The organism is Bradyrhizobium sp. 23AC (assembly GCF_054863025.1).
Genome location: NZ_JAVAYN010000009.1, coordinates 57,210 through 262,185 on the forward strand (window position 1 = coordinate 57,210; position 204,976 = coordinate 262,185).

A 204,976-nucleotide genomic window follows, 5' to 3' on the forward strand; every position below is an offset into this window, starting at 1 on the left:
GGGCAAGGTGACCTGCGTGCTCGGGCGCAACGGCGTCGGCAAGACCTCGCTCTTGCGCGCCATGGTCGGGCAATATCCGATTTCGTCGGGCGCGATCGTGCTCGACGGCAGCGACATCACCGGCCTCAAGCCCTATGAGCGGGCGCGCAAGGGCATCGGCTTTGTGCCGCAGGGCCGCGAGATATTTCCGCTGCTCACGGTCGAGGAGAACCTCAAGACCGGCTTCGGTCCGCTCAAGCGCGAGGACAAGCACATTCCGGATGACGTGTTCTCGCTGTTTCCGGTGCTGCAATCCATGCTCGGCCGGCGCGGCGGCGATCTCTCCGGCGGCCAGCAGCAGCAACTCGCGATCGGTCGCGCGCTGGTGATGCGGCCGAAATTGCTGCTCCTCGACGAACCGACCGAGGGCATCCAGCCCTCGATCATCAAGGACATCGGCCGCGCCATCTCCTATTTGCGCAACCTCGGCAACATCGCCATCGTGCTGGTCGAACAATATCTCGACTTTGCCTGCGAACTCGGCGACAGTTTTGCCGTGATGGATCGCGGTGCGGTGAAATTCACCTGCGATCGCGCCAATTTGGACGCGAGCGAGATCAGCCGCCAGATGGCGCTGTAAGCCGTTCTGCCGCGACCGGCTGGGGGAGGCGGATGCGCAGCGACGTTTCGGTCACGTCAGGGGTTTTCGAGGCAAACCGTGCCCGCGGCGCGGTGCGCTTCGACGTCCATGCGCGTGACGGCGTGACGCGGCGCGGCGTCTTGCATGAATCCGGCTCGCTGCGCGTGCGTTTTCCTTCGCCGGAAGGCGAGGGGCTCTCCGGCGTGTTCGTCAACACGGCGGGCGGCGTTGCCGGTGGCGACAGTTTCGAGATCGACATCGCGGCGGGCGAGCGCTCGCGCCTGACCTTGACTACGGCGGCCGCCGAAAAGGTCTATCGCGCGCCCGGGACGGCGGCGCGGCTCAACATTTCCTTGAAGGTGGACGCGGGAGCGCATCTGTCCTGGCTGCCCCAGGAAACGATCTTGTTTGACCGCGCCCGGGTCCACCGCCGCTTCGATATCGAGCTTGATGATGCCGCCTCGCTCCTGCTCTGCGAGATCGTGGTGTTCGGCCGCACTGCCATGGGCGAGCGGATGGAGCAGGGCGAGTTCGTCGACCGCTGGCGGCTACGGCGTGGTGGCAGGCTGGTGTTTGCCGAGACCATCAGGCTCGACGGCAATATCGGCGCAAAGCTTGAGCGATCCGCTGTCGCCAAGGGCGGTGCCGCGATCGGCACGGCGCTGATCGTGCCCGGTGACGAGGCTCTGATCGAGCGCATTCGCGAGGCCTCGGACTCATTCTCCGGCGAGGTCGGAATCTCGGCGTGGAATGGCTTTGCAATGGCCCGGTTCTGTGCCCAAGATGCGGCGCGGTTGCGGGCCGACATGATGGCCGTGCTGGCGCGCACTGGAACGGCCCTGCCGCGACTCTGGCTTAACTGACCGGCTGAATTGACGTGTTGAACGGAAGAGATTCTTCATGAACCTGTCTCCCCGCGAAAAGGACAAGCTTCTGATCTCGATGGCGGCCATCGTGGCCCGCCGTCGGCTGGACCGCGGCGTCAAGCTGAATCATCCCGAGGCGATCGCCATCATCTCCGATTTCATCCTTGAAGGCGCGCGCGACGGCCGCACCGTCGCCGAGTTGATGCAATCCGGCGCGCAGGTCCTCACCCGCGACCAGGTGATGCCGGGCATTCCCGAGATGATCCACGACATCCAGGTCGAGGCGACTTTTCCGGACGGGACCAAGCTCGTCACCGTGCACGAGCCGATCAGGTAATTCGAATTCGTCATTCCGGGGCGCCGCATCGAACCCGGAATCCAGAGGTTTTGGTTTCGAGATTCCGGCCTTCTCGCTGCGCGAGCCCCGGAATGACGAGGAGGATAGAATGATCCCCGGCGAACTCTTCATCCAGGACGGCGAGATCGAGCTCAATGCCGGCCGCAAGACCGTCACGCTGACGGTCGCCAACACCGGCGACCGCCCGATCCAGGTCGGCTCGCACTACCATTTCTTCGAGACCAACCCCGCGCTGAAATTCGACCGCAGACGCGCCCGCGGTATGCGCCTCGACATTGCCGCCGGCACCGCCGTCCGCTTCGAACCCGGCCAGACCCGCGACGTCCAACTCGTCGCCATGGCGGGCAAGAAGACGATTTACGGTTTTCGTGGCGACGTGATGGGTAAGCTGTGAACCCCACAGGAACGAGCGCGGCGCGGCACGGTTGAGGCGGAAACGGAGGTCTTTGCCATGCTGTCGCCCGTCCGCCTCGTCTCAGAAGCCGCCGAACTCGCTGCGCACCGTCACAATGGCATGGCGCGCAAGGGGCGCGGCAACGAGCCCTACATCAATCATCTCGCCGAGGTCGCGAACCTGCTGGCGACCGCGACCGACGGCGCCGATGCCGAACTGGTCGCGGCCGGCTGGCTGCACGATTTGATCGAGGACACCGACACCACACGCGAGGAGCTTGCGCAGACATTCTCCGAGCGTGTTGCCTCCCTCGTCGTCGAATGCACCGACGACATGAGCCTTCCCAAGGCAGAGCGGCGGCGCCTGCAGATTGTCGATGCGCCGAAGAAATCTGCTGGCGCGAAGCTGATCAAGATCGCCGACAAGATCAGCAACATCGGCGCGCGCATTCAGACCGATCCGAGTGCGGACGAGCGCGACGATCTCGCTGATTACGTTGGATGGGCCACGCAGGTCGCTGCCGGTTGCCGCGGCGGCAATCCGTGGCTCGACGAGAAATTCGATGATGCCGTGAAAGCAGCGAAGGCTTTGCTGTGAGTCACCCGATATTCAAACGCAAACGGGGCTTGTGATGTCCGTCAAGATGAAGCGTTCCGTCTATGCCGACATGTTCGGCCCGACCACCGGCGACAGGGTGCGGCTGGCCGACACCGACCTCATCATCGAGGTCGAGAAGGATTTCACCACCTATGGCGAGGAGGTGAAGTTCGGCGGCGGCAAGGTGATCCGCGACGGCATGGGGCAGTCGCAGGTCACCAACAAGCAGGGCGCGGCCGACACCGTCATCACCAATGCGCTGATCGTCGATCATTGGGGCATCGTGAAGGCTGACGTTGCCATCAAGGACGGCATGATCGCCGGCATCGGCAAGGCCGGCAATCCCGACATCCAGCCGGGCGTCACGATCATCATCGGCCCCGGCACCGACGTGATCGCGGGCGAAGGAAAAATCCTCACCGCCGGCGGCTTCGACAGCCACATCCATTTCATCTGCCCGCAGCAGATCGAGCACGCGCTGATGTCGGGCGTCACCTCGATGCTGGGCGGCGGCACTGGCCCGTCGCACGGCACCTTCGCCACCACCTGCACGCCGGGTCCCTGGCACATGGGGCGGATGATCCAGGCGTTCGATGCCTTCCCGGTCAATCTCGGCATCTCCGGCAAGGGCAACGCATCGCGGCCCGCCGCCCTGGTCGAGATGATCAAGGCCGGCGCCTGCGCGCTGAAGCTGCACGAGGATTGGGGCACGACGCCGGCGGCGATCGACAACTGCCTGTCGGTTGCCGATGCTCACGACATCCAAGTGATGATCCATACCGATACGCTGAACGAATCCGGTTTCGTCGAGGATACCATCAAGGCGTTCAAGGGCCGCACCATCCATGCCTTCCACACCGAGGGCGCCGGCGGTGGTCACGCCCCAGATATCATCAAGGTCGCAGGGCTCAAGAACGTGCTGCCGTCCTCGACCAACCCGACGCGGCCCTTCACGCGCAACACCATCGACGAGCATCTGGACATGCTGATGGTGTGCCACCATCTCGATCCTTCAATCGCGGAGGATCTGGCGTTCGCGGAAAGCCGCATCCGGAAAGAGACCATCGCGGCCGAAGACATCCTGCACGATCTCGGCGCGCTCTCGATGATGTCGTCGGACTCGCAGGCCATGGGCCGGCTCGGCGAGGTCATCATCCGGACCTGGCAGACCGCGGACAAGATGAAGAAGCAGCGCGGGTCACTGCCGCAGGACAAGGGCAAGGACAACGACAATTTTCGCGTCAAGCGCTACATCGCCAAATACACCATCAATCCCGCGATCGCGCACGGCGTGTCGAAACTGATCGGGTCGGTCGAGAAGGGCAAGCTCGCCGATCTCGTGCTGTGGTCGCCCGCCTTCTTCGGCGTCAAGCCGGACTGCATCGTCAAGGGCGGCAGCATCGTCGCAGCTCCGATGGGCGATCCCAACGCCTCGATCCCGACGCCGCAGCCGGTGCATTACCAGCCGATGTTCGGCGCCTTCGGCAAGGCGCGCACGGCATCGTCGGTGGTGTTCACCTCGAAGGCCGCGATCACCGGCGGTCTCGCGCGAAAACTCGGCATCGAGAAGAAGCTCTATGCCGTGCAGAACACCCGCGGCAAGATCTCGAAAAAGAGCATGATCCACAACGACGCCACGCCCAATATCGAGGTCGATCCGGAGACCTATGAGGTCCGCGCCGACGGCGAATTGCTCACTTGCGCCCCCGCCGAGGTGCTGCCCATGGCGCAGCGATATTTCATGTACTGAAAATAGCGCCTCAACGCATGTCCCCGGGAGTATGTCCAGAGGGCATGTCCGGGGATGGCTTTTACGGTTTTGCGTTCGATCCTGCCTGGTCTAATGTCCCGCCCGGTATCTAACCTTAGAAGAAAAGCCGGGAGGATTTCTCGTGATCTACGTTGTTGCCACCTTGACCATCAAGCCCGAGACGCGCGCCGAATTCATTGCAGCCGCCACCGCCTGCATCAAGGAGACGCGGAAGGAGCCCGGCAATATCGCCTATGATCTGCATGAAAGCGTCACCGATCCTGCCAAGATGGTGTTCGTCGAGCAGTGGGAGAACGCCGAGGCGCTGGTGCCACATCGTGGCATGGAGCACATGAAGACGTTCGGGCGCGTGGCGGTCAAGTGCTTCACGGCACCGCCGAAGATCGAAGTGATCACGCCCGAGAAGGTCGAGACAAGGTAACGGGGTAAAAGCGCATGATCCGGGCGACGCAGGTCAGGGGACAGCACCGCTTCACGGAAGCGCCGGCGGATACGGTGGTGCTCGATTTCGACGATCGGCACCGCCGCCGCATGGCGATGACGGGAACGCGGGGGCTCGAATTCCTGCTCGACCTGGAGCAGGCCGTCGCACTGCGCGGCGGCGATGCGCTGGTGCTGGAGGACGGCCGGCTGGTCGAAGTGGTCGCGGCGCCCGAGCCGCTGCTGGAAATCCGCGGCCGCGATCCGCATCACCTCATCCGCGTCGGCTGGCACCTCGGCAACCGTCATCTGCCGACGCAGATCATGGCCAAGGCCTTGCGCATCCGCCGCGATCACGTCATCGAAGCGATGGTGAAGGGTCTCGGCGCGCGCGTGATCGAGATCGAGGCGCCGTTCGATCCCGAAGGCGGCGCCTATGCCGATGCCGGCCACGCGCATGGGCATGACGATCATGCGCATCATGATCACGGCCATCATCATGATCATGGTCACGACCACCACGATCACCATGGCCATGATCATCACGCTCATGACCACCACCACGATCATGCCGCGCATGATCATGGGCACGATCATCACCATCACCACGACGAGCATTGCGACCATCCCGACCATCACCACGGCCACAAGCATGCTCATGACCACAAGTGAGCCGGTCGCGGCCTGCGACCTCGCCGAGGGCGAGGCGGCGGCGCTGTACCGGCTGATGAGCTGGCTGTCGCCGGCATTCCCGGTCGGCGGCTTCTCCTATTCCAGCGGCATCGAATGGGCGGTCGAGGCGAGCGACATCGTCGATACGGCCACGCTGGCCGACTGGCTGGACGCAATGCTCGGCGACGGCTCCGGCTTTTGCGACGCGACGTTTCTCGTGCATGCCTATCGTGCTGCAGAGATGGGCGAAGATGCGACCTTGAGCGATATCGCCGAGCTCGCCGCGGCCATGGTGCCGTCGCGCGAGCGGCAGCTGGAGACGACGTCGCAGGGCCGCGCCTTCATCGACATCGCTCGCGCTGCCTGGGATGCAGACGGCCTGGATGCCATGGTTGCGGCATGCCGCACGTCACTGGTCTATCCCGTCGCGGTCGGCCTGGTCGCCGCCAAGCACGGCGTGACGCTGGCGCCGACGCTGCACGCGTTCCTGCATGCGCTGGTATCGAACTGGATTTCGGCCGCCAGCCGGCTCATTCCGCTCGGCCAGACCGACAGCCAGCGCGTGCTGGTGAGGCTGGAAGCCGCCGTTGCCGCCACCGCCAATCGTGCGTTGAACGCAGCATTGGACGATCTTGGCAGCGCGACCTTCCGCGCCGATCTCGCCAGCCTGCGGCACGAGACGCAATATACCCGGCTGTTCCGGTCGTGAGCGGTGCGGCCTTTGACCCATCGAGAAAGAGCGAATGACATGTCGAAATCTCACGGCCCCTTGCGTGTCGGCGTCGGCGGTCCGGTCGGATCGGGCAAGACCGCGCTGATGGACCTGCTCTGCAAGACCATGCGCGAGCGCTATGACATTGCCGCGATCACCAACGACATCTACACCAAATGGGATGCCGAGTTCCTGGTGCGATCGGGCTCGCTGACGCCGGACCGCATTGCCGGCGTCGAGACCGGCGGCTGCCCGCACACCGCGATCCGCGAGGATGCCTCGATGAATCTCGCCGCGGTGGCGGACATGCGCGCCAAGTTTCCCGGGCTCGATCTCGTGCTAATCGAGTCCGGCGGCGACAATCTCGCTGCCACTTTTTCCCCGGAGCTGGCCGACCTGACCATCTACGTCATCGACGTGGCCGCCGGCGACAAGATCCCGTCCAAGGGCGGCCCCGGCATCACCCGGTCCGACCTGCTGGTCATCAACAAGATCGACCTCGCCCTCCATGTCGGCGCCTCCCTGGAGAAGATGGACACGGACGCCAGGCGCATGCGCGGCGAGCGGCCCTTCGTCATGACCAATCTGAAGAAGGGCGAGGGCCTCGACCGCATTGTCGGCTTCATCGAGGCCAAAGGCGGCCTGAAACGGGCGGGCTGACAGCGCGCGACGACTTGGCGCATGCTGTTTCCGCCGTTAACCCTGCGGCCGGGCCGCAACCACGGAACAAATTTCGGACACGGCGATTAACTACCTCCGGTGCCCGGGCAATTCATCCCGGCCAGACCATCGGCCGGGCGGATTAAGCTTTCCAGGCGACCCAAGTTGCGTACCGATGCCTCCTCCTTCATTATCTCTGCCACCGGGGTTCACCCTGTTTCGGCACATGGCCGTTCGAGCGGCGTTCATATGCTCCTTGTTTATTGCCGACCTCCTGCTTTCGCCTGAGTAGTCGCGTGGTCCGGCTGGGTTTCATCATCGGTTTCATCGCTCTGCTCGGAGCCTTGCTCTCCGGGCTTGCGGCCTATCGCGTCCATGACCAGGAGCTGGCGCTGGACCGGATCGCGCTCGCGCGCGCGATCGACGTTCATGCCAGCCTGGTGCAGGACCGGCTCACCGAGCGCGAACTGCTCGCACGTGTCGCCTCAGGCCTGTTCCGCACGCCATCCGTGATCAAGCCGAACATGCTGGAGCCGCTGCGCTCGGCCATTTACGCCTTCAAGACCGATTTCGTGGTGGCCGGCTGGATCGCCCGGCTGAAGCCGAACGAGCTTACGGCGGCGCAGGCTGCCATTGGAGGCGCCGGCTTCCCCAATCCGAAGATCCGCACCTTTGACGACAAGCCGATCAATCCGGCCGAGATCACCCAGCCGATCGACGTGCTGTTGGATCTCGAGCCGCGCAGCGACGAGACCAAGGCTCTGCCTGGCCGAAGTTACGACCAGGATCAGGTTCGCAGCGCCATGTTGACACGGGCCCGGCTCGAGAAGCGGTCGGTGGCTTCGGACCCGATTCCGCTGTTGCGCGGCAACGGGCCGGTCGGGATCATTGTGGCAGCTCCCGTCATTCCCGAGGGTGCGACCGAGCCAGCCGGGTTCGTCACCTTTTCCTACGAACTCGCCTCGCTGATGCTGACCAATGACGACATGTCCTTGTTCTCGGTCGCGCTCAGGGACCCGCGCAAGGAAGGTGGCGAGCTCGTTGCCAACGATCAGGGCATCGTCTCCACCCGCATGACGACGGCGGAAGGGCCGACGCCATCGGCGACGCGCACGGTGAGCTTCGGCGGCCGTGACTGGCAGCTGGGCTATTATGCGAAGACCAACTCGGCGCGTCGCGCCGAGCAGACCGCGATCATCGTGGCTGCGATCGGCTTCGCGATCACTGCGATGGTGTGCGGCCTGTTTGGCTATGTCGCCTACAACAATCTGCGGCTCAGCCGGGAAATCCAGGTCAGAATCGGCTTCGAGCGCCGGCTGACCGCGGTGATCGACGAGCTCAACCACCGAGTCAAGAATATCCTCGCGGTGATCCAGTCGATCGTCACGCGCACGTTGCGTCACGGCTCGGACATCGACGTCGCCCGTGAACTGCTGATCGGCCGCATCCACGCCATGTCCAACGTGGTCTCGCTGCTCAGCGAGAGCCAGTGGCAGGGCGTCAAGCTGAAGGGCCTGTTCGAGGCGCGCGCCATCCCGCATGCCGACCGCATTGCCGTCACGGGTCCTGATATCGCGGTCAGCGCGCGCGCGGCGCAGAGCCTCTCGCTGCTGTTCTTCGAACTTGCCTCGCATTCCGACGAGGGCCTGTCGCTGGTCGGAAAGCACCCGCACATCACCGCCAGCTGGACGGTGACGGGCGAGGGGGCGGGCGAGGTCTTCCATTTCCGCTGGGAGGAGCTCAACACCAGCGAGGCGACGCGCCGCCCCGATTCCGATTTCGGCCTGATCCTGCTCGACCGGGTCGCCCCGGAGGCGCTCGGCGGCACCGCCAAGCGCTATTTCACCGACGCTTCCTATGTCTACGAGCTGATCGCGCCGATGGAGACGGTGGTCGACATGACCGAGCGCGACCGCACGGACAAGATCTCCGCACCGGTGAGGCCTGCGCGATAGAAGCCGCCGGCTTCAGCCTCGGGCTAACCCTTGGGGCCTAACCCTTGGGCTTAACCCTTGGGCCGCAACACCAGGTCGACCAGATTGCGGGCGTAGGCCGGCGTGATCGGCGCGATGCCGAAGACGTAGCGGTAGAACAGGCCGCCATAGATCGCGTCGTAAAGATCCTCAGCCGGCCCTTCGGCCAGGATGCTGCCGTCGCTCTGGCCTGCCGCGATCATCTCGACCAGCGCGTCGCGACGGAATTGCAGATAGCGGGCATAGAACAGCTCGGCGGAGCCGGTTTTGGAAATGCATTCGGAGATGACCGCGAGCTGGACCTTGCCGAACTCGCCCTGGAGCGCCTCGGCGTAGGCTGCGGCATGGCGGCGGGCGCGCGCCGCGGGGTTGCCGGAGCTCACCGCGGGCAGCGGCAGCATCTGCGCGGCATGTTGAAGAAAGGCGTCGATCAAGAGCGCCTCGCGGGACGGCCACCATTTGTAGATCGTCATCTTGGAGACGCTGGAGTGGCGGGCGACCGCGTCGATGGTGGTGGCGGCAAGGCCGGTGGACGCCATCAGCGTATAGGCGCTTTCGAGAATGGCGTTGCTGGTCTCGATCGACCGAGGCCGGCCGCGCCGGGGCGCGCTCTCGGCCTCTTCACCCCCGCTTTTCGCCATCGCCACGCCCGGTCTCCTCACGTAGAGCTTCCCCGCATAGCGCAGCCGCCGCTTTCGGCCTAGCAGAATCGCACGATTCTCTGCCTAGAGCGTTTTCGAGCGAAGTGGATCCCGGCTGCCGTGAAGAAAACGACCCAAAATAAGAATCCAGGGCCCGTTCCGATTCCATCGGACGAAATTGGCTCTAAAGCATGATCCGGAAAAGTGCGCAGCGGTTTTCCGAAAAGATCATGCTTAAACAACAACCTAAAGCGCGATGACGATCTATCCTCATCGCATCGCGCTTTAGGCCTGCTGCCGCAAGGCCGTCGGGAGATCCTGCCACTTCGACCAGGCGACATAGTAGGCTACCGCGGTCATGGCGGCGAAGCCGGCGAGGCTCACCACGATCTGCATCGCCACCAGATTGGCGCTGGTGATCAGGATGAGATGGCCCGCAAACGACAGGAACACCCCGACGCAGAACACGGCGAGCCATTCCTCGCCACATCGGATGACCGCCTGCAGCGGCTTCAATTGCAGGCCGGGATGATTGGCCGGAATGAGATGGGTCGCCAGCAAGGCGAGCGCGAGGAAGTGAATCACGCGATAGGGCGCGAGGTTTTCCTTGTCGGTCGGCGCGATGCTGTCGAGGAGGAGGTCCGGCAGGTAAGCCGACATTGCCGGCGAATGGCGCAGCAGGGTGATGGCCATCGCGAATACGAGATAGGTGCCGGCGAGAATCCGCAGCCAGGGCATGTCGCGCAGCGCGCGTCCGGGCGCGCCTGTCACGGCGAACCAGCCCCCGAGCACCATCAGCATCTGCCAGCAGAGCGGATTGAAGGTCCATTCCTGGTCCGGATAGACCCGAAAATTCCAGTCGAACCAGCGTGCGGCAAGATACAGCGCGACTGATGCCGCCAGGGTCAGATTCGGCCACCGCAACAGACCCCACAGCGCGAACGGAAAAAAGGCCATCAGCGGGATCATCAATTGCAGGAGGTCGAGGTTCAGTGGCTCCTCCTGGAGCACGAGGCCGCGGACCAGGATTCGCAGCGGGTGCTCGAGAATGCCCGAGATATTGTATTCGTGGATGATCTCCGGCGCCATCGACTGCGAGGCGGCATAGGCGATGGTGTCGATGTAGATCACGAACAGCACGACATAGGCGGCGTAGAGCCGCCAGACGCGGCGGAAGATGCGCGTCGCCGCCACGAGGTAGCCCCGTTCAAGCGCCATCCGGCCGTGGATGATGGCGACGCCATAGCCGACGACGAACACGAACAGGTCAGCCGCGCCGCTGAAGCCGAAATTGCGCAGCGTCAGCAGGTTGACGACGTTGTTCGGGATATGGTCGACGAAAACCGACCAGTTGGCGATACCGAGCGTCAGATACAGCCTGGCGTCGTGATGGAATGCGGCGAGGTTCGCCTTAACGGACGGTTTCATTGATTAAAATAGCTTTGGGAATCAGGGTGATACTTTTAACGGCAACCGCCTGCCCATCCGAGTAGCGTTTGCGTGATGGCTGGGGGCAGCCGCGCCGTTATGGCGCGAAATTGCGCGGCGTCTTGTGGACAACTCTGATAGATGCGCTCGGAGGACTTACAACGAAATTTTCTAACCTGTTCTTACCGCTATTCGGCCGGTTCAGCCGACGCCTCGTCGGGAACGCCCGCGCGGCTCGCCATGATGCCAAGGGCGACGCCGCCGATCGCCAGGATCGGCAGCAGCCGCTTGACGCCGATGGCACGGACGATCTGGAGCCCGGTGGCGAGCAGCATCGGATCCGCGAGCATGCTCTGCGCCGCCGACTTCGCGGCGCGCTCGGCCGCGATCTGGGCGCGCTTCTGCACCTCGCGCTTGTAGCCCCAATAAGAACCTGCCGCTGCCAGCGTCAGCAGGAAGAAGATGCCGGCGCCGGCAAGACAGGCCTGCACCGGGCCATATTTCTCCAGCACCGAGATGAAGGCGGCGGCGCAGAGGAAGCACGTCGTCACGAACAGCGCGAAGGCCGCGGCTGCGGCAAGCGAGGTCAGTCGCACCGTCGTGCCGGTGGATGCACTGATCCCGTCGATGATGCGCTGAAACATGGCCCTCGCTCCTCAATTCCCCGCAAGCCAAACCGTCACGGGCCGACACCGGCAACGCGCCGGTGCCGACGCCTCAACACGCGTCCGCAAATCTTACCGGCGCCAGGCGGCACCGATCAGAAAGCCGATGCCGAGCGCGAGTCCGACGGTCGCAAGCGGCCGCTGTGTGATCGCGTCTTCGAGCGTCTCCTCGATCGAGCCGTAGGCTTCCTGGGCCGCGCCCATCATTGCACTGCCGCGCTCCGACACGTCGTCGAGCGCGGTATCCATGTTCTCGCGCGCCTGGCGATAGCCGCGGCGAGCCTGCTTGCTGGTGGAATTGGCAAAGGTGTTGAGCGCGTCGGTGATCTGGTCGGTGAGGGCGGCGATATCGCTTTTCACGGCTGCTACATCCTTCTCGAGGCGTTCTCTGGTGGCTTTGTCGGTCCAGTCTTTCATCCCGGCTTCGGCATTGGTCGTGGACATCGGGAGCTCCAAACTGTTGACGGCTGAGATAGCCGGAAAACGTTTCGTCGTCGGGGAAGTTCCGTTCGCGGAAACCGGTCAGTCCTGCGGAAGCTGTGGCGCATCCGCCGGCAACAGATGCTCCTTCAGGATCAGCGCGACGATCAGGAGCGGCGACGACAGGAAGGCGCCCATCGGCCCCCACAGCCAGGTCCAGAACGCGAGCGCCAGCAGCACGGCGAGTGCGTTCAGCGCCAGCCGCCGCCCGATGATCATGGGCGTGACGAAGTGCCCCTCCAGGAAGGTGAGGCCGCCGAAGGCGAGCGCCGCCATCAGGCCGCCGCTGATGGTCGGGAAGGCGACCAGCCCCACCACGAGCAGAACGGCGAACATCGCGATCGGCCCGATGATCGGGATGAAGTTGAGGGTTGCCGCAAGCGCGCCGAGCCCGGCCGGATTGGGCATGCCGGTGAGCGCACAGACGAGGCCGGTGGCGACGCCGACCCCGATATTGATGAGCGTGACGGTCAGGAGGTAGTTGCCGAGATGGACCTCGATCTCGTTGAGGATCCGAAGCGTGCGCAGCCGGGCGTCGCGGTCGCTGAAGGTCATGATCAGCGCCCGGCGCAGATCGCGCCAGCTCGCGATGAACAGGATCAGGGTGACGAAGAACAGCAGGAATTCGGTAAAGGTCGGTGACAGGAATTCCAGCGTCGGCTGCACCCAATCGAATTTCGGCATCTGGAAGTTCGGCAGTCCTTCCGAGCCGCCGACCATGGCCTGCAGCTCGCGCCATAATGCCAGCGGCCGGTCGAACACGTGCAGCTTGTCCTTCAATTGCGCGCCGAGCTCCGGCAGGCGCGTGCTCCATTCCATCGCGGGGGAGGCGATCAGCGCCACCACGAAGGCCACCACGGCGGTCCCCGCAACTACGATCAGAACGGCACCTACGCTGCGCGGCACCTTGTACCGCTCCAGAAAGCCCGCCGCCGGCGACAGCATGGTGCCGGTGACGAAGGCCATCACGACCGGCAGGAAGAAAGCTCTTCCAACGTAGAGCACGGTAACGACCGCAATCAGTAACAAGCCGGCAAGCGCGAAGGCTACGAACTCGGTGCGGCGGATCACCGGCGGCAGTTCGATATGGCTGTCGGGAAGCGGACTGCCTTCGCTGTTGCCGGGAATCAGACGTTCACTGGGAAGGACGCGCACAATCTCTCTCCCGCACGGAAGCCTCGATCCGCGCGCCCATTGGCGAGCTGATAATGCGCGAGCGGTGCGGCGGTTCCATCGCGGCTTCGTGAACACGTGCTCGCTTGACTGTGACAAGGATGCCGCGCGCTGGGCCGGAACCTGAATCGCCCCCGCGGCGTTTGTTCGCAAGCGCATCACCCTGATGCACGCATCCAACGGGGCAGCACATGACAAAGTTCTCTGCAGTCCGTCGCAGCTTCTCGCCGCGCGTCGTCACCGCCTTCGCTTTCGCAACCGCTCTGCTGACGATGCCTTTCGCTGGCGCGAGCGCGCAGACGTACGGCTATGCGCCGATGCCGCCGCAGGCGTACCCGCAGGACCAGGGTTACGCGCCGGGCTATGTGAACGAAGCGCCGCAGCCGCAGGCGGCGGACGAGGATGCCCAGCTGCCCGATCGTCTGCGCAAGCAGATCGTCGGATTCGACCGCAGCGAGCCGGCCGGCACCATCGTCATCGATACCAACAACACCTATCTCTATTACGTGCTCGGTAATGGTCGTGCGATCCGTTACGGCGTCGGCGTCGGCCGCGAAGGTTTCACCTGGTCCGGCGTGCAGAGCGTCAGCCGCAAGGCGGAATGGCCGGACTGGCATCCGCCGGCCGAGATGATTGCGCGCCAGCCCTATCTGCCGCGCTTCGTCGCGGGCGGTCCCGGCAACCCGCTCGGGGCGCGTGCGATGTATCTCGGCTCCAGCGAATACCGCATCCACGGCACCAACGATCCCTCTACGATCGGCAAGTTCGTCTCCTCCGGCTGCATCCGCATGACCAACGAGGACGTCACCGACCTGTTCGGCCGCGTCAATGTCGGCGCCAAGGTCGTGGTGCTGCCGAAGAATGCGCCGCTGATGGCCAAAGGCGGCGACCCCGCGCGCAAGCGTCCAGCCGTGACGGCGATGCCGTCGGGCCGGCAGGCCCTGAACATCGCGACGTCGGCCGTGAACTAAGAGTAAGAGTGAGTCATATGAGCAGACGCCTGATTGGCAAAGTGGCTGGCGGTACGGCGATCATGGTCGTTGTCTCCGCTGGTCTGGCATTCGCACCGTCGGCGCACGCGGAGGATTTTTTCTCGGCGCTGTTCGGTGCGTTCGGAGGGCGGCCTCCACAGATCCGGACGCCGTTCCCTGGCGACGACATGCCGCGCTACGACGCCCCTCGCCAACGCGCCGCCTATGGCGGCGGCACGGCCTATTGCGTGCGTGGCTGCGACGGCCGCTACTTCCCGGCGCAAGGCAATGATGCCGAGAGCAAGGCGCAATCCTGCAAGAGCTTCTGCCCGGCTTCCGAGACGTCGCTGGTCTATGGCAGCAATATCGACGACGCCACGGCTGAGAATGGAAAGCCCTATTCCGACCTGCCGAACGCGTTCCGCTACCGCAACGAGATCGTCGCGGGCTGCACCTGCAACGGCAAGGATCCGGCCGGACTCGCATCGGTCAAGGTCGAGGACGATCCCACCCTGCGCAAGGGCGATATCGTCGCCGGCGCTGACGGCCTGGTGGTCGCCAGCCGCAACGCCAACGACCGCCGCGGCGTCGCGATGAATTTTTCGCCGCTGCCGGCATCGGTGCGCGCCAAATTCCGCCAGGTGCCTGTGGTGGCGAAGGAATAGGGCGGCGGCTTCACGTGGGGCCCAGCGCTACCGCCTCAATCTCCGCTGTCATCCCGGACAAGCTAAGCGCAGATCCGGGATCCATAACCAAAGGGAGAAGTTACGGCACGAGCCGGCAACCACGAGTCTTCGCCAAACTACTCCCGTGGTTATGGATCCGCGCGTTCGCGGGGATGACACCGAAGGTGTAGAGGCATCTTCTATCTAACCAACGTTACGCCGCGCGGATCTTGCCGAGGAAGTCGCTGACCTGATCGCCGAGCTGGCGGCTTTGGGTTTCCAGCATCTCGGAGGCCTGCTTGACGTTCTCGGCCGCACCGGCTGCGGTGTCGGCGTCGGCTTTCACGCCGGTGATGTTGTCCGAGACGTTCTTGGTGCCCTGCGCCGCATATTGCGTGCTGCGGGTGATCTCCTGAGTGGCCGCGCCCTGCTCCTGGACGGCGGCGGCGATCGCGGTCGCGACCTCGTTAACTTCGCCGATGATGCCGCCGATCGCCTGGATCGCATTGATGGCATCGCCCGCGACCTTCTGGATGTCGGCGATCTGCTCGGAGATCTCCTCGGTCGCCTTGGCGGTCTGGCTCGCCAACGACTTCACCTCGGAGGCAACGACGGCAAACCCACGGCCAGCTTCGCCGGCGCGCGCCGCCTCGATCGTGGCGTTGAGCGCCAGCAAATTGGTCTGTGCGGCGATGGTGTTGATGAGCCCGACGACCTCGCCGATGCGCCCCGCCGATTGCGCCAGCCCCTGAACGGTGCTGTCGGTCTCGCGCGCCTGGTTGACGGCGCGGCTGGCGATGCCTGCGGCATGTGCGGCCTGCTGGCTGATGTCGTTGATGGATGCGCTGAGCTCCTCGGCAGCTGCCGCGACGCTCTCGACGCTGGTCGATGCGTCGTTCGAGGCCTTGCCTGCGATCTCGGCGCGTTCATTGGTCTGGCGTGACACCGCGGACAGGTCACCCGAGGTCTTGCGCATTTCGCCGGACGCCTCGCTCAGTTCGCCCAGCGACTTGTGCACCACGCCTTCGAACTCGCCGACATAGGCTTCCATCGCGCGCTGCCGCGCGGCGGCACCGGCGTTGCGCTCGCGTTCCTGCTCTTCGATCTTCAGCTTGTCGATGGCCTGCTGCTTGAAGGTCTCCAGTGCACCCGCGAGCGAGCCGATCTCGTCACGTCGGTCGAGATAGCCGCTGTCGACGGTGAGGTCGCCGCCGGCGACCCTCAGCATGGCATCGCGAATCCGGTGCAGCGGCGTAATCACGCGGCGGCTGACCGCCAGCATGGCGGCGCCGGTCAGGACGATCGCGGCGACGAGCAGGGCGGTGTTGACCATCAGCAATTGCACCGCGGCCGCCCGCTGCGCGGCGGAGTGATCCTTGGCGGCCTGCAGCGCGGCGTCGGCGAGCCTCACGGCGGTCATCATGCGGGGCACCGAATAGGGGCTCCACTGGTTGGCGGTCATCGACGGCTTCTCGCCCTTGGCGACCATAGTGATGACGCCATCGCGGGTAGCGGCGTATTGCGGATCGAAATAGGTCGACTTGGTCTCGGCCATTGCCGCCGCCAGTGCCGGCGGCAATGGCATGCCGGACGCGGCAAGCTCGATCGCGGTCCAGGCGGTGTCGGTACCGCCGACCAGCTTCGTGTAGGCAAGCTGCACGTCGGGCGCGATCTTGCCGGCGTTGAGTGCATTCCCGACGATCTGCGAGGACTCGCCGGCCGTATTGCGCAGCAGCCAGGCCATCTGCTTGATGGACAGGAGCTGGTCGATGGTCGCGTCCTGGTGGTTGACGCTCGCCGCGAGCGCGCCCGAGAGTTTTTCGAGCTGCGCCATCAGCGCGTCCTCGGTCGCGACATATTCCTTGGCGAGGCCTGCGCGGCGCTCGGCCTTGGGCTTGACGACCTCGGTCCAGAACTCGGCCTGTGCGGCCGGCAGCGTCTTGTTCAGCGTGCCGAGATCGGCGAGGAACGCCTCGCGCTGGACGATGTCGGTCGTGGGCAGGAGCTCGAGCGTGAGGGCCAGCGCCGGCATCAGGGCCGCGCGCAGCTCGCGGATGTATTTCTCGATGTCCTTGTCCATCGCGACATCGGAGTTGAGCTGGCGGCTGCTGGTTGAGCGGTCGGCCCGAATGTTGGCCATCGCCTTGAACACTTCGGCTGAGGCGGCGGAAACCGCGACGATCCGGTTGGCCTGCTGAAGCCGACCCCATGAGCTCCATGCGCTGATCGAGAAGCCGACGACGACGATGAGCGCGGTGGACAGGATCACCGCCTTCAGCAGCGTGGATACGGTCAGGCGATTGAGCATCGGATACCCCGGGTACGCATTTCGAGTTCGTGGCCCTGAACGGCAGCCCCACGAAGTTCGAAAAGACCAAGGGATGCACGCAGCAGGCGCGCCCGCCGGTGGCGAGCGCGTGAGGCGCATTTGGCCCGAAAAGGGTAAAGACTTAGACAGCGTTCCTGCCGTAAAATTACGGCTTCGCTGCGGCTCGTCTCGCCCGACGTCTACGCCGCGCGGATCTTGCCGAGGAAGTCGCTGACCTCATGGCCGAGCTGGCGGCTCTGGCTCTCCAGCATCTCGGAGGCCTGCTTCACATTGTCGGCGGCTGCGGCGGCAGCGTCCGCATCGGCTTTGACGCCGGTGATGTTGTCCGAGACGTTCTTGGTGCCCTGCGCCGCGAATTGCGTGCTGCGGGTGATCTCCTGCGTCGCCGCACCCTGCTCCTGCACGGCGGCGGCAATGGCGGTCGCCACTTCGTTGACTTCGCCGATGATGCCGCCGATGGTCTGGATCGCGTTGATGGCGTCGCCCGCGACTTTCTGGATGTCGGCGATCTGCTCGGAGATCTCCTCGGTCGCCTTCGCCGTCTGGCTTGCCAGCGACTTCACTTCGGAGGCGACCACGGCAAAGCCGCGGCCGGCTTCGCCGGCGCGCGCCGCTTCGATGGTGGCGTTGAGCGCGAGCAGATTGGTCTGCGCCGCGATGGTGTTGATGAGGCCGACGACCTCGCCGATGCGCCCCGCCGACTTCGCCAGGCCCTGCACGGTGCCGTCGGTTTCGCGCGCCTGCGTGACGGCGCGACCGGCGATGCCTGCGGCGTGCGCGGCCTGCTGGCTGATGTCGTTGATCGAGGCCGAGAGCTCCTCAGCGGCGGCCGCGACGCTGTCGACGCTCATGGAGGCGTCGTTGGAGGCCTTGCCGGCGACTTGGACGCGATCGTTGGTCTGGCGCGACACGGCGGAGAGGTCGCCCGAGGTCTTGCGCATCTCGCCGGAGGCCTCGCCCAATTCGCCGAGCGTCTTTCGCACCGCGCCCTCGAACTCGCCGACATAGGCTTCGACGGCGCGCTGGCGTGCGGCAGCGCCCGCATTGCGCTCGCGCTCCTGCTCTTCGATCTTGAGCTTGTCGGTGGCCTGCTGCTTGAAGGTCTCCAGCGCGCCGGCCAGTGCGCCGATCTCGTCCTGACGATCGAGATAGCCGCTGTCGACGGCAAGGTCGCCGCCGGCGACCTTCAGCATGGCGTCGCGGATGGTGTTGAGCGGATGGATCACGCGGCGGCTCACGAGCATGACCGCGCCGACGGCAAGGCCGATGGCGAGCGCCAGCAATCCGAGCTGCACGATCAGGGCGCGCTGCGCGGCGCCGCGCTGCTCCAGCGTATGGACCTTGGCGGCGTCGAGAGCAGCTTCCGCCACGGTGACCGCGCTGGAAAGGCGGCCGACCGTGAGCGGGCTCCACTGGTTGGCGGTCATCTCGGCCTTCTCGCCCTTGACCAGCGTGTCAGCGAGGCGGTCCCGCAGGGTCAGATATTGCGGCTCGAAATAGGCGGCCTTGGCCGCGGCCATGGCGGAGACGAGCGCGGTCGGCAACTGCATGCCCGAGGCTGACAATTCCAGCGCCTTCCACATCGCCGACGTGCCGCCGACATGCTGGGTGTAGTTGTTGCGCGCTTCCGGTGTGATCTTGCCGGCGGCAAGACCGGTCGAGACGACCAGCGAAGCTTCGCCCGCGGTGTTGCGGAGCAGCCAGGCGTTCTGCTTGATCGACAGCAACTGGTCGATCACGGCGTCCTGGTGATTGACGGTGGCGGCCAGGACGTTCGACAGCTTGTCGAGCGTTTCGAGCAGGCCGCCCGTCGTCTCCATATATTCCTTCGGCAGGCCGGCGCGACGCTGATCCCTGGGCTTGGCCATATCCGCCCAGAACTGTTTCTGCTCTTCGGTCAGCAGCTTGTGGAGGCGCGCAAGCTCTGGCACCAGCGTGCCCGATTGCGGGAAGTCCATGACCGGCAGCAGCTCCAGCGCGCGTGCCATTGCGGGCATCTCGGTGTCTCGGATCGCGCGCAGATATTTCTCGATCTCGGCATCCATCGGTTCGGCCGCGTTGAGGAGCCGCGTCGTGGTCGATCGGTCGGTGCGCAGGCTGTGCATCGCCTTGAACAAATCGGCGGATGCGTCTGCGGTCTGCGAGATGCGGTTGGCGGTCTTGAGGCGATCCCAGGACTCGAAGGCGGTGAGCGAGAGCGCGAGCACCACGCAGGCCGACGTAATCGCGATCACCGCCTTCAGCAGCGCGGATACGGTCAGACGATTCAGCATCGAAGTCCCCCCAATTCCCATTGCAAAGCTCTTGAAAACGCCCCGGCAGCATCGACAAGCCAGGCGCGGCAGAACGGCAATCGCACGCCGTTTGCGGCCCACGGCCCCGGCGTCATTTCCGCATCTGAAAGGAAAAGGGTAAAATTTTAGGCCGGCCGTCCGATCGTAGAAGTACGTATTTACTAGAAGTTGCAGTGGGTTGCCGCGATGGAACCAGCGCGGGAGACAGGCGTTAGAGCGGTGGTCGCAATTTGCCTGAAGGGGGTCTCGCGATGCTGGTGGGCGTACTCGTCACTTTTCTCGTCGTTATTCTCGTCCTTTATCTCATCAACATGTTGCCGATGGACGGTCGCGCCAAGCAGATCGCGCGCGTGGTCGTCATCATCATCGGCATCGTCTCGCTGCTGAAATATCTCGCGGTGTTCTAGCAAGGGACGCAGCGATATCCGGGGTGCCGCAACAAAGGTCCCGGATGTCGCTTCGCTCATCCGGGCTACTCGCCAAACAAGAAGCCCCGGCTTTCGCCGGGGCTTCGTTTGCGCTGCTTCAGTGCAGCGATTTCAGCCAGTCGTCGACGTCCTGACGAACCTGGTCCTTGGCCTTGCCGTAGCGTTCCTGGAGCCGGCCCTCGAGCTGCTCGCGGCGTCCCTCGATCAATTGGAGGTCGTCGTCGGTGAGCTTGCCCCATTTCTCCTTGGCCGAACCCTTGAACTGCTTCCAGTTTCCTTCGATGCGATTCCAGTCCATGACCATCTCCCAATGGTTGATGGCCGTACAACGCGAGTGCCGCGCAGCCGTTCCGCTGCGCGGCGCGACGTTTCGCCCGCTGCGGTCAACAAAAAAGCCCCGGCGTGAGCCGGGGCTTTCGGTGTTTCGAGCCGGCTGACTATCAGCCGTTCGCCTTGGCCTCGCGGCGGCGCGCGGTGAGGATGTATTCGGTGTAGCCGTTCGGCTGCTCGCGGCCTTTGAAGATCAGGTCGGAGGCGGCCTTGAAGGCGACGCCGTCGAAGGCGGGCGCCATCGGCTTGTAGATGGCGTCGCCGGCGTTCTGCTTGTCGACGACGACCGCCATGCGCTTGAGCGATTCCATCACCTGCGCCTCGGTGATCACGCCCTGGTGCAGCCAGTTGGCGAGATGCTGGCTGGAGATGCGCAAGGTGGCGCGGTCTTCCATCAGGCCGACGTCGTGGATGTCGGGCACCTTGGAGCAGCCGACGCCCTGGTCGATCCAGCGCACGACATAGCCGAGGATGCCCTGGCAATTGTTGTCGATCTCCTGCTTGACGTCATCGGGAGCCCAGTTCGACTTCGACACCGGAATGGTGAGGATGTCCGAAAGCTTTGCGCGCGGTCCGCCTTTGGTGAGCTCTTCCTGGCGAGCGGTCACGTTGACCTGGTGGTAGTGCAGCGCGTGCAGCGTCGCAGCCGTCGGCGAGGGCACCCAGGCGGTGGTGGCGCCGGCCTGCGGATGGCCAAGCTTCTGCGCCAGCATGTCCGCCATCTTGTCGGGGGCGGCCCACATGCCCTTGCCGACCTGGGCGTGCCCGGGCAGGCCACAGGTCAGGCCCATGTCGACGTTCCAGTCCTCATAGGCCTTGATCCAGGCCTGCGCCTTCATTTCGTTCTTGCGGATCATCGGGCCGGCTTCCATCGAGGTGTGGATCTCGTCGCCGGTGCGGTCGAGGAAGCCGGTGTTGATGAACATGATGCGCTTGGAGGCGCGCTGGATGCAGGCCTTGAGGTTGACGGTGGTGCGGCGCTCCTCGTCCATGATGCCGACCTTGAGCGTGTTCTCCGGCAGCGACAGCATCTTCTCGACGCGGTCGAAGATATCGCAGGTGAGCGACACCTCGTCCGGGCCGTGCATCTTCGGCTTGACGATATAGGCGGATCCAGTGCGGCTGTTCTTGACCTTCGAATTGCCCTTGAGGTCGTGGATCGCGAGCAAGCCTGAGACGGCCGCGTCGAGCAGACCTTCCGGAATCTCCTCGCCCTTCTCGTCCAGCACCGCGTCGGTGAACATGTGGTGACCGCAATTGCGCATCAGCAGCAGGCTGCGGCCGTGCAGCTTGACCTCGCCCTTGCCGTCCGGGGTCTTGTAGCTGCGGTCGGCGTTGAGCGAGCGCGTCAGCGTCTTGCCGCCCTTCTCGAAATCGGCCGACAGCGTGCCGTTCATCAGGCCGAGCGTGTTGCGGTAGACCAGCACCTTGTCCTCGGCATCGACGGCTGCAACCGAGTCCTCCATGTCGAGGATGGTGGAAACCGCGGATTCCATGATCATGTCGGCGACGCCGGCCGGATCGTCCTTGCCGATCGCGCTGCTGCGGTCGATCTTCACCTCGACATGCAGGCCGTTGTTGGCGAGCAGTACCGCGCTCGGCGCGGCTGCATCGCCCTGGAAGCCGGCGAACTGCGCCGCGTTTTTCAGCGCTGTGGCATTGCCGCTCTTCAGCTTCACTGCAAGCTGGCCCGCGACGACGCTGTAGGCGGTGACGTCGGTATGGCTGCCGGTTGCGAGCGGCACGGCGGCATCGAGGAACGCCTTGGCCTTGGCGATCACCTTGTCGCCGCGCGCTTTGTTGTAGCCCTTGCCGCTCTCGGACGGGTCATGCGGGATCGCATCGGTGCCGTAGAAGGCGTCATAGAGCGAACCCCAGCGCGCGTTCGCTGCGTTGAGCGCATAGCGCGCATTGGTGAGAGGCACGACAAGCTGCGGGCCGCAGATCTTGCCGATTTCTTCATCGACATTGGCGGTCTCGACCTTCTGGGTCGCCGGCTCCGGAACGAGATAGCCGATCTCCTTCAGGAAGGCGGTATAGGCGTTGAGGTCGAACGCCTTGCCCTTGCTGGCGCGGTGCCAGTCGTCGATCTTGGCCTGCAACGTGTCGCGCACCGCCAGCAATGCGCGGTTCTTCGGCCCCAGATCCTTGATGATGGCGGCAAGCCCGGCCCAGAACGCATCCGGCGCGATCCCCGTTTTCGGGGCCGCTTCCTTGGCGATGAAATCAAACAGGACGGGAGCGATCTTCAATCCGTGGGCGTCGACGCGTTTCATGATGGGCTTTCTTGTTGGAAATGGCTGTTTTTGGCTGCTTTTGACCCGACAGCAGCAAAATGCGCCCACGAGGGAGCGGCTTTCGGGGCCTATTAGCCCCAAAATCGGGGCGGTGAGAAGACCCCCAATGGTTTGTCAAAATGTCAAGAGATGGTGTGGGCCCCACGCAGCGGTGTCATTCCCCGCGAAAGCGGGGAATCCAGTACGCCGCAGCTTCTCCGTATCCCAACGCTGCCTCTGGAATACTGGGTCGCCCGGTCAAGCCGGGCGACGACAGCGGGGAATAGGGCGGCCCTAGATATTCGCAGCGAGGTCGACGGCCTCGTCGAACAGCACGCCGGTGTTCTTCAGCATCTGCTCGATCTCGTCGGCCGCCTCGGCGACGGTTCGCGCCGAGGTGTCGATCACGAGCTCGGCGGCTTGCGGCGCTTCATAGTCGTTACCGATGCCGGTGAATGAGGCCAGCGCGCCGGCGCGAGCCTTCTTGTAGTGCCCCTTGGGATCGCGATCCTCGCAGACCTCTGCCGGCGTCGCGACATGGATCTCGCGGAACGCGGTGTCGGCGATGCGGCGCGCCGCGGCGCGGTCCTCGCGCGCGGGCGAGACCGCGGCGACGATGGCGATATGGCCGTTACGTGCGAGATGCGTTGCGACTTCGGCAAGGCGGCGGATGTTCTCGCTGCGATCAGCAGTGGAGAAGCCGAGATCGCTGTTGAGCCCGGCGCGCAGCGTGTCGCCGTCGAGCAGGATCGGCGAGCCGCCATTGGTGAACAGCCGCCGTTCCAGCGCCTTGGCGAGCGTCGACTTGCCCGAAGCCGGCAGGCCGGTGAGCCAGACCACGGCGCCGTTGTGCTGATAGCGCGCGGAGCGCTCGTCGGGACGAAGCGCGGATTCTACCGGCACGATGTCGACGGGCAAGGCGCGCTGGCCGGCATCGACCGACAGCACCAGACCGCCGCCGGCGATGCGTCCGGAGACTTCGATCACGAGACGGCCGGTGCGCGGATTCTCGGTGTATGGATCGGTGGCAATCGGATTTGACAGGGAGATGTCGATCTCGCCGACATGGTTGCGGCCGATCGCCTTGTTCTCGCTGCTCGAGAGCTCGCCGGGATCGACCGCCTTCTCGATGGCGACCACGGTGGCGCGGCTTTCCTTCGGCCCGCAGCGAACCAGCAGCTGGTCACCCTTGGCGAGGGGCTTGTCGTGCAGCCAGAAGATCCGCGCCCGCAGCCGGCGCGTCTCGCGCGGGGCGCTGCCGGCATGCGCGACGATGTCGCCGCGCTCGATGAACAATTCGCGGTCCAGCGTGATGCCGACCGAGCGGCCCGCGCCCTGCCGTCCCGCAACCGGCGTCGCCGGCCAGCTCTCGACCGTCTTGATCTTCGCGATCTTGCCGGCCGGCATGATCACGATCTCGTCGCCGGCAATGAGGCTGCCGGATTCGATGCGGCCCGCCACGATGCGGCGGTCGTCGAACTTGTAGATCGCCTGCACCGGCAGCCGCAGCGCCAGCGCTTCCAGCGGCCGCGCCGGCTCGAGTTGGTCGAGCGCCTCGACCACCGTCGGTCCCTTGTACCAGGAGATGCGGTCGGTGCGCATCGCAACACCGTCGCCGTCGCGCGCGGAGATCGGGATCACGGCTGTGGGCTTCACGCCGAGGCCGTTCAGATGCGCGGAGATCTCGTCGCTGATCTCCTTGAAACGCTCTGCGGAGAAGTCGACGCGGTCCATCTTGTTGACGACGATCGCGACCTGCTTCACGCCGAGCAGATGCAGGAGATAGCCGTGCCGCCGTGTCTGGTCGCGCACGCCTTCGAGCGCGTCGATGATCAGCACCGCACCGTCGGCCTGCGAGGCACCAGTGATCATGTTGCGCAGGAATTCGGCGTGGCCGGGCGCGTCGATCAGAACGATGTCACGCGAATTGGTGCGGAAGCGGATCTGCGTGGTGTCGATGGTGATGCCCTGGTCACGCTCGGTCTGGAGCGCATCGAGCAGGAACGACCATTCGAACGGCATGCCGCGCCGCGCGCTGACGGCTTTCAGCATTTCGAGCTTGCCGTCGGGCAGGCTGCCGGTCTCGTGCAAGAGGCGGCCGACCAGCGTCGATTTGCCGTGGTCGACATGGCCGACGATGACGATGCGGACCTGCGGACGGGTGGTGCCGTTCGGGGTGGCCGGCGAAGCGGGGGTGACGATCATGTTCATATCGCGCTCGCGTTCTTGATCAGAGATAGCCGGCGACGCGCAGGCGCTCGAAGGCGTCCTCGGTCTCGTGGTCGAGTGCGCGGCCGGCGCGCTCCGGCACCTTGGTCTGCTCGAGCTCGATCAGGATCTCGTCGATGTTGGACGCGGTCGATGCGACCGGATTGGTGATGTCCTGATCCCCCAGCGAGCGATAGCGCTTGCCGTCCTTGGCGAGATACAGCGGGATGATCGGGATGTTCTCGCGCTTGGTGTAGGCCCAGATGTCGGCTTCGGTCCAATGCAGGATCGGATGGATGCGCAAATGCGCGCCTTGCGGCGGCGAGGCGTTGAAATGGTCCCAGAACTCCGGCGGCTGATCGCGCACGTCCCAATTGCCTTCGAGTCCGCGCGGCGAGAACACACGCTCCTTGGCGCGCGTTGCCTCCTCGTCGCGGCGGATGCCGGCGATCAGGCCGTCAAAGCCGAATTTGCCGAGCGCCATCTTGAGGCCTTCGGTCTTGCGCGCAGCGGAGCGGGCGGCCGGCGGCAGCGTCGGATCGACGGCATCGATGGGCGGGCAGGGCTCGACGCGCAAATCGAGATCCCATTCTTTGCCGTAGTGATCCCGAAAGCGGTACATCTCCGGAAACTTCTTGCCGGTGTCGACGTGCAGTGCCGGGAACGGCACGCGGCCGAAGAACGCCTTCCGCGCCAGCCAGATCATGACGTTGGAGTCCTTCCCGAGCGACCACAGCAGCGCAATCTTCTTCAACCGGGCGAACGCCTCGCGGAAGATGTAGATGCTCTGCGCCTCGAGCTGGTCGAGATGGTCCATGCTGGGGGCAAGGTCAGCAGAAAATTCTTGCGTGCGTGCGCGCTCAGCCGAGGCCGGGCTGCTCAGTCCGCTCGCTGCGGAATCGTCCTTGAGAAGATGCATCTCTGCCACTTTGCGTTTGGAGGCGAAAATTCTATAGTTGCGGTGCAGAAGAGAAGAAAAAATTTTCTCTTTGCGCGCTCGAAACGACACATATATAGAAAATAATTCCAGTCAACCCCGGATGTGGGGGAAGCGAGTATCGCATGCGGTTCTTGCCGGTGTTTCTCGATCTCAAGGCCGGTCCGGTGGTCCTCATCGGCGCGGGTGAGCTTTTGCGTGCCAAGCTGCGCGTGCTCTCCGCCGCCGGTGCGCGCATCCGCGTGCATGCGATCGATGGCAATCAGGACCTGGGTCTCAACTCGGAGGACGCGGCGCGGATCGAGATCGCAGCCGGCGACCCGCTGACCGCCGATCTCGCCGGCGTCATCGCCGTTGTCTGCGCTGGCGCGGGCGATGTCGGCGTGGCGATGTCGGCGCGAGCGAAGGCACTGGGCCTGCCCGTCAACGTCATGGACGATCTCGAACATTCCAGCTTCATCTTCCCGGCGATCGTCGATCGCGGCGATGTCGTGGTCGCAGTCGGCACCGGCGGCACTTCGCCCGTCGTGGCACGGCGCGTGCGGGAGAAGATCGAGGCGCTGCTGCCGGCCCGTATCGGTGAGCTCGCCGAGTTCATCGGCGGCTTTCGCAAGTCCATCAACGAGCGCATCACCGAGTTTCCGCTGCGCCGCCGGTTCTGGGAGCGCGTCATCGACGGCCCGATCGGCGCCGCCGTGCTCGGCGGCCGCAGGAGCGAGGCGGATGCCGCGCTCAAGGCAATTGCCGATCCCTCCGAATTCGCGCGTGCCGACAAGCCGGAAGGCTCGGTCGCGCTGGTCGGCGCCGGTCCCGGCGATCCCGACCTTCTCACCATCAAGGCGCTGCGCGCATTGCAGGACGCGGACATCGTCTTCCATGACGAGCTGGTCTCGGGCGAAATTCTCGACCGCATCCGCCGCGACACCACGCGCGTTCCGGTCGGCCGCCGCGTCGGCAAGCCCGGCATCGGCCAGGACGCCATCAACCAGCGCATGATCGAGGCCGCGCAATCCGGCCAGCGCGTGGTGCGGCTGAAGGGCGGCGATCCCTTCGTGTTCGGCCGCGGCGGCGAAGAGGTGGAAGCGCTGCGCGCGGCAGGCGTCGCCTGTTCGATCATCCCCGGCATCACCGCGGGGCTCGGCGGCGCCGCCGATTTCGAGGTGCCGCTCACCTACCGTCATGAAGCGACCCGCATCACCTTCCTCACTGCGCACAAGGCGCGCGATGCGGAAGTCGTGGACTGGTCGACGCTGACCGACACCAAAATGACCGTCGTGGTCTACATGGGCATGACTGCCGCGCCCGCCGTGCGCGCCGGCCTGTTCGCCGCCGGCCGTTCCCCGGAGACGCCGGTCGGCGTGTTCGCGCGCGTGACGCGTCCCGATGCGCAGGGCGCGATCGGCACGCTGCGGGACCTCCCCGAACTGGTGCGGCGGGTCAGCGGCGGTCCCGCCATTCTCATCATCGGCGAGGTGGTCCGGCATGCCGGTTCCCTTCGCCGCGGAACCCCAAAGCAAATCATCTCTGACCTATTGGATGCAGCCGAATGACCTCCCCGCTTGAACAGAAGAAGATCAAGATCGCCGGCCCCTCGATCGTGACCGCCAACCGTACCTGGGACGGCATCGTGGTTTATCGCACCGCCGCCAAGAGCTGGTCCGCGGACCTGTCGGAAGCTGCGATCGTGCGCAACTCGGACGAGGCCAAAGCGTTGCTTGCGGAGTCCGTGGCCGATGACGTCGGCGCGATCGGTCCCTATATCGCGCCGGTGCAGGTCGGCGCGGACGGCAAGATCGAACCCGGCAATCTGCGCGAACAGATCCGCCGCACCGGTGTGACCATCGGACAGTCGGCCCAGGTTTAAGGCGCTTTCTTATGTATGCTTACGACGAAATCGACCGCACGCTCGTCAATGAGCGCGTCTCGGAGTTCCGCGACCAGGTGAAGCGGCGCCTCTCCGGCGAGCTCACCGAGGACGAGTTCAAGATCCTGCGCCTGCAGAATGGCGTCTATCTGCAACTGCACGCCTACATGTTCCGCGTCGCGATTCCCTATGGCACGCTGGCGACGAACCAGTTGCGGGCGCTCGCCCATGTCGCGCGCAAATACGACCGCGGCTACGGCCATTTCACCACGCGGCAGAACATCCAGTTCAACTGGATCAAGCTCGCAGAGCTGCCGGACGCGCTGGAAGATCTCGCCAAGGTCGGCATCCACGCGATGCAGACCTCCGGCAACAACATGCGCAATGTCACCTCGGACCAGTGGGCCGGCGTCGCGCCGGGTGAGATCGAGGATCCCCGCATCTGGTCGGAGCTGATCCGCCAGCACACCACGCTGCATCCGGAATTCTCGTTCCTGCCGCGCAAGTTCAAGATCGCGATCACCGCGTCGGACCACGACCGTGCCGCGATCAAGATCCACGACATCGGCCTTCGCCTGATCAAGAATGAGAAGGGCGAGACCGGCTTCGAGGTGCTGGTCGGCGGCGGTCTTGGCCGCACGCCGTTCATCGCCAAGACCATCAAGCACTTCGTACACGGCCGCGATATCCTCAGCTATATCGAGGCGATCCTGCGCGTCTACAATCAGTATGGCCGCCGCGACAACATCTACAAGGCGCGCATCAAGATCCTGGTGCACGAGCTCGGCATCGAGAAGTTCTCCCGCGAGGTCGAGGAGGAGTGGCAGCACATCCGCAACTCCTCGCTCCAGATCGACGACGAGGTGATCGAGGACATCCGTTCGCGCTTTACCTATCCTCCTTACGAAAAGCTGCCGCACATGCCGGACGAGCTGCGGCAGGCGGCGGCCGATCCCGACTTCGAAGCGTGGCGCAAGAACTCGGTGGCCCCGCACAAGAACCAGGGCTACTCCATCGTCACGATCTCGCTGAAGCCGATCGGTGCGCCTCCGGGCGATGCCACGGCGGAGCAGATGGATGCGCTGGCCGATCTCGCCGACAAATATTCCTTCGGTGAGGTCCGCGTCGGCCACGAGCAGAACCTGGCGCTGCCGCATGTCGCCAAGCGCGACTTGCCGGCGCTGTGGAAGGCGCTCGACAAGCTTGGCCTTGCGACGCCGAACGTCAATCTGATCACCGACATCATCGCCTGCCCCGGCCTCGACTATTGCTCGCTGGCGAATGCGCGCTCGATCCCGATCGCGCAGGAACTGACGCGGCGCTTCGCCAACCACGAGCTCGCCAACCTGATCGGCCGGCTCCATATCAACATCTCAGGCTGCATCAACGCCTGCGGTCATCACCATGTCGGCCATATCGGCATTCTCGGCGTCGAGAAGAACGGCGAGGAGGTCTACCAGATCACCATCGGCGGCCGTGCCGACGAGAACGCAGCGCTCGGGAACCTGATCGGGCCCGGCGTCAAGTTCGACGAGGTCGCCGACGTCGTCGAGGACATCGTGGAAGCCTATCTGGCGCTGCGCGAGCGGCCCGAAGAGCTGTTCATGGACACCGTGAAACGCCTCGGCGTCGAACCCTTCAAGGAGCGCGTTTATGCCACTCGTTAACGGCGGAAAGATCGCCGACGACAGTTTCGTCAAGCTGGCCGTCGACACACCGCTGCCCGAGGGCGGCGACATCCTGGTGCCGGCCGAGCGCTTCATCGGCGAAGCCGATGCGCTGCTCAAGCGCGCCGGCAAGGTCGGCGTGATCTGGCCGAACAACCGCGACATCAGCGAGCTCGTGCCCTATCTCGGCAAGATCGCCGTCGTTGCGCTGGTGTTCCCGACCTTCCGCGACGGCCGCGCCTACAGCCAGGCCCGCCTGCTGCGCGAGCGTTACAATTACCGCGACGAATTGCGCGCCACCGGCCAGGTGCTGCGCGACCAGTTCGTGTTCATGCTGCGCGCCGGCTTCGACTCCTTCGAGGTCAAGAAGCAGGCCGACGCGGAAGCCTTCATGCAGACCGCCAAGCGCTATTCGGTGTTCTACCAGCCGACCGGCGACGGCCGCATCACGGCCTTGCACCGGCGCATGCAGCTGCGCCATTCCGAAGGCGTCGGCACGTGAACGCGATCGCGCCTCAGGTTTCGCCGACGTCGGTCTCTGCGCTTCCGTCAGCGGACGGACTCGATCGCGCGCTGCGCGATGCCTCGCCCGCGGAGATCGTCGCCGCGGCGCTGAAGACGGTCGGGCGCGAAAAGCTTGCGCTGGTGTCGTCGTTCGGCACGGAATCGGCGACGCTGCTGAAGGTCATGGCGGACGTCGACCCCGCGATCCCCGTGATCTTCCTCGATACCGGCTGGCTGTTCGAGGAGACGCTGGCCTATCGCGACACGCTGATCGCGGCGCTTGGCTTGAAGGACGTTCGCTCGATCAAGCCTGCGGAGGAGACGCTGGCGCGCGAAGATGCCGACCGCGATCTCTGGTTCTCTGATCCCGATGCTTGCTGTCGCATTCGTAAAGTCGAGCCGCTGGCGCGGGCATTGAAGCCGTTCTCGGCCTGGCTCAACGGCCGCAAGCGCTTCCAGGGCAATGCACGCGCCGACATTCCGGTGGTTGAAGACGATGGCGTGCGGTTGAAGTTCAACCCCTTCGCCAACGTCTCGCGCGAGGAACTCGAGGCCATCTTCGTCCGCGCCAAATTGCCGCGTCATCCACTCGCCGCCTCCGGTTTCCTGTCGGTTGGGTGTATGCCTTGCACGAGCAGAACGGCCGAAGGTGAGGATGAACGTGCTGGTCGCTGGCGCGGCCGGGCCAAGACAGAATGCGGCATCCACACGATGAAGACTTCGTAGCACAGTCACGCTGCCACGCTGCGAACAAGAAAATCCGGTTTCGTTGACTTAAGCGCGTTTCGCCGCGAGTTTCGCCTGCCTTCGCTGACACCGACGTCGTCGAAGTGAATGGAGATGGACATGATGCGCCGTATCGTTCCGCTCGCTGCAGGACTTCTCGCGACGGGTTTCTTGGCAAGCGCGGCTCTCGCTGCCGACATCAATCTGCTCAACGTGTCGTATGATCCGACGCGTGAGCTCTATGCCGAATTCAACAAGGCGTTCGCGAACGCCTATCAGAAGGAAACCGGCAAGAGCGTCGAGATCAAGCAGTCGCACGGCGGCAGCGGTTCGCAGGCGCGCGCGGTGATCGACGGATTGCAGGCCGATGTGGTGACGCTCGCGCTCGCCTACGACATCGACGCGATCGCCGGCAAGGGCCTCACGGCGACGGACTGGCAGAAGCGGTTGCCGCAGAATGCGTCACCCTACACCTCCACCATCGTGTTCCTGGTGCGCAAGGGCAATCCCAAGGCGATCAAGGACTGGGACGATCTGATCAAGCCGGGCGTTGCCGTGATCACGCCGAACCCGAAGACGTCGGGCGGCGCGCGCTGGAATTATCTGGCGGCCTGGGGCTTTGCGCAGAAGAAACACGGCGCCGCCGACAAGGCCAAGGACTTCATCGGAAAGCTCTACCAGCAGGTGCCGGTGCTCGATACCGGCGCGCGCGGCGCCACCGTGACCTTCGTCGAGCGCGGCGTCGGCGACGTGCTGCTGGCCTGGGAGAACGAGGCGTTTCTCGCCCTGAAGGAATTCGGCCGGGAGAAATTCGAGATCGTGGCGCCGCCGCAATCCATCCTCGCCGAGCCGCCGGTCGCGATCGTAGACAAGGTTGCCGACAAAAAGGGCACCCGCAACGCCGCCGATGCCTACCTCCAGTACTGGTACACCAAGGAGGGGCAGGAGATCGCCGCGCGCAACTTCTACCGCCCGCGCGATGCCGACATTGCCAAAAAATACGAAAACGCCTTCGCAAAGGTCGAACTATTCACGATCGACGACGTTTTCGGTGGTTGGACCAAGGCGCAGAAGGAACATTTCGCCGACGGCGGCATCTTTGACCAGATCTATAAGAACTGATCTGGCGCTGTCTTAATGGGCTTTAGCAGGGGGCCTGGTGAGCGCACTCGCAGCACGACGCCGGACATTGCCGGGCTTCGGTCTCACCATGGGACTGACGCTTTCCTGGCTGTCGATCATCATCCTGATTCCGCTCGCCGGGCTGTTCCTGAAATCGCTCGAGCTCAGCCCCGAGCAATTCTGGAACATCCTCTCCAGCCGCCGCACCCTGAATGCGCTGCGGGTTTCCTTCGGCCTCGCGTTCGCGGCGGCCTCCGTCAACCTCGTCATGGGCAGCATCATCGTCTGGGCGCTGGTGCGTTACCGCTTCCCCGGCCGGCGGCTGTTCGACGCCATCGTCGACGTGCCCTTCGCGCTGCCGACGGCGGTCGCCGGCGTCGCGCTGACCGCACTGTTCGCCGAGAAGGGCTGGCTGGGGGCGCCGCTCGCGGCGCTCGGCATCAAGGTGGCGTTCACGCCGGTCGGCATCTTCGTCGCCATGATCTTCATCGGCATTCCCTTCGTTGTGCGCACGGTGCAGCCGGTGCTGCAGGATCTCGACCCCGAGATCGAGGAAGCCGCGGGCAGCCTGGGCGCCAGCCGGTGGCAGACCATCATCCGCGTGATCCTGCCCTCGCTCGCGCCGGCGCTGCTCACCGGGCTCGCGCTCGCCTTTGCCCGCGCGGTCGGTGAATACGGCTCGGTGATCTTCATTGCCGGCAATCTGCCGAACGTCTCCGAGATCGCGCCGCTCTTGATCGTGATCCGGCTGTCCGAGTTCCGCTACGCCGACGCGACCGCCATCGCGGTGGTCATGCTCGTCGTCTCCTTCGTCATCATTTTCGCCGTCAACCGGCTCCAGCGCTGGGCGCGGAGCCGGATCCCGGCGCGCTGAGGAGGATGCGATGACGATGCAGATCGCAGACTCCGTGTCGCTCTCGGCTCCCGACGCCATTGCACGTGCGAAGGCCCGGGCACATGCGGCGGCGGCGCAAGACAATTTGCGCACCGAGCCGCGCGCGGTGCGCATCACGATCATCGCGCTGGCGATGATCTTTCTTTCCGTCTTCGTCGTGCTGCCGCTGGTGGTCGTGTTCGCGCAGGCCTTTTCGAAGGGAATCCTCGCCTATCTCTCCGCGCTCGCCGAGCCGGAGGCGCTGGCCGCGATCAAGCTGACGTTGATCGTCGCGGCGATCTCGGTCGGCCTTAACCTTGTCTTCGGCCTCGTCGCCGCCTGGGCGATTGCGAAATTCGATTTCCCGGGCAAGACCTTCCTGATCACGCTGATCGACCTGCCGTTTTCGGTGAGCCCGGTGATCTCCGGCCTCGTCTTCGTGCTGCTGTTCGGCGCGCAAGGCTATTTCGGCAGCTGGCTTAGGGATCACGATATCCAGATCCTGTTTGCCGTGCCCGGCATCGCGCTCGCCACCACCTTCGTCACCTTCCCGTTCGTCGCGCGCGCGCTGATCCCCCTGATGCAGGAGCAGGGCACGCAGGAGGAGGAGGCCGCGGTTTCGCTCGGCGCCTCCGGCTTGCAAACCTTCTTCCGCGTCACCTTGCCCAACATCAAATGGGGCGTTCTCTACGGCGTCCTGCTCTGTAATGCGCGCGCGATGGGCGAGTTCGGCGCGGTCTCCGTCGTCTCCGGCCATATCCGCGGCGAGACCAACACGATGCCGCTGCTGGTCGAGATCCTCTACAACGAATACCAGTTCGTCGCCGCCTTCGCGATCGCCTCACTGCTGGCGATGCTGGCGCTGATCACGCTGATCGCAAAGACGGTTCTCGAACGTCACCTCGATGAAGGACACGACGCAAGTGACCATTGAAGTCAGAAATCTCGTCAAGAAGTTCGGCAGTTTTGCCGCCCTCGACGGCGTCGATCTCAAGGTCGACAATGGAGAATTGCTGGCGCTGCTCGGTCCATCAGGCTCCGGCAAGACCACGCTGCTGCGGATCATCGCCGGCCTCGACTGGCCTGATTCCGGCGAGGTCTCCTTCAACGGTGAGGACGCGCTGGCGCAGGGCGCGCGCGAGCGGCATGTCGGTTTCGTGTTCCAGCACTACGCGCTGTTCCGCCACATGACCGTGTTCGAGAACGTCGCCTTCGGCCTGCGCGTGCAGCCGCGCGCGGTCCGGAAAGACGAGGCCGCGATCCGCGCCCGGGTGAAAGAGCTGCTCGATCTCGTGCAGCTCGACTGGCTCGCCGATCGTTATCCGAGCCAGCTTTCCGGCGGCCAGCGCCAGCGCATTGCGCTCGCCCGCGCGCTCGCGATCGAGCCGCGCATCCTCTTGCTCGACGAGCCCTTCGGCGCGCTTGATGCCAAGGTACGAAAAGAGCTGCGCCGATGGCTGCGCTCGTTGCATCACGAGATCAACGTCACCTCGATCTTCGTCACCCACGACCAGGAGGAGGCGCTCGAAGTCGCCAACCGCGTCGTCGTCATGGACAAGGGCAGGATCGAGCAGATCGGCTCGCCCGACGATGTCTATGAGACCCCGGCGAGCGCTTTCGTCCACGGCTTCATTGGTGAATCCATCGAGCTCCCGGTTCAGGTCGAAGGCGGCGTGATCAGGCTCGGTGACCGGCCTCTCGCCCTCGCGGCGGACGGGCTTGCGCCTGGCGCGTCAAAACTGTTCGTGCGGCGACATGACATGCTGGTCGGGCCCCCCGGCAGCGGCGCGTTCGAGGGCGCGGTCCAGCACGTCCGCAATTTCGGTCCCGTGCAGCGCGCCGAGGTCGCATTGTCAGGCGGCGAGACCATCGAGATCGACGCCCCCCGCGACAAGGAACTGCGCGCCGGCGACACCATCGGGCTCGAGCCGCGCCGTTACCGGATATTTGCGGGGTAGAAATTCCCGTCATTCCGGGATGGTCCGAAGGACCAGACCTCAGGTGCGCAATTGCGCACCGTGGAATCTCGAGATTCCGGGTTCGATGCTTCGGCATCGCCCCAGAATGACACCGAGCAGATTTTCATCAAAATTCACCTTTCAGCCACGGTTGGTATGCAACAACGACCCCTCATTTGGGGGCTCTCCATGCGCGCTGCGGCCGCAATTCTCATCACTTTGCTGCTTGCCGGCTGTGCCGGCAACGAGGCACCGGTCCAGCAGCCGTCCATGTATGCCGATATGGCGGTCCCGGGCTCCAAGCTCGATGCGCAGGCGGCCGCGATCATGATCTCGCAATACCGCCAGAACAACGCCCTCGGCACCGTCGTCATCGACCCCGACCTGATGCGGCTCGCCGAATCCCAGTCCCAGGCGATGGCTGCGGCCAACAAGATGGATCACGACGTCCGCGCGCCGCTGGCCAAGCGCCTTGCCACCGGCGGCTATCCCGCCACCGTTGCCGTCGAGAACGTCTCGGCCGGCTATCATACGCTGGCGGAAGCGTTTTCCGGCTGGCGCGACTCGCCGCCCCACCGCGCCAACATGCTCAAGGGCGGTGTCACAAAACTGGGCATCGCGGCGAGCTATGCTCCGGGCACCAAATACAAGGTGTTCTGGACCATGATCCTGGCCTCCACGGAGCCCCGATAAGCCAGACTTGATCCGGGATGCATTGACGCCGCGGCGGAGGGGCGCCACGGTGGCTCGCCTTTTGCTATTGTTCATCCATGACCGATCATAGACCGGAATCCGCCAGCATCCCCGCGAATGCGCAACGCGTCCTGGTCCTTCAGGGCGGCGGCGCGCTTGGCTCCTATCAGGCCGGCGCCTATCAGGCGCTGTGCGGCCACGGTTTCGAGCCGGAATGGGTCGCCGGCATCTCGATCGGCGCGGTCAACGCCGCCATCATCGCCGGCAATGAGGGCCCGACGCGTGTCAAGCGGCTCAAGGAATTCTGGGAGATGGTCTCCGCGCCGGTGCCGTGGAAGCCGATCGGCAAGAGCGACCACAGCCGCGAGCTGTTCAACTCGACCAGTGCCGCGCTGATCGCGACCTTCGGCGTGCCCGGCTTCTTCACGCCGCGCATCCCGCCCGCGCCGCTCTGGCCGCCGGGCAGCTCGCAAGCCGAGAGCTATTACGACACCGCGCCGCTGAAGAAGACGCTGGAGCGTCTGGTCGATTTCGACCGCATCAACGATTTGAAGACGCGCCTGTCGGTCGGCGCGGTCGGCGTCACCTCGGGCAACTTCAAATATTTCGACAATTACGAGTTCAAGAAGCTCGGCAAGACCATCGGCCCTGAGCACATCATGGCCTCCGGCGCGCTGCCGCCTGGCTTTCCGTCCGTCGTCATCGACGGCGAACATTATTGGGATGGCGGTATCGCCTCCAACACACCGCTCGACTATGTGCTCGATGCCGAGGTCGATCGCGACATGCTGATCTTCCAGGTCGACCTGTTTTCCGCGCGCGGAGACTTGCCGAATTCACTGCTCGAGGCGACCGAGCGCGAGAAGGACATCCGCTTCTCCAGCCGCACGCGGATGAACACCGACAAGAACAAGCAGATCCACAACGCCCGCAGGGCGGTGCGCGACCTGATCGGCAAATTGCCGGATTATCTCAAGAACGATCCTTCCGTCGAATTCCTGGCGAAGGTGTCGCGCGAAAGCACCGTCACCGTCGTGCATCTGATCTACCGCAGCAAGAACTACGAATCCTCGTCCAAGGATTACGACTTCTCGCACGTCGCCATGGTCGAGCATTGGGAGGCCGGCGTGCGCGACGTGCATCTGTCGATGCGCCACAAGGACTGGCTCGAACGGCCGCAGTCCGGCGAGACCATGGTGACTTACGATCTCACGGGGGACGTCACCGCGCCCCCGGCAAAAAGGAGCGAATAGAATGGGTAGTCTGTCAGGCAAGAACGCCGTCGTGACCGGATCCACCAGCGGCATCGGGCTCGCTTACGCACGTGCCTTCGCCGCCGCCGGCGCCAATGTCGTCATCAACGGCTTCGGCTCCCCGGAGGATATCGAGAAGGAGCGCGCCAAGATCGAGTCGGACTTCAAGGTGAAGGCGATCTATTCGCCCGCCGACATGACCAAGCCGGCCGAGATCGCCGGCATGATCGCGCTCGGCGAAAAAACCTTTGGCTCGGTCGACATCCTCGTCAACAATGCCGGCATCCAGTTCGTCTCGCCGATCGAGGAATTCCCGCTCGAGAAGTGGGACCAGATCATCGCCATCAACCTGTCCTCGGCCTTCCACGCCATCCGTGCCGCCGTGCCCGGCATGAAGAAGAAAGGCTGGGGCCGCATCATCAACACGGCATCGGCGCATTCGCTGGTCGCCTCGCCCTTCAAGTCGGCCTACGTCTCGGCCAAGCACGGCATCGCCGGCCTCACCAAGACCGTGGCGCTGGAGGTCGCGACCCACAAGATCACCTGCAACTGCATCAGTCCCGGCTACGTCTGGACGCCGCTGGTGGAGCGGCAGATTCCCGACACGATGAAGGCGCGCAATCTGACGCGTGAGCAGGTCATCAACGACGTTCTGCTCGATGCGCAGCCGACCAAGGAGTTCGTGACGTCCGAGCAGGTCGCGGCATTGGCGCTGTTCCTGTGCGGCGATGATGCCGCCCAGATCACCGGCACCAATCTCTCGATCGACGGCGGCTGGACGGCGGAGTAACGGCACAGCGGGGTAGGGTGGGTTAGCGCAGCGTAACCCACCGCGTCTGTCACCGCGGAAACGAAAGAGGTGGGTTACGCCTTCGGCTAACCCACCCTACGAAAGCAAGAACGAGGCGTCCGCTTCCGCTCAATGCGTCCAGGCCAGCGCCGTCACGAACGCCGACGACAGGTTCAATTCGGCAAACATGATCTTGCCTGCGACCACGAACAGCACGCTGGCAAGCGTCAGCCGCAGCACCGTCTCCGGCACCCGCGTCGCGCTGTAGCTGCCGATGATGATGCCGGGCAGCGAGCCCATCAGCAGCACGCCCATCAGCGCCCAATCCACGTCGCCGAGCGCCCAGTGCCCGATGCCGGCGACCAGCGTCAGCGGCACCGCATGGGCGATGTCGGAGCCGACGATGGTTGCCATGGGCAGGCGAGGGTAGAGCAGCAGCAGCACGGTCACGCCGACCGCACCGGCGCCCACCGACGAAATCGACACCAGCACGCCGAGCACGATGCCGGTGAGGACGGTGGCAATCGCGGTGGTGCGCTCGTCGACCTGTTCGAGCCGGCCGCGATAACGCTCCATGATCGATTTGCGGAAGATCAGCGAGGTCGCGGTCAGCAGCAGCGCGAAGCACAGCACCAGATTGACCAGGCTGCGCTCGGAATCGCTTTTGAGATCGAGCTTCCACAGCACCAGCAGCGTCACTGCGCTCGCGGGAATGCTGCCGCAGGCGAGCCGCAGCACCGCGGGCCAGTGCACGCTGCGCGACCAGCCATGCACCACGCTGCCGCCGGTCTTGGTGGCGGCGGCATAGAGCAGATCGGTGCCGACCGCGGTGGAGGGATGAACACCGAACAGCAGGATCAGCAGCGGCGTCATCAAGGAACCGCCGCCCACGCCGGTCATCCCGACGAGCAGGCCGACGCCGAAACCGGAGGCGACGTAGAGTGGATCGATCATATCCAGGGAATCTTAGGTTTATCCCGTCAGTTGGGCAATATGACGTAGAATAAATTTCCCCTGCGGTGCAACCGCCTGGGCACAATAAGAAAAATCGTTCTACAAGTCGGAGATTGGGAGGTGTTTCGCCTTGTTCGCGGGGTGCGTTGCGAAATGGTCGTTCTTCGAGGGGGCGAACGAGGACGGGTGCGTAATACCTATTTACCAAACGCCAGCACGTGCAGCCCCAGCCGCTGCCGCACGATCCAGAACAAGAGCACCGTCTCGAAGGTAAGCGAGATCGAGGTCGCGGCCGCGGCGCCGTGGCCGCCATAGCGCGGCACCAGTACGATGCAGAGCATGAGGTTCATCACGAAGGCCAATGCATAAGCGAGCGCGCAGATCTTCTGCTGGCCGAGCATGTTGAGCAGCCGCTCGACCGGTCCGATCGCAGAGCGCACCACCAGCCCGATCGCGGCGACGAACATGATGTCGTAGCCGACCACGAATTGCGGCCCGAACAGCCAGAGCAGCGGCTTGCCGAGCGCGAGCAGCACGATGGTCGCCGCCAGCGACGGCCAGAACGTCCAGTTGATGGCGTGCGCGACATAGGCCGACAGGCGTGCCTTATCGCCGCTTGCGTTGTATTCGGCGAAGCGGTGCGCCGTCGTTGCCGACATCGCGTAGTGGATGAACGAGACCAGCGCCAGCGTCTTCACCACCGCGAAGTAGACGCCGACCTCGTCGGAGGGGCGGAATTGCTGTAGCACCAGCACGTCGGTGTAGGACAGCAGCAGGTAGAAGCTCTCGACCAGCAGGATCGGCAGTGAGACGGCGAGCCAGCCGCCGATGTCATAGGTCTTGGGGCCGGGCGCGATATGGCCGGAGAGCTTGCGGTTCAGCACCACCATCTGCCCGGTCATCGCGACCCACACTGCGCCGGCGCTCGCAACCATCGCGGCGACGGCGCCGAGATGATAGCCGAGCAGGAAGGCGATAGCCGTGATTCCGATGATCAGCCCCTGACGGATGATGAATTGCGGCATCAGGCCGAGCTGCATCCAGTCATGCGAGCGCGCGATGCCGTCCTGGGTGTTGGCGACGACGAAGGCGGGCAGCGTCATGCAGCCGATATAGAGCGGCAGCACCTCAGCCGGATCGATCCAGGGCGACAGCAGCCTGACGATGCCGGCAAGCGCGAGCGACACCACCATGGAGGCGGCAAAGGTCAGCCAGCGGCTGCCGGAGAGAAAGCCGCGCAGCAGCGCATGCTCGCCGCTGGTGCGATACTCCGGAATGATCTTCTGCGCCGAGGCCGAGATGCCGAAATCCATCATGCTGCCGAGCAGCAGCACCCAGGTCCAGACATAGACGTAGATGCCGTAGTCGGACGTGCCCATCCAGCGCGCGAGCAGCACCTGCGAGACATAGGCAAGGCCTGCGCTGATGACGCGGATGATGAAGATGGTGCCGGCCAGCCGCCGCGTCAGCGATGCCTCGCTCGGGCCGCCCGTCAGCCTGGCCCGCAGCCGCGCGATCAGCCCGGCCGGTCCGGTCGTTGCAGGTTCTGCATCCATCACGGCCACGAAAAGTCCCCAGTCTTCCGCATGCCGCAGGCTTGCTGCGGTGGCCCTGGGGCTTAGCAACCATTCGTTAAGATTCGGTTGGGTGGCGTTCCATACTCGGTGTCGTCCCGGACGAGCTAACCGGTACTCACTCCAAATTCGTATTGAACTCGTACGCCTTGTCCGGCCCGACCAGCGTGAATTTCAGCGCTGCCCCGTCCGGCTTGGCGCCGGGCGGCAGGCCGTCGAGCTCGAACGAAAAGCGCTTCACGCCAGCCGGGCTGTCTTTGACCGGAGCGGGAATCGGCAGCGCCCAGTCGGGCGTCGGACCTTCCACGAACAGATTGACGGTGCGCGTGTCCGGCGTGACCACGTCGACCGTCACCTTGGTGGCGCCGTCGCGCTTGACGTCGCGGATGGTGAGCGGATTGGGATCGCCGATATTGGCGGGCTTGGGCACGGTGTCGAGCGCCGCACGCAGATTGGCATCCTCGGTCGAGGCCACGCTGTTGAAGCCGAGCTCGGCGCTGGCCTCGACCGGAATGCAGAGTTTTTCGCACACCGCGTAATTGATCTCTGCGCGCAGGGTCACGGGCTTGTCGGCCGCTTTGGCGACGATGCGCAGGGGTAGCACGATCTGGTTGTGATAGCCGATCGAATGGCCGCCAGCGCCGTCGTCGAATTTCAGCGGCGCAGGCCACATCACCGTCACCGCCTCGACATTGTCCGACTTGGAAAAATCGAACCGCGGCGGGACGCCGGAATCGCCGGGGGAGCGCCAATAGGTCTTCCATCCCTGCTGGAGCTGGATGGCGATACCGCCGAGCAGGACGGCGCCGCTGCGCGATCCCGCCAATAGCCGCACCGCGGAATGTCCGTCGCGCTGCCACGGCGAAGCGTCATCGGCACGGGCTACGATGGCCAGCGACGACGCAAACAGGGTTGTTGCGACGCCAATCGCCGCACGCAGGGGAACTCTTGTGAGCATGGCACGTCTTTACAGGGTCGCCCTGAGGCAAACCATTGAATTGCTTGTGATGGAGGCACTTGAATCAAGTCTCTGCAAGCCTTGATTTGACAGCGGCCCGGCCCGACATCAGGATAGGAATTGAAACCGGAGTGCTTAACCGATGGCTCCCACAGGCAAGAGGACGGGCGAAAGCACCCGCAGCGCGGGACCCGTGCTCCCTAATTCGGCCGGTTATCTCGACGGCCGGCTCTTGATCGCGATGCCGGTGATGGGCGATTCCCGCTTCGAACGCTCGGTGATCTATCTCTGCGCCCATTCGGCGGAGGGAGCGATGGGCATCATCGTGAACCACCCGGCCGGCAGCATCGACTTTCCCGAACTCTTGCAGCAGCTCGGCATCATCAAGAAGGGCGAGCACATCAAGCTGCCGGAGAATGCCGAAAGCATGAAGGTGCTGCGCGGCGGTCCGGTCGATACCGGGCGTGGCTTCGTGCTGCATTCGAGCGACTTCTACATCGAGAACGCGACGCTGCGGATCGACGACGGCGTCTGCCTCACTGCGACCGTCGACATCCTGCGCGCGATCGCCAACGGCTCCGGCCCCAAGCACGCCATCCTCGCGCTCGGCTATGCCGGCTGGGCGCCGGGCCAGCTCGAGACCGAGATCCAGAGCAACGGCTGGCTGCATTGCGATGCGGATGCGGATCTGATCTTCGGAGACGACGTCGACGACAAATACAACCGCGCCCTGCAGAAGATCGGCATCGATCCCGGCATGCTCTCGAACGAAGCGGGACACGCGTAGCTGGCGCGACACCTTCCGCTCTCGCGCGTCACCCTGCGCTGTCATGCCCCGGCTTGACCGGGGCATCCAGTACGCCGCAGCCTATCGTTTCTATCACGATCGTCACGGAGTACTGGATCGCCCGGTCAAGCCGGGCGATGACACCATTTGCTGGGTAATGCTCTGCCGCGCTACTCCGCCGCCTGCTGCTGCACCGTCGGCTCCGTCCCCGCCACCGTCGCGCGGCGCATGTCGCGAGGTTGCGACTGGTCGTAGCGGCGGACGCGGTGCATGGTCTGGCGATTGTCCCACATCACGAGGTCATGCAGTTTCCATTTGTGGACGTAGACGAACTCTGCTTGCGTTGCGTGCTCGTTGAGGTCGCGCAGCAACAGCCGGCCCTCGGGCACGCTCATGCCGACAATCTTGCCGGCATGGGATGATAGGTACAGCGACTTGCGGCGATGCACGGGATGCGTCCGCACCAACCTTTGCAGCACCGGCTTGAACATCTCCTTCTCATCCTCGGTGTATTCGGTGAAGCCGAGCGATCCCCGCGAATACATCAGCGAGTGCTCGCAGATGAGATCGTCGATCTCCGCCTTGGTGTCGTCGTCGAGAGCGTCATAGGCGGCGCGCATGTCGGCGAATTCGGTGTTGCCGCCCTTGGGGTTCACCACGCGCGCCGACAGCAGCGAGAATTTTGCAGGGATGGGCCGGAACGAGCTGTCGGAGTGCCACAGGCAATTGCCGAGGTTGAACAGATTGGCGCGACTGTCCTTCGGCAGCGGCTTGCCGTCCTTGCCGAGGTTAGAGACGTCGTTCAGGCCCGAGTTGAGGCGGTATTCGCTGGCCTTGGTAATGTTGCCGCCACGCGCATCCTCACGCTGACCGAAGTTCAGTGCGAAAGCCATCTGCTGCTCGTCGGTGATGTCCTGGTCGTGGAAAACCAGTACTGCGTATTTGTCCATGGCGGCCTCGACCTCGCGCGCCTCGACCTCGGTGAGGGGCTTTCGCAAATCGAGGCCGGAAACCTCGCCGGCAAAGTGCTTCTGAAGCTGCCGGATGGCGATCGTCATGGCGTTTTTCTCCCGCATGTGCGAGCGGTTGGTCCCGCTCTGTCGGCGAAAAAGCTACTCCCGCACTCGCCGTTGTCAACGCTCGCCGCGCATGGCTCTCACGCGTTGCGCGCCATCAACCCGCCGTCGACCGGGATCACCGCGCCGGTGAGGAAGGACGCCGCCGGCAAGCACAGGCTCAGCGTCATATGCGCGACCTCCTCGGGGTCGCCGTAGCGGCCGAGTGCGGTGCGGCGCTTGGCATAGATCGTCTTGTGCTCCTCCGAGATGCGGTCGGTGATCCCAGTGCGGATCGGACCCGGGCAGATACAGTTGACGGTGATGCCCTCGCGGCCGAGCTCGACGGCGAGCGAGCGCGTGAGGCTCGCCACGCCGCCCTTCGCTGCCGAATAGGGGCTATGCAATGCGGTGGCGCCGAGTGCCTCGGTCGAGGCGATGTTGACGATGCGCGGGCTCTTCGATTTGCGCAGGTAAGGCAGGGCCGCGCGGATGATGCGCGGATGCGCCGTCAGCATCACGGCGATGCCCCTGGCCCAGGCGTCCTCATAGGCCTCGTCGTCGATCGCGACGCGCACGGAGATGCCGGCATTGTTGACGACGATATCGAGCCCGCCGAAATGTGCGGCGACATCATTCACCACGCGCCTGATCTCGGTGCCATCGGCGACGTCGAGCTTCCAGGCTTTTGCCGAACCGCCGTTCGCCGCGATCTCCGCCGCGACAGCGAGCGCGTTTTGCTCATCATAGTCGGTGACGGCAACGCTCGCGCCCTCCGCGGAGAACAATTGCGCGGTGGCGCGTCCCATGCCGCTGGCCGCGCCGGTGACGAGAACGGTCAGGCCCTTTACGGACCGGCTGAGCCGTTTGAACTCGGACATGCTGTTTCCTCGCGCCCTGCTTGTTCTTGTTATGATTGACAAGGCTGGCATCGATCCGCAGACAGGTCAAACAAGCAAGACAAAAGGGAGGCCGCGATGGCGAACGAGCTCGATTTCTCAGGCAGGCAGGTGTTGGTGGTCGGCGGTTCCAGCGGGATCGGCAACGGCATCGCGCAAGCGTTTCGCGCGAGGGGCGCGCACGTCGCGGTTTGCGGCACGCGTGCGCAGCCAAAGGATTATTCGATCGAGGAAGGTTCTGATCTCACGGGCCTGTCTTATGCGCAGCTCGACGTCAGCAACCCCAATGCGATCGAGGCGTTCAAGCCCTCCTTCGAGCGGCTCGACGTGCTCGTGCTTGCGCAAGGCGCGGTGCTCTATCGCCGCGGCGAGTTCGAGATGAGCGGCTTCCGCAAGGTGGTCGAGATCAATTTGATGAGCCTGATGGCCTGCGCCACGCGATTTCATTCCATGCTGCGGGATGCGAAGGGGTCGCTGATCATGGTGTCCTCGACCGCGGCCTATCATTCCACTATGGGCAATCCCGCCTATAACGCCTCGAAGACCGGTGCGGTCGGATTGACGCGGACACTGGGCGAAGCCTGGGCGGAGGACGGCATCCGCGTCAACGGCATCGCGCCCGGGCTCGTCGACACCAAGATGACCAAGGTGACGACCGACAATCCCAAGCGGCTCGAAGGTGCATTGTCACGCATTCCGTTGCGGCGGCTGGGCACGCCGGCCGACATGGCGGGCGCGGCCCTGTTCCTGGCCTCGCCGCTGTCGTCCTACATCGTCGGACAGACGCTGGTCGTCGATGGCGGGCTCATCCTTTAGCTGGCCCGTAGCCCGGATTACGCTGCGCTCCATCCGGGCTACACACTTTCGTAGGAGCTACACTTTCGCAAACACTTGGAACTGGGCCGCGCCTGATCGGTTACTTCGGCTGACCACCGAGGAGGATCATCATGGACACGGATCGGATTGTTGGATCGGCCAAGGAATATGCCGGACGCGCGGAAGGCGCGATCGGAGACATGGCAGGCGATGCGAAGACGCAGGCTTCGGGCAAGGCGCGGGAAGCTGCGGGCACGGTGCAGAATCTCTACGGCCAGGCCAAGGATGCCGTGCGCGAGGCCGGCGAGACTGCGGCTGACTACGCCAAGGACGCCTACGACAACAGCGGCGAGACTCTTCGCGACGGTACGCAAGCATTGTCGAAGAAGGTGCAGGACAATCCGCTCGGCGCGCTGCTGGTCGCCGGCGGCATCGGTTTCGCACTCGCGCTTCTGATGTCGCGCCCCGCGCGTCGTCCCCCGCCGTCGCGCTGGCGCTATTAAGGCTAGTCGCCGAACGCCTATCACTCGTGCCCCGGACGCGATGCAGCCTAGGCGATGCGTAGCATCGTCCGGAAACGCTGCATCGCTAAGCCGGGGCCCATCTTTTGTGAATGCCGCACGAATTGGGTCCCGGCTCTGCGCCGCCTCACCAAGAGGCGCCGCGTCGCATCCGGGACACGAGACCTTACCTTACCGGAACATCTCGGCCGAGCGGCCAACGTTACCCGGCGGACGCGGGACCCCGGGATTGGGATTCGGATTGCGCGGCCCGGGAGCCGGCGTCAGTTGACGCGGCGGCGGGGGCTGCGGAGAGCCGAAGCCGAAGAAATCGCGGAATGAGGGCGTAGCCTGTGCCGGTTGCTGCGGCGAGACCGGCGGCTTCTTCGGTGCGAGCTTTGGCGGAGCGATCGCCGCGGCTGCACCCGGCGCAGCGGAAGTCGCGCCGCCGTCGGGCGTTGTCGCGGCCATCGGCGTATCGCCCTTGGCCTGTTCGCGGCCGACTTCGCGGCGCGGCCAGGCATAATCGTCGGCACGGCCCGCGGGAGCCGCCAGCGGTTCGCCCTTCACCATTGTCTTCGCAGCGAGCGCATCGACCGCGGCGGGACGCGAGCCTGGGCCGCCCAGCAATTGATCGGTCGAGATCGAGGCTGCAACCAGCGGCACGATCGGCCCCGCCAGCGGCCGCGGTGCGGGCTTGCCCGGCTCGGCGCTGGTGTCGGGCGTCGCCGGCTCGCTCGGCAGCGCGATCGGGCCGGAACGTCCTGCCAGCAGGCGCGTGATTTCGCGCTCGACATAATGCGCGAGCTTGCGCGCGCCGGGCTTTGTGAAGAAGACGCCGTCAGAGCTGCGGAGCTGACGGATCTGGCCTTCGAAGTCAGGACCCTTCTGAAGGAAGCGGCCGGCCTCGTCGACAAACCCGTCCCAGACGTCGACATAGGTAATGCCGGCCTTGGCCGCGCCTTCGCGATAGAGCGAATCCAGGAACAGCATGTCCGCCGTGCCCTTCTGCCCGCGGATCGCGGGAAGGCCGACCCACAGCACCGGCACGCCCTTCGCCTTGAGGACGCTGGCGAGCTCCTCGATCTTCTTGCCATAGAGCTCGACCCAGCGGTCGTCGCGGAATTCGTAGAGGCCGTTCGGATTGCGGGCTGTCTTTTCGGGCGCGGCCGCCGGCGCGTCGGCATTGTCGGCGTCGTCCTGCGGCAGATCGGCATCGGCAGGCTTGTCGTCGGGCTTGGCGGCGGTTTCGTTGCCGGGCTTGGCGTCCCCCGGCTTCGCTGGCTGTTTGGCGCGCGCGCCCTTGTCGTTCTTCTTGTCCTTGTCTGCGGCGGCCTTGTCCGTCTTGTCGGCGACGGGCTCGCGGATCGCGCTGCGGTCGTTGAGGCCCAGCATGACGACGATGACGTCGGGCTTCTCGGTCTCGAGGATGCCCCTTGCGGCAGTCGTCCAATCCGCGGGCTCGCCGCGCGGCTGGTACTTGATCAGGCCGGATGTGGTCTTGTGCTTGCGGATCACGCCCATGTCGGGCTGCTCGGTGTAGGCGTCTTCCAGGCCATAGGCGAGCCAGTCGGCCATGGCGTCGCCGATCACCAGCACGTTCTTCTCAGGGATGGTGTCGCGCTTGGCTGGCGCCGGCGCGCGCGAAAAATCCTGGCGCGGAGCCTGCTGCTGTTGCTGCTGGAACGGCGCGAAGAAGTCGCCGCCGAACCAGCCGCCGCCTCCGCCACCGCCCCGTTGTGGTGGCGGAGCCGAACGCTGCGGCGGGCCGCCGAAGCCGGGGAAGTTGAAGAACTGCGCCGAGGCAGGCCCTGCGACCGAGACCAGAATCGCAAGCGCCGTCCCCAGCGCGATCAACGGGCCGGTCTCGGTCAGCGCCTTGAACAGGGACTTCGGCTTCGACATGCGATCTCGGGCCAACGCAATGGGGATCGGAGGTAGCTCAATATAATAACGGAATCAGGCGCCAAACGGGCAAATTCCGTTGCAGATTCTTGCGCCCATACACCGGGGAACAGCCGCCTGCGTCAAGGCTGCCTGCCAAAATCCCTTTTCAGGGTTACTTTCGGCGCGATTTTACCGTCCGCGCAGCCGTTCCAGTGCGTCGGAGGAGGCAAAACCGTCCGCGGGCACCCCGATCGAGGCCTGGAAATTGCGCAGGGCTTCCCGGGTCTGGCCGCCGAACTGGCCGTCCGGGGTGCCCTTGTAGAAGCCGCGCTGCGCCAGTAGCTGCTGCAGCTCCAGCCGCTCGGTGCGCGACAGCTCGCGTTCCTGCCGCGGCCAAGGCTGCACGAAGGGCTGCCCCCCGCGCAGGCGGTCGGCGAAATGACCGATCGCCAGCGCATAGGCCTCGGCCGGGTTGTATTTCATGATGACGCGGTAATTCTGCAGCATCAGGAAGCCGGGCCCCTGCGCGCCGGCGGGGGCCAGCAGATAGGCCTTCTCGGCCGGATGCGGGAACGGCTGGCCCGTCGCCCGCTTCAGCCCGAGCTTCTCCCATTGCGCAATCGTCATCGCCTTGGCGCGGTCGGCCAGCATGTAGTTGAATCCCTGCGGCACCACGACCTCAAAGCCCCAGGTCTGACCGGCCTGCCAGCCGTCTTTCTTGAGGTTGTTGGCGGTCGATGCAATCAGGTCGGTCGGATTGTCGACGACGTCGCGCCGCCCGTCGCCATCGCCGTCGACGGCAAAGCGCTTGAACGCGGTCGGCATGAACTGGGTCGGGCCGAACGCGCCGGCCCAGGAGCCGCGCATCTGCTCCGGCCTGAGGTCGCCGCGGTTGAGGATCTCCAGCGCGGAGAGGAACTCGTCCTTGAAATAGGCCTGGCGGCGGCCGATGCAGGCGAGCGTCGCGGTCGATTGCAGCACGCTGCGATCGCCCATCTGCGTCGAGTAATTGGACTCGATGCCCCAGATCGAGGCGATGATGTAGCGGTCGACGCCAGTGGCTTTTTCGGTGGCGTCGAACTGCGCCTTGTACTTGGCGAGGATCTCGCGGCCCTTGGCGAGGCGGTTGTCGTTCACGAGGATGTCGAGATAGTCCCAGATTGATTTTGTGAACTCCGGCTGCGAGTCCATCAGGTCCATGATGCGCAGATCGGGTGAGAGCCCGGCCGTGAAGCGCTGAAAATTCTCCTGGGTGATGCTGCGCCGTGCGGCATCGGGCCACATCGCGGCAACGCAATTGCTGAAATTGCCGGCGGCCTCGCGGATCGCCGCGGCCGTCATCAGCGGATGGCCGGAAGCGCCGTCCTCACCGCTCCAGGGGAGAGCGCCGCCGGGACCTGGCGCAGGTTGCGAGGGCGCAGCGTTGGGGCCCGAGAAGATGCCGCCGAACAGATTGGACAGGCCGTTCTGCGCCTGGGCGTGCGCGCTGACGGGCAGCAGCAGTGCGGCCGCGATCATCGCCGCGCCGGTCACGGATCCCGCCCGTCTTGCCTGCCCTGCCACCAATTGCATCATGTCCTACCCATCGGCCTTCCAAAAATCTGGCATCAGGAGGCCCGGTTACGGTTGCCAATAGCTTAACAAAGGTGAAATTTTGGTGGCGGCCTTTTTCTTAACTCTGCGCGGGTGAGGCCCCACATCCGCCTTTGTTGGCGGCTGCAAACAGGCTAGCAAGATGCCATTGCTCCGTTCCGCCGTTCCCATGTGCCCCCAGGTATTCGAACAATCACATGAAAATTCGCAAAGCCGTATTCCCCGTCGCCGGCCTCGGCACCCGTGTCCTGCCCGCCACCAAGGCGATGCCGAAGGAAATGCTGACCATCGTCGACAAGCCGCTGATCCAGTACGTCTATGACGAGGCGAGGGAGGCCGGCATCGAGCACTTCATCTTCGTCACCGGCCGCAACAAGAACGTCATCGAAGATCATTTCGACCGGATGTACGAGCTCGACGCCACGCTGGCCGCGCGCGGCAAGAAGGCCGAGCAGGACATCCTGTCGCAGAACCAGCCCGAAGCCGGCGCCGTCAGCTTCACCCGCCAGCAGGCGCCGCTCGGCCTCGGCCACGCGGTCTGGTGCGCGCGCGACATCGTCGGCAACGAGCCGTTCGCCGTCGTGCTGCCCGACGAACTCGTGCTCAACTCGCCCGGCTGCCTCAAGCAGATGATCGAGACGGCGTCGACGCTCGGCGAGAAATCCAATCTGGTCGCGGTCGAGGCGGTGCCCGACCATCTCACCCATCAATATGGCATCTGCGGCGTCGGCAAGCGCAACGGCAAGATGTTCGAGGTCGACGGCATGGTCGAGAAACCGGCCAAGGGCACCGCGCCCTCCAATCTCTCGATCACCGGCCGCTACATCCTGCAGCCTGAGATCTTCAAGATCCTCGAGACGCAGGAGCGCGGCGCCGGCGGCGAGATCCAGCTCACCGACGCCATGATCGGCCTTGCCAAGTCGCAGAAATTCTACGGCGTCGAATTCGAGGGCGAGCGCCATGATTGCGGCTCCAAGCCCGGCTTCCTCCGCGCCAACATCGCCTACGGCCTGAAGCGCCCGGAGCTGCGGGACGGGCTGATCGCGGAGATGAAGAAGTATCTGGGGCAGTAGTCGCTACACTCGCGGTGTCGTCCCTGCGAACGCAGGGACCCATACCGCGGAATCTATCTAAGGCGTTCGGTAGTAGTACCGAGCGACTAGTCTTCGCCAAACCACTTCCTGTGGTAATGGGTCCCTGCGTTCGCAGGGACGACACCAATGGTGTGGTGGATTGCTTCGCTCACAATGACGAGGAGCGAACCTCTCACGCCACCAGCGACAGCTTCGGCAGGCTCGCAACCACGGACTGATTACGCCCGCCGGCCTTGGCCGCATACAGCGCCTTGTCGGCGGCGGCGACCAGGATCGCCCAGTCCATGCCAGCGGTGGGAACGAGGCTGGCGACGCCGCAGGAGACCGTCAACATCACCTCGTCGTCAGACCAGCCCTGCACCTTGAGGCGGATCGTCTCGGCGACCTTGAAGGCGTCGGTCGCAGACGTGTTGGGCAGCAGCACCGCGAATTCCTCGCCGCCATAGCGCGCGGCGCAATCGCCGGCCCGGCTCACCGAATCGGAAATGCAGATGGCGATGCCGACCAGCACCTGATCGCCGGCCTGATGGCCGAACGTGTCGTTGTAGGCCTTGAAGTGATCGGCATCGATCATCAACAGCGCGACGGGCGCCTTCTGCCGCATCGCGCGCCGCCATTCGACGTCGATGACGGAATCGAACTTGCGGCGGTTTTTCAGGCCGGTGAGCGCGTCCGTCGTCGCCATCTCCTCGAGCTTGCGCTCGGCCTCGGCGCGGCGGCCGATCTCGCGCGCGAGCACCAGCGTCGATCCCAGCGCGAACAGCGCGAGCGCCAGCACCACGGCGCCGATGCGATACGCCTCCTTCTGCCAGAGCGCGAAAACCGCGGCCAAAGGTTTGCCCGCCACCACGAACAGCGGCCCGTTGTCGGCGCTGCGGACATACAGCCGCGGCGTCGGATCGACCGGGCCCTGTCCCGAATAGGAGGTGCCGACCGGGAGATTGTCGGCCTTCCAGGCCCGGCGGTCGTTCAAATTGGTCCCGATGATGTCGAGATCGAACGGCCGCCGCATCATGATAGTGCGATCACGCCTGAGCACGGTGATGGTGTCTTCAGGATCGAGGTTCAGCCGCTCGAACAATTCGTGGAAATAGCTGAAGCGGATCGAGCCGGCGACGACGCCGAGGAAGCCGCCGTCGGTATCGCTGATGCGACGGCTCAGCACGATCGCGTAGGCGCCGCGGAACAGCATCGGGCGGCTGATGAACAGCCCGGCCTCGGGATTGTCGCGGTGAACCCTGAAATACTCCTCCTCGCTCCGGTTCTCGGGGAGGGGATCGAGCGTGGAGGCGTCGATGGCCAGCCTGCCCTCGGGGTCGAAAACCTGGATGGCGCCGAAATGCCTCGCCGTCGTCGCATGATCGAACAGGATAAGGTGACGGATCGGCTTCGACACGGTCGCGAGCTCGGGCAGCAGCATGTTGCTGGCGACCGCCTTCAGCGCCAGGTCGTAGATCTCGACGTTGCGGCTGACGTCGGACTGGATGGTGGTCGCGAGGTTCTCCAGCGTCTGGCGGGCGAGCGCTTCCTCGCCCCGGCGCATGTCGAGCATGACGTTGACGCAAATGGCGGAAAAGCCGATCACCGTCACCACGGACGAGATGATCAGCAGCTTCGCCGAAATCCGCCACGGCCGGCGGGCCATGACTTCGCGCCATCCAGACAGCATCGTTTGCTCCCGATCCCCTAGTGGATGCGCCCGAAATCTTGAGTAGTGTTTAAGGTGGAACAGCGCTGCCGTAGTGAGTTAAGAATCGGTTTACGCCGCTCACGGTTTTGGGCAGATCTCCTGCGAGCAGACCGGTTTCGGACAAGAGGACGGATGTGAACGACTACGACGCGTTGCGCGACTATCTGCTGCGGCAGAAGCAGGCCGAATTCGTCCTGAGCTTCGAACAGATCGAAGAGATCATCGGTGCGGCCCTGCCGCGCGCGGCCAATCGCGCCTCTTGGTGGGACAGTCTGCGCAGCCCCGACATCCAGATGCCGCAACGCGAAGCGTGCCTTGCCGCAGGCTTCAAGGCGGTGCGGATGCCCGATGGCCAGAGCGTGCGGTTCACGAAGATGAAGAAGGACGGGCGGCGGTAGCGGCGGAGCACCCGGTCAGGTGGGTGAAGGTCTCTCCATATCCAACAGTATCGTAGGGTGGGCAAAGCGAAGCGTGCCCACGACTTCTGTCGCAGTGCTGGATGGATGGTGGGCACGGCGCAAGTGCGCCTTTGCCCACCCTACGAGACCGAATTCGGGGGAGGGACGAGCGCCTAGCTCGCCGCTTCCAGCCGCACTTCCGTCAGCAGCCGCATCGCGGCGTCCGCGTCCATCGGCTCGCCGAAGGCAAAGCCTTGCGCGTATTCGCAGCCCATCTGGTAGAGTTCGACCGCGTCGGAATCGGTCTCGGCGCCTTCGGCGACGACATCCATGCCGAGATCATGCGCGAGCGCGATGATCGACTTCAGGATCACCGGCCGCGTGCCGCGATTGGTGGTGCGCACGAAGGACTGGTCGATCTTGATGGTGTCGAACGGGAAGCGCTGCAGATAGGCCAGCGAGGAATGGCCGGTGCCGAAATCGTCGAGCGACAGCCCGGTGCCGAGCTCGCGGATCCGCGTCAGCATCTGCGCTGCGTGCTCCGGATTCTCCATCACCAGCGATTCCGTCAATTCCAGCTTGAGCGTGCCGCGCGCCACCGAGGAGCGCGACAGCACGGTGCGGATGTCGTGGATCAGATCGTGGCGCAGCAATTGCCGCGAGGAGACGTTGACGGAGGCGAAGATCGGCTCGCGCGAGCGCATCGCGCGCTGCCAGATCGAAAGCTGCTTGGCGGTCTGGTCCAGCACGAACATGCCGAGGTCGACGATCAGGCCGGTCTCTTCGGCGATGGTGATGAACTCCGAGGGTGCCATGCGGCCGAGCTTCGGGTGATCCCAGCGCACCAGCGCCTCGAAGCCGGCGACCGAACGATCCTCCAGCCGCACGATCGGCTGGTACAGGATCGTGAGCTCCTGCCGCTCGATGGCGCGGCGCAACTCGCTCTCCAGCGTCAGGCGATCGGTCTTCCGCGCGCGCATGGCGGGCTTGTAGACGTCGATGCGGTCGCCGCCGATGCGCTTGGAGTGATACATCGCAAGCTCGGCATCCTTGATGATCTCGTCCGTGAGCTGAACTTGCGGATCGGAAAGGGCGAGACCGATCGAGGCCGTGAGAAAAATCTCGCGATCGTTGAAGGCGATCGGCGCCCGGATGGTCTTGCGGATGGTCTCGGCGAAGGCGGTGATGCGGGCCGGGTCCTGCTCCGAGAGCAGGATCAGGCCGAACTGGTCGCCGGCAAGCCGCGCCAGCGTGTCCTGCGGCTTCAGGATCCGGGTGAGGCGGCGGGCCAGCGTCAACAGGATGGAATCGCCGACCGCGATGCCGACGGAATCGTTGACCTGCTTGAAGCGGTCGAGGTCGATCACCATCAGCGTCGGCCGCAGCGTCGGCATGGTCTTGGCGAAATGCGCCACCGCACCCAGCCGGTCCATGAACAATTTGCGGTTGGGCAGGCCGGTGAGGTTGTCATGCACGGAGTCGTGCAGCAGGCGCTCCTCGGCGTTGCGCAGCTCGGTGACGTCGGTGAGCGTGCCGACCACGCGCGAAACCTCGCCGTCCGAGCCGACCACCGGGCGCGCCTTCAGCGCGAACCACATGAAATGGCCGTCCGGCGTGCGCAGGCGGAAATCCTGCACCAGACGGCCGCGGCGCTGATCGAGCACGCTGTCGAGCGCGGCGCGGAAACGATCCTGGTCGAGCGGATGCAGCACTTCGAGCCAGGAGGCCGCGGGCCCTTCGAGCGTGCCGCGCTTGAGGCCAAGCAGGGCTTCGGTCTCGGGGCTGGTAAAAACCTTGTCGGCGGAGACGTCCCAGTCCCAGATCAGATCGCCGGAGCCGGCCAGCGCCAGTGCGCGCCGCTCGATGTCGGAGACGACGCCGGTGGTGGCGCCGCCGCCGGCAAAAGCGTGCTGCATCACCGTGAACCCGATCAGCATCACGATCAGCACGAGGCCGCCGAGCAGCGCAGGGCCGACGATGTCGTTGGTGACGGAACCTGCGACCGTCATGCCGGCCGCGACCACCCAGACCACCAGCAGGAACCAGGTCGGGATCAAGAGCACTGCGCGGTCGAAGCCGTGGGTGGAGAGATAGACAATCAGCGCGAAGCCGGCGAAGGCGATCAGCACCAGCGAGATGCGCGCGATGCCGGAGGCCACCGCGGGATCGAACAGCGCCAGCGCCACCAGCGAGCCCAGGAACGCGAGCCAGCCCACCGTGATGTGCGAATAGCGCACATGCCAGCGACTGAGATTGAGATAGGCGAACAGGAACACCAGCAGCGTGGCCGCCAAAATCGCTTCGCCCGCCGCGCGCCAGATGCGCTCGGCGTTGTTCGACATGTCGAGCACCTTGCCCCAGAAGCCGAAATCGACGCCGATATAGACCAGCACGGCCCAGGCCAACGCCGCGGCGGCCGGGAACATGATGCTGCCCTTCACCACGAACAGAATGGTCAGCACCAGCGCCAGCAGGCCCGAGATGCCGATCACGATGCCCTGGTACAGCGTGAACGAGTTGACCTTGTCCTTGTAGGCTTCCGGCTCCCACAGATAGAGCTGCGGCAGCTTGTCGGTGCGCAGCTCCGCGACGAAGGTGATGACGGCGCCGGGGTCGAGCGTGACGCGGAACACGTCGGCGGTCGGGCTTTCCTGTCGCTCCGGCCGGTCGCCGGTGGAGGGCGTGATGGTCGCAATGCGCGACAGGCCGAGGTCGGGCCACAAGAGCCCCGAGGAAACGATACGGTAATGCGGCGCGACGATCAGGCGGTCGAGCTGGTCGTCGGTGTTGTTGGCGAGCGCGAACACCACCCAGTTCTGTCCGCCCTCGCGGGCGCGCACTTCGATGCGGCGGACGATGCCGTCGGTGCCGGGCGCGGTGGAGACCTGGATGCGGTCCGCATCGCTGCGCTGATGCTCGAGCACACCGGTGAGGTCGATCGCGGGCGCGTCACTGCGGACGCTGACGGCGTCGAGCGCGCGCGCGGGATACGCGGCGACAAGAATCATGAGGCCCAGCGCGATGGGCGCGAGGCACCTGATCAGACGCAAGGCCAGTTCTCCGCGTTCGACGCAAACTCTTCAGTGAAGACGATTTCAAACCGAACGGAAGTGGTTCGGTGCGTCGCGATAGATGCCACGAAAGCGAGGAAAATCAAAGGGTTTCCGGCGTCTCCCGTGGGCCGTTGGCCTAGACCTCCAACACAATTTTGCCAATATGTGCGCTCGTTTCCATGCGCCGGTGCGCATCGGCCGCCTTTTCCAGCGGGAAAGTGCTGTCCATCAGCGGTTTGACGCGGCCTTCGCGCAAAAGTGGCATCACTTTCTGCTCGATCGCGGCCACCATCGCCGCCTTGTCCGCATTACTACGGGGGCGCAGGGTCGAGCCGGTATGGGTCAGGCGCTTCACCATCACCTTGGCGATGTTGACGTTGACCTTGGGCCCGTTGAGGGTCGCGATCTGTACGATCCGGCCGTCGACCGCGGCGGCATCATAGTTGCGGTCGACATACTCGCCGGCGACCATGTCGAGGATGAGGTTGACGCCTTCCTTGTTGGTCGCTTCCTTGACCACGGCGACGAAGTCCTCGGTCTTGTAGTTGATGGCGCGGTCGGCGCCTAACTTGAGGCAGGCATCGATCTTGTCCTGCGATCCGACGGTGACGAACACTTTTGCACCGAACGCTTTCGCCAGCTGGATCGCCATGGTGCCGATGCCGGAGGAGCCGCCATGGATCAACAGGGTCTCGCCTTCCTTCAGGCCACCGCGCTCGAACACATTGTGCCAGACCGTCATCAGGGTTTCCGGCAGCGCGCCGGCTTCCTTCATGGACAGCGCGGGCGGCACGCTCATCGCCTGGGCGTCCTGGGCGATGCAGTACTGCGCATAGCCACCGCCGGCGACCAGCGACATCACCTTGTCGCCGATCTTGTGCCGCTTGGCATTGCTGCCGACGGCAACCACTTCGCCCGCGATCTCGAGACCGGGCAGGTCGCTGGCGCCGGGCGGCGGCGGATAGGCTCCCGAGCGCTGCGCAACGTCGGGCCGGTTGACGCCGGCGGCCTCCACCTTGACCAGGATCTCGTCAGGACCGGGCTGCGGAATGCTGCGTTGTTCCGGCACCAGCACTTCCGGTCCGCCGGGCTTGGAGATGGCGACCACGGTCATTTGCGCGGGCAGCTTGTCCATGATGTGTCCTTGGGTGAAGGTGCGGGATGAACGAGGCCCTTGCTTAGCCAGCGTGATCCAAGCTGGCAACCGCCTCAATATTGTGTGCGCGAACGCAGGAGGAACGAGGATGGCGACGGAAGACGACGACCGCCCGCGCAAGAAGATCAGCCATGAAATCGGGCAGGACCTCTCACTCTTGTCGGTCGAGGAACTGACCGAGCGCGTCACGCTGCTCAAGACCGAGATCGCAAGGCTGGAAGAAGCCGCCACGAAGAAGCGCGCCTCGCGCGATGCGGCGAACAGCTTTTTCAAGTCGTAGCCGCCGCACACCGCTGTCGTCCCGGACAAGCGCCGCGAAGCGGAGCGCCGATCCGGGACCCATAACCACAGGGAGTGGTTTAGCGAAGACGCGGAGTTGCCAGTCCGCGCAACAGCTCCTTCCTGTGGTTATGGGTCCCGGATCGGCGCTTACGCTTGTCCGGGACGACACCGGATTGTGTTGCGCCAGCCTATGCAAAATACGCCTGACCTGCGCCGGGGGACGACTGCGAGTTTTGTTCCCCGTCCCGCTCGGTCACTGGCCGACATGGCTAACGAACCCTCAAAAAATTCGCTCGTTTACGGTCGATTAAGCTTTCGGGTTTATGACTGGAGCTGTCCTCGTTTGGACACCGAGTGGCTCCTGTCCACTCTGTTTGACGCCTCCCTGTTATCAACTTTCAAAGCCGCCGGTCTCCGGCGGCTCTTTTTTGCGTTTTGCGCACAGGGTTTCGAGCGGCGTGGCTACCGCTTCGCGTCAAGAATATGCGTCAAAACAAGAGTCTCCGCGCAGTTGCATTCCGAGGAATGACCCGCGGAAACCATATCAGCGCTTGTCACTGGACTCCGCGTCCCGCCCGCGCAATGATTTGTTCATCATAAGCCGGCGCCAAAGCCGGGCAGTCAAACAGTTGCGTAAGAGGCGTTAACCATGGAACGTTTGCAGGCCGACGGCGCTCTCGTTCAACTCAGCGAGCGGTTCACCAATTCTGCGGCGTTCGGCGTCCTGTTCCGCGAGGGCATGGACCTCGTCGAAGAGACCGCCGCCTATCTCGACGGCGCCGGCCGCACCGAGGCCAAGGCGCTCGACCGTGCCGTGAGCCTCACCTACGCAACCGAGAGCATGCGTCTCACCACCCGCCTGATGCAGCTCGCCTCGTGGCTGCTGCTGCACCGCGCGGTGAAGGAAGGCGAGATGACGCTGAGCCAGGCCAATCGCGAGAAGACCAAGGTCAAGCTCAGCGCGGCCGATCCCGGCCCCACCGACACCATCGAGAAGCTGCCCTCGCAGCTCCAGGATCTGATCCATCGCTCGATGAGCCTGCAGACCCGCGTCCGCCGCCTTGACACCACCATCCACACCCCGCCGGCCGAACACATCGCGATCGGCAATCCGCTGGTGCCGCACCTCAACGCGCTGAAGGCGGCGTTCGAGCGATAGGTGCCGTAGTTCACAGGTGCCGTAGGGTGGGCAAAGGCGCGCAGCGCCGTGCCCACCATCTCTCATTTGGGACTACAACAGGGGTTTGGTGGGCACGCTTCGCTTTGCCCACCCTACGAAATCTCGGCTTTGGTCAGGCACCTCCAAAAACAAAAACGCCCCCGGTTTTCCGGGGGCGTTTTTCGTCTCCAGCCTTTGCGGGCCGGATCAATCCTTTTTGAGAAAGCCCGAAAACTTCTTCTGGAAGCGCGAGACGCGGCCGCCGCGATCCATCAGCTGGGCGTTGCCGCCGGTCCAGGCCGGGTGCGACTTCGGGTCGATGTCGAGGTTCAGCGTGTCGCCTTCCTTGCCCCAGGTCGAGCGGGTCAGGTACTCGGTTCCGTCGGTCATCACGACCTTAATTGTATGATAGTTCGGGTGAATTTCGGCTTTCATGGCAATTCCTCGGCGCCCCGGCGCCTTCTTGGGTGGCTATCGAATGACGGATTTGGGCGGCTCTATACCTCACGAAACCCGCTAAAACAAGCCATCCCGGGCGGTGAACCGGGTTTGCCCCTAAGGGACTTCCCGGATTTGCCACTACCCTTGCACCAGCCTATTGGGAGCAAACGAATGCAATGGGTTGGATCTCATGAGCGCAGTGGAACGGCTTGATGACCAGTATGTCGATCAGCGCGGAATGAACGCCGCGGACACCCCCTCGATCGAGGCCGAGCTGATCGAAGAGCCGGCCAAGGGCCGCGCCAAGCTGCGGCCTCTGCTCGCGCTGGCGCCCTATGTGAACCGCTATCGCGGTCGGGCGGCGCTGGCCTTCGTCGCACTCACGGTCGCGGCCCTGACCACGCTGCTGGTGCCGGTCGCGGTGCGCCGGATGATCGATTTCGGCCTGACGCCCGAAGGCATCGAGCTGATCAACAGCTACTTCTCGGTGATGCTCGCGGTGGTCGGCGTGCTCGCGCTCGCCAGCGCCGCACGCTACTACCTCGTGATGACGATCGGCGAGCGCATCGTCGCCGACCTCAGGCGCGACGTGTTCGCCCATCTGCTCTCGCTGTCTCCCGCTTTCTTCGATTCCGCACGCAGCGGCGAGCTGATCTCGCGGCTCACCGCCGACACCACCCAGCTCAAATCGGCCGTCGGCGCCTCGGTGTCGATCGCGCTGCGCAATTTGATGATGTTCCTCGGCGCCGCGGCGATGATGGTGATCACCAGCCCGAAGCTGTCGGGCTTCGTGCTGCTGGCCATCCCCTTGATCGTGCTGCCGCTGGTTGCCTTCGGGCGGTGGGTGCGGCGTCTGTCGCGCAATGCGCAGGACACGCTTGCAGAAGCCTCTGCCTATGCGGGCGAGCTGGTCGGCGCGATCCGCACCGTGCAGGCCTATACCAGCGAGCCATTCGCCGAGAAGCGTTTCGGCGGCGAGGTCGAGCAGGCCTATGAGGCCGCGCGCACCTCGACCCAGGCGCGCGCCGTGCTCACCGCCATCATCATCTTCATCGTGTTCGCAAGCGTGGTCGCGATCCTCTGGATCGGCTCGCATGACGTCCTCACCGGCGCGATTTCGCCGGGCCGGCTCGGTCAGTTCGTGCTTTATGCGGTGTTCGCCGCAGCCGGCCTCGGCCAGCTCAGCGAGGTCTGGGGCGAGGTCTCGGCGGCATCAGGCGCGGCCGAGCGGCTGTTCGAGATCCTGCATGTGCAGCCCGACATCAAGGCGCCCGCGTCTCCCCGCGCGCTGCCGGTGCCGGCACGCGGCGAGGTCGGCTTCGACCGGGTCAGCTTCGCCTATCCGGTGCGGCGCGACGTCAATGTGCTCGATACCGTCTCATTCACGGTGCGCCCCGGCGAGAAGGTCGCGATCGTCGGTCCGTCCGGCGCCGGCAAGAGCACGATCTTTCACCTGTTGCTGCGGTTCTACGACCCGCGCAGCGGCGCGATCTCGCTCGACGGCGTGCCGGTCAAATCCGCCGATCCCCGCGACTTCCGTGCGCGCATCGCACTGGTGCCGCAGGAATCGAACGTGTTCGCCGCAAGCGCCCGCGAGAACATCCGCTTCGGCCGGCCCGATGCGACCGATGCCGAGGTCGAGCGCGCCGCCGAGCTCGCGCACGCCGCCGAATTCATCCGCCGCCTGCCCGAAGGTTTCGACACCCCGCTCGGCGAGCGCGGCGTGACGCTGTCCGGCGGCCAGCGCCAGCGCATCGCGATCGCACGCGCCATCCTGCGCGATGCGCCGCTGCTGCTGCTCGATGAAGCCACCTCCGCGCTCGATGCCGAGAGCGAAACGCTGGTGCAGACCGCGCTGGAAGAGCTGATGCGCCACCGCACCACGCTGGTGATCGCGCATCGCCTCGCCACCGTCCTGTCCTGCGACCGCATCCTGGTGATGGACCAGGGCAAGATCGTCGAGCAGGGCGCCCATGCCGAGCTCGTGGCCGCGAACGGGCTCTATGCGCGGCTGGCGAGGTTGCAGTTCGAGGGGGCGTGAGGCGCTGCGAGCGTCACCACAACGACAGTGTCATCGCCCGCGGAACCGGGCGATCCAGTACTCCGAGACAGTCGTGATCAATCGAGAAGCCCCGGCGTACTGGATTCCCCGCCTTCGCCGGGAATGACAGTTGAGATTGCGGCGGAAGCTTCGCGTACGTAAGTTATTTGCACTTCGGCGAGAGCGCAGGCACATTTGGCCACGGCCAGTTCTTCCAGCTGCCGTCCTCTCCGACGCAGGCTGACGCTGATGCCGTCTCTGTTGATTTGGAGACCTCGGGCGCAGCAAAACGCTGGTCGACATAGGTCGTCGATAAATATCCGGCGACGATGACGCCCAGAAACACCGAGGAACCCTTGGCAAGATCGCGCAGCCGCATCGATCGCCTCCATTCGCTTGTCATCGCTGACACAACGAATAACCGACCTCGCAGGATCCCTGCGTGACGGGCCTCACGCCCGCCAGAATTACGCCCGCCAGGCCATCTTCAGCACCGGCCGGCCCGAGGTCGGGTTCACGTCGTCGCCGGCATGCGCAAAGCCGTTGCGCTCGTAGAAGCGGATGGCGCGGGAATTGTCCTTGTTGACGAGCAGCGTAATGCCTGATGGCGACAGGCGTTTCGCCTCGTCCACCAGCAGCCGTGCTGCGTCCGAGCCCCAGTGATCCGGATCGACCACGAGCTGGTCGAGATAGCCGTCGCCGTCGATGGTGACGAAGCCGGTGAGGGCACCATTCTGCTCGGCGACGACAATGGACGCCTTCGGTACCAGATCCCTCAGCCAGCGCTCGCGCCACCATTCCAGCCGTGCCGCGAAGTCGATCTGCGGATAGGCCTGCTGCCAGGTGCGATGCCAGAGGTCGATCGCGGCGGCTTCGTCGGAGGCCGCGTAGGGGCGGAGGTGGATCGCGCTCACTACCGCTCCGTCAGCTTCAGCTCGATGCGGCGATTGCGCTTGTAGGCCTCCTCCGTGTTGCCGGGATCGAGCGGCTGGAATTCGCCGAAGCCGGCGGCGACGAGGCGCTGGGCGGGCACCCCGAGCGAGACCAGATATTGCACCACCGAGATCGAGCGGGCCGCGGACAGGTCCCAGTTCGACTTGAAGTTCGGACCGTTGACCGGACGCACATCGGTATGGCCATCGACGCGCAGCACCCAGGGGATGTCGCTCGGGATCTTCTTGTCGAGCTCGATCAGCGCGGCTGCCAAGGTGTCGAGCTCGGCGCGGCCCTCGGGCAGAAGCACCGCCTGGCCAGTGTCGAAGAACACCTCGGACTGGAACACGAAGCGGTCGCCGACGATGCGGATGTCGGGCCGGTTGCCGAGGATGGCGCGCAGGCGGCCGAAGAATTCCGAGCGGTAGCGCGACAATTCCTGCACGCGCTGCGCCAGCGCGACGTTCAAGCGCGAGCCGAGATCGGCAATGCGGTTTTGCGATTCCTTGTCGCGCTTCTCGCTGGCATCGAGCGCCTCTTCCAGCGCCGCCAATTGCCGCCGGAGCGCGCTGATCTGCTGGTTCAGCACCTCGATCTGGGCCAGCGCCCGCGCCGAGACCGCCTTCTCCGAATCCAGCGCCTTGCCGAGCTCGGAGGTCTTGCCTTGCGCGTCGCTGCCGGCGGCGGCGAGGCCATCGTAGAGGCCCTTGATGCGGTCGCGCTCGGTCTCAGCCGAGGCGAGGCCGGCCTTCAATTGCGAGACCTGGTCGTCGAGCGTGAGCTTGCCGAGCTTCTCCAGCGACAGAAGCTCGTTGAGCTGGGCGATCTTGGCGTTGAGCTGCTCCAGCGCCTTGTCCTTGCCGGTGACCTCCTGCGACAGGAAGAACTGCACCACCAGGAACACCGACAGCAGGAACACGATCGACAGCACCAGCGTCGACAGCGCGTCGACGAAGCCGGGCCAGTAGTTGAAGGCGCCTTCGCTGCGGCGGCCGCGCGCTAGAGCCATGTTGTCCGTCTCCACCTTCGTCCCGGACGCGATGCAGCGTGTAACGCTGCTTCGCAGAGCCGGGACCATATTGTCCCTGACGCTGGGCCCCGGCTCAGCGACGCATCATTTCATGCTGCGTCGCGTCCGGGGCACGAGATCGTCTCAGCTCTTTTCCGGCTGGCGGGCGATGCGCTCCAGCAGACGCCGGATCTCGCGGTTCTGCTCGCCCTGGCCGTCGGCCCATTCGCGGATCATCTGCTGCTCGGTGCGCATGTGCGAGACCAGCGCCTGGATCGCCTCGGCGAGGCTCGCCATCGCCGCCGTGGTGCCGCGGCTGGCGCTGCCTTCCTCGAGCACGGAGCGTAAGCGTTCGACCGCGGCCTGGAGCTCGCCGCTGGCGACCCCGCCGCCGCCGCCGCCGGAAGCGACCGCGACCTCGCCGCTGCCATATTCGCGCACGGTGGTGGCAAGCCAGTCTTCGAGGTCGGTATAGAAGCGGTTCTGCGCCTGGCTCGATTGCAAATCGAGGAAGCCGAGGATCAGCGAGCCGGCGAGGCCGAACAGCGAGCTGGAGAACGAGATGCCCATGCCTCCCAGCGGGGCTGCGAGGCCCTCCTTCAGCGTGTCGAACAGTGCGCCGGAATCGCCGCCCACCTTAAGCCCGTCGATCACCTTGCCGACCGAGCCGACCGTCTCGATCAGGCCCCAGAAGGTGCCGAGCAGGCCGAGGAAGACTAGGAGGCCGGTCATGTAGCGCGAGATGTCGCGGGCTTCATCCAGCCGCGTCGCGATCGAATCGAGCAAATGCCGCATGGTGGTCTGGGTGATCGACATCCGCCCGGAGCGCTCGCCGCCGAGGATTGCCGCCATCGGCGCCAGCAGTTTCGGGTGCCGGGCTGGCGCCAGGCCAGGATCGGCGATGCGGAAATTGTTGACCCAGGACACCTCAGGGTAGAGCCGGATGACCTGGCGGAAGGCCAGGATGATGCCGATGAACAGCACGCCGCCGATCAGGGCATTGAGGCCGGGATTGGCGAAGAAGGCCTGGATGATCTGCTTGTAGAGCACCACGCTGACCAGCGTGCACAGCACCAGGAAGACCAGCATCCGCACCAGAAAAACGCTGGGTGAGGATAGCTTTGTGTACTCGATATCCATGGGGGAGCGGGGCGAGGTGCCTGACGGCATGGCCGGTATCATCCATTCCAAAAGCTTGCGTGCGGCGCGCACTATGGCACAGCGCCGGCTCAAAAAAAGCGCCGGATGCGCCGATTTCGGGGACAGCTCGGGGAACCCGGACCGAAAGCGGGGCTTTGATAAGCAGGTATCTGCAGCGATTCGCCATGGGGGGCGCATGAGCGTCGTTTCCGCGATCATCGGGACTGCCGAACGCGTGCCGTTGCCGGACGTCGTGATCCGCGCCGCGATCCAGCGCCTGTGCTCCCGCAGTGCAACCCGCCTTGCCGCGCATGATGCGGCCGCCGACGCCGCTTTCGCCGGGCGGATGATGCTGCGGCCGATCGCCGAAAACGCGGAGGCCGGGCGTGAGGACGTGCCCGCGGCGTTCTTCGCCGAAATGCTCGGCCCCAGCCGCAAATATTCCTGCTGCTTCTACAAGACCGATGCGACCACCTTGCAGGAGGCGGAGGAGGAGGCGTTGCGCCAGACGGTCGAGCATGCCGGCCTCGCCGACGGCCAGACCATCCTCGAGCTCGGTTGCGGCTGGGGCTCGCTGTCGCTGTGGATGGCGCGGCAGTTTCCGCACGCCAGGGTGACGGCGGTGTCGACCTCGCCGGCGCAGCGCGCTCATGTCGAGGAGGAGGCGCGGCGGCGCGGCTTGCTGAACCTGCGCGTGGTCACGGCGGACATGAACGTGTTCGCGCCCGACGGCCAGTTCGACCGCATCGTCTCGGTCGAGATGTTCGAGCAGATGATGAACTGGCGCAAGCTGATGTCGCGGCTGCGGTCATGGCTCGCGCCGGATGGGCGCTTCTTCATGCAGATCGTCACCCATCGCTCCGGCTCGCAGCTGTTCGACCGGCTCGATCGCGAGGACTGGATCGCGCAGCACGTCTTCACGGGCGGGCTGATGCCGAGCCATCACCTCGTCAGGCAATTCCACGACATCTTCACGGTCGAGAAGGAATGGTGCTGGAGCGGCGCGCATTATCAGCGCACCGCCAACGACTGGCTCGCCAAGTTCGACGCGCATCGGGACGCGATCGAGGCGTCCCTGCGCCAGGTCTATGGCGAACAGACCTGCCTGTGGATGCGGCGCTGGCGCTGGTACTTGCTCGCGACATCGGGCCTGTTCGGCTATGCCGATGGAACCGAATGGGGCGTCAGCCACTACCGGATGAAAGCTGCGGGGTAATTGCGATGTTCCGCCGCAGCACGCGGCGATGGAACCTGACTCACAATCAGGTGAGTCCATGAAAGCTACATAAGTTCAACAAGATACATTGTGTGACAATGAGCCGCCCGCAGCATGCGTTGCATCGCAGCAGGTGCATTCTATTTTGACGGCATCAGCCGCACGGAATCGCCCAGAACGGGCCGCGCGCGGAGCGTGATCAGTTTCAACAATATCGGGGCACTAAACTTCATGTCAGGACTTCGCGCGCGATCGGCATGCGTTGCAATACTGCTCGCGGCCCTGGCGCCGCTGCTTGGTGCTTGCGATGAATCCAGCTCCGCCGTGTCTGCCGCCCCGCCCACCTATCCGGACGTCAGCATCGTCATCGTCAAGCCGCAGCCGCGCGCCGTGGTCCGGGAATTGCCCGGCCGCATCGCGCCGACGCGCGTCTCTGACGTGCGGCCGCGCGTCTCCGGCATCGTGGTGGAACGCCTGTTCCGCCAGGGCAGCGAGGTGAAGGCAGGCGATCCGCTCTACCGCATCGATCCACGTCCGTTCGAGGTCGAGGTGCTGGCCAACGAGGCGGCGCTCGCCAAGGCCGAGGCCGCTGCGATGCAGGCCAAGCAGCAGGCGCACCGCATCGCCACCCTGACCAAGGATCGCGCCGCCCCGGAAGCCGAGAACGAAAAGGCTATCGCGGCCGAGCGCCAGGCCCATGCCGAGGTCGAGGGCCGCAAGGCCGAGCTCGCGCGTGCCAAGCTCAATCTCGACTATGCCACCGTGCGCGCGCCGATCGACGGCGTCGTCGGTGCGGCTCTCGTCAGCGAGGGTGCGCTCGCCGTTCAGAACGAGACCAATCTCGCCACCATCCAGCAGCTCGATCCGATCTACGCCGACTTCACCCAGTCGGTGACCGAGCTCAACCAACTCCGCCGCGCCTTCGAGACCGGCGACCTCGAGCGCATCGCCTCCGATGCCGCCAAGGTGCATCTGGTGCTCGACGACAACACGCTCTATTCGCTCGACGGCAAGCTGCTGTTCTCCGACGCCAAGGTCGATGCCCACACCGGGCAGGTGACGTTGCGCGGCGAGTTCCCCAATCCTAAGCGCGAACTGCTGCCGGGCATGTATGTCCGCGTCCGCATCGACCAGGGCCTCGATAGCGACGCGATCGCGGTGCCGCAGCAGGCGATCCAGCGCAATGGTGGCGGCGGCAGCGAGGTATTCGTCGTCAAGGACGACAACCACATCGCGGTGCAGGCGGTGCGCACGGGTTCGGTGCAGGACGGAATCTGGTTCGTCACCGAGGGCCTGAAGGCCGGCGACAAGGTCGTGGTCGAAGGCTTCCAGAAGTTCGCCGCCGGCGACAAGGTCAAGCCGCAATCCTGGTCGGAGGCGGACGCGACCGCGGACAACCGGCACGCCCAGAAGCTCACGCGGTAACGCGCCATGGCGAGTTTCTTCATCGACAGGCCAATCTTTGCCTGGGTGGTCGCGCTGTTCATCTGCTTGATCGGCGCGATTGCCGTGCCGCTGCTGCCGATCGCGCAATATCCGATCATCGCGCCGCCCTCGATTTCGATCTCGACCAGCTATCCCGGTGCCTCGCCCGAAAACCTCTACAACAGCGTCACGCGCCTGATCGAGGAGGAGCTCAACGGCGCCTCCGGCATCCTCAATTTCGAATCGACCAGCGACTCGCTCGGCCAGGTCGAGATCATCGCCAATTTCGTGCCCGGCACCGATACCAGCGCGGCCTCGGTCGAGGTGCAGAACCGCATCAAGCGGGTCGAGGCGCGCCTGCCGCGCGCGGTGATTCAGCAGGGTATCCTGATCGAGGAAGCCTCGAGCGCGGTGCTCCAGATCATCACGCTGAATTCGACCGACGGCAGCCTCGACGAGGTCGGGCTCGGCGATTTCATGATCCGCAACGTGCTCGGCGAAGTCCGCCGCATCCCCGGCGTCGGCCGCGCCACGCTCTATTCGACCGAGCGCTCGCTTCGCGTCTGGGTCGATCCGGCCAAGCTCGTCGGCTACGGGCTCACCGCCGACGACGTCAACAAGGCGATTGCCGCGCAGAACGCGCAGGTCGCTTCGGGCAGCATCGGCGCCGAGCCGTCGACCTCGAGCCAGCGCACCTCCTCGCTGGTGCTGGTCAAGGGCCAGCTCTCTTCCCCGGATGAATTCGGCGCCATCATCCTGCGCGCCAATGCCGACGGCTCGACCGTGCGCCTGCGCGACGTCGCTCGTATCGAGGTCGGCGGCCTCAGCTACCAGTTCAACACGCGCCTGAACGGCAAGCCGACCGCCGGTCTCTCGGTGCTGATGTCGCCGACCGGCAATGCGCTGGCGACGGCGAGCGCGGTCGAAGAGAAGATGAAGGAGCTGTCGCGCTTCTTCCCGGCCAACATCACCTACGAGATTCCCTACAACATCACGCCCGTGGTCGAGGCTTCGATCAAGAAGGTGCTGATGACGCTGGTCGAAGCCGTGGTGCTGGTGTTCGTGGTGATGTTCCTGTTCCTCCAGAACATCCGCTACACCATCATCCCGACCATCGTGGTGCCCGTGGCGCTTCTGGGGGCCTGCACCACGCTGCTGCTCGCCGGCTATTCCATCAACATGCTCTCGATGTTCGGCATGGTGCTCGCGGTCGGCATCCTCGTCGACGACGCCATCGTCGTGGTCGAGAACGTCGAACGCATCATGAGCGAGGAGGGGCTGCCGCCGAAGGAGGCGACGCGCAAGGCGATGTCGCAGATATCGGGCGCCATCATCGGCATCACCCTGGTGCTGATGGCGGTGTTCGTGCCCATGGCGTTCTTCCCGGGCTCGGTCGGCATCATCTACCGCCAGTTCTCCGTGACCATGGTCGCGGCGATCGGCTTCTCCGCGTTCCTGGCGCTTTCGCTGACGCCGGCGCTGTGCGCGACCTTGCTCAAGCCCGTCGCTGCCGGCCACGGTCATGCGAAGCGGGGCGTGTTCGGCTGGTTCAACCGCATGCTCGAAGGCGGCAAGGAAGGCTATTCCCGCACCGTCGGCTTCTCGCTGAAGCGGACCGGCCGGCTGATGCTGGTCTATGTCGCGCTGCTCGTCGGCCTGTCCTGGGCCTTCGTCAGCCTGCCGGGCGGCTTCCTGCCGATCGACGACCAGGGCTTCGTCACCACCGACGTGCAGACGCCGTCGGATTCGTCCTATCCCCGCACCGAGGCCGTGATCGAGAAGGTCGAGAAATATCTCGCCGAGCGGCCGGGCGTGAAAGATGTCACTTTCCTCACCGGCTTCAGCTTCTCCGGCCAGGGCATGAACACCGCGCAGGCCTTCATCACGCTGAAGGACTGGTCGGAGCGTGGACCGAAGGATTCGGCCGCGGCGATCGTCAACGACATCAACCGCGATCTAGGGGCGTCGATCCGCGATGCCAAAATCTCCGCCCTGCAGCCGCCGCCGATCGACAATCTCGGCAATTCGTCGGGCTTCTCGTTCCGCCTCCAGGACCGCGGACAGAAAGGCTATCCAGCCTTGATGCGCGCCGCCGATCAGTTGATCGCGGAAGCCAACGCCAGTTCCGTGCTCCAGAAGGTCTATGTCGAGGGCCTGCCCGAGGCCGGGGTGGTCAATCTCATGATTGACCGCGAGAAGGCCGGCGCCTTCGGCGTCACCTTCGAGGACATCAACAACACGATTTCGACCAATCTCGGCTCGAACTACATCAACGACTTCCCGAACCGCGGCCGCATGCAGCGCGTCGTGGTGCAGGCCGACGCTCGCGACCGCATGCGGACCGAGGACATCCTCAACTACAACGTCAAGAACAGCCGCGGCCAGCTGGTGCCGTTCTCGTCCTTCGCCACGGTGGAATGGGCGCGAGGCCCGACCCAGATCGCAGGCTTCAACTATTATCCGGCGGTGCGCATCTCCGGCGAGGCCAAGCCCGGCTTCACCTCGGGTGATGCGATCGCCGAGATGGAGCGCCTTGCCGGCCGGCTGCCGCGCGGCTTCGGTTACGAATGGACCGGGCAGTCGCTCCAGGAGAAGCTGTCGGGCTCGCAGGCGCCGTTCCTGCTCGGTCTGTCGGTGTTCGTGGTGTTCCTGTGCCTCGCCGCGCTCTACGAGAGCTGGACCATTCCGCTCGCGGTGCTGCTCACGGTGCCGCTCGGCATCGTCGGCGCGGTGATCGCGGCCATGCTGCGCGGCCTGCCCAACGATGTCTATTTCACCGTCGGCCTGATCACCATCATTGGCCTTGCGGCAAAGGACGCGATCCTGATCATCGAATTCGCGAAGGATTTGCGGAAAGAAGGCAAGCCGCTGGTGGAAGCCACCATCGAGGCCTGCCGCCTGCGCTTCCGCCCGATCCTGATGACGGGCCTCGCCTTCATCTGCGGCGTGCTGCCGATGGCCATCGCCCACGGCGCCGGCGGCGCCAGCCAGCAAGCGCTTGGCAGCATCGTGATGGGCGGCATGATCGCGGTCGTGATCCTGGCGCTCTTGATGGTGCCGGTGTTCTTCGTCTCGGTGCAGCGCGTGCTGGCTGGGGACAGGGAGCCGAAGGCCGCGAAGCAAGGCGAGCCGTACGGCCCGCCGGCGCCGGTCAAGTCATAAGGCAAACTGTCATGCCCCGCCTGGTGCGCAATTGCGCACGGGGGCGGGGCATCCAGTACGCTGCGGCTTCTCCAGATCCCACTAAAGCGCGATGCGATGAGGATGAATCGTCATCGCGCTTTAGGTTGTTGTTTAAGCATGATCTTTTCGGAAAACCGCTGCGCACTTTTCCGGATCATGCTTTAGCGTCTCTGGAATACTGGATCATCCGCCTTCGCGGATGATGACAGCGGAGTGATTGGCTAGCGCGTCTACTGCTACGCCGGCTTCCGCAAAATCTTCACCAGCTCCCCGTGCACGTACTCATTCCCGCACACCACGTGCCCGGTGACCAGCGCATCGCCCGGCGTCGCGATGTCGCTCACGGTGCCGCCGGCTTCGCGCACCATCAGCATACCGGCGGCGATGTCCCAGGATTGCAGATTGCGCTCCCAATAGCCGTCGAGGCGGCCGGCGGCGACGAAGGCGAGGTCGAGCGAGGCGGCGCCGAAGCGGCGCAGGCCCGCGACGCGGTCCTGGATCGCGGTCATCTCGCGGCGGAATTCCTCGTGGTCGCCCCGGCCGATATGGGGCAGGCCGCAGGCCACCACGCATTCGTTGAGCTGGCGGCGGCCGGCGACGCGCAGGCGCTGGTCATTGAGGAAGGCGCCCTTGCCGCGCTCGGCGATGTAGAGCTCGTCATTGGCGGGATTGTAGATCACGCCCGCAATGATCGTGCCCTCGCGCACGAGGCCGATCGAGATCGCGAATTGCGGGATGCCGTGCAGGAAGTTGGTGGTGCCGTCGAGCGGGTCGACGATCCAGGTGTGGCTCTTGTCGGAGCCCTCGCGCGTGCCGCCCTCCTCGCCGATGAAGCCGTAGCCGGGCCGCGCCTTGGCGAGGTCCTGGTAGAGGATCTCCTCGGCGCGCTTGTCGGCGAGCGAGACGAAATTGGCCGGCCCCTTCAGCGAGACCTGGAGATGCTCGATCTCGCCGAGATCGCGCTTGAGGCTGCGGCCAGCGCGGCGCGCGGCTTTGACCATGACGTTGATAGTGGCGGAATACAGCATGAGCTCTGGTCTTGATCGGGGGAAATGGCGGGAAATCGCGCCTGTTTGGGGATTGGGTGCCCTGCAAGGGCCCTCAGGTCAAGTCATTTGGTCCCGAGCCATTTTTTGGCGGCAGCCTCCGCCTTGGCCCGGTCCTCGGCCGGCAGGTCGGACAATTGCTTGTCGAGCTCCGGGTCGCCCTTGCCGGCGGTTTTGGCCACCAGGTGCCATTTGAAGCCCTCGATCTTGTCCACGGACGTGCCCACGCCGTTGATCAGCACCCACGCCAGCCGGTTCTGCGCGATCGCGCTGCCCTGGCGGGATGCCTTGCGGAGCAGGGCGACGGCAGCCGGCTGGTTCTTCGGGGTGCCGGTGCCGTTGAACATGGCGATGGCATATTCGACCTCGGCGTCGACATTGTCGGCGAGCGAGGCGGCCTGGAGCAGCCGCACCGAGCGTTCAGCGTCCTTCGGCACGCCGGTGCCTTCCTTGTAGAAGGTCGCCAGCGCGTATTGCGCCTCGGGCAGGCCTGCATCGGCGGCCTGGCGTAGCAGCTCGGCGGAGCGCTTCACGTCCTGCGGCAGGGTCTGGCCGTCGAGATAGAGCAGAGCGAGGTTATAGGCCGCCCTGGGCTCGCCGAGCTTGGCGGCGGACGCCATCAGCTTGACCGCCTCGCTCTTGTCGATCGGGCCGCCGCGGCCCGAAATGCGCAGCATGGAGAGCGCGAACATCGCCTCGCGGTCGCCGGCATCGGCCGCGCGCTTGTACCATTCGGCTGCCTTGGCGTAGTCGCGCCGCATGCCCATGGCATTGGAATAGAGCTCGCCGAGCATGGTCATCGCCTTGGGATCGCCGGCTTGCGCGCGGGCGGTGGCGAGGTCGAACGCGGTCTTATACTGGCCGCGCTGATAGGCGCCGAACACCAGATCGACATTGGAATTGTCGGTAGAAGGCGCGGGGATCACGGTCGCCGGCTTGGGCGAGGAGGTCGGCTTGGGCGAGGCTGACGGCTTCGGCGCCGGCGCGGCCTCCTTCTTCTTGGTGATCGTGTGCGGCTTGGGCTTTTGCTTCTCGGCAGGCGCGCTCGGCGTCGCAGCCGGCGGGGTGATCTGGAGCTGCGCGGCCGCGGGCACTGTGAGCAGCAGCGTGGCCAGCATGGTGATGCAGGGGAGCTTCATGTCGGGCGCTAGCCGTGCTCCTGGCTCGCAGGATTTTGGCTGGCCGTCGCCGTCGCATAGGCGTTCTTGATCGCAGCGTCGACCTCGCTCAGCGCGGCCTTGGGCCCGCGCGGATCGGCCCAGATGAACTCGCCGACCAGGACGAAATCGGCGCCGCTGGCGGCGAAGTCGTGGGCTTCCTGCAGCGACATGGCAAAGCCGACGCAGGGCGGCTCGAACAGCTCGGCCCACCAGTCCAGCCGTTCCGCGATCGCTTGCGCCTGGGGACGCTGGCCTTTCGCATCGGGCTCGCCGAACATCACGTAATCCGCTCCCATCTCGCCCGCATCCATGGAATGGTGCCGCGTCGTCAGCCCGCCAACACCGGCGATGCGATCGGGCTTGAGCGATGGCAGCGCCTCTTTCAGCGCGGCGATGCCGGGGAGGTGCGCGCCGTCGGCGCCGCCGCGCGCGACCAGCTCGGCATGGTCCTCCACGAGCAGCGCGGCGCCCGCTTTCTGCACCGGCGGCGCGAGCGCCTTGATGCGCGAGATCATGGTGCGCTGGTCGGTCTCCTTCAGCCGCAGCAGCACGGCCGCGACGTCGGCGGCGGCGAGCAGGCCCGGCAGTTCGGCGACGAGCGCAGCGGGATCATCGACGACGGGCGTCGCGAGATAGAGGCGCGGCGCCGGGCGCGGCGGAGGCGGTTTGTTCGACAAGGTCTAGGCTGCCTTCTTTTCCAGGCTACTTTGCCATTCGCCCTTTGAGGCGAGGCCGTTCATTCGCGCGCGATGGCTGAAGGCGGTTTGTCCGGCCGCGACGTTCTCGGCCTTGCCGGACCAGGCTTTCTGCGGCGCGGCTTGCAGGGCGCGGCCGTAGGAGAAGGTCAGGCCCCAGGGCAGCGGACCGAGCTTGTGCATGGCGTTGAGATGCGCGGTCGCCTCTTCATCCGACTGGCCGCCGGAGAGGAAGGCGATGCCGGGCACGGCCGCGGGCACGCAAGCCCTGAGCAGCCGTATCGTCTTCTCGGCGACCTCCTCGACGGAGGCCTGCTTCGGTGACTTCTTGCCGGATATCGCCATGTTGGGCTTGAGCACCATGCCTTCGAGCGCGACGCGCTGCATGCGCAATTCCTGAAACGTCTTGTTGAGGACGCGGGTGGTCACCTCATAGCAGCGGTCGATGTCGTGATCACCGTCCATCAGCACCTCGGGCTCGACGATCGGCACGATCTGTGCGGCCTGGCACAGCGCGGCATAGCGGGCCAGCGCATGGGCGTTGACGCTGATCGCGGTCATCGAGGGGATGCCGCTGCCGATGTCGATCACCGCGCGCCATTTTGCGAAGCGCGCGCCGCGCTCATAGTATTTCTTCAGTCGCTCGGCCAGCCTGTCGAGCCCGACCGTCACGAGCTCGCCCGGGCACATCGGCAGGGCCTGCGTGCCTTCGTCGACCTTGATGCCGGGAATGGCGCCGCTCTGCTCGATCAGCCTGACCAGCGGCGTGCCGTCCTTGGCATCCTGCCAGATCGTCTCGTCATAGAGGATCACGCCGGAGATGTACTGGCTCATGGCGTCCTTCGAGCGGAACAGCATCTCGCGATAGTCGCGGCGGTTGCCTTCGGTCGAGTCCACGCCGATCGCGTCAAAACGCTTCTTGATGGTGCCGGAGGATTCGTCGGCGGCGAGGATACCCTTGCCTGATACGACCATGGCGGTCGCGATTCTGTTGAGCTCAGTCAGATTCATCGAGAGGTCCTCCCAAAACGATTCTGCCCTTGCCCGTGAAAATAGACCGTTCTCGGGCAATTGCCGAGTTAACGTTCGTCGCAGGGTAAAGGGGGATTTCTGTCATTCGGGATGCGCCGAAAGGCGCAGGCCCGGAATCCATAACCCAAGGCTGTGGTTATGGATTCCGGGCCCACACGGAGCCTGTCATCGGGCCACGCATTCGCGCGGACCCGTTGGCGTGTCCCGGAATGACCCGGGAATGGGCTTGAGCGGCTTACGCCACCGCGCGATCGCTACGCGACGCGGGGGTCCAGCTCGCCCTTGGCGTAGCGCTTGGCCATCTCGGCGGTGGTCAGGACCTTCTTGATCTTGGAGGCCTGGCCTGCGGTGTTGAACTCCTGGAGCCGCTGCTTGCACAGCTTGGTCATGGCTTCCATGGCGGGCTTCAGGTACTTGCGCGGATCGAACTCTTCCGGATTGTCCTTGAGCACTTTCCGGATCTGGCCGGTCATGGCCATGCGGTTGTCGGTGTCGATGTTGATCTTGCGCACGCCGTTCTTGATGCCGCGCTGGATCTCGGACACCGGCACGCCCCAGGTCGGCTTCATCTTGCCGCCATTGGCGTTGATGATCTCCTGCAGGTCCTGCGGCACCGAGGAGGAGCCGTGCATCACCAGATGCGTGTTCGGCAGCTTGCGGTGGATCTCCTCGATCACGTTCATGGCGAGAATGTCGCCGTCCGGCTTGCGGGTGAATTTGTAGGCGCCGTGCGAGGTCCCCATCGCGATCGCGAGCGCGTCGACCCTGGTCTCCTGGACGAACTTCACGGCCTCGTCCGGATTGGTCAGGAGCTGGTCGTGGCTGAGCTTGCCTTCGGCGCCGTGGCCGTCTTCCTTGTCGCCCATGCCGGTTTCGAGCGAGCCGAGCACCCCAAGCTCGCCTTCCACCGAGATGCCGCCGAGATGGGCCATGTCGGTCACGGTCTTGGTGACGCCGACATTGTAGCCCCAGTCGCCGGGGGTCTTGCCGTCGGCCTTGAGCGAGCCGTCCATCATCACCGAGGTGAAGCCGGCCTGGATCGCGGTCATGCAGGTCGCCGGCTCGTTGCCGTGGTCGAGATGCACGCAGACCGGAATGTGCGGATAGATCTCGGTGACCGCGTCCATCATGTGCTTGAGCATGACGTCGTTGGCGTAGGAGCGCGCACCGCGCGAGGCCTGGATGATGACGGGCGCGTCGACCTGGTTGGCCGCGTCCATGATCGCCAGCGCCTGCTCCATATTGTTGATGTTGAAGGCCGGTACGCCGTAATCGTTCTCCGCCGCGTGGTCGAGCAATTGACGTAACGTGATCCGAGCCATCTGTCTTTTTCTCCCGTTGGGGCCTTGCGGGGCCGCTGATTACTCGCCGATCTGGCTTACTTGACGCGCAAAACCTCGACGCCGGGCAGGGGCTTGCCTTCCATCCATTCGAGGAACGCGCCACCGGCGGTCGAGACATAGGTGAAGTCACCGGCCACATGGGCCTGGTTGAGCGCCGCGACGGTGTCGCCGCCGCCTGCGATCGAGATCAGCTTCTTGGCCTTGGTGCGCTCGGCGGCGTGCCGGGCGGCCGCGACCGTGCCGCGGTCGAACGGCTGCATCTCGAAGGCGCCGAGCGGTCCGTTCCAGACCAAGGTCGCCGCATCGTCGATCGCGGCGTGGACGCGGGCGATCGATTGCGGGCCGACATCGAGGATCATGCCGTCGGCCGGGATCGCATCGAGTCCGTAGGCGTGCGACGGCGCGTTGGCGGCGAAATGATAGGCAACGGTGGCGTCGACGGGGAGGATGATGGCGCAGTTGGCCGCTTCCGCCTTCTCCATGATACGCAGCGCGGTCGGCGCGAGATCCTTCTCGGCCAGCGACTTGCCGACGCCGACGCCCTGGGCGTGCAGGAAGGTGTTGGCCATGCCGCCGCCGATCACGAGCGCATCGACCTTGCTGACGAGGTTTTCGAGCAGGTCGATCTTGGTCGAGACTTTTGCGCCTCCGATGATCGCGATGACAGGCTTGGTCGGCGAGCCCAGCGCCTTCTCCAGCGCATCTAGCTCGGCCTGCATGGTGCGGCCGGCATAGGCCGGCAGCTTGTGGCCGAGGCCTTCGGTCGTGGCGTGGGCGCGGTGCGCCGCCGAGAACGCGTCATTGATCCAGATGTCGCCGAGCTTTGCCAATTCCGCGACGAAGGCCGGATCGTTCTTTTCCTCTTCCTTGTGGAAGCGGGTATTTTCCAGACACAGGATGTCGCCGTCGTTCAGGCTGGCTACGGCCGTGGCCGCGGGCTCCCCGATGCAGTCGTCGGCGAAAGCGACCGGCTTCTTCACCACCTTCGAAAGCGCTTCAGCGACGGGCTTGAGCGAGTCCTTGGCATCGCGCCCCTTCGGCCGGCCGAAATGGGCGAGCAGGATGACCTTGCCGCCCTTGTCCGAGATTTCGGTGATGGTCGGCGCGACGCGCTCGAGCCGGGTCGTGTCGCTGACGCGGCCATTGTCCATGGGCACGTTGAGATCGACGCGCAGCAGCACGCGTTTGCCCTTCACGTCGACGTCGTCGAGGGTGCGGAATTTGTTCGTCATCTCTCTTGTCCCGGGTGCTGCGCAGCGCGGAGCGATGCGCTGCAGAACCGGGACCCACATGACAGCGAGTCCCGCGGTTGAATGGGTCCCGGTTCTGCGGAGCAGCGCTGAGGCGCTGCACCGCGCCCGGGACACGAGACCTTGGTTAGATCACCTTCGCGATCGCGACGGCGGTGTCCGCCATGCGGTTCGAGAAGCCCCACTCGTTGTCGTACCAGGACATCACGCGCACCAGCGTGCCGTTCTGCACCTTGGTCTGGTCCTCGTGGAAGGTCGAGGAGTGCGGGTCGTGGTTGAAGTCGATTGAGACGTTCGGCGCGGTGGTGTAGCCGAGGATGCCCTTGAGCTGCTGCTCGCTGGCGCGCTTCATCGCCGCGTTGATTTCCTTGGCGTCGGTGGCGCGCTTGGCGATGATCTTGAGGTCGACGACCGAGACGTTCGGGGTCGGCACGCGGATCGCGACGCCGTCGAGCTTGCCCTTGAGCTCCGGCAGCACGAGGCCGATCGCCTTCGCAGCACCGGTCGAGGTCGGGATCATCGACATCGCAGCCGCACGGCCGCGATAAAGATCCTTGTGCATCGTATCGAGCGTCGGCTGGTCGCCGGTATAGGCGTGGATGGTCGTCATGAAGCCGGTCTCGATGCCGACGAGATCGTTCAGCACCTTGGCAACCGGCGCCAGGCAGTTGGTGGTGCAGGAGCCGTTGGAGATGACCAGGTGCTCCTTGGTCAACGTCTCATGGTTGACGCCGTAGACGATGGTGGCGTCGGCGCCGTCGGCGGGCGCGGAGACCAGCACGCGCTTGGCGCCGGCGGTCAGATGCGCGGACGCCTTGTCCTTCGAGGTGAAGATGCCGGTGCATTCCATCGCGATGTCGACGCCGAGATCCTTCCACGGCAGCTTCGAGGGATCGCGCTCGGCGGTCACCTTGATCTTGCCGCCACCGAGATTGATCGTATCGCCGTCGACGGTCACGGTGCCGGGAAAACGGCCATGGACGCTGTCGAAGCGGAGCAGATGGGCGTTGGTCTCGACCGGACCGAGGTCATTGATGCCGACAACCTCGATGTCCTTGCGGCCGGACTCGGCGATAGCCCGCAGGATGTTGCGGCCGATGCGGCCAAAACCGTTAATTCCGACGCGGACTGCCATGTTTCGTCTCCTTCAATGACCGTTGTCATCCCGCACAACGCGCTATGCGCGCCTGCGAGGGTTTTTTAGGGGCGGGCGCCCGGTTCGGCCGGGCGGTGCTTGATCATATGAGAGATTACGTAGTCCTTTTTTGCGGCAAGCTCAACTCTCAGGTAACGCGCTTCAGCACAGCGTTAACCGCAGCCTCGGCGGTAATGCCGAAATGCTTGTAAAGCTCCTTTGCAGGGCCGCTTTCGCCGAACGAATGCATGCCGATAAATTCGCCATCCTGGCCGATCACGGCATCCCAACCCCAGCGCACGGCGGCCTCGATCGCGACCTTGACCGGTGCGTTGCCGATGATCGCGGCGCGCTTGGCCTCTGGTTGCGCTAACAACAGCTCGAGCGAGGGAACGGAGACAACGCGCGACGCGATGCCGCGTTCCGCGAGCTGCTTCTGGGCGGCGACCGCGATCTCGACCTCGGAGCCGGAGGCGAACAGCGTCGCCTTGGCTTCGCCCTGGGCTGCGACCAGCTCGTAGGCGCCCTGTGCGCAAGGGTTGTCGTTCGGTGCGGTGGTGCGCAGCTGCGGCAGGTTCTGGCGCGTCAGCGCCAGCACGGTCGGGCCGTCGATGCGGTTGAGCGCGAGCTCCCAGCACTCGGCGACCTCCATGGAATCGCACGGGCGGAACACGCGCATGTTCGGAATGGCGCGAAGCGCGGCGAGATGCTCGACCGGCTGATGGGTCGGGCCGTCTTCGCCGAGGCCGATGGAATCGTGCGTCATCACGTAGACGACGCCGGAGCCCATCAGCGCGGCAAGGCGCATCGCGGGACGGGCATAGTCGGTGAACACCAGGAAGGTCGCGCCGTTCGGCGCGAAGCCGCCATGCAGGAAAATGCCGTTCATCGCCGCGGCCATGCCGTGCTCGCGGATGCCGTAATGGATGAAGCGGCCCTTCGGCGTCTTGGCCGAGAACGCCGTCGCCGATTTCGCCTTGTTGTTGTTGGAGCCGGTGAGGTCGGCCGAGCCTGCGAGGAATTCCATCGGCATGGCGCCGGCGATGACTTCGATCACGGCTTCCGAGGATTTGCGGGTGGCCGCGATCATCGGCTTTTCCAGCAATTCCTTCTTGTACGCGCGCACGGCCTTTGCGAGCGAGGCCGGACGTTCATGGCGCAGGCGGCGCTCGAACTCGGCGCGCTTGCGGCTGCCGAGTTCGCCGAGCCGGCCCTCCCATTCCTGGCGCGCCGCAGCGCCGCGGCTGCCGGCTGCACGCCACGCCTTCAGCGCGTCGTCGGCGACCGCGAACGGCTCGAGCGAGATGCCGAGATTTTCCTTGGCGGCCTTGAGCTCCTCGGCCCCTAACGCCTCGCCATGCACCTTCGAGGTGCCCTGCTTGTGTGGCGCGCCGAAACCGATGGTGGTGCGGCAGGCGATCAGCGTCGGCTTGCCGGATTTCTTCGCGCGCGTGATGGCATCGGCAATCGCCGCCTGATCGTGGCCGTCGATTCTCTCGGCGGCCCAGCCCGCCGACTTGAAACGCTTCACCTGGTCGACGGAATCGGAGATCGAGGTCGGGCCGTCGATCGAGATGCCGTTGTCGTCATAGAGCACGATCATCTTGTTGAGCTTCCAGTGCCCGGCCATCGCGATCGCTTCCTGCGACACGCCTTCCATCAGGTCGCCGTCGGAGGCGAGCACATAGGTGTGGTGATCGACGATCTTCTTGCCGAACTCGGCCGCGAGCATCTTCTCGGCGAGCGCCATGCCGACCGCGGTCGAGATGCCCTGGCCGAGCGGGCCGGTCGTGGTCTCGATGCCGTTGGTGCGGAAATTCTCGGGGTGTCCCGGGGTGAGCGAGTCGACTTGGCGGAACTGCTTGATCTGATCCAGCGTCATCTCGGAATTGCCGGTCAAATACAGCAGCGAATAGAGCAGCATCGAGCCGTGGCCGGCCGAGAGCACGAAACGGTCGCGGTCGGGCCAGGCGGGCGCGGCGGCGTCGAATTTCAGGAACTGCGTGAACAGCACCGTGGCGATGTCGGCGGCACCCATCGGCAGGCCGGGATGACCCGATTTCGCCTTCTCGACGGCGTCCATCGAAAGGCCGCGGATCGCGTTGGCCATACGGGTGTGATCGACCTGCGTCATGTCTGAAATCCGTCTGAAATGAGGCGCTTGGAGGCGGTGTACGCCCGCGCGGGAGGAGCCTGGCGGCCACTGAAGGTCGGGGCTGGGATAGCACCTCGGTTCCGGGAGTCCAAGGCAATCAAACGCCGATTCGGCCGTAAAAGTTGCCTGCGGCAGCTTCGAAAGTGGAGGCTCCGTTCGGAGGTGATCGCGCAGGCAGGAACCCACGGGTCGGGACGATCCACTCCTGATCTAGCAGTGCATAGTTTCGCGGCGGCGTTGCGCTTGGCTAGCTTGCCACGTAAATTTCTGCTTCTAACCGCTTGCCGAACCGAGTCTTTTGCCGGACGGCACGCCCCAGGAAAAGGCCACTGGGCAAAGGCCACAGGTTCCGCCGCTGACTACATGAACGATCGCGTGTCCAACAGTGCCGCCATGACGGAGTCCTCCGCGGTCGAGATCGAGATCGCGACCCGCAGGCTGATGTCGGCGCTCGACGCGCTCGAAAGCGCGGTTGAGCGGCGGCGCGACGCTGATCGCGACGAGAACGAGCTTGCGGCACGAATCCAGGCACTGGGCGCGGATCGCTCGCGGCTCGCCGACGAGCTCGACGGCGCGCTGGTGAAGGCGCGCAAGCTCGAGCGCACCAATCGCGAGATTTCTGACCGGCTGGATTCCGCGATCGTCACGATACGCTCGGTGCTCGATACCGGAGAGGACGGATGAGCCACATCAACGTCACCATCAATGGCCGGCAATACCGCATGGCCTGCGAGGAGGGCCAGGAAGTGCGACTGCTCAAGCTCGCCGAGAGCCTGGAGACGCGGATCCAGTCGCTACGCGGAAAATTCGGCGAGATCGGCGATGCGCGCCTCACCGTGATGGCGGCGCTGACCGTTTGCGATGAGCTGGTCGATGCCGGCAACCGCGTCCGCACCATGGAGCAGGAGCTGACCGAGCTCAGGGACTTCCGCAACGCCGCCGTCGAGCGCGCCCGGATGACGCAGACCGCGGTGGTGAATGCCCTGAACGCGGCAGCCGAACGCATCGAGAAGTCGACCCAGGTCCTGAACCGGACCGTCGGCAACGGGATTGCGATCGGGTAGGGGCTGCTGCCACGCGGGTGGTGCGCTCCCTCCCTCGCTTGCGGGGGAGGGTTGGGGAGAGGGTATTTCCACAGTGAGACTCCCCCAGAGGAGAGAGCCCTCACCCGGCGCTTTGCGCCAACCTCTCCCGCAAGCGGGAGAGGTGAGCCGCAACTTCACGCCGGGCTGGCGATTCGTCAGTATCGTTGTTACATTGCGCGGGCGAGGCTGCGACGCGCGTCAGGAGCCATATATCCCCGGGGCCTTATCGATCCTTTAGGGAACTGTCCCTGGCCGGGCCCGTGGGCCCGGACATATGGTGCCCACCTACTTTCGTAGGGAACTCCGGGATCGAGTGCTTCAACGGCGTACGCGGCTTCGCACTACTGCTTGCAATGCGTTCTTGTCGAATGGCCGTCTACGACAAACCGGCAGTGTCATGCCCCGCCTAGTGCGCAATTGCGCACGGGGGACGGGGCATCCAGTACGCCGCGGCGTCGATGTCTGATCACTGGCGTCTCTGGGATACTGGATCACCCGCCTTCGCGGGTGATGACAGCGGAGCAAGGCTCCGCATTCGGAGCAAGCGCGCATGCCCAATTCGAAAGCCGAACTCCGTGCCAAGGCCCTCGCGGCACGCGACGCGCTCAGCGAGAAGAAGCGAAGCACCGCCGCCGCAAAGCTCGCCAAGCGCGGACTGCCGTTCCAGCTTCTGCCCGGCAGCATCGTCTCCGGCTATTCGCCGATCCGCAGCGAAATCGATCCGATGCCGCTGCTGCAGAAGCTCGCCGAAGAGGGCGCAAAGCTGGCGCTGCCTTGCGTCACCGCGCGCGGCCAGTCGCTGATCTTCCGCATCTTCCACCCAAACGATCGCCTGATGCTCGGCCCGCTCGGCATTCCCGAGCCGTCGCCGGCCGCAAGCGAAGTCATCCCGGATATCATGCTGACGCCGCTGGCGGCGTTCGATCGTCTTGGCCATCGCATCGGCTATGGCGCGGGGCATTACGACTTCACCTTCGCGCATTTGCGCAAGGCCAAGAACATCGTCGGCATCGGGCTCGCTTTTGCGGCGCAGGAGATCAAGGCGGTTCCGGCACTATCCCACGACGTCGCGCTGGATTATGTGCTAACGGAATCGGACGTGTTCGATTTCCGGAGTTCTGAAGTTGCGCATTCTCTTCGTGGGTGACGTTGTCGGCCGTGCAGGACGCACGGCAATCGCCGACTATCTGCCCGGCATGGTCAAGGACTGGTCACTCGATTTCGTCGTCGTCAACGGCGAGAATTCCGCCGGCGGCTTCGGCATCACGGAAGCGATCTACCAGGAGTTTCTCGACGCCGGCGCCGACGCGGTGACGCTCGGCAACCATTCCTGGGACCAGCGTGAAGCCCTGGTGTTCATCGAGCGCGCCGAGCGCCTGGTGCGTCCCGCGAACTATCCGCGTGGCACGCCCGGCCGCGGCGCAGCCCTGGTCGAGACCAAGAATGGCAAGCATGCGCTGGTCGTCAACGCTTTGGGCCGCGTCTTCATGACCCCGTTCGACGATCCCTTCGCCGCGCTGGAGCGCGAGCTTGGCGCCTGTCCGCTCGGCGTTGCCGCCGATGCCGTCGTCGTCGACTTCCATTGCGAGGCGAGCAGCGAGAAGCAGGGCATCGGCTTCTTCTGCGACGGCCGCGCCAGCCTCGTCGTCGGCACGCACACCCATGTGCCGACCGCCGACCATCAGATCCTCACGGGCGGCACCGCCTACATGACCGACGCCGGCATGACCGGCGATTACGACTCCATCATCGGCATGCAGAAGGAAGAGCCACTGCGCAGGTTCACGTCGGGGATTCCGTCGGGACGTTTCGAGCCGGCGGCGGGCGCAGCGACGCTGAGCGGCGTCGCCGTGGAAACGGATGATGCAACGGGCCTCGCGCTCAAGATTGCGCCGGTGCGCGTCGGCGGAAGGCTGGAGCCGGCGACGCCGCGGTTTTGGTTGAGCTAATTCTTGCGGAGAACGCCGCTGCCACCCTCCCCTGGAGGGGTCCGGGACGAGCGAAGCTCGCCCGTGGGTCGATCGCGCGAAGCGCGAGCGGGGTGGGGTGATCTCTCCCCGCGCGCAGTGTTCGAGGTGGAGAGACCGTCACCCCACCCCGTCTCACATTTCGCTACGCTCAATGTGAGCCGACCCTCCCCCTCCAGGGGAGGGTAAAGAGCAGTGCGCTACTCCGCCGTCTGCCCCCTTAACTCAGCAACATCCTTCGCCGTCAGCTTCGAGCCTTTCGTCCCGAACCGCGCCGTGACGTAGTTCGCCACCGCCGCGATCTCGTCGTCGGTATACGCATTTCCGAACGCCGGCATCGACAGCGCACCGTCAGGCGTGTGGCGCTTCGTGCCTGAGAGCACGATCTGCGCGACGTTGGTGGCGGCGGGGTCGTTGACGGCCCAGGTGCCGGTCAGCGTTGCCATCGGCGACACCGGGCTCTCGCCGCTCCAGCCGTGACAGCTGGCACAGGCGCTGGCGAACACCTTCTTGCCGCGCGCGTCCGCCGTGACGCCGTCCTTGTGCGAGGCGGGGGCGACGGGTGCCGTGGTGGCGGGCAGGTCAGGCGAGGGCACCGGCGGCACGCTGCGCAAGTACGCAACGATGGCGCGGATGTCTTCGGGCGCGAACTGGCTGAAGCTGTGGTCGACCGCTTCACCCATCGGCCCCGAGGCCGAGCCGTGGCCCGGTGCGTGGCCCAGCGACAGATAGGAGATCAGATCCTGGTCGCTCCAATTGCCGAGCCCGGTCGCCTTGTCGGAGGAGATGTTGAAGGCGCGCCAGCCCGCCGTGATCGCGCCGGCGAACTTCCTGCGGTTATCCAGCGCAAAACCGAGATTGCGCGGGGTGTGGCATTCGCCGCAATGCGCCAGCGCTTCGACAAGATACGCGCCTCTGTTCCATTCTGGGCTCTTCGACGTATCAGGCGCAAAGCGTGTGTCCGGATTGAACACGGCCGACCAGACAATCATCGCCCAGCGCTGGTTGAACGGGAACGACAGCGTATTCTCCGGCGCCTTCGCGCGCACCGCCGGCAGGCTGAACAGATAGGCCTTCACCGCCAGCACGTCCTCGTCCGTCATGTAGGTGTAGGACGTGTACGGCATCGCCGGATAGAGCCGGGCGCCGTCGCGACGCTGGCCGTGCTGGACCGCATTCAGAAAATCCTGGTCGCTGTAATTGCCGATGCCGGTGTCCTTGTCCGGCGTGATATTGGTGGAATAGAGCGTGCCGAACGGCAGCTTGAAGCCGAGCCCGCCGGAATAGTCCTTCTCGCTCGGCTTGGTGTGGCAGACCATGCAGTCGGCCGCCTTGGCGAGATATTCGCCGCGCTCGACCAGGCTCGCTTTCTCCAGCTTGGCCGGCACGCCGGTCGGCTTGCCGGCGCGGTAATCCGCCAGCGCCACCTTCGTGCCGCCGGCGAAATCGAGCGGGCCGGGCCCGCGGATGATCCAGACGCCGAGCCCTGCTGCGACGATGGCGATCGCAGCGACGCTTGTGAGAATACGCATCTTGCCGCTCATGCCTTCTTCCCCGCAGCCAGCAGTTTTCGGTCAATGGGCAGGCGCCGCAGCGCCACGCCGGTTGCGGCAAGAATCGCGTTGCGCAGCGCCGGCGGTCCGGCGTTGACGCCAGCCTCGCCGATGCCGCCGGGCGCTTCGCCGCTCTTGACGACGATCACTTCGATCTTCGGCGTCTCGTTGATGCGCATCATGCGGTAGTCGTGGAAGTTCGATTGCTGCACGCGGCCCTTCTCGATGGTGATCTCGCCATAGAGCGCGGCGGTGAGGCCGAAAATCAGCCCGCCCTCGATCTGCGCCCTCACCGTGTCGGGGTTGACCGCGATGCCGGTGTCGACCACCGAGGTGATGCGGCGGAGCGTGATCTCGCCGATATCGTCGATCTCGGCCTCCACCACGGTCGCGATGAAGCTCGCGAATGACGGCTGCACGCAGACGCCGCGGCCGACACGAGCGGGCAACGGCTGGCCCCAATCGGATTTCTCCGCGACCTGGTTGAGCACCGCGAGCATGCGCGGGTTCTTGGTCAGCATGGACTTTCGGAACTCGATCGGGTCCTTGCCCGCCTTGCGCGCGAGCTCGTCCATCGCGCATTCGACCGCGAACACGTTGTTGTTGGGGCCGACGCCGCGCCAGAAGCCTGTCGGCACCGACAGCGGCTCGGCGCGGACATATTCAACGTGGAAATTGGCGAAGTCGTAGGGGGCATCGACCGCGGCGTCGATCGCGTCGATGTCGATGCCCTTCTGGAACGCCGGCGGCAGCCAGCGCGCCAGCACCGCGGAGCCGGCGACCTTGTACTTCCACCCCGCCACCTTGCCGTCGACCAGCGACGCCGTGATCTGGTCGCGATAGACCGGACGGTAGACATCGTGCTGGATGTCCTCCTCGCGGGTCCACACCACCTTCACGGGGTAGTCGACCTGTTTTGCGATCTTCACCGCCGCGATCACCATGTCGGGCTCGAGCTTGCGGCCGAAACCGCCGCCGAGCAGATGATTGTTGACGATGACCTTGTCGACCGCAAGCCCAGCGGCTTTCGCCGCCTCCGACTGCACGCGCGTCATGATCTGCGTGCCGGTCCAGATCTCGCAGGAGTCGGGCTTCACGTGCACGGTGGCGTTGATGGGCTCCATCGATGCATGCGCCAGGAACGGCAGCTCGTAGGCCGCCTCGAACTTGTCGCCGCTCGCCAGCGCCTTGGCGATGTCGCCGTCGGATTTGGCGACCGCGCCGTCCTTCTGGCTAGCCTTGCGCAGATCGTCCCAGACATCCTTCGTGGTGATCGCAGCGTTGGGTCCCTCGTTCCACTCGATCTTGAGCGCTTCGAGGCCCTTCTTGGCCGCCCACATGTGATCGCCGATCACGGCGACCATGTCGTCGAGCACCACGACCTTGCGCACGCCGGGGAGCTTTACCGCGGCGCTGTCGTCGATCTTGCCGACCTTGCCGCCGAACACGGGGCAGGCGGCGACCGTCGCGAACTTCATGCCGGGGAGGATCGCGTCGATGCCGTAGACGGCCTTGCCGTTGACCTTGTCGGGCGTGTCGAGCCGCTTCAGCGGCTGGCCGATGATGACGAAGTCCTTGGGGTCCTTCAGCGCGACATCCTTCGGCGGGGTCTGTCCCTGGGCAGCGAGCGCCAGCGCGCCGTAAGCGAGCTTGCGGCCGCTCGCTTCATGCGCGACTTCGCCCTTCGACGCCGTGCAGCTCGCGGGCTCGACGCCCCATTGGGCGGCTGCGGCCTGTACCAGCATCGCGCGCGCGGTGGCGCCGGCCTTGCGCAGCGGCGTCCACCAGGCGCGGATCGAGTTGGAGTTGCCCGTGACCTGCAAGCCGAAGGTCGGATTCCCGTAGAGCTTGTCGTTCGGCGGCGCGTGCTGCACCTCGACCTTGCCCCAGTCGGCATCCAACTCTTCGGCGAGCACGGCGGAGATCGAGGTATAGGTGCCCTGGCCCATCTCGACCTGCGGCATCATCAGCACGGTGCGGCCGGTCTCGTCGATGCGGATGAAGGCGTTGGGCGCGAACTTGCCCTCGGTTGCATCGCGCGGCTGCACGGGTTCGTTGACGGCCGCGCGCAGCGGCAGATGGAAGGCGAGCAGGAAACCGGTGGCGAGACCGCCGGTCAGCAGCGCGCGGCGGGAGACGCTGTTATGTGCATTCATGGTGGACCTCAGGACTGACGGCCGTTGGCGGCCTGCTTGATGGCCTCGCGGATGCGGACATAGGTGCCGCAGCGGCAGATGTTGCCGGCCATCGCGGCGTCGATGTCGGAATCGTCAGGCCTGGGCGTAGCGGTCAGCAATGCGGCGGCCGACATGATCTGGCCGGACTGGCAATAGCCGCACTGGATCACTTCGAGGTCGAGCCAGGCCTTCTGCACTTTCGCGCCCGCAGGCGTGCTGCCGACATGTTCGATCGTGGTGATGGCGCGGTTCTCAATCGCGCTGACCGGCAGGACGCAGGAGCGCACCGCCTTGCCGTCGACATGCACCGTGCAGGCGCCGCATTGCGCGATGCCGCAACCGAACTTGGTGCCGGTCATTCCGAGGATGTCGCGCAGCACCCACAGCAGCGGCATTTCCGGTGGCGCGTCGAAGGATTTCGTTTCGCCGTTGATGGTGAGAACAGTTGCCATATGCATCCCCTTGCTCGCTCGATCGCTTGCGGCGATCTAGTCAGCGAATTCGCGCGCGACAATAATCATACCGATACGAAACGATGAAGCGTCGCAATCTCCGGCAATGCATATTTGCGCTGCTGACGCGTCAGCCCATGACGTTCACGAATTTGTGCGGCGCTCGCTGCGAGCGTTTTGGGCTGATTGATATGATAATCGTCATGTTTTGATGCTTTTTCGACGCGCGCGTCGTCGATCACCGCAGATTGTCGTGCGGATGCGCAAAATCATGCGATGACGAAATACGTGCGATTGGGAAAGTCGTGGCTGAGAGTACGGCCGAAATCGTTGTGCCCTCTGTGGGAGAGGGCGGAGGCGTCAGTAGACGCGAACACGCTGGGGTGAGGGGTTTCTATCCGCGGATAACCCTCTCTCATTCTCGAGTAGCTCTGCCCGCGGAGAGAGACCCCTCATCCGGCGCTTCGCGCCACCTTCTCCCACAAGAAGGGAGAAGGGAAGAGAGGGATGACAATTTCGAAGTAGTGGCATTCGAGTCAAAGCCTGCCGCGGCCTGCCGGCATAAGCCATTGATTTCGCACGCCCCGGCTACTGTGCATGGGGTTGTTTTCGAGTTTTTTGTTTTGGGAACGCCGTCGCGCCGGCCGTCAGCTCTGCCGGAAACCCATCCGGAAGGCGCCCCAACGCTTGCCGCGGATCACGATCGGCGAGGACAGGTCCTTCATCAGCACGAACTGCCCGCCGCCCATGTCGCGGCGGTAGGTCTGGAGCAGGAACGGCTTGGTGTTCGCTGCGACCTTCTGCACCGCGCGATCGTTGAACAGGCGGCGGTTGCGGCAATTGGCGTTGTTCCAGACCGGGTCCTTGCCCTGCGGCAGGCGATAGTTGGGGTTGTGGGTCGGCAGATAGCCGCCCTTGGCCCAGGCGACGCAGAACACGATGCGGGGATCGGATTTCTGGATCGGATCCTGGATCGCGGGCAGCACGCGGTCGGTGAAGTCGACGTAGTTGGTGAGGTACTGCTTTGGATCGGTGCCGGGAATTTCGCGATACGTCTCGTCCATGAGCTGGTCGAGCGTGATGTCGCCGCGATCGATCGCGGCCTCGAACTCGGTCGAGATCCGCTTCGCGGTCTCGACGACGATTCGGATCAGCGGAGCGTCCGATGTCTCCACGCCGCTGTCGGCGATCATCGCTATCAGGCCTTCGGAGGTGTCGAGCAGCTTTGTCACGCGCTGATCGGCGTTCTTGAGGTCGCGCGAGGAGAGGTCGACGCCCTTGGCGAGCTCGTTCAGCTCGCTGATGACGGTGTCGCAATGTCCGAGATTGGAGGTCGCCGCGCGCGTGACGCTGCCGATCTCCGCCTCCACGGAGGCGAAGCCCTGCTGAACCCGCGAGATGATGCCGGAGATCTGCTGGGCGCCTTCGCCTGCGGTCTTGGCGCGCTGCGAGGCGTCGCTGCTCTCGCCGATCAGGCCTTCGATCTGGCCGTCGAGATCGCGCACGGTGTCGGAGATCTGGTGCGTGGCCTGGCGGGTGGCTTCCGCGAGGTTCTTCACCTCGCTTGCCACCACCGCGAACCCGCGGCCGGCATTGCCGGCGCGGGCGGCTTCGATGGTTGCGTTCAGCGCCAGCAGATTGGTCTGCTTCGCGATCGCCTCGATCGAGCCAGAGACTTTCGCGACCTGCGCCAGCGCCGAGCCGACGGCACTGAGGCGTGCCTCGATGCGCTCCACCGCTGCGACGAGCTCGGAGATGTGGCTGACCGCGGTGTCGACGGCGCTGCGCGATTGCGCGATCTCGCCGACCGCAGCGGAGGTCGTGGTCTGCACCGCCTGCGATGCATTGGCGATATCGTGGTTGGCCGAGACCATCGTCTCGGCCGTCTCCTGGAGATGGTGGAACCGTTCCGACTGGTTTGCGACGCGGTTGGCGACTTCCTGAACGTTGCCGGCGATATCGGCGAGTTCCACGCCGAGGCCGCCGATGCGGTCGGCAAGCTGATCAATCAGCCGCTCGGCCAGCGTGCGATTGGAGCCGGTGTCCATGACTGCAAGTTGTACGACGGACATGTTCGATGAGTCCTCCAGTCAGAGCCGCAACCCGGCTCACGGCGGCATTCCCATTCCAATTCTGCTTAAAGGATGATTCGCGGCCGGCGTCTTGCCTGAGCGTGCACTCAGGCGCAATTCGCGCCTTATTTCTCTATTCCGCTCGAAAAACTGCGGGACATTTTTTCGGACCAGGCTCTAGAGCTTGTAAGCCGTGCGGAATCCACCCCAGTGCCGGCCCTGCACGCGGATCGGAACGTCGATCTCGCGCATCATCACCGTATTCCCATTGCCCATGTCGCGCGCATAGCTCTGCACCAGGTACGAGCGCAGGTTGCGTGCGGCCGCCAACCCCGCCGGATCGTTGAATATCCTGCGGTTGCGACTATTGGCTGTATTCCAGGCCACGTCGCCCGGCCGCTGCGGGTGCGAATAGATCTTGTTGTGCACCGGCAGGAAGCCGTTGCGGTCGACCATGGCGCAGAACGCCAAGCGCTGGTCCTTGGCCAGAAAGACCTCCTGGAATGGCGGCAGCGCGCGGTCGGCCCAGTCGAGATATTTCGTGCGGTATTGCTGCGGATTGGTCCCGGCGATTTCGGCGTAGTCGGTGTCGAACAGGTCGTCGATCCCAACTTCGCCGCGGGCAACGGCCTGCTCGAAGATCTGGGTCAGCGCGTTGCCCGCTTCCATGGCGCGGGTGACGAACTCCGTGTTCTCTTCGTGGATCGACCAGAGCCTGTCCTCGATCTTTTCGCTGAGCTCGGCATTGGGACCGACGAATTGCGCACGGGCTCCGGCCTTGGATTGCTCGACCACGCGCAGGCGGCAGGCGCCGACGGCTTCGAGGGTACCTTCGATGATCGCTTGCGGTGCCAGCCGGCCTGCATCCGCGCCGCCGATCAGCACACCGTCCATCGAGATTTCATAGACCGGCATCACGCCGCGCGCGCTCTCGAACTTGAGATGGCAGGGCAGCCGTTCGGTCTTGCGGCGATCGTCGTGCTCGCTCTGGCGGAGCAGCACGGCGCAGCGCGATTTCAGCTTCTGTGCGAAGGTGGTGACGGCTTTGCCGGCACTGGCGACATTCTCGCCGTGGCTCTCGGCCGCCTTGGTCGCGGCATCGATCTCGGCTGCGCTCTCGCCGACCGAGACGATGAACTCCGAGGCGCTGGCGGCGTTGCCGGAAACTTCGCTGGTGGTGGCGTTCTGTTCGGCGACCGCGCCGTTGACGGTCTCGAAGACCGGGCGGATCGCCTCGATCGCCTGCGAAATGCGGTGCACGGCATCGGCAGAGCCGGCGGCGTCGCGCTGCAGCGCGTCGATCTTCTTCGTAATCTCTTCCGTCGCCCCTTGCGTCTGCACCGCGAGGGCCTTGACCTCGGTGGCGACGACCGCGAAGCCTTTTCCCGCAGCGCCTGCGCGTGCGGCCTCGATCGTCGAGTTGAGCGCGAGCAGCGTCGTCTGCCGCGCGATCTGTGCGATCAGGTTGACGACATTGCCGATGGCGGCGGAGGATTCGCGCAGGCGATCGACATTGGCGCGGGCTTCCTGCGCCGCAGCGCTGGCCTCGTCGGCGAGCTTGCCGGCCTCGCGAACCTGCGCTCCGATCCCCAGCGACGACTGGGTGAACTTGTCGGCGGCATGAGCGAAGGTGGAGGCGGTCGATTGCGCGGCATTGGTCCGGCCGGTCAGGGCGTCGGTGCGGTCGCGAATGGCGGCAAGCGTCGATGCGGTCGCTTCGGCGCCGCCCGCCACCGAATTGGCGGCGCGCTCGAGCTGGCGGATCATCGCGCCAAGCTCGAGTTCCAGCAATTCCAGGATCTCCCGCGCCGAATCACCCTCGGCCGGGGCGGGCTCGGACTGGGCCACCGGCGGCGCGGCCTCTGCGGCTGCCACGGGCGCGGCCATATCCGGCAGACGCTTCCGAAATAGTCCGAATGCCATCAGGTCTCTCTTGTCGGGGGACGGGCGGGGGTTATTTTCGCAGGCTGGAATGAAGTCAGGGTTAACGATGCCTCACCTCTAGGCAGGGGCCTGTACGGTGTTACCTTAAAGTATCCGAGACCCTTTCATTCCGGTGGGTTGGCGGCCTATAAGGCCGCGTTTCCCACCCTCATTGGCGTACGATTCCAAGAGACCCCCGAGAGACCACGCATGGCCGGACATTCCCAATTCAAGAACATCATGCACCGCAAGGGGCGGCAGGATGCCCAGAAGTCGAAGCTGTTCGGCAAGCTGGCGCGGGAAATCACCGTCGCTGCCAAGCTCGGCACGCCCGACCCCAACATGAACCCGCGCCTGCGCGCGGCCATCATCGCGGCGCGTCAGGAGAACATGCCGAAGGACAATATCGAGCGCGCCGTCAAGAAAGCGCTCGGCAATGAGGGCGAGAACTATGACGAGATCCGCTACGAGGGCTATGGCCCCGGCGGCGTCGCCGTCATCGTCGAGGCGCTGACCGACAACCGCAACCGCGCCGCCTCCGACATCCGCTCCTTCTTCACCAAATCGGGCGGCAATCTCGGCGAAACCGGCTCGGTGTCCTTCATGTTCGATCGCACCGGAATCATCGAATACGACCGCAGCGTCGCCGATGACGATGCCGTGCTCGATGCCGCGATCGAGGCCGGCGCCGACGACGTCGTCTCCGGCGAAGCCGGTCACGAGATCTACGCTTCGACCGAAGGCTATCGCGACGTCGCCAAGGCGCTGGAAGCCAAGTTCGGCGAGCCGCGCAAGGCCGCGCTGATCTGGAAGCCGCAGAACACGGTCGCGGTCGACGACGAGACCGGCGAGAAGCTGCTCAAGCTGATGGATCTGCTGAACGAGCACGACGACGTCCAGCACGTCTACGCCAATTTCGAGGTGTCGGACGCGCTGGTCGCGAAGATGGGCGGGTAGAGCCTCACCTCACCCTCCGCTGTCGTCGCCCGGCTTGACCGGGCGACCCAGTATTCCAGAGACAGCAATGGGAATACGGAGAAGCCGCGGCGTACTGGATACCCCGCCTTCGCGGGGTATGACGCCGGAGTCTGTGGTGGGCGGTGCGGCTCACTAACGCCCCCACTTCCCCTGTTACTTCCGTTCTGTTTCTGTTTCCCCCACGGCGGCCAGCCGCTATCACTGGCCCATGACTGCGCTCCCGATTCGTGGCCCCGTTCGCATCATCGGCATCGACCCTGGCCTCCGCCGCACCGGCTGGGGCGTGATCGAGGCTGAGGGCAATCGCCTGATCTACGTCGCCTGCGGTTCGGTGGAACCGCCGGACGATTTGCCGCTGGCGCGCCGGCTGCTCGCGATCCACGAGGGGCTCGCGTCCGTCCTGTCCGACCACAAGCCGATGGAAGCCGCGGTCGAGCAGACCTTCGTCAACAAGGACGGCGTTGCGACACTGAAGCTCGGCCAGGCCCGCGGCGTCGCCATGCTGGCGCCCGCGATGTTCGGTATCTCTGTCGCCGAATACGCGCCGAACCAGGTCAAGAAGACCGTGGTCGGCGCCGGCCATGCCGACAAGCAACAGATCGCGATGATGCTGAAGATATTGCTGCCCAAGGCCGAGCCGCCGTCCGCCGACGCCGCCGACGCGCTCGCCATCGCCATCACCCACGCCCATCACCGCCAGAGCACGGCGCTCAGGCTGAAGGTGGCGGGGTTATGATCGGCAAGCTCAAGGGCCTGATCGATTCCTATGGCGAGGATTTCGTGCTCCTCGACGTCGGCGGCGTCGGCTATCAGGTGCATTGCTCGGCGCGTACACTGCAGCATCTGCCCTCGCCGGGAGAGGCTGCCGTGCTGTCGATCGAGACCTATGTCCGCGAGGACCAAATAAAACTGTTCGGCTTCCGCACCGACCAGGAGCGCGAATGGTTTCGCCTGCTCCAGACCGTGCAGGGCGTCGGTGCCAAGGTCGCGCTCGCCGTGCTCGGCACGCTGGCGCCGGCCGATCTCGCCAATGCCATTGCGCTGCGCGATAAGGCCGCGGTGGCGCGCACGCCCGGGGTCGGCCCTAAGGTCGCCGAGCGAATCGTCACCGAACTGAAGGACAAGGCGCCGGCTTTCGCCAATGTCGATCCGGCTGTGGTGCATCTTGCCGGCGCTGTCGACGATCAGCGCGCACCGCGGCCCGTCGCGGACGCGATCTCCGCGCTGGTCAATCTCGGCTATGGTCAGCCGCAAGCGGCCGCCGCCATTGCATCCGCATCGCGCAGCGCGGGCGAGAACGCCGAGACGGCGCAGCTCATTCGCCTCGGCCTGAAGGAATTGGCGAAGTGAGCGCGGCAATGGTCAGTGTCGTAGGGTGGGCAAAGCGCAGCGTGCCCACCACTCTTAGGGCGATCGGAGAGATATCGTGGGCACGGCGCGAAGAGCGCCTTTGCCCACCCTACGGGGAGTTCGCCAGGTGAGCGATCCCAAGGCCAACCGCATGGTCTCGCCCGAGCGCCGCAGCGACGATGTCGGCGACACCGCGCTGCGTCCGCAATCGCTGTCCGACTTCGTCGGCCAGCAGCAGGCGCGCAAGAACCTCTCGATCTTCATCGAGGCGGCGCGCAAGCGCGGCGAGGCGCTGGATCACGTGCTGTTCGTAGGTCCCCCCGGCCTCGGCAAGACCACGCTGGCGCAGATCGTGGCCAAGGAGCTCGGCGTCGGCTTTCGCGCCACATCAGGGCCGGTGATCGCCAAGGCCGGTGATCTCGCGGCTCTTCTCACCAATCTCGAAGAGCGCGACGTGCTCTTCATCGACGAGATCCATCGTCTGAGTCCGGCGGTGGAAGAGGTGCTCTATCCCGCGATGGAGGACTTTCAGCTCGACCTCATCATCGGCGAGGGCCCGGCTGCGCGCTCGGTGAAGATCGAGCTGTCGAAATTCACCCTCGTCGGCGCCACCACGCGCGCCGGCCTGCTCACCAATCCGTTGCGTGATCGTTTCGGCATTCCGGTCCGGCTCAATTTCTACACGATCGAGGAGCTCGAAAGCATCGTCAGCCGGGGCGCGCGCGTGCTCAATGTCGGCATGAGCGCCGACGGCGCCAACGAGATCGCGCGCCGTGCTCGCGGCACGCCGCGTATCGCCGGCCGCCTGCTCCGCCGCGTGCGCGATTTCGCCTCGGCGGCCGATGCCGACAAGATCGATCGCAAGATCGCGGACCACGCCCTGAGCGCGCTCGAGGTCGATGCCGCGGGCCTCGACGCGATGGACCGTCGCTACCTCACGACCATCGCGATGAACTATGGCGGCGGCCCGGTTGGCGTTGAGACCATGGCCGCCGCGTTGTCCGAGCCGCGCGATGCGATCGAGGACATCATCGAGCCCTATCTGATCCAGTGCGGCTATCTCCAGCGCACCCCGCGCGGCCGTCTGCTCACCTCGCACGCCTTCCGTCATCTCGGCATCGCCGAGCCCTCGCGCGATGCGGCGGCACAATTCGGCCTGTTCGGCACGGACGAGAGCGACGACTGAGCTGCGCCAATGCAGCGCGCTCCTTCTATCATGAATTTCTGGTAATCTCGTGCAGACGTTCTGCACGAACGCACCCAATTCCGCTCCAATCGGACCGCATCAACAAGGCGCATCTCGATCGGGTTTTCATGATCACGCGGCGTCATTTCATCCGTTCCATCGGCGGTCTGTCCGCCCTCGGCATCTCGACCGCCGCCTACGGCGTCGGCGTCGAGCCGGTGTTGCGGCTTCGCGTCACCCGCTATCATCCGAAGCCGCGGCAATGGCCGGCGGATTTTCCGCTGAAGATCGCGGCCATCGCCGACATCCACGCCTGCGATCCCTGGATGCCGCTGGAGCGGATCGAGGGCATCGTCGACCGTACCAATGCGCTGAAGCCTGATATCGTCGTGCTGCTCGGCGACTATGTCGCCGGCCTTCACCACGTCACGCGCCTCATCCCGTCGCGCGAATGGGCGAGGGTGCTGGCCGGACTCAAGGCACCGCTCGGCGTCCATGCCGTCATGGGCAATCACGATTATTGGGACGACAGGACCGTGCAGCAGGCGGGGCATGGACCGACCATCGCGCATCGGGCGCTGGAGGCGGCCGGCATCCCGGTCTACGAGAATGACGTCGTGCGCCTCACCAAGGACGGCCGTCCGTTCTGGCTTGCCGGGCTCGGCGATCAGCTGGCCTTCCTGCCGGCGCGGCGCTTCCGCAGCGTCGGCCGCTTCGGCGCCGACGATCTTAACGCCACGCTGGCGAAGGTCACCGACGATGCGCCGGTCATCCTGCTCGCGCACGAGCCCAACATCGCGCCGCTCGTACCCGGGCGCGTCGCGCTGCAACTGTCCGGCCATACCCATGGCGGCCAGGTTCGCCTGCTCGGCTGGTCGCCGGCGGTTTCGCCCAAGAATGGCCTGCGCCTCGCCTATGGCCACTTCCGGCTGAAATGCGACCTGATTGTCTCCGGTGGCCTCGGTTGCAGCATCATGCCGGTCCGTGTCGGCGTGCCGCCCGAGATCGTCGAGGTGACGCTGGGGAGGGCAGGGCTGGTTGTGTCCTGACACGCTTGCGCGGTTGGCCGTTTTTGCGCAAAACGGACCTATAGCGACAAGCGAAGAGGCTCGCGACGTGACAGCTCATCTCGACGGCGAGATACGCGACGGCCGCCACCACATGCAGGTCCGCGTCTATTACGAGGACACGGATTTCCCTGACTTGCCATTGTCGTAGTAGGCAAACGTGCTGATTTCCCCTGCCTCGCCGCGGTTTTCGGGGAAAAGCTTCTTGCCGGAAAGGGCGGCGCTGTTCAGGTAGGGCGTATATTCGTAAGGCATCCGCTTGCGAACCGGATGCACTACAATGCAGTCGATCAAGTTGCGGAAGGCGATGCGAGTTTCGATCGCCTTCGGGTTGATCTTGAGCGCCGCGACCAGTCTTCGAGTCTCCGAACGGTATCGGTCACTGAATTTTGGGTGGTCGAATGGGATCACATTTTCGCCGCCACTGCCCATCAGCCGCAAGCGCTCTTCAACGGTTCCCCGTTCCAGGTCGCATTCATCGATCCGCTTGAGTAACTCATCCGGTTTGCGACGGCTGTTCGCGATGGCATATGTCAGCCGTTCGATCTCGGTAGTCAACACACGGCGTCGACGGTCCAGTTTAGCGCGTTCGCTGCCGCCCTTGTTCCGACCGTTTTTGCATTCCTCCTTCCAAGCACGCATCGCCTCTTCAGTGGCCTTCGGCGAAAGCAATTTCGCTTCGATTTTTTCGGAGGCATCCTTGAGCAGAATGTCCATGTCAAAGCTACGGGTGTGCTCGCAGGTGCCCCGCTGATGCGCGTTGGCGCATGCGGCGCGCGGCGCGCCATTCCGGGAGGATTGAGCGATTCGCATATGGCCGTTGCAGACACCGCACCGCAGAACGCCGGCAAGCGGGTGTTCATTGTTGCGCGGAATCACGAGGCGGCGGCGCGGCTTGCCCGTCGGCCCGAACATATGTACGGCACGCGCGCTACGAACCTTCTGCGCTCGATCCCAGAGCGCTTGCGGAATGATCCGCAGCTCAGGCTTTTTGACTATGATATGGCGTTCTTCTGGATTGCGGCGCTTCTGTTTCTTCTGAGTCTCCGGGTTGAGAATTGTCGAGCGAACGTTCCAATGTATCTCGCCGATATATAGCTGGTTGCCGATAATGCCGCGACCATGCCGACCGCCTGTGATGCACTGATGATTCCAGGTAGTGCGACCAGCCTTGTTCTTGTGACGAGTTGCCCCGGGTGAGGGCACGCCTTCGCGGGTGAGATCAGCGGCGATAGTTCGGGTCGAGCGGCCCATCGCATATTCGGTGAAAATGCGGAGCACGATCTTTGCTTCGTTCTCATCGATCACGCGTTCGCCGGGCGCGCCCGGCCTCGGCCGATAACCATAGGCGTGTGAGCCAGGAATTCTTCCGTTAGCAACAGCGTTGTCATGGCCACGCCGAACCTTTTCGGCGAGCTGCGGCTTGTAAATCGTGTTGTAGAGACTTGCGATGCTGATGTCGGTGGCGGTCGCATAGACGCCCTTCTGATCCATCAGCTCAACGCGGTTGAACTCGAAAACCTGCTTGAGACGCTGGATGGTTGCCGGATCGCGCGACAAGCGGTCGAAGTGCTCAACGACGACCACGTCAAAGTCATGATTTCGCACACCGTTGAGCAGGCGTTGATAGCCGTCCCGCGCACCATCGGTAAGACCAGATTTTGCGGCATCCACAAATTCCCCGATGACATCGAGATTGCTGCGCAACGCAACCTTCCTGCAGAGCAATAGCTGACCGTCAATCGAGGTCGCCTTTTGCATGTCGCTGGAATAGCGGGCGTACAGTACGGCCGTTTTCTTGGATGACGCTGTCGTCATGCCGTTCCTTTATCGGCTGCCCCAAACCGTCGTTTTCATCCCGTGCGATCTGGCGTCCGATGGCGCGCGCCAGGTCAAACCAGATTTCCTCATTGTCGGGATTATCCCAGCTCTGAGGGTGGGAGGGGTCAAGCGGTCGAATGATAGCCCGTTGTCCCCGGAGAGATCGGATGCGGGTACGCATTTGCAAACTCGCCAGCAGAAGCTAACGCAAATTTCCGCCCTGCGCTACAGCCGGGCGGCTGTGATTACTCGCGGAGCTTGCTTCCGCCATTCGCATCTCCGATCGCTCCTGTGCCCGCCGGAACTTCTCTGCAATTTCACGACTTTTGTTGCTGCGATGATCCGATCCAGATCGTCGTTCAGCCACAGCTTGCCTCGGCCGTGGCCGCGACCCGACAGGAAGCACAGGACCACACGTGACTTTGCCTGTGGAGCATTCATGGAAGTCTCGATCTGCTCAGTTGTGAGTCCATTCATGTTGACCGCGGCGGCGGCGAATGAAAATGAGATTCTTCAAATATCTCAATCCTCCGTATCGGGTGTTAGCGCACTCCTGCGATGGTGGTCGTAGTCGGGAGCAGACTCGCTAAGCAAAGCGGAGTAAAAATACTTGCGCGTGACGGCGACGAAGGTCCGAAGACCTGCGTCCAACTCTCTTAGGAGCTCTCCTGTGGCATTGCCGCGCTCCCCGGCGGCAACGCCGTATGTTCGGAAGCGGTCCGCATCGATACGCCGACCGCAATCCCGAACATGAAGATCATCGAGCACGAAAGGGGTCAGTTCACGGATAACGCGGATCGAGGAACAGCAACGCGAAGGGGGCGATCGTACGCCTACCCGTTAGGCATCAGCTCCTTCACCCCCCGCGACCGCCTTGGTCCACTCCAACGATACCCGATCGACGGCTCGCAGATTGGCATCCTTGCCCGTATCTGCCTCGAACCAACTGGCTTGTGTCGATTGACTTTGTTGCGATAGCCGTCGCCGCGCTCCTGCGCCAGAAGTCGGCGTCCGTCCCGAGATCGTCCGAATATATGCTCTGGCCCACGAGCTGGACCTTGCGGACGAGCCCGTCGAAACCTTCCTCCGTCGCGCGCAGCGCCTGACGGACGAGGTGGTGCCCCTGTGCCAGTTCGTTCCGAAGCAGCACGTTGCGGGCGATTTCGCGAAATCCCGACAACTTCGGCTCGAGAAGCTGGGCCGCCATCCGTCTGGCACCGTGGCTGAGGTGATGACCGTAGATCCAGCGATGCCAATCGTCCTCGCGCGCGACGGACGCGCGGATTGTCGCCGCGTGGGCCGTCTTCGTCGCTTCAGCAGGCTGTCCTGCACGTGCGCCGCCGCTTGCCGGTCAGGGAGGCGTCGTTGTCCAACCAGACGGCGAGCGGCCGCCTGGCTTGGCCGCCTCTTCGGCCTGTTCGCGTTCCAGATCATCCAACGGCGCGTTCGCGCCTGCCACGATCTCGCGCAGACACACACGATGGCTTTCGCGAAGATCGACAATGCCGTCGCGGAGACCGATGACCCGCTAGTCCGACTCAACGCCACCATTGAAGTGATCGCTATGAAGGACGCGGCGAAAATTGACCGGGAACATCGGGCGATCCAACTCGACACGCTCAAAAAGCATCTCGCCAGCGGTGAGACGGCCCTGATCGAATGGACGGTTGATGACGTGCTCCAAAGCGAGCCGTTGCTAGTCGTGAAGGGATCGCCCGCCTACCCTGATCTGTGCCAACGATTGCAGCGGGTTCAAATCCAGGTCCTGGAATGTGCTGCCGAGCGGGACGCCCGCAACTAGACCGGCGTGCCGGCTGATCCGATCGTCGTGCCCGCCGATCTCACCCAGGGCAAACGGATTGCAGCCCCAGGCAAAACGCTCATGGAGCTTTACGACAAGTTCAAGGCCGAACGGATTGGCGATGCGCGGCCTGACACCTGGGATCAGAACCGGAAGATTGTGAAGCTCTTCGCAGAGTTTGTTGGCGAGTCGTCGCACGGGTTACGGTGAAGGTCTGGCGGATGATCTTGGACATCCGGCGATGATTGCGCATGCTGTAGGTTGCCCATCTGTCGTCGCAGCGTCTCCAGGCCATCTTGATTTGGCGCCGAGGATTGAACTTCCACTTACCCCAAGCGCTGCGCATGATCTCCTTGAGGGCATCAATCTCAGTGGCGGCACCAAACGCGCCTTGAATGTGCAGTCGACTTCAAGCCCAGGATAGACGATAGGGCGCCTTCGATAAGCACCCTCGCTCTAGCTGCAAGCCGCCGAAGTGCTTATTCGAGGCGGAGAGGGACGTGGTCGAATGGATTCTGGACCCCATGTCACCGAACGACCGGACGCTGTTTCAGCAGTTCGACCCAGCGCCCGGCAAGCACGCGAAGACGCGGCACAAATCGTTCGATTGCAGCGTTATGCGCCCGAAAAGGACGTACGCGTTATACTGCCACTATGTCGCCGGGATGACTGACGATTTCCTGCTAAAGATCTATGACCGATTGTTCTGTCAGTACATAGGATCCGTGTTCGACAGGCTTTGACGGCTTAAGCGGCGCCGCCCTTCGGACCGGAAATCCGTTCGTCTCCTAAAACGGCACCGGAGGCGGGGTGACCAGCGGACGGTCGACCACAATCCCGTTCGCGGCATACCTAGGGTGAGCCCTAGCTTGACCAACCCGGCCGGCTCAAGACACTTCGCGTTGGGCGCAAGAATCTGCGACGGATTGCTCCCTACACACTACGGCGAGCAGACGTCCGCGCGGCCGCCCCATACGCTGGGTTGCCGCTAGCCTGTTGGCGAGATGGTAGTGTTTTCTGGGTCGCATAAGACGAGGAAGGCAAATGGCTAGGCGTGTGTTCTTTAGCTTTCATTTCGACAACGACTTTTGGCGGACGCAGCAAGTCCGAAATATGGGCGCCTTGGAGGGCAACGCTCCCGTCTCGGCGAACGTGTGGGAGGCCGTCAAGAAAAAAGGCGACGCGGCAATCGAGCGATGGATCGAAGAGAACATGCATGGCAAGAGCTGCGTCGTTGTGCTCGTGGGATCGCAAACTGCCTCGCGACCTTGGGTTATCCACGAAATCGTGAAGGGCTGGGACGACGGGAAGGGCGTGTTGGCCGTCCGCATAGACAAGCTGCTCAATAAGGACGGCAAACCCTCCACGGCCGGAACGAATCCGCTAAGTAAGATAAAGCACGGCACAGGGACACTCGCCGACGTGGTGCCGATCAAGACTCCAGCAGGTTTCGACAGCAAAGCTGCGTACGCCAGCATATCCTCGAATATCGAGACCTGGATCGAAGAAGCAATCAAGATCCGGAATAACTCCTGAAGGACAGTCCTGAAGCGGCGTGCCACGAACTCCCAAACCTTCGAACAGCGGGCGCCGGCGAAGAACAATTCTCGATGTTCTCCGCCGGATGTCCGAGGTCAACGTGATCTCGGCGATATGCCGAGGATCCGAGCGACCCAGCGACAAATATAGGGCGCTCAACTGAGTTATCGTCCCGATGATTGTGGTGCTTTATCAACAAGGTTGCTCTCGCGTTGCGCGGTCTATCGCCTCCGACCTCAGGGCGGCCTTCGTAGAGTCTGTTTCCGTTCTGCTGGTCAACGCCAATTCGCCGTCCAAGTGGCCCGAAGACCCCTCATGGGACGATCTCCTGGTTGTAGTCTATCGCAACAGCGAAACGTTCAGCGACTCCGGCAACGGTTTTATCGGAGAGTACGTCAAACGGCGAAACGGCCAGGCCGCGCTTCTTCCCGTTTCTCTTTCCCCGGAGACTCAGAGACCTCCGGCGCCGGCAGCGGCGATCAAGGCGTTCCAGTTCAATACGGCGGCATCCGGACCATCCGGCAGACTCGTGAACAGGATCGGCGGAATGCTCAGCCTCCGATGGCAGGGACGCGACAGCAAGATATTCATATCCTACCGAGCACTAGACGGAGCAGAGATCGCTACTCAACTTCAGGAGCATCTGGCCTCTTTGGGGCATTCGGCGTTCCTGGACCAAGCCAAGGAGGGAGATCACGAGACCATGATTCTTCCCGGCCGCCCGGTTCAAGAAGAGATCGACCACGCGTTGGAAAATGCGAACATGGTGTTGCTGATCGATACTCCGTCGGCTCCCGACTCGACGTGGATAGGTCACGAGGTGAACACCGCGGGTTCGCTTTTGTTGCCGGTGCTTCCAATCTGCTTTCGGGAACCCGCCGACCGCAAACGCGGCCCGAGGTTTCCATCTCTCGTTGCGTTGCAGCGATGGGTCGAGATGCCGCTGCCGGCAAGAGGTTCACGCCCTTTGTCTCGAGAGCAGCTCGAAGCAATCGTGGAAGAGGCCGAACAATATCTGTGCGAGGTATTTCGGAGAAAGTGCCGAGTGTCCTATTTGGTTGAGAGGGAGTTCGTATCCCGCGGCTTCGCATGGAATGTGCTCAACAAGCGCCTTCTAATGTTTCAATCGACGAAGAACGTCCCGCGCATCGCCACGAACGTGATAAGTCATTGCTCCGTCTTCGACCCGAACTATGGGCCGGCCATGAAGAGCTTTATACATTTCCTCAAGCAGGCAATCCGGTGTAACTTCTCTCTCTTCATCTATGACGGCAACTTGTTGCCGGCGTCGCAGCTCGAAACGATAGCCGACATGCATGAAGAGCCCGTTGTCATCCTTCACCATCAAGAGCTTGCTACGCTCATAGATTCCAACTTCACGACACTAGCGACCGCATGAACCTCACGAAGCTCAACGTCTCCTTGGAGGAGTTCGAGATCGGCTTATCTGGCGCCGTGCCGGATCGGAGCGATTGGTCTGAACCTGCAATGGATCGTGGTATTTTGGAGTTCGTCTCGCTCTTCAGCGGTCTCGTTTTGAAATACGGAGGACGTATCGTACACGGATCTCATCCGACCTTTACGCCCATAATCCTTCGCCAGGCGCGATTACATGCCGGCAAGCGATCTCGGAAGCCGGTGACGCTCGTAATGTCCGAATTGTGGGCCGCCGATCTCCCGGCTGACCGAATTCGGAGCCTCACGGATGTCGCAGAGCTCATCATCACCAAAAAGATCGGGCCGGGTAGCGCTTCGGACAACGAGACGAGGAACCAAAGCTTGACGGCTATGCGCCGCGTACTGGTAGACACGCAAAACATAATGGTGGCGGTCGGAGGGAAGTTGCACAGCGGCGACGGGAAGCGTCCCGGGGTCGGCGAGGAGATGGACTTGGCGCGCAGAAAGAAGGTTCCGAGATTTTTGGTGGCCGGATTGGGAGGCTATGCCAGAAAGCTCGCCAGAGACTTGACGCCCGACTCTCTCGGAAATGGCCTACCGCGTCGGGAAAACGTTCGTCTCTTCAGGACAGACGACGTCGCAGCTTGCGTCAACGTAGTCTTTGATCATCTCGCTCTTTCGAAATCGCTACGAAAAGCTGCGCGCCAGCCGATCAAGTGGAATCCGGATCTGGGGAGGATTGTCGATCATCGCGATGGGAAGGTCGATTCGGCCAGCGAATGTATACTTCGAACCGAAGGTGTTGCCGGAATGAGCATGCAGGATGGCACGCAAAATCTTCTTTAGTTTCTCCTACCATGATCTCTGGAGAGTGAATGTCGTGCGCAACAGCGCCGTTCTCGATGGTATATCTTTGGCCGGCTTTCACGACCCGTCCATTTGGGAGGAAACCACGAAGCTGGGAGATGCCAGGATCAAGGGGTTGATCGATGGCGCGTTGAGGACGACGGATGCGACGGTCGTTCTAATCGGCTCGAGAACGGCCGACCGAGCCTACGTGTCCTATGAGATCGAGCACTCGATTGAACTTGGTCATGCCGTTCTGGGTGTCCGCATAAATCGAATTAGGGACGAGAGCGGACGACGCGGCCCGGCAGGTCCTGTCCCGGCAGCATTACTCGATGCGAAGGCTCCGATCTACGATTATGAGTTCGGCCGGCTGGGGGATTGGATTGAAGAGGCGCAGGGGAAAGCGAAATCTTAGCCTTGCCGCGACCGGCCTGCTGAGGGCGGCAAAGCGCGGATCGTGACCCAACAACCTGGGGTCACGACAGAAGCATTCGAAAAAGTGGGGGAAATCTTTTGCATTCAGTCGAGCCGCGCCCGGCATCGGGTCATCAGTCATGCGGAAGGGGACCTAGAATGCGGATTGAAAGCGGCTGGCGAATCGGCGTTGTAGGGCGTCCGCAGATTCGAGTCTCGAACGCGTAGCACGACGTCAGGGGGCGGTTTTCCTGACGCCGTCTGGTACATCAACCGAACTGCTTAACCTGGTGTTGCTGCATGGCACTCTCACAAGAGGTTCTCGATTTTTGCGCCCAGTTCGCGACGGAGCTGCGTGAGGATGGCGTTGCGATATTCGCGGGAGCCGGCTTGTCCGCTTCTGCGGGCTTCGTCGATTGGCGCGGCCTGCTCGCGAAGTTCGCGAAGGAATTGGGATTGGACGTCGACCGCGAGGGCGATCATCTTGTTCGTCTAGCGCAGTATTCTTACAACCATCGCGGCAATCGAGGGCATCTCGATGCTGCGATAATAAAATCCTTCCCGGTCATGAAGGCCCCCTCAGTAAATCACGAGGTCCTAGCGCGATTGCCGATCTCGACTTACTGGACCACGAACTACGACCGGTTGATCGAGACGGCTCTGGTTAATGCCAAGAAATGCGTCGATGTGAAACACACCGACAATCAGCTTCCTCAAAGCACGCCTGGTCGGGACGCGATTTTGTACAAGATGCATGGAGACGCCGGGCAACCGGCCGAAGCCGTTCTGACGAGGAACGACTACGAAAACTATCCAACTAAACGTCCTGGTTTCCTCAACGCGCTCTCGGGTGACATGACCGGAAAGACGTTTCTGTTCCTTGGCTTCAGCTTCACCGATCCCAATCTGGATCATGTGCTTAGTCAGCTGCGCCTGCGATATCATGACAGCATGCGGCCGCATTATTGCCTCATGAGGACTCCGAAGAAGACTGACTTTTCCTCGTTGAAAGAACACGCTTACGCGCTGGCACGGCAAAAGCATTTCATCTCGGACCTGAAAAGGTTCGGAATCAAGGTGCTGCTCGTCAAGGAATACGGGGATGTCACGGAGGTCCTCCGGACGATCGAGAGACTATACAGACGTCGCGCCGTCTTCGTGTCGGGTAGCGCAGCCGAGTTCCTGCCTTGGGGGGAGGCTTCCTCAAAGGCGTTCTTCCGCAATCTCGGGGCCACGCTGATCGATCATGACTTTCGCATCGTTACCGGTTTGGGGCTCGGTGTCGGCGATGCTCTGTTGAGCGGAGCCATCGAGCGTATCCACGACCGTGGGCACACGCGGCTCGATCCTTTCATAGATATTCGGCCGTTTCCGAGGGATTTTTCCGATGCGGCCAAGCGGCAGAAGGTCTGGCGTGCCTACCGCGAGGACATGATTTCGCGGGTGGGCATCGCGATATTCCTGTTCGGAAATAAATTGTCGGCGGGCGTCTTGGAGAAGTCTTCCGGCATGCGCGAAGAATTCGATATCGCGCTCGCGCAGGGCGTCCTGCCGTTGCCGGTAGGCACCACTGGTTATCTGTCTCGGGACCTGGCGTATAGTGTTCTCAACGCGAAGCCCGGCCGCTTCACAAAGACGAATCTAATGTGCGTCAAAAAGCTGAATTCGATCACGAGCGGCGGTCTTCCGGCGTTGCAGTCGAAGATCGTAGCTTCGCTCGAAAAGATCGCCGCAGAATAGCGGCGAGCGAAGCGGCGCATTTTCCCATTTTGAGGATCATGAATGGCCATTTCTCAGGATACGATTCGACGGCACTCGCATGTGAGCGCGCCCTTAGGGCCGAGAACGATCACGGAAGCGCGCTTGCGCAGGGCGCCTACTGCATTTCTCTCGCACAGTCATAAGGATGCAGAACTCGCGAGAGGGCTTCAAAACTATCTTCAATCTCAAGGATGGGAGGTATACGTCGATTGGGAAGACACGGCGATGCCAGAAACGCCCAATCGTACGACGGCCGAGAAAATTCAAAAGAAGATTCGAGATCTGGATCTGTTTCTTTTTGTTGCCACCCAGAATTCGGCCGCCAGCCGGTGGTGCCCGTGGGAGATCGGTTATGCCGACGGCGTGAAGCCGATCGATCGCATTCTCATAGTTCTTACGTCGGATAGCCGCGGCACGACGTACGGGAACGAGTATCTTCAATTATACAATCATGTCGATCAGGTCGCGGGCGTCGGAGTTTATTCGTATGATCGCGCCGGCGGGCGCAAGATTCTTCGAGGAAGAGCAATACCCTGACGTCCCGACCGGCGCGTTGGTGATCTTCCGGGTCGACCTCGTCGTTCGTCTTCGACCGGCAAGGTCTCGTATGGTGTCCGCAACGCGAGCGAAGTTGAAATCGTAGAACTCCTTCCATCGACAAGGCCGTAAATGAGCAGGATGACGTACGGACAATCGAAGAAGCGGAACGTCTTCTTCTCTTTCCACTATGCTGACGTCATGCAAGTGAATAACGTTCGGAAGTCCGGCGAGTTTAAGCAGACATCGTCCGACACTGGCCGTTCGATCGAGGGGTTCAACGACTACAGCCTTTGGGAGAGTCGTCGTCTGAATGGTGATGACGCACTCAAACGCCTCATCCGCGAAGGAGTTCAGAATACCTCCGTCGTGTGCGTTCTGGTCGGCTCAAAAACCTAGCAACGACCTTGGGTGCGATACGAAATAGTGCGCAGCGTCATCGACCAGAGGGGGCTTCTCGCAATACACATAAACGGGATCCGCCATCACCGACCGCCCTACGGGACGCACAAATTCGGTGACAATCCTTGCCGCTATTTGGGCGTAGCTGCCCGAAACGATGGGAAATTGTACTTATGCGAACGCAAGATGGTTGGTGGTGAGTATAAGTGGAAATGGTACGACAAACACACTGTGGCGGTACCGCTACCGTCTTACATGAGGGCGCCTCGGGTTGGCTCCCCCCGTCCGTCTGTCAGAAGTGACCTCGGAATACGACTGGTCCCAGGTCGGTCACGATAGCTTAGGTGATTGGATCGATACCGCTGCTCAGGCTGCAGGTCGCTGATCTAACTGGCCCCGGACGCGGTGGACGGTGCCGTGTAATGATGCCCTTGTGTGCGATGCGCTTCGCGTAGGCTGCGTCTTCCGGATAAGCGGATTCAGCCGCTTCTGGGGGGCGGCGGCGGAAACCTTGTCGAAGCCGTGATCAACCTTCCCCGTGTAGACCAGGTCGTCACCGTTGCGACGACCGAGCGAGTTAGATGCCGTCCCACTTCGTGCCGTCGAGCGCAAAGCCAGCGATCGTAAGCGTCTCTCGCTGCGCGCAAGTCATCTTCACCCAGTTATTGCCGCGGACGCCGGCGTACGCGCTGTCGCGGATCTTTCGACACCACGCCCTCCAGTCTGACCTTACAGGCATGCACGAAACATTTCGCGTCCGTCGATCTCGAAGCTCTCGCTGAATTGAATCTCTGTGCCGGCGAAGATTTTCTTGCGTTGCGGCAGGTCCGGGATGAGGTGCAGCCGGCGAGAAGCTTTGTAAGGCTCTTATCCCAGCGCGCCCGAGACGAGCCACGCGAGTCGCATCGGCCCGGGTCGCCGGGAGTTGCGGCTCGGCCGGTGCCAAACGGTCTCGCACTCAGTCCAGAGCGACAGCGTTGCTAAGACCTTCGCATCCATCGGCCGACGGTTACTGAACTTTCACCGCGTCCGCCGGGAGCTTGGACGCGTATTCGTCTCCGCGCTGATAAGCGGAGACATGAATGCTCGAACCTGGCGGAATCGTTCTCCCTCGCCAGAAATTCATCCGACGCCCGGTCTTGCCGGTGGCTCGATCGTAGTGCTTCTTCCAGACCAGCTCCGCTGGCCACCACGCGGTGCTCAGGGAGTTGTGGCTCTGTCCTTTTGGATCGGCACGGACGTAAGGCGCTCCTGAGAGACCGAGCACTCGGTTCTTGCGGACAGGATCGACCAGAAGTCCGGCTGCCGCGGCTTCGTCCAACATCCAAGTAAGGGGAATCTTCGACAACGCGCTCTCTTCCTCGGGGTAGCCGCCACCGACATCCGCGTGCACTCCGGCAAACCAGACTTGCTTGAGGTCCTTCGGGCCTGCTGGTCCATGCGTGGACGGGTACCAAAGATTGGACCGAAAGAACGCGCGACGCTCGTCGATGGCGACGGCATGTCGTCCGATCGCGATGTCGGGATTGTTGGCGGTGTACGGCAAGGCCAACGGATTTTTGATCCATCCTACCGAACTTACGGTGTCCCAGACGCCCACGAAATGAGGTTTGCAGACGGCCGCAGCGTCGAACGCTTCCTTGAACTCGCCGGCGAGCTCGAAGTAGCGTTTGTTGTCCGCATCTTCTCCCAGCGCGATGGACGTCAGCATCCTGATCGCGTACGGAACGAACGACGCGTTGCCCGGAGGAAGGAGACCATACATCTTCAGCAGCGAGGCCACCGCTCGAACCGTATAAGCGCCCCGACTGAAGCCGAACAGGAAAAGGCGGTCACCTGGCCGAAAATTCTCCATGATGAAAACGTAGGCGTCGCGAACGTCGGCAGACAGCCCGTAGCCGATCGCCTTGCCCAAGAGCCGGGTCGCGCGTCGGCCTACCGAAGTGAGGGCGCCAGGCCGCTCCATCGTCCCCAACCCGGGGTGATAGTAGATAATCTGTCGATCCCTATCCTGGGTGAGAACATAGTACAGTTTGACGACGTTGGTCCGGTCCGCGGCGAACTCGTTCGCCGTGCCGTCGCAACAAACCACGATGTTCCTGCCGGTCGTTTCGTTCATTTGTCTCGCCATTCCAGATCGCAGCGCCGATCCCGAGATTCGGCCGATGTCTGTCGAGCCAGATTAAGCGTTCGCGGCTGGAAATAACCCCGGGATGACCCTAGTTCACTCGCGGATGCCGAACCGCAGTTTGCGATCATCCGCTCAACTTTGCCCTCAAGTCTACTACACGTTGGCGAATCCGCAGACTCGGCTGCGCAAGTCGATCGATGACTACAAGGCGCTCATTCCGACCGCCGAATTCGCGTCGCGCTACAAGCCAACCGGCAATATCACGATGACCGAGGACGTGGCTTTCCCGGGCGTTGCAACCTGTCTGACCGCGACCTCGAAGTTCCTGGCGTTGGTGAACAGCAACGGCTTCCCGTCTTGAGTTTCTGGTGCGCCGACAACGCGCCCGGACAGGTATTGGGGGCTATTCGCCGAAACACTGGTATCCGACGGCTCAACAATGGTATCGGCAGCAGGAGAAACCATGAATCTCGACGCAGCCCAACTTAGATCGAACATCGTGCAGGACTACGTACCTGCGGGGAACAGCAATCGACCTGGCACGAGAATGTCGCCGAGCTCCATCACGATCCACAACACGGACAACGACTCGCCGGGTGCGAACGCAGCGGCACATGCCCGCTACATGAAGGGTCCGGACGCTCAGATGCGCCAATAAGGTCCGCCTCGACGTAGGTACAGGTTTAACCGTCGGTCGGTTCGAGAGCCTCGATGTCGACGACGACGGACGCGTCGTCGTCCGGGACGACCAGTCGATCTCCGAAGATCTTGCGCATGTACGGTAGATCGTAGGTGCAATAGATCTTGTAGTCGTCGTCTCCACGAGCATGCGCGAGCCAGTTCATCGCCTGTTCATGCGGGTTCGGAAACTTGACGTCGTCTCCCGAGACCACGTAGACGTCCGCCGTCACGGTCGAAAAGAAGGCGGCATCCACGTTGTTCCTGCTGCCATGGTGCATCAGCTTGAGCAGATTGACGTGGATTTTGCCGTCGTCATCGAGCATGCCGCGGCGAGCGAGTCCCTCGATGATCCTGTCGCCTCGCGCATCTCCCGTCAGCAGGGCGGTTCGGCCGGCGAAGGTGGCCATGACGACGATACTGGAAAGGTTGTAGGGCGACCGATCGGAGTACGCTGCCGTGATGTCCTCACGGCGCTTTTGCTTCCATTGCGTCCGCAGCTTATCGAGTTCCTCCGCATTGGGCCCGATGACCTTCAAGGTAAGACCGGAGAAGGGGGCGTCGTCGACGCCGTCGCGCAGAACGACGAGCGGCTGATACGGATCGTTGCGGAGATGATCGATTCCGTGCCGCTGGGAGAATGCGTGGAGCATCTGTCCCTGAGGCACCGAAGAAAGCACCTTGCTGTACCATTTGTCCGTCGTCCCCGCCGGCGCGCCCGCCAACGAGGCGGTGACACTGTGTACCGCGGGAACGTCTTCGATGACGTGATCGAGCAGGTCTTCGAGACTGTTGTGCCAAAGAACCCCGATGTCGGCGGGAGGATCGCCGTTTTCGATGTCGTCCGCGAAATCCAGAATTCCTTGGACATGGTCGTCGTCGATGTGGCTGACCATCGTCAGGTCGAGCTTGAAGTTTTCCCTCCCGAGTTCCTGCGCCAATGCCTTCAACCTGGGCTTCAGCCAGGTCGCGTAGACCGTGTCGGGGCCTCCGTCGATCAGCGCGACTTTCCTGTCTTGCGGAGCATCGCTCTTGCCCCATTGCAGGATCAGGCAGTCGCCGTGCTTCGCCTTCAAGGCTTCCAGTCTGAACATCGTCTCCCCCTCAGATGGATTGCAGTGCCCGTAGGACGTCCAACAAGCCGTGACCCTGGAAATAGCGTTCGCGGCCGAGGTCGCTTGCCGTGTCGCAGAGAATGCGCTTGATGCGCGCGGGATTACCCTTCAGTTCCACGTTGCGAGCCATCAGCATGGCCGCAGCGCCGCTGACGTGGGGCGCGGCCATGCTCGTTCCGTCGAGACGCATGGCAGACCCTTCCAACGTGGGTGCGAATATCTTTTCGCCGGGGGCGACGAGATCAGGCTTGATCCGACCGTCCCCCGTCGGGCCTCGGCTGGAAAAGTAGCTGACGCCGTAGTTGTACGGCTCGATCCGATGCGTCGATCCGACGGTGATGACGCTTTCGGCGTTCCCCGGGTCGGTGATGCTGACGGGACAATACTGATCGAACGGTTCGCTGTTGGGTGCCGAGAACCGCCGGTAGCCGAGGTTTCCCGCGGCGGCAACGACAACCACCCCCGATGCGACGGTGTTCTCGGCCTCCTCGCAAATGGGTGTTTGCCCGCAAGCGTAGGTGGCAGCTTCGTGCAATAGCGAAAGGCTAAGATTGGCGCCGTGTATCCTCTGGCGATCCGCATTCGCGTTCAGATAGCGAAGAAACTGCAGGGCGGACATGATGATGAACTCGCTGCTGCGCCCCTCGTAGCCGGTGATCCGGATGTCGATCAGTCGGATTTGAGGGCACATCCCCTGCAGCCGTTCGTCGCCCCCTCTCGCCCAATCCGCGCCGAGTATGCCCGCAACGTGGGTCCCATGACCGTCCGTCGGTTTCGACGTCAAGTAGGTTTGGTCGTGCTGGATGCGCAGGAACGGCTTCAGCAGTTCCCAGTCGACGGCCCGCGATCGCTTGATGCGGGTCGCGATCTCCTTGAGATAACTCGACTCGTACCGGCTGTCCCGCAGTCTGTAGCGCTCCGGCAGTGCTTCCCGCCTACCGAGGAGAAGATCCTCCAGGTAGCCGAAATCGTACGTCTCGATCACGCGCGACTTCTTCAGCCTGTCGATCTCGGAGAGGCGGCCGATGTCCTCGGCTCTCTTCTGCGGTGCGAGCCCGCGCGCGTCGAAGTCCGCCTGATCGATGAAGGCCGGATGGGTCGCATCGATGCCGCTGTCGATGATCGCCCAGGTGACGGATTTGCAGTCCACCTCGAACAGGCGGTTCGCCGCATCCGCTTTCACCGTCTTGACGGAATGCGTCAGGGCGAAGCGGACTTCTCTATTCCGGTTGACGGCGTAGATCGGGCTGATGCTTCCCTGGTCTTTCCTTCTTCCCTTGACGGCGCGATCCGGTAGCCGACCTCCAAGCAGTAGATTCCAGCCCTTCAGAGCCAAGTCGGCGATCCTGTCGCGTCCACGTCGGGATCTGTCCTCGTCGCTGGATGAACGGATCTCCTCGACGGCGGCGAGCAGATCCGCCCTGATGTCCGACCGGGCAATGCCGTCGTTGGAGCTCTGAGCGATGATGCCGGCGATGCGGACGAATGCCAGCAGTTTGGGGAACGGGTACCCCTCCCGCTCCTGCCGAAGCTGATCGTCCCAGATCTGTCCCTTTCTCGGGAGAAGGCCGTCGAAGACCGGCTTGCTGGCTCCGGTAAAGTCCCGGCCGTCTGCGATGTCCGAATACCATCTGGTCAGAGGTATTACGCCTAGCACGAGGTCGACCAGATTGAGCCAGGACGAGACGACGGTCCGGTTGTAGACGGTCTGCGTGAACTCGAAGCGATCCTTGAGCTGCTCTTTCATACGTTGGGACACGAGAGCAGGCGTGCTGTCGAAATGAGGTTCCAGCAGCACGGCTATCCGATCGTCGGGGCCTTCCTTGAGCGCTTCCTCGAGATATTTCGTCCAGACGTCCGGGAGAACAGGACCGTCCTGAGTGAACCGGCGATGCGATCCCCCGCCATAGAGTATCGTTTCAACCAGATTGCGAATTTCGCTCATCGCGACGATGCCAATGTCCTGAATCCCGACGCCGCAGGCTCGCAACGGAGGCGAGCCGCGTCACCTAGGGAGGTCCCGGGGCGTACTTCTCGGGACCCATCATGCGCCTTCCGGAGGCGCCTTGGAGTTTCCAAAGCAAACGGGCCGAACTTGCGATACCGATGGGATATCGCCCGATAGTCACTCAATATCGGACGGATCGTCTGCGCGACCGCAGCATGAAGACAATAATCGAGAGACGGCCGAGCGCGAGCGACGTCGTCGCGAGGAAACCTATGGGTCGTGTACCGATACTGGCAAAACAAGTTTCGGCCTCGATCACAATGTGCATCCTGCTTGCGTTGCTGCTGCCACGAACCGAAGCTGAACAGAGTCGTCCTTGTATTCGGGTATAGCGGTCAAGTTCTAGCACTTGACGCGGCTTGCCCGGCCGGCTCGGCCTGGGTTGAGTGATTACGCGCTAGAATTCATCTAGTCGTGCGAGCTCGGCTGTCGTCAATGAAATGTCGACAGCCGAAATGCAGTCTTCGAGTTGACCGATCGTTTTTGGCCCCGGAATCACGTGAACATTGGACGCTCTGGACAAAAGCCAAGCCAGGGCCACGGCCGCGGGAGGTTTCTCACGGGTCTTGGCGATATCCCAAAGAACGTTGAGGCGATCTCGAAGTGCGACCAGCTTGGACGGTTCGAAGCGCCCATCGTTGCGGCGATAGTCCGTCGGATCGGATAGCGGATAGTTCTTGCCGCTCAGGATTCCGCGGCCCACGGGTGAATAGCATACGAAACGTTTCTCGCGTCCCAAACGCGTCAAGAGGCCGTTCTCGGACATGCGGTGGATGAGAGAATATTCGTTCTGCACGTACGCGATCTGCGCGATGATCTGCGCTCTCTCGAAGGCGATTTGATCAATCGCACACAGACCCAGGGCGCGGGCCTTACCATGCGAACGAGGTCGGACATGACGCCAACCACATCTTCCACCGGTGCAGCCGGATCCGGGCGGTGTTGGTACAGGACGTCGATGTGGTCACGGCGCAACCGTCGCAGTGAGCCTTCGACCGCCCGGCGGATGTTGGCCGGTGTGCTGTCCAGGCCCACCATCTTGCCGCGATCGAGACGATACCCAAATTTCGTGGCGATCGTGACGCCCGAGCTACTGGGGCCGAGCGCTTCCGCGAGCAGTTCTTCGTTCGCGTACGGCCCGTAAAGCTCGGCGGTGTCGAAATGGGTTATACCGAGATCGAGGGAACGATGGATCAGCGCGATTGCCGTTTCGCGGGATACGGCTCCATAGACGCCGGTGAGCGCCATGCAGCCGAGGCCGATGCGCTCCAACCTCATTCGGAGAAAGCGTTGCGCAGGATCCTCGAAGTCTCGTCGAGGGTGCGGACGAGTATGTCGTTGCGGTTGGCATAACTCATCGTCGATGCTGCTGGCGCGATCTTCGAGATCAGAGCGCGAATATTCTCGGCGGCCAGTTGTCGGAGCTCGTCGTCCGTGTCGCGGCCAGGACCGAGCGGAATGTTTCCGTCCAACTCGGTCGCGATAAGTATGTCGTAGTCCGGCGTGTGCGCCTCGACGATGCTCGAGAGCGCCTCGATACGACGAGGCGGAATTCGGCGCCCGGACAACTGCAATGCAGCGCGGAGATAACAGAGTGCGTCGCAGACCGGGCGATCGACAAGGATGACGTCGTTCTTGAGCGAAGCGGCCGCCTCCTGCCGCATGCACTCGGAGATCAGCCACAAAGTGCTCTCGAAGGTGTGATCTCTCAGGATCGGAAAGCCAGCTCTGATTGCTGCGCGCGGAAGATCGCCAATCGGCCGACTTTGAGATTCAAATCCACCAGCCGGGGCTCAAGCGCGTCGAGAAAGCTAGATTTTCCGGTCGAATGGGTGCCTGTGATGGCAATCTTAACGACGCGCCGGCTCATAAAAGCGAATCTTGCTTGGGGTCAAGAATGTCAGCCGCCGAATCGCCCTGTCTCTGCCTTCCATGGAGAGAGGCGAGAGAAGTTCGATGAAGATCAGGCCGGTCAATGTAGCGTCGTAAAGAGCCGAATGATGACCACGACCCGTTAACTCCGCGGCTTTGCCAGCGAGACCAAGCTCACGGCCGAAATTCTCCAGTCCATAAGACGCAAGGCCGGGCTTCAGGACTTCGCCAATTTCAGGGTATCGATTGCGGCAGACGGTCGCCAGTCCCCGAGAGACCTGGTGATGATTTCGAGCTTGATCCGGACATTGTGGCGCCCCGGTCGTGCACCTGAAAATTCAGCGAATGCTGTACGAAATAGCGCTGCTGCTCGGTGCTTCCAGCGACTTCGATCCGACGATCATTCACGTCCACGGTAGCTACATCGAGGCCCGCGAGTTCGGCGAGGTCTCTGATCGTGGTGATGTCGCCAGTACAGGATCGACTTTGTCCGCTTTGCGTTAGCTTTGAGTACTTTCATCGAGTCCTCCGCGATCGAGCTGGCTACGGGCTCGATCAGGTCGTCCTCGATGCCGGACCAGGTCACCAGAACAGTCGGTCGAATGTACCTCAATCGTTCCAGCCGCGCGACGTCTTCGGGGAGGACTTTCCATCGGGTGATCACGAGGATCGGATTGGCCAGGCATCTTCGGTCCAGCTCTTCGAGCGTCCCGAACAGATGATCCTTCACGCCTGGCAGGAACGGATCGGTCGCGCGGTTTAGTAACTGGAGAGGCGTCGTGTGCGGGCGAAAAGCTCAATGTCCCGCCAGTTGGTCTACCGCCTCGACATCGCCCATGACGAGGTGGGGTTGTTGCATCGCGAAATTGCGGAATAGGTGGCGAACGCAATAACCGCAATCCAACGGGCACCCGACAACATGATTCAGGCTCAGCCCGGATTTCCGAGCAGGAAATTCGATCCGGCAACCGAAAAACCATCTCCTGCCTTCTCGGCGAACTCGCGCTCCGGCAAGTTTCTGCGTGGTGCAATCGAGGCTGCGGGCCTGCCGGACACGGTTTCGATCTCTTTCGACAACGTCATTCCTCGCGCGCTGTTCGACAAACAGGGGCGCGAACGTTACCCGACCTGCGCCGAACTCGTCGAAGAGTTGGAGCATCATGCGCTGTGGAAGTTCGGATGTGGTGATAGGGCTGAGTTCGGTGGTCGGGGAAGCCTTGGAGCGGACGTGGGAACGCCAGGTTGGCCGCCGGGGTCGAGTCGGGGCCCAAAGTGATCCGACTGGAACATCCCTCGTTCATAATGCGGCGGCCATTACCGGAGCGAACCGACTACGTGCGAAGACTCGGCGACTGCATCGAAAGCGCGGTTCTTCGCGTGTCGATAGCGTGAGGCGATGGTCGCGCAAGCCTCCGCAGCCCCTCTTTAGAATCGCACGGTTGGTGGCTGCGTCCGAGCCTACATGAAGAAGCGGAATTGGTACGGGGCCGAGCCGAGGCCGCTCATCCGCTTCACGACGCGGGCCAATACCTTCGCATACCCCATGGTCACCGGAAGAGGATCGTACAGCGCGTCGTTGTTCCAATTCATTTTCGCCAGCGCGAGTGCTGAGCGCGCGGTCTGATCCCATGGACCATGACCGGCGTGCCGCACAAGCCGAATAGGACGCGGCGTGCTTCGGCTTCCTTGGAAATACGCGCCCCTGCCGATGCCGACGACGTCTCCGTGCATCCAAAGAAGGGATTCCCGATCTCCCAAGGGAAGCAGGGTGCCGCGCGAGACGGGATAGCGAGCGACTTCGCCTTTGGAGCCGCCCTGTCGACTTCGCTCGACGCGCACGCCTCTCCAGCCGACATCCTCGACGACCTGGACGAGATCGACCGTTTCGCAAAGATGGAGCGCTTCCATGCAACCATCGATTTCTTGCGGCTGGAACTCGGTCGTCTTGTGGACCGTGACAGAACGCGGCGTCCGTCCGGAATGTCGTCGCCGATAGAGGTCCATTGAGCGCGTCATGACGCGGAACATCTCGCTCCTTGAAAGAAACGGATTGTCCCGGTGCACCTCGACCTCGTGCGCGTCGTATGCGACGAACTCGAGGCCGGCGCCCTCGGCGTCGAAAACCTGGCTACAGCAGGTCACGAAACGCGGCTTATCGGAGTCGCTCGGGCGAACTGCGTACGAAATTCCGATGTACGCGGCTTCCGGGTCGGCCTCCGCGAGCTTCCAAGGTACGCCGCCGGCCTTGGTGTACAACGCCAGGCCGATGCGCCACATGACGCTGGCGCGATCGGGGTAGGCAAGCGCGCGGTCTTCGCGGACGAGCTGAATGGGGATCCGCCGCGCCGCTGTCGCGGCCTTCAGATGGTCGTGAAGGTCGAAATCGTCGCCTTTCGTGCCGACGAATCCCGACTTCCAGCTCAGCGGGACGTAGATGAAGATGATATCGAACTCTTCGCGCCGCATCTCGAGCGTCTGGATGGCGCGCAGGAGTCGATCGGCGAGGATGACGTGAGGAGTGGGCGAATCCTTCATCTCTCCCGCGAGCCTGGCGTCCAATTCGATGTGGCAGCCCTTGGCGGCTCCCCGCATCTCGAGATTGAACGTGGCGCGGAAGCCCTGCCACTTCGGCAAATAGTCCTTCCGTTCGGTCGGCTCGAACTCTTGCGCGAGTTCCTTCATGAAGGCGTACAACCGGTGTCCTTCGCCCGCTGGAGCGATCGTCGCGATGCGGATCGGATCCGGGACGAGCCCCGAGGAGTAGGGGCCGAAGCGAAGCAGGCCGCGCAAGGGGTGGATTTCGACGTCCGAAGCGCGGTCCGGATGAAAGGTGAGCCTGGCTTCCGGAAACCAGAGGTGGGGGGAGATCTCGCTTGTCATCAACGGGCTCTCCTCGAGAATGCAGTCGTGCTGCCAAGCCGAAAGCCGGCGTCCACGCCGGAAGTTACGCCGAGGGCATGGATTTCGTCGTTTCCGGTCGAAAACAGGTCCGACCAGAACGAGAGGATGTCGTTCAACTTTGGGTTATAGCGCCTGATGGTCCGCTCGCTCGCAAAGTCCGTTGCCGCCATCCTGTTATCGTCGTTGATGCCTTCGAAAACCGTCCGTGGTTCGATCAGCAGCCAAAGCCGATTGTCGGCCCAATCCAATCTGACGGAAACGCCTTCGCGCCACTCGAGTTCTTCATGTTTGGCGACCGAACCTGCCAGCGAACCTGTCAGGCGGCGCAATTTCGTCCACTTGTCGTCAGACGCCGTCTCCGGGGTCAACAAATCGGCGCTTCTGCGACGCACGGTCCAAAGGTCGTGTTTGCGGGCGAGCGCTCGCGTCAGCGCTTCACGGATCAGTCCGCGCTCCTGACTTTCGTAGCGCAATCGCCTTATGTCGATCGGATGCAGATCGATGTCTTCGATCATGTAGCCTTGGAGGGCCGCGCGCGCGTCGGCATCGCTACCGAAAGCGAGAACGCCTGCCTTCGAGCGAGTAGCGACCATCGCGACATCCGCGGCCTCGACCGCGTTTCTGACCTCCGCGACGCCTCCGATCGAGCAGACGATCCTGCGACAGACTGTTGGAGCCGTCACTTCGAGGGCGTTGAGCCGGACCACGGGAAAGTTGCGGTTGTCGCCCGGCCGCGGCGCCGGAGACAGCACCCGACGCTCGGCGGCCATACTATCCAGCACTTCCGTATCCAGATCGGCAACCAATCTGACCAGATCGCGAAGCGCCTCGTCGAAATTCTCGATCGAAACGAGGCCGCCATCGACGCTCTTGCTCGCCGCTCGAGCCAACAGCTTCTCGACCCGGGGAAGGGGAGGCCCCTCGCCGCGATGAAGCCAGAAAATGCCGGCTGGAAAAGCTACTTCGTCGTCCAGGGCACCCTCAAGCGCGTCGATGATCGAGTCGTCACGGCCACTATAACCGGCGACGATTAGACCCCAGCGACCGCAGGCGCCGATGAAGGCAGCTCGCAGTCTCGCATCCTGTTCGCGAAGCTCATCCGTCGTGTTCTTCAGTCGCCGGGAACGAAAGTCGCCGTGCAGTTTGATTTCCGCCGGCCACCGGCCCTCGTCCATGACTTCTCGCCCGAGACCTGCGGATTCGATAGCCACGGTCGTGAGATGTCCTGTCCCTCCGTAGACCTTCGCGCACCCGTCCGCGACGAGCGGATCGAAGTTCGTTGTCCAGACCAGCCGCGTCCGGTTGCAGCGCATCAACGTCGCGAGTGCGATATGGCCGTAAGAAGGTTTGGCGCCGCGAATCTTGGAATCTAGGTAAGTTCGGCGATCGGCTTCGTTTGCGTAGGCGGCCTCGAAAAAGGATGCATATTCTTCGGGCGTGCCTGGAGCCGGAAAGCTTCCAAGTCCGTCGATGAAGGACTGAATATTGCGCTGTACGGCCGGATTAGCGAGATCGGCGACCATTTTGGGAGAGACGCGACGCTGGCTAACGTAGAGCTGCTGCTTGAATTCCCATATCATGTCCCAAGCTGTCGGAATGCCAGCAGCCGCAGACGTTCCCGCGCCGAGCAGCCACATTAAATTCGGGCCGCGAAGTGAGAAGCGGCGCGCGAAATCATCTGCAGTGACGATCTGGTAGCCCGAATCGCTCGGCATCTTTTTGATCTTAAGGTGAACGGGCTCAGCTATGAAATGGCGCGAGCGCTGCTACTTCGGCACATCTCCGGAAGTCTGCAGTTCGCCGATCTTGACGGTGAGACCGGTGTAGAACTCGTTCTTCCAGTTGAGGGTACGGAGTGTCGTTCCATTGGTGTATCGAAAATCGAGCGCGATGCGGCCGTCAGGCGTTAGCTTGTATTTCATTCCGCCTTGGAAGTAGTTGACTTCGTTGTGGCTGGGATGGAGCACGTCGTAGAGATAATAGTAGCGAAGATAGAAGGAGAAGGGCTTCAGGAAGCCCTTATCGAACCAAACGTTGCCGCTCATCTTGGTACCGGCCCAGAGATAGTCGCGGTTCTTGAGTTGATCGAATGTTCCGGCGTTCTCGACGCGATAATAGTCGGAGGCGAGCGTCGGGAAGAAGCTGACCCACATTCCAAGCGCTTCGTTCGCCCGGAAACTCGATCCGATGAACCAATCGGGGGCCCAAGGTTGCCACATCGATTCCAGCCCGTAGATACGGGCCTGTTGATCGTAGTCGGTGGTGTAGGTCGCGTTGGTGCGAAGATATTGCATGGGTATCGGACCGCCGCCCTGGATTTCGGCTTCGAAACCGGCCATTGCGGATATCGACCCGGTCATCGTGCCCTTCGAAAGCGTCGTGTCGAACTCTATCCCGGGCGCGAAATTGAAGTAGGTCATTCGCGCTTTGTTGGGATCGCCCGTGTAGTTCAGATTCGTGTTGCCGTGCACGGCCATCAACACGGCACCCTTTCCGACGAATGTATCGAATTTGTTCGCGAGATTGCGCGTGTAGGTGAACGAAGCGCCGTTGTCCGACAGATCGCCGTCGAGAGTGATGTAGGCGATGGGCGCGTAGGATTCGCGAATCAGGAATTCGGTCTTGATGTCGTTGTCCTTCTTGATATCTATCGCTTTCGGCGTTGCTGCCGCGTTCGCGGACCTGACATCCACCGGGAGAGCTGCGGGGGCGCGGGGCGATGCGGGTTTTTTCTTCAGCCTGGCGAGCGCGGCCTCGACAGGTCCCTTCAGCTCGGCGCGCTCCTTAGGACTGAGCTCGGAATAGCCACGCAGGAGATCCTGAAGATCCTGCTGGCTGAGTTCCTTCGCCCAAGACGGTTGCGCTATGGCGCCGAGCACCGCCGTGAGAATGAATCCCCATATACCGATGCTTTTGCCCGTCATCTTGAGCCCCGTGATTCGCATGACCGGTCAGAAGGGAGATGCGGCAGCCGGCGACCGGCGTCCGGGATTGTGTCCGTCGACTACGGCGGCGACATCGTTCACGGTCATTTCCGGGCTGTCGATTTCGCTCGGATGTAGCCATGGAGTCAGAACCATGTTCCGTTCATTGTAGTAGTAGAGGTTCACCATCTGAGCCAACCCGCGGCAATCGATGCGGGTGAAATTCCAGGCTTTGAGCTTGTCCGTATCTTTGATCTCCGCGGGATTGACGTGTTTGACGCGCGCCATCACGAGCTTCACGTCCGCCTTGATGGCGGGCAGGGGATAGCGAGCCGCAGCGGCACGCGCCGGACCGCTTGAGACGATGCTGGCCAGGCTATTGGTGAGTTCTCCGATGGTGTCTCCATCCAGGCCCTTGGGACGACCGGCAAGTGGAATGCCGTCGAGGCGCGCGTGAAGAACGACCGACGAATTGAGAACCTTTCTGAGGTCTCCGCTCAGTCCGAGGCTGTCGAGCTTGGTCTTGTCGGTCAGCGGCCCCGTCGATGACGTCAGCCGTGCGACCGCGGCCGTTACCGCCTTGCGCGCCGCCCGCTTCGAGTTTTTCGCCATGGTCATCCCCCTGTTCGACGCGCTTCGTCATCATCCGGCCGAAGGCTCTCACATGGGCGGGTTGATCCCGTTTCTCGCAGAGCGGCCGCGGCTGGCCACCGGTGGACCTTAGGATCGGACCCAGCGCGGAATAACTAGGGACATTCCTAGTGAAGGCCCACGGGGGAGCCCGGGACTTCGGCATCTCGCGAGAACTCCTCGTGCTCTCGGGTGCGCAGCCTCGGAAGCCGATCCCTGGGAGCAGCCAGACTGGCCGAGGCAGGTCCGGTTGGACCCGGCGATTGGCGACCTCACGGCGGTGTCGTCGGAGGAAGCAGGATTTGAGCCGCGTCTCAGTCAAAAATGAAGCTGGGGTCTGCGGTCGCCGAAATTCCGCCTCTGCCCCCCTTTCCGCCGATGTCCGTTCGTTTGCGGTTTCCCCGCAAGTTCTCTCGCACGGTCAGGCCGCGGGTAACCCACGGAGAAATCGATCCAGGTCGTTTTCCGGGATCAGAGTTCGCACTCCGCTTTTTCTTGACACTCGGCCCCATACCAAGCGCGACAGTCGCCGGCGAGGTCCTCGAAGCGTTACGTGGTTCCTCGAGCGCCCGTGGATGGAAGCTGCGTTGGACGACGTCGCGGCGGCTTGGCGACGTGGGCGCAATTGGTGGGGAATAGGACCGGAGGGCGCTTCGCGCATTGGAACGATTGCCCGGTTCGCAGCGGAAATCGTCGCCGAGCGTCATCTCGGGTCCGATTATCGCTCGCTCTCAGTGGATATCGCCAAGGACAGCAAATTTCTTGATGATCATGAGGCCGCGCTCGTCCGTTTCCTATCCTTCGCCAGGGACATGCCGTCAGGGCATCCCAGGGCGGTGCTCTCGGCTTTAGGCCTCGACCGGATCGCGATGCCGTTCCACGTATCGGGACCGATAACCATCGGTGGGCTGTCGATCCCACGAGCGTGCCTTACCTTGGCGTTCCGCACGGGATCATCGATCAGGTCGACCTGTCTCGGTGGCTTCGCTGTGTCCTTCTGGGCGAGAATTTCGCATCCTTCCACAGGCATGCGATCGAGGCCAACGGCGCCAAGGACGACCTGGTGATCTACACCGGCGGCCAGCCGTCCTTGTCTTGGCAGACATCGATGCTGGCGATGCGGCGCAAGCTGCCTCCGGGACTGCCGTTTCTCCATTGGTCCGACATCGATTGGGACGGGCTCGAGATATTCAGGAAAATGGAAGGCCTGCTGGGCACCGTGACACCTCATCTGATGTCGATCGAGCTGGCGGAAGAGTTCGGAGTTTCCGTCGTCGGCTCGTCGTCTCGAGGTAACCAATTTCGTGGTAGTGCGATCGAGCAGCTGGCGGATTACCTTGGGCGATCCGACGCAAAGCACCTGGAGCAGGAGGCGCTCGTGAGCCGAAGGGTTTCGGGCGGGCCATCCCAGATCGTGGCAGTCAGTTTCTCTCCAAGCGCGTCATCGACCTCCCTATCCGCCGGTCGTTCTCCTGTGAAGCTGGTCGTCGGCGTAGGTTTCACGCATTTCGTCGAGCATGTCGTCGGGAATGGTGGTCTTGACCAGGCCCGGTCCGACGGCTCTCCGCCACCGCGCGATGCGAAGGCCGGAATATCGTGCGCCCCTAGGCAAGTCCCTAGTGCGCCTTCGCTCGCGGATATCGCAATCTGGTGTCCGCCAAGCGGAGGGATCGAGCAATGAAACGAACGGCCGGCCGGAACGTCTTCGTCACCGATCTCGCGAAGGTACTGAAGAAGATGGATGGCGCTGCCTTCGCCGATCGACTCGGCAAGGCAGGAATGAAGGGCGTCTGGATACGCGCCGGTCGCGGCCCGGACCGGGACGCCAATCTGACCAACCCGAAACTCGTGTCGCTGCGAACCGAGCTACGAAAGGTCGGCGTGGAGCTATGGGGATGGCACGTTCCATTTTGTGCTGACCAGCCCGCCGCGTCCGACGAGGCGTCGAAGGTGTTGAAATGGGCGGACGACGCGGACTTGGCCGGCATGGCGGTCGACGCGGAGCGTACGCCGGAAAGCCCGCGCTTCAGGGGGACCAATAGAGAAGCGGTCACCTATCTGAAGGCTCTCACGAAGGGGTTGGACGCCAGCGGTCGCGGTGTCGCCTTCTCGAGCCATGATCAGCCGCCCTTGCATTCGAACATGCCTTTCGGGCCGTTCCTCGACTACATCGAAGACGTCTGTCCTCAGGTCTACTACACCTCGGCGAAACCTCAGATCCGGTTGCGCAAGTCGATCGACGGCTACAAGGCGCTGATCCCGGCGGCCGACTTCGCGTCGCGCTACAAGCCGACGGGCAACATCACGATGACCGAGGACGTCGCGATGCCGGATGTTGCGACCTGCCTGGCCGCGACGTCGAAATTCCTCGATCTCGTGAGCGACGGCGGCTTCGGTTCATGCAGCTTCTGGTGCGCGGACAACGCGCCTGACGAGATATGGAAGCTTTTCGCGCACACGCCTCTGGCCGCTCCGCAGGCCGCCCTCGCGGCCAAGCCCGCTTCGACCAGATCCATACCCGCTTTCGCAGAAGGAAAACCCATGAACCTGGATGCCGCGCAACTTCAGCTGAACATCGTGCAGGACTACGTTCCCGAGGGCAACAGTAACCGGCCGGGTACCCGGATGTCAGCAACGTCGATCACGATCCACAACACCGACAACTCGAGCCGCGGAGCCAATGCCGCGGCCCACGCGCGGTACATGAAGGGGCCGGACGCCCAGAAGCGGCAGGTCTCCTGGCACTTCACCGTCGACGACAAATACGTATATCAGAGCATCCCCACGAACGAGATGGCGTGGCACACCGCCACCAGGCAGGGGAACGAGACCAGCATCGGCATTGAGATCTGCATGCACTCCGACATGGCGGACGTGGATGCATGCTACGACAGGGCGGCGCTCCTGACGGCCTGGCTTGCCTATCGGCTCGGGATGCACGTTCCGAGCAACGTGTATCAGCATCACGACTGGTCCGGTAAGAACTGTCCGAGGGTGCTGCGTGCGAAGAAGAACGGCTGGACAGACTTTCTCGCGAGCGTTCAGAACCACTTCAGGAATCTCGGTCCCGTCGATGCGCCAATGATCGCGCTTCCCAAAGGCGACCATCACCATGGCGGCCCCGCGGCCCAAGCCTAGTGTACGCGGGGTCCGATCGTGCCGATGCCCCACGGCGTTTACGTCGATGGCGATCGCGTATGCGCGACACGGCCACACGTGTCGCGTGTCCGTTGCCGAGTACGCTTATTGTTCCGGAGGCTGCTCGAGAATGATCCGTGAACGGGCGCCGGCGATTCGCAATCAGTCGATCTTGAAAAGCTCCGCTACCGAAACGTCGAAGGCGTCAGCCAGGCTGTCGACGACCGAAAGAGTGGGATTGGCTCGCGTGGTCTCGATGAGTGAGACGGACTGCTGCTCGATGCCGGCTTAGGCCGCCAGTTCCTTCCGACTCCAGCCTTTCGCATTCCGAAGTCGGCGAACCTTCGTTCCCAGCAGCGTCGCCGCTACCTGGTCGCTTTTCGGAAAGCGCTTCTCGAACTCCGATCGTGCCATAGCGCGATCATATCCAACCTTGGACCGGGCGCGAAGGGGGATCGCCGCTTTCAGTTTGAGGCGGGCTACCGGCAGCCAATCGAACCTGCCGGTCAGACATGCGGAATCCGGACAAACTCCTAGGGACGTTCCCAGTACGTCGAATCAAGACGAACTGCTTTGGTGAGACGGGAAGCGCGGAGGCCCGCATGATTGAAGCTTTCTCTCTTTCGACCGCCCATTTGTTCCAAGATGCGATGGCCTCGCAGGCGAGGCTGCGATACCGGGTTTTCGTTGAGCGTTGCGGACTGCCGCACCTGCATCACGACGATCTCGAATTCGACGAGTTCGATACGCCTGCCGCGCTCTACTTCGTCTGGCGCGATCACGACCGCGTAGTGCGAGGGTTGATACGGCTCCTGCGGACGGATCGGCCGTACATGCTCAAGGCCTATTGGCCCGAATTAGTCCGAGGCGCGTTGCCGGCGTCGGCCGGCATCTGCGAGATGACGCGGGTATGTGTTGACAGAGCAGTGCCCGCAATGGCGCGTCGCTTTATCCTGCCGGAACTGCTTTGCGCGGTTGCCGATCATGTCGAGAACTCGGGCGGCGAAGGCGTCGTCGGCGTCACGCGAGCCCATCTCCTCACGCACTACGTCCGGAACGGCGTCGAATGGCTCGGCGAGCCGGCTACCGTCGAGGGCGAGACCGAGCGCGCCTTCTTCGTTCCGCACACGTGTCTTCGTCCCGAACACCATTGTGCGAAGTATGGAATCGGTGACGCGACGATGCGGACCGGATCCGTATTGGAGAGGGCCGCGTGATGGTCGACGATCCGGCAACCGGAGAAACGATCGAGGTCGTCGCGGAACGGATGGCGGACGCCATTCTCTACCTTAGCGACGTCGCGAGAGACTCGGGGCTGGAGACGATCTCTAACGATCTGATGTCGATCCGCGGGAAGCTGAAGGACCGTCCGGATCGCCGATCGTCCGATGTCGCGTACGCGGCCGTGGCCGGACAGAAGAAGGCATCCAGATGAACACTCGTGCCACTTTCGCGGACAAGGCCCGGCGCGGACTGGAGGCCGATCTGGGAGGTGTCGTCAGGCTGCCGTTCGAAGGCTATCGTGGCGCGGGCATCGGAGAACTGGAACGCTTCGCCGACATGGCATCCGACCCATCCGGCGGGATCGATCCCGTCGCCGCGATCATCGTCGAGACGGTCCAGGGAGAAGGCGGCCTCAACGTCGCTTCCGAACCGCGGCTGCAAAAGCTCAGCCAGGTTGCGAGCGGGCTGGGGGCGCTTCTGATCGTCGACGAGATCCAGGCCGGATGCTGTGGCACCGGGAGGTTCTTCGGTTTCGAGCGGAGCGGCATCGTCCCCGATCTCATCTGCTTGTCTAAATCCATTAGCGGCGCGGGCCTGCCGATGTCGCTCCTGCTGGTGGCGCCCCAATTCGACACTTGGCGTCCCGGTGAGCACAACGGAACGTTCCGCGGCAACAGTCTGGCGTTCGTCGCTGCCGCCCAAGCAGTGGACGAGTATTGCGAGCCCGACTTCGTCGCCGGCATATCGGCACGGGCGGTCCAGCTTGAAATGGCTGCGCGACGCGGCCTTGAGATATCCGCACGCGATCGTCGGACCGCGCGGCATCGGCATGATGGCGGGATTGGAATTTCGGGATCCGGATTCCGCCCAGACGGTCGCACTTTGCGCACGGGAAAGCCGTCTGCTTCTCGAAACCTGCGGCCCGGACGACCGGGTCATCAAGATTCTCGCGCCGTTGAACATCGACATGGATCTGTTCGCCGAAGGGCTCGAACGATTGGGGCGCGCGATCGGGTTGGCGTGTGCGCCAGTCGCCGCCGACGAAGCTGCCTGACGGCCCTGTCGGCTACAGCGAAATGATGCCGCTCTGGATCCCCTTGACCACTGCCGTGATCCTGTTGCTGACGCCGAGCTTCCGGATCGTGTTCGACAGGTGGAATTCGACGGTCTTCTCCGAGATGGAGAGGATCTCGCCGATCTCCCAATTGGTCTTTCCCTCCTTGCACCACCGAAGGCATTCGGTTTCCTTGGCGGTGAGGTCCTGACCGGGAAGGCGTCGCTCGTCGTTGATCTCGCTCAGCCGTAGCCTGTACTGGAACGTCAGGCCGTACATGATGGCAAGCCGGTCGGGGCGCGCGTGCTTTTCCTCCCGCAGGCTGAGGCTGATCAGATCCACGTCCGTCCCGGGACCGTGGAGCGGGATTGTTATTCCGGAATGCACGCCCAGATCGTGGCATTCCGCCAGGAATCGGCTTTGCCTCGGAGAAAGCTTGGTCTTCTCGCAGGCTTCGGCCCAAGCGAACGGACGGCGCGCCGAATTGACGAAGTGCACGACGGGGTCGATCTGGTCCCACCCGTTCTCGATGTAGCTGTCGGCGTATCCGGTCGGAAACTTCAGCCACGGAACCTCGACGACGCGACGGTCCCGCGTCTTGGCGAACACGGCGTTCTGGTAACCTTCGTCTTCGACAGCCTTGAGAAAGAGATCGCGAAGGGAATGGGCCGAAACCGCCGAGCCCGACGATGCAATGAAATCCTCGATACGCGCAATCATGCAGCCCCCCCGCTGCCAGAGTTCAATCCGACGAATTCCCCCAAATATCTATTGAACTCGGAGGCATGCACCCAATGCGGAGCATGCCCCCCGTCCACAATTAGAGGATTTTGCAACCATAAGTTCCGGTAGGTCAAGCGATGCAGATAGGGAATGTTGACGAACGGATCGTTTTTCCCCTGTACGATCGCAAGCGGCTTCGGGCAATTCCACACTGCGGCGACTTCGTCCTGCCCGATGCCGGCGAGCCCGTTCGCCAGCATCAGCCGCCGGGCATCGCCGTGTGTGCGTCGGATGCAGCGCGCCAACCGGGACGACGGGTCCATCTCCGATCCCAGCATCGCGGTGCCGTATGCGAGGACGTCGTCCTCGGTGAAGTCCGCCTTTCCGGCGAGCTCCATCGTCGGCGTGAGCAGAAAACCTTCCGCGGCTCCGGCCGGGCTGAGATGCACCGGGGGCGTGCCGGTGATGAGGAGAGACCGGACCGCCCGCCTTGTCGCCCACATCTCGATGCCGATATGCCCGCCGAGCGACCAGCCCACGACATGGAAGGCGCCGATGCCGAGAACCTGCATGAGATCGTTCAATGCATCGGCATACCCGGGGAAGCTGTACGTCCGTTCCGGAGCGGATGCGTCGGCGGAGTTGCCGTGTCCCGGGAGGTCGACTGCGACGACGTCGTAGCCCAGCGCGGCAAGGAATCCGATCTGATGTCCGAAAATCTCCTTGCAGGACGAGTTGCCGTGAATGAGAAGCACGGCATCCCGATGCCCACCGGTTCGGATGAAGGCTAGGTCGCCGGAGGCCGTTCGCAGCGTACGCTCGGGCCAAGAGGTTGGCGCATCGCAACTTGCCATCGCATGCTCGAATCGATTGAACCTGAGGAAGCATTTTCGGCAGCAATCGACGTTCGTCCGCTGGGGAAGTCCCCAGTTGATCGGGGTGGCGCCGCTCGGCTTTCGCACTGAATGCGTATAGAATAGGTGGGTGACCGCGCAAACCGGGTCGCGTGCTGCCACGAAGGTCTGGAGCGTGGCTCTATCTGGTCGCCTTCGCGGACGTTGAATCGCAGCAAGGACTATCAAGCCCGCGTAGCAGTCTTCGGTATCCTTTCATCATCGAAAGTAGCCTGAACCTGACGTCATGCCGACGATCTCAGCGGTTTGGGCCTGTCCAGCGAGAGACGATCAACTCGAATGCAAGCAGATGGTAGAACAATGATTCAACATCGCTGCCGCCTTGGCGGTCGTGCGACGCAAGCCACTGTCAATGACGTCGATGCTCCGCGCTCCGCCTGCTCTCGTTTGAATCAATAGCACGCGCAGGATGCAGTTTTTCGGCGTCTTCGTGCCGGTCTCCGCTGGCATTCGTATCAAAATTGCGATGCAAAACATTGATCCGGACCATGGGGTAATGCCAGATGCCGAGCCGGCACTCTCTCGTGCGGTCGGCACGCTTATTGGCAGCAATGACGAGGTCGTTGCAGCCTTGAATTCCATGCCGCCCCTAACCGTTTCGGCTGGCATGAGCTGGGTTTGCGCCACATCGGCTGCTGCGACGCGCGCCGGCGGATGTGCGATTTGATTAATCTACGATTGCACCGAGTTCGAACCTAAGGGCGTTGGGTTGCCCGTTCGATCCTTCGCTTTACTGGGGGAGAAAGCAGGCAAACGGTACAGGTTGGCTTGCGAGGTTGAAACAACCGTTGGTAAATGACCGCCGGCTTGCTTACACGGCGGTGAAAACATATGGCTCGATCCTGCATCATTGCTCTTGGTGCCATAGCCCTCATAACATTGCTTCCATCTTCGGGGCCGAGAGCGCAGCAGCAAATTCGGCCGGCGCAAGTTGACGGCCAGAACCCGGCCGTACCGCAATCGACATCCCCTGAGCCGCGACCGGACCCTTCGACTCAAAAGTTCACGGCGCCTTCGACGGACGCTAGCTCTCCTGCGAGCGTTCAGACCAGGCCGAGCGATCCTCAGAAGCAATGTGTGAAACCGGGTGAGTTCATCATAGAGCTGCGATCGGGTCGAAATCCGGTGGGCGCGCCTATCGTGTTGGCCACGAATTTGTTGCCAACGAACCAGCGCGTCGACGTCGGCGTGCGTGCACCGTTCGTCGATGGCGTCCGTTATTTCGCTGGCATCGACTACGGGGACGAAACCTATCTTTTCAAACGGCAGGATGTGGTCACGCACCGTGCGACGGACTCGGATTCACTGGTGAAGAAGCATTTGCTGGATCCCGACCAGACCATCGTCACGTTGAACATGGGTGACGATCTGGCTTGGTTCTGGAGCAGGGTCGATCTCTATCTTTACACCTGCAACAGCCCGGTCGGTCAGTCTCCTTGGCGCGTCTCGTCCGTAAGTGTCCGCCTTAGTCCCTATTGGTTCAGCATTGGTGCCGCCCTTGTCGGCGTACTGGTTCTCTACCTCTGGATAGCGTTCGCGCTCCGCAAGAAGGATCACACCTTTGGATCCTTCCTGCGCGCGTTGAACCCCGCCCAGGTCTCGGCGGGGTCGGACGGAAAGGGAAGCTTGTCGACGTTCCAAACACTGGCCTTCTCCCTGGCTGTTGCCGCTCTGATCTCGCTGCTGCTGCTTCAGACGGGAACGTTGGTCGATCTCTCCGGATCGATCCTGACGCTCCTGGGTATCAGCGGCATCGGCGCCACGATCGCCAAGGGAACGGATAGCCAACGCAACACGCTGTCGGCGGACAACCGGGCATGGCTGCTTCGACGTAACTGGCTTCCGATGGCCAAGACGATCGTCGAACCGTCAAACGCGAGCTGGCGTGACTTTTTCTCCACGGACGGCGTCTTCGACGTATATCGCTACCAGAGCTTCATTTTCGGGCTGGTCGTGATCGGAGGCTTGATCGCGGCAGGCGTGAATCAGCTTTCCACATTCGTTGTCCCAGACACGATCCTGGGAATCGTAGGACTTAGCCAAGTCGTCTACATCGGCGGCAAGCTGGTGACACCAACCAACATCTCCGATCTTAATGCCGCAATCGCGGGGCTGCGTTCCGATGAACAAAAACTGAAGGCGGCCGCCGCGGCGGCCAAGCAGGGCCAGGTGGCGAGCCTGGCGGAAGCGATCCCTCTCATCGGACAAAGTACCTACGACGCGTACCGTCAGAAGGCCAGGGACGTCGCGGCAATCTTCACGGACGCGACCGGCATTGTCGTTGCCGACGCATCGCTCGAGCCTGTCGTGATGTAATAAGGGAGACGGACATGGCTAAAAATATCCTGGTGTTCGCAGACGGCACAGGTAACGAGGGCGGTCTCCTGCCGGACGAGAGCCGGACGAATGTCTACAAGCTCTATCGGGCAACGCGGACTGGGCCAGAATCAATTATTGACCCGAAGAAGCAGCTGGCTCTCTACGTCCCCGGCATTGGCACGCCAATGCCCAGACACGACAATGGTTGGGACCGGATAAAAGAGGCGGTCCAACAGATGTTTGGGTTCGGCACCACGAAGAAAATAATCGATTGCTACGTTGCGATCATCGGCGTCTGGGAACCGGAAGACCGCATCTACCTGTTCGGTTTCAGCCGTGGTGCCTACACGGCCAGGTGTCTTGCGCACGTGCTCGAGCTGTGCGGCATTCCGACAAAGGAGCGCAATGGCGAGCCGATCAGCCTCGATCCGACGTCGTTGAGAAAGGTCGCCAAAGAGGCCGTCTCTTGCATCTATTGGCTTGGCATGCCCAGGGACGCCGCACAGGCGGAAAAAAGAGCGGAGCAGTTTTGCGATGGGTACCATTCGCAGGTCGGGCGAGCCGCAGGGGCTTCCGCCTACTTCATCGGGATTTGGGATGCCGTCGCTGCAATCGGCTGGCAACGTTTCTTCCCTGACTGGGCTTACGATCGCCATTTCCCGTCAGACATCCAATATGCGCGTCATCTGCAATCAATCGATGAAGGCCGAAAGGATTTCAAGCGGGTACCCTGGGGAGGGAGCGGGACGGTCAAATGGCCGGATAGGAAGGGCGAACCGGAGCAATTCGACCAGATCTGGTTCGCCGGCAATCATTCGGACGTCGGCGGAAGCTATCCCGAGAACGAATCCCGTCTCTCGGATATCACGCTGGCCTGGATGGTGGAATTCATCACAGAGAAGATTCCGGATGCAGGCCGCGTCATGGTCGACATGGACCTGCTAAGACTATATCCGTCAGCCGACGGTATGATGCATGACGAGTGCATGGTGGGTATGGGCGGCACGGCGTTCAAGTGGGCAAAGGCGGTTCGAGAGGTGCCCGACACGGCGCAACTTCATTCCACCGTCTACGAGCGGCTGGCGATGAAGTCGGTGCGCAACTTCACGAGCTTCGCACCCTACAGACCTGTCGCGTTGCAGAACCATCTCAAAGCGAAAACGTATTACGAAGCCACAGGCAGCAGAGGCGACGACACGGCCGCATCCAGGCCCGGGGATGCGCCAGGTTCTCCGGAGAGTGGTGCTATTTCGACTTGATTGGACCGCACCGCTGCCCCCCATTCCGATGGCAATCGGTTACGTACGATGGTCGGCTTGGAGGCCTTCTTCACTCCGAAGAGCCACAAAGGCATTGCGGAGTTTCTGAAGGAGGTCGCTGTCACGGAGCGGCAGGCAAGGCTCGCCAGGACGCGCGCATCCCGACCGACTGCGTTCCGGGGGCTTGCAGCAACGCGACCGCCCCCGGCCGGACTCGTCCCGGTCAATCGGCTGATTGAGCAACTTAAGAAGTCAGCGGATGTAGCAGGTGTGCATGAAGCGCCGAGTTCACCCAATACGCAGGTTTTCTGCGGACATCTTGCCCGAGCTGCCTGTCTTGAGTTCGAAGCTGATCCGGGCCCCTTCAGCGAGCCCGGTGTAGCCGGCCTTCTCGACCGCCCTGACGTGCACGAATACGTCCGATCCGCCATCATCGGGCTTGATAAAACCGTAGCCCTTCGTCGCGTTGAACCACTTTACAATACCAGTCGCCACTACAATATCTCCAAATCAAACGACCGCGATCTACCTATTCTTTCCAGAAGGATCAAGACCATACTCGATTGCCCGCGCGCCATCTGCCGCCGCACAAATAAAGTGCCAATCGCTTGGCAGAAGGGTTAGGCCGACCGACCTTCGCGCTCCATCGGCTGCCTGCGGCGGCAATGCCTGCGACGACCATTGCGACGTTGCGGCGCCGGGGAAAGCACTGGAAGCTTACTTGCAACAAGCTTCTCACTCTCTTCTTCGCGCGCTCGCTCCTGAGTGGCCAGTATGGCCGCCTGTTCCAGCGAATCAAGAAAGGCCCGGCCCTCTTCCATAATGATCCAATGGCCGGATTCCCGCGCAACCAGCTTCTGTCTGAAAATATCGAGGTCTGGCACCCGCTCTGCCAATCGCTTCATACGAGCCGTCCATTCCGGACCACTGGTGTAGAACACCGCTAGGTAATCCTTCAGGACAGCAAGACTGGCTCGGCCCTCCGGTTGGCCGGCGAGAATCTTAAGGACCGAGAGCTGAAAACTCACATTCGTCAACCAAACGCCGCAACACGAACGCCGCATATATAGTCATGGCACCTGCCGACCTGCGCCTGGCTTCAAAACAAAACCCGAAAAGTCATTCTAATCCACGGATCGTCCGGCAGTTTGGACGCAAGTTAAGACTGTCCTTTCGAATCTGGGGAGATGCCTTTCAACGCTATTCCCGGGCCGTTGCGGCAGGACATGCGGGCTCTCAAACATCCAAGGTGACTGTTCCTGGACGGCCAGTGTTTTGCAGAACGGAGGCTGCACGTCTCAAAGAGACGCAGGCCAAAATTCGCGAGAGCGAGCTTCCAAGGTCGTGACGTTGCAAGAAGACCCAAAATTACCATACGCGCGTGAAGATATCCGCGCCCTTCAACTTGGCAGGCTTGCCGTTCTTATCAACGTAGAACAGCGTCCATGACGATGGCATTTGAGACCCGTTAGTTTTTCCAACCCATCGGGTGAAGGAATTGCACTGGGCAAAAGTAACAACAAAATACAAGCCGGTTGGACTAACAGCTCCCGATGCAGGATAAGGGATGCCCTGGCACGCAAATCCTTGAGCATGGTTTGTGAAAGTCCCTTGTATTGTCCCGCTATTGGCGGACCAAATAAACAGTTCTGAACCCCGTTCATTCTTCCAGTATGAGGGAGCAGGAAGCCCCTGGGCCATGGCCTCGGCGGAAAGAAAGAAGAACTGAGCGAACAGCAAAAGCCCCAGTAATCTCTTCATATTGATGCCCCCAAAACAGTCCGGTCAAAGTTCGCAACCTAGGTCAGGCAGTTTGGTACATCTCCAGGCTCCGTTCGCTGCTCTTATTTCGCGTTCGGCAATGAAATGCAGCACTTATGGGCGAAATCGCGCTGAATCGCGGCGAAGTCTGAGAGCGTCAAGCCCGCGCCGCCTGCAATCCCCGCATCGGCTCGCCCGGGCGGCCGAGCGCCGAGCCGATGCTCGGCTATTTTGATGTGAGGCCGACTGCGCGGATCCAGGGGAGTTCGCGCCTATGGCCCAACTTCAAGACACCGTTGCCGCCCGGCGGGCGAAGCCATCGCCGAAGCGCGTCCTGCCTATTATCGAGCGGCTACAGCGCTTGTTTCCGTGAAACCCGGACAGGCAATCGCTATACACGCCTACCTACCCGGTTCACGAAGCCCATGAACTCGCGCGGGACAGTCAGTTCGGCGTTTACTTCCCGTGATGCATCTCACTCTATCAGCAGCAAGCGATTCCTGCGGCTCATGACAGGCATCCGGGGGCATCCGCCTGCGCTGCGCTCCGGCGGAAACGGGCTCTAGGCGCTTCGCGCCCCGAGCCGCCTCCGGCGTCTCGGCCCTTCGGGTGACGATCGCCGTGCCCGTGCCATCGCGCATTTCTCTTTGGAGGGGATCTGCTGGCACTCAAGGTGGCGTTTGCGCTCCGCGTGATCGGGTACGCGGAGATCGCACGCGGTTCGCCTCGCGGCCCAATGCGGACGCTGCGACGAACTTCTATCGCGCTTGGATCGCCAGCTGTTTGATGGATTTCGATCAACGCGGAACGGGATTGCAACCAGCGGCTTCGCTATCACTGAAGCTTGCGATTTCGATCTTCGGAAGAACTGAAGACGAGAAGGGGAGGGCGAACGACAGGCACGGAATTACGTGCGGGGCCGATAAATATCCAAGCGTCCAGTCCCGCTCCTTATTGAACCCGATTGATTGCTGCCGACAGCTGCGAGACTGCCCGTCTTGGAGCTCGGGAGTGCTGTGCGCGTCTGCCCGGGCGTGCTGCTGCCCCAATCGTCTATCGCTTGGCTCGCAAACGGCAAGGCTGAAGAGCTGGAGGACGTCGGAAATGCGTATTGAGCTTACGATAAATAAGAGATCCTGCACTGTCGACGTGCCGCCCGAGACGCCACTGCTGTGGGTCCTTCGCGATGTGATTGGTCTGACGGGTACGAAATACGGGTGCGGAATTGCCCAGTGCGGTGCCTGCACGGTGCATATCGGCAGTGACGCGGTTCGGTCGTGCATTACGGCCGTAGGTGACGTTGCCAAACCAGTCACCACAATCGAAGGCTTGGATGCGGACGGCAATCATCCCGTTCAGGTCGTCCTGAAGTCAGATCATTTTCTGCTCGCTCAACCTTAGACGCATCCAGCGGCTCCCTTGCCTTCCGCTCTCTGAAACAGTCCGGCTCGTGAAATGCGTTCGTCTTCCCATAGTAGACGCACTGCAATATTAGTGAACGCGACTCGCGCCGGACTGACGCTTATATTCCGCGTTTCGATGGCTTTTTCGGACGAATTTCATCATTGCTCGTAGAATGATAGCGCCGCTGCAGCGATTAACAAATATATCCATGCACTCGCCCCGTTGGCTCGGTGGTGAAGTAAGTGGAGGTAAGGTGCGCGGGCTTCGCGCCGAAGCCGCTCGCCTCGCGAAGCTTGGCTAGATTGCACGGAGAAATTGAGTTGCAGAAACGTGGGTCCGCGAACTGCGGCGCATGAGAAACACGAATGGATGGCACCTCATCGTCGCAAGCGTTTACGCCTACGGCGTCGAGATCAATCCACGAGCTGTTGCAACTATCCAGCGGTTGCCCCAACGCACGATAGAATCGATTCGCCCGATGCCGGGGATCACGTCCCCCCGTGCTGCCATTCGAATCCCATCGGGCCCTTCGAGCACCGCCGTTCCGCCGCGAACGTCAAGGACTGCCCACCCCCCAATAGTTGTTGGTCTTGTCTCCGGGACCGACAGGAGCGGCCCCGCAGGCTCGAGCGAGCCGGTCACAGACATGTCCGCCTCCAAAACCGAAGAAGCTGGATTCGAAGCTTCCGCCGATTGCGCCCCACCCGACGCTTTGGCCAGAGGCTTCGGAGCAAGGCTCGCGCTGACTGTGGAGGGCTGACCTAAACCGGGCGGTGTTCGCGAGCTTGCTGCTGATGCTATCTTTCGGGCGCTTTCGGCCTTACCGCCTGACTTTGTGTCCGGCATGCGGCGCGAAGCCGGTTCTATCCGAGCATTTGGATTGAGAGCCGGGATGGTTGCAGGAGCATACCAGGCACCAGCCCATCCCAATCCAAAACCTCCAGCCAATGCGACCGCGACGAGCCAAATAGTGGATTTTGAATGACCGCTTGGCGCCAATAGCGCCAGGACCTCATCTCGATTGGAGGGCGAGAAATCCGATCGACCGAGCGTGACGGGCCACGTCGCGACCTCGCCACTACCCTGATCCGCGACCGTCTCGATTACTTCCAAGGTATTGGCATGGTGCAATTGCATGCTCGGGTCCCTTGTGGTCCCCAATGATCATGCCGGGAACTAAACCAACCCTTAACGACCGATGCACCTCAGCACGAATAGGACAGCAGTTGATCGCGCAGAAAGCCCAAGGAGTGATGTCCGGCGGCCGCCGCGACTCGACCACATGACGGTCGGGCTGTGTTTTGCAACCGTGAGCGGCTGGACCGGATTTGCATTCGGACCCGTGGCTCACGCCAGGAGCACAATGAATCCATGGCCCCGCCAGATTTGAGCCGCATGGCCGCCTATGTCGGTACGAAGGGTCATGCCGGGCGGGGCGCAACACCGGGAGTTTTCGATGTCCGGTTATTTGCGAATGTGCTTCGTCAGTTTGGTTCTTGTTGAAACTCTTTCGACGGGCCCTGCGTCTTCCAATCCTCTTGCGGATATCTTCAATACTGCAGCACCCCAGCCTACGGTGACCTCTCCGCCACAAGCGGAATGCTTGGGACGCCCCGGCAACTCGACCCCCGATAGTCAGCATTGGGTCTACCGAATGGACGGGCACCACAAATGCTGGTTCCTGACCGAGGGTATGGCGAAGGTGAAGAAGACCGTTCGTCCGCGCGCGGCGAAAGATAACACCGCCAGTCTGGACGAGAACGGAACCACGCGGCCCAGGCAGAGCGGGGTCGTTGATGCGCGCGCGGAGTTGCTGCGCTCTGCACCGGCCGAGCCGTCTCAGCCGCCTTACCCCGAAGTCAAGGTAGCTGATGCTACCTCCGATCTCGATACGGGCACCACTCCGATGTCGGCGGCCCCCATCGCTGGGCACGACCGCTGGCCCACGCACTCCGTGCCGAGCCAAGTCGATGTTGAGCAACCTCTCGCGGCCGCGCCGGCCAACGATGTGGTGACTTCGTCCGAACCTCCGACTATCCCGATCGGCGTGCTTGTGCTCACTGCAGAGGCTCGTAACGAGGCGCGGAGCCGGACGGCAGCTTGGCTTGGCGTATTACTGATGATGCTAGGGATGATCTTCATCTTAAGCTCGAGCCGCTCGCTTCGGCACCCGATGAGATTGCGCCACTGAAGCGTACTCCCCAGGTTTACCTGATCCGTCGTCGCGCGGTCGATGAGGTCTAGCGCGCTGGTATAGCCGAATTGCCACACGTACAAAGGTTCCGCGGGCATTCATTGAGTTTGACGCCGCCTTTAGACGGACGTTTGATCACGATGATGGTCCCCCTTTGGGATGGGACTGCATCATGCACTACAAAGTGTTCGTGGGGGACAGCAGCCGGCACGTGATTTGCGCCGCAACTCGACTGCATTGACGAGCAGGCGGCGAGACGTCGAGCCGAACAAATGTCTGGCGAGCACGACCTTGAGCTTTGGGAAGGTGATCGCCTCATTGCTGTATTTCGAGGTGAAACGTCGAACGAACAATCGAGGCGACCGCTCCGTCCTACATAAACGGCCGGTCTCACCGCCGGGTAGTTCGAACATTAGCCATGCCGGTCTAATGCCGACAAGTCGCGTCGAAGCTCAATGAGCTAAAGCCGCAGCCGCCAGATGCTCCCGGTACTCTGCCTCTGCGGGCAGTTTCCAATGCTGCTTACTAGGGTCTTGTTGCGCGTTTAAGCGCATCTTCCCACCATGGCGCCCGTGTCCAGGAGCGTGCGGAAGGCAACGCATTCATGCGCAGCTCGGAAGCAAGCGTCCCAATGTCGGAATCCGAACCGACCGAGCGCGAGCACTCTTCTCTAATTGGTGGTTGCTGAGAACCGAACCATATTGGCGATCAGCCCGGCGCAGAGGCCCGGCTTGTTCGTCGCGCTCAGTGCTGCGTCCCGTTCAATTCTCTCAGTAAGGCATGTAGGAAGTCGCTGGCATGATCGTATTCGACGCGGCCATCGGCAACCGCGCGAGCGCGCGGACATAGGACATTGCCAACAGTCTCGGGATCGAGTGTGTTGACGCGCTCAGACCACAGCTCAAGTAGACCGTCAGGTATGTCGTCGCTGGATCTGAACAGCTTCGTGAGGCAATGCTCGCCGTCGTGCCTCTGATCGTGGTGCGCTTTGGCAGCATAAAAGGCGAACAGACCGCGGAATGCTTCGCGGGAAACAGCGATCCTGGCCATTACTTCCCCCAAATCATTGAAGTGTCGCTACATTCTAGCAATCTAAGAAAGTAACCTAAAATAACACAAGGCCGGCTCGGGAAAAATATGAAAGTGAGTCAGCAAAGTTGCCGCAAGGTGGTAGCTCGCCCATTCGCGTAGATGGAAAGTCGGAGTTAGCGGGGCACTTCCCTTTCTGGGACGGCGCTTGAGAAACTCCGTCATCCCCGCTGATAGCGTGCCTCTAGGAGTGAGTGAGCTCTGAAGCGAGATCGCTGGTGCAATCCGGTGCTGGTATGGCTCGGTACGTGTCCTTTCGATAGACGACCTCGGCCTCCGAAAATCCCGCGTCCGCTTCCCGCTGTGGCAGCGCCCCTTCGCGCGGCATGGGCGGAGTTAGCGATGAGTATAGCGCAGGGGGTGGCGCGGCATAGGCGTCGGGCGCTTGCGGGGTTGGCCGCTGACCTGTGCCTAGGCGCCTTTTTTCCGCCCAGCACGAGTTTCAGTTGGCTACCCGCTGCGATCTTGACCGGCGTTTCCGACTCGAATGCGAACGGACGCTCGCCCCACTCGTACTCACTCGGGCTTGGGGATCCGGCCCTTGCCGGCGCATTTCGTGCAGCGACCCGGATAGATCTTGCGGCCGGGCTCCGGCTCTCGGACGGGCAACGATCCCGAGCCGTCGCAGGCGTCGCATTTGATTTCGGCGCGGCTGCCCTTGACCATGCCTCGGCGGATTGCGGAGAAGATCGAGGCTGCTAACGCCGTTCGGGTGGGCGCTAGGGCGCGCGCCTCCGGATACCGGCGGTTTGCTCCTGGCATCGTACCGCCCGGCGGGCTCGAGCAGCCGTTTCCTCGTGAAGGGTCCGCCCGCTCCGGCAGATCGCGCGCACGCTGCGCGAAGCCCTGTAAAACTCTTCCACGACGCCACCCCGCAACATCACTGAAAGCTCGATTTCAGTACGACGACGAACGCGCGTCAAATCGGAAGCCGCACGTCTGCTCTTTTGCTGGGCGACTATTTGAGCGACTCACAGATCCATTCGGTGGCGCTGGCGTTGAGAATGGCGACGATCCAGCAGTTTAATGTCGGCGCGCCCATCATCGCGCTGGATGACATCGTCACCTCCTACGATGCCGATCATCGGCGCACTATCGCCGGGCTCATCGGGACAATGTTCGGTGGCAGCCAAATCCTGATTACCACGACGAGCGGTTTTTCAACTATTTGAAGGACCAGCTCGAGGCGAAGGCGTGGCACTTCACTCGGATCATTGGCCTCGATCCAGCCTACGGGCCGCGTTTTCGCTGACGACAAAGTGAGCGACGAGATGATCGAGGCGCGTTGGGCTGCGGGCCAGTCGGCGGCCAACGAGATGCGCCAAGCCGAGGAGGAATGGCTTCCCGGCATCTGTCGGGATTTCGTGGTCAGCGTGCGGATCCGGTCGCTGGAGAGGCCCTATTCTTTCGAACGCAGCGAGTTGGCCTCGACGCTTGCCGGCCTGCTCAAGGATGCCAAGCTCGCGCCTGCGCTGGTGCCCGGCGTCAACAATCGCTTCCTCGACAGCTTGGTGAAGGGCGTGATCGAGAATTTTGGCAGCCGCTTCCAGGACGGACCTTATGGCGACGGCTCGATAGGCGACGAGAAGGCGCGCTGGGAAGAGTTCAAGACTTTCCGCAGCCAGTTCGCCTGCAAGAAGTGCAGCCGGACGAAGTTCCAGCGGCCCTTTACTCTCAAAAAGCCGGTATGCGCGGATGATAGTTGCGAGGCGCAGTTCGAGTTTGCGGTAGGGGGGCTGAATGGCAGGGCGTTCAAAACCCGTCGAGCTGGCGACGCGCAGCTTCGAAAAGCAAAGCGACGCCACGGCTTTCTTCAAGGCCATGCTTAACCGCTACCGGCGCGGTGAGCGGGTGAGTGACGCGGATGGCCTCGACGTTGCGGCCCTTCTCGAGCGCGACACTGAATATGTCGCCAAGGTGGGCTGTGGCGTAAGCCATTTCCAAGTCATGATGACCGAGCATGGGACGTAATGCTTCCGGATCATCCGCACGGATGGCAGCGCCACGGATTTCTCCTATCCACACTGCATCTCCCAGAGACCGCCCAGCCGTAAGCAGGCGGTCGCCCAAGCGCTTCGACGTACGGTGCGCTTCGATCTTTACAAGGCCCGCGATAATTTCTTCGCTACCCACAGCGGTTCTGACGGCTTGGTTTCCTGTGCCGTTACGGGCGAACGTATCGCACGGAACGAAGCGCAGATGGATCACCGTCCTCCAGATCGCGACCCTTAAAAGGTCTCCGCTGAGGGCACCAAGGCCTCTATCGCTGTGGCGCAGATTGCTCCGACCCCCGGAATGGTCATTAAACGTGAAGCGACCTCGTCCCGTCTGGCGCGCATGCGTAGTCCTTTCTCCAGTTCTGCTATTTGCTCCGACAGGGCCTCCACATGCTTCAAGAGATTCTGGCAAAGGGTCCGGGCAGACGTCATATCCTGTCCGGCCCCATAGCAGCCAACACAATGGGGTGCTTTCCGTGCCGCTCTCGGAAAGCACCGCTCGGAGCGGAACGAACGCGATGGCGATCGTCGGTCCGCGCCGATCAGCTCCGGCCGTAAACTTCGGCACCGCCGCCGCGCGCAGGGCCGGCGGTAGGATCGACGCCTTCAGGAAGATCGACGACGAGCGAATGGGTCGTCAGGATCAGCTTGGCCACCGACACCGCATTCTCGAGAGCGGCGCAGGTCACCTTGACTGGATCAATGACGCCGGCTTCGAACATGTCGGTAAATCTGCCGCTCCTGGCATCGAAGCCCGTGCCGGGTTGCTCGGCGACGACCCGTGTCACGATCAGAGCGCCATCCTGTCCGGCATTGCAGGCGATGATCGCCAATGGGCGCTTGATCGCGTCGCGGACCAGCATCGCACCAGCTTGTGCGCCATCAACCTCCTGATCCACCAATGGATCGAGCCGCGCTGCGACCTGCGCGAGGGCAGTACCGCCACCGGCCACCACACCTTCGTCACGGGCAGCCCGGGCTGCGTTAAGGCCATCTTCGAGGAGTTGCGCCGTGCGTCTTTGCTCGACCGGCGTGGCGCCGCCTGCGAGCAGGAGTGCCGTCCCGCGGGTGAGCTTTGCAAGGCGATCGGCCAGCTTGTCGCGCTGGATATTCTGCGGTGCCTCGTCCCACAGCTTCTGGACCAGTTGCCGCCGCCCGTCGATGGCCGCCTTGTCGCCATTGCCGCCCAGGATCACGGTCGCGGATGCGGATACCCTCGCGCGCGTCGCATTGCCCAGATCGGCGATCGTCACCTCCTCGATCCGGGCACCCAGGTCGCGCGCGATCACCCGGCCACCCGTCATGATCGCGAGATCCTCCATCATCGCCTTGCGCCAATGGCCGAATTCCGGCGGATTGATCGCGACGACAGTGCCACGTCCCTGAAGCCGAGCCTGCATCACCGCCGCGATGACCTCAGGGGCGATCTCGTCCGCTACCAGCAGCAGCTGACGCCCGCTTTCCTTGAGCTGGTCGAGGATACGCAGGATCGGCTCGGCCGATGGCACTTTGTGGTCGGTCAGCAGGATCGCCGGATTGTCGAGTTCGGCGGCCAGGCTTGAACTGTCGGTCGCCATATGGTGCGATACGAATCCGCGATCGAGCACGAGCCCTTCGTCGACCTCCAGCCGCGTCGGTGAGCCCGGCAACGCATATTCGACATGGACGACGCCTTCGATGCCGACCCGCTCGAGCGCTTCCGCTATAAGCTCTCCCAGTGACGTCTCGGTGGCCGCGACGCTTGCAACCATGCGCAATTCGCCCTGACGCAGCGGCCGAGAGCCCTCTCGCAGTGCTTTGATGACCAGATCGCGGGCGTGGTCCATGCCGGCGACAACGTCGACCGCCTTGTGCTCGTGCCCGACCAGTTTCACGCCATCCTGCACCAGCGCATTGGCGAGCGCTGTCGCGGTCGTGGTGCCGTCACCGGCGATCTCATTGGTCTGGGCGGACACCTCGCGAACAACCTGCGCGCCCAGATTCTCGAACCGGCAGGGTAACTCGATCTCGGCCGCGATGCTGACACCATCGCGCGACACCAACGGCGTCCCGATCGGGCGATCCATGATGACGTTGGTTCCCTTGGGGCCGAGCGTACCGACGACAGCGCGGGCAAGCTGGTCCACGCCGCGCGCAAGCGCCGCCCTGGCTTCAGCATCGTAAAGCAGGATCTTGGCCATCTATCGTCTCCTGTGTGCGCCGCCATCCGTTGGGCGGAGCCTTGTCATTCCGGTCTGGCTAGGGAGATGGCACGCGCCCGTGGCGCGGCCGCCGCCCGTGATCGTGTCATTCGCATTGGAGCGCCTCGTCCATGTCCCCGAAGAGGATCACGGTGTTCTCGTCGATCATCACCATCCGGCCGTAATGGGTGGCGGTGGAAATCTCGAAGATGTGCGGTGTCATCTCGCGGCCGAGCGCCTCGCTGATCTCGGCCATGTCGAAGACGATCTTACCCTCGCCGTCCACACGGATCATCGCCGGCAGGTACGTAACCTTGATTCCGGGACGCTGTTCCATGATCTCCGCGATGCAGCGTGCCTCGACGCTGTCGTTCATCGTCACCCCGCATTGATGCGAAATGGTGCGTTCCCGGGTGATGTCCTTGAGCGGCGTGAAGAGCTGCTGCTCGGTGGTAACGGCCATGGTGTGGGTTCCTTTCGTCGCGCGATTATTCGACGGGCTCGGCGACCTGCAGCTCCGGCATCGGAATTTGCGTCGAGAAGACGCCGATCTCCGACACGATCGCCTGCAGGCGGTTGATCGCCGACGCATAAGATTCGGCGAACTGCGCGGATTTCACACGCGGCTGTGACCAGATGGGTTGCAGATCGAGCGCCGCCTGGGTCGCGATCGGCGAATATTTGTCGAACCAGCCCTGCAGCAGGCGCCGATTATCCTCACCATGCGCGGGATCGCGCACGAGGGTCGCAAAGAGCTCAACCGTATTGGCGAGGTTGCGCTCGTAATCCGCTTCCGCCGCTGAGATGACGGCGGGCGACGAATAGTCGCTCTGTGGCGCCGCGACCTGCATGACGAAACCGGAGCGGAACAACTCGCCGACCAGTGGCTCGAATAGCACGTTGACGATGAAATACTGCTCCAGGAAATCCTCGGCGCCGCGTGCAGATTCCACGAGTTCGCGAGCCTTCTGCCAGATCGAGTTCTCCAGCCAATTGCGCTTGCCGGCGTCGACGTCGAAGCCTTCGATGTCGAGCGCGATCTCGCCGAGATAGAGCGTTAGATCCTGCGCCAGCCGCAGCTTGTAGGACGAGTTGGTCAGGATCGCGTTGTTGACCATTTGGGTATAGCCGTAGCGCTGCGCGCGCATCAGCGCGGTGCCCAGGCCATATTCGGCATGCTTGAAGGCACCCAGATGATCTTGCAATATTTTCACCCACGCCTTGTCGAAGCGCCTCGGTGCGCCGGCGCGCCGTGCGTTGTCGATTACGTTCTTGATCATGCCGCAGATGGTCGACTGGCGTTGATAGTGCGTCCGTTCCCATTCCTGGTCGGGCGCGCGATAGAGATGCCAGTCGCTGCTCTTCAGCGCGGTCCACTCCTTCGAGTATGTCGGCGTGCCGTCCCCGAAGGAAATGATCCAATTCTGGAGGAGGTAGCGTTCGGGGTCCGGCTGGACGTCAACGGTGACGTCCTCGTAATGCGTCGCCCGACGCCCCTTCGGCTCGAAATAATTATAGGCGCGGCTATCCGATCCCGGAAAGGTCTTGGCGCCCGCCGCCGCGGACCTCTGCTCCTGCTCCATCACTCGTCCAGACATCGTCTTCTCCCTCTCTCTCTGTTGGGCATTCGGCCTCATGCTTGGGTGGCGGGCGTGAACTTGTCGAAATACATCCTGGCCGGGTCGATATCGGCCATTTGCAGGGTCGGCAGTGCGGCATCGATCATCGGCGGTGGACCGCAGCTATAGGCGTCCGCTTCCTCGGTATTCTCCATGTCGAGCAGGTGGCGGCGCAGCACGTCGTGGATGAATCCGGTTTCGCCGTTCCACTCCGAATCCGCTTCGACATGTGACAAGGCGGGAATGAACTTGAAGTCGGGCATCCGCGCTTCAAGGTCGGCGAAGACGTCGAGCGCGAACAGATCCTGCGTTGTCCGGGCGCCGTAGAAAAAGCGAACCGGGCGCGTCTCGCCGCTTGCCGCCTGGTCGAGCAGGATCGACAGCAACGGTGCCATGCCCGATCCGCTGCCGACCAGGATCATCGGCCCGTCGCGCTGCTCGCGACGGAAGCAAGAGCCATAAGGCCCCTTCACCGTGATCGGATCGCCGATCTTCGCCTCGCCGATCGCGGTCGAGAAGGCACCGCCGGGATAACGCTTGATGATGAACGCCAGGCGATCGGGCTCACTCGGTGGATTGCTCATCGAATAGGAGCGCGTGATCTCCGCGCCATGGAGCGTCAGGTCCACAAACTGTCCGGCCCAGAACTTCATCGGTTCGTCTAGGTCGATCGCGATGCGAACGATGTCGTGCGTCAGCGGCTCGACTCTCGCCAGCTTTCCGTTGAACGCCTTGACTGCGATCGAGCGCGACAGCAGGTCCTCGTCATAGTTGAGCAGCTCGACCTCGACGTCGCTATAGACGAGCGTCCGGCACAGCAGGACCTGACCGCTTTCCTTCTCCGGGTCGGAGAGCGCGAAGGTCGAATATTTGAGCATCTCGACATCCCCTTCGTTGAGGATGCATTTGCACGCGGAGCACTGCCCTTCCTTGCAGCCGTGCGGCAGGGTGACGCCCTGGCGGAAGGCTGCGTCGAGGACGGTCTCACCTTCCTTCACTTCCATCTCGACCCCTACCGGCTCGAGGCGCACCTTGTGCACCGCCGGCCTGCGCTGAGGCGTTTCCCGTCCCATGATCATTCTCCGTGAGGCAGTCGCAGCGGATGCCGGGGGAGGCGGCGACACCACCTCCCGGGTTGCCAGTGGGGGGTCAGATCCGGCGGATCTTGAAACCCTTGCGATAGTCCTCGACATGTTTGGCCCGCGCCTCGGGCTTCAGTTCGCGCAGCGCGAGCAGCGGGCTGCGGATGGTGTGGCCTCGGACATGGTCAAGCGTCCACATGTCCTTCTCCTCGAACGACAAATGCGGCTGAGCGATCAGCGTCTTGCCGTCAGGACGCACGAAGCCCATGTCAACGATGGCGTCGGCGAGATCCCAGCCGTCATAGACCTCTTCCCACTGGCGGCGGCCCGAGAAGCGGCCCATCGCCGGGGTCGGACGGCCCTGATATTCGGCGGCGAACGCTTCCTTGTGGGTCCAACGGTCGACCTCGCTGGCATAGGTGAACAGCTCGCCGTCCACCTCGTCGACGCAGAAGTCCTCGCGGACGACGCATGGCACCAGGCTCGACCAGCAGCGATGCGGATAAACGTAGCCGGTGTCGGCGAAGGTGATGATCTCGCTGCCGGGTTTGGAGAGTTTCTCGTAATTCTCCCACCAGGCGCCGAACTCGTCGTACCAGCCAGGATACTTGGCCTCGAACCATTCGAAGTCGCGCTCAGTCTGCGCCTCGATCCGCCAGAAATTCGCCCACCAGCCGGCCGAGATGGCCTGCGCGACCTTGTGGACATAGCCCTTCTTGACGATCGAATCGAACGCCTCATGGACGTCGTCGTGGTGGATCTTGATGCCGTATTGTTCGAGCGGCAGCATATAAGTGCGATAATAGTCCTCGAAGATCCAGCGGTGCCACAGCTCCGCGTAGCTCTCCTTATTCTTGTCGCGATTCTTGGTGCCATATTCGATGATCGTACCGATCATCGCGTCAACGAACATGTGGTTCTGCCAGAAGGAATAACGAATATCGCGTTCCAACAGCAGATGATTATCTGGCTCCTTCAGGACCGACATCAGCATCGAATGGCCGTTGCCGATATGGCGGCTTTCGTCGCTTTGGACCGAGAGGAACACGGTCGGCAACGCGTAGTCGCCGTTGCGTGCGGCCTCCGACGGCATCGCCACAAACAGCGTGTTGGTGAACGCCGTCTCGGCGGCGACTTGGAGATAGATATTCGATGCGGTGATCGCATCACCGGTTAGGAAGGCCTCGCCAAACTGCCGCCCGATCGTCGTCGCAGCGCATTTGCCGAACGCCTTCTCAGTGATGTCGAACCCGGCCGGATCGATATAATTCTCCATGTACCACTTCTTGAGGTTCATCTGGATGGTCGAGTGCCGGAACTCGTCCACCATCTGCATCGTGAAGCCGGTGCGCAGATGATCGCCGGGGGCGAGCTGCCCGAGCGGCGCCATTGCTCGGGCGGCCGAGATCTCGGGGAAGGGGATGATCGCCAGGAACAGCTTCATCCATTCAATCCAGCGCGGCTCGACGTTGCGGAACATGTCGCCGCGCAAGGCTGCGTCGAGCGCGCCATAGACGCGATTGTCCTTCTCTTCCTGCATGGGGAAATAGGAACGCAGCACCTGCTTCATCGGGTCGCGCGGCGACTTGCTGATCTTGTAGTCGGTCGGGAACGCCATCGCGTCCTGCACATAGGACGGCGTCCAGCCCAGGTCGGCGATGAGGCGCGTCGCCTCCCCGATACTGATGCCCTTCTGGCTTGTGATCTTGTTGAGTGTGAGTGCCTCAGTCATCGCTCATCTCCTTTCCCTGGCGCGGCGGGGCTTTTTGCGGTTTGGCTGTGACGACATGGCCCGATCATCAGGCACGGCCACCGCTTGAGTCCGCTCAGCAACATACGTGCCAAGGGGAGAAGTGCTGGATTTCTTGGAATAGGCGGAGCGGGGCGCGTCATCAATGCGACACGGCGCGCAACACTATTGTCCCGTCGGTCCGGAAGCTGAGCGCGGTCTACGGTCAGGCGCAGAAATGAGTAGTGGGGGGTGGATGGTTCCAGATGAAGGCGTTCACCGCTCGCCAATGCTTCTGCGCCAGAGAGCGCTCCACGCCGCCGGGACCGGAATAGCCGCTGCGGTAACGCGCAGCCATCTCGCCATTTGTTGCTGATCGACGGATCTGAAACCTCCGGGCTCGACGGCAATACCCATTGCCATATCGCGTCGTTCACCTGGCCTCGCGGGGGCGCATGACCCCGATCGATACAAAGGTATATCAATGCGGTTCGTGGCGTTGAGTCTCGCTGCGATAAATGTGCCTGAGACCCCAGCACGACGCTCAAATTCGGCGTTAGACGGAACCTTTCAGCGGATTTCACCACAACGATTGTGTCAAGTTGCGCCGTACGCTTAGCAGTTTCAACGGCGGACCTCCTACATGGAAAGTCAGCATCTGAGCGAGTTGGGGATTGCAGCTTATCGAGTTGACATCCTGCGGTTGGCCGGCGGAGCCGACTAACCGAAATAGTTCCTTGAATTCCGCCAACGCGGAACAATCTAAGGATGGGAGCTCCTGGATCCGATGGCGCCGAAGTTGCCCGAGCGAACAAAGCGGCTCGGAAAAGGGCCGGACGCAGGTCAGGGTGTACTCAGGCAATTCGCGTGGGAGATCAGATCTATCAATGTGTGTCTGGACGACCTTCGCTGCTTCCAGGCGAATGCGCTCGGTATCACTGGACCGCAAATGATGATTTTGATGGCTCTGACCGACTTGGAACGCGATGAAGGCGTTCCGGTCAATGTCGTTGCAAAATTGATGAAGATCGGCTCGTCCTTCATCACGAAACATTCGAAGGAGCTTGAGACCAAACGATTCCTGCGGCGCACTCCAGGCGCGAAGGATGCCCGCTTCGTACATTTGTCTCTAACAGAGAATGCTCGCAAACGTCTTGCGAGCATCGCGGCCCAGCAGGAAGAGCTCGATCAGTTTGTTTTTGACTATCTTGGTATTCAGGAATTCGCGAGATTGGCTGGCTGCCTTAGAGGAGTTAGGCATAGGTTAGAAAAAGCTCGCCTGCACGCTGAACTAAAATCTTGAGATGAACTGAGTCATCAGGATGGCGATCTCGCTTCCTGAAGCGATTCCCGTCTTCAGCGTCGTTGGAGAGGGAAGCATTGCGGAGGAGGATTCGATCGCGGAGCGCGTCGGCCTGTATCCGCTCGACCACTTTCGCGCATTCCAGTCACTCGGTGACGTCGGCACGAGCGAAGAGGACATCGCCGCACGGATTTCGTCGCGCCCGCAATTGTCAAGCAGCGTCTGCGCCTTGCCCTCGCGGCGCGAACATCTCATTTGAACTGCGATTTGCTTTCCTTGAGCAATCGCGCGTCGCGCGATCCGAAATCCAGAACCTGGCCCGCCTTACTGAGTAACGACAGACTGGATGGAGGTGTTTTGGATGCTTGAGGCGCAAGGATATATCGCAATTTCGGCCATCTACTTGGTCGTCGCCTGGGTTCACTGGCGGTTTTCAAACAAAGCTGACGTTGCTACCGGCCAATCGACGGCGAACGAGTCGAATGAGCAAGGAGCCAGAGAATGAACAAGGAGACCCTGATCATCTGCGCGAGTTACGCTGCCATCGCGCTGATCTACTTCGCGATGGCGATTGCTCATGCGCTGGGCATTTAGAAGAAGCCGGCGAGTGAGAGTGCACTCGCCGGCTTGATTGCTAGCTCTCAGGGCTGGATTTTTTCGGTATTGGTTGGCGTTGGCGAGCACCGAACACTGCTCATATAACCGAGTTTTTCGAGGTCGATGGACGAGTTAACATCGCGATTCAATCGTGACATCTCGATGACCTTCGATGTGGATGGCATTGCATGAGCCAAAGACAATGTCGGATCCTTCATTCCAGAGGCTTGAGTCTCTTGGGGTGCCGGAAGGGAGAACATGACATGTCCTTCCCGATTGGCAAAGGAAGCCCGCGCTGACTTGATCTGTAGGGCCATTTCGGAAATCTCAACTTGCTTGGTCTTGAGCTCTGCTGTGGCTTCCTTTTGCTGCCTCACAAACGAGGCGACGACATCCGCGAGCGATTCCGGGCGTGCAGCCTTAAGGGACTGATTGATCAAGTGCATTTCGGCAACTTCAGATCGCAACTCGAGTGAGAATTCGATCATCGTAATCGTACTCACAATGAGAGCGAAGCCAGCTATTCCAAACCCTAGACGCACGCACCACCGCGTCGTGAATATGCGTGCAATGGAGTTTGCAGCAGCGCCGAACCGCCCATGTGGGTGGAGTTCTCCCCGAGGTTTCGGATCGCCCTGAGACTTTCCCGTCAGCTCGCGCAATGCCGGCGGCATTTCGGGGCGCAGTCCCGCGGCTCGCAGTTCCTCTCGAATGACGGCGCCCGGATAATCGAGAACATCCGTATGATCTTCCGGCGGGTTCGCGTCGAGGCGAGCCAAGATCGTTTCGATCAGCGGTTTATCCATGTTTACTCCTCCAATTCAGCGATCTTGGTGCCAGACGGCGGCTTACGCTTGAGGCGCAAGTCGTTCCGTTCAAGCGCCAGAATGATGCGGCGCAAATTCTTCTTGAGCGCGTCCACTTTTTGAGGAGAAACACGCATGGCCTCGGCGATTTCACGCGAGGTTCTGAGCCCTGCGAGCATATGCATCGCCACTTGGTTGGCCCCTGGGTCCTGTTGTTCGATGAGTTGCGAAAGACCCGCAATCGACAGCGCGTCGTCTTGAGTGGGACGCGCGGGGAAGCGGATCACCGCTTCATCATCGAAATCGAACAACCTTGCGCCTGGTGATCTCATCTGATCGCTGCGAATGCTTCGCATGATGCCGACGAGATAGACGAAGAGTTCGTATTTGTTTAAATCAACCGTCCTGGTTGTGAAGCTCCGCGTAATGGCTTCTTGCGCAAGTTGTTCGGCTTCGTGCCGCCTGTTCGCTCGGCCGACACTCATCCGATAGGCGACAGCGAGGACTCTTGGATAGAGGTCGTCCCAATCGATGTCGTCCACCCAGTCCGGTCGTTTTTGCATCCTTCACCGCCTTGATCGAGGCATTCTAATGCTCGCCGCCGATCGGGTTGGCGAACAGCTGAATCTCATTGGGGTAGGCGAGCCTGCGGCAGGTTTTCATCCCACTCGATCAAATAAATTCAACAACATAAAATCTTCGCAAAAACAGCGGCCTGTTCTTTTGGCATGAGACTTCCGGCGCAACGGGCCGGCGATCTGCAAGCTCGGCTTCAAGGTGTTCAGCTATGGGCACTTCGCGAAGGGCCCGTCAAGGAGACGCTCGGGACGATCAATCAGCCGATCGTCATCGGCGTGTTGCCGTCCAGCCGGGCGACATCGTCAGCGCGGATGATGACGGCGTGATGGTCGTGCCGACGGCGACCAGCCGCGGTCGTGAAAATCGCAGCCGCATGTGACGGGAAGGAAGCGGGAGTCATGAAGGCACTCCTGGACGGCGATAGTCTCGAGCTTTCCGGGATGAAACGGGTGCTTTCCGCCAACAATTGCACTCGGGACTGACGCCGGGCGCCGCTTTTCGCGCCGGCGGCACCGGCAAGCGAGAATTGGCGGTGATGAAGGCGATCACACGGTTTCCTCCAGTGGCAAGAGCATCGCGCACATCCTGCATCACCTGATCGGCTTCGGTTCGCAAAATTCGCCGGCCACGTCATCCTGTTGGACGGCGAGCGTGCTGTCGAAAGCGAGCGAGACGGAAAGCCGTCCCCGCTCTCCTACTGAGCGGGGGCAGGAACTGTCTGGATCAGATCATCCAGCAGACCAGGTTCACTGCGGAAGACCAAACTTGATGCATGGGATCGGAGGCATCGAAGGGCGCTTCAATTCCATGAGTTGCGGTCTTGGAAAATGCAGGCCGCTACGGGCGCAGCCGGAAGATCGACCGAGCGCCAGGGCCTGGTAACCTGGCAGATTGCCCAAGGGTGAATGGCGCTTCGGGTCTTCTCACCAGCCCCGGGGTCCAAGGCCGAGCTCGTTTCCATCAGCCTTCCCGGGGGGCCACCAGGGAACAGAGGACCTTGGCTCTCCCGGCCAGCAAAAGACTCGTTTACGATTCATTGGCGATCCGGAAGATACGGAAACATATCAGATTGACGAGGCCCTCATGATCTGTATACGTATCATTTAGCTCGTTAATGATCTGAAAACGTTCATGTCCTCTACATCGGATCCGCTCCTCAAGGACCTTGGCCTGCGCTTTCGCAAGGCGCGCTTGGCCGCTCGCTTGTCGCAGCAGCAAATCGCCCAGCGGGCCAATATCAGCAGGCCTCGCTATCGGGACATCGAAACGGGGGCTGCCGCCGCCCGTGCAACCACGCTTGTCAACGTCGCACGCGCACTTGGCATGGAGATGATGCTGATCCCCCAGGCGATGGTGCCCGCTGTTCAGTCGATGCTCCAGCCTGCGGATAGTGATGATGATCGTCCTGCGTTCACGTCGGATGTCGAAGACGAGGAAGGATCATGAGCGCGACACCCCACGCCGCGGAGCGTATCCAGTCGCTCGATATCTCGTTGAACAATCTTCCGGTCGGCACCCTCGTCCGGACGCCCGGCGACTACAACGCGTTCAACCTCTTGCCTTCTTATCGGAGCTTGAACAACCCGCCGATCTTCAGCCTGTCGCTTCGATCGATCGATGGCGGCCTTCGCAGGGACCCGAAACCGATCCGCGGCGCACTTCCACCGTTCTTTGCAAACCTTTTGCCCGAAGAGAAGCTGCGCGAGGCGATGGAAAAACACCACGCGGCGTCAGTCAGGCCGGGCAACGATTTCGATCTGCTCACAGCTCTGGGAACCAATCTGCCCGGCGCGGTGCGCGCGCTGCCAAGTGACGGCATCCCCGTTCCCATTGGTCCGGAAGCGGAGGGCAACAAGAAGGCGCGCTTTTCGCTCGCCGGCGTGCAGATGAAACTGTCGGTCATGAAAAACACGGGAAAGGAAGGCGGGATCACGCTCGCCGTGGACGATGAACAAGGGCAGTACATCGCGAAATTTCCCTCCCTCACGCACATCGGCCTATCGGAGAACGAATTCGCAATCCTCGCCCTTGCGGAAGCGCTGGGGATGGACGTGCCCGCCCGTGAACTCGTCGACAGATCAGAGTTTGCCGGCATCCCGGAAGAATTCAACACCATGTCCACGGGCAAGGTTCTGCTTGTCCGCCGTTTCGACCGCGAGACTAGCGGGGCGCGCGTGCACATGGAGGATTTCGCGCAAGTGTTTGGCCGATATCCGTCCGAGAAATACACCGGCGCAGCCTATCACAACATCGCGGCAGCGCTGAACAGCGGCGTCTCCTTCGATGCAGCCATCGAATTTGTGCGACGCCTCGCCCTCACAGCGCTCACCGGCAACGGTGACATGCACCTCAAGAATTGGTCGCTGCTGTATCCCGGAGATGGCCGGACACCAACATTGTCGCCTGTCTATGACGTGCTTTCAACGATTCCCTACATCCCAAAGGACGGCATGGCGCTCAGCCTTGCCGGCGAAAAGTCGTTCAAGGCGCTGACCCAGGAGCGCTGGCGCAATTTTGCAAACCGCAGCCGTCTTCCGGAAGGGGCCGTGGTGACAGCAGTCGCTGAGACTGCGGCGGTTGCGCGCGACAAGTGGTTGGCTCTTCCGGAACGCGATGTAGTGCCTGCGCAGGTCCTCGAGCGGATCGATGCGCATGTCGATGAAATGGCGGCCATCCTCGACCTTTAAGGCAGGTCTTGGAAGCGCACATCCCCCGATCCTGCCATCGCATAAGGGATGTTGCCGAATGCACTCGCTCACAAATTTTCCGGCCAGGCTTCCGGGCGTCATGCAAATCAAGAGGCGACGGTCCGTTCTCGAAGGCGATCTTCCTTCTGCGGCTGAAGGCGAAGACATTCGCCCGCGCATCAGCTCTTGCCCGACCTCGTCATCGAGGTCAGCCCGGATGCGGCTGCGACAATCCTCGTCGCAACGAAGCGAGGAAATTGCCGCATGGATCGACAGGGAGCCGCGCATCCGATTGACGGCGATAAGAACACCGCGATGCGACCAGCGAGCCGGGTGGAGACCGGCACTCGCGGCGTTCCCTGCGGCGCAAGCCGGCCGGTCCAGTTCGGAACGGCCGTATGCAGAAACCCGCCGAGCATCGCTGCGAGGTACCCGAACTGCATTTCTTCGAAGGGTCTCCAGCAAATACGCCAGCCACAGTGGGATCACCGCGCCGGCATAGATTAACCCCAGCAGGAAGAACGCGGAAGCTGTAGGCCGTCGCGGGACCTTGGTCGTTGTGAAGGCGCGGGACCGACATACGGGGCTTCCCCTACTTGGAGTGGGGGCTTGACGGCTTCCATTTTCTCGAACAGCGTCGCAAACATCTGCTTTGGCCTTGCCGGCCTGCGGCACCGCCTTGGCTGGCTTGATGTTGGTCGGCGTGCCGACCACGATCATCGCCACGTGACTATGGCGTAATGCGGCAGCCACTTCACGCCATAGGCGCCGGCCTGATCGGATTTCACACTCATGTCTTCGCCATTCTTGCCGACGAAGGAAGCCGCGCCGTCCGGCAGCATGCCCTGATGCTTGCGGCATTGTGTCCCCTGTCGGCGGCAACGAATTTGACGGTGTCGCCGGGTTCGATTTTCACCGGCGCCGGCTCGAACACCATGAGGCCGCCATCTGAATCTTTGTTCAGCATCTTGACCTCGATTTCGGCCGCAGCAGCGAAGCTCGTCACGGTCAGCATCGCTGCGGCATCCAGAAGCAGCGCATTGTGCATTGTGATCTCCTGTCGTCTCGCGTTGACGGAGTTCGACGATATCCAGGATGTCAAAGTGACCGAGGAGCGCGGATGGAGGGGTAACGCGAGTCCTTGCCGGGAAAAACTCGCGCCGCCCCTTGAAACCTTTTCCGGGCTTCTTAATCTTTTCGGCGTCGCGACCGCGGCGATCGGGATGCTCTCGGGGCCCGCGAATGAGTCGGGCGCCGGACGGTGTCCAAAGCCTGCTCGTACCCATCTTGCTCCAGGGAGGATTTGGCTATGAGGTATGATTGGACTCCCCTCGGGAGATCCGCCATCGGCTTCGACCGTCTTTTCGACGTTCTCGACGAGGTGCAGCGGACTGCCGAGGAGAGCTATCCCCCTTACAACATCGAACGTCTCGACGAGAACCGTTTCCAGATCTTGGTGGCGCTGGCCGGATTCACGCCGGACGAGGTCGCGCTGACGGTCGAGCAGAACGTCCTGACCCTCGAGGGCCACAAGAGCGAGAAGGAAGAGAAGACCTACCTGCATCGCGGCATCTCGGCGCGCAATGTCAAGCGCCAGTTCACGCTCGCCGAGCATGTCGAGGTCAAGGGCGCCCGCTTCGAGAACGGTCTGCTCATCATCGAGCTGCAGCGGGAGATCGCCGAGGCGACGAAGCCGCGCCGCATCGCGATCGACGGCATCGCTGCGAGCAACGTCACACAGATCGGATCCCGGTTCGCCTGATCGGTCCCGAAATCTGAAAAATCCGAAATTGCCGCCGCGAGGACCTGCGCGGCGGATGCTGCAACTCGTCCTGGATCAGGAGGCGACCATGCGGCCGACGACCGCGCCTGACGACAACATTGTCGATTTCAACTCTTTCCTTCATCCCGGCGCCCGTTCGAGCACCCGCGGGGTGTAGTCTCACGCCCAGGCCTCAGCTTTTCCGAGAAGCGCGCCATCCTGCCTTATGAAGCACCGGATGCGACCGCGATCGCGTCGTGCCCGCCGGTCAGGGCTCCCGAAGGGCTCAAGGCGCCGGTGACCATCGACGAGATCCTGGAAGCGCTCTGCGTGCTGGATGGCGGCCCGCGGCAATTGCATGCCGGCGTCGCTATCACTGTCCCGCGTTTGGGCGCCTTCTTCCATGACCGCTCGAAGCTGCCGTCCGATCCTCGCCAGCAAGACGCCGCCGGCGACATCTATCGGCATCGCGCAGGATAATGATCGACCCACATCGCCGGCGCCCTGATCAGACATTCCCGCCCGCCGAAGCCAGACGGATCTTGCGGCGGCTCGGACACCTCTCAGGGTGCGAGCTGGCTCAACATGATTGAGATCGAGATCGAGCGTGTTGCGGGCAAAATGCCTCTATTGCTGGATCGATGATCTCACCGATTGCGCCGCGCGATCACCGCCGGGGAACGGCAGTGGGATGCCGGGACGCTCCCGCATCAAATGGATGTTCGCAATAGACAAGGCCCGCGCCAAAATGTCGAAGCGATCCCGACCTTTCCAAAGAGTCATGGTCACTGTGCAGAGGCACGCGTGTGGTCGAAGGCGGGTAGCGGCGTCCCTAGCTGCTTATGTCCGAAAGCAAACGCACGGCTTGTCCGAAGCTCGCCAAGCTATCGCGAACGCGACATTGCACACGACAAACCAGGGGCAATGAAGGCCGGTTTGGCGCTGGCCTCAATCCTGCAATCGCGAAGGCTGCGTGTGTAAAGCGGCGTCACAGCATCAGCAACGCAACGATTTTGGACTGCGGTCAGACCCTCTGCCCGTCGCAGGGTGAGCTTCGACGCATTTCCATCTCGGTGTGTCGCTGATGCATGCGCTGCGGCGACATGCGTGAAACAGATGTCGTACCCGGTCCACCGAAGGACGGGTGCAAATTTCTGTGCGTGATCAGCCTTCGTTCGATGATGACGCACATTATGGGGTGATGATGCGATTTGAAGTTCTTACCTGGGGTGCCGCAACAGCTGCGCTCGTTGCAAGCGGAGCGGTCAATTCAACAGATCTTAGGCCGACAGCAAAAGTCCCGCCGAGACCGTGGAGCTGGAGCGGAGGATATATCGGCGGACACGTCGCCGGGGGCTACGGCCGGACGTCGTTCAGTGATCCCTATGGCCCGTCAATCTACGGGGACGTCGTTGATACGCCTGCATTCCTGGCCGGCGGCCAGATCGGCTACAACTGGCAGAGGGACCGCTGGGTGTTCGGCGTCGAACTGGAGGCGAGCCGTGCTGTCTCGGACGGCACAAACACCTGTCTTGCCTTCTCCAGCGTTGCTGTGATCGCAACCTGCAACGCGGGTCCAAGCGTCCTTGCCACGGCAACCGGTCGTGTGGGTTACGCTTTCGGCCCGCACGGCCACACGCTGGCCTACGTCAAAGGCGGCGCCGCTTGGCAAAACAATCGCGGTGCGATCGCCAATCACAATGAATTCCGGGACAGGAACTTTGCCGGCTTCCCGCGGCATACGACGCAGTTCGATGACGGTCGCTTCGGCGGGACTGTCGGCGTCGGCATCGAGCAGCAGCTCACACCCGCCTGGTCCGTCAAATTTGAGTACGACTATATGGGGTTTGCCGGCCCTCGCGTGGCGACCCCTCCAACCGTGCAGCGTCCGCCCCTTGCGATCATTCCTGCCAGCACCAGCAGCCTATCCAGCGATTATCACGTCGGTAAAGTCGGCTTGAATTATCACTTTGGCGTCGATCCGAGGGCGGAATGGGCCGATGCGCCGCTGCACCCCGCAACAGCGACCGCCGAAGCCAAGCCTGTTCTATCGACAGGCGACTGGTCGCTCGAAGGCGGCTCACGGGTCTGGCTCAGCCGGGGAGCTTTCCAGTGGGACTACACAATTCCGCCCCGGTTTCCAGGAGATGAGAGCGTTCCCAGTTCCAGGCTCACCTATCAGGGGCTCGACGGAGTGTCCGGCGAGTTGTTCGGACGCCTTGACAGCCCCTTTGGGATATTCCTGAAGGGCAATATCGGCCTCGGACGCTTCAACAAAGGAAAGATGAACGACGAGGATTCGAGCATCTTGAACCGTGCCTATTCCAACACGTTATCAGGTCAGGCGAACGGACGGTTCGTGTACTACACGGCGGACGCCGGCTACGATTTTCTGCGCGGCAGCACCTACAAGCTGGGCGCATTTATCGGATGGACCTCCTACGGCCAGAAGTCTGATTCGATAGGTTGCGTGCGGATCGCCTCGTCCTCGCCGGCCCGGGCATGCGCGGGGCAGCGGCAGATCATCGGCAGTCAAGACACCAATTGGAATGCGCCGCGCATCGGCCTCAGCGCCGAGGCTTTGGTGCTTGAACGCTGGCGCGTGAGCGCCGACGTAGCTTACCTGCCATGGACCGATTTCACTGGTCGCGACAACCATCTCCTCCGCCCAGCGACAACTTTCTACGATCAGCGCGGAGACGGTGGTGGAGGCCTTCAGGTGGAAGGGGTGCTTTCCTACTTTCTCACCAAGAATGTCAGCATCGGAGTTGGTGGCCGGTATTGGTCAATGTGGACCAGGAAGGACAGCGATGTGACCTACAACGCCAATTTAGAGAATACCCGCGTCCAAGGGCCTGCTCTTGCGAAATACCGCATGGAACGATGGGGTACGTTCATCCAGGCCTCCTACAAATTTGACTGACAAGCCAGGTGGCTCTGCACGGTGTTTTGACCGGTTGCGTGCGGCGGCGGTCAGATGTCGTGCGCGACAAGTGATCGCCCTTCCAGAACGCGATGTCGTTCTACGGGACCCTGATAGTTGCGCGAAGGCGCGCGACCGACATACGGGAGCTCTCCTACTTGGAGGGAGTCTTGGCGGCTTCCAGTTTCTCGAACAGCGTCGCAAACATCTGCTTGGCTTTGCCGACCTGCGGCACCGCCTTGGCCTGCTCGATGTTGGTCGGCGTGCCGACCACGATCATCGCCACCATGCCCAAGGCGTAATGCGGCACGCACTTCACGCCATAGACGCCGGCCTGATCGAATTTCACGCTCATGTCTTCGCCATTCTTGCCGACGAAGGGAGCCGCGCCGTCCGGCAGCATGCCCTTGATGCTCGCGGCATTGTGTCCCTTGTCGGAGGCAACGAATTTTACGGTGTCGCCGGGCGCGATTTTCACCAGCGCCGGCTCGAACACCATTACGCTGCCGTCAGAACCCTTGTTCAGCATCTTGATCTCGATTTCGGCCGCGGCAGCGAAGCTCGTCATCGTCAGCATCACTGCGGCGGCCAGAAGTAGCGCCTTGTGCATTGCAATTTCCTGTCGTGGCGAGTTGACGGGCCACTAACTAGAGCTGGAAGGCCGGTCGAGATTTGAGCTGACGCAATCTTTCCGAAGAATCTCCCTTTTGTGATCACTCTGGAGCTGCCGCGGAGAGAAAATGCCGGCAATCGACCGTTCGGTCGAGATCCCGTTGTTTTCCTGACTTTCACCTGGAGAACTCGAAACTTCGCGTCCGGCGCGCTCCGTCCGCTATGAGAAGGACACCGCTGTCGTCGAGCGGGGCCCGATGCGAAGTTGTTTCTCGTGCTGTTGCACGGCCATTTGCGCGTTGACAACACGGCGCCGTGCTGTCCGTCGGTAGCGCGGCAACGGCTGGCGGCGAAATTTGCGGTGCTTGCGGTGAATGCGCTACAGACCGTCGGCCGCCGGCTGCAGGACACTCAGACGCGGGTGCTGGAAATGTCGCGCGAGCCGGTCGAGCAGCGGGTTTCGCATGCTGTTACGCCTTTCCGAGCAGGTCGGCGGCAAGACCGACCCGGGGATCGATATCCTGCATCCGGTCAGCCAAATCCTCGGTGTATGGCGCAACGGGAGTTGGTTGAAGGCGGTCGCCAGTGGATCGTTCTGCGCAATCTCATGAGTCGTTCGGGCTTGCCGAGGCCAGCCGAGGCGGTTTCGGCCAACCTCAACGTAATTTGCGCGGGCTCGCGCAGCCGTTCCAGAAATTTTCTCGAGATCGATCCCGTGTTCGCGGTAGGCCTCGTCGACCGCGTGGAAGGTCGCGATCAGGCCGCCGGCGAAATGCATGCTGAAATCGAGGGAGATTCGTATGCTCGAAGGCGAACGCTGTATGATTGTGTCGACAATCAGCTCGATGGTCGGGAACGCGATCTCTATCATGGTGCCAGTCTGCGCGTCTGGCGTTGCCGCCTGTTGTGTTAATGCAAGCAGCACGGCGATGACCGCTTCGCCGGATTGACGGACAACGGCTGCGCGTCGTTCTTGACCTGCGTCAATGCCCCGGCGGCAAGCGTTGCTAGTGTGCACTCTTTGTAGAAGTCTCGCCAAGGCGCTGGATGCGCGACCGTTGCATGCTCCTCAGGCGGGCGAGGGTACCCTGCGAGATGGAAGCAATGGGCGAGCGAGCAATGTGGGAAGGGATTTCGACGGCCCCGTACGAGCGAGCGCTCGAGCTCGCTGTGATCGAAGGCAATCGCGTGCATCCGCTGATCTTCGCCTGCCGTCGCACTCCGAGCGGCTGGGTCAATGATACGACCCGTGAGCGGGTTGTCGTCCATCCGACGCACTGGCGTCCATGGCCTTCGAAAGACTAGTTTGCTCCAGCTCCCCTCTTGCCGAAGAGACGGCCAGTCGTGCTATGAGGCGATCACCGTCCCAGTCTCGCAAAGGCGCGTTCGTTTCTGCATCGGGCTACTGAATGACAGCACAAGGCCGATTTTGGCTTCGCTACGGGGCGGCGGCCGCTGCCGTCGCTGCCATATTTTGCGTGCGCCTTGGCTTGCATCATTATTTCGAGGATCGGACCTTCACCGTGATCTATGTTCCGGTCGTGGTCTTTGCGGCATTTGCTGGCGGCCGCGGGCCTGCAATCTTCGCCACTCTGTTGTGTCTTGCGAGCGCCAGCTACTTCCTGGGACCGAGCCTTTACAGCAACCCGGCGAACCTGATCGATGTCTCGTTCTTCGCAGTCATGGGGCTCATCCTCGGCGTGATGGGCGACCGGCTGTTGCGGGAGACGGAAGACGCCCGATATCGGCAGGCGCAGCTCCAGTCGATCCTGGATACCGTCCCGGAAGCCATGGTTCTGATCGATGAGCGGGGCATCATGCGATCCTTCAGCGTCACAGCCGAGCACCTCTTCGGCTGGTCGGCCGCGGAGGCGATCGGAAAGAATGTCTCGATCCTCATGCCCGCGCCGTACCGGCAGGAGCACGATAGCTATCTCGATCGCTACCGCTCTACGGGCGAGCGTCGCATCATCGGGATCGGGCGGATCGTGGTCGGCGAGCGCAAGGATGGCTCGACGTTTCCGATGGAGCTCGCAGTGGGCGAGGCCAAGGCCGGCGCCGAGCGATACTTTACCGGCTTTGTCCGCGACCTGACCGAACGGAGAACCCAGGAGCGCCGGATGCAGGAATTGCAGTCCGAGCTGGTGCACGTGTCGCGGCTGACCGCCATGGGCGAGATGGCGTCCTCGCTCGCGCACGAACTCAATCAGCCATTGTCCGCGATCACAAGTTATCTGCGCGGTGCCGCGACCTTGCTGAAGGCAGGTGAGGTCGACAAGGAGCGCGTGCGCGAGGCCATGGACCGCAGCGCCGACCAGGCGTTGCGCGCCGGCGACATCATCAAGCGCCTGCGGGAGTTCGTCGCCAAAGGCGAGACCGAGCACACCATCGAGAACCCGGCGACGCTGCTCGAGGAGGCGGCGGCGCTGGCCCTAGTCGGCGCCAGGGAACAGGGGGTGCGCGTTTCGCTGCGCTGTGACCACAATCTTCCCGATATCGTCGTCGACAAGGTGCAGATTCAGCAAGTCGCGCTCAACCTCATCAGGAACGGCATCGAGGCGATGGAAACGAGTAGCCGGCGCGAGCTGACCATCGGTGTCATCCGCCAGAACAGGTTCGCATTCTTCTCCGTCACTGATACCGGCGTGGGCATCGCGCCGGAGATCGACGAGAAGCTGTTTCAACCCTTCGTCACCAGCAAGGCAAACGGCATGGGTGTCGGTCTTTCAATCTGCCGAACCATCATCGAAGCACATGGCGGCCGCGTCGCGGCGCGCCCCAATGACGGCGGCGGCACAATTTTTGAGTTTACGCTGCCCTTCGCCGAAACGGAGGCGGGCGATGAACGATAAGACGGTCATTCACGTCATCGACGATGACGCTGCGATGCGGGATTCGCTGGCGTTCCTGCTCGACGTCAATGGATACAAGTCGCAGGTCTACGAGACGGCCGACGCTTTTCTGGCTGGCGCCTGCGCCGGGACGTTGAGCTGCGTCGTCTCCGACATTCGCATGCCGGGCATAAGCGGCATCGAGCTGGTGAGGAAGCTGAAACGCCAAGGAACATCCAGCGCGGTCATCCTGATCACGGGTCACGGCGACGTCGCGCTCGCCGTGGAGGCGATGAAGGCGGGTGCCGCGGATTTCATCGAAAAGCCGTTCGACGATGCCGCGCTGCTGGGGGCAATCCGCTCTGCCCTGGAGGCGCGGCCCGCGGCAGGAAGCGAGAGCTCGGCGAAGAAGGAGGCTGAAGCGCGGCTTGCCGATCTGTCACCGCGCGAGCGGGATGTCCTGCAGGGGCTTGTGGCAGGCAAAATCAATAAGGTCATTGCGCATGACCTCAGCATCAGTCCGCGCACCGTTGAGGTCTATCGTGCCAACCTCATGGCGAAGACGGGGGCGCGCAGCATGTCCGAACTGATGCGTCTCGCGCTCGCTGCGGGTCTGTGAGGGCTGGGCAACCACGCAATAGCTTCACAGAGATGCCGCTGAGTGCGCCCTGATCCGGGACCTTGCGACCGACAAGGCCAAGCGATCTGTTTGATCGGCTAGCGAGCCATCTGACGGGTCTTGCGGAACACGTTGAGATGGCGATGCTCGAACGGAACAACGGAACGGAAAAGTAGCGCCGTCTCAGTTGGCGGCCTCCGGCAGTGACACAGCGACATCATTCCGCTTTTCCATCAGCTGCAGCACGCGCTGCAATCTCCTCGGACCCTCATGATGTGGTGCAACATGATCTCGTCGATGGCCGTACCCATCATGTCACGTCGTGCGGCAGGATGCCGCTTGACTGGGAACAAAGCCTTCAATGCATCGGCTTTCGGGACGATCCCGCCTAGTGGCTCTGCACAGTGATTTTGACAGGTTGGGTCCGGCGGTCAGATTAGCTCCGGCAGGAGTTTCGGATCAATGAGGACCTCGATGCTGCGAGGCGTCCTTGGCTGCCGTCTGATGAGGCCGACGCGTTCCAGCGTCAGCACCATCTGGTGAACCGAAGGCGGGCTGACGCGGAAATATTCCTGCATGTCGGTCTCGGCCGGGGGCCTGCGATGCAGCCGGGTATAGAGGTGGATAAAAGCCAGATACTGCCCCTGCGTGGGCGTGAAGGGTTTTGACGAAGGACTCAAGCCGGCCATCCGATTCAGTTGTTCGTGCGTGCCTCGAACGAGGTCGGCACGCCATGAATGTACGCTATCGGGTCGAACTCAGCCAAATCGAGCGCACCGAACTGAGGGCGCTGCTCAGCGGCGGCAAGCAGGCGTCCCGCAACCTCAAGCGAGCGCAGATTTTGCTGGCCGCCGATGCCGGGACCAGCGACGAGGAGGTCGCAAGGAGCGTTGGCGTAAGCGGCTCGACCGGATATCGGACCAAGCGACGCTTCGTGGAAGGCAATCTGGAGCGGGCGCTGAGCGAAGAGCCGTGCCCCGGAGCGAAGCGCAAACTCACCGGCAAGGAAGAAGCCTTGCTGGTGGCGACCGCCTGTGCCAGTCCCCCAAAGGGCCGTGCGCGCTGGACGCTCAAGCTGCTGGCAGGCGCGAAGGTCAAACTCACCGACAGTGACGGATCCAGGACAGGGGATGTGGGAAAGTTCACGACCCGATCGTGAACTGACGGAACCGTTGAGACTGACGCTGCGATTTGAACGCGTCATGATCCGATCGCGTCGCCAGGCCGGCTGATGAGAATTCTCGGACCCCGATTGTTGAGAGAGTTGTGCTGCGGACGTAAAAGGTGATTTTCGCCCCTGCAGAGCTTCTTCATGAGCCGCTGCGCCGCGCGCGAATCTCGTCGGCGCTTGATCACGACGTCGAGAACGAGGCCATTCTGGTCGACAGCGCGCCAGAACCAATGTTGTTCGCCGGAATCGAGATAAGGACTTCGTCGAAATGTCTTTTGTGGCTGCGAACGGAGCTAGCGAATCCAATCGGAGTGGATAACGCAAGTACGTTAGATGCCCGACAATATCGGACGAGTGAAATAGCAGTATTAGAGCTAGCATATTGACAGAGAACGATTTCTCCTTTGGCGCGGTACCTGCTTAGCCTCCTCTATAAAGGCGCATTAACTGAGGAGAAGTCGTCCGATTCCTACGGAGAAAACGCCGCCGGGGCATGAGCTCACGACAACCCGACGATGTGCCAGGTGCCAGCGGAGGAGGCCGGCAGCTCCGAAACCCCGGCCATCTCCGCACCCAGCCTCCTCCTCAACCCAAGGCGGGAGCAAAATAGATGAGGCAACCCATCACCGGGAGCATCGATATGTGCGGCAATACGCACTGTCACTTTGATCGTCGCGCCGCACGTGGAGGCGCATCAGCTCGGATGGACGGCGGCCGGCACGTCCGAATGGGGACCTGGCGATTTTGGTAGGTTGTGTCGCGGAGCGTCACATGTGAGAGTTCACACCGACGAGGGTCGGCCACAACATCAAGCCATTGCTTCCGCAGAACGTGTCCAGACGACATGCGCACTAGCGTCTCAAATCCTTGTTAAAGGGAGTATCACATGACTAACGCCAAAGCGCTCGTTCAGGAGCGGTCCCGGCCCATGCCAGCGGACCTTCCACTTCCAGCAGTGGCACCTCCGACTATTAAGTGGCCCAAGGGCTCTCTCCCGAATGACAGCGCTTATGCCGGCTATCTCACCTGAGTCTATCGGATTATGCCTACTTGGCGCCGCCCCTCAGACGAGGGCGGTCGAGTTATAAAACAATGCTCAAGGCCTGCCTGAGGATACGCGACCTTGAACTCTTTGATCCTGTGGCCAATGGCTCTTCAATATCAATTGGCGACAGCTATATTCACCCTTTCCATCATCAGAGTCTCGAGAGCTTTCTCCTCAAGACGTCTGAACAATGGTTCGTCGTCACGCGAGAGCGCCTGCGATCGGAAGCTCACTTGAGCGCCCCGATTGCTGTCGCCGCTAACGTCTCTGCCGATCACTTTCGCCAGTGCTATCAGGAGAGCCTGAATTGGCCTCTCGACTTCATTATCGTCGAGGCGGCCCGCAGCGGCGGCCGGCTCCGTGTGCGAGCTGGCCAATTGGGGAGCCTGCCGATCTATTTCACCGTTGAGGAACGCATTCGCTCGGTGACGCTTTCCTGGGACTTTGCTGATTTCTTGCGTGAATCGCGCGCGCTTGACACCGAAGTGATCGCGCATCATCTGGCGATGAGAACGTTCTACTCTGCACGGCAAGCCTGCCTCGGCGTTAACCTACTAACAGTTGGCGCGAGCTTATACGTCGACACGTCGGACACACTGTTTGATTGCGGCCCAAGACGATCACTACCTGATGCGCACGCTGGGTTAACGACCACCGATGCGATTCGTGAGTTTCATCAATTGCTGCATGAGGTTGTCGTTTCTCGACCAACCAACTGTGGTGCAAGTGCGGTGGAATTGAGCGGAGGAATGGATTCCGCTTCCGTCGCGATCGCTGTCGGCGAGGGCGTCGGATCGTTAACATGTGGGGGCATACTACTGGGTGATGAGAGTAGCCCCAACCAGACTGATAGACGAAATAGTATTGTGGCCGCACTGAATTGCCGCGACTACGCGATCGAAATGAACGCCCACATGCCGGCGATTGATCTGAATCTCGACTTAATCCACCATCTGCCACTTGTTTCGGAATATTACCTTGAGGCGTTCGACGCACTTTGGGGTAGGTTTCGTGACGCGGGTTGCGAGATAATCTGGTCCGGTATAGGAGGAGATGAGCTCTTCTTTCGCTACTCTGGCGAGGATGGTGAAGCAAGGTCTCCGTCGTCACGTTGCTTCGATATCGCCGTTGGACATGCGGAAGCCTTGCTAACGAGACGCGGCCTTGATGCCGCGCGTTCGTCTTTCCTATTTAGCGCGCCTCCTGGCGTCATCGCGTCAACGACTCTTATAGGGAAACTGTGTCATGCTCGACCTCTCGCGATGCGAGGACTTTGGCCAGTGACCCCGCTAGGCGATCCGCGATTGATCAACTTTTCAGCGACCCTACCGCTCGAACTTCGAGCAAACAAGCAGATGCTCCGTCTTTGCATGCGTGTCCGTAACGGCCTTGAGATGTTTCCGCGAGACTATAAGAAGGAGAGTTTCGAGCTTGTATTGCCAAGGGCGATTTCCGCGCGGGCGGACTCACTTGCATGCCAGCTAAAGTCTTGCGCATTGGCGGACTTAGGCTTGGTTTCGCCAGATTCGGTTATGACGCTTCTGAACAAAGTAATAGCAACGCGCGAATTTTCTGCGACGAGTGCCTTGGTGCGTTTTCTGTGGGCGGAGCGTTTCGCCCGGCAACTTGGTTGATGGTGTCCGTCCGACGCAGCGGCTGAATTCTGAGGCTTAATCGTCCAAAAGAATATCAAAGAATATCAATGACATGGAGCGTGGAGTCATACTCCTCGTAGGTGCCAAGCATAATTTGGCGGAGTGCCAAATTGTGCACGGGATCGATGACCGAGGGCGATTCGTAAGTTGGTGAAATGGACCCAGCAAACAGTACTTCTTCGTCCCGCTCGTCACGTCGGAACGTTCGGTCCGCGCACCATTTGACAAGTTGCGTGCGGCGGGCCGCAAGCCGCTGTTCGGCTAGACCGCCTGCAGGCGTTCGATCACTTCATGAGCGAATGGCGACTGCATCGTCTTGTACACCTCGACGAACTTGCGTCGGTGCGCCAGACAAAAAGCCAGCTGGATCGCGCCGCCATGATTGCGCGCCAGCGCCTTGTAGGCGGCATAGCCGTCGACCTGCAGAATGCCGGAAAAGCCGTCAATTGCACGGCAATCTTGTCGGTGCCGCGGCCGTCGGCGAACACATAGGCGACCGCCGGCGGCGACGGGCCGCCCCGTGGGCGATCATCGATCGCATGCGCCCAGAACTGGCAGATGCGGGTGCGATGTCGCCCAGGATCAAGCACCGGGCATCGGCGTCTCGTCGCAGAACAGCCGCGGCGAGGCCTGGATCGTCTTGAGTTGCAACTGATAGAGGCTCTCGAGCACCATGCGGCACGCTTCACCCAGCCGGCGAGCGTCGCGCGGTCGAGATGAATGCCCTGGCCGGCCAGCATCTGCACCTGCCGATACAGCGGCAGATACCAGGAGAACTTCGACACCACCACGTGGGTCACCAGCGCCGTCGAGGCCATGCCGCCCTCGATCAGCCGCGGCAGCACCTTCGCCTGTACCACGCCGTCGGTGCAGCCGCGGCAGGCATATTTGGGACGGATCGTGCGCAGCACCCGCAGAGCGCCGGGATCACGTCCAGCACCTCGCTCACGTCTTCGCCGATCTTGTGCAGACCGCCGTCGCAGCACGGGCACGCCGTCGCGTCCGGCTCGAGCACCTGCTCGTAGCGCGGCAAGTGCTTGGGCAGCGCGCCGATGTTGCGCCTCGCCTTCTTGCGCGGCTTGCCGAGCGGCTTCGTCGCAGGGGCATCGTCGTTCGCAGACAGAGGCGGCGTGGCGCCGGTCGCGAGATCGTCCAGCTCGAGCGCGAGTTGCTCGGCGACGATCGCCGCAAGCCGCTCCGAACGCTTGCCGAAGATCATCTCCTTGAGCGTCTGCATCGCCACGCGCCGCATCTCATTCTCGGCGTCGAGCGCGAGCACCATCTCGGTCAGAGCCGCTGCGTCAGTCGGGAGAGCTTCGGGACGAATCGCCATGACAAAACGATACATGCGTTCGCCATCGGCTGCAGCGAAATCCTCGCCTCTCAGCCGACAACGGCCGGCCGCGGCACAGGGCTTGGGTGAAACACGCGTCCCATGCTGAACCGTCTCCTTGAGACATTCGTACAAGACAGCCTCTTCGCGGTGGCGGGTTTGATTGCGCGATCATCCAGCGATGGCGCGACCGCTCCTTGAACTGGATCAAGTGATAGCGACAGTTGATTGAGATCAACGCGCGCACCGTTCCCCCGGGCTAAGGATCTCTTAGCGAAACCGGAGGCGGGACATGCCCCAAATATTGGAAGTGGTCCACGCCGTCGTCGGCTTTGCCGCGATTGCCTAAGAATGGACCTTGCGTTCGAAGGCCTGGGTCTTACGGCCTTTATCGCCGCCAATCGGCTGGCGACCGCGCCCTTTCTCTTTTGCTCGCCTTATGGCGTCTTCGGGCGGTCCACCTATGGACGGCTGGATGGTTCGGTCGGAGGCATCCGAGACGTGAAGACAAGCCGCGTCGTGCCTTCAGCGTCTCGGCCGATCGCGTCCGTCATGCAACACAGTGAACGAGTTGGACCCGGAGTTGGCTGCAGTCGACAGGCGAGGTGGGGCCATGGTTTAACCCGCAAGCTTTCTGGGCGGTTCCCCGACGCTTGATGCTGGGTTATCAGTTGCAAATGACGGCTGGGGTCTTGGTCCCGTTGTGAGTTTCGTTGCTGTCATCCTGATCATCGGCTTTGCCGTTGTTGCAGTGGGATGGGCGATCGGGCGCGATGTCTGATTGATCTTGCTCAAGGATTTCGCTCCGGTTCTGAGCAACATGTCGGCAAATAGGAGAACACAATGCCCTTATTTGAGGTGCGCTTCATCAAGACCGTCTGCGACGACACTGGGCACGAGCATCGCGCTTGCCAGGCGGCGTTCACCATCGAAGCTCCGTCCCTGACGGAAGCGGTGCGACGATCGGAAGCCGACTTCTGCCGGCAGAGGCACGTCCACGACTGGACGATCTTCGCGGATGCCGTCGAATTCCGGGCGCCGACCGCGCTGGAGCGGCCCGGGGCCTCCTAGCAAGGTCGATGTGTCTTGACCCCCGTCGTGCGCCGCTATGCGGGCTACAATGTGCCGCGCTATACGTCTTATCCGACCGCCGCCGATTTCTCGCCTGAGGTTGGCGCGAAAGACCACGAGACTTGGCTCGCCGGCCTCAACGCGCGTCAGGCCGTCTCGGTCTATCTTCACGTGCCTTATTGCCGAAAGATATGCCTCTACTGCGGCTGCAACACCAAGATGGCGGTACGTGACGATGTGATCGATGGCTATCGCCGCGCGCTTGAAGCCGAGATCGATCTTGTTGCGAGCCTGGTCGGGGCGAGGCCTGAAATTGCCAGGCTGCACTGGGGCGGCGGCACGCCCGGCATTCTCGGACCTAGCGGCTTGCGATCCGTCATCGCCGCACTCCGCCGTCAATTCCCGTTCGCGGACGGCCTCGAGCACGCGATCGAATTGGATCCACGTCACGTGACTGTCGCCTTCGTGGGCGCACTGGCGGAACTCGGCGTCGGCCGTGCAAGTCTGGGCGTGCAGGACGTCAATCCTTTAGTCCAGGCCGCGATCGGCCGCCAGCAGCCGCGCGTTATCATCGAGGCGGCCATCGAGCGACTGCGGTCGGCCGGAATCAGAAATCTGAACGTCGATCTGATGTATGGGCTGCCGCTGCAGACCGCCGACTCGGTTCGAAAGACCTGTGCCTCGGTTGCGGCGATGGGGCCCGACCGCATCGCCTGTTTCGGCTATGCGCATCTGCCGCGGTTCAAGGCCAACCAGCGGCGGATCGACGAAGCCGGGCTGCCGTCGCAGGATCAGCGCATCGAGCAGGCCGAGGCCATGTCCGAGGAGCTGATTTCCGGCGGCTATGTGAGAATCGGCATCGATCATTTTGCCAGGCCCGGCGATGCGCTCGCAAGGTCTGCGGCAGGCGGGAAGCTGCATCGCAATTTCCAGGGTTATACCGAGGATGCCAGCGGCGTCCTTCTCGGGCTCGGCGCCTCCTCAATATCGACTTTCGCGGACGGCTTCGTGCAGAACGTCGCGGATGTTCCAAGATACATCGGCGCCATCGAGGCGGGCTCACTCGCCTCTGCCAGGGGATGCCGGCGCGATGAAAACGACCGGCAGCGCGCGCGAATCATCGAGCGGCTGATGTGCGATTTCACCGTCGATCTCGATGCCGTCGCGCCAAATGCCGATTTTCGCAATGAAATGGCGAGGATGACACCGATGCAATCGGAGGGGCTGGTCGAGATCGAGGGCGCGAAATTGACAATAACGCAAGCTGGCCGGGCCGTCGTTCGCGTCATCGCCGCAACTTTCGATACCTACAGCTGCTCGCGCGCCGCACAGTTCAGCAAGGCAATTTGATCTGCATCAACGACAAAGCCCCTTGGTGGATTTAAGACGTCACCGGAAAAAAAGGGCACACATCGTCAAATGTTGATTGAAGCGGCCGGCAAGACGGGCAGCACACTGTTCGGCAATCTACGTGACTGCTTGAAGGGCGTCATGGATCGCAGGAACGAGTTGCAGCGCCTGGACCCGCGGGAGATCGAGGTTATCGCGCGAGAGCTGAATCTTTCCAGGACGGAGCTCGCTGCGCTGATCTTGAAGCCTTCGGGTTCGCTTCAGTCCCTGAGCAGGCGCCTCTCCCATGCGGGCCTTGCCGAGGACGACCTGGAAGCATCTCGCGGTGACGTGCTCCGCGATCTGCGACGCGTGTGCTGCCAATGCTCGTCCAAGGCGCGCTGCGCCCGGGACTTGAATCACGAGCGGCAAGCGAGCCCAGCAAAATACTGCCCAAATGAGCAGACGCTGCGCGCGTTAGCGGACGATGTGCGGCGGTGCGCCCCACCGGTTCTGCCGGTCCCCGCCACCCGCAATTGATCTCGATCAACCCGGGCGCGGCGCGTGCCTCCCTGATCCACTCCTCGAGGATGTCGCACCATGACGAACGTCTCCGCTGGCGCAAAATCGATGACGATCGGAGAAACGGTGTTGTGGCCGCTGTTTGCGGTGCTCGCATTCCTGTGCCTGATCGGTGCGGGATTCGCGCATGACGCCCCGTTCGCCTTTCACGCGTCGCTTGGATGCGCCGCCAGCATCGCGGCTGCGTTTTCGATCCTCAACCGCTACTATGATCGTCCGGCCAAACTGCCGCCGCAGGAGATCAACGGGCGTCCCAACTACAACCTAGGACCGATCAAGTTCGCATCTGTGGCGGCGATGTTCTGGGGCATTGCCGGCTTTGCCGTCGGGCTGATCATCGCCTCGCAACTGGCATGGCCCACGCTTAATCTCGATCTCCCCTGGACCACCTTCGGCCGCCTTCGTCCGCTGCACACCTCGGCCGTGATCTTCGCCTTCGGCGGGAACGTCCTGATCGCGGCCTCGTTCTACGTCGTGCAAAAGACCTGCCGCACGCGGCTCGCCGGCGATCTCGCGCCCTGGTTCGTCGTGCTCGGCTACAACTTCTTTATCCTGATCGCCGGCACCGGCTATCTGCTCGGCGTCACTCAGTCCAAGGAATATGCCGAGCCGGAGTGGTACGCCGATCTGTGGCTGACAATCGTTTGGGTGACTTATCTGCTGGTGTTCCTGATGACGCTGGTCAAGCGCAAGGAACCGCACATCTTCGTCGCCAACTGGTTCTATCTCGCGTTTATCGTCACGATCGCCGTGCTGCACCTCGGCAACAACCCCGCGCTGCCGGTCTCTGTGTTCGGCTCGAAGTCCTACATTGCCTGGGGTGGTGTTCAGGATGCCATGTTCCAATGGTGGTACGGCCACAATGCGGTCGGCTTCTTCCTGACCGCCGGCTTCCTTGCCATCATGTATTACTTCATCCCGAAGCGCGCCGAGCGGCCGATCTATTCCTATCGGCTTTCCATCATTCATTTCTGGGCGCTGATCTTCCTCTACATCTGGGCTGGCCCGCACCATCTCCATTACACGGCGCTGCCGGACTGGGCGCAGACGCTGGGCATGACGTTCTCGATCATGCTGTGGATGCCATCCTGGGGCGGCATGATCAACGGGCTCATGACCTTGTCCGGCGCCTGGGACAAGCTGCGCACCGATCCGGTGCTGCGCATGCTCGTCGTCTCCGTCGCCTTCTACGGCATGTCGACCTTCGAAGGCCCAATGATGGCGATCAAGGTTGTCAACTCGCTCAGCCACTACACCGACTGGACCATCGGCCACGTGCACTCCGGCGCGCTCGGCTGGGTCGGCTTCGTCTCCTTCGGCGCGCTCTACTGCCTGGTGCCGTGGGCATGGGGGCGCAAGGGTCTCTACAGCCTCAAGCTGGTCAACTGGCACTTCTGGATCGCCACCCTCGGCATCGTTCTCTACATCTCTGCGATGTGGGTGTCGGGAATCCTGCAGGGCCTGATGTGGCGCGCTTACACCTCGCTCGGCTTCCTTGAATACTCCTTCATCGAAACCGTCGAGGCCATGCATCCCTTCTACATCATCCGTGCAGCCGGCGGCGCATTGTTTCTGATCGGCGCGCTGATCATGGCCTTTAATCTCTGGATGACGGTCAGGGCCGGCGAAGCCGAGGTGGCACGAGCCGCCGGACGGCTCCAGCCTGCCGAGTAGGTCATGCCATGTCCTTCTGGAATCGACACAAGATCTTCGAGAAGAACGCGACCATCCTGATCGGTGGAATCCTCACGGTCATCGCGATCGGCGGTCTCGTCGAAATCACGCCGCTGTTCTATCTCAAGAGCACGATCGAGGTCGTCGACGGTGTCCGTCCCTACACGCCGCTCGAGCTTGCCGGGCGCAACATCTATGTCCGTGAGGGTTGCTATCTCTGCCATTCGCAGATGATCCGCCCTTTGCGCGACGAAGTGGAGCGCTACGGCCACTACTCGCTGGCCGCCGAGAGCATGTACGATCACCCCTTCCAGTGGGGATCGAAGCGGACGGGTCCCGATCTCGCCCGCGTCGGCGCCAAATATTCCGATGATTGGCATGTCCGGCACCTGATCAATCCGCGGGCGATCGTGCCGCAGTCGGTGATGCCGGGGTATCCATCGCTGGCTGCGACCGAACTCGAGCTCGAGGACGTCGCCGCGCATCTGCGGACCAGCCGCGCGATCGGCGTACCCTATACCGACGACCAGATCGCCAATGCCAAAGCCGACCTCAAGGCTCAGCTCGATCCCGATGGTGCGGACGCCGAAGCGTTCCAGAAGCGCTATCCAAATGCGGTTGTCCGCAACTTCGACGGCAAGGCGGGCGAACCCACCGAACTCGATGCGCTGGTCGCTTACCTGCAGATGCTGGGGACGCTGGTCGACTTCAAGCTCTATGACGAAAAAGCCAATCTGCGTTGAAGGTGTTTTGTGATGAAGGCGATTGTCTCCGTTGAAAACCTGGTGTCGCAGTTCGTGCTCAATTTCTGGACACCGATCTTCGTCGGCATCTTCCTTGCCATCGTCTTTTGCGCGCTGCGTCCCCGTAACAAGGCGCTGTTCGATGCCGCGGCCAAAATGCCGCTGCGGGAGGATTGACAGATGAGCCAGCACAACGACATCGACCGCGTGTCCGGCCGGTCGACCACGGGCCACGAATGGGACGGCATCAAGGAGCTGAACACGCCGCTTCCCCGCTGGTGGGTGCTGACCTTCTACGCCACCATCATCTGGGCCTTCGGCTATTGGGTGGTCTATCCGGCGTGGCCGCTGGTGAGCGGCTATACGACCGGTGTCCTCCACACCACCAATCGCGCCGCCGTTACCGCGAATCTCGCCCAACTCGAAGCTTTGCGCGGCGAAAAGATGAAGGCGCTTGGCACCGCGTCTCTTGCCGACATCGAGAAGGACCCAGCCCTCCTGGCCTTGGCGCGGGCGCGTGGCAAGACGGTGTTCGGCGACAATTGTGCGCCCTGTCACGGTAGCGGCGCCGCCGGCGCGAAGGGCTATCCAAATCTGAACGACGACGACTGGCTCTGGGGCGGCACGCTCGACCAGATCATGCAGACCATCCAGTTCGGCGCGCGATCCGGGAACGCGAAGGCGCATGAAGGCCAGATGCTCGCCTTCGGCCGCGATGGCATCCTGAAGAAGGACGAGATCGTCACGGTTGCCAATTACGTGCGCTCGCTCTCGGGACTTTCGACCGCCGCCGGCTATGACCCAGCCGCCGGCAAGACGATCTTTGCCGAGAACTGCGTGAGCTGTCACGGCGAGGATGGCAAGGGCAATCAGGAGTTCGGCGCGCCGAACCTGACCGACCAGATCTGGCTCTATGGCTCGGACGAGTCCACCCTTGTGGAGACGATCACCAAGGGCCGCGCCGGCGTCATGCCCACCTGGAGCGGACGGCTGGACCCGGTCACGACCAAGGCGCTCGCAGTCTACGTCCACTCGCTGGGCGGCGGCAAATAGCAATCCCGGGCGAGGTTTGAGCGGTTCACCCAGGTGAAGCCGTTCCGCCTTAGGGTAATGGAGCCTTATCGGGGGATTTTGATGGGCCTTCCGATGACCAAGAACGTCACGCCGAAGGTGCTGATGGGCGGCGATGATGATCTGCCGCTCTATGCACCCCAGAAGAAAATCTATCCCCAGCGGGTTTCCGGCACCTTCCGGCGAGCCAAATGGGGGTTGATGGCGTTCTGCCTCGGCCTCTATTACCTGCTGCCGTTGCTGCGCTGGAATCGCGGCCTTGGCGCGCCCGATCAGGCCGTGCTGATCGATTTTCCCAACCAGCGCTTCTATTTCTTCTTCATCGAGCTGTGGCCGCAGGAGATCTACTACCTCACCGGGCTGTTGATCCTCGCTGCCTTCACGTTGTTCCTGATGAATGCGCTCGGCGGCCGCATCTGGTGTGGCTACCTCTGTCCCCAAACGGTGTGGACCGACCTGCTCTACGCGGTGGAGCGCTGGACCGAGGGCGACCGCCGCGCGCGAATCAAGGCCGATGCCGGTCCGATCACGGTCAACCGCCTGGCGCGGCGCGTGCTGAAGCACGCGATCTGGATCACGATCGCGTGGTGGACCGGCGGCGCCTGGGTGCTCTATTTTTCCGACGCGCCGAGCCTGGTGAAGGACCTCGCCACCTTCCAGGCGCCGGCAATCGCCTACATCTGGATCGGCATCCTCACGGCCTCGACCTATCTCCTGGCCGGCCACGCGCGGGAGCAGGTCTGTCTCTACATGTGCCCGTGGCCGCGCATCCAGGCCGCACTGACCGACGAGTGGGCGCTCAACGTCACCTACAAGTACGACCGCGGCGAGCCGCGTTGTTCGGTGAAGAAGGGATTGCACCTGCGCTCGCTGGGCGAGAGGGCCGGTGACTGCATCGACTGCAACCAGTGCGTGGCGGTCTGTCCGACCGGCATTGACATCCGCGACGGCGCGCAGCTCGGCTGCATCCAGTGCGGTCTCTGCATCGACGCCTGCGATAACGTGATGAGGAAGATCGGCCGGCCGGCGCGGCTGATCGGCTACGACAACGACATCAATATGCAGCGCCGGACCGCCGGCAAGACGGAGATCTACAAGCCGATCCGTGCCCGGACGGTGGTCTATGCGTCGCTGATCACCGTGGTCTGCGCGGTGATGCTGGATGCGCTGCTGACGCGGTCGCTGCTGGATGTCAACGTGCTGCACGACCGCAACCCCGTGGCGGTCAAGCTCAGCAACGGCGCGATCCGCAACGGTTATACGCTGCGCTTTCTCAACAAGCGCGGTTTTGATCGCGTGATTGCCGTCGATGTCGACGGCCCCGCAAATGGGCAAATCCACATCGTTGGCGTCGATTCCGTCACGCCCGACAGACCGATGATCGTCCTCGCACGCGATGCCACCACCGAGCTGCGCGTGCTGGTGACCGCACCCTTCGACGAAAAAGTGGAGAAGACCCAGCCGGTGAAATTCCGCATCACCGACATCGGGCTTGGCGAGGTTGCCTCCGCCACCGATCATTTCGTCACGCCCTGATTGCTGAGGATACCGGACATGACAACGTCTTCATCCGCCATACGGCCGATCACCGGGCGCTTCGTCCTGATCGCCGTGGTTTCTTTCTTTGCCGTCGTGATCGGCGTCAACGCGGTGATGATGCGGCTTGCCATCGCCACGCTGCCGGGGACCGAAGTCGACAGCGCCTATAGTGCGAGCCTTGCCTATCAAAAGGAAATCCAGGCCGCGCATCAGCAGAACAGGCGCGATTGGAAGGTCGCTGCGCATATCGAGCGCCAGGCCGACGGGACGGCCCGGCTGAACCTGGATGCAAAGGCGCAGGACGGCGCGCCGCTTGCCGGATTGTCTGTCTTCGGTCGGCTCGAGCGTCCCACTGATCGCAGAGCCGACCAGGTGCTCGAGATGATCGAGGGCGGCGGCGGCAGCTACCGCGGCATCGCGCACGGCGTTGCAGCGGGACAGTGGGAGCTGGTGATCGAGGCCGACCGCGACGGAAAGCGCCTGTTCCTGTCGCGCAATCGTGGTCCTGAACTGACGGAGCACTGCAATGCAGTCGACGATCGATTTCTCACATTATCTGAAGAAGACGGGCCCGGGCCTCCTGCATCTCGATCTCGCAGTCGAGGGCATCAATTGCGCGGGTTGCATGGCCAAGATCGAGCGCAATCTGTCGAAGATTCCGGACGTGACCTCGGCCAGGGTCAATCTAACGGACCGCCGGCTCGCGCTGGAGTGGAAGGCGGGCGCGGTCGATCCCGCGCTGTTCGTCGATCGTCTCGCCGAGCTCGGCTACAGGGCCTATCCGTTCGAGCGCGCCGACGCCGAGACGAGGGAGGCCGAGCGCGCAAGTGCGCTGCTGCGGCGCCTGGGCGTCGCCGCCTTCGCGGCGATGAACGTGATGATGCTGTCGGTGCCGGTCTGGTCCGGCAATCTCAGTGACATGCTGCGCGAGCAGCGCGACTTCTTTCATTGGCTCTCGGCGCTGATCGTGCTGCCGGCCGCCGCCTATGCGGCCCAGCCGTTCTTTTCCTCGGCCCGGGCGGCGCTCCGCGCCCGCAATGTCAACATGGACGTGCCGATCTCGGTCGGCATCGTCCTGGCGCTGGCGATGTCGCTGTTCGAAACGGCCATGCATGCCGAGCACGCCTATTTCGACGCGGCGATCATGCTGATCGCGTTCCTGCTGGCAGGCCGCTATCTCGACCAGAACATGCGACGGCGCACCCGCGCCTTTGCCGGCAACCTTGCCGCGCTGAAGGCGGAGACCGCGACCAAGTTCGTCAGCGAAGAGGAGATCCGGACGGTCCCCGTCGCCGCGATTCGCCCCGGCGACATCGTGCTGCTCCGTCCTGGCGAGCGTTCGGCCGTCGACGGCAACGTCATCAGCGGCCGCTCCGAGATCGACCAGAGCCTGATCACCGGCGAGACACTGCCAACGACGGCGGTAGCGGGAAGCGCGGTCTACGCCGGGGCGCTGGTGCGGTCGGGCGCGTTGCGTGTCCGCGTATCGGCGGCCTCCGAAGCAACGCTTCTGTCTGAAATATCGCGCCTGCTCGAGAATGCCGTGCAGTCGCGCTCGCGCTACCTGCGTCTGGCCGAACGTGCCTCGCGGCTCTATGCCCCGCTCGTTCACGCCACGGCACTGCTGACGATGATCGGCTGGCTTATCGCAGGTGCCACGCTCCACGATTCAATCGTGATTGCAATCGCTGTCCTCATCATCACCTGTCCCTGCGCGCTCGGCCTCGCCATTCCGGCCGTTCAGACGGTGGCCTCCGGCGCCCTGTTCGGCTCGGGCGTGTTGCTCAATGCAGGTGACGCGATCGAGCGGATCGCTGAGGTCGATCGGGTGATCTTCGATAAGACCGGCACGCTGACTCTGCCTGAACTCGACGTCGCAAATGCCGGGTCAATCCCTGCCGATGTGTTCGATTTGGCCGGCCGCCTGGCGCTCTCGAGCCGGCACCCGGTCGCCGCCGCGGTTGCGCGCGCGGCAGGCGCAAAAGCGCCGCTGCCGGGCATCGCGGAGGTACCGGGGCAGGGCGTTTCCGGCGTGGTCGATGGTGTCGACATCAGGCTGGGGCGGCCGTCCTGGTGCGGCGCCGATGAGGCGGCTAACCAGATTCTCCAGAACGATCCCGAGGCATCTGTCGTCGCGTTTCGACATGGTTTGATGCGCCATGTCTTTGCAGTCCGGCAGCGGATCCGTCCTGATGCGGCGAACACCGTCTCTGCGCTGCAGCGGGTCGGCTTGACTGTCGAGATGCTGTCCGGCGACCGGGAGCCGGCCGTCAGGGCCGCTGCCGAGACGCTCGGCATTTATCATTGGCGTGCCGAGGTGACCCCGGTCGACAAGATCGCCCGCATCGACGAGCTCGCGCGCCATGGCCACAAGGTGCTGATGGTCGGAGACGGTCTGAACGATGCGCCGGCGCTGGCCGGCGCTCACGCCTCGATGTCGCCGGTCACCGCAACGCAACTCAGTCAGTCGGTGGCGCATGCGGTGTTTCTCGGCGAGCGGCTTGCACCCGCGCAAGCCGCAATCGCCATTTCACGCCAGGCGCTGCGGCTGATGCGGCAGAACCTCTGGCTCGCGGTGATCTACAACGCGCTCGCCGTGCCGGTAGCCATGGCCGGTCTGGTGACGCCGCTGATCGCGGCGGCAGCGATGTCCGGCTCATCGCTGCTCGTGATGCTCAACGCCTTGCGCGCGCGCCGGCAGAGGGAAGCCATCTGATGGAAGTCCTGGTCTATCTGGTTCCGCTTGCGATCATGCTCGGTGCCCTCGGCCTTGCGGCCTTTCTCTGGTCCCTCAAGAACGGTCAATATGAGGATCTCGCTGGCGCCGCCTGGCGGGCGATCGCCGACGATGAGCCGTCTGAAAATTCCTCCACCTTGGTGGGCCCAGCGATGGCCCAACATCAGCAACGCGATCGCAATCCTGGCGAAGATCATCAGCAGGGCCCATCAGGACGCCTTCGCGGCGAACCGAGCGGGGTTCGGCAAACCGGACGGTCGCCCCCGCTCAGCGATTGCCGCCCACCTATCAACAGCAGCTGGGGAAATTGGTCAGCTTATGGAAGGCGCAAGAAGATGTCGGCTTCAGCTGTGAACATGCGGTAGATCGTGAATTTGTCAGATCGATGATGCGTAACACCGTAATCAAAACGACCCGCAAACCCGACTTAAACTACAACCTCACCCCCCCTCTTTGCAGAGAAAGATATTCTCATGGCCTCAAGAGCATGGCCTAGCCTCTCCACAATCGTTTCCGAAGTTTCTCGATTAGTTGTGCTCGTCGTAAGACGCGAGCATTCGACGAGCTTGGATAACGATTTTAAACCCCAGTCAAATAGGGTCTCACGAGGCTATAACGTCCCCTTCTCGCGTGAACGCTTCGATGCCTCAAAGTCTCGCCGAAAGATTTTGTTCTCGTAGATCAAGCGCCACGTCGCGGTGGAGCTATCACTGGCCGTGAGACCGAGTTGAATGAAAAGGTTGGAGGTATCGAAATTCGTAAACCACCTCGATTGACCGCCGCGTATACCTGCAACGAAGTAGCCTGATTGAGCGTATATCGACTCACCAAGCCTGTGAACTTGAGTGCCTTTTCCGTATTTGTCTGACAGTAGACTAGCTAGCTCGTCGTAGCGAGCCACCGCCGCACTACCTGCAGGGTCTTCGCTGAACGGACGGCTGGTTATAAGGACACGCCAAAGCTTGTCGTTGAACCCAAATGACAGTAAGGCCGCGCTTTGGTCGGCCAGCGCCTTTTCCATCTTCGATGCGAGATAGCTCTTTCCGAAGTCCGTTCCTTCAATTTCTTTGAGTTCGACCCCTTTGGCTTGAACCTCAGCGGAGGAACTTCCCCAAACAAGGCCGATCGGACCATCTGTTGCAGGCGACTGTGCGTGCGTAGGCAAGGCGAGGCACGATGCTGCGAATGCAATCAGGCCAAGAGCATACTTCATAACGCGTCACGATCCTTTACGACTTTGCCAGGTGGTTGAGTAGGCTTGCTCGAATTCTCGGTGAGAGTCGGAAACGGCAGTGGAATTCCATGCTTTGCGGAGTAAAATTTCAATCGGAGTTGAGATACACTCAACTCGTCAGTTTCTGCCTTTAGAAGAGACATCGCCTGAGCCAGCCCGCCGGAGTACCTCGCGGCCTCAAGCTTAGAGGCGGCAGCCTTCTTCTCTGCCTGCGAGAGCTCTTCAAGGATCACATTTAGTTCTTGGTCGGATGCGTCGTGAACCGGCCGACCGTCAAGCCGATAGTCCAGCGTGATACGTCTGACAAAAGAAGCTCGTTTTTGGTCGAGCATGGCCAGCGTATTTCGCGCGATTGCGAGCCGAACCTCGATTAGAGATTTGAGAAGTCCCGGTCCATACTTTTCGCTCTCCTCTTGCGTGGTCGATATCTGTGAGGTGAGAGCGGCCCTGTCTCGATCGATTTCAATTGTTGAGACCTGGGGCTCTTGAAGTACGGCCCCAAGGGTCACGCTCAAGGCGACGCTTAGGATTGTCAAAATGGCTACTAAGAATTTTTGCACTCTCGCCCCCAAGGCGGCGGATCATTTCGCAACTTAGGGGGGTGCACAAGCAAAAAAGACCGAAGGCTAGACTTTGGTCGGGCATTTCTCGTGCCGCGCGCGGCGGATTCTTAGTTGCACCGCGACCACTGCACCGGAATTCGCTAAAGATGGGGGATGCAACCGTCGATTTTGCCCAAGGGTCGTTCGATCCGCCACGCAACCCAAAGATTGCGATTGCCTCCGGATTTATACTTAGGGGAATGACACGAGTTTCGAAACCTGGAGAAGCGGGCAGACTGCCCCCATCAACGATCGAAACCGGAGTTTCTGCCATGCTCACCGCCGCAACTGCCGGGTCTTCAATCCACGCGCGTTCGGCCGCTGCGGTTCGGTCAAACTCCCTGCCCGAAGGCCCGCTGGGCTTGATCGGCGCTTCGACGCGGTTTGCGCGCAATGCTGAAATTTACGGCGAAGACGATCCGGCTGAATACCTCTACCAGGTCATCTCCGGCGCGGTGCGAACCTGTCGCACGCTGGATGACGGCCGTCGCCAGATCGGAAGCTTCTATCTGCCCGGCGACATCTTTGACGTCGAAGCCACCGAGGTGCATCTTGCCTCGGCGGAAGCGATCAGGGAGGCGCATGTCGTGGTCGCCAAACGCAGCGCCGTGATGGCCCGGGCCGAGTACGAAAAGAATTTTGCCAGACAGCTCTGGACGCTTGCGGTTCGCGAGCTGCAGCGTATGCACGAGCATTCAATGGTGCTGATGAAGAGCGCGGAAGAACGGGTGGCCGGGTTTCTGCTGGAAATGGCGGGCCGCAATGCCGCCGCTCAGTCGATCGAACTGCCGATGACGCGTCAGGACATCGCCGACTATCTCGGCTTGACGATCGAAACGGTGTCGCGGACGCTCAGTCAGCTGGCGCAGTCCGGAACCATCGCCCTGGAAACCTCGCGCCGCATCGTCCTCCGCAACCGCGTGGCGCTGAGCCGGATCAATGCCTGACAATCGAATCTCCTTTCGCGCTTTGTGACCAGCCCTTTCGCCTTTGAAGGGCCTGTATCCAATCCGATCTCATCCCCCGAACCAGGTGGGTTGGTTTGTAATTTTGCAGGTTTATAAAAGTTGGATTGATTTCAAAGGATATTTTCAAACTGACAGCGAATCGAAGTTCTGCAGTTTAGGAGCAAATCAAGATCTAAGTGAGCTGGCGCGATTTGCGCGACTCGCGGTATGCCGTTGTCGTCAATCTCCTCACTGCGCAAAAGGTATAAGATGGTTGCAGCTGCCCGTGAATTGCCAGCTTCAGGATATGCGCTCGAAGTAGATGGCCGACTCAAGGCCGAATTTGCGACCAGGGACGGAGCCAAAACGGGTGCCGAAGAGCTGAAGAAGCGCTTTCCCATGCTTCGAATCAGAATCTATGACGCGCAGACAAAGATTCGAGAAGAGGTCTAGGTCCAGGCGCCTGGTCGTTCCATCCGCATTGGATTTGCCGTGCGTCTCCCTGCGGGGACCGGGCTGTCGGCTGCGCTGAAACCCCGGCTTTGGCCGGGTTTTCACCCATTCGGGCGTCCATCCCTGACGCGAAGGCCGGCGCTCAGCTGAGGATCTGGCACCGGCACGTTGCTCCTGCAACAGACATAACGCGTCTGCAACAAGCATTGAGAGTGAGAGGGCTGGCCGGGTTCGGCCGCGACGGGTTGGAGCTGCGAGAGAGGCTTGCAGCGCCCGTCGCGAAAGATCCGCGGTGTCCAGACATCCTCGCACGCGCACCGGCCAGGACCGGGCCACCCTTTATGACGAAATCACCGACAAGATCATCGCCGAGCTCGAGGCCGGCCGCGTGCCGTGGGTTCAACCCTGGGGGACGGAGGCTGCAAAGGCGCCGCTGTCGATGCCAAGGAACGCAGCGACGACCCGGCCCTACAGCGGCATCAACGTTCTCATCCTCTGGGGGGCGGTGATCGAGCGCGGTTTTGCCGGCCAAAGCTGGCTGACCTTCCGCCAGGCGCTTGCGCTCGGCGGTCATGTCCGCAAGGGCGAGCGCGGCATTGCCGTGGTCTATGCCGACCGCTTCGTGCCGGCCGACGAACGGCGCCGTGCGCGTGAGACAGGCGAAGAGGCGCAGGCCGTTCCATTCCTGAAGCGGTTCACCGTCTTCAACACCGATCAATGCGACGGACTGTCCGCCGACATCGCGGCCACCGCGCCAATGCCGCCGCCGGGCATGATCGAGCCGCAGGTCGAGTCCCTGATTAAGGCAACCGGCATCGACTTCCGCATCGGCGGCAATCGCGCCTTCTATATGCCGGCAGAAGATTACGTGCAGGTGCCGCCGCCGGCGGCTTATTTCGAACCGATCAATTGGCACCGGACCGCGCTGCATGAGCTCGGCCACGCCAGCGGTCATCCTTCGCGCCTCAACCGCGATCTCGGCGGTTCCTACGGCACAAAAAAATACGCGTTCGAGGAATTGATCGCCGAATTGTGCGCAGCATTTTCCTGCGCTTCACTCGGCATCGTGCCGACCGTGCGGCACGCCGACTATATCGGTTCCTGGCTGGAAGTCCTGCGTGAAGACAACCGTGCGATCGTGCGGGCGGCCTCACAGGCGAGCAAAGCCGCGGATTATCTGCTTGGCTTCCTGCCAGCAGATAGTCCAACCGCTTCGGCCGATTGTGCCGCGGCAGATCAGGAGGCGGCGTGAGCGGAGTTGAGCTGCCAAACAGAGGAAGAGGGTGCCGCCGAGCGCCACGACGGGTTGGAAGTCGAGAGAGAGGCTTTCGGCCGCCCGTCGTGGAGACAAAAAATGACCAAGGCAGTCCAAAAGATCACGCTGTCGCCCTCGCGTGACATTCCCTTTAACAAGCTGGTGCTGAGCCAGTCCAACGTTCGGCGCGTCAAGGCGGGCGTCTCAATCGAGCAGCTTGCCGAGAGCATCGCCCACCGAACGCTTTTGCAAAGTCTCAATGTCCGCGCCATCGTGGATGCCGCGGGCAACGAGACAGGCATGTTCGAGGTGCCGGCCGGCGGCAGGCGTTACCGTGCTCTCGAGCTCCTGGTCCGGCAGAACCGCATGTCGTTCTCGGTGAGCGGCGATCACGCGCGCCTGGAGCAGGTCTGCGACAATATCGGCCGGTCCGGCTCTGATGAGCCGTACCAGATCCGCCGCACGCTGACCGAGAATCTTTCAATTATCCACCCAGCGCGATATCGGTGAGGCGTGACAACCCGCACCATAGCCCGCCGCGCCCGCGCGCCCGCGTCAATCAGGCAGTCTTCGTCGTATGCATACCTGGGGTCTGAGCAAAGAGCTGAACGCGTCTCAGAAAATTATCGCAGCTAGCGTGCCAAGCGCGCCGAACACCAGCCCGATCAGCGAACCGGCTGTCGGCACGTCTCGAAAGAGCAGAAGCGCCAGAATCGGTTCCACAACTAGAATTGCTCCCACCGATACTGCGACGATGATCCAGATATTCTTGAGATACATGTAGCCGAGTGCGTATCCGCAGACGAGCAGGATACCGCCCGCCGATATCAACAGGAACATCGGCAGGAGCGTTGTGAAATGCCCGCCAGCTTTCCCAAACTGCTTTGAGGCAATCAACTCGGCGACTATCGAAAGGGCTTCTCCAAAGAAAATCGCCCCCACCGCCACAATTTTCAATATTGAGCTCATCGCCTGATGCAAAAGCAAGGTGAAAGGTACCTTCTAATATTGGAATTTATCTGGCGCTGCCTTTTACAACTAGAGTCATTATCATTGCGAAGCCATCGCATTGCTCGCGATGTACTCCAACCAGAATTGCAAGGTGCTCGAAGTTGCAATCTCCATCCAATGGTCGACGCTTAAGAGCGCAATTTTGGGCATAGGCAGCGCATGATCCGGGCATCCGTACTCAAGAGACTTCATGGCCATGCCGCGGCTCCCGACGCTTGCCGCGGGTTCGCGGTCGCGCTGGCGACAACAACAGCCTATCGCAAGCGAGCGCAAGTGGTTGTGAAGGCTATTCCGACGTCACAACCTCGTAGGTGGGGTTTGCTAAGGGAGCCGGCCGCATGGGTTCAGCGCGCGATTCATGATCTCTATATGAACCACACCAGAACCAAAAAAGGCAGCTGCGGCTGGAATCGTCATGATGGCGATCGGACGTCTTGAGATGCGCGACGAATAGCCTGCTGGTGACCTTAGTGAGTAGGCCGCTCGAAGGTCCTGACCGGCTTGGCATCGCTGGGCTCGACGCCTTTGATCGCGAAGCCCCACACCTGGCCGCTGTCGGACTGGGTGACGTAGAGCCCGGTTGGAGCGCAGATCCACGCCATTGGTGGAGCACCCATGGTACGCGGCGCGATCATGACCTCGCCATGTCCCGTCAGCAGTGCGTGCGATTCCGAGTGTGATCAACCCGCCTCATAGAAATGGTCCACGACCTGAGGCCTGACAGCCTGAGCTTATGAAGTCATCCCCAAAACTTCCCGGAATCGCGAGCATTGTTGGCTCGGCGGCGCCCCCGAAGATTCCGCACTGGACCGTTCAAGACAACAGGTCAGGCCAAGCCGAAAGGTGCAGCGTCCGGAATTGTACCCCACCAAAACAGAGAGGCGACGGCATGTTTTGTGTGTGGCAAACTTCTTTGCCAATGTTTGAAAGGGACAATCCGTCCACCAGAGCCGCTCGCAGCGCTCACGCTCAGGAGCAGTCGGATGATTACGCCGGTTCGACGGAACTGGAGTCCAAAAGAAATGTTCAATGCTCTTACGCCGGCGATGTTCAGCGCCGAACCGTCGGTTGTGCGCGCACGTTGGAATAAATTGTGGCCTGACCTGTACACGGAATATGACGCCAGGCATTTGAAAACCGAGCTATCCGTCCGCAATCTGATCACTACCGATGAAGCTCGGGCTTTTTTTACTGTCTGGGCCGCAGACGAAGAGCGTCACACCGATGGCTTTATCCGCATCATTGAACTTGTCGCCAATGGATCCGAGAGGAACCTCCGAGAGAGGTTGGAGGCTCGACCGCATGATTTCGGTGCGATCAATGACCACCTCGCCGACGAATTTTCTGTGATGGTTATGATCGCATTTGATGAGATGTGCACTTGCCACGCCTATGCCGCCGAGAAGCCGTTCTATACCGAACTTCGCAACGACATCTTCCATCATTGGCTGCGAGAGGTGATTGCCGACGAGGCGGTTCACTCGATGAACGCCGTTAACGTGATCCGCGCACGCTATCGCGACCGCGTTGGAGAAATTGGTGCAATGCTCAATAGGATAGTCAGCGGCATTGACGATCTGAGCTATGCTGGCACCTTCCTGCTGGACTATTTCGGCGTCGTATACACGAAGGAATTGCTCGACAAATGCCGCGTCGCGATCCTGAGAAATGTCGAAAAGCCTCTCCCGGCCATAGAGCGAGACAGATGGAGCCATCGCCCAAATTGAGGTCGACGCCGTGACCCTGTTGCGGAGTAATTCCGGCAATTTAGAACCCGCTCCGATTCCATCGGAATGGAAAAGGCTCTAGACGCTCCGCCTAGCATAGCAGTGCGGATCAGGTCGACCGCCGTGAGGTCGCCACGCTGAAGGCCGCCGAGTGGGACAGAAACTGACAGCAGCTCACACCTTGGTTCCTGCCAGGCGCTGCGGCCGTTTCGGCCAATGCACGCCCGGTGCCGCAGCAGCGGGATTCAAACCGCAAGAGAGAGAGGAAGAGGGCAGCATGGAGTGCCACGACGGGTTGGAAGTCGAGAGAGAGGCTTTCGGCTGCTCGTTGTGGAGAACCGAAATGACAAAGCCAGTCCAAAAGATCACGCTGTCGCCTTCGCGTGACATTCCCTTCAACAAGCTGGTGCTGAGCCAGTCCAACGTTCGGCGCGTCAAGGCGGGTGTCTCGATTGAGCAGCTTGCGGAGAGCATCGCCCAGCGGACGCTTCTACAAAGTCTCAATGTCCGCGCCATCGTCGATTCCGAGGGCAACGAGACAGGCATGTTCGAGGTGCCGGCCGGCGGCAGGCGCTACCGTGCTCTCGAGCTCCTGGTCAAGCAGAAGCGTATGTCCAAGACGCAAGCCGTGCCCTGCGTTGTTCGCGAGGGAGGCATTGCGGAAGACGATTCGATCGCAGAGAACGATGAGCGCGTCGGCCTGCATCCGCTCGATCAGTTTCGCGCATTCCGGACGCTCCGCGACCTCGGCATGAGCGAAGAGGACATTGCCGCGCGGCATTTCGTGGCGGTGGCAATCGTCAAGCAGCGCCTGCGCCTGGCGTCGGTCTCGCCGAAGCTGCATGAGGTCTATGCCGACGACGGCATGACGCTGGAGCAGCTCGTGGCGTTCTCGGTGAGCGGCGATCATGCGCGCCAGGAGCAGGTCTGGGACAATGTCAGCCGGTCCGGCTATGACGAGCCGTACCAGATCCGCCGCATGTTGACCGAGAACACCGTACGTGGGTCCGATCGCCGTGCGCAGTATGTCGGCATCGACGCCTACGAGCGCGCCGGAGGTCCGGTTCTGCATGATCTGTTCGAGCATGACGACGGTGGCTGGCTCCAGGACGTGGCACTGCTCGACCGTCTTGTCATGGAGAAGCTCAAGCAGGACGCCGAGGTGATCGCGGCCGAAGGGTGGAAGTGGATCTCGGTGGCAGTCGATTTTCCATTTGGCCACAGCAGCGGCTTGCGGGAATTGGAGGGAACGCCGGCCTCGCTCAGCATCGAGGAGCAGGGCACGATCGATGCACTCAATGCCGAGCGTGACAGGCTCGAAGCCGAGTACCAGGATGCTGACGAACTCCCCGAGGAGATTGACCTCCGCCTTGGGGAGATCGAGGCGGCATTGCTCGCGTTCGAGGAGCGGCCAATGATCTACGATCCGGCCGACATCGCCCGCGGCGGAGTCTTCATCAGCATCGATTCCGAGGGACAGCTCTCGGTGGATCGCGGCTACGTCCGGCCGGAGGATGAACAGGCGGTCGTCGATACTGAGCCCCGACAGGGCAGCACAACGATTGAGGGCGAGAATGCCGTCGGTCCGGTGCAGCGTACCGCCATCACCGTCGGTGGCGCACCAACCGAGCCGGCCGAAGAGGATGAGGACGATGCTGCAAGACCGCTGCCGGACCGTCTGATCACCGAGCTGACGGCCTATCGAACGCTGGCGTTGCGCGACGCGCTTGCCGAGCATCCCTCGATCACGTTCCTAGCGGTGCTGCACAGTTTCGTGCTGGCAACCTTCTACAGGTTCGCAGCGTCCGCCAGTTGCCTCGAGATCGCGGTGCACACGCCGACATTTCCGGCGCAGGCTCCGGGATTGAAGGACAGCGCGCCGGCCAAGGCGATCGATACCAGGCACGAAGCCTGGAAAGCGCGGCTCCCGAACGATGCGAAGGAGCTTTGGGATACGCTCACGGCATTGGACGGCCATGCGCAAGCAGCCCTGTTCGCCCATTGTGCGTCGTTCTCGGTCAATGCCCTCTATGAACCCGTGAATCGCTACGCCCAGGGGCGGGTATCGGTTGATGGGCTCGCGCGCAGGCTCGGCCAGGCCGACGTTCTGGCGCGGGCGGTCGGGCTCGACATGGTGCAGGCCGGCTGGAGGCCGACCGTCGATAATTATCTCGGCCGCGTCCCCAAGCCACGTATTCTGGAGGCGGTGAGGCAAGCCAAGGGCGAAGCATCCGCAGAGCTGATCGACCATCTCAAGAAGGCCGATATGGCCAGCGAAGCCGAACGCCTTCTTGACGGCACGGGATGGCTGCCGGAGTCACTGCGCCTCACTGACGCTATCCAATCGGCAGACCAAGACGCAGACGCGGGCCCGCTTCCCGAGTTCCTCGTCGGCGATGAGGAGGGTCGCGAGACCGCAGACGACGTTCAGCCACACGGCATTGCCGCCGAATGAGTGGCCGGAGTGGCACGGCAATCCCGCCGTGCGCTTCCTTCGAAGTTGCTTCCGAAGCCCGGCATCGTGCCGGGCTGCTCGGTTTGGAATGCGGCTGCTGCGCCCCAAGCCTTGCGCGCGGCGTAGCCGCGTCCTCCCCCGTGCGGTGGCGGCAAGGGGTGAGCAGAGTGAGAGATCGGCCGGGACAGGTTTGAGCCGGTCGGGTCGAGAGAGCGCCCGTCGGCTTGAACCGTTCCCGCTCTCCTCGAAAGCTCAACCCCCATGATCAATCTGTCCTGCTCCGCGACCGCCGCGGCTGCGTCCTCTATCGCCCAAGCCGCGCGGCTTATCCTCTGTGACCTCGAACATGGCCGGCGAATCGATGCAGCAAGTGTTCTGCGTTCCGCCATGGAAAGCGCCTTCGGTGGCTCGGATGCCGCCGGCGCCTGGCATTGGAAGGCCGCCTATGAAGCCTGTGAGGCGGCAACCGTTCTTTTCCTGCGCAAGCATGGCGCCGCCATGCGGACCAAGGCGGGATCGCCGGCAGCGCAACTCTCGATGCTGGCCAACGTCGCAGGCCTGCTTCCAACCCATACGCGCAGGTCGGAAGAAAGCGAGGCGTTTCAGCAATTCTCGACGCCGATTCCGCTTGGCTTTGTCGCCTGCACCGCCGCCGGCATCACCACCACAGATCTCGTGCTGGAGCCCTCGGCGGGCACCGGACTTCTCGCCATCCTCGCTCAGATCTCCGGCGGCACACTTGCGCTGAACGAGCTCGCCGAAACGCGCGCCGGGCTGCTCGATCTGTTGTTTCCCAACGTGACCGTCACGCGCTACGACGCGGCGCAGATCGACGATCATCTCGAGGCGGCTGTTGCCCCGAGCGTCGTGCTGATGAATCCGCCATTTTCGGCTCTGCCCAATGTGGATCGGCGGATGGCGGACGCAGCACTGCGCCATCTCTCCTCGGCATTGGCCAGGCTTCGCGACGGCGGTCGCCTCGTGGCGGTGACCGGCGCAAGTCTCGCCCCCGACAATCCAAGCTGGACCGACGCCTTCATCCGTCTCCAGGAGCGCGGCCGCGTGGTATTCTCGGCTGCGATTGCAGGGGCGGTTTTTGCCAGGCACGGGACGGCGATCGATACGCGGCTCACCGTCATCGACAAGCAGCCTGCGCCGGACAGAAGCGTCTTTCCAGCATCTCCAGGCGTGGCGCCGGACGTAGCCACGCTGCTGGCATGGGTCCTCGAACATGTGCCGCCGCGGCTTCCGATCACTTCATCTGTTCTGGCTCCGGTCAGCTCGACCGTGCCGGTTCGGCGATCCGCTCCCGCCTTCACGATGCGTTCCTCGCCCGGTCAGCGGCTCGGCGAACCGGACAGCGTAGAGCTGACCTACCAGACGGTCGACTGGACCCCTCCGGACGGAGCTCATCTGACCGATGCGCTCTATGAGGACTACACCTTGCAATCGATCCGCATTCACCGATCGCAGCCGCATCCGACCAAACTGGTGCAGTCGGCCGCGATGGCCTCGGTTGCCCCGCCGAAGCCGTCATACCGGCCCCATCTTCCGGTCAACCTCGCTATCGACGGCCTGTTGTCGGACGCCCAGCTTGAAAGCGTGGTCTACGCCGGCGAAGCACATTCGGCCTTCCTTGCCGGCGCCTGGACGGTCGATGCGACCTTTGACGGTGTGGCTGCTGCGCGCGACGACGCTCCACATGCCGTCCGCTTCCGCCGCGGCTGGTTTCTGGGCGACGGCACCGGCGCGGGCAAGGGCCGGCAGGTCGCCGGCATCCTGCTCGATAACTGGCTGAAGGGCCGGCGCCGGGCGGTTTGGATCTCCAAGAGCGACAAGCTGATCGAGGACGCACAGCGTGACTGGTCGGCGCTCGGCATGGAGCGGCTCCTGGTCACGCCGCTCTCACGCTTCCGCCAGGGCACCCCGATCCGGCTGTCGGAAGGCATCCTATTTACCACCTACGCTACGCTGCGCAGCGATGAGCGCGGCGAAAAGCTTTCGCGTGTCCGGCAGATCGTCGAATGGTTGGGCTCCCATTTCGACGGAGTGGTTGTTTTCGACGAGAGCCACGCCATGCAGAACGCCGTGGGCGGCAAGGGGGAGCGCGGCGAGCAGGCCGCCTCGCAGCAGGGACGCGCAGGTCTGCGGCTGCAGCACGCCCTGCCCAATGCACGAGTGGTCTACGTTTCCGCGACCGGCGCCACGACCGTTCACAACCTCGCTTATGCCCAGCGGCTCGGCTTGTGGGGCGGCGAGGACTTTCCGTTCGCCACGCGCGCCGAGTTCGTCGAGGCGATCGAGGCGGGCGGTGTTGCGGCGATGGAGGTGCTGGCACGCGATCTCAAGGCGCTCGGTCTGTATGCGGCCCGTTCCCTTTCCTATGAAGGCGTCGAATATGAACTGATCGAGCATGAGCTCACCCCCGAACAGATCCGCATCTATGACGCCTATGCGGCCGCGTTCAGCATCATTCACAACAATCTCGATGCCGCGATGCGAGCGGCCAACATCACCGGCGAGACCGGGACCTTGAACGCCCAGGCGAAGTCGGCGGCCCGGTCGGCCTTCGAATCCGCAAAGCAGCGCTTCTTCGGCCATTTGCTGACGTCGATGAAGACGCCTTCCTTGATCTGCGCCATCGAGCGCGATCTCGGGCAGGGGCATGCCGCGGTCATCCAGATCGTCTCGACCGGCGAAGCGCTGATGGAGCGCCGGCTCGCGGAAATCCCGACCGAGGAATGGGGTGATGTGCAGGTCGACATCACACCGCGCGAATATGTGCTCGACTATCTCGCTCATTCTTTCCCGGTCCAGCTTTACGAGCCTTTCACCGACTCCGACCTCTCCTCCCGGCCTGTGTACCGTGATGGTCAGCCCGTCGAGAGCCGGGATGCGGTTGCGCGTCGCGACCGGCTGATCGAGAAGCTTGCCTCGCTCGCGCCCGTGCCCGGCGCCCTCGACCAGATCGTCCAGCGCTTCGGCACCGATAGGGTCGCCGAAGTCACCGGGCGCTCACGCCGGATCATCCGGAAACATGACCGCCTGATGGTCGAGAACCGCGCCGGTTCGGCGAACCTCGCCGAAACCGCAGCCTTCATGGACGACCTCAAGCGCATCCTCGTTTTCTCGGATGCCGGCGGCACGGGTCGCAGTTACCACGCCGAACTGTCGGCGCGGAATCGCCGTCTGCGGGTGCACTACCTGCTCGAACCCGGTTGGAAGGCCGATGCAGCAATCCAGGGGCTCGGCCGGACCAACCGGACCAATCAGGCGCAGCCGCCGCTGTTTCGTCCGATTGCGACCGACGTGAAGGCCGAGAAGCGCTTTCTCAGCACGATTGCGCGCCGCCTCGACACGCTCGGCGCCATCACCCGCGGTCAGCGTCAGACCGGGGGGCAGGGGCTGTTTCGGCCCGAGGATAATCTCGAAAGCATCTACGGCCGTGATGCTCTGCGCCAACTCTACCTGCTCCTGGTTCGCGGCAAGGTGGATGGTTGCTCTCTTGAGATGTTCGAGAATGCGACCGGGCTGAAGCTCGTCGACTCCAATGGCATCAGGGATGACCTGCCGCCGATCACGACCTTTCTCAACCGTCTGCTGGCGCTGACCATCGAGCTGCAAAACGTGCTGTTCACCGCCTTCGAGCAGTTGCTGACGGCGCGGATCGAAGGCGCAATCGCCTCCGGAATCTATGATGCGGGCCTCGAGACCCTTCGCGCCGAAAGCTTCGTCGTCACGCATCGGCGCACCATCTACACCCATCCTGCGACCAGCGCCGAGACACGGCTTCTGACGATCATCCAGCGCGAACGCAACCGGCCGCTCACTCTGGATGATGCCCTCGGCCTTCTGCCGGATCGCCGCGCAGTCCTGCTGGTGAACGAACGTTCCGGCCGCGCGGCGGTGCAAGTCCCGGCTCCAAGCCTGATGCTGGACGACGGCGAAATCGAGCAGCGCGTCAAATTGGTCCGGCCCATGGAAAGCCACAATGTCCCATCCAAGGCCATGGCCGAAAGTCATTGGATCGAGACAGACCGTGAGCACTTCAGTGCAGCCTGGACAGCTGAGCTCAAAGACGTGCCAGAGTTCACCGAGAGCACGATCCACGTCGTCGCCGGGCTGCTCCTGCCGATCTGGAAACGGCTGCCGAAGGAATCGACCCGCGTCTACCGCCTCCAGACCGACGCCGGCGAGCGGATCATTGGGCGGAAGGTCTCGTCCGCCTGGGTCGCCAACGCGCTTTCGGGTGAGCGACCGATACTCGAGCCCGAGGACGTCTTCGCCGCCTTGCGCGACGGCCGCGCGTTCGTCGAGCTCGCTGAGGGCCTGACACTGCGGCGCGTCCGCGTCATGGGTGCGCATCGCATTGAGCTCGCGGACTTCAACGACACCATGCGCGACCGCTTGCGGACCTATGGACTGTTCAGTGAGATCATCTCCTGGAAGCTGCGCATGTTCGTGCCCACCGATGCAAGCGGGGCCGTCGTGCTTGGCAAGGTGCTCGAAAGCTACCCGGTCGAGCGCATCTGCGAACGCGAGGCCGCATGATGCGGCGCGATGCTTCCGACCGGGCATGCCGCCTCGCGCGTGAGGCCGAGGCTGTGTGCCGCCACTTTCTCTCCACCCGCAAGGGCGAGGGAGGCTGCTGGCTGCGGGGCTATGTTCACAACCGGCCTGGCCGCTCCTTGTTTGTACGGCGCCACTGCTCGCACAAAGGACCGTCCGGCAAGTGGACCGAACAGGGTGCGCGGCGGATTTGCTTGCGCGTTTGCGCCTGGGTGCTGTCTCACAGACGATTGACAGCTCTTGCGCAACCAACTGCCAGCGCAGTGCGGGAGGTTGCGTGATGTCCCGCGACGCTTCTGAGCTGGCGCGCCGGCTCGCCCGTGATGCCGAGGCGGTCTGCCGCCATTACCTGTCCAATGGACGGCGCCAGGGCCGCTATTGGATCGTCGGCGACGTCCGCAATACGCCCGGCCGCTCGATGTTCGTCCGGCTCAGCGGACCGGACTCCGGTCCCGGCGCCGCCGGGCATTGGCGAGATGCTGCCTCGGGCGAACATGGCGATCTCCTCGACGTGATCCGCGAGAGCTGCGGTTTCGTCGATTTTCGCGATGTCGCCGGGGAGGCACGACGCTTTCTGAGTCTGCCGCCCGCTGAACCGCGCCGCAGCCCAAAGCCGGTTCGCACACCCGTCCCCGCCGGATCGGCGGAGGCGGCACGGCGGCTCTTCGCCATGTCGCAGCCGATCCGTCGCACGCTCGTCGAGACTTACCTCGGCCATCGCGGCATCAAGCCTGTGCACGCTGCGGGCGCGCTGCGGTTTCATCCGCGCAGCTACTATCGCCCGGACGACGGTTCGCCGACTGAGACTTGGCCGGCGATGATCGCCGCCGTGACCGATCTTGCGGATCGCATCACCGGCGCACATCGCACCTGGCTCGCGCCGGACGGCTCTCACAAGGCGCCGGTCGACACGCCGCGACGGGCCATGGGCGGTCTCCTCGGCCATGCCGTCCGCTTTGGCGCGACCGACGACGTCCTCGCTGCCGGTGAAGGTATCGAGACGATGCTGTCGCTGCGCTGTGCGCTGCCCGCCATGCCGATGGCCGCCGCGCTCTCAGCCAACCATCTTGCCGCCCTTCTGCTGCCGCCGACGTTGCGTCGGCTCTACGTCGCCCGCGACGCCGATGCCGCGGGTGACACGGCGGTCGCGGCATTGACCCAATGCGCCGAAGCCGCGGGCATTGAGGCGCTTGTCCTGTCTCCGCGGACGGGCGACTTCAACGAAGACCTGCATGCATTCGGCGTCGGCGCCCTGCGGGCGGCGCTGCGCATCCAACTCGCGCCGCAGGATGTCGTTCGGTTTATGCTGTTCGCTGATGCCGGAACGGTGTGACTGATCAACTTGCGGCCCCGCCGGCAATTGGGCAGATCATGTCGTGTTGTCGGTCATGTTGCGGACCGCAGTCGAGCTTGGAATAACGCTACACCGGCCTTGCAAACCTCTGCCGAGATGCGCGGCGCAATCGCTCGGCAGCGATCTGAGCTACAGCGACAGTGGCGCTACCGAATTTGGTAGGTCACCTTTGGCCAAAGCAGAACAGTTGATGGTCGTAATCGACATGCGGTTTGTGCTACGCGACGCCTGAGGAAAGGGGTATCTGATGGCGTGGGTGTACATACTTCTGGCGGACATATTCGAGATCGCATGGCCTTTCATGTTGAAGCGCTCGATCGGGCTTCCAAAATGGACAACAGTTTTTTCGGCGGTGGTCTTCGCTCTTCCGATTTTTCTTCTGTTGGGTGAATCTGTAAAGTGCTTGCCCGCTTCGACGGTTTACGCGGGCTTCGCCGGAATTGCGACCGTGGGGACAGCAATTGTGGGCGTTGCGTTTTTCGGCGAGAGCGCAAATCCTGCTCGCCTCTGTTCGGTCATGTTGGTTGTTGTCGGTCTGGTCGGCGTCAAGTTGTTTTCGGAATAGTCTGTATTTGCATCGGATCATCAGCCATGGCGAACCGAATGCGGCTGTCATGTGTTATCGAAGCGCGCACATTGCGGGAGTTGATGCGCTATGGAGAAACGCATTCCGGATGACGAGAGTTGAAATGTCGCAGCCCGCAGACATCCCGGAAAAGGCCGGCTTCCAGCCGGATCTGCTGGCCTTCGAAGGGTGGATTCAACTCTGATTTGCAACGCTGTTGCTGAGTTCCTCTCAGAAATCTTCGAGGGACGTTCTGAATCCGAGTCTCTTGCGTGGTCGGTCGTAGAGGCGTTGCTCGATCCATCGCAGGCGCTCTTCGGTGATGGTGCTGAAGTCGGTGTGCCGTGGCAAGTCCTGGCGTTCAGTCCATTTGCGTTTTCGTTGCTGCCGCGTTGCCAAGCAGAGTCTGGATCGGCAAAGTAGAGATCGGCCTGCAGCGCTGTGGCAATGAGCCGCCGTCCTTGCGCCGGCTCAGGGCGGTGTCGCTCATGCTCGCTCCGTCCGTCGCAGCGGGCGACGGCGTTGCGTCGGATCGGACCGACAGCAGCGCGCACACGCCGCCGCCTCCCGCGCGTTCAGGCCGGCGCACGCTGGCCTCCCCCCGCAGCGTCGCTGCGGTAGCGGCCGGTCGAGGTCTGGTAGTACTGGGCGCGCATGGCCGCCATGGCCTCGATCAACGGTCCCCACGGCGCGGGAAAGCGTTCTTCCGCCATCACCCGGTGCAGCATGCGCGTATGGCCGGCCAGCTCGTCGTTGAGGAACTCCACCACAGGCATAGCCGGATAGCGCTGCAGCAGCAGGATCGCCGCGTTGTCGGCCTCGCCGGCCGACCTGTCCTTGTCGCGTCCATGCAGATCGTTTTGCAGGCGCCCTATCGCGGAGATGAGCCGCAGGACCTGGCGAAACGCCGGACGCGCGCGCAAGGTCGCCATGTCTAGCCCCCACAGCAACGACAGGCAACAGAACACGTTCGCGTAGGCGATCGAATCGATGCCGTTGTGCAGGTACTCGGCGTAGGACCAGCGTTCCGCCCTTGCCGCCTGCGCGTGTCCGGCGCGCAGCGCCGCGCAGTAGCGCAGGGTCTCGTCGAGAAGCTGAGCATAGTCGCGACGATCGTAGGCGAGCGCGGCCAGTGAGGCGCGTAGCACAGCGCAGCCCTCGAATCCGGGGAGCGCGCACGGCACGCCCTGCGTCAGCGCCTGCTCCACCGCGGCGAGCTGCTCCGGCGCGATCAGGCCAAGGTCGTTGCAATCGTCGAGCCAGAACAGCAGCGCCAGTTCGCGATAGAACGCCACGATCAGCGTTTCGTCCTGCGGATCGCGGCCGGTGCGGGCGCTGGTGTCGCGCAGGCTCGGGTGGATGCGCTGCAGGATGTACTGGCCGCCCCTGACCGCTTCCACGGCATGTTCGTCGGCGAACCCGGTCAGGGAACGCCCCCAGTCCAGCACCTGCTGCAGCGCGCGTTCGGTCTGGATCATGGCGCCGCTCCTGCTCCCGCGGCCAGGACGCGCCGCCCCCAACGAAGCGCCAGCCACAACCCGGCGAGTTCGGCCACACGCACGACCCGGATGGGGCAAAACAGTTCTTTACCGATCCACAGCGGCGTCTGCGGCAATGCATGCGCCGCATGGCGGGCGAGCATCCACTCCAGCGCACGCGCCACCGCCTGCGCGATGCGCCGGCGCCCTGTCGGCTCTTCGCTCCCGTCCATCACGTGCAACGCGAACAGCGCATAAGCGGTTTCCTCGAATGTGGATGCGCGACCGGCGCCCCAGCCGCCGTCGTCGCGCTGCGCCTGCAGCAGCGCCGCCAGCGCGCGCTCGTCGCGCCACTGGGGCTTGCCTTGCGCCAGCGCAGCGACCGCATGCGCGGTGGGATACAGCCACGAAGCGTGCCATTTTTCGTTGTCCCATAGACCGTGCGGGTTGCGATTGGCCTCGACGTAGGCGCTGGTGCCGGCGGCGGGCTTTCCCAACAGTCGCAACGCATGCAGGGCATGGATGTTGGTCGACACCGAGGCATTGCGCTCGCCGGGGAAGGTGACGAACAGCTCGCCGATTTCGAAATGGCGCAACGCATCGACCGCCGGGTCGCGGCCTGCAAGGCGCAGGACGCACAACGCAATTGCGGTGTCGTCCGCATCGGCCGCGAAGTGCAAGGCCGGGCCCAGACCGCGCACGCCCAGGCGGGCGTCGAGCTGCGCGACGATCACGCGCACCGCCTCGGCGAGCGCGGGATGCGCGAACAGCCCGGCCAGATGCAGGGTGTACAGCGACCAGCATGGCTCGAACACATTGATCGGCCAGACATTGGGAACGACACCTTCGATGCCGCTGCGCGTCGCCCGCGATGCCGCCTGCAGATATGCGTCGGCGCGCCCGACCTGCGGCGTGCTCCCTTGTGTCACGGCGTGCGCACGCCACGCGGCGGTGGCCGCCGGACTGATGCCGATGCTGCCGTCGTCATCCGGGCACGCGGCGGCCGGCGACGTCCCCCAGGCTTCCCAGGAGTGCAGCAACGGATGGCCGCTCGGCAACGTCGCCATGGCCCCCAGCTCGGCCCCCAGCTTGACCAGGCGCGCGTGCCGCAACGGCAACAGCGCCGGGTGGCGCGGAAACGCCATGCCGCCCGGCAGGGATGCGGCCTCGCCGCAAAACTGCGGCAGGATCAGCTCCGCGCCGATCGGCGCATCTTCCGGCACCGCATGCGCGTAGGGATCGGGCTGGCGCTGGAGAAACCGGGTTGCAGCCTGGACTGCGTCGGCAGCGCCGGGAAGAGGATCGGCACGCTGCAATGCCAGCAACGCCGCCCACGTGGGCGCATGGCGGAACAGCGGGAAGTCCGCGCTTCCCCATCCGCCATCAGCCCGTTGCTGCGCGATGAGCCACGCGTATGCGTCCTGCCGATCGGTGACGTTGCCGTGAAACTGCAGAGCTCGCGCCGTGTCGTAGACGGACGGACCCACGCTGCCGCCATCGCTCATCTCACTCAGCAGGTGGCGCAATTCGGAAAGGATCTGTTCGGACAGCGCGTTCACGCGAGATGTTCCTTCTGCAGACAGTTGACGAGAACCAGGATCGGGCAGACGCCGCGCACGTCGCCGAAGCCCCCGCGCATGTTCGGCGCGGAGAAGACGCGCCAGCGCTGCTCGAACCCGCTTTGCGCCGTCCTCATCCAGATCTCCGGCAGCAGCCTGCTGGATGCGCCGCGCGCCTGCGCGCAATCCGCCGAGCGCGGAAACGCCAGTTCGGTCGTCGTGTTGCGTCGAACCGGTCTGCATGTTGTTCATGTCCTCGTACCTGACAGGAGACGGCCACGGCGAGCGGCGAGCCGCCGCGGTGTTGCCGGCGTCGCACCGAGCGCGCGCGCCGAGTGCAGCAATGCCGCGCGTCGCCGGTACCGCTGCCTCGTCACACGGGGCGTGCGATGTCGGCTCATGAGAATCCGATGCGGATTGTCATGGACGGATGTGCGGTCGGGTAATAGCGCTGGCCGTTTTCGACGCCGCTCAGCAACCGCGGCCGCACCCCTGCCTTGTGCATGGTCAGCGCCAAGGCGATAGAGAACTGCACCAGTTCCAGCCACACCAGGTGGTAGCCGATGCAGACGTGTGGGCCGGTACCGAACTGCAGCATGTCCACCGGCCGGATCGGCTCCGTGCGTTGCAGCCACCGCGCCAGGCGGAACTGATCAGGCGCCTCGTGCAGCTGCGCCGAGGTCGAGAAATGCAGCAGCGGGATGCACAGATCGGTGCCCGCGGGAATGCGCCGTTGGCCGAGTTGCAAGTCCTGCAGCGCGCGACGCGGCAGGACCGTGGTCGCCGGATGCACGCGCAGCGTCTCGCGGAACAGCGCCTCGGCGACCGGACACTGCGCCAGGTCCGCGTGCCGGGTCGGCACCGCGCCCACACGTTGCGCCTCCTCGACCAGGGCGTCCCACAGCATAGGCTGCCGCGCCAGCTCGATCACCATCCAGGCCATCGTCGAGGCGGTGGTGTCGTGACCGCCAAGCAGCAGCAAGCGGATATTGGCGATCAGGACGTCATCGGAGAGCGCATCGTCGCTGCGATCGAAGGCGCTCACCATGTCGTTGATCAACCCGGTGCGCGCGGCATGCGCGCGCGCGTCGCGGACGTACTGGCGCAACTGCCTGTCGATCCAGTCGCGGGCGGCGCGGCCGCGCCGCAAGGGCAGTCCGGGCAGGTCGACCGGGGGCGCGACGATCAACTGCAGCAGTTGCCGGTACTTGCGATGCCATCCCGGCAGGTCCTGCGCGGGGATTCCCATGAGGCTGAAGATGAGCTTGAGCATCAGGTCGCCGGTTTCGCGCAGGATGGTGACGTAGCCGCGGTCGCGCCACGCCTGCACCCGCGCCCGGATGACGGGCGCGAACAGATCGCCGATGCCGGCCTGGGTCAGCCCCTTGGGCAGGAACGCCGCCTTGATCGCATCGCGCGCCTGCCGGTGCGCGCCGCCGTCCTGGGTGACCAACGTTCCGCTAAACAATTCGGGCGCGATGTCTTCGATCAGCGCCGAGGACACGTCCTTGTGCCGGAGCAGTGCGAACGCATCCGGATCCACGCAGGTCATCAGGTGTCCGGCAGGGCCGAAATTCAGCCAGAAGTGGCTGCCCAGCGTCCGCTCCGCGCGCCGCAGCAGGCGCGGCAGGTCGCAGACGATGGCGGGAAGATGCCCGACCAGGGGGAAAGCGCCGGGCACGACCGGGATGTCGCACCGCAGCCGGTGCCGACGGTCCAGCGGGTTGAGCAGCATGTCCATCAGCAGCGCGCCGCCGCGGCCGCTTCGGCGGTGTCGCCGGCAGGCCACGCGGCGGGGCTGTTGCCACCGTCGGCGTACGTCGGCACATGCGCCAGCATGCCGCCGTCGATGCACACCACCTGGCCGGTGATGAACGCAGCATCGTCGGAGAGCAGGAACGTCACCAGCGCGGCCACGTCCTCGGGGCGGCCGACGCGCGGCAGGAGCTGGTGCCGGCGCAGATGCCGTTGCATGCGCTCGTCCAGCTTGGCGAGGAGACGCTCGGTCATGATGAGACCCGGCGCAACCGCGTTGCAGCGGATCTGCGCATGACCGTACTGGGTGGCGAGCGAGGCCGACAGCATGTTCATCGCCGCCTTCGACGCGGCGTAGGACGTCAGCGCGGTGTCACCGCTGAGCCCCTGGCACGACGACATATTGACGATCGCGCCACCGCCGCGGGCGATCATCCGTGGGATGGCCTGCCGGCAGCAGAGCAGCGTGCCGCGCAGATTGGTCGCCATGGTCTGATCCCAGACCGTCAGGTCCAGGTCGAGGATCGCGCGGTCGCGCGGGGTCAGATGCATGGCGCTCGCGTTGTTCACCAGCAGGTCGACCCCGCCGAAGTGGCGCTCCGCCGTCTCGAACAGCGTTGCCACCGCCTGCGCATCGGCGATGTCCATGGCCAGGGCCAGCGCGTGGCCCGCTTCGGCCGCGATCTGCGCGGTGCAGGCGATGGCCGCCGAGCCATCAATGTCGGCCACCACCACTCTGCCGTCCTCGCGCGCGATGGCGAGGGCACATGCCTTGCCGATGCCGGCGCCGGCGCCGGTCACCACGGCCACCTTGCCTTCAAACCGTCCCATCGTGTCCTCCTGGATTGCGTTGGTCTTTCGCGGCATGCCGCTCGGCCTCCGCCGGAGAAGGCGCAGGGTCGGCGATGGCGCGCTCGTCATCGCCAGCGTCGTTTTCGATGACCCGAATGGCGGCGACCGGGCACTGGCTGGCCGCGAGTCGCACGGCGGCGAGCAGCGCCCGCGGGACCGTCGCCACGCACACTTCGGCCACGCCGTCCGGCTCGCGCTGGCGAAAGGTGCCCGGCAGCGTCAGCACGCACTGCCCGGTGGTTCCGCACAGATCCTGGTCGACCACGACGTGCATCTCAGCCTCCCCGCGCATGCAGCCGCACCGGCAGCGCGCGGAACGTCCTAAGGAACGCGGAGGGCTCCCGGGTCGGCTGCTCGGCCAATGCCAGTGTGGGGAAGCGCGCCTCGATCCGCGGCAGGCTCTCGGCCAACTGCACCCGGGCCAGTTGCGCACCGAGGCAGAAGTGGATGCCGTGGCCGAAGCTCAGCATGATCTTCCCGTCGGTCGACATGCCAGGACTGGTGCCGTAGAACCGCGCGGGATCGAAGCGGTCGGGATCGGCGAAGGCGTCCGGGTCGCGATTGCCGGCCGCGATCAGCACGCGCACGTCCGCGTTCTTCGGGATCACCACGCCGCCCAGTTCGATGTCGCGCTGGGCGATACGCGGAATGGAGCTGAACATGGCGGGCGCGTCGCAGCGCAGGACTTCTTCGACGAATGCCTTCACCCCCACGGCGTCTCCCTGCAGCCAGTGCCGCTGTTCGGGATACGCCAGCATCGCCAGGACCGCATGGTCGATGGTCGCAGCCGTGGTGGCGAAGCCGCCCAGCAGCATGCCCCACAGCATGCTGATCAACTCCGCATCCGACAGCGTGTCGGCATCGTCGTCGTGTGCGCCGACCAGCATCGACACGATGTCGTGGCGGGGATCGGTGCGCTTGCGCTGTATGAGGTCGCCGAAGTAGGCCTTTACCCTGGCGCTCGCCGCGTCCGCCGCGGCGAGCTGGGGATCGCTGGCGTGCGGGCTCAGGCCTTCCAGAATGGCGCCGATGCCGGCGGCGAGCCCGAACATGTCCTCCTGGGGCATGCCGAACAGTTCGGCGAAGACCAGCATGGGCAAGGCCAGCGCGAATTCCCGATGCAGGTCCACCGCATCCCCGCGCTCCAGCGCGGGCGCCATGCCGTCCAGTCGCGCTGCGGCGATGCGCGCGATGCTCGGCCGCAGGTTGTCGATCTGGCGTATGGTGAAATCGCGCGAGATCAACCGGCGCAGACGCGTATGCGTCGGTTGGTTCTCCATCCCTAGCGTGGACGCCAGCAGATTGAGCGACAGGCTGGTCGCCGCACGCGGGAAATAGCGCGCCAGTTCGCCCGGCGCCGGTCCCCGAAACGCATCGCCCGTGGCCTCGAGCGCCCAGTAGATGTCGGCGTGGCGGCTCAACAGAAAGAGGCCCGACGCCGCGCGATGCACCGGATCGTGCTCGCGCAACCACCGCATGAACGGATACGGGTCGTGGATGCACGCCGGCGACGCCAGTTCGGCGAAGGCGTCCCGGCATGCTGCCGTGGTGTCTGGCACGTCCATCTCGCTTACCTGTTGGCTGGCTGATCTGACCGGCGCGCGCCAGGCGCGCTGGAAAATTGCGGAGAAGATCGCGATCCGCGGCGGCGTCCGCGCATCACCAGAGCACCGGGAACTCCTCGAACCCGCCAGTGATGATCTCCTTGCGCAACTTCAGTTCTTCGGGCGCCACAGCCAGGCGCAGCGCGGGAAAGCGCTGGAAGATCGAACCGAACACCAATTTGAGTTCGAGCCTCGCCAGCGCCACGCCGATGCACTGGTGCGGCCCGTGGGAGAACGCCAGGTGCGGCTTCCCGCCGCGTCCGATGTCGAAGATTTCCGGGTCGTCGAAATGGCGCGGATCGAACGACGTCGCCGGCAGGCCGACCAGCACCTTGCTCTCCGCGGGAATATGCACGCCCGCGATGGTCACGTCGGTCCTCGGATAGCGCATGATGCCGTCCCAGCCCGCGCCCGGCGGGTACATGCGCAGGATTTCCTCCACCGCCTTATCCAGCAGGGATGGATCGCCGACCAGGCGTTCACGCTGTTGCGGATGGCGGAGCATGGCCAGCAGGCCGAATTCGATCTGCGCGACGGTGCTCTCGTGCCCCGCCACCAGCATGCCCGCCGCCAGGCCGATCGCCTCTTCCTCGGTCGCCTTGCCCTGGTCGACCGCCGCGAGCAGATCCGTCAGCAGGTTGTCGCCCGGATCCTGGCGCTTGTCCCGCATCTTGCCGCGAATGTAGGCGCGCAGTTCGTCCCAGGCCAGGCGCGACGCGCTGCGCGGGCCGCTTTCATGCTGGTGCGTCATCACCTCGTCGGACAGCCCGGCGAAAAAGACGTGATCCTCGTAGGGCACGCCCATCAGCGCGCTGATGACCATGGCCGGAAGCGGAAAGGAGAGGTGGCGCCGCAGGTCGGCGGGCTGGGGCTGGGCCGCCAGCGTCCCGAACAAGTGCGCGGCGATCGCTTCGGCCTGCTGCGTTAGCAGCTTCATCCTGCGGTTGCCGAAGGCCGGCGCCACGATCGTGCGTAACCGGGCATGCTCGCCCCCCTCGTGCGAGACCAGCCATCCCGGCGAACCGAGAATCACCGAATCCGGGGTGAATGCCGCCGGCGGCATTCCCGCGGGCCGGAACGCCGCGTCGGACAGCACCGCCTTGGCCTCGTCGTAGCCTGTCACCCACCAGCCTTCGTGCCCGGACGGGAAGCGCACGCGGTGGATCGGACCGTTGGCGAGTAGCGCCAACATCTCGGGCGAGGGCTCGATGTGATCGACGCGCCACATCGGCAGCGTCGGCAAGGGTTGTTCGGACATCAAGGGTTGTTCGGACATGGTGGCACTTCACTCTCTCAGCGATGGAAGGGCGGAAGGTGACCGGCAGGCGCTGCGGGCAGCGAATGACGCAAGACGGCATGTCGACGATGTCCTCCGCGGCGGTGGTCAGCGTCAGATGCTCCCGCCGCACGAACAGCGCGCGGAAGGCGCATCGCAATTCCAGGCGCGCTAGCCGCGGCGCCCAGGCAGAAATGCGCCCCCTAGCCGAACGACAGGTGCGGGTTGTGCCGCCGGGTGACATCGAACCTGTCGGCATCGCAATAGATCGACTGACCGCAGGGATTGGTGAAGGAGGTTCGACCGCACCCGCCACCGACGTGTCCGCCAATATAGCCTCCTGACCAGTCCCACGCCGCCGGTGGCAATTTCAATCTTGGCTCAAGGTCTGCCGCTTTGGTTGCATCGCGCGCGACGGGCACAATTGTTGTGGCTCCCAAAAGAAGAACTCCAGATCACATCCAACACTTCCCTGCATCTTCTCGGTCCACAAGCGAGCGCCAAGTCATAGCCACAGCAAACGCTCGGAACGGACCAGACGCGAACAGCGACGCGCGCCGTGTCCGTCCCGAAGACCATCGCACTGCGATTGGTGACGATGCCGTGAACACAGCAAATCGCGTGCCGAAGTGAATTCGCAGGCCCAGCAGGCACTTCGTAGCGGCGCGTAGTGTCAGGTTTTCGGCATTGAGTCTCAATGCCGACAACCGCCGCAGCAAGTGCCCGGCAAAGGCCTGCTCTTGCGGAACATGCGCGAGCATGTCGTCGAATACTTTCAAGGCGGCGGTCACGCGTCAGATCGATGGCCTGTCGAGATTGCCGAGAACAGAGCAACTGTCATGCCGGGGCGAAAATGCTGATACTCCAAGGATGAGCATCAGGGATGAGCATCGAATCGACGGCAATGGACGCAAAGCTGACAATCGTGTGCGATTGCGCACATTCTCAGGCGAGTTCGATCAGTTGGGATGGCTCGGAGGCAGCACACCGCGGGCTGCTTGCAGGTCATGGAAACGGCATCACGCGAGCGCCGCGTGCTGCATTTGAAAGGTGCTCGACCTGATTAGCTCGCATATTGCTGGGTTGTCCTTCAGACTGCTCGCTCAGAGAGTTGACGGTGTTCATCCGTATCTGGCCGGTGACACATTGTCCGCAACTCAACCTTTGAACCTCGGGGCTCGCCTCGGCGAGGCGCACCCTTCGTCGCCATTGAAGCATTCACTGCGAATGCTCTGGTGGCACACCAATTGCTAATTAGGTCCCAGATCCCGGCCCGGTCAGTCGTTGCGGTCCAAGCTCCAGTCGCGACTATCAACCATGACCAACAGCTTGAGATGTCAGCCCATCTGCGCAAGCTCTTTCGCGCAAAGGGTAAGGCGCACAGGCATCGTCAACTTCATCGACCGCTGAGAAGGAGTCGATTATCAAAGGTTCGAGATTCGGCCGTCCCATCAGGCTCAACGGTTTCTCGATTGAAAAGCGTCATGATCCGCTGGCGTCGCCGCGTCGCGCCGTACGAACCGAGCTTGTCAGCGATCATCACGCGCGGCGGCGTGCCGGCGGATTTAAAGAGCTTCGTCATGAGCCGCTGCGCAGCGCGCGAGTCTCTTCGGCTTTGGATAAAGACGTCGAAGAACGACGCCATTCTGGTCGACAACGCGCCGGAGCCAATGTTGTTCGCGCGATCGAGATAACGAAGTCGTCCAGATGCCATGTCGCCGCGAGTGGGAGTGCGCCGGGGAATCCCGATGGGAGAACGCCTTGCCGGATTTACGTCCCCACTGGCGCACGGTTTCATAGGTCACGCCAATGCCATGCGCCGCCAGCGTTTCCTCGACCATGCGAAAGCTTAAGCAAAGCCGGAAATACATCCAAACGGCATAGCTGATCACTTCCGATGCGAAGCGATGCGCCGATAAGGCCCCGTGCGGTCGGCATGCCGGTCGTCTACCCCTTGGCCGTTCCAATTCGTTAACTTGACGGTGGCCCAGAACCTGAAGAGACGCAAAATTGGCTTTTAATTCGGCACCGGTTGAACCACGCCCAATTCCGGTTTTTGTCTCAAGAGTGGAGATACGATATGATTTCGAGGCACCCAGTCGATGTGGTTGGCGGTAGCGACGAACTCATCGAGCAGGCGCTGCGAGCCGCGATGGATAGTGCTCTGAGTCCGGAGTCGCCGACTCACCTGCGGGAAGCGCTAGAAGCGGCAGTGTTTCCAGGTGGCGCGCGGATGCGCCCCAAGCTCTGCTTGAAAGTCTTCAATGCATCCGGCGCAAGCCATCCGGAGCTGGCTGCACGAGCTGCGGCAGCAATCGAATTGCTGCACTGTGCCTCGTTGGTCCATGACGACCTGCCTTGCTTCGATAACGCCGCGCTGCGCCGCGGCAAACCGACGGTGCACCGGCTGTTCGGAGAGCCGACCGCCGTTCTGGCCGGCGATGCCTTGATCGTGACGGCTTTCAAATACATAAGCCGGCAGGCTGCGCGGGCACCTGAGTTGGTCGCGCGCATGATCGAGGTGGTCGCGGAGGCGGTCGGCCCCAGTCATGGGCTGATCGCCGGACAGTCGATGGAGGCTGTGACGCACGTCCCAATCGACCGCTATCATCATTACAAGACCGGCTCCCTCTTTGTGGCGGCGGCCACGTGCGGCGCCCTGACAGGTGGTGCTGACCCGGCCCCATGGGCGAAGGTGGGGGAACTGCTCGGGCATGCGTACCAGATCGCCGACGACATCGCAGACACGGTCGGCCGCGCCGAGGTGCTTGGCAAATTGCGTGCCGTGGACACGCAACTGGATCGACCCAATATCGTTCGCAGCCAAGGGTTGGATAGCGCAGCCGCCAAATTTTACGCCTATCTCGAACAGATAAGTGACACCATTCCTGCCAGCCCTCACAAAGGGTCCTTCGTTGACTGGCTGAACCAGGCGCTTTGCAAGGGCGTAGCGGGCCCGGGAAAAGCCGGACTGATCCAACAAGCGGCGCTGGAATGCGTCCAACCTTGATGAGACGTGAATTACAGCAACGAAATCTGGTCGTTGGTTCCGTCATGGCTGGATACGATGGAGATCGCGGCTGGATCTTTCGGATCGCCGTGCTGACGTCTCACCGGAAAAGCTGGAGGACAGGCGCTCATTGCTCCTGAGCGGCTTGCGACACTCGGCTGCGTCAAAGTCAATCTCCTGGTGGTTGAAATCCAACTCAGCCTTGCGCGCACAACTCGTGCCCGAGGATATCGCCCGCTGTCTGCCGCCTCCGAGGGTCGCTACGGGATTTGCGCCCAAGCAATTTGAATTTGCTATCGTCTGACCGGTCATTGCGTGGGCTGCCTTTGCGGGGTACCGCCGCGCCCAGGGCCTTCTAGCGGGCGATCGGACGGCAAGCGGCCCGGCCCGGCAATGGCAGAGGTGCGGCTATTTTCCGCCGGCGCTCACGCGCCTTTGCATCGCGAAACAAAATAGCCGCACCTCTGCCATCCTCCGCTTCGCTCCGGCCCGTCGGCTGACGCCTCCGGGTTCTGGTCCGTTCCGCCCGCCGTCTGGTGATCGCCACGAAGGCCGCGATGGGCGCGGCCGAACGGCAAAGGACCCTAAGCCATGATGACCGAACACGACGATAGCCAGTTCGAACCGCCGCACGGCTCATCACCGACCGATCATATCCTCAACGAGCTTCAGCTCTATGGCCATCGTCCCTTTCACGACGAGCCTGACCCAAGGCCGCTCCCGGAAGCCAAGGCCATCACAGGCGCGATCGCCGACATCTTTGATGCGCTCGTGGCGACCCTGAGCGATACACGGCTTGAACCCGACCTCGAAGATCTCCTCTGGTCGACCGTCAATCTCTTCCATCGCGCCACGGGCCGCATCGAGCGCGAACTCGATGACAACGAAAAAGCCCAGCAAAAGAGCCAGCGCGAGCAGAATGGATCGGAGGTGCGATCGGTCGAACTGGAAAGGCTCACGGCCGAAGGCGTCACATTGATCGAACGCCGCAACGCCATGGAGCTGTTCCGCGATCTGGCGACTGAGCAATTCGAGCTTCATACCGGCTCGCCCTGGCGCCCCCGTTCCGGGTCACTCGTCAATCATCGCACGCTCACCTCTGCGATGATTGATAGCCGCGATTTCCTGGCTGCCAAACGTCGCGCGGACACCGAGGCGTTGCTGCCGTCGGGACCCAAGATCGGGCTCACCGGTGGACTCGATTTTAACGACGTCGCCCTGATCTGGGACCGCCTCGACAAGGCCCATGCCAAGCACCGGGACATGGTGCTGCTCCACGGTGGCTCGCCGAAGGGCGCCGAGCGGATCGCCGCAAAATGGGCCACCAACCGCAAGGTTCCCCAGGTCGCCTTCAAGCCGGACTGGACCAAGCACGGTAAGGCAGCTCCGTTCAAGCGCAACGACGCCATGCTTGCAGTGCTGCCGATCGGTCTCATGCACTTTCCGGGCACCGGGATACAGGACAACCTTGCCGACAAGGCCAGGAAGCTCGGCATTCCCGTCTGGAAGTTCGGCGGCGCGTAAGCGCCGTCGCCCATCGGCGCATCTTCGTCGAGGACCAAGTTCGCCAGCGCAGATCAGTGCAAATTCTCTGATGCGACCGTATAGCGCTCGAGCAGAAAGCTTCGGTTCTTGTCCGATTCGACGAACGAGGTCACGCACTCGCACAGCGCTGCATTCTGCGCTATTATTCTTGTCGCGCCGTGGTGGTGGAAGGCGCGATGCGTCATGTCTTTTGTCGCGGAGCCACCACCATGCTTATCATCGCACTCGCCCTCAATATGCTTGGCATCGGCCTGTTCTGCTGGCTGGGTCTCATCCTTGCTGTCTACGCGCTGCCATATTTCGTTGCGTTTTCCGCAGGATTTGCGGCTGTTCACGCTGGGGCAAGCATTGCCTCGGCAGCTCTGGTCGCAATTCTTGCCGGCGCCGTGGTCGTTCTCATCG

183 protein-coding genes, 1 other RNA gene and 14 pseudogenes (1 of these 198 running past the window's edge) are annotated in these 204,976 nt (G+C 62.9%); 107 read left to right on the top strand and 91 right to left on the bottom strand.

What is annotated here, in order from left to right; genetic code table 11:
• The 11 genes from urtE to RAD10_RS22025 form a co-directional block, all read left to right on the top strand.
• On the top strand, positions 1-619 hold the 3' portion of the coding sequence (urtE, locus tag RAD10_RS21975; protein ID WP_018318770.1) for an urea ABC transporter ATP-binding subunit UrtE. 77 nt of this gene lie to the left of the window's left edge; only the last 619 of its 696 coding nucleotides appear in the window; its start codon lies beyond the left edge, outside the window; the stop codon is at positions 617-619.
• 32 nt (positions 620-651) lie between these two features.
• Positions 652-1,482, top strand: coding sequence for an urease accessory protein UreD (locus RAD10_RS21980; protein ID WP_461619230.1), 831 nt, complete (start codon positions 652-654; stop codon positions 1,480-1,482).
• Positions 1,483-1,519: 37 nt separating this feature from the next.
• The gene (locus RAD10_RS21985) at positions 1,520-1,822 is read left to right on the top strand and encodes an urease subunit gamma (RefSeq protein WP_007605424.1); all 303 of its coding nucleotides are present in this window, start codon (positions 1,520-1,522) and stop codon (positions 1,820-1,822) included.
• 109 nt (positions 1,823-1,931) lie between these two features.
• Positions 1,932-2,237 (top strand): urease subunit beta, encoded by a 306-nt coding sequence (locus RAD10_RS21990; RefSeq protein WP_461619231.1) that lies wholly within the window; start codon positions 1,932-1,934, stop codon positions 2,235-2,237.
• 57 nt (positions 2,238-2,294) lie between these two features.
• Positions 2,295-2,834 carry an HD domain-containing protein gene (locus RAD10_RS21995; RefSeq protein WP_461619232.1) on the top strand — a complete coding sequence of 180 codons (540 nt, stop codon included), beginning with the start codon at positions 2,295-2,297 and terminating at the stop codon, positions 2,832-2,834.
• A gap of 34 nt (positions 2,835-2,868) precedes the next feature.
• Positions 2,869-4,584, top strand: coding sequence for an urease subunit alpha (gene ureC / locus RAD10_RS22000; protein ID WP_461619233.1), 1,716 nt, complete (start codon positions 2,869-2,871; stop codon positions 4,582-4,584).
• A gap of 142 nt (positions 4,585-4,726) precedes the next feature.
• Positions 4,727-5,026, top strand: coding sequence for a putative quinol monooxygenase (locus RAD10_RS22005; protein ID WP_018318764.1), 300 nt, complete (start codon positions 4,727-4,729; stop codon positions 5,024-5,026).
• A 14-nt stretch (positions 5,027-5,040) separates the two neighbouring features.
• A complete protein-coding gene (locus RAD10_RS22010) occupies positions 5,041-5,697 on the top strand; it encodes an urease accessory protein UreE (protein ID WP_461619234.1) in 657 nt (218 codons plus the stop codon).
• The gene (locus RAD10_RS22015; protein ID WP_461619316.1) at positions 5,678-6,406 is read left to right on the top strand and encodes an urease accessory protein UreF; all 729 of its coding nucleotides are present in this window, start codon (positions 5,678-5,680) and stop codon (positions 6,404-6,406) included. The genes RAD10_RS22010 and RAD10_RS22015 overlap by 20 nt, the downstream gene beginning before the upstream one ends.
• A 39-nt stretch (positions 6,407-6,445) precedes the next feature.
• Positions 6,446-7,069, top strand: a complete 624-nt coding sequence (gene ureG / locus RAD10_RS22020; RefSeq protein WP_461619235.1) for an urease accessory protein UreG — start codon at positions 6,446-6,448, stop codon at positions 7,067-7,069.
• Positions 7,070-7,365: 296 nt separating this feature from the next.
• Positions 7,366-9,024 carry a CHASE domain-containing protein gene (locus RAD10_RS22025; protein ID WP_461619236.1) on the top strand — a complete coding sequence of 553 codons (1,659 nt, stop codon included), beginning with the start codon at positions 7,366-7,368 and terminating at the stop codon, positions 9,022-9,024.
• Between the two features lie 50 nt (positions 9,025-9,074).
• Here the strand turns inward: RAD10_RS22025 and RAD10_RS22030 are convergent, their stop codons facing one another.
• The 5 genes from RAD10_RS22030 to RAD10_RS22050 all read right to left on the bottom strand — a co-directional run bounded on the left by RAD10_RS22030 (position 9,075) and on the right by RAD10_RS22050 (position 13,411).
• Complete coding sequence (locus RAD10_RS22030) at positions 9,075-9,683, bottom strand: TetR/AcrR family transcriptional regulator (RefSeq protein WP_461619317.1); 609 nt, start codon at positions 9,681-9,683, stop codon at positions 9,075-9,077.
• Positions 9,684-9,968: 285 nt separating this feature from the next.
• On the bottom strand, positions 9,969-11,111 hold the full coding sequence (locus RAD10_RS22035; RefSeq protein WP_461619237.1) for an OpgC domain-containing protein: 1,143 nt from the start codon (positions 11,109-11,111) through the stop codon (positions 9,969-9,971).
• A 188-nt stretch (positions 11,112-11,299) separates the two neighbouring features.
• Positions 11,300-11,755, bottom strand: a complete 456-nt coding sequence (locus RAD10_RS22040; RefSeq protein WP_028142078.1) for a hypothetical protein — start codon at positions 11,753-11,755, stop codon at positions 11,300-11,302.
• Between the two features lie 93 nt (positions 11,756-11,848).
• Entirely contained in the window at positions 11,849-12,220 is a 372-nt protein-coding gene (locus RAD10_RS22045; RefSeq protein WP_028142077.1) for an ElaB/YgaM/YqjD family protein, read from the bottom strand.
• Positions 12,221-12,298: 78 nt separating this feature from the next.
• Positions 12,299-13,411: an AI-2E family transporter gene (locus RAD10_RS22050; RefSeq protein ID WP_091955959.1), complete on the bottom strand. Its 1,113-nt coding sequence runs from the start codon at positions 13,409-13,411 to the stop codon at positions 12,299-12,301.
• Between the two features lie 209 nt (positions 13,412-13,620).
• On the opposite strand from RAD10_RS22050, the gene RAD10_RS22055 reads away from it, so the two are divergent.
• On the top strand, positions 13,621-14,400 hold the full coding sequence (locus RAD10_RS22055; RefSeq protein ID WP_461619238.1) for a L,D-transpeptidase: 780 nt from the start codon (positions 13,621-13,623) through the stop codon (positions 14,398-14,400).
• Between the two features lie 17 nt (positions 14,401-14,417).
• On the top strand, positions 14,418-15,065 hold the full coding sequence (locus RAD10_RS22060; protein WP_461619239.1) for a DUF2865 domain-containing protein: 648 nt from the start codon (positions 14,418-14,420) through the stop codon (positions 15,063-15,065).
• A gap of 214 nt (positions 15,066-15,279) precedes the next feature.
• Here RAD10_RS22060 and RAD10_RS22065 read toward each other — a convergent pair whose 3' ends face one another.
• Together RAD10_RS22065 and RAD10_RS22070 are read right to left on the bottom strand one after the other, a co-directional pair.
• Positions 15,280-17,373, bottom strand: coding sequence for a methyl-accepting chemotaxis protein (locus RAD10_RS22065; RefSeq protein WP_461619240.1), 2,094 nt, complete (start codon positions 17,371-17,373; stop codon positions 15,280-15,282).
• Positions 17,374-17,573: 200 nt separating this feature from the next.
• Positions 17,574-19,667 (bottom strand): methyl-accepting chemotaxis protein, encoded by a 2,094-nt coding sequence (locus tag RAD10_RS22070; RefSeq protein WP_461619241.1) that lies wholly within the window; start codon positions 19,665-19,667, stop codon positions 17,574-17,576.
• A gap of 272 nt (positions 19,668-19,939) precedes the next feature.
• On the opposite strand from RAD10_RS22070, the gene RAD10_RS22075 reads away from it, so the two are divergent.
• On the top strand, positions 19,940-20,095 hold the full coding sequence (locus RAD10_RS22075; protein ID WP_007599832.1) for a Thivi_2564 family membrane protein: 156 nt from the start codon (positions 19,940-19,942) through the stop codon (positions 20,093-20,095).
• Between the two features lie 118 nt (positions 20,096-20,213).
• Here the strand turns inward: RAD10_RS22075 and RAD10_RS22080 are convergent, their stop codons facing one another.
• The 4 genes from RAD10_RS22080 to cysD all read right to left on the bottom strand — a co-directional run bounded on the left by RAD10_RS22080 (position 20,214) and on the right by cysD (position 25,747).
• On the bottom strand, positions 20,214-20,414 hold the full coding sequence (locus tag RAD10_RS22080; protein ID WP_008546815.1) for a CsbD family protein: 201 nt from the start codon (positions 20,412-20,414) through the stop codon (positions 20,214-20,216).
• 142 nt (positions 20,415-20,556) lie between these two features.
• Positions 20,557-22,722 carry a malate synthase G gene (locus tag RAD10_RS22085; RefSeq protein ID WP_461619242.1) on the bottom strand — a complete coding sequence of 722 codons (2,166 nt, stop codon included), beginning with the start codon at positions 22,720-22,722 and terminating at the stop codon, positions 20,557-20,559.
• 294 nt (positions 22,723-23,016) lie between these two features.
• A complete protein-coding gene (gene cysC, locus RAD10_RS22090) occupies positions 23,017-24,933 on the bottom strand; it encodes an adenylyl-sulfate kinase (RefSeq protein WP_461619243.1) in 1,917 nt (638 codons plus the stop codon).
• 19 nt (positions 24,934-24,952) lie between these two features.
• Positions 24,953-25,747, bottom strand: coding sequence for a sulfate adenylyltransferase subunit CysD (gene cysD, locus RAD10_RS22095; protein ID WP_026202064.1), 795 nt, complete (start codon positions 25,745-25,747; stop codon positions 24,953-24,955).
• 245 nt (positions 25,748-25,992) lie between these two features.
• Between cysD and cysG the strand changes: the two genes are divergently transcribed.
• The 12 genes from cysG (at position 25,993) to RAD10_RS22155 (ending at position 37,318) form a co-directional block, all read left to right on the top strand.
• Complete coding sequence (gene cysG / locus RAD10_RS22100) at positions 25,993-27,417, top strand: siroheme synthase CysG (protein ID WP_461619244.1); 1,425 nt, start codon at positions 25,993-25,995, stop codon at positions 27,415-27,417.
• Positions 27,414-27,731 carry a DUF2849 domain-containing protein gene (locus RAD10_RS22105; RefSeq protein WP_018318747.1) on the top strand — a complete coding sequence of 106 codons (318 nt, stop codon included), beginning with the start codon at positions 27,414-27,416 and terminating at the stop codon, positions 27,729-27,731. The genes cysG and RAD10_RS22105 overlap by 4 nt, the downstream gene beginning before the upstream one ends.
• Before the next feature lie 11 nt (positions 27,732-27,742).
• On the top strand, positions 27,743-29,398 hold the full coding sequence (locus tag RAD10_RS22110) for a nitrite/sulfite reductase (RefSeq protein ID WP_461619245.1): 1,656 nt from the start codon (positions 27,743-27,745) through the stop codon (positions 29,396-29,398).
• Positions 29,385-29,900, top strand: coding sequence for a DUF934 domain-containing protein (locus tag RAD10_RS22115; RefSeq protein ID WP_461619246.1), 516 nt, complete (start codon positions 29,385-29,387; stop codon positions 29,898-29,900). Before RAD10_RS22110 ends, RAD10_RS22115 begins: the two co-directional genes overlap by 14 nt.
• Entirely contained in the window at positions 29,897-30,628 is a 732-nt protein-coding gene (locus tag RAD10_RS22120; RefSeq protein WP_461619247.1) for a phosphoadenylyl-sulfate reductase, read from the top strand. The genes RAD10_RS22115 and RAD10_RS22120 overlap by 4 nt, the downstream gene beginning before the upstream one ends.
• A 123-nt stretch (positions 30,629-30,751) precedes the next feature.
• Positions 30,752-31,750 (top strand): sulfate ABC transporter substrate-binding protein, encoded by a 999-nt coding sequence (locus RAD10_RS22125; RefSeq protein ID WP_461619318.1) that lies wholly within the window; start codon positions 30,752-30,754, stop codon positions 31,748-31,750.
• 37 nt (positions 31,751-31,787) lie between these two features.
• Positions 31,788-32,624, top strand: a complete 837-nt coding sequence (cysT, locus tag RAD10_RS22130) for a sulfate ABC transporter permease subunit CysT (protein WP_165637244.1) — start codon at positions 31,788-31,790, stop codon at positions 32,622-32,624.
• A gap of 10 nt (positions 32,625-32,634) precedes the next feature.
• Positions 32,635-33,558: a sulfate ABC transporter permease subunit CysW gene (gene cysW, locus RAD10_RS22135; RefSeq protein WP_461619248.1), complete on the top strand. Its 924-nt coding sequence runs from the start codon at positions 32,635-32,637 to the stop codon at positions 33,556-33,558.
• Positions 33,548-34,582: a sulfate/molybdate ABC transporter ATP-binding protein gene (locus tag RAD10_RS22140; RefSeq protein WP_461619249.1), complete on the top strand. Its 1,035-nt coding sequence runs from the start codon at positions 33,548-33,550 to the stop codon at positions 34,580-34,582. The genes cysW and RAD10_RS22140 overlap by 11 nt, the downstream gene beginning before the upstream one ends.
• 189 nt (positions 34,583-34,771) lie before the next feature.
• Positions 34,772-35,275: a CAP domain-containing protein gene (locus RAD10_RS22145; RefSeq protein WP_018318739.1), complete on the top strand. Its 504-nt coding sequence runs from the start codon at positions 34,772-34,774 to the stop codon at positions 35,273-35,275.
• Between the two features lie 77 nt (positions 35,276-35,352).
• Positions 35,353-36,528 carry a DUF3734 domain-containing protein gene (locus RAD10_RS22150; protein WP_461619250.1) on the top strand — a complete coding sequence of 392 codons (1,176 nt, stop codon included), beginning with the start codon at positions 35,353-35,355 and terminating at the stop codon, positions 36,526-36,528.
• A gap of 1 nt (position 36,529) precedes the next feature.
• Positions 36,530-37,318 (top strand): 3-hydroxybutyrate dehydrogenase, encoded by a 789-nt coding sequence (locus RAD10_RS22155; protein ID WP_104462050.1) that lies wholly within the window; start codon positions 36,530-36,532, stop codon positions 37,316-37,318.
• Positions 37,319-37,447: 129 nt separating this feature from the next.
• Here RAD10_RS22155 and RAD10_RS22160 read toward each other — a convergent pair whose 3' ends face one another.
• From RAD10_RS22160 to RAD10_RS22170, 3 genes are all read right to left on the bottom strand, one after another.
• Positions 37,448-38,272 (bottom strand): sulfite exporter TauE/SafE family protein, encoded by an 825-nt coding sequence (locus RAD10_RS22160; protein ID WP_461619251.1) that lies wholly within the window; start codon positions 38,270-38,272, stop codon positions 37,448-37,450.
• Positions 38,273-38,469: 197 nt separating this feature from the next.
• Positions 38,470-39,837, bottom strand: a complete 1,368-nt coding sequence (locus RAD10_RS22165) for a flippase (protein WP_461619252.1) — start codon at positions 39,835-39,837, stop codon at positions 38,470-38,472.
• 127 nt (positions 39,838-39,964) lie between these two features.
• Positions 39,965-40,804 (bottom strand): protein-disulfide reductase DsbD domain-containing protein, encoded by an 840-nt coding sequence (locus RAD10_RS22170; RefSeq protein WP_461619253.1) that lies wholly within the window; start codon positions 40,802-40,804, stop codon positions 39,965-39,967.
• 142 nt (positions 40,805-40,946) lie between these two features.
• Between RAD10_RS22170 and RAD10_RS22175 the strand changes: the two genes are divergently transcribed.
• Positions 40,947-41,591 (top strand): YqgE/AlgH family protein, encoded by a 645-nt coding sequence (locus RAD10_RS22175; RefSeq protein WP_461619254.1) that lies wholly within the window; start codon positions 40,947-40,949, stop codon positions 41,589-41,591.
• Between the two features lie 170 nt (positions 41,592-41,761).
• On the opposite strand, the gene RAD10_RS22180 is transcribed toward RAD10_RS22175, so the two are convergent.
• Both RAD10_RS22180 and RAD10_RS22185 read right to left on the bottom strand, forming a co-directional pair.
• On the bottom strand, positions 41,762-42,649 hold the full coding sequence (locus RAD10_RS22180) for a TauD/TfdA dioxygenase family protein (RefSeq protein ID WP_461619255.1): 888 nt from the start codon (positions 42,647-42,649) through the stop codon (positions 41,762-41,764).
• Positions 42,650-42,747: 98 nt separating this feature from the next.
• Complete coding sequence (locus tag RAD10_RS22185; protein WP_461619256.1) at positions 42,748-43,527, bottom strand: SDR family NAD(P)-dependent oxidoreductase; 780 nt, start codon at positions 43,525-43,527, stop codon at positions 42,748-42,750.
• 96 nt (positions 43,528-43,623) lie between these two features.
• On the opposite strand from RAD10_RS22185, the gene RAD10_RS22190 reads away from it, so the two are divergent.
• Positions 43,624-44,361 carry an SDR family NAD(P)-dependent oxidoreductase gene (locus RAD10_RS22190; RefSeq protein WP_461619257.1) on the top strand — a complete coding sequence of 246 codons (738 nt, stop codon included), beginning with the start codon at positions 43,624-43,626 and terminating at the stop codon, positions 44,359-44,361.
• A 131-nt stretch (positions 44,362-44,492) separates the two neighbouring features.
• A complete protein-coding gene (locus RAD10_RS22195; RefSeq protein ID WP_018318729.1) occupies positions 44,493-44,864 on the top strand; it encodes a CsbD family protein in 372 nt (123 codons plus the stop codon).
• 189 nt (positions 44,865-45,053) lie between these two features.
• Here RAD10_RS22195 and RAD10_RS22200 read toward each other — a convergent pair whose 3' ends face one another.
• Positions 45,054-46,766: an SGNH/GDSL hydrolase family protein gene (locus RAD10_RS22200; protein WP_461619258.1), complete on the bottom strand. Its 1,713-nt coding sequence runs from the start codon at positions 46,764-46,766 to the stop codon at positions 45,054-45,056.
• Between the two features lie 171 nt (positions 46,767-46,937).
• Entirely contained in the window at positions 46,938-48,323 is a 1,386-nt protein-coding gene (locus RAD10_RS22205; RefSeq protein ID WP_461619259.1) for a lytic murein transglycosylase, read from the bottom strand.
• A gap of 215 nt (positions 48,324-48,538) precedes the next feature.
• Here RAD10_RS22205 and RAD10_RS22210 point away from each other — a divergent pair, with 215 nt between their 5' ends.
• A complete protein-coding gene (locus RAD10_RS22210) occupies positions 48,539-49,414 on the top strand; it encodes a UTP--glucose-1-phosphate uridylyltransferase (RefSeq protein ID WP_461619260.1) in 876 nt (291 codons plus the stop codon).
• 193 nt (positions 49,415-49,607) lie between these two features.
• Here RAD10_RS22210 and RAD10_RS22215 read toward each other — a convergent pair whose 3' ends face one another.
• Positions 49,608-51,104 carry a sensor domain-containing diguanylate cyclase gene (locus RAD10_RS22215; RefSeq protein WP_461619261.1) on the bottom strand — a complete coding sequence of 499 codons (1,497 nt, stop codon included), beginning with the start codon at positions 51,102-51,104 and terminating at the stop codon, positions 49,608-49,610.
• Positions 51,105-51,259: 155 nt separating this feature from the next.
• Between RAD10_RS22215 and RAD10_RS22220 the strand changes: the two genes are divergently transcribed.
• A complete protein-coding gene (locus RAD10_RS22220) occupies positions 51,260-51,523 on the top strand; it encodes a DUF7662 domain-containing protein (protein WP_026202061.1) in 264 nt (87 codons plus the stop codon).
• Between the two features lie 173 nt (positions 51,524-51,696).
• On the opposite strand, the gene RAD10_RS22225 is transcribed toward RAD10_RS22220, so the two are convergent.
• Complete coding sequence (locus RAD10_RS22225) at positions 51,697-54,573, bottom strand: EAL domain-containing protein (RefSeq protein WP_018318723.1); 2,877 nt, start codon at positions 54,571-54,573, stop codon at positions 51,697-51,699.
• Between the two features lie 139 nt (positions 54,574-54,712).
• Positions 54,713-55,711 (bottom strand): NAD(P)H-quinone oxidoreductase, encoded by a 999-nt coding sequence (locus RAD10_RS22230; RefSeq protein WP_461619262.1) that lies wholly within the window; start codon positions 55,709-55,711, stop codon positions 54,713-54,715.
• 109 nt (positions 55,712-55,820) lie between these two features.
• On the opposite strand from RAD10_RS22230, the gene RAD10_RS22235 reads away from it, so the two are divergent.
• Positions 55,821-56,012, top strand: coding sequence for a DUF1192 domain-containing protein (locus tag RAD10_RS22235; RefSeq protein ID WP_018318721.1), 192 nt, complete (start codon positions 55,821-55,823; stop codon positions 56,010-56,012).
• A gap of 651 nt (positions 56,013-56,663) precedes the next feature.
• The gene (gene rcdA / locus RAD10_RS22240) at positions 56,664-57,173 is read left to right on the top strand and encodes a protease adaptor protein RcdA (RefSeq protein ID WP_018318720.1); all 510 of its coding nucleotides are present in this window, start codon (positions 56,664-56,666) and stop codon (positions 57,171-57,173) included.
• Positions 57,174-57,380: 207 nt separating this feature from the next.
• Here the strand turns inward: rcdA and rpmE are convergent, their stop codons facing one another.
• Complete coding sequence (gene rpmE, locus RAD10_RS22245; protein ID WP_007599895.1) at positions 57,381-57,608, bottom strand: 50S ribosomal protein L31; 228 nt, start codon at positions 57,606-57,608, stop codon at positions 57,381-57,383.
• Between the two features lie 196 nt (positions 57,609-57,804).
• Between rpmE and RAD10_RS22250 the strand changes: the two genes are divergently transcribed.
• Positions 57,805-59,655, top strand: a complete 1,851-nt coding sequence (locus RAD10_RS22250) for an ABC transporter ATP-binding protein/permease (RefSeq protein ID WP_461619263.1) — start codon at positions 57,805-57,807, stop codon at positions 59,653-59,655.
• 163 nt (positions 59,656-59,818) lie between these two features.
• Here RAD10_RS22250 and RAD10_RS22255 read toward each other — a convergent pair whose 3' ends face one another.
• The 4 genes from RAD10_RS22255 to RAD10_RS22270 form a co-directional block, all read right to left on the bottom strand.
• Entirely contained in the window at positions 59,819-60,034 is a 216-nt protein-coding gene (locus tag RAD10_RS22255) for a hypothetical protein (protein WP_461619264.1), read from the bottom strand.
• An 88-nt stretch (positions 60,035-60,122) separates the two neighbouring features.
• Entirely contained in the window at positions 60,123-60,569 is a 447-nt protein-coding gene (locus RAD10_RS22260; RefSeq protein ID WP_091955987.1) for a GNAT family N-acetyltransferase, read from the bottom strand.
• Entirely contained in the window at positions 60,569-61,597 is a 1,029-nt protein-coding gene (locus RAD10_RS22265; protein ID WP_091956046.1) for a peptidoglycan -binding protein, read from the bottom strand. The genes RAD10_RS22260 and RAD10_RS22265 overlap by 1 nt, the downstream gene beginning before the upstream one ends.
• Positions 61,598-61,741: 144 nt before the next feature.
• The gene (locus RAD10_RS22270) at positions 61,742-62,767 is read right to left on the bottom strand and encodes a flagellar motor protein MotA (RefSeq protein ID WP_461619265.1); all 1,026 of its coding nucleotides are present in this window, start codon (positions 62,765-62,767) and stop codon (positions 61,742-61,744) included.
• 166 nt (positions 62,768-62,933) lie between these two features.
• On the opposite strand from RAD10_RS22270, the gene RAD10_RS22275 reads away from it, so the two are divergent.
• The 3 genes from RAD10_RS22275 to RAD10_RS22285 all read left to right on the top strand — a co-directional run bounded on the left by RAD10_RS22275 (position 62,934) and on the right by RAD10_RS22285 (position 68,540).
• Positions 62,934-63,953 (top strand): SAM-dependent methyltransferase, encoded by a 1,020-nt coding sequence (locus tag RAD10_RS22275; protein WP_461619266.1) that lies wholly within the window; start codon positions 62,934-62,936, stop codon positions 63,951-63,953.
• Between the two features lie 231 nt (positions 63,954-64,184).
• Complete coding sequence (locus RAD10_RS22280) at positions 64,185-65,378, top strand: efflux RND transporter periplasmic adaptor subunit (RefSeq protein WP_461619267.1); 1,194 nt, start codon at positions 64,185-64,187, stop codon at positions 65,376-65,378.
• Positions 65,379-65,384: 6 nt separating this feature from the next.
• Positions 65,385-68,540, top strand: coding sequence for a multidrug efflux RND transporter permease subunit (locus tag RAD10_RS22285; RefSeq protein WP_461619268.1), 3,156 nt, complete (start codon positions 65,385-65,387; stop codon positions 68,538-68,540).
• Positions 68,541-68,797: 257 nt separating this feature from the next.
• Here the strand turns inward: RAD10_RS22285 and RAD10_RS22290 are convergent, their stop codons facing one another.
• From RAD10_RS22290 to tkt, 8 genes are all read right to left on the bottom strand, one after another.
• A complete protein-coding gene (locus RAD10_RS22290; RefSeq protein WP_038971383.1) occupies positions 68,798-69,589 on the bottom strand; it encodes an inositol monophosphatase family protein in 792 nt (263 codons plus the stop codon).
• An 83-nt stretch (positions 69,590-69,672) separates the two neighbouring features.
• On the bottom strand, positions 69,673-70,746 hold the full coding sequence (locus RAD10_RS22295; protein WP_461619269.1) for a tetratricopeptide repeat protein: 1,074 nt from the start codon (positions 70,744-70,746) through the stop codon (positions 69,673-69,675).
• Positions 70,747-70,754: 8 nt separating this feature from the next.
• Positions 70,755-71,444, bottom strand: coding sequence for a thiamine phosphate synthase (locus RAD10_RS22300; RefSeq protein ID WP_461619270.1), 690 nt, complete (start codon positions 71,442-71,444; stop codon positions 70,755-70,757).
• Positions 71,445-71,447: 3 nt separating this feature from the next.
• A complete protein-coding gene (locus tag RAD10_RS22305; protein WP_461619271.1) occupies positions 71,448-72,473 on the bottom strand; it encodes a class I fructose-bisphosphate aldolase in 1,026 nt (341 codons plus the stop codon).
• A 275-nt stretch (positions 72,474-72,748) separates the two neighbouring features.
• Positions 72,749-73,816, bottom strand: coding sequence for a class II fructose-bisphosphate aldolase (gene fba, locus RAD10_RS22310; protein WP_091955995.1), 1,068 nt, complete (start codon positions 73,814-73,816; stop codon positions 72,749-72,751).
• Between the two features lie 56 nt (positions 73,817-73,872).
• Positions 73,873-75,069, bottom strand: a complete 1,197-nt coding sequence (locus RAD10_RS22315; RefSeq protein ID WP_461619272.1) for a phosphoglycerate kinase — start codon at positions 75,067-75,069, stop codon at positions 73,873-73,875.
• 145 nt (positions 75,070-75,214) lie between these two features.
• Positions 75,215-76,222: a type I glyceraldehyde-3-phosphate dehydrogenase gene (gap, locus tag RAD10_RS22320; protein ID WP_091955997.1), complete on the bottom strand. Its 1,008-nt coding sequence runs from the start codon at positions 76,220-76,222 to the stop codon at positions 75,215-75,217.
• A 148-nt stretch (positions 76,223-76,370) separates the two neighbouring features.
• On the bottom strand, positions 76,371-78,356 hold the full coding sequence (gene tkt, locus RAD10_RS22325) for a transketolase (protein WP_461619273.1): 1,986 nt from the start codon (positions 78,354-78,356) through the stop codon (positions 76,371-76,373).
• Positions 78,357-78,740: 384 nt separating this feature from the next.
• On the opposite strand from tkt, the gene RAD10_RS22330 reads away from it, so the two are divergent.
• The 5 genes from RAD10_RS22330 (at position 78,741) to RAD10_RS22350 (ending at position 81,411) form a co-directional block, all read left to right on the top strand.
• Positions 78,741-79,061, top strand: a complete 321-nt coding sequence (locus RAD10_RS22330) for a DUF4164 domain-containing protein (RefSeq protein WP_461619274.1) — start codon at positions 78,741-78,743, stop codon at positions 79,059-79,061.
• On the top strand, positions 79,058-79,441 hold the full coding sequence (locus RAD10_RS22335) for a cell division protein ZapA (protein ID WP_018318702.1): 384 nt from the start codon (positions 79,058-79,060) through the stop codon (positions 79,439-79,441). Before RAD10_RS22330 ends, RAD10_RS22335 begins: the two co-directional genes overlap by 4 nt.
• A 201-nt stretch (positions 79,442-79,642) precedes the next feature.
• Positions 79,643-79,803, top strand: a non-coding RNA gene (gene ssrS, locus RAD10_RS22340) — 6S RNA.
• 209 nt (positions 79,804-80,012) lie between these two features.
• Positions 80,013-80,609, top strand: coding sequence for a 5-formyltetrahydrofolate cyclo-ligase (locus RAD10_RS22345; protein WP_461619275.1), 597 nt, complete (start codon positions 80,013-80,015; stop codon positions 80,607-80,609).
• Entirely contained in the window at positions 80,587-81,411 is an 825-nt protein-coding gene (locus RAD10_RS22350) for a TIGR00282 family metallophosphoesterase (RefSeq protein ID WP_165637249.1), read from the top strand. The genes RAD10_RS22345 and RAD10_RS22350 overlap by 23 nt, the downstream gene beginning before the upstream one ends.
• 218 nt (positions 81,412-81,629) lie before the next feature.
• On the opposite strand, the gene RAD10_RS22355 is transcribed toward RAD10_RS22350, so the two are convergent.
• The 6 genes from RAD10_RS22355 to RAD10_RS22380 form a co-directional block, all read right to left on the bottom strand.
• Complete coding sequence (locus RAD10_RS22355) at positions 81,630-82,973, bottom strand: c-type cytochrome (protein ID WP_461619276.1); 1,344 nt, start codon at positions 82,971-82,973, stop codon at positions 81,630-81,632.
• Positions 82,970-85,138: a xanthine dehydrogenase family protein molybdopterin-binding subunit gene (locus tag RAD10_RS22360; RefSeq protein ID WP_461619277.1), complete on the bottom strand. Its 2,169-nt coding sequence runs from the start codon at positions 85,136-85,138 to the stop codon at positions 82,970-82,972. The genes RAD10_RS22355 and RAD10_RS22360 overlap by 4 nt, the downstream gene beginning before the upstream one ends.
• Positions 85,139-85,146: 8 nt before the next feature.
• Complete coding sequence (locus RAD10_RS22365) at positions 85,147-85,611, bottom strand: (2Fe-2S)-binding protein (RefSeq protein ID WP_461619278.1); 465 nt, start codon at positions 85,609-85,611, stop codon at positions 85,147-85,149.
• Positions 85,612-85,676: 65 nt separating this feature from the next.
• The gene (locus tag RAD10_RS22370; RefSeq protein WP_461619279.1) at positions 85,677-85,853 is read right to left on the bottom strand and encodes a hypothetical protein; all 177 of its coding nucleotides are present in this window, start codon (positions 85,851-85,853) and stop codon (positions 85,677-85,679) included.
• Between the two features lie 405 nt (positions 85,854-86,258).
• Entirely contained in the window at positions 86,259-87,683 is a 1,425-nt protein-coding gene (locus tag RAD10_RS22375) for a methyl-accepting chemotaxis protein (RefSeq protein WP_091956374.1), read from the bottom strand.
• Positions 87,684-87,860: 177 nt separating this feature from the next.
• Positions 87,861-89,606 carry a methyl-accepting chemotaxis protein gene (locus tag RAD10_RS22380; RefSeq protein WP_461619280.1) on the bottom strand — a complete coding sequence of 582 codons (1,746 nt, stop codon included), beginning with the start codon at positions 89,604-89,606 and terminating at the stop codon, positions 87,861-87,863.
• 210 nt (positions 89,607-89,816) lie between these two features.
• On the opposite strand from RAD10_RS22380, the gene RAD10_RS22385 reads away from it, so the two are divergent.
• The 6 genes and pseudogenes from RAD10_RS22385 to RAD10_RS22410 form a co-directional block, all read left to right on the top strand.
• Entirely contained in the window at positions 89,817-90,563 is a 747-nt protein-coding gene (locus RAD10_RS22385; RefSeq protein WP_212245368.1) for a YebC/PmpR family DNA-binding transcriptional regulator, read from the top strand.
• A gap of 229 nt (positions 90,564-90,792) precedes the next feature.
• The gene (gene ruvC / locus RAD10_RS22390) at positions 90,793-91,320 is read left to right on the top strand and encodes a crossover junction endodeoxyribonuclease RuvC (protein WP_461619281.1); all 528 of its coding nucleotides are present in this window, start codon (positions 90,793-90,795) and stop codon (positions 91,318-91,320) included.
• Positions 91,317-91,934, top strand: a complete 618-nt coding sequence (gene ruvA / locus RAD10_RS22395) for a Holliday junction branch migration protein RuvA (RefSeq protein WP_461619282.1) — start codon at positions 91,317-91,319, stop codon at positions 91,932-91,934. The genes ruvC and ruvA overlap by 4 nt, the downstream gene beginning before the upstream one ends.
• 151 nt (positions 91,935-92,085) lie before the next feature.
• Positions 92,086-93,120, top strand: coding sequence for a Holliday junction branch migration DNA helicase RuvB (ruvB, locus tag RAD10_RS22400; protein WP_177237050.1), 1,035 nt, complete (start codon positions 92,086-92,088; stop codon positions 93,118-93,120).
• Between the two features lie 128 nt (positions 93,121-93,248).
• On the top strand, positions 93,249-94,169 hold the full coding sequence (locus RAD10_RS22405; protein ID WP_461619283.1) for a metallophosphoesterase: 921 nt from the start codon (positions 93,249-93,251) through the stop codon (positions 94,167-94,169).
• Between the two features lie 40 nt (positions 94,170-94,209).
• A pseudogene (locus RAD10_RS22410) lies at positions 94,210-94,317 on the top strand (acyl-CoA thioester hydrolase); the annotation flags it as partial.
• On the opposite strand, the gene RAD10_RS22415 reads toward RAD10_RS22410, so the two are convergent.
• Positions 94,299-96,005, bottom strand: coding sequence for a recombinase family protein (locus RAD10_RS22415; protein ID WP_270163429.1), 1,707 nt, complete (start codon positions 96,003-96,005; stop codon positions 94,299-94,301). The pseudogene RAD10_RS22410 and the gene RAD10_RS22415 overlap by 19 nt on opposite strands.
• A gap of 1,120 nt (positions 96,006-97,125) precedes the next feature.
• Here RAD10_RS22415 and RAD10_RS22420 point away from each other — a divergent pair.
• The 9 genes from RAD10_RS22420 (at position 97,126) to RAD10_RS22460 (ending at position 104,706) form a co-directional block, all read left to right on the top strand.
• Positions 97,126-97,809 (top strand): hypothetical protein, encoded by a 684-nt coding sequence (locus RAD10_RS22420; RefSeq protein WP_461619284.1) that lies wholly within the window; start codon positions 97,126-97,128, stop codon positions 97,807-97,809.
• A gap of 6 nt (positions 97,810-97,815) precedes the next feature.
• Positions 97,816-98,019: a hypothetical protein gene (locus RAD10_RS22425; protein ID WP_270163427.1), complete on the top strand. Its 204-nt coding sequence runs from the start codon at positions 97,816-97,818 to the stop codon at positions 98,017-98,019.
• A gap of 834 nt (positions 98,020-98,853) precedes the next feature.
• On the top strand, positions 98,854-99,345 hold the full coding sequence (locus RAD10_RS22430) for a TIR domain-containing protein (protein WP_270163426.1): 492 nt from the start codon (positions 98,854-98,856) through the stop codon (positions 99,343-99,345).
• A 178-nt stretch (positions 99,346-99,523) separates the two neighbouring features.
• Positions 99,524-100,747, top strand: a complete 1,224-nt coding sequence (locus RAD10_RS22435) for a toll/interleukin-1 receptor domain-containing protein (RefSeq protein ID WP_461619285.1) — start codon at positions 99,524-99,526, stop codon at positions 100,745-100,747.
• A complete protein-coding gene (locus RAD10_RS22440; RefSeq protein ID WP_270163424.1) occupies positions 100,744-101,592 on the top strand; it encodes an SLOG domain-containing protein in 849 nt (282 codons plus the stop codon). Before RAD10_RS22435 ends, RAD10_RS22440 begins: the two co-directional genes overlap by 4 nt.
• Positions 101,570-102,010, top strand: coding sequence for a TIR domain-containing protein (locus RAD10_RS22445; protein WP_270163423.1), 441 nt, complete (start codon positions 101,570-101,572; stop codon positions 102,008-102,010). Before RAD10_RS22440 ends, RAD10_RS22445 begins: the two co-directional genes overlap by 23 nt.
• 299 nt (positions 102,011-102,309) lie before the next feature.
• Positions 102,310-103,749: an SIR2 family protein gene (locus RAD10_RS22450; protein ID WP_270163422.1), complete on the top strand. Its 1,440-nt coding sequence runs from the start codon at positions 102,310-102,312 to the stop codon at positions 103,747-103,749.
• A 42-nt stretch (positions 103,750-103,791) separates the two neighbouring features.
• Positions 103,792-104,307, top strand: coding sequence for a toll/interleukin-1 receptor domain-containing protein (locus RAD10_RS22455; protein ID WP_270163421.1), 516 nt, complete (start codon positions 103,792-103,794; stop codon positions 104,305-104,307).
• Positions 104,308-104,439: 132 nt separating this feature from the next.
• On the top strand, positions 104,440-104,706 hold the full coding sequence (locus tag RAD10_RS22460) for a TIR domain-containing protein (RefSeq protein ID WP_270163420.1): 267 nt from the start codon (positions 104,440-104,442) through the stop codon (positions 104,704-104,706).
• A gap of 427 nt (positions 104,707-105,133) precedes the next feature.
• Here RAD10_RS22460 and RAD10_RS22465 read toward each other — a convergent pair.
• A pseudogene (locus tag RAD10_RS22465) lies at positions 105,134-105,525 on the bottom strand (DNA ligase); the annotation flags it as partial.
• A 193-nt stretch (positions 105,526-105,718) separates the two neighbouring features.
• Positions 105,719-106,828, bottom strand: a complete 1,110-nt coding sequence (locus RAD10_RS22470) for a DUF2235 domain-containing protein (protein WP_461619286.1) — start codon at positions 106,826-106,828, stop codon at positions 105,719-105,721.
• Between the two features lie 94 nt (positions 106,829-106,922).
• Here RAD10_RS22470 and RAD10_RS22475 point away from each other — a divergent pair, with 94 nt between their 5' ends.
• Positions 106,923-107,201, top strand: a complete 279-nt coding sequence (locus RAD10_RS22475; protein ID WP_270163418.1) for a hypothetical protein — start codon at positions 106,923-106,925, stop codon at positions 107,199-107,201.
• 322 nt (positions 107,202-107,523) lie between these two features.
• Here RAD10_RS22475 and RAD10_RS22480 read toward each other — a convergent pair whose 3' ends face one another.
• The 5 genes and pseudogenes from RAD10_RS22480 to RAD10_RS22500 form a co-directional block, all read right to left on the bottom strand.
• Positions 107,524-108,612 (bottom strand): ComEC/Rec2 family competence protein, encoded by a 1,089-nt coding sequence (locus RAD10_RS22480; RefSeq protein ID WP_461619287.1) that lies wholly within the window; start codon positions 108,610-108,612, stop codon positions 107,524-107,526.
• 10 nt (positions 108,613-108,622) lie between these two features.
• Positions 108,623-110,578: a S8 family serine peptidase gene (locus tag RAD10_RS22485; RefSeq protein ID WP_270163416.1), complete on the bottom strand. Its 1,956-nt coding sequence runs from the start codon at positions 110,576-110,578 to the stop codon at positions 108,623-108,625.
• Positions 110,579-111,038: 460 nt separating this feature from the next.
• Positions 111,039-111,919: pseudogene (locus tag RAD10_RS22490) on the bottom strand (aldo/keto reductase).
• Positions 111,916-112,326 carry a hypothetical protein gene (locus tag RAD10_RS22495; RefSeq protein WP_270163415.1) on the bottom strand — a complete coding sequence of 137 codons (411 nt, stop codon included), beginning with the start codon at positions 112,324-112,326 and terminating at the stop codon, positions 111,916-111,918. Before RAD10_RS22495 ends, RAD10_RS22490 begins: the two are co-directional and overlap by 4 nt.
• Positions 112,327-112,349: 23 nt before the next feature.
• Positions 112,350-112,511, bottom strand: coding sequence for a hypothetical protein (locus RAD10_RS22500; protein ID WP_270163414.1), 162 nt, complete (start codon positions 112,509-112,511; stop codon positions 112,350-112,352).
• A 326-nt stretch (positions 112,512-112,837) separates the two neighbouring features.
• Here RAD10_RS22500 and RAD10_RS22505 point away from each other — a divergent pair, with 326 nt between their 5' ends.
• Both RAD10_RS22505 and RAD10_RS22510 read left to right on the top strand, forming a co-directional pair.
• Entirely contained in the window at positions 112,838-113,017 is a 180-nt protein-coding gene (locus RAD10_RS22505) for a hypothetical protein (RefSeq protein ID WP_270163413.1), read from the top strand.
• A gap of 415 nt (positions 113,018-113,432) precedes the next feature.
• Entirely contained in the window at positions 113,433-113,789 is a 357-nt protein-coding gene (locus RAD10_RS22510) for a hypothetical protein (RefSeq protein ID WP_270163412.1), read from the top strand.
• Between the two features lie 182 nt (positions 113,790-113,971).
• Here RAD10_RS22510 and RAD10_RS22515 read toward each other — a convergent pair whose 3' ends face one another.
• Genes RAD10_RS22515 through RAD10_RS22530 form a run of 4 tightly spaced genes read right to left on the bottom strand, consistent with a single transcriptional unit; the run spans position 113,972 to position 118,956 of the window.
• On the bottom strand, positions 113,972-115,393 hold the full coding sequence (locus tag RAD10_RS22515; RefSeq protein ID WP_270163411.1) for an argonaute/piwi family protein: 1,422 nt from the start codon (positions 115,391-115,393) through the stop codon (positions 113,972-113,974).
• A complete protein-coding gene (locus RAD10_RS22520) occupies positions 115,393-117,129 on the bottom strand; it encodes an SIR2 family protein (RefSeq protein ID WP_461619288.1) in 1,737 nt (578 codons plus the stop codon). Before RAD10_RS22520 ends, RAD10_RS22515 begins: the two co-directional genes overlap by 1 nt.
• A 51-nt stretch (positions 117,130-117,180) precedes the next feature.
• The gene (locus RAD10_RS22525) at positions 117,181-118,338 is read right to left on the bottom strand and encodes a hypothetical protein (protein WP_270163409.1); all 1,158 of its coding nucleotides are present in this window, start codon (positions 118,336-118,338) and stop codon (positions 117,181-117,183) included.
• Between the two features lie 27 nt (positions 118,339-118,365).
• The gene (locus RAD10_RS22530; protein ID WP_270163408.1) at positions 118,366-118,956 is read right to left on the bottom strand and encodes a hypothetical protein; all 591 of its coding nucleotides are present in this window, start codon (positions 118,954-118,956) and stop codon (positions 118,366-118,368) included.
• A 937-nt stretch (positions 118,957-119,893) separates the two neighbouring features.
• On the opposite strand from RAD10_RS22530, the pseudogene RAD10_RS22535 reads away from it, so the two are divergent.
• Both RAD10_RS22535 and RAD10_RS22540 read left to right on the top strand, forming a co-directional pair.
• Positions 119,894-120,295: pseudogene (locus RAD10_RS22535) on the top strand (Wadjet anti-phage system protein JetD domain-containing protein); the annotation flags it as partial.
• Between the two features lie 323 nt (positions 120,296-120,618).
• Positions 120,619-122,106 carry a peptidoglycan recognition protein family protein gene (locus RAD10_RS22540; protein WP_461619289.1) on the top strand — a complete coding sequence of 496 codons (1,488 nt, stop codon included), beginning with the start codon at positions 120,619-120,621 and terminating at the stop codon, positions 122,104-122,106.
• 162 nt (positions 122,107-122,268) lie between these two features.
• Here the strand turns inward: RAD10_RS22540 and RAD10_RS22545 are convergent, their stop codons facing one another.
• On the bottom strand, positions 122,269-122,388 hold the full coding sequence (locus tag RAD10_RS22545; RefSeq protein ID WP_461619319.1) for a hypothetical protein: 120 nt from the start codon (positions 122,386-122,388) through the stop codon (positions 122,269-122,271).
• Between the two features lie 320 nt (positions 122,389-122,708).
• Here RAD10_RS22545 and RAD10_RS22550 point away from each other — a divergent pair, with 320 nt between their 5' ends.
• From RAD10_RS22550 to RAD10_RS22560, 3 genes are read left to right on the top strand one after another with little or no spacing between them, the layout of a single operon-like run.
• Entirely contained in the window at positions 122,709-123,323 is a 615-nt protein-coding gene (locus tag RAD10_RS22550) for an acyl-homoserine-lactone synthase (RefSeq protein WP_270163406.1), read from the top strand.
• Positions 123,320-123,541 carry a hypothetical protein gene (locus tag RAD10_RS22555; protein ID WP_270163405.1) on the top strand — a complete coding sequence of 74 codons (222 nt, stop codon included), beginning with the start codon at positions 123,320-123,322 and terminating at the stop codon, positions 123,539-123,541. The genes RAD10_RS22550 and RAD10_RS22555 overlap by 4 nt, the downstream gene beginning before the upstream one ends.
• On the top strand, positions 123,538-124,410 hold the full coding sequence (locus RAD10_RS22560) for an aminotransferase class III-fold pyridoxal phosphate-dependent enzyme (protein WP_270163404.1): 873 nt from the start codon (positions 123,538-123,540) through the stop codon (positions 124,408-124,410). The genes RAD10_RS22555 and RAD10_RS22560 overlap by 4 nt, the downstream gene beginning before the upstream one ends.
• Here RAD10_RS22560 and RAD10_RS22565 read toward each other — a convergent pair.
• Positions 124,397-125,104 carry a helix-turn-helix transcriptional regulator gene (locus tag RAD10_RS22565; protein ID WP_270163403.1) on the bottom strand — a complete coding sequence of 236 codons (708 nt, stop codon included), beginning with the start codon at positions 125,102-125,104 and terminating at the stop codon, positions 124,397-124,399. The genes RAD10_RS22560 and RAD10_RS22565 overlap by 14 nt on opposite strands.
• Positions 125,101-125,862, bottom strand: a complete 762-nt coding sequence (locus RAD10_RS22570; protein ID WP_270163402.1) for an alpha/beta fold hydrolase — start codon at positions 125,860-125,862, stop codon at positions 125,101-125,103. Before RAD10_RS22570 ends, RAD10_RS22565 begins: the two co-directional genes overlap by 4 nt.
• Positions 125,863-126,430: 568 nt before the next feature.
• Here RAD10_RS22570 and RAD10_RS22575 point away from each other — a divergent pair.
• The 3 genes from RAD10_RS22575 (at position 126,431) to RAD10_RS22585 (ending at position 129,599) form a co-directional block, all read left to right on the top strand.
• Positions 126,431-126,688, top strand: coding sequence for a hypothetical protein (locus RAD10_RS22575; protein ID WP_270163401.1), 258 nt, complete (start codon positions 126,431-126,433; stop codon positions 126,686-126,688).
• 410 nt (positions 126,689-127,098) lie between these two features.
• Complete coding sequence (locus RAD10_RS22580; protein WP_461619290.1) at positions 127,099-128,337, top strand: hypothetical protein; 1,239 nt, start codon at positions 127,099-127,101, stop codon at positions 128,335-128,337.
• A gap of 14 nt (positions 128,338-128,351) precedes the next feature.
• Positions 128,352-129,599, top strand: a complete 1,248-nt coding sequence (locus tag RAD10_RS22585; RefSeq protein WP_461619291.1) for a phospholipase effector Tle1 domain-containing protein — start codon at positions 128,352-128,354, stop codon at positions 129,597-129,599.
• A gap of 288 nt (positions 129,600-129,887) precedes the next feature.
• Here RAD10_RS22585 and RAD10_RS22590 read toward each other — a convergent pair whose 3' ends face one another.
• The 3 genes from RAD10_RS22590 to RAD10_RS22600 all read right to left on the bottom strand — a co-directional run bounded on the left by RAD10_RS22590 (position 129,888) and on the right by RAD10_RS22600 (position 131,360).
• Positions 129,888-130,094, bottom strand: coding sequence for a cold-shock protein (locus tag RAD10_RS22590; protein ID WP_270163397.1), 207 nt, complete (start codon positions 130,092-130,094; stop codon positions 129,888-129,890).
• 125 nt (positions 130,095-130,219) lie between these two features.
• Complete coding sequence (locus RAD10_RS22595; RefSeq protein ID WP_270163396.1) at positions 130,220-130,627, bottom strand: hypothetical protein; 408 nt, start codon at positions 130,625-130,627, stop codon at positions 130,220-130,222.
• 340 nt (positions 130,628-130,967) lie between these two features.
• The gene (locus tag RAD10_RS22600) at positions 130,968-131,360 is read right to left on the bottom strand and encodes an avidin/streptavidin family protein (protein WP_270163395.1); all 393 of its coding nucleotides are present in this window, start codon (positions 131,358-131,360) and stop codon (positions 130,968-130,970) included.
• A 1,104-nt stretch (positions 131,361-132,464) separates the two neighbouring features.
• Between RAD10_RS22600 and RAD10_RS22605 the strand changes: the two are divergent.
• Positions 132,465-132,719 (top strand): annotated as a pseudogene (locus tag RAD10_RS22605) ((2Fe-2S)-binding protein); the annotation flags it as partial.
• Between the two features lie 1,501 nt (positions 132,720-134,220).
• Positions 134,221-134,955 (top strand): hypothetical protein, encoded by a 735-nt coding sequence (locus RAD10_RS22610; RefSeq protein WP_461619292.1) that lies wholly within the window; start codon positions 134,221-134,223, stop codon positions 134,953-134,955.
• A gap of 747 nt (positions 134,956-135,702) precedes the next feature.
• On the opposite strand, the gene RAD10_RS22615 is transcribed toward RAD10_RS22610, so the two are convergent.
• Positions 135,703-136,008, bottom strand: coding sequence for a hypothetical protein (locus RAD10_RS22615; protein ID WP_270163393.1), 306 nt, complete (start codon positions 136,006-136,008; stop codon positions 135,703-135,705).
• 1,001 nt (positions 136,009-137,009) lie between these two features.
• Here RAD10_RS22615 and RAD10_RS22620 point away from each other — a divergent pair.
• Genes RAD10_RS22620 through RAD10_RS22630 form a run of 3 tightly spaced genes read left to right on the top strand, consistent with a single transcriptional unit; the run spans position 137,010 to position 138,018 of the window.
• The gene (locus RAD10_RS22620) at positions 137,010-137,219 is read left to right on the top strand and encodes a hypothetical protein (RefSeq protein WP_461619293.1); all 210 of its coding nucleotides are present in this window, start codon (positions 137,010-137,012) and stop codon (positions 137,217-137,219) included.
• A 42-nt stretch (positions 137,220-137,261) separates the two neighbouring features.
• Positions 137,262-137,876: a hypothetical protein gene (locus RAD10_RS22625; protein WP_461619294.1), complete on the top strand. Its 615-nt coding sequence runs from the start codon at positions 137,262-137,264 to the stop codon at positions 137,874-137,876.
• Positions 137,869-138,018, top strand: coding sequence for a DUF3223 domain-containing protein (locus RAD10_RS22630; RefSeq protein ID WP_375848268.1), 150 nt, complete (start codon positions 137,869-137,871; stop codon positions 138,016-138,018). Before RAD10_RS22625 ends, RAD10_RS22630 begins: the two co-directional genes overlap by 8 nt.
• Positions 138,019-138,586: 568 nt before the next feature.
• Here the strand turns inward: RAD10_RS22630 and groEL are convergent.
• The 5 genes from groEL to RAD10_RS22655 all read right to left on the bottom strand — a co-directional run bounded on the left by groEL (position 138,587) and on the right by RAD10_RS22655 (position 144,657).
• Complete coding sequence (gene groEL / locus RAD10_RS22635) at positions 138,587-140,224, bottom strand: chaperonin GroEL (protein WP_461619295.1); 1,638 nt, start codon at positions 140,222-140,224, stop codon at positions 138,587-138,589.
• 106 nt (positions 140,225-140,330) lie between these two features.
• Positions 140,331-140,687, bottom strand: a complete 357-nt coding sequence (locus RAD10_RS22640) for an MmoB/DmpM family protein (RefSeq protein WP_375848153.1) — start codon at positions 140,685-140,687, stop codon at positions 140,331-140,333.
• Between the two features lie 25 nt (positions 140,688-140,712).
• Positions 140,713-141,822, bottom strand: coding sequence for an aromatic/alkene monooxygenase hydroxylase subunit beta (locus tag RAD10_RS22645; protein WP_461619296.1), 1,110 nt, complete (start codon positions 141,820-141,822; stop codon positions 140,713-140,715).
• Positions 141,823-141,857: 35 nt separating this feature from the next.
• Positions 141,858-142,916 (bottom strand): 2Fe-2S iron-sulfur cluster-binding protein, encoded by a 1,059-nt coding sequence (locus RAD10_RS22650; RefSeq protein WP_461619297.1) that lies wholly within the window; start codon positions 142,914-142,916, stop codon positions 141,858-141,860.
• 76 nt (positions 142,917-142,992) lie between these two features.
• Positions 142,993-144,657 carry a ferritin family protein gene (locus RAD10_RS22655; RefSeq protein WP_375848156.1) on the bottom strand — a complete coding sequence of 555 codons (1,665 nt, stop codon included), beginning with the start codon at positions 144,655-144,657 and terminating at the stop codon, positions 142,993-142,995.
• Between the two features lie 784 nt (positions 144,658-145,441).
• On the opposite strand from RAD10_RS22655, the gene RAD10_RS22660 reads away from it, so the two are divergent.
• Entirely contained in the window at positions 145,442-145,957 is a 516-nt protein-coding gene (locus tag RAD10_RS22660; protein ID WP_375848157.1) for a MarR family winged helix-turn-helix transcriptional regulator, read from the top strand.
• 19 nt (positions 145,958-145,976) lie between these two features.
• Positions 145,977-146,216: a hypothetical protein gene (locus tag RAD10_RS22665; RefSeq protein WP_375848158.1), complete on the top strand. Its 240-nt coding sequence runs from the start codon at positions 145,977-145,979 to the stop codon at positions 146,214-146,216.
• Between the two features lie 382 nt (positions 146,217-146,598).
• On the opposite strand, the gene RAD10_RS22670 is transcribed toward RAD10_RS22665, so the two are convergent.
• The 3 genes from RAD10_RS22670 to RAD10_RS22680 form a co-directional block, all read right to left on the bottom strand.
• Positions 146,599-147,360 (bottom strand): hypothetical protein, encoded by a 762-nt coding sequence (locus tag RAD10_RS22670; protein WP_375848159.1) that lies wholly within the window; start codon positions 147,358-147,360, stop codon positions 146,599-146,601.
• 2 nt (positions 147,361-147,362) lie between these two features.
• Entirely contained in the window at positions 147,363-147,923 is a 561-nt protein-coding gene (locus RAD10_RS22675) for an RNA polymerase sigma factor (RefSeq protein ID WP_461619298.1), read from the bottom strand.
• A gap of 272 nt (positions 147,924-148,195) precedes the next feature.
• On the bottom strand, positions 148,196-148,339 hold the full coding sequence (locus RAD10_RS22680) for a hypothetical protein (protein ID WP_375848161.1): 144 nt from the start codon (positions 148,337-148,339) through the stop codon (positions 148,196-148,198).
• Between the two features lie 731 nt (positions 148,340-149,070).
• Between RAD10_RS22680 and RAD10_RS22685 the strand changes: the two genes are divergently transcribed.
• Together RAD10_RS22685 and RAD10_RS22690 are read left to right on the top strand one after the other, a co-directional pair.
• Positions 149,071-149,385: a helix-turn-helix domain-containing protein gene (locus RAD10_RS22685; RefSeq protein ID WP_375848163.1), complete on the top strand. Its 315-nt coding sequence runs from the start codon at positions 149,071-149,073 to the stop codon at positions 149,383-149,385.
• Entirely contained in the window at positions 149,382-150,626 is a 1,245-nt protein-coding gene (locus RAD10_RS22690; RefSeq protein WP_461619299.1) for a type II toxin-antitoxin system HipA family toxin, read from the top strand. The genes RAD10_RS22685 and RAD10_RS22690 overlap by 4 nt, the downstream gene beginning before the upstream one ends.
• A 179-nt stretch (positions 150,627-150,805) precedes the next feature.
• Here RAD10_RS22690 and RAD10_RS22695 read toward each other — a convergent pair whose 3' ends face one another.
• Positions 150,806-151,069 (bottom strand): NnrS family protein, encoded by a 264-nt coding sequence (locus RAD10_RS22695; RefSeq protein WP_461619300.1) that lies wholly within the window; start codon positions 151,067-151,069, stop codon positions 150,806-150,808.
• Positions 151,070-151,416: 347 nt separating this feature from the next.
• Positions 151,417-151,674 carry a plastocyanin/azurin family copper-binding protein gene (locus RAD10_RS22700; protein WP_458176468.1) on the bottom strand — a complete coding sequence of 86 codons (258 nt, stop codon included), beginning with the start codon at positions 151,672-151,674 and terminating at the stop codon, positions 151,417-151,419.
• A gap of 261 nt (positions 151,675-151,935) precedes the next feature.
• Here RAD10_RS22700 and RAD10_RS22705 point away from each other — a divergent pair, with 261 nt between their 5' ends.
• The 3 genes from RAD10_RS22705 (at position 151,936) to RAD10_RS22715 (ending at position 155,311) form a co-directional block, all read left to right on the top strand.
• Positions 151,936-152,388, top strand: a complete 453-nt coding sequence (locus RAD10_RS22705) for an Hsp20 family protein (RefSeq protein ID WP_461619301.1) — start codon at positions 151,936-151,938, stop codon at positions 152,386-152,388.
• A 297-nt stretch (positions 152,389-152,685) separates the two neighbouring features.
• Complete coding sequence (locus tag RAD10_RS22710; protein WP_461619302.1) at positions 152,686-152,868, top strand: hypothetical protein; 183 nt, start codon at positions 152,686-152,688, stop codon at positions 152,866-152,868.
• 664 nt (positions 152,869-153,532) lie between these two features.
• On the top strand, positions 153,533-155,311 hold the full coding sequence (locus tag RAD10_RS22715; RefSeq protein WP_461619303.1) for an outer membrane protein: 1,779 nt from the start codon (positions 153,533-153,535) through the stop codon (positions 155,309-155,311).
• Between the two features lie 154 nt (positions 155,312-155,465).
• Here RAD10_RS22715 and RAD10_RS22720 read toward each other — a convergent pair whose 3' ends face one another.
• Positions 155,466-155,921, bottom strand: coding sequence for a pseudoazurin (locus RAD10_RS22720; RefSeq protein WP_270163375.1), 456 nt, complete (start codon positions 155,919-155,921; stop codon positions 155,466-155,468).
• A 267-nt stretch (positions 155,922-156,188) separates the two neighbouring features.
• Between RAD10_RS22720 and RAD10_RS22725 the strand changes: the two genes are divergently transcribed.
• The 3 genes from RAD10_RS22725 to fixJ all read left to right on the top strand — a co-directional run bounded on the left by RAD10_RS22725 (position 156,189) and on the right by fixJ (position 159,373).
• The gene (locus RAD10_RS22725) at positions 156,189-156,836 is read left to right on the top strand and encodes a hypothetical protein (RefSeq protein WP_461619304.1); all 648 of its coding nucleotides are present in this window, start codon (positions 156,189-156,191) and stop codon (positions 156,834-156,836) included.
• A 496-nt stretch (positions 156,837-157,332) separates the two neighbouring features.
• Positions 157,333-158,775 carry a PAS domain S-box protein gene (locus tag RAD10_RS22730; protein WP_461619305.1) on the top strand — a complete coding sequence of 481 codons (1,443 nt, stop codon included), beginning with the start codon at positions 157,333-157,335 and terminating at the stop codon, positions 158,773-158,775.
• Positions 158,765-159,373: a response regulator FixJ gene (gene fixJ, locus RAD10_RS22735; protein WP_270172969.1), complete on the top strand. Its 609-nt coding sequence runs from the start codon at positions 158,765-158,767 to the stop codon at positions 159,371-159,373. Before RAD10_RS22730 ends, fixJ begins: the two co-directional genes overlap by 11 nt.
• A 431-nt stretch (positions 159,374-159,804) precedes the next feature.
• Here the strand turns inward: fixJ and RAD10_RS22740 are convergent, their stop codons facing one another.
• A complete protein-coding gene (locus RAD10_RS22740; RefSeq protein ID WP_426409424.1) occupies positions 159,805-160,053 on the bottom strand; it encodes a LexA family protein in 249 nt (82 codons plus the stop codon).
• Positions 160,054-160,106: 53 nt separating this feature from the next.
• Between RAD10_RS22740 and RAD10_RS22745 the strand changes: the two are divergent.
• Positions 160,107-160,481, top strand: a pseudogene (locus RAD10_RS22745) (helix-turn-helix domain-containing protein); the annotation flags it as partial.
• Here RAD10_RS22745 and RAD10_RS22750 read toward each other — a convergent pair.
• Positions 160,482-160,830, bottom strand: a pseudogene (locus RAD10_RS22750) (DDE-type integrase/transposase/recombinase); the annotation flags it as partial.
• A gap of 806 nt (positions 160,831-161,636) precedes the next feature.
• Between RAD10_RS22750 and RAD10_RS22755 the strand changes: the two are divergent.
• On the top strand, positions 161,637-163,223 hold the full coding sequence (locus tag RAD10_RS22755; protein ID WP_270163371.1) for an adenine nucleotide alpha hydrolase family protein: 1,587 nt from the start codon (positions 161,637-161,639) through the stop codon (positions 163,221-163,223).
• A gap of 282 nt (positions 163,224-163,505) precedes the next feature.
• On the opposite strand, the gene RAD10_RS22760 is transcribed toward RAD10_RS22755, so the two are convergent.
• The 3 genes and pseudogenes from RAD10_RS22760 to RAD10_RS22770 all read right to left on the bottom strand — a co-directional run bounded on the left by RAD10_RS22760 (position 163,506) and on the right by RAD10_RS22770 (position 164,592).
• Entirely contained in the window at positions 163,506-163,691 is a 186-nt protein-coding gene (locus tag RAD10_RS22760; protein WP_461619320.1) for an IS66 family transposase, read from the bottom strand.
• Between the two features lie 44 nt (positions 163,692-163,735).
• Positions 163,736-164,062, bottom strand: a pseudogene (locus RAD10_RS22765) (IS66 family transposase); the annotation flags it as partial.
• Between the two features lie 11 nt (positions 164,063-164,073).
• Positions 164,074-164,592 carry an IS66 family transposase gene (locus RAD10_RS22770; RefSeq protein WP_426409422.1) on the bottom strand — a complete coding sequence of 173 codons (519 nt, stop codon included), beginning with the start codon at positions 164,590-164,592 and terminating at the stop codon, positions 164,074-164,076.
• Between the two features lie 828 nt (positions 164,593-165,420).
• On the opposite strand from RAD10_RS22770, the gene RAD10_RS22775 reads away from it, so the two are divergent.
• From RAD10_RS22775 to ccoS, 11 genes and pseudogenes are all read left to right on the top strand, one after another.
• Complete coding sequence (locus RAD10_RS22775; protein ID WP_458176479.1) at positions 165,421-165,648, top strand: hypothetical protein; 228 nt, start codon at positions 165,421-165,423, stop codon at positions 165,646-165,648.
• A gap of 15 nt (positions 165,649-165,663) precedes the next feature.
• Positions 165,664-166,998 carry an oxygen-independent coproporphyrinogen III oxidase gene (hemN, locus tag RAD10_RS22780; protein WP_461619306.1) on the top strand — a complete coding sequence of 445 codons (1,335 nt, stop codon included), beginning with the start codon at positions 165,664-165,666 and terminating at the stop codon, positions 166,996-166,998.
• A gap of 69 nt (positions 166,999-167,067) precedes the next feature.
• Positions 167,068-167,517 carry a hypothetical protein gene (locus tag RAD10_RS22785; protein WP_270163365.1) on the top strand — a complete coding sequence of 150 codons (450 nt, stop codon included), beginning with the start codon at positions 167,068-167,070 and terminating at the stop codon, positions 167,515-167,517.
• Positions 167,518-167,607: 90 nt separating this feature from the next.
• On the top strand, positions 167,608-169,233 hold the full coding sequence (gene ccoN, locus RAD10_RS22790) for a cytochrome-c oxidase, cbb3-type subunit I (RefSeq protein ID WP_461619321.1): 1,626 nt from the start codon (positions 167,608-167,610) through the stop codon (positions 169,231-169,233).
• 8 nt (positions 169,234-169,241) lie between these two features.
• Positions 169,242-169,976, top strand: coding sequence for a cytochrome-c oxidase, cbb3-type subunit II (ccoO, locus tag RAD10_RS22795; RefSeq protein ID WP_461619307.1), 735 nt, complete (start codon positions 169,242-169,244; stop codon positions 169,974-169,976).
• Positions 169,977-169,988: 12 nt separating this feature from the next.
• On the top strand, positions 169,989-170,153 hold the full coding sequence (locus RAD10_RS22800) for a cbb3-type cytochrome c oxidase subunit 3 (protein WP_461619308.1): 165 nt from the start codon (positions 169,989-169,991) through the stop codon (positions 170,151-170,153).
• A gap of 3 nt (positions 170,154-170,156) precedes the next feature.
• Entirely contained in the window at positions 170,157-171,029 is an 873-nt protein-coding gene (gene ccoP, locus RAD10_RS22805; protein ID WP_461619309.1) for a cytochrome-c oxidase, cbb3-type subunit III, read from the top strand.
• 93 nt (positions 171,030-171,122) lie between these two features.
• Complete coding sequence (ccoG, locus tag RAD10_RS22810; protein WP_461619322.1) at positions 171,123-172,583, top strand: cytochrome c oxidase accessory protein CcoG; 1,461 nt, start codon at positions 171,123-171,125, stop codon at positions 172,581-172,583.
• Positions 172,584-172,601: 18 nt separating this feature from the next.
• A pseudogene (locus RAD10_RS22815) lies at positions 172,602-173,009 on the top strand (FixH family protein); the annotation flags it as partial.
• A 103-nt stretch (positions 173,010-173,112) separates the two neighbouring features.
• The gene (locus tag RAD10_RS22820) at positions 173,113-175,302 is read left to right on the top strand and encodes a heavy metal translocating P-type ATPase (protein WP_270163360.1); all 2,190 of its coding nucleotides are present in this window, start codon (positions 173,113-173,115) and stop codon (positions 175,300-175,302) included.
• Positions 175,302-175,454 (top strand): annotated as a pseudogene (gene ccoS / locus RAD10_RS22825) (cbb3-type cytochrome oxidase assembly protein CcoS); the annotation flags it as partial. The gene RAD10_RS22820 and the pseudogene ccoS, both read left to right, overlap by 1 nt.
• 479 nt (positions 175,455-175,933) lie before the next feature.
• Here the strand turns inward: ccoS and RAD10_RS22830 are convergent.
• Positions 175,934-176,536: a hypothetical protein gene (locus tag RAD10_RS22830; protein ID WP_270163359.1), complete on the bottom strand. Its 603-nt coding sequence runs from the start codon at positions 176,534-176,536 to the stop codon at positions 175,934-175,936.
• A complete protein-coding gene (locus tag RAD10_RS22835) occupies positions 176,533-177,117 on the bottom strand; it encodes a hypothetical protein (protein ID WP_461619310.1) in 585 nt (194 codons plus the stop codon). The genes RAD10_RS22830 and RAD10_RS22835 overlap by 4 nt, the downstream gene beginning before the upstream one ends.
• 314 nt (positions 177,118-177,431) lie before the next feature.
• On the opposite strand from RAD10_RS22835, the gene RAD10_RS22840 reads away from it, so the two are divergent.
• From RAD10_RS22840 to RAD10_RS22855, 4 genes and pseudogenes are all read left to right on the top strand, one after another.
• Entirely contained in the window at positions 177,432-178,106 is a 675-nt protein-coding gene (locus tag RAD10_RS22840; RefSeq protein ID WP_461619311.1) for a helix-turn-helix domain-containing protein, read from the top strand.
• 270 nt (positions 178,107-178,376) lie between these two features.
• Entirely contained in the window at positions 178,377-178,559 is a 183-nt protein-coding gene (locus RAD10_RS22845; RefSeq protein WP_027545378.1) for a hypothetical protein, read from the top strand.
• 292 nt (positions 178,560-178,851) lie between these two features.
• Entirely contained in the window at positions 178,852-179,811 is a 960-nt protein-coding gene (locus RAD10_RS22850) for an ArdC family protein (RefSeq protein WP_270163356.1), read from the top strand.
• Positions 179,812-179,913: 102 nt separating this feature from the next.
• A pseudogene (locus RAD10_RS22855) lies at positions 179,914-180,291 on the top strand (ParB/Srx family N-terminal domain-containing protein); the annotation flags it as partial.
• 138 nt (positions 180,292-180,429) lie between these two features.
• Here RAD10_RS22855 and RAD10_RS22860 read toward each other — a convergent pair.
• From RAD10_RS22860 to RAD10_RS22870, 3 genes are all read right to left on the bottom strand, one after another.
• Entirely contained in the window at positions 180,430-180,801 is a 372-nt protein-coding gene (locus tag RAD10_RS22860) for a hypothetical protein (protein WP_461619312.1), read from the bottom strand.
• A gap of 63 nt (positions 180,802-180,864) precedes the next feature.
• Complete coding sequence (locus RAD10_RS22865) at positions 180,865-181,023, bottom strand: hypothetical protein (protein WP_270163355.1); 159 nt, start codon at positions 181,021-181,023, stop codon at positions 180,865-180,867.
• 269 nt (positions 181,024-181,292) lie between these two features.
• Complete coding sequence (locus tag RAD10_RS22870; RefSeq protein WP_270163354.1) at positions 181,293-181,460, bottom strand: hypothetical protein; 168 nt, start codon at positions 181,458-181,460, stop codon at positions 181,293-181,295.
• A 348-nt stretch (positions 181,461-181,808) separates the two neighbouring features.
• Between RAD10_RS22870 and RAD10_RS22875 the strand changes: the two genes are divergently transcribed.
• From RAD10_RS22875 to RAD10_RS22895, 5 genes are all read left to right on the top strand, one after another.
• A complete protein-coding gene (locus tag RAD10_RS22875; RefSeq protein ID WP_270163353.1) occupies positions 181,809-182,552 on the top strand; it encodes a hypothetical protein in 744 nt (247 codons plus the stop codon).
• 343 nt (positions 182,553-182,895) lie between these two features.
• Positions 182,896-185,007 carry a ParB/RepB/Spo0J family partition protein gene (locus tag RAD10_RS22880; protein ID WP_270163352.1) on the top strand — a complete coding sequence of 704 codons (2,112 nt, stop codon included), beginning with the start codon at positions 182,896-182,898 and terminating at the stop codon, positions 185,005-185,007.
• A gap of 261 nt (positions 185,008-185,268) precedes the next feature.
• The gene (locus RAD10_RS22885) at positions 185,269-189,558 is read left to right on the top strand and encodes a strawberry notch-like NTP hydrolase domain-containing protein (RefSeq protein WP_461619313.1); all 4,290 of its coding nucleotides are present in this window, start codon (positions 185,269-185,271) and stop codon (positions 189,556-189,558) included.
• 298 nt (positions 189,559-189,856) lie between these two features.
• Entirely contained in the window at positions 189,857-190,909 is a 1,053-nt protein-coding gene (locus RAD10_RS22890) for a DUF7146 domain-containing protein (RefSeq protein ID WP_270163350.1), read from the top strand.
• 268 nt (positions 190,910-191,177) lie between these two features.
• Positions 191,178-191,495 carry a DMT family transporter gene (locus RAD10_RS22895; RefSeq protein ID WP_270163349.1) on the top strand — a complete coding sequence of 106 codons (318 nt, stop codon included), beginning with the start codon at positions 191,178-191,180 and terminating at the stop codon, positions 191,493-191,495.
• A gap of 231 nt (positions 191,496-191,726) precedes the next feature.
• Here RAD10_RS22895 and RAD10_RS22900 read toward each other — a convergent pair.
• The 10 genes and pseudogenes from RAD10_RS22900 to RAD10_RS22945 all read right to left on the bottom strand — a co-directional run.
• Positions 191,727-191,950 (bottom strand): annotated as a pseudogene (locus RAD10_RS22900) (transposase); the annotation flags it as partial.
• A gap of 120 nt (positions 191,951-192,070) precedes the next feature.
• Positions 192,071-192,973, bottom strand: a complete 903-nt coding sequence (locus tag RAD10_RS22905; RefSeq protein ID WP_270163348.1) for a terpene synthase family protein — start codon at positions 192,971-192,973, stop codon at positions 192,071-192,073.
• Positions 192,970-194,532 (bottom strand): hypothetical protein, encoded by a 1,563-nt coding sequence (locus RAD10_RS22910; RefSeq protein WP_461619323.1) that lies wholly within the window; start codon positions 194,530-194,532, stop codon positions 192,970-192,972. Before RAD10_RS22910 ends, RAD10_RS22905 begins: the two co-directional genes overlap by 4 nt.
• A gap of 81 nt (positions 194,533-194,613) precedes the next feature.
• A pseudogene (locus RAD10_RS22915) lies at positions 194,614-194,775 on the bottom strand (polyprenyl synthetase family protein); the annotation flags it as partial.
• A 154-nt stretch (positions 194,776-194,929) separates the two neighbouring features.
• Entirely contained in the window at positions 194,930-196,273 is a 1,344-nt protein-coding gene (locus RAD10_RS22920; protein WP_270163347.1) for a cytochrome P450, read from the bottom strand.
• Entirely contained in the window at positions 196,273-197,118 is an 846-nt protein-coding gene (locus tag RAD10_RS22925; protein ID WP_270163346.1) for an SDR family oxidoreductase, read from the bottom strand. Before RAD10_RS22925 ends, RAD10_RS22920 begins: the two co-directional genes overlap by 1 nt.
• On the bottom strand, positions 197,105-197,413 hold the full coding sequence (locus RAD10_RS22930) for a ferredoxin (protein WP_270163345.1): 309 nt from the start codon (positions 197,411-197,413) through the stop codon (positions 197,105-197,107). Before RAD10_RS22930 ends, RAD10_RS22925 begins: the two co-directional genes overlap by 14 nt.
• A 1-nt stretch (position 197,414) precedes the next feature.
• The gene (locus RAD10_RS22935; RefSeq protein ID WP_270163344.1) at positions 197,415-198,704 is read right to left on the bottom strand and encodes a cytochrome P450; all 1,290 of its coding nucleotides are present in this window, start codon (positions 198,702-198,704) and stop codon (positions 197,415-197,417) included.
• 94 nt (positions 198,705-198,798) lie between these two features.
• Positions 198,799-200,001, bottom strand: a complete 1,203-nt coding sequence (locus RAD10_RS22940) for a cytochrome P450 (protein WP_461619324.1) — start codon at positions 199,999-200,001, stop codon at positions 198,799-198,801.
• 1,492 nt (positions 200,002-201,493) lie between these two features.
• Positions 201,494-201,986 (bottom strand): annotated as a pseudogene (locus tag RAD10_RS22945) (IS6 family transposase); the annotation flags it as partial.
• A gap of 113 nt (positions 201,987-202,099) precedes the next feature.
• On the opposite strand from RAD10_RS22945, the gene RAD10_RS22950 reads away from it, so the two are divergent.
• Both RAD10_RS22950 and RAD10_RS22955 read left to right on the top strand, forming a co-directional pair.
• Positions 202,100-203,029 (top strand): polyprenyl synthetase family protein, encoded by a 930-nt coding sequence (locus RAD10_RS22950; protein WP_270163343.1) that lies wholly within the window; start codon positions 202,100-202,102, stop codon positions 203,027-203,029.
• 594 nt (positions 203,030-203,623) lie between these two features.
• Positions 203,624-204,553: a DUF2493 domain-containing protein gene (locus RAD10_RS22955; RefSeq protein ID WP_270172964.1), complete on the top strand. Its 930-nt coding sequence runs from the start codon at positions 203,624-203,626 to the stop codon at positions 204,551-204,553.
• A 53-nt stretch (positions 204,554-204,606) separates the two neighbouring features.
• On the opposite strand, the gene RAD10_RS22960 is transcribed toward RAD10_RS22955, so the two are convergent.
• Positions 204,607-204,976: hypothetical protein (locus tag RAD10_RS22960; protein WP_461619314.1), on the bottom strand; the 370-nt coding region annotated here is incomplete at its 5' end.

What these genes read in the sequence shown, in the direction of transcription:
- RAD10_RS21980 (WP_461619230.1), top strand. Translation starts at nt 652, where the DNA reads ATGCGCAGCGACGTTTCGGTCACGTCAGGGGTTTTCGAGGCAAACCGT.
- RAD10_RS21985 (WP_007605424.1), top strand. Translation starts at nt 1,520, where the DNA reads ATGAACCTGTCTCCCCGCGAAAAGGACAAGCTTCTGATCTCGATGGCG.
- RAD10_RS21990 (WP_461619231.1), top strand. Translation starts at nt 1,932, where the DNA reads ATGATCCCCGGCGAACTCTTCATCCAGGACGGCGAGATCGAGCTCAAT.
- RAD10_RS21995 (WP_461619232.1), top strand. Translation starts at nt 2,295, where the DNA reads ATGCTGTCGCCCGTCCGCCTCGTCTCAGAAGCCGCCGAACTCGCTGCG.
- ureC (WP_461619233.1), top strand. Translation starts at nt 2,869, where the DNA reads ATGTCCGTCAAGATGAAGCGTTCCGTCTATGCCGACATGTTCGGCCCG.
- RAD10_RS22010 (WP_461619234.1), top strand. Translation starts at nt 5,041, where the DNA reads ATGATCCGGGCGACGCAGGTCAGGGGACAGCACCGCTTCACGGAAGCG.
- RAD10_RS22015 (WP_461619316.1), top strand. Translation starts at nt 5,678, where the DNA reads ATGCTCATGACCACAAGTGAGCCGGTCGCGGCCTGCGACCTCGCCGAG.
- ureG (WP_461619235.1), top strand. Translation starts at nt 6,446, where the DNA reads ATGTCGAAATCTCACGGCCCCTTGCGTGTCGGCGTCGGCGGTCCGGTC.
- RAD10_RS22030 (WP_461619317.1), bottom strand. Translation starts at nt 9,683, where the DNA reads ATGGCGAAAAGCGGGGGTGAAGAGGCCGAGAGCGCGCCCCGGCGCGGC.
- RAD10_RS22035 (WP_461619237.1), bottom strand. Translation starts at nt 11,111, where the DNA reads ATGAAACCGTCCGTTAAGGCGAACCTCGCCGCATTCCATCACGACGCC.
- RAD10_RS22040 (WP_028142078.1), bottom strand. Translation starts at nt 11,755, where the DNA reads ATGTTTCAGCGCATCATCGACGGGATCAGTGCATCCACCGGCACGACG.
- RAD10_RS22045 (WP_028142077.1), bottom strand. Translation starts at nt 12,220, where the DNA reads ATGTCCACGACCAATGCCGAAGCCGGGATGAAAGACTGGACCGACAAA.
- RAD10_RS22055 (WP_461619238.1), top strand. Translation starts at nt 13,621, where the DNA reads ATGACAAAGTTCTCTGCAGTCCGTCGCAGCTTCTCGCCGCGCGTCGTC.
- RAD10_RS22060 (WP_461619239.1), top strand. Translation starts at nt 14,418, where the DNA reads ATGAGCAGACGCCTGATTGGCAAAGTGGCTGGCGGTACGGCGATCATG.
- RAD10_RS22065 (WP_461619240.1), bottom strand. Translation starts at nt 17,373, where the DNA reads ATGCTCAATCGCCTGACCGTATCCACGCTGCTGAAGGCGGTGATCCTG.
- RAD10_RS22070 (WP_461619241.1), bottom strand. Translation starts at nt 19,667, where the DNA reads ATGCTGAATCGTCTGACCGTATCCGCGCTGCTGAAGGCGGTGATCGCG.
- RAD10_RS22075 (WP_007599832.1), top strand. Translation starts at nt 19,940, where the DNA reads ATGCTGGTGGGCGTACTCGTCACTTTTCTCGTCGTTATTCTCGTCCTT.
- RAD10_RS22080 (WP_008546815.1), bottom strand. Translation starts at nt 20,414, where the DNA reads ATGGACTGGAATCGCATCGAAGGAAACTGGAAGCAGTTCAAGGGTTCG.
- RAD10_RS22085 (WP_461619242.1), bottom strand. Translation starts at nt 22,722, where the DNA reads ATGAAACGCGTCGACGCCCACGGATTGAAGATCGCTCCCGTCCTGTTT.
- cysC (WP_461619243.1), bottom strand. Translation starts at nt 24,933, where the DNA reads ATGAACATGATCGTCACCCCCGCTTCGCCGGCCACCCCGAACGGCACC.
- cysD (WP_026202064.1), bottom strand. Translation starts at nt 25,747, where the DNA reads ATGGACCATCTCGACCAGCTCGAGGCGCAGAGCATCTACATCTTCCGC.
- cysG (WP_461619244.1), top strand. Translation starts at nt 25,993, where the DNA reads ATGCGGTTCTTGCCGGTGTTTCTCGATCTCAAGGCCGGTCCGGTGGTC.
- RAD10_RS22105 (WP_018318747.1), top strand. Translation starts at nt 27,414, where the DNA reads ATGACCTCCCCGCTTGAACAGAAGAAGATCAAGATCGCCGGCCCCTCG.
- RAD10_RS22110 (WP_461619245.1), top strand. Translation starts at nt 27,743, where the DNA reads ATGTATGCTTACGACGAAATCGACCGCACGCTCGTCAATGAGCGCGTC.
- RAD10_RS22115 (WP_461619246.1), top strand. Translation starts at nt 29,385, where the DNA reads ATGCCACTCGTTAACGGCGGAAAGATCGCCGACGACAGTTTCGTCAAG.
- RAD10_RS22125 (WP_461619318.1), top strand. Translation starts at nt 30,752, where the DNA reads ATGCGCCGTATCGTTCCGCTCGCTGCAGGACTTCTCGCGACGGGTTTC.
- cysW (WP_461619248.1), top strand. Translation starts at nt 32,635, where the DNA reads ATGACGATGCAGATCGCAGACTCCGTGTCGCTCTCGGCTCCCGACGCC.
- RAD10_RS22145 (WP_018318739.1), top strand. Translation starts at nt 34,772, where the DNA reads ATGCGCGCTGCGGCCGCAATTCTCATCACTTTGCTGCTTGCCGGCTGT.
- RAD10_RS22150 (WP_461619250.1), top strand. Translation starts at nt 35,353, where the DNA reads ATGACCGATCATAGACCGGAATCCGCCAGCATCCCCGCGAATGCGCAA.
- RAD10_RS22155 (WP_104462050.1), top strand. Translation starts at nt 36,530, where the DNA reads ATGGGTAGTCTGTCAGGCAAGAACGCCGTCGTGACCGGATCCACCAGC.
- RAD10_RS22160 (WP_461619251.1), bottom strand. Translation starts at nt 38,272, where the DNA reads ATGATCGATCCACTCTACGTCGCCTCCGGTTTCGGCGTCGGCCTGCTC.
- RAD10_RS22170 (WP_461619253.1), bottom strand. Translation starts at nt 40,804, where the DNA reads ATGCTCACAAGAGTTCCCCTGCGTGCGGCGATTGGCGTCGCAACAACC.
- RAD10_RS22175 (WP_461619254.1), top strand. Translation starts at nt 40,947, where the DNA reads ATGGCTCCCACAGGCAAGAGGACGGGCGAAAGCACCCGCAGCGCGGGA.
- RAD10_RS22180 (WP_461619255.1), bottom strand. Translation starts at nt 42,649, where the DNA reads ATGACGATCGCCATCCGGCAGCTTCAGAAGCACTTTGCCGGCGAGGTT.
- RAD10_RS22185 (WP_461619256.1), bottom strand. Translation starts at nt 43,527, where the DNA reads ATGTCCGAGTTCAAACGGCTCAGCCGGTCCGTAAAGGGCCTGACCGTT.
- RAD10_RS22190 (WP_461619257.1), top strand. Translation starts at nt 43,624, where the DNA reads ATGGCGAACGAGCTCGATTTCTCAGGCAGGCAGGTGTTGGTGGTCGGC.
- RAD10_RS22195 (WP_018318729.1), top strand. Translation starts at nt 44,493, where the DNA reads ATGGACACGGATCGGATTGTTGGATCGGCCAAGGAATATGCCGGACGC.
- RAD10_RS22200 (WP_461619258.1), bottom strand. Translation starts at nt 46,766, where the DNA reads ATGTCGAAGCCGAAGTCCCTGTTCAAGGCGCTGACCGAGACCGGCCCG.
- RAD10_RS22205 (WP_461619259.1), bottom strand. Translation starts at nt 48,323, where the DNA reads ATGATGCAATTGGTGGCAGGGCAGGCAAGACGGGCGGGATCCGTGACC.
- RAD10_RS22210 (WP_461619260.1), top strand. Translation starts at nt 48,539, where the DNA reads ATGAAAATTCGCAAAGCCGTATTCCCCGTCGCCGGCCTCGGCACCCGT.
- RAD10_RS22215 (WP_461619261.1), bottom strand. Translation starts at nt 51,104, where the DNA reads ATGCTGTCTGGATGGCGCGAAGTCATGGCCCGCCGGCCGTGGCGGATT.
- RAD10_RS22230 (WP_461619262.1), bottom strand. Translation starts at nt 55,711, where the DNA reads ATGGACAAGCTGCCCGCGCAAATGACCGTGGTCGCCATCTCCAAGCCC.
- RAD10_RS22235 (WP_018318721.1), top strand. Translation starts at nt 55,821, where the DNA reads ATGGCGACGGAAGACGACGACCGCCCGCGCAAGAAGATCAGCCATGAA.
- rcdA (WP_018318720.1), top strand. Translation starts at nt 56,664, where the DNA reads ATGGAACGTTTGCAGGCCGACGGCGCTCTCGTTCAACTCAGCGAGCGG.
- rpmE (WP_007599895.1), bottom strand. Translation starts at nt 57,608, where the DNA reads ATGAAAGCCGAAATTCACCCGAACTATCATACAATTAAGGTCGTGATG.
- RAD10_RS22250 (WP_461619263.1), top strand. Translation starts at nt 57,805, where the DNA reads ATGAGCGCAGTGGAACGGCTTGATGACCAGTATGTCGATCAGCGCGGA.
- RAD10_RS22255 (WP_461619264.1), bottom strand. Translation starts at nt 60,034, where the DNA reads ATGCGGCTGCGCGATCTTGCCAAGGGTTCCTCGGTGTTTCTGGGCGTC.
- RAD10_RS22265 (WP_091956046.1), bottom strand. Translation starts at nt 61,597, where the DNA reads ATGGCTCTAGCGCGCGGCCGCCGCAGCGAAGGCGCCTTCAACTACTGG.
- RAD10_RS22270 (WP_461619265.1), bottom strand. Translation starts at nt 62,767, where the DNA reads ATGCCGTCAGGCACCTCGCCCCGCTCCCCCATGGATATCGAGTACACA.
- RAD10_RS22275 (WP_461619266.1), top strand. Translation starts at nt 62,934, where the DNA reads ATGAGCGTCGTTTCCGCGATCATCGGGACTGCCGAACGCGTGCCGTTG.
- RAD10_RS22280 (WP_461619267.1), top strand. Translation starts at nt 64,185, where the DNA reads ATGTCAGGACTTCGCGCGCGATCGGCATGCGTTGCAATACTGCTCGCG.
- RAD10_RS22285 (WP_461619268.1), top strand. Translation starts at nt 65,385, where the DNA reads ATGGCGAGTTTCTTCATCGACAGGCCAATCTTTGCCTGGGTGGTCGCG.
- RAD10_RS22290 (WP_038971383.1), bottom strand. Translation starts at nt 69,589, where the DNA reads ATGCTGTATTCCGCCACTATCAACGTCATGGTCAAAGCCGCGCGCCGC.
- RAD10_RS22295 (WP_461619269.1), bottom strand. Translation starts at nt 70,746, where the DNA reads ATGAAGCTCCCCTGCATCACCATGCTGGCCACGCTGCTGCTCACAGTG.
- RAD10_RS22305 (WP_461619271.1), bottom strand. Translation starts at nt 72,473, where the DNA reads ATGAATCTGACTGAGCTCAACAGAATCGCGACCGCCATGGTCGTATCA.
- fba (WP_091955995.1), bottom strand. Translation starts at nt 73,816, where the DNA reads ATGGCTCGGATCACGTTACGTCAATTGCTCGACCACGCGGCGGAGAAC.
- RAD10_RS22315 (WP_461619272.1), bottom strand. Translation starts at nt 75,069, where the DNA reads ATGACGAACAAATTCCGCACCCTCGACGACGTCGACGTGAAGGGCAAA.
- gap (WP_091955997.1), bottom strand. Translation starts at nt 76,222, where the DNA reads ATGGCAGTCCGCGTCGGAATTAACGGTTTTGGCCGCATCGGCCGCAAC.
- tkt (WP_461619273.1), bottom strand. Translation starts at nt 78,356, where the DNA reads ATGACGCAGGTCGATCACACCCGTATGGCCAACGCGATCCGCGGCCTT.
- RAD10_RS22330 (WP_461619274.1), top strand. Translation starts at nt 78,741, where the DNA reads ATGAACGATCGCGTGTCCAACAGTGCCGCCATGACGGAGTCCTCCGCG.
- RAD10_RS22335 (WP_018318702.1), top strand. Translation starts at nt 79,058, where the DNA reads ATGAGCCACATCAACGTCACCATCAATGGCCGGCAATACCGCATGGCC.
- RAD10_RS22345 (WP_461619275.1), top strand. Translation starts at nt 80,013, where the DNA reads ATGCCCAATTCGAAAGCCGAACTCCGTGCCAAGGCCCTCGCGGCACGC.
- RAD10_RS22355 (WP_461619276.1), bottom strand. Translation starts at nt 82,973, where the DNA reads ATGAGCGGCAAGATGCGTATTCTCACAAGCGTCGCTGCGATCGCCATC.
- RAD10_RS22360 (WP_461619277.1), bottom strand. Translation starts at nt 85,138, where the DNA reads ATGAATGCACATAACAGCGTCTCCCGCCGCGCGCTGCTGACCGGCGGT.
- RAD10_RS22365 (WP_461619278.1), bottom strand. Translation starts at nt 85,611, where the DNA reads ATGGCAACTGTTCTCACCATCAACGGCGAAACGAAATCCTTCGACGCG.
- RAD10_RS22375 (WP_091956374.1), bottom strand. Translation starts at nt 87,683, where the DNA reads ATGTCCGTCGTACAACTTGCAGTCATGGACACCGGCTCCAATCGCACG.
- RAD10_RS22380 (WP_461619280.1), bottom strand. Translation starts at nt 89,606, where the DNA reads ATGGCATTCGGACTATTTCGGAAGCGTCTGCCGGATATGGCCGCGCCC.
- RAD10_RS22385 (WP_212245368.1), top strand. Translation starts at nt 89,817, where the DNA reads ATGGCCGGACATTCCCAATTCAAGAACATCATGCACCGCAAGGGGCGG.
- ruvC (WP_461619281.1), top strand. Translation starts at nt 90,793, where the DNA reads ATGACTGCGCTCCCGATTCGTGGCCCCGTTCGCATCATCGGCATCGAC.
- ruvA (WP_461619282.1), top strand. Translation starts at nt 91,317, where the DNA reads ATGATCGGCAAGCTCAAGGGCCTGATCGATTCCTATGGCGAGGATTTC.
- ruvB (WP_177237050.1), top strand. Translation starts at nt 92,086, where the DNA reads ATGGTCTCGCCCGAGCGCCGCAGCGACGATGTCGGCGACACCGCGCTG.
- RAD10_RS22405 (WP_461619283.1), top strand. Translation starts at nt 93,249, where the DNA reads ATGATCACGCGGCGTCATTTCATCCGTTCCATCGGCGGTCTGTCCGCC.
- RAD10_RS22415 (WP_270163429.1), bottom strand. Translation starts at nt 96,005, where the DNA reads ATGACGACAGCGTCATCCAAGAAAACGGCCGTACTGTACGCCCGCTAT.
- RAD10_RS22430 (WP_270163426.1), top strand. Translation starts at nt 98,854, where the DNA reads ATGGCTAGGCGTGTGTTCTTTAGCTTTCATTTCGACAACGACTTTTGG.
- RAD10_RS22435 (WP_461619285.1), top strand. Translation starts at nt 99,524, where the DNA reads ATGATTGTGGTGCTTTATCAACAAGGTTGCTCTCGCGTTGCGCGGTCT.
- RAD10_RS22440 (WP_270163424.1), top strand. Translation starts at nt 100,744, where the DNA reads ATGAACCTCACGAAGCTCAACGTCTCCTTGGAGGAGTTCGAGATCGGC.
- RAD10_RS22445 (WP_270163423.1), top strand. Translation starts at nt 101,570, where the DNA reads ATGGCACGCAAAATCTTCTTTAGTTTCTCCTACCATGATCTCTGGAGA.
- RAD10_RS22450 (WP_270163422.1), top strand. Translation starts at nt 102,310, where the DNA reads ATGGCACTCTCACAAGAGGTTCTCGATTTTTGCGCCCAGTTCGCGACG.
- RAD10_RS22455 (WP_270163421.1), top strand. Translation starts at nt 103,792, where the DNA reads ATGGCCATTTCTCAGGATACGATTCGACGGCACTCGCATGTGAGCGCG.
- RAD10_RS22460 (WP_270163420.1), top strand. Translation starts at nt 104,440, where the DNA reads ATGAGCAGGATGACGTACGGACAATCGAAGAAGCGGAACGTCTTCTTC.
- RAD10_RS22470 (WP_461619286.1), bottom strand. Translation starts at nt 106,828, where the DNA reads ATGAACGAAACGACCGGCAGGAACATCGTGGTTTGTTGCGACGGCACG.
- RAD10_RS22475 (WP_270163418.1), top strand. Translation starts at nt 106,923, where the DNA reads ATGACCCTAGTTCACTCGCGGATGCCGAACCGCAGTTTGCGATCATCC.
- RAD10_RS22480 (WP_461619287.1), bottom strand. Translation starts at nt 108,612, where the DNA reads ATGTTCAGACTGGAAGCCTTGAAGGCGAAGCACGGCGACTGCCTGATC.
- RAD10_RS22485 (WP_270163416.1), bottom strand. Translation starts at nt 110,578, where the DNA reads ATGAGCGAAATTCGCAATCTGGTTGAAACGATACTCTATGGCGGGGGA.
- RAD10_RS22500 (WP_270163414.1), bottom strand. Translation starts at nt 112,511, where the DNA reads ATGAGCCGGCGCGTCGTTAAGATTGCCATCACAGGCACCCATTCGACC.
- RAD10_RS22510 (WP_270163412.1), top strand. Translation starts at nt 113,433, where the DNA reads ATGATTCAGGCTCAGCCCGGATTTCCGAGCAGGAAATTCGATCCGGCA.
- RAD10_RS22515 (WP_270163411.1), bottom strand. Translation starts at nt 115,393, where the DNA reads ATGACAAGCGAGATCTCCCCCCACCTCTGGTTTCCGGAAGCCAGGCTC.
- RAD10_RS22520 (WP_461619288.1), bottom strand. Translation starts at nt 117,129, where the DNA reads ATGCCGAGCGATTCGGGCTACCAGATCGTCACTGCAGATGATTTCGCG.
- RAD10_RS22525 (WP_270163409.1), bottom strand. Translation starts at nt 118,338, where the DNA reads ATGACGGGCAAAAGCATCGGTATATGGGGATTCATTCTCACGGCGGTG.
- RAD10_RS22530 (WP_270163408.1), bottom strand. Translation starts at nt 118,956, where the DNA reads ATGACCATGGCGAAAAACTCGAAGCGGGCGGCGCGCAAGGCGGTAACG.
- RAD10_RS22550 (WP_270163406.1), top strand. Translation starts at nt 122,709, where the DNA reads ATGATTGAAGCTTTCTCTCTTTCGACCGCCCATTTGTTCCAAGATGCG.
- RAD10_RS22560 (WP_270163404.1), top strand. Translation starts at nt 123,538, where the DNA reads ATGAACACTCGTGCCACTTTCGCGGACAAGGCCCGGCGCGGACTGGAG.
- RAD10_RS22565 (WP_270163403.1), bottom strand. Translation starts at nt 125,104, where the DNA reads ATGATTGCGCGTATCGAGGATTTCATTGCATCGTCGGGCTCGGCGGTT.
- RAD10_RS22575 (WP_270163401.1), top strand. Translation starts at nt 126,431, where the DNA reads ATGCAGTTTTTCGGCGTCTTCGTGCCGGTCTCCGCTGGCATTCGTATC.
- RAD10_RS22585 (WP_461619291.1), top strand. Translation starts at nt 128,352, where the DNA reads ATGGCTAAAAATATCCTGGTGTTCGCAGACGGCACAGGTAACGAGGGC.
- RAD10_RS22600 (WP_270163395.1), bottom strand. Translation starts at nt 131,360, where the DNA reads ATGAAGAGATTACTGGGGCTTTTGCTGTTCGCTCAGTTCTTCTTTCTT.
- RAD10_RS22610 (WP_461619292.1), top strand. Translation starts at nt 134,221, where the DNA reads ATGTCCGGTTATTTGCGAATGTGCTTCGTCAGTTTGGTTCTTGTTGAA.
- RAD10_RS22615 (WP_270163393.1), bottom strand. Translation starts at nt 136,008, where the DNA reads ATGGCCAGGATCGCTGTTTCCCGCGAAGCATTCCGCGGTCTGTTCGCC.
- RAD10_RS22630 (WP_375848268.1), top strand. Translation starts at nt 137,869, where the DNA reads ATGCTTAACCGCTACCGGCGCGGTGAGCGGGTGAGTGACGCGGATGGC.
- groEL (WP_461619295.1), bottom strand. Translation starts at nt 140,224, where the DNA reads ATGGCCAAGATCCTGCTTTACGATGCTGAAGCCAGGGCGGCGCTTGCG.
- RAD10_RS22640 (WP_375848153.1), bottom strand. Translation starts at nt 140,687, where the DNA reads ATGGCCGTTACCACCGAGCAGCAGCTCTTCACGCCGCTCAAGGACATC.
- RAD10_RS22645 (WP_461619296.1), bottom strand. Translation starts at nt 141,822, where the DNA reads ATGTCTGGACGAGTGATGGAGCAGGAGCAGAGGTCCGCGGCGGCGGGC.
- RAD10_RS22650 (WP_461619297.1), bottom strand. Translation starts at nt 142,916, where the DNA reads ATGGGACGGGAAACGCCTCAGCGCAGGCCGGCGGTGCACAAGGTGCGC.
- RAD10_RS22655 (WP_375848156.1), bottom strand. Translation starts at nt 144,657, where the DNA reads ATGACTGAGGCACTCACACTCAACAAGATCACAAGCCAGAAGGGCATC.
- RAD10_RS22660 (WP_375848157.1), top strand. Translation starts at nt 145,442, where the DNA reads ATGGCGCCGAAGTTGCCCGAGCGAACAAAGCGGCTCGGAAAAGGGCCG.
- RAD10_RS22665 (WP_375848158.1), top strand. Translation starts at nt 145,977, where the DNA reads ATGGCGATCTCGCTTCCTGAAGCGATTCCCGTCTTCAGCGTCGTTGGA.
- RAD10_RS22670 (WP_375848159.1), bottom strand. Translation starts at nt 147,360, where the DNA reads ATGGATAAACCGCTGATCGAAACGATCTTGGCTCGCCTCGACGCGAAC.
- RAD10_RS22675 (WP_461619298.1), bottom strand. Translation starts at nt 147,923, where the DNA reads ATGCAAAAACGACCGGACTGGGTGGACGACATCGATTGGGACGACCTC.
- RAD10_RS22680 (WP_375848161.1), bottom strand. Translation starts at nt 148,339, where the DNA reads ATGACTCCCGCTTCCTTCCCGTCACATGCGGCTGCGATTTTCACGACC.
- RAD10_RS22685 (WP_375848163.1), top strand. Translation starts at nt 149,071, where the DNA reads ATGTCCTCTACATCGGATCCGCTCCTCAAGGACCTTGGCCTGCGCTTT.
- RAD10_RS22690 (WP_461619299.1), top strand. Translation starts at nt 149,382, where the DNA reads ATGAGCGCGACACCCCACGCCGCGGAGCGTATCCAGTCGCTCGATATC.
- RAD10_RS22695 (WP_461619300.1), bottom strand. Translation starts at nt 151,069, where the DNA reads ATGCAGTTCGGGTACCTCGCAGCGATGCTCGGCGGGTTTCTGCATACG.
- RAD10_RS22700 (WP_458176468.1), bottom strand. Translation starts at nt 151,674, where the DNA reads ATGCACAATGCGCTGCTTCTGGATGCCGCAGCGATGCTGACCGTGACG.
- RAD10_RS22705 (WP_461619301.1), top strand. Translation starts at nt 151,936, where the DNA reads ATGAGGTATGATTGGACTCCCCTCGGGAGATCCGCCATCGGCTTCGAC.
- RAD10_RS22720 (WP_270163375.1), bottom strand. Translation starts at nt 155,921, where the DNA reads ATGCACAAGGCGCTACTTCTGGCCGCCGCAGTGATGCTGACGATGACG.
- RAD10_RS22730 (WP_461619305.1), top strand. Translation starts at nt 157,333, where the DNA reads ATGACAGCACAAGGCCGATTTTGGCTTCGCTACGGGGCGGCGGCCGCT.
- fixJ (WP_270172969.1), top strand. Translation starts at nt 158,765, where the DNA reads ATGAACGATAAGACGGTCATTCACGTCATCGACGATGACGCTGCGATG.
- RAD10_RS22755 (WP_270163371.1), top strand. Translation starts at nt 161,637, where the DNA reads ATGCTCAAGGCCTGCCTGAGGATACGCGACCTTGAACTCTTTGATCCT.
- RAD10_RS22770 (WP_426409422.1), bottom strand. Translation starts at nt 164,592, where the DNA reads ATGTATCGTTTTGTCATGGCGATTCGTCCCGAAGCTCTCCCGACTGAC.
- RAD10_RS22775 (WP_458176479.1), top strand. Translation starts at nt 165,421, where the DNA reads ATGCCCTTATTTGAGGTGCGCTTCATCAAGACCGTCTGCGACGACACT.
- RAD10_RS22785 (WP_270163365.1), top strand. Translation starts at nt 167,068, where the DNA reads ATGTTGATTGAAGCGGCCGGCAAGACGGGCAGCACACTGTTCGGCAAT.
- ccoN (WP_461619321.1), top strand. Translation starts at nt 167,608, where the DNA reads ATGACGATCGGAGAAACGGTGTTGTGGCCGCTGTTTGCGGTGCTCGCA.
- ccoO (WP_461619307.1), top strand. Translation starts at nt 169,242, where the DNA reads ATGTCCTTCTGGAATCGACACAAGATCTTCGAGAAGAACGCGACCATC.
- RAD10_RS22800 (WP_461619308.1), top strand. Translation starts at nt 169,989, where the DNA reads ATGAAGGCGATTGTCTCCGTTGAAAACCTGGTGTCGCAGTTCGTGCTC.
- ccoP (WP_461619309.1), top strand. Translation starts at nt 170,157, where the DNA reads ATGAGCCAGCACAACGACATCGACCGCGTGTCCGGCCGGTCGACCACG.
- ccoG (WP_461619322.1), top strand. Translation starts at nt 171,123, where the DNA reads ATGACCAAGAACGTCACGCCGAAGGTGCTGATGGGCGGCGATGATGAT.
- RAD10_RS22820 (WP_270163360.1), top strand. Translation starts at nt 173,113, where the DNA reads ATGCAGTCGACGATCGATTTCTCACATTATCTGAAGAAGACGGGCCCG.
- RAD10_RS22830 (WP_270163359.1), bottom strand. Translation starts at nt 176,536, where the DNA reads ATGAAGTATGCTCTTGGCCTGATTGCATTCGCAGCATCGTGCCTCGCC.
- RAD10_RS22840 (WP_461619311.1), top strand. Translation starts at nt 177,432, where the DNA reads ATGCTCACCGCCGCAACTGCCGGGTCTTCAATCCACGCGCGTTCGGCC.
- RAD10_RS22845 (WP_027545378.1), top strand. Translation starts at nt 178,377, where the DNA reads ATGGTTGCAGCTGCCCGTGAATTGCCAGCTTCAGGATATGCGCTCGAA.
- RAD10_RS22865 (WP_270163355.1), bottom strand. Translation starts at nt 181,023, where the DNA reads ATGGCCATGAAGTCTCTTGAGTACGGATGCCCGGATCATGCGCTGCCT.
- RAD10_RS22870 (WP_270163354.1), bottom strand. Translation starts at nt 181,460, where the DNA reads ATGATCGCGCCGCGTACCATGGGTGCTCCACCAATGGCGTGGATCTGC.
- RAD10_RS22875 (WP_270163353.1), top strand. Translation starts at nt 181,809, where the DNA reads ATGATTACGCCGGTTCGACGGAACTGGAGTCCAAAAGAAATGTTCAAT.
- RAD10_RS22880 (WP_270163352.1), top strand. Translation starts at nt 182,896, where the DNA reads ATGACAAAGCCAGTCCAAAAGATCACGCTGTCGCCTTCGCGTGACATT.
- RAD10_RS22885 (WP_461619313.1), top strand. Translation starts at nt 185,269, where the DNA reads ATGATCAATCTGTCCTGCTCCGCGACCGCCGCGGCTGCGTCCTCTATC.
- RAD10_RS22890 (WP_270163350.1), top strand. Translation starts at nt 189,857, where the DNA reads ATGTCCCGCGACGCTTCTGAGCTGGCGCGCCGGCTCGCCCGTGATGCC.
- RAD10_RS22895 (WP_270163349.1), top strand. Translation starts at nt 191,178, where the DNA reads ATGGCGTGGGTGTACATACTTCTGGCGGACATATTCGAGATCGCATGG.
- RAD10_RS22905 (WP_270163348.1), bottom strand. Translation starts at nt 192,973, where the DNA reads ATGATCCAGACCGAACGCGCGCTGCAGCAGGTGCTGGACTGGGGGCGT.
- RAD10_RS22920 (WP_270163347.1), bottom strand. Translation starts at nt 196,273, where the DNA reads ATGGACATGCTGCTCAACCCGCTGGACCGTCGGCACCGGCTGCGGTGC.
- RAD10_RS22925 (WP_270163346.1), bottom strand. Translation starts at nt 197,118, where the DNA reads ATGGGACGGTTTGAAGGCAAGGTGGCCGTGGTGACCGGCGCCGGCGCC.
- RAD10_RS22930 (WP_270163345.1), bottom strand. Translation starts at nt 197,413, where the DNA reads ATGCACGTCGTGGTCGACCAGGATCTGTGCGGAACCACCGGGCAGTGC.
- RAD10_RS22935 (WP_270163344.1), bottom strand. Translation starts at nt 198,704, where the DNA reads ATGGACGTGCCAGACACCACGGCAGCATGCCGGGACGCCTTCGCCGAA.
- RAD10_RS22940 (WP_461619324.1), bottom strand. Translation starts at nt 200,001, where the DNA reads ATGTCCGAACAACCCTTGCCGACGCTGCCGATGTGGCGCGTCGATCAC.
- RAD10_RS22950 (WP_270163343.1), top strand. Translation starts at nt 202,100, where the DNA reads ATGATTTCGAGGCACCCAGTCGATGTGGTTGGCGGTAGCGACGAACTC.
- RAD10_RS22955 (WP_270172964.1), top strand. Translation starts at nt 203,624, where the DNA reads ATGACCGAACACGACGATAGCCAGTTCGAACCGCCGCACGGCTCATCA.